Source organism: Pseudidiomarina sp. WS423 (assembly GCF_050750165.1).
In the GTDB taxonomy this organism is placed as follows: domain Bacteria; phylum Pseudomonadota; class Gammaproteobacteria; order Enterobacterales; family Alteromonadaceae; genus Pseudidiomarina; species Pseudidiomarina fusca.
The window spans coordinates 461,374-648,867 of record NZ_JBOJLN010000001.1; the positions used below are offsets into that span (position 1 = coordinate 461,374).

General features: G+C 46.9%; 164 protein-coding genes, 5 tRNA genes, 1 other RNA gene, 4 pseudogenes and 1 riboswitch (1 of these 175 only partly in view). Of the genes and pseudogenes, 47 read left to right on the forward strand and 127 right to left on the reverse strand.

Going from position 1 to position 187,494, the window contains the following annotated elements; genetic code table 11:
• Together fghA and ACQ661_RS02180 are read left to right on the forward strand one after the other, a co-directional pair.
• On the forward strand, positions 1-363 hold the 3' end of the coding sequence (fghA, locus tag ACQ661_RS02175) for an S-formylglutathione hydrolase (RefSeq protein WP_110075383.1). 483 nt of this gene lie to the left of the window's left edge; 363 of the gene's 846 nt are visible here — the last part of the coding sequence; its start codon lies beyond the left edge, outside the window; the stop codon is at positions 361-363.
• 112 nt (positions 364-475) lie between these two features.
• Complete coding sequence (locus ACQ661_RS02180; protein ID WP_110075384.1) at positions 476-1,996, forward strand: putative bifunctional diguanylate cyclase/phosphodiesterase; 1,521 nt, start codon at positions 476-478, stop codon at positions 1,994-1,996.
• On the opposite strand, the gene ACQ661_RS02185 is transcribed toward ACQ661_RS02180, so the two are convergent.
• Together ACQ661_RS02185 and ACQ661_RS02190 are read right to left on the reverse strand one after the other, a co-directional pair.
• Positions 1,956-2,903 carry a sensor domain-containing diguanylate cyclase gene (locus ACQ661_RS02185; protein WP_431667463.1) on the reverse strand — a complete coding sequence of 316 codons (948 nt, stop codon included), beginning with the start codon at positions 2,901-2,903 and terminating at the stop codon, positions 1,956-1,958. The genes ACQ661_RS02180 and ACQ661_RS02185 overlap by 41 nt on opposite strands.
• The gene (locus ACQ661_RS02190) at positions 2,900-4,210 is read right to left on the reverse strand and encodes a diguanylate cyclase domain-containing protein (protein ID WP_431667464.1); all 1,311 of its coding nucleotides are present in this window, start codon (positions 4,208-4,210) and stop codon (positions 2,900-2,902) included. The genes ACQ661_RS02185 and ACQ661_RS02190 overlap by 4 nt, the downstream gene beginning before the upstream one ends.
• Positions 4,211-4,415: 205 nt before the next feature.
• Between ACQ661_RS02190 and ACQ661_RS02195 the strand changes: the two genes are divergently transcribed.
• Positions 4,416-5,804: a patatin-like phospholipase family protein gene (locus ACQ661_RS02195; RefSeq protein WP_153826008.1), complete on the forward strand. Its 1,389-nt coding sequence runs from the start codon at positions 4,416-4,418 to the stop codon at positions 5,802-5,804.
• Positions 5,805-5,810: 6 nt separating this feature from the next.
• On the opposite strand, the gene ACQ661_RS02200 is transcribed toward ACQ661_RS02195, so the two are convergent.
• From ACQ661_RS02200 to ACQ661_RS02225, 6 genes are all read right to left on the reverse strand, one after another.
• A complete protein-coding gene (locus ACQ661_RS02200) occupies positions 5,811-6,836 on the reverse strand; it encodes a catalase family peroxidase (protein WP_181394894.1) in 1,026 nt (341 codons plus the stop codon).
• A gap of 69 nt (positions 6,837-6,905) precedes the next feature.
• Positions 6,906-7,175 carry a YebG family protein gene (locus ACQ661_RS02205; RefSeq protein ID WP_110075389.1) on the reverse strand — a complete coding sequence of 90 codons (270 nt, stop codon included), beginning with the start codon at positions 7,173-7,175 and terminating at the stop codon, positions 6,906-6,908.
• A 152-nt stretch (positions 7,176-7,327) separates the two neighbouring features.
• A complete protein-coding gene (locus tag ACQ661_RS02210) occupies positions 7,328-7,489 on the reverse strand; it encodes a DUF3149 domain-containing protein (protein WP_110075390.1) in 162 nt (53 codons plus the stop codon).
• Positions 7,490-7,576: 87 nt separating this feature from the next.
• Positions 7,577-8,752, reverse strand: coding sequence for a methyltransferase (locus tag ACQ661_RS02215; RefSeq protein ID WP_431667466.1), 1,176 nt, complete (start codon positions 8,750-8,752; stop codon positions 7,577-7,579).
• Positions 8,753-8,784: 32 nt separating this feature from the next.
• Positions 8,785-9,096, reverse strand: a complete 312-nt coding sequence (locus ACQ661_RS02220; RefSeq protein ID WP_431667467.1) for an EAL domain-containing protein — start codon at positions 9,094-9,096, stop codon at positions 8,785-8,787.
• Positions 9,093-11,312 carry a bifunctional diguanylate cyclase/phosphodiesterase gene (locus ACQ661_RS02225; protein ID WP_431667469.1) on the reverse strand — a complete coding sequence of 740 codons (2,220 nt, stop codon included), beginning with the start codon at positions 11,310-11,312 and terminating at the stop codon, positions 9,093-9,095. Before ACQ661_RS02225 ends, ACQ661_RS02220 begins: the two co-directional genes overlap by 4 nt.
• A 369-nt stretch (positions 11,313-11,681) precedes the next feature.
• Between ACQ661_RS02225 and ACQ661_RS02230 the strand changes: the two genes are divergently transcribed.
• Complete coding sequence (locus tag ACQ661_RS02230; protein ID WP_431667470.1) at positions 11,682-13,916, forward strand: putative bifunctional diguanylate cyclase/phosphodiesterase; 2,235 nt, start codon at positions 11,682-11,684, stop codon at positions 13,914-13,916.
• Here the strand turns inward: ACQ661_RS02230 and murI are convergent.
• Positions 13,913-14,659, reverse strand: a complete 747-nt coding sequence (gene murI, locus ACQ661_RS02235; protein WP_313932141.1) for a glutamate racemase — start codon at positions 14,657-14,659, stop codon at positions 13,913-13,915. The two genes, ACQ661_RS02230 and murI, sit on opposite strands and share 4 nt — an antisense overlap.
• Before the next feature lie 20 nt (positions 14,660-14,679).
• Positions 14,680-15,018 carry a zinc ribbon domain-containing protein YjdM gene (locus tag ACQ661_RS02240; protein WP_110075395.1) on the reverse strand — a complete coding sequence of 113 codons (339 nt, stop codon included), beginning with the start codon at positions 15,016-15,018 and terminating at the stop codon, positions 14,680-14,682.
• A gap of 162 nt (positions 15,019-15,180) precedes the next feature.
• Here ACQ661_RS02240 and ACQ661_RS02245 point away from each other — a divergent pair, with 162 nt between their 5' ends.
• The 9 genes from ACQ661_RS02245 (at position 15,181) to ACQ661_RS02285 (ending at position 25,728) form a co-directional block, all read left to right on the forward strand.
• On the forward strand, positions 15,181-15,657 hold the full coding sequence (locus ACQ661_RS02245; protein WP_431667471.1) for a nuclear transport factor 2 family protein: 477 nt from the start codon (positions 15,181-15,183) through the stop codon (positions 15,655-15,657).
• 180 nt (positions 15,658-15,837) lie between these two features.
• Positions 15,838-16,770: an ATP-grasp domain-containing protein gene (locus tag ACQ661_RS02250; RefSeq protein ID WP_153826990.1), complete on the forward strand. Its 933-nt coding sequence runs from the start codon at positions 15,838-15,840 to the stop codon at positions 16,768-16,770.
• Positions 16,763-16,912, forward strand: coding sequence for a DUF2256 domain-containing protein (locus tag ACQ661_RS02255; protein WP_431667472.1), 150 nt, complete (start codon positions 16,763-16,765; stop codon positions 16,910-16,912). The genes ACQ661_RS02250 and ACQ661_RS02255 overlap by 8 nt, the downstream gene beginning before the upstream one ends.
• Before the next feature lie 563 nt (positions 16,913-17,475).
• Positions 17,476-17,928: a GbsR/MarR family transcriptional regulator gene (locus ACQ661_RS02260; RefSeq protein ID WP_431667473.1), complete on the forward strand. Its 453-nt coding sequence runs from the start codon at positions 17,476-17,478 to the stop codon at positions 17,926-17,928.
• A 67-nt stretch (positions 17,929-17,995) separates the two neighbouring features.
• The gene (locus ACQ661_RS02265) at positions 17,996-19,114 is read left to right on the forward strand and encodes an efflux RND transporter periplasmic adaptor subunit (RefSeq protein ID WP_431667476.1); all 1,119 of its coding nucleotides are present in this window, start codon (positions 17,996-17,998) and stop codon (positions 19,112-19,114) included.
• Positions 19,114-22,194: an efflux RND transporter permease subunit gene (locus tag ACQ661_RS02270; protein ID WP_431667478.1), complete on the forward strand. Its 3,081-nt coding sequence runs from the start codon at positions 19,114-19,116 to the stop codon at positions 22,192-22,194. The genes ACQ661_RS02265 and ACQ661_RS02270 overlap by 1 nt, the downstream gene beginning before the upstream one ends.
• A 196-nt stretch (positions 22,195-22,390) precedes the next feature.
• A complete protein-coding gene (locus tag ACQ661_RS02275; protein WP_431667480.1) occupies positions 22,391-23,716 on the forward strand; it encodes a phospholipase D family protein in 1,326 nt (441 codons plus the stop codon).
• A 147-nt stretch (positions 23,717-23,863) separates the two neighbouring features.
• Complete coding sequence (locus ACQ661_RS02280) at positions 23,864-24,340, forward strand: potassium channel family protein (protein WP_235598939.1); 477 nt, start codon at positions 23,864-23,866, stop codon at positions 24,338-24,340.
• Positions 24,341-24,354: 14 nt separating this feature from the next.
• A complete protein-coding gene (locus ACQ661_RS02285) occupies positions 24,355-25,728 on the forward strand; it encodes a patatin-like phospholipase family protein (RefSeq protein WP_431667482.1) in 1,374 nt (457 codons plus the stop codon).
• Positions 25,729-25,944: 216 nt separating this feature from the next.
• Here ACQ661_RS02285 and ACQ661_RS02290 read toward each other — a convergent pair whose 3' ends face one another.
• Entirely contained in the window at positions 25,945-26,376 is a 432-nt protein-coding gene (locus tag ACQ661_RS02290) for an organic hydroperoxide resistance protein (RefSeq protein ID WP_431667483.1), read from the reverse strand.
• A gap of 110 nt (positions 26,377-26,486) precedes the next feature.
• Here ACQ661_RS02290 and ACQ661_RS02295 point away from each other — a divergent pair, with 110 nt between their 5' ends.
• Positions 26,487-26,933, forward strand: coding sequence for a MarR family winged helix-turn-helix transcriptional regulator (locus tag ACQ661_RS02295; RefSeq protein WP_431667484.1), 447 nt, complete (start codon positions 26,487-26,489; stop codon positions 26,931-26,933).
• Positions 26,934-27,193: 260 nt separating this feature from the next.
• On the opposite strand, the pseudogene ACQ661_RS02300 reads toward ACQ661_RS02295, so the two are convergent.
• A pseudogene (locus tag ACQ661_RS02300) lies at positions 27,194-28,422 on the reverse strand (phage integrase central domain-containing protein).
• 187 nt (positions 28,423-28,609) lie between these two features.
• Positions 28,610-28,969: a transfer-messenger RNA gene (gene ssrA / locus ACQ661_RS02305) on the reverse strand.
• A 157-nt stretch (positions 28,970-29,126) separates the two neighbouring features.
• Between ssrA and ACQ661_RS02310 the strand changes: the two genes are divergently transcribed.
• Positions 29,127-29,975 (forward strand): hypothetical protein, encoded by an 849-nt coding sequence (locus ACQ661_RS02310; protein ID WP_431667486.1) that lies wholly within the window; start codon positions 29,127-29,129, stop codon positions 29,973-29,975.
• 21 nt (positions 29,976-29,996) lie between these two features.
• On the opposite strand, the gene ACQ661_RS02315 is transcribed toward ACQ661_RS02310, so the two are convergent.
• A complete protein-coding gene (locus ACQ661_RS02315) occupies positions 29,997-31,136 on the reverse strand; it encodes a peptidase C39 family protein (protein ID WP_431667488.1) in 1,140 nt (379 codons plus the stop codon).
• 167 nt (positions 31,137-31,303) lie between these two features.
• Here ACQ661_RS02315 and ACQ661_RS02320 point away from each other — a divergent pair, with 167 nt between their 5' ends.
• From ACQ661_RS02320 to purN, 3 genes are all read left to right on the forward strand, one after another.
• Positions 31,304-31,798 (forward strand): hypothetical protein, encoded by a 495-nt coding sequence (locus tag ACQ661_RS02320; protein ID WP_153826985.1) that lies wholly within the window; start codon positions 31,304-31,306, stop codon positions 31,796-31,798.
• Positions 31,799-31,930: 132 nt separating this feature from the next.
• A complete protein-coding gene (purM, locus tag ACQ661_RS02325; protein WP_162014600.1) occupies positions 31,931-32,977 on the forward strand; it encodes a phosphoribosylformylglycinamidine cyclo-ligase in 1,047 nt (348 codons plus the stop codon).
• The gene (gene purN, locus ACQ661_RS02330; protein WP_110075403.1) at positions 32,974-33,612 is read left to right on the forward strand and encodes a phosphoribosylglycinamide formyltransferase; all 639 of its coding nucleotides are present in this window, start codon (positions 32,974-32,976) and stop codon (positions 33,610-33,612) included. Before purM ends, purN begins: the two co-directional genes overlap by 4 nt.
• A 65-nt stretch (positions 33,613-33,677) precedes the next feature.
• Here the strand turns inward: purN and ACQ661_RS02335 are convergent, their stop codons facing one another.
• Positions 33,678-34,451: a DUF3108 domain-containing protein gene (locus ACQ661_RS02335; protein ID WP_431667491.1), complete on the reverse strand. Its 774-nt coding sequence runs from the start codon at positions 34,449-34,451 to the stop codon at positions 33,678-33,680.
• A gap of 213 nt (positions 34,452-34,664) precedes the next feature.
• Here ACQ661_RS02335 and fadE point away from each other — a divergent pair, with 213 nt between their 5' ends.
• Positions 34,665-37,124 (forward strand): acyl-CoA dehydrogenase FadE, encoded by a 2,460-nt coding sequence (gene fadE / locus ACQ661_RS02340; protein WP_110075405.1) that lies wholly within the window; start codon positions 34,665-34,667, stop codon positions 37,122-37,124.
• 138 nt (positions 37,125-37,262) lie between these two features.
• Positions 37,263-38,825, forward strand: coding sequence for an AbgT family transporter (locus ACQ661_RS02345; RefSeq protein WP_431667492.1), 1,563 nt, complete (start codon positions 37,263-37,265; stop codon positions 38,823-38,825).
• 98 nt (positions 38,826-38,923) lie between these two features.
• Here the strand turns inward: ACQ661_RS02345 and ACQ661_RS02350 are convergent, their stop codons facing one another.
• The 3 genes from ACQ661_RS02350 to ACQ661_RS02360 form a co-directional block, all read right to left on the reverse strand.
• Positions 38,924-40,111 (reverse strand): multidrug effflux MFS transporter, encoded by a 1,188-nt coding sequence (locus ACQ661_RS02350; RefSeq protein ID WP_110075407.1) that lies wholly within the window; start codon positions 40,109-40,111, stop codon positions 38,924-38,926.
• 1 nt (position 40,112) lies between these two features.
• Positions 40,113-41,834, reverse strand: a complete 1,722-nt coding sequence (locus ACQ661_RS02355) for a 5'-nucleotidase C-terminal domain-containing protein (RefSeq protein WP_431667495.1) — start codon at positions 41,832-41,834, stop codon at positions 40,113-40,115.
• A 66-nt stretch (positions 41,835-41,900) separates the two neighbouring features.
• Positions 41,901-42,833, reverse strand: a complete 933-nt coding sequence (locus tag ACQ661_RS02360; protein WP_110075409.1) for an isopenicillin N synthase family dioxygenase — start codon at positions 42,831-42,833, stop codon at positions 41,901-41,903.
• Between the two features lie 172 nt (positions 42,834-43,005).
• Here ACQ661_RS02360 and ACQ661_RS02365 point away from each other — a divergent pair, with 172 nt between their 5' ends.
• The gene (locus ACQ661_RS02365) at positions 43,006-43,581 is read left to right on the forward strand and encodes a hypothetical protein (protein ID WP_153826980.1); all 576 of its coding nucleotides are present in this window, start codon (positions 43,006-43,008) and stop codon (positions 43,579-43,581) included.
• Positions 43,582-43,654: 73 nt separating this feature from the next.
• Positions 43,655-44,812, forward strand: coding sequence for an acetylornithine deacetylase (gene argE / locus ACQ661_RS02370; protein WP_110075411.1), 1,158 nt, complete (start codon positions 43,655-43,657; stop codon positions 44,810-44,812).
• A gap of 79 nt (positions 44,813-44,891) precedes the next feature.
• Here argE and ACQ661_RS02375 read toward each other — a convergent pair whose 3' ends face one another.
• Entirely contained in the window at positions 44,892-46,844 is a 1,953-nt protein-coding gene (locus ACQ661_RS02375) for a YfaP family protein (protein WP_431667498.1), read from the reverse strand.
• A gap of 74 nt (positions 46,845-46,918) precedes the next feature.
• Complete coding sequence (gene rnhB / locus ACQ661_RS02380; protein ID WP_257119957.1) at positions 46,919-47,494, reverse strand: ribonuclease HII; 576 nt, start codon at positions 47,492-47,494, stop codon at positions 46,919-46,921.
• A gap of 73 nt (positions 47,495-47,567) precedes the next feature.
• Between rnhB and ACQ661_RS02385 the strand changes: the two genes are divergently transcribed.
• The gene (locus ACQ661_RS02385; protein WP_431667500.1) at positions 47,568-49,115 is read left to right on the forward strand and encodes an AbgT family transporter; all 1,548 of its coding nucleotides are present in this window, start codon (positions 47,568-47,570) and stop codon (positions 49,113-49,115) included.
• A gap of 5 nt (positions 49,116-49,120) precedes the next feature.
• The gene (locus ACQ661_RS02390; protein WP_369742467.1) at positions 49,121-49,906 is read left to right on the forward strand and encodes an SDR family oxidoreductase; all 786 of its coding nucleotides are present in this window, start codon (positions 49,121-49,123) and stop codon (positions 49,904-49,906) included.
• A 23-nt stretch (positions 49,907-49,929) separates the two neighbouring features.
• Here the strand turns inward: ACQ661_RS02390 and ACQ661_RS02395 are convergent, their stop codons facing one another.
• The 23 genes from ACQ661_RS02395 to dnaQ form a co-directional block, all read right to left on the reverse strand.
• On the reverse strand, positions 49,930-52,458 hold the full coding sequence (locus tag ACQ661_RS02395; RefSeq protein WP_431667501.1) for a ligand-binding sensor domain-containing protein: 2,529 nt from the start codon (positions 52,456-52,458) through the stop codon (positions 49,930-49,932).
• An 18-nt stretch (positions 52,459-52,476) separates the two neighbouring features.
• A complete protein-coding gene (locus ACQ661_RS02400) occupies positions 52,477-53,241 on the reverse strand; it encodes an EAL domain-containing protein (protein ID WP_431667503.1) in 765 nt (254 codons plus the stop codon).
• Between the two features lie 210 nt (positions 53,242-53,451).
• The gene (locus tag ACQ661_RS02405; protein ID WP_110075418.1) at positions 53,452-55,041 is read right to left on the reverse strand and encodes a dihydrolipoyllysine-residue acetyltransferase; all 1,590 of its coding nucleotides are present in this window, start codon (positions 55,039-55,041) and stop codon (positions 53,452-53,454) included.
• A 12-nt stretch (positions 55,042-55,053) separates the two neighbouring features.
• Positions 55,054-56,031 (reverse strand): alpha-ketoacid dehydrogenase subunit beta, encoded by a 978-nt coding sequence (locus tag ACQ661_RS02410; protein ID WP_110075419.1) that lies wholly within the window; start codon positions 56,029-56,031, stop codon positions 55,054-55,056.
• A complete protein-coding gene (locus tag ACQ661_RS02415; protein ID WP_369742471.1) occupies positions 56,031-57,230 on the reverse strand; it encodes a thiamine pyrophosphate-dependent dehydrogenase E1 component subunit alpha in 1,200 nt (399 codons plus the stop codon). The genes ACQ661_RS02410 and ACQ661_RS02415 overlap by 1 nt, the downstream gene beginning before the upstream one ends.
• 85 nt (positions 57,231-57,315) lie before the next feature.
• Positions 57,316-58,374: a succinylglutamate desuccinylase gene (astE, locus tag ACQ661_RS02420; RefSeq protein WP_431667506.1), complete on the reverse strand. Its 1,059-nt coding sequence runs from the start codon at positions 58,372-58,374 to the stop codon at positions 57,316-57,318.
• A complete protein-coding gene (locus ACQ661_RS02425) occupies positions 58,371-59,102 on the reverse strand; it encodes a DUF599 domain-containing protein (protein ID WP_110075421.1) in 732 nt (243 codons plus the stop codon). The genes astE and ACQ661_RS02425 overlap by 4 nt, the downstream gene beginning before the upstream one ends.
• A 77-nt stretch (positions 59,103-59,179) precedes the next feature.
• Positions 59,180-62,359 (reverse strand): efflux RND transporter permease subunit, encoded by a 3,180-nt coding sequence (locus tag ACQ661_RS02430; RefSeq protein ID WP_110075422.1) that lies wholly within the window; start codon positions 62,357-62,359, stop codon positions 59,180-59,182.
• 4 nt (positions 62,360-62,363) lie between these two features.
• Positions 62,364-63,569, reverse strand: a complete 1,206-nt coding sequence (locus ACQ661_RS02435) for an efflux RND transporter periplasmic adaptor subunit (RefSeq protein WP_313932127.1) — start codon at positions 63,567-63,569, stop codon at positions 62,364-62,366.
• Positions 63,570-63,665: 96 nt separating this feature from the next.
• Positions 63,666-65,627: a monovalent cation:proton antiporter-2 (CPA2) family protein gene (locus ACQ661_RS02440; protein WP_313932126.1), complete on the reverse strand. Its 1,962-nt coding sequence runs from the start codon at positions 65,625-65,627 to the stop codon at positions 63,666-63,668.
• Positions 65,627-66,517, reverse strand: a complete 891-nt coding sequence (locus ACQ661_RS02445; protein ID WP_313932125.1) for a DMT family transporter — start codon at positions 66,515-66,517, stop codon at positions 65,627-65,629. The genes ACQ661_RS02440 and ACQ661_RS02445 overlap by 1 nt, the downstream gene beginning before the upstream one ends.
• Before the next feature lie 26 nt (positions 66,518-66,543).
• Entirely contained in the window at positions 66,544-67,572 is a 1,029-nt protein-coding gene (gene tilS / locus ACQ661_RS02450; RefSeq protein WP_313932124.1) for a tRNA lysidine(34) synthetase TilS, read from the reverse strand.
• The gene (gene accA / locus ACQ661_RS02455) at positions 67,559-68,515 is read right to left on the reverse strand and encodes an acetyl-CoA carboxylase carboxyl transferase subunit alpha (protein ID WP_110075427.1); all 957 of its coding nucleotides are present in this window, start codon (positions 68,513-68,515) and stop codon (positions 67,559-67,561) included. The genes tilS and accA overlap by 14 nt, the downstream gene beginning before the upstream one ends.
• A gap of 18 nt (positions 68,516-68,533) precedes the next feature.
• Positions 68,534-72,028, reverse strand: a complete 3,495-nt coding sequence (dnaE, locus tag ACQ661_RS02460) for a DNA polymerase III subunit alpha (RefSeq protein ID WP_431667509.1) — start codon at positions 72,026-72,028, stop codon at positions 68,534-68,536.
• Positions 72,029-72,135: 107 nt separating this feature from the next.
• Positions 72,136-72,375, reverse strand: a complete 240-nt coding sequence (locus ACQ661_RS02465) for a hypothetical protein (protein ID WP_153826968.1) — start codon at positions 72,373-72,375, stop codon at positions 72,136-72,138.
• 54 nt (positions 72,376-72,429) lie between these two features.
• Entirely contained in the window at positions 72,430-75,741 is a 3,312-nt protein-coding gene (locus ACQ661_RS02470) for an AAA family ATPase (RefSeq protein ID WP_110075429.1), read from the reverse strand.
• A gap of 153 nt (positions 75,742-75,894) precedes the next feature.
• Positions 75,895-78,120 carry an NADP-dependent isocitrate dehydrogenase gene (locus ACQ661_RS02475; protein WP_431667510.1) on the reverse strand — a complete coding sequence of 742 codons (2,226 nt, stop codon included), beginning with the start codon at positions 78,118-78,120 and terminating at the stop codon, positions 75,895-75,897.
• A 126-nt stretch (positions 78,121-78,246) separates the two neighbouring features.
• The gene (locus ACQ661_RS02480) at positions 78,247-79,455 is read right to left on the reverse strand and encodes an EAL and HDOD domain-containing protein (RefSeq protein ID WP_110075431.1); all 1,209 of its coding nucleotides are present in this window, start codon (positions 79,453-79,455) and stop codon (positions 78,247-78,249) included.
• A 96-nt stretch (positions 79,456-79,551) separates the two neighbouring features.
• Positions 79,552-81,729: a M3 family metallopeptidase gene (locus tag ACQ661_RS02485; protein ID WP_369742482.1), complete on the reverse strand. Its 2,178-nt coding sequence runs from the start codon at positions 81,727-81,729 to the stop codon at positions 79,552-79,554.
• Between the two features lie 104 nt (positions 81,730-81,833).
• Positions 81,834-82,181 (reverse strand): YkgJ family cysteine cluster protein, encoded by a 348-nt coding sequence (locus tag ACQ661_RS02490; RefSeq protein ID WP_431667513.1) that lies wholly within the window; start codon positions 82,179-82,181, stop codon positions 81,834-81,836.
• A 40-nt stretch (positions 82,182-82,221) separates the two neighbouring features.
• Positions 82,222-82,298, reverse strand: a tRNA-Asp gene (locus tag ACQ661_RS02495).
• Positions 82,299-82,327: 29 nt separating this feature from the next.
• Positions 82,328-82,404: transfer RNA gene (locus tag ACQ661_RS02500), tRNA-Asp, on the reverse strand.
• A gap of 172 nt (positions 82,405-82,576) precedes the next feature.
• Positions 82,577-83,260 carry a DNA polymerase III subunit epsilon gene (gene dnaQ, locus ACQ661_RS02505; protein WP_431667514.1) on the reverse strand — a complete coding sequence of 228 codons (684 nt, stop codon included), beginning with the start codon at positions 83,258-83,260 and terminating at the stop codon, positions 82,577-82,579.
• 207 nt (positions 83,261-83,467) lie between these two features.
• On the opposite strand from dnaQ, the gene rnhA reads away from it, so the two are divergent.
• On the forward strand, positions 83,468-83,938 hold the full coding sequence (rnhA, locus tag ACQ661_RS02510) for a ribonuclease HI (protein ID WP_110075435.1): 471 nt from the start codon (positions 83,468-83,470) through the stop codon (positions 83,936-83,938).
• A 215-nt stretch (positions 83,939-84,153) separates the two neighbouring features.
• On the opposite strand, the gene ACQ661_RS02515 is transcribed toward rnhA, so the two are convergent.
• The 11 genes from ACQ661_RS02515 to ACQ661_RS02565 all read right to left on the reverse strand — a co-directional run bounded on the left by ACQ661_RS02515 (position 84,154) and on the right by ACQ661_RS02565 (position 95,596).
• Entirely contained in the window at positions 84,154-84,552 is a 399-nt protein-coding gene (locus ACQ661_RS02515; protein WP_313932118.1) for a hypothetical protein, read from the reverse strand.
• A 285-nt stretch (positions 84,553-84,837) separates the two neighbouring features.
• Complete coding sequence (locus ACQ661_RS02520) at positions 84,838-86,130, reverse strand: DEAD/DEAH box helicase (protein WP_313932117.1); 1,293 nt, start codon at positions 86,128-86,130, stop codon at positions 84,838-84,840.
• A 41-nt stretch (positions 86,131-86,171) separates the two neighbouring features.
• Complete coding sequence (locus ACQ661_RS02525; protein WP_431667517.1) at positions 86,172-86,474, reverse strand: DUF6172 family protein; 303 nt, start codon at positions 86,472-86,474, stop codon at positions 86,172-86,174.
• 320 nt (positions 86,475-86,794) lie between these two features.
• Positions 86,795-89,914: an efflux RND transporter permease subunit gene (locus ACQ661_RS02530; protein WP_008607707.1), complete on the reverse strand. Its 3,120-nt coding sequence runs from the start codon at positions 89,912-89,914 to the stop codon at positions 86,795-86,797.
• Positions 89,915-90,054: 140 nt separating this feature from the next.
• Positions 90,055-91,035: an efflux RND transporter periplasmic adaptor subunit gene (locus tag ACQ661_RS02535; RefSeq protein WP_313932115.1), complete on the reverse strand. Its 981-nt coding sequence runs from the start codon at positions 91,033-91,035 to the stop codon at positions 90,055-90,057.
• Positions 91,032-92,366 (reverse strand): TolC family protein, encoded by a 1,335-nt coding sequence (locus tag ACQ661_RS02540; protein ID WP_008984037.1) that lies wholly within the window; start codon positions 92,364-92,366, stop codon positions 91,032-91,034. Before ACQ661_RS02540 ends, ACQ661_RS02535 begins: the two co-directional genes overlap by 4 nt.
• Positions 92,367-92,410: 44 nt before the next feature.
• Positions 92,411-92,725, reverse strand: a complete 315-nt coding sequence (locus ACQ661_RS02545; RefSeq protein WP_008984038.1) for a hypothetical protein — start codon at positions 92,723-92,725, stop codon at positions 92,411-92,413.
• A 78-nt stretch (positions 92,726-92,803) separates the two neighbouring features.
• Positions 92,804-93,082 (reverse strand): metal/formaldehyde-sensitive transcriptional repressor, encoded by a 279-nt coding sequence (locus tag ACQ661_RS02550; protein ID WP_008984039.1) that lies wholly within the window; start codon positions 93,080-93,082, stop codon positions 92,804-92,806.
• Positions 93,083-93,166: 84 nt separating this feature from the next.
• Positions 93,167-94,561 carry an ATP-binding protein gene (locus ACQ661_RS02555; protein ID WP_008984040.1) on the reverse strand — a complete coding sequence of 465 codons (1,395 nt, stop codon included), beginning with the start codon at positions 94,559-94,561 and terminating at the stop codon, positions 93,167-93,169.
• Positions 94,551-95,219, reverse strand: coding sequence for a response regulator (locus ACQ661_RS02560; RefSeq protein WP_431667519.1), 669 nt, complete (start codon positions 95,217-95,219; stop codon positions 94,551-94,553). The genes ACQ661_RS02555 and ACQ661_RS02560 overlap by 11 nt, the downstream gene beginning before the upstream one ends.
• A 20-nt stretch (positions 95,220-95,239) precedes the next feature.
• Positions 95,240-95,596: a diacylglycerol kinase gene (locus ACQ661_RS02565; protein ID WP_008223741.1), complete on the reverse strand. Its 357-nt coding sequence runs from the start codon at positions 95,594-95,596 to the stop codon at positions 95,240-95,242.
• A gap of 109 nt (positions 95,597-95,705) precedes the next feature.
• Between ACQ661_RS02565 and ACQ661_RS02570 the strand changes: the two genes are divergently transcribed.
• The 4 genes from ACQ661_RS02570 (at position 95,706) to ACQ661_RS02585 (ending at position 102,101) form a co-directional block, all read left to right on the forward strand.
• On the forward strand, positions 95,706-97,694 hold the full coding sequence (locus ACQ661_RS02570) for an LTA synthase family protein (protein ID WP_050979281.1): 1,989 nt from the start codon (positions 95,706-95,708) through the stop codon (positions 97,692-97,694).
• A 115-nt stretch (positions 97,695-97,809) separates the two neighbouring features.
• Positions 97,810-99,510 carry a phosphoethanolamine transferase gene (locus ACQ661_RS02575; RefSeq protein ID WP_008984043.1) on the forward strand — a complete coding sequence of 567 codons (1,701 nt, stop codon included), beginning with the start codon at positions 97,810-97,812 and terminating at the stop codon, positions 99,508-99,510.
• 82 nt (positions 99,511-99,592) lie between these two features.
• Positions 99,593-101,611: a heavy metal translocating P-type ATPase gene (locus tag ACQ661_RS02580; RefSeq protein ID WP_313932114.1), complete on the forward strand. Its 2,019-nt coding sequence runs from the start codon at positions 99,593-99,595 to the stop codon at positions 101,609-101,611.
• A 1-nt stretch (position 101,612) separates the two neighbouring features.
• Positions 101,613-102,101: a methyltransferase family protein gene (locus ACQ661_RS02585; protein WP_008984045.1), complete on the forward strand. Its 489-nt coding sequence runs from the start codon at positions 101,613-101,615 to the stop codon at positions 102,099-102,101.
• Positions 102,102-102,113: 12 nt separating this feature from the next.
• Here ACQ661_RS02585 and ACQ661_RS02590 read toward each other — a convergent pair whose 3' ends face one another.
• Positions 102,114-102,686, reverse strand: a complete 573-nt coding sequence (locus ACQ661_RS02590) for a manganese efflux pump MntP (protein ID WP_008984046.1) — start codon at positions 102,684-102,686, stop codon at positions 102,114-102,116.
• 7 nt (positions 102,687-102,693) lie between these two features.
• Positions 102,694-102,868: riboswitch (yybP-ykoY riboswitch) on the reverse strand.
• Between the two features lie 71 nt (positions 102,869-102,939).
• Entirely contained in the window at positions 102,940-103,149 is a 210-nt protein-coding gene (locus tag ACQ661_RS02595) for a LysR substrate-binding domain-containing protein (RefSeq protein ID WP_083847130.1), read from the reverse strand.
• On the opposite strand from ACQ661_RS02595, the pseudogene ACQ661_RS02600 reads away from it, so the two are divergent.
• Positions 103,116-104,036: pseudogene (locus ACQ661_RS02600) on the forward strand (FAD-dependent oxidoreductase); the annotation flags it as partial. The gene ACQ661_RS02595 and the pseudogene ACQ661_RS02600 sit on opposite strands and share 34 nt — an antisense overlap.
• A gap of 134 nt (positions 104,037-104,170) precedes the next feature.
• Here ACQ661_RS02600 and ACQ661_RS02605 read toward each other — a convergent pair.
• The 4 genes and pseudogenes from ACQ661_RS02605 to ACQ661_RS02620 all read right to left on the reverse strand — a co-directional run.
• Positions 104,171-104,362, reverse strand: a pseudogene (locus ACQ661_RS02605) (IS4 family transposase); the annotation flags it as partial.
• 457 nt (positions 104,363-104,819) lie between these two features.
• Positions 104,820-105,215, reverse strand: coding sequence for a rhodanese-like domain-containing protein (locus ACQ661_RS02610; protein WP_153826766.1), 396 nt, complete (start codon positions 105,213-105,215; stop codon positions 104,820-104,822).
• Between the two features lie 93 nt (positions 105,216-105,308).
• Entirely contained in the window at positions 105,309-106,052 is a 744-nt protein-coding gene (locus ACQ661_RS02615; protein ID WP_110076238.1) for a sulfite exporter TauE/SafE family protein, read from the reverse strand.
• Positions 106,053-106,054: 2 nt separating this feature from the next.
• Complete coding sequence (locus tag ACQ661_RS02620; RefSeq protein WP_313932113.1) at positions 106,055-106,780, reverse strand: methyltransferase domain-containing protein; 726 nt, start codon at positions 106,778-106,780, stop codon at positions 106,055-106,057.
• Positions 106,781-106,892: 112 nt separating this feature from the next.
• On the opposite strand from ACQ661_RS02620, the gene gloB reads away from it, so the two are divergent.
• Together gloB and ACQ661_RS02630 are read left to right on the forward strand one after the other, a co-directional pair.
• Positions 106,893-107,636 carry a hydroxyacylglutathione hydrolase gene (gene gloB, locus ACQ661_RS02625; RefSeq protein ID WP_313932112.1) on the forward strand — a complete coding sequence of 248 codons (744 nt, stop codon included), beginning with the start codon at positions 106,893-106,895 and terminating at the stop codon, positions 107,634-107,636.
• A 44-nt stretch (positions 107,637-107,680) separates the two neighbouring features.
• Positions 107,681-109,297 (forward strand): LysM peptidoglycan-binding domain-containing protein, encoded by a 1,617-nt coding sequence (locus ACQ661_RS02630; protein WP_313932111.1) that lies wholly within the window; start codon positions 107,681-107,683, stop codon positions 109,295-109,297.
• Here ACQ661_RS02630 and ligA read toward each other — a convergent pair.
• The 3 genes from ligA to smc form a co-directional block, all read right to left on the reverse strand.
• Positions 109,294-111,354: an NAD-dependent DNA ligase LigA gene (gene ligA / locus ACQ661_RS02635; protein WP_431667523.1), complete on the reverse strand. Its 2,061-nt coding sequence runs from the start codon at positions 111,352-111,354 to the stop codon at positions 109,294-109,296. The genes ACQ661_RS02630 and ligA overlap by 4 nt on opposite strands.
• Before the next feature lie 26 nt (positions 111,355-111,380).
• Positions 111,381-112,403: a cell division protein ZipA gene (zipA, locus tag ACQ661_RS02640; RefSeq protein WP_431667524.1), complete on the reverse strand. Its 1,023-nt coding sequence runs from the start codon at positions 112,401-112,403 to the stop codon at positions 111,381-111,383.
• A gap of 69 nt (positions 112,404-112,472) precedes the next feature.
• On the reverse strand, positions 112,473-115,943 hold the full coding sequence (smc, locus tag ACQ661_RS02645; RefSeq protein WP_431667526.1) for a chromosome segregation protein SMC: 3,471 nt from the start codon (positions 115,941-115,943) through the stop codon (positions 112,473-112,475).
• A 197-nt stretch (positions 115,944-116,140) separates the two neighbouring features.
• Between smc and cysZ the strand changes: the two genes are divergently transcribed.
• Entirely contained in the window at positions 116,141-116,878 is a 738-nt protein-coding gene (gene cysZ, locus ACQ661_RS02650; RefSeq protein ID WP_431667528.1) for a sulfate transporter CysZ, read from the forward strand.
• A 68-nt stretch (positions 116,879-116,946) separates the two neighbouring features.
• On the forward strand, positions 116,947-118,296 hold the full coding sequence (gene rimO / locus ACQ661_RS02655; protein ID WP_110076230.1) for a 30S ribosomal protein S12 methylthiotransferase RimO: 1,350 nt from the start codon (positions 116,947-116,949) through the stop codon (positions 118,294-118,296).
• Between the two features lie 70 nt (positions 118,297-118,366).
• Here the strand turns inward: rimO and rmuC are convergent, their stop codons facing one another.
• Positions 118,367-119,746 carry a DNA recombination protein RmuC gene (gene rmuC, locus ACQ661_RS02660; RefSeq protein WP_431667529.1) on the reverse strand — a complete coding sequence of 460 codons (1,380 nt, stop codon included), beginning with the start codon at positions 119,744-119,746 and terminating at the stop codon, positions 118,367-118,369.
• On the reverse strand, positions 119,739-121,250 hold the full coding sequence (locus ACQ661_RS02665; RefSeq protein WP_431667531.1) for a fumarate hydratase: 1,512 nt from the start codon (positions 121,248-121,250) through the stop codon (positions 119,739-119,741). Before ACQ661_RS02665 ends, rmuC begins: the two co-directional genes overlap by 8 nt.
• Before the next feature lie 221 nt (positions 121,251-121,471).
• On the opposite strand from ACQ661_RS02665, the gene pabB reads away from it, so the two are divergent.
• From pabB to ACQ661_RS02680, 3 genes are read left to right on the forward strand one after another with little or no spacing between them, the layout of a single operon-like run.
• On the forward strand, positions 121,472-122,836 hold the full coding sequence (pabB, locus tag ACQ661_RS02670) for an aminodeoxychorismate synthase component I (protein ID WP_431667575.1): 1,365 nt from the start codon (positions 121,472-121,474) through the stop codon (positions 122,834-122,836).
• Positions 122,833-123,429 (forward strand): CoA pyrophosphatase, encoded by a 597-nt coding sequence (locus ACQ661_RS02675; RefSeq protein ID WP_110076226.1) that lies wholly within the window; start codon positions 122,833-122,835, stop codon positions 123,427-123,429. The genes pabB and ACQ661_RS02675 overlap by 4 nt, the downstream gene beginning before the upstream one ends.
• 22 nt (positions 123,430-123,451) lie before the next feature.
• Positions 123,452-124,825 carry an L-serine ammonia-lyase gene (locus tag ACQ661_RS02680; protein ID WP_313932105.1) on the forward strand — a complete coding sequence of 458 codons (1,374 nt, stop codon included), beginning with the start codon at positions 123,452-123,454 and terminating at the stop codon, positions 124,823-124,825.
• A gap of 64 nt (positions 124,826-124,889) precedes the next feature.
• Here ACQ661_RS02680 and cysB read toward each other — a convergent pair whose 3' ends face one another.
• Complete coding sequence (cysB, locus tag ACQ661_RS02685) at positions 124,890-125,864, reverse strand: HTH-type transcriptional regulator CysB (protein WP_110076224.1); 975 nt, start codon at positions 125,862-125,864, stop codon at positions 124,890-124,892.
• A 98-nt stretch (positions 125,865-125,962) separates the two neighbouring features.
• Here cysB and ACQ661_RS02690 point away from each other — a divergent pair, with 98 nt between their 5' ends.
• Positions 125,963-126,304 (forward strand): translation initiation factor, encoded by a 342-nt coding sequence (locus ACQ661_RS02690; RefSeq protein WP_258306620.1) that lies wholly within the window; start codon positions 125,963-125,965, stop codon positions 126,302-126,304.
• 42 nt (positions 126,305-126,346) lie between these two features.
• Here the strand turns inward: ACQ661_RS02690 and ACQ661_RS02695 are convergent, their stop codons facing one another.
• From ACQ661_RS02695 to ACQ661_RS02710, 4 genes are all read right to left on the reverse strand, one after another.
• A complete protein-coding gene (locus ACQ661_RS02695) occupies positions 126,347-128,011 on the reverse strand; it encodes an ATP-binding SpoIIE family protein phosphatase (protein WP_313932104.1) in 1,665 nt (554 codons plus the stop codon).
• Between the two features lie 50 nt (positions 128,012-128,061).
• Complete coding sequence (locus ACQ661_RS02700; RefSeq protein WP_110076222.1) at positions 128,062-128,367, reverse strand: STAS domain-containing protein; 306 nt, start codon at positions 128,365-128,367, stop codon at positions 128,062-128,064.
• A gap of 151 nt (positions 128,368-128,518) precedes the next feature.
• Positions 128,519-129,805: an amidohydrolase family protein gene (locus ACQ661_RS02705; RefSeq protein WP_153826755.1), complete on the reverse strand. Its 1,287-nt coding sequence runs from the start codon at positions 129,803-129,805 to the stop codon at positions 128,519-128,521.
• A gap of 11 nt (positions 129,806-129,816) precedes the next feature.
• A complete protein-coding gene (locus tag ACQ661_RS02710) occupies positions 129,817-132,930 on the reverse strand; it encodes an amidohydrolase family protein (protein ID WP_431667534.1) in 3,114 nt (1,037 codons plus the stop codon).
• A 129-nt stretch (positions 132,931-133,059) separates the two neighbouring features.
• Between ACQ661_RS02710 and ACQ661_RS02715 the strand changes: the two genes are divergently transcribed.
• On the forward strand, positions 133,060-133,536 hold the full coding sequence (locus ACQ661_RS02715) for a c-type cytochrome (protein WP_313932102.1): 477 nt from the start codon (positions 133,060-133,062) through the stop codon (positions 133,534-133,536).
• Positions 133,537-133,544: 8 nt separating this feature from the next.
• On the opposite strand, the gene ACQ661_RS02720 is transcribed toward ACQ661_RS02715, so the two are convergent.
• Positions 133,545-134,177 carry a cytochrome b/b6 domain-containing protein gene (locus ACQ661_RS02720; protein WP_431667536.1) on the reverse strand — a complete coding sequence of 211 codons (633 nt, stop codon included), beginning with the start codon at positions 134,175-134,177 and terminating at the stop codon, positions 133,545-133,547.
• 57 nt (positions 134,178-134,234) lie between these two features.
• Between ACQ661_RS02720 and ACQ661_RS02725 the strand changes: the two genes are divergently transcribed.
• Positions 134,235-134,627, forward strand: coding sequence for a response regulator (locus ACQ661_RS02725; protein ID WP_313932101.1), 393 nt, complete (start codon positions 134,235-134,237; stop codon positions 134,625-134,627).
• Here ACQ661_RS02725 and tyrA read toward each other — a convergent pair.
• The 6 genes from tyrA to ffh form a co-directional block, all read right to left on the reverse strand.
• Positions 134,592-135,719, reverse strand: coding sequence for a bifunctional chorismate mutase/prephenate dehydrogenase (gene tyrA / locus ACQ661_RS02730; RefSeq protein ID WP_313932100.1), 1,128 nt, complete (start codon positions 135,717-135,719; stop codon positions 134,592-134,594). The genes ACQ661_RS02725 and tyrA overlap by 36 nt on opposite strands.
• Positions 135,720-135,821: 102 nt before the next feature.
• Positions 135,822-136,187, reverse strand: a complete 366-nt coding sequence (gene rplS, locus ACQ661_RS02735) for a 50S ribosomal protein L19 (RefSeq protein ID WP_110076215.1) — start codon at positions 136,185-136,187, stop codon at positions 135,822-135,824.
• Positions 136,188-136,207: 20 nt separating this feature from the next.
• Positions 136,208-136,984 carry a tRNA (guanosine(37)-N1)-methyltransferase TrmD gene (gene trmD, locus ACQ661_RS02740; protein ID WP_110076214.1) on the reverse strand — a complete coding sequence of 259 codons (777 nt, stop codon included), beginning with the start codon at positions 136,982-136,984 and terminating at the stop codon, positions 136,208-136,210.
• Positions 136,984-137,514 (reverse strand): ribosome maturation factor RimM, encoded by a 531-nt coding sequence (gene rimM, locus ACQ661_RS02745; RefSeq protein WP_110076213.1) that lies wholly within the window; start codon positions 137,512-137,514, stop codon positions 136,984-136,986. The genes trmD and rimM overlap by 1 nt, the downstream gene beginning before the upstream one ends.
• A 23-nt stretch (positions 137,515-137,537) precedes the next feature.
• Positions 137,538-137,786, reverse strand: coding sequence for a 30S ribosomal protein S16 (rpsP, locus tag ACQ661_RS02750; RefSeq protein ID WP_110076212.1), 249 nt, complete (start codon positions 137,784-137,786; stop codon positions 137,538-137,540).
• 105 nt (positions 137,787-137,891) lie between these two features.
• Positions 137,892-139,265, reverse strand: a complete 1,374-nt coding sequence (ffh, locus tag ACQ661_RS02755) for a signal recognition particle protein (protein WP_110076211.1) — start codon at positions 139,263-139,265, stop codon at positions 137,892-137,894.
• A gap of 127 nt (positions 139,266-139,392) precedes the next feature.
• On the opposite strand from ffh, the gene ACQ661_RS02760 reads away from it, so the two are divergent.
• Positions 139,393-140,196 carry a cytochrome C assembly family protein gene (locus ACQ661_RS02760; protein WP_431667538.1) on the forward strand — a complete coding sequence of 268 codons (804 nt, stop codon included), beginning with the start codon at positions 139,393-139,395 and terminating at the stop codon, positions 140,194-140,196.
• A gap of 119 nt (positions 140,197-140,315) precedes the next feature.
• Complete coding sequence (locus ACQ661_RS02765) at positions 140,316-141,593, forward strand: HlyC/CorC family transporter (RefSeq protein ID WP_110076210.1); 1,278 nt, start codon at positions 140,316-140,318, stop codon at positions 141,591-141,593.
• On the opposite strand, the gene ACQ661_RS02770 is transcribed toward ACQ661_RS02765, so the two are convergent.
• Both ACQ661_RS02770 and gshA read right to left on the reverse strand, forming a co-directional pair.
• Positions 141,570-142,193, reverse strand: coding sequence for a hypothetical protein (locus tag ACQ661_RS02770; RefSeq protein ID WP_313932098.1), 624 nt, complete (start codon positions 142,191-142,193; stop codon positions 141,570-141,572). The genes ACQ661_RS02765 and ACQ661_RS02770 overlap by 24 nt on opposite strands.
• Positions 142,190-143,806: a glutamate--cysteine ligase gene (gshA, locus tag ACQ661_RS02775; RefSeq protein ID WP_313932097.1), complete on the reverse strand. Its 1,617-nt coding sequence runs from the start codon at positions 143,804-143,806 to the stop codon at positions 142,190-142,192. The genes ACQ661_RS02770 and gshA overlap by 4 nt, the downstream gene beginning before the upstream one ends.
• Positions 143,807-144,046: 240 nt before the next feature.
• Between gshA and ACQ661_RS02780 the strand changes: the two genes are divergently transcribed.
• On the forward strand, positions 144,047-146,140 hold the full coding sequence (locus ACQ661_RS02780) for a response regulator (RefSeq protein ID WP_431667540.1): 2,094 nt from the start codon (positions 144,047-144,049) through the stop codon (positions 146,138-146,140).
• Positions 146,137-146,310: a hypothetical protein gene (locus tag ACQ661_RS02785; protein ID WP_181394933.1), complete on the forward strand. Its 174-nt coding sequence runs from the start codon at positions 146,137-146,139 to the stop codon at positions 146,308-146,310. Before ACQ661_RS02780 ends, ACQ661_RS02785 begins: the two co-directional genes overlap by 4 nt.
• Positions 146,311-146,403: 93 nt before the next feature.
• Here the strand turns inward: ACQ661_RS02785 and ACQ661_RS02790 are convergent, their stop codons facing one another.
• The 9 genes from ACQ661_RS02790 to ACQ661_RS02830 all read right to left on the reverse strand — a co-directional run bounded on the left by ACQ661_RS02790 (position 146,404) and on the right by ACQ661_RS02830 (position 153,950).
• Positions 146,404-147,534, reverse strand: a complete 1,131-nt coding sequence (locus tag ACQ661_RS02790; protein ID WP_110076206.1) for a sodium ion-translocating decarboxylase subunit beta — start codon at positions 147,532-147,534, stop codon at positions 146,404-146,406.
• Positions 147,535-147,538: 4 nt separating this feature from the next.
• The gene (oadA, locus tag ACQ661_RS02795) at positions 147,539-149,338 is read right to left on the reverse strand and encodes a sodium-extruding oxaloacetate decarboxylase subunit alpha (RefSeq protein WP_431667541.1); all 1,800 of its coding nucleotides are present in this window, start codon (positions 149,336-149,338) and stop codon (positions 147,539-147,541) included.
• Between the two features lie 24 nt (positions 149,339-149,362).
• A complete protein-coding gene (locus ACQ661_RS02800; RefSeq protein ID WP_110076204.1) occupies positions 149,363-149,584 on the reverse strand; it encodes an OadG family protein in 222 nt (73 codons plus the stop codon).
• 274 nt (positions 149,585-149,858) lie between these two features.
• Positions 149,859-149,935 (reverse strand) — tRNA-Arg (locus ACQ661_RS02805).
• A gap of 44 nt (positions 149,936-149,979) precedes the next feature.
• A tRNA-Arg gene (locus ACQ661_RS02810) sits at positions 149,980-150,056 on the reverse strand.
• Between the two features lie 19 nt (positions 150,057-150,075).
• Positions 150,076-150,168 (reverse strand) — tRNA-Ser (locus tag ACQ661_RS02815).
• A gap of 193 nt (positions 150,169-150,361) precedes the next feature.
• Entirely contained in the window at positions 150,362-150,556 is a 195-nt protein-coding gene (gene csrA / locus ACQ661_RS02820; protein WP_110076203.1) for a carbon storage regulator CsrA, read from the reverse strand.
• Between the two features lie 226 nt (positions 150,557-150,782).
• The gene (alaS, locus tag ACQ661_RS02825; protein ID WP_431667542.1) at positions 150,783-153,383 is read right to left on the reverse strand and encodes an alanine--tRNA ligase; all 2,601 of its coding nucleotides are present in this window, start codon (positions 153,381-153,383) and stop codon (positions 150,783-150,785) included.
• A gap of 78 nt (positions 153,384-153,461) precedes the next feature.
• Positions 153,462-153,950, reverse strand: coding sequence for a regulatory protein RecX (locus ACQ661_RS02830; protein WP_153826744.1), 489 nt, complete (start codon positions 153,948-153,950; stop codon positions 153,462-153,464).
• 84 nt (positions 153,951-154,034) lie between these two features.
• Here ACQ661_RS02830 and ACQ661_RS02835 point away from each other — a divergent pair, with 84 nt between their 5' ends.
• Positions 154,035-154,751 carry an SIMPL domain-containing protein gene (locus tag ACQ661_RS02835; protein ID WP_153826743.1) on the forward strand — a complete coding sequence of 239 codons (717 nt, stop codon included), beginning with the start codon at positions 154,035-154,037 and terminating at the stop codon, positions 154,749-154,751.
• Between the two features lie 40 nt (positions 154,752-154,791).
• Here ACQ661_RS02835 and ACQ661_RS02840 read toward each other — a convergent pair whose 3' ends face one another.
• The 24 genes and pseudogenes from ACQ661_RS02840 to ACQ661_RS02955 form a co-directional block, all read right to left on the reverse strand.
• A complete protein-coding gene (locus ACQ661_RS02840; protein WP_431667543.1) occupies positions 154,792-155,829 on the reverse strand; it encodes an agmatine deiminase family protein in 1,038 nt (345 codons plus the stop codon).
• A gap of 281 nt (positions 155,830-156,110) precedes the next feature.
• Positions 156,111-156,926 (reverse strand): annotated as a pseudogene (rluB, locus tag ACQ661_RS02845) (23S rRNA pseudouridine(2605) synthase RluB); the annotation flags it as partial.
• Positions 156,927-156,932: 6 nt separating this feature from the next.
• Positions 156,933-157,514 (reverse strand): SMC-Scp complex subunit ScpB, encoded by a 582-nt coding sequence (gene scpB / locus ACQ661_RS02850; RefSeq protein WP_110076197.1) that lies wholly within the window; start codon positions 157,512-157,514, stop codon positions 156,933-156,935.
• Positions 157,495-158,313, reverse strand: a complete 819-nt coding sequence (locus ACQ661_RS02855; RefSeq protein ID WP_375152911.1) for a segregation and condensation protein A — start codon at positions 158,311-158,313, stop codon at positions 157,495-157,497. The genes scpB and ACQ661_RS02855 overlap by 20 nt, the downstream gene beginning before the upstream one ends.
• 8 nt (positions 158,314-158,321) lie before the next feature.
• Entirely contained in the window at positions 158,322-158,945 is a 624-nt protein-coding gene (locus ACQ661_RS02860) for an L-threonylcarbamoyladenylate synthase (RefSeq protein ID WP_110076195.1), read from the reverse strand.
• Positions 158,946-158,979: 34 nt separating this feature from the next.
• Positions 158,980-159,807 carry a PHP domain-containing protein gene (locus ACQ661_RS02865; RefSeq protein WP_431667544.1) on the reverse strand — a complete coding sequence of 276 codons (828 nt, stop codon included), beginning with the start codon at positions 159,805-159,807 and terminating at the stop codon, positions 158,980-158,982.
• Positions 159,804-161,825 (reverse strand): FAD-dependent oxidoreductase, encoded by a 2,022-nt coding sequence (locus ACQ661_RS02870; RefSeq protein WP_431667546.1) that lies wholly within the window; start codon positions 161,823-161,825, stop codon positions 159,804-159,806. Before ACQ661_RS02870 ends, ACQ661_RS02865 begins: the two co-directional genes overlap by 4 nt.
• Before the next feature lie 53 nt (positions 161,826-161,878).
• A complete protein-coding gene (locus tag ACQ661_RS02875; protein WP_431667548.1) occupies positions 161,879-163,261 on the reverse strand; it encodes a carbohydrate porin in 1,383 nt (460 codons plus the stop codon).
• A gap of 12 nt (positions 163,262-163,273) precedes the next feature.
• Entirely contained in the window at positions 163,274-165,256 is a 1,983-nt protein-coding gene (locus ACQ661_RS02880; RefSeq protein ID WP_431667549.1) for a BCCT family transporter, read from the reverse strand.
• 154 nt (positions 165,257-165,410) lie between these two features.
• Entirely contained in the window at positions 165,411-165,674 is a 264-nt protein-coding gene (gene rpsQ / locus ACQ661_RS02885) for a 30S ribosomal protein S17 (protein WP_110076191.1), read from the reverse strand.
• Positions 165,674-165,865: a 50S ribosomal protein L29 gene (rpmC, locus tag ACQ661_RS02890; RefSeq protein WP_110076190.1), complete on the reverse strand. Its 192-nt coding sequence runs from the start codon at positions 165,863-165,865 to the stop codon at positions 165,674-165,676. Before rpmC ends, rpsQ begins: the two co-directional genes overlap by 1 nt.
• Entirely contained in the window at positions 165,865-166,278 is a 414-nt protein-coding gene (gene rplP, locus ACQ661_RS02895; RefSeq protein WP_110076189.1) for a 50S ribosomal protein L16, read from the reverse strand. Before rplP ends, rpmC begins: the two co-directional genes overlap by 1 nt.
• An 11-nt stretch (positions 166,279-166,289) precedes the next feature.
• A complete protein-coding gene (rpsC, locus tag ACQ661_RS02900) occupies positions 166,290-166,979 on the reverse strand; it encodes a 30S ribosomal protein S3 (RefSeq protein ID WP_110076188.1) in 690 nt (229 codons plus the stop codon).
• A gap of 10 nt (positions 166,980-166,989) precedes the next feature.
• A complete protein-coding gene (gene rplV, locus ACQ661_RS02905; RefSeq protein WP_110076187.1) occupies positions 166,990-167,322 on the reverse strand; it encodes a 50S ribosomal protein L22 in 333 nt (110 codons plus the stop codon).
• Positions 167,323-167,334: 12 nt separating this feature from the next.
• A complete protein-coding gene (gene rpsS / locus ACQ661_RS02910) occupies positions 167,335-167,613 on the reverse strand; it encodes a 30S ribosomal protein S19 (protein ID WP_026860408.1) in 279 nt (92 codons plus the stop codon).
• Positions 167,614-167,629: 16 nt separating this feature from the next.
• Positions 167,630-168,454, reverse strand: a complete 825-nt coding sequence (gene rplB, locus ACQ661_RS02915; RefSeq protein ID WP_110076186.1) for a 50S ribosomal protein L2 — start codon at positions 168,452-168,454, stop codon at positions 167,630-167,632.
• A 14-nt stretch (positions 168,455-168,468) separates the two neighbouring features.
• Positions 168,469-168,771 (reverse strand): 50S ribosomal protein L23, encoded by a 303-nt coding sequence (gene rplW, locus ACQ661_RS02920; RefSeq protein WP_110076185.1) that lies wholly within the window; start codon positions 168,769-168,771, stop codon positions 168,469-168,471.
• Positions 168,768-169,373, reverse strand: coding sequence for a 50S ribosomal protein L4 (gene rplD / locus ACQ661_RS02925; protein ID WP_110076184.1), 606 nt, complete (start codon positions 169,371-169,373; stop codon positions 168,768-168,770). The genes rplW and rplD overlap by 4 nt, the downstream gene beginning before the upstream one ends.
• An 18-nt stretch (positions 169,374-169,391) precedes the next feature.
• A complete protein-coding gene (gene rplC, locus ACQ661_RS02930) occupies positions 169,392-170,036 on the reverse strand; it encodes a 50S ribosomal protein L3 (protein ID WP_110076183.1) in 645 nt (214 codons plus the stop codon).
• Positions 170,037-170,074: 38 nt separating this feature from the next.
• Positions 170,075-170,386 carry a 30S ribosomal protein S10 gene (gene rpsJ / locus ACQ661_RS02935; RefSeq protein WP_008488677.1) on the reverse strand — a complete coding sequence of 104 codons (312 nt, stop codon included), beginning with the start codon at positions 170,384-170,386 and terminating at the stop codon, positions 170,075-170,077.
• Positions 170,387-170,742: 356 nt separating this feature from the next.
• On the reverse strand, positions 170,743-171,987 hold the full coding sequence (locus ACQ661_RS02940; protein ID WP_431667553.1) for a dipeptidase: 1,245 nt from the start codon (positions 171,985-171,987) through the stop codon (positions 170,743-170,745).
• A gap of 189 nt (positions 171,988-172,176) precedes the next feature.
• Positions 172,177-172,482, reverse strand: coding sequence for a hypothetical protein (locus ACQ661_RS02945; protein ID WP_110076182.1), 306 nt, complete (start codon positions 172,480-172,482; stop codon positions 172,177-172,179).
• 165 nt (positions 172,483-172,647) lie between these two features.
• Positions 172,648-173,712 (reverse strand): tRNA dihydrouridine(20/20a) synthase DusA, encoded by a 1,065-nt coding sequence (gene dusA, locus ACQ661_RS02950; protein WP_110076181.1) that lies wholly within the window; start codon positions 173,710-173,712, stop codon positions 172,648-172,650.
• 62 nt (positions 173,713-173,774) lie between these two features.
• On the reverse strand, positions 173,775-175,307 hold the full coding sequence (locus ACQ661_RS02955) for an amidase (RefSeq protein WP_431667554.1): 1,533 nt from the start codon (positions 175,305-175,307) through the stop codon (positions 173,775-173,777).
• 76 nt (positions 175,308-175,383) lie between these two features.
• Between ACQ661_RS02955 and zur the strand changes: the two genes are divergently transcribed.
• On the forward strand, positions 175,384-175,827 hold the full coding sequence (gene zur / locus ACQ661_RS02960) for a zinc uptake transcriptional repressor Zur (protein WP_110076179.1): 444 nt from the start codon (positions 175,384-175,386) through the stop codon (positions 175,825-175,827).
• Positions 175,828-175,853: 26 nt separating this feature from the next.
• Here the strand turns inward: zur and dnaB are convergent, their stop codons facing one another.
• The 14 genes from dnaB to ACQ661_RS03030 form a co-directional block, all read right to left on the reverse strand.
• A complete protein-coding gene (dnaB, locus tag ACQ661_RS02965) occupies positions 175,854-177,284 on the reverse strand; it encodes a replicative DNA helicase (RefSeq protein ID WP_153826735.1) in 1,431 nt (476 codons plus the stop codon).
• A 129-nt stretch (positions 177,285-177,413) separates the two neighbouring features.
• Positions 177,414-178,364 (reverse strand): DUF4097 family beta strand repeat-containing protein, encoded by a 951-nt coding sequence (locus ACQ661_RS02970; RefSeq protein ID WP_431667556.1) that lies wholly within the window; start codon positions 178,362-178,364, stop codon positions 177,414-177,416.
• Between the two features lie 26 nt (positions 178,365-178,390).
• Positions 178,391-178,936 (reverse strand): hypothetical protein, encoded by a 546-nt coding sequence (locus ACQ661_RS02975; protein WP_431667558.1) that lies wholly within the window; start codon positions 178,934-178,936, stop codon positions 178,391-178,393.
• The gene (locus ACQ661_RS02980) at positions 178,920-179,492 is read right to left on the reverse strand and encodes an RNA polymerase sigma factor (RefSeq protein ID WP_431667559.1); all 573 of its coding nucleotides are present in this window, start codon (positions 179,490-179,492) and stop codon (positions 178,920-178,922) included. The genes ACQ661_RS02975 and ACQ661_RS02980 overlap by 17 nt, the downstream gene beginning before the upstream one ends.
• A gap of 155 nt (positions 179,493-179,647) precedes the next feature.
• Entirely contained in the window at positions 179,648-180,100 is a 453-nt protein-coding gene (rplI, locus tag ACQ661_RS02985; RefSeq protein ID WP_110076175.1) for a 50S ribosomal protein L9, read from the reverse strand.
• A 43-nt stretch (positions 180,101-180,143) separates the two neighbouring features.
• Positions 180,144-180,371 carry a 30S ribosomal protein S18 gene (rpsR, locus tag ACQ661_RS02990; RefSeq protein ID WP_006956988.1) on the reverse strand — a complete coding sequence of 76 codons (228 nt, stop codon included), beginning with the start codon at positions 180,369-180,371 and terminating at the stop codon, positions 180,144-180,146.
• 10 nt (positions 180,372-180,381) lie between these two features.
• The gene (priB, locus tag ACQ661_RS02995; RefSeq protein ID WP_110076174.1) at positions 180,382-180,684 is read right to left on the reverse strand and encodes a primosomal replication protein N; all 303 of its coding nucleotides are present in this window, start codon (positions 180,682-180,684) and stop codon (positions 180,382-180,384) included.
• 34 nt (positions 180,685-180,718) lie between these two features.
• Positions 180,719-181,093, reverse strand: coding sequence for a 30S ribosomal protein S6 (gene rpsF / locus ACQ661_RS03000; RefSeq protein ID WP_110076173.1), 375 nt, complete (start codon positions 181,091-181,093; stop codon positions 180,719-180,721).
• 137 nt (positions 181,094-181,230) lie between these two features.
• The gene (locus ACQ661_RS03005; protein ID WP_153826731.1) at positions 181,231-181,659 is read right to left on the reverse strand and encodes a hypothetical protein; all 429 of its coding nucleotides are present in this window, start codon (positions 181,657-181,659) and stop codon (positions 181,231-181,233) included.
• The gene (gene rlmB / locus ACQ661_RS03010) at positions 181,652-182,395 is read right to left on the reverse strand and encodes a 23S rRNA (guanosine(2251)-2'-O)-methyltransferase RlmB (protein WP_431667561.1); all 744 of its coding nucleotides are present in this window, start codon (positions 182,393-182,395) and stop codon (positions 181,652-181,654) included. The genes ACQ661_RS03005 and rlmB overlap by 8 nt, the downstream gene beginning before the upstream one ends.
• Before the next feature lie 29 nt (positions 182,396-182,424).
• Complete coding sequence (gene rnr / locus ACQ661_RS03015) at positions 182,425-184,779, reverse strand: ribonuclease R (RefSeq protein ID WP_431667563.1); 2,355 nt, start codon at positions 184,777-184,779, stop codon at positions 182,425-182,427.
• 194 nt (positions 184,780-184,973) lie between these two features.
• Entirely contained in the window at positions 184,974-185,375 is a 402-nt protein-coding gene (locus ACQ661_RS03020; protein WP_153826729.1) for a hypothetical protein, read from the reverse strand.
• 496 nt (positions 185,376-185,871) lie between these two features.
• Complete coding sequence (locus ACQ661_RS03025; RefSeq protein ID WP_153826728.1) at positions 185,872-186,441, reverse strand: hypothetical protein; 570 nt, start codon at positions 186,439-186,441, stop codon at positions 185,872-185,874.
• Positions 186,442-186,484: 43 nt separating this feature from the next.
• Positions 186,485-186,784, reverse strand: a complete 300-nt coding sequence (locus ACQ661_RS03030) for a hypothetical protein (protein WP_153826727.1) — start codon at positions 186,782-186,784, stop codon at positions 186,485-186,487.
• Between ACQ661_RS03030 and ACQ661_RS03035 the strand changes: the two genes are divergently transcribed.
• On the forward strand, positions 186,783-187,283 hold the full coding sequence (locus tag ACQ661_RS03035) for a hypothetical protein (RefSeq protein ID WP_153826726.1): 501 nt from the start codon (positions 186,783-186,785) through the stop codon (positions 187,281-187,283). The two genes, ACQ661_RS03030 and ACQ661_RS03035, sit on opposite strands and share 2 nt — an antisense overlap.
• Here the strand turns inward: ACQ661_RS03035 and ACQ661_RS03040 are convergent.
• A partial coding sequence (locus ACQ661_RS03040; RefSeq protein WP_431667566.1) for an IS3 family transposase occupies positions 187,246-187,494 on the reverse strand: 249 nt, incomplete at its 5' end. The genes ACQ661_RS03035 and ACQ661_RS03040 overlap by 38 nt on opposite strands.

Below are 187,494 nucleotides of genomic sequence, written 5' to 3' on the forward strand. Positions count from 1 at the left end.
CCTGAACGTTATCAGAGTGTGTCGGCATTTGCTCCTATTAGTCATCCTAGCCAATGCCCATGGGGTAAAAAAGCCCTGCGCGGGTATTTAGGTGAGGATGCCCAAAGCTGGGCCGAATACGATGCTGTGCAGCTATTGCAACAATATAAACACTGCCCTCCGCTCTTGGTGGATCAAGGCAGCGCCGATAATTTTTTAGCCGAGCAATTGCTTCCAGAAACCTTAGCGCAAGCCTTACAGCACCTACCTAAGGATGCCGTGGCTAGTTTGCGTTATCAAGCAGGCTACGATCATAGCTATTATTTTATCGCCAGCTTTATTGCGGATCATCTTCGCTTTCATGGGCAGTACTTAAACCGATAGCCGCTTAAAAAACAAGCGATTGTTCGCTCATCTAACTGGCAAAATAACGTACTCCTTGCTATGTTGAAAGAACACACTATAGCTGTGTTCACGTCATCGCAAGGAGACGTCTATGTCACCACGCCAAACCGCTGGGGTTATTGCTGCCATCTACTTGGTGTTAGGTTTGGTATGGATTCGCTTTTCTGACCAATTCGTTTTTTCGCTAGCCGGTGCCAGCGATTACATTACCGAGTTACAAACCTTTAAAGGGTTTGGCTACGTTATCTTCACTGCGTTGCTACTCTATTTTCTTGCCTACAAAGCCTTACAACGCGAACGCAATATTAGCCAACGCGATGAACTCACCAAGTTACTGAATCGCCACATGTTTGGCCAAGAACTTAATACCGAATTAAGCTACGCTCGTGAGCATGAACTGGTATTAGCAGTGCTGTTGGTGAATATTGACGGTTTTAAACAAATTAATGTTCATGCCGGTTTGGCTGCGGGCGACAAGTACCTACAAGAAGTTGCTGCAATTCTGCGTGACAGTTGTCATCAACAGGCCTTTATTGCACGTTTTAATGGTGACGAATTTGCTATTGCCCTGCCTGAAGCCTTATGGCCCCATGCCGTTAAGCCGCTCATCCATAATTTGCAACAACGGATTGCCACCATTCAGTTGGCCGCACTGCCAGATTTGCGCCTTAGTTGCAGTGTCGGTGTAGCCTTGTTTCCGCGCGATGGCGAGCATAGCGATGCGTTAATCGACCATGCAGGAAAAGCTCTGGATGAAGCCAAGAGTCGTGGCCCCGGTCGATATAAGGTGTATGACCCAAGCTACGGTGAATTAGCTAATCAACGTAGTCTCCTGCTCTACGATCTACGCCATGCCATTAGCCAGCGGCAATTAAGTTTGGTTTATCAGCCACAATTTTGCACCGATGCCCAAGCTATCACCGGCGTTGAAGTGCTAGTTCGCTGGCATCATCCACAACGTGGCTTAGTTCCGCCGGATCAATTCATCCCGCTGGCCGAGCAGCATGGTTTAATTTGTCAGATCACCGATTTTGTCATGCAAACAGGCATCCGCGAGTTACTTGAGCATCAGCTCCTCTACAAACACATCCCAAGGGTTTCTTTTAACGTATCAGCCACTGATTTTAATGGCAGTGGTAGCTGTGACCGTTTTATCAAAAACCTCGCTGAATTACCCGGAGATTGGTCAGTGATTGAGTTAGAACTGACCGAAAGCGCAGCTCTGATAAATTTAGAAGGGGTTAAACGGGTGATTGAAGTGTTGCATGACAAAGGTGTACAAGTATCCCTAGATGACTTTGGTACCGGTTACTCATCACTGAATACGTTGCGTTTACTGCCGATTAAAGAAGTAAAAATTGATCAAAGCTTTGTGCAAGATATTACCAACAATAGCCAAGATGCCAAGCTGGTACGCACCATTCTAGCTATGGCCAAAGCGCTGCATCTGCGTGTTGTAGCAGAGGGGGTTGAAACTCATGCACAGGCTACTTACTTAAAACGTGAGGGCTGCGAAGAGTTTCAAGGCTATTTGTATGCGCGACCTATGCCAGTAAAAAACTTAGTCACTTTTATTGAGAATCTAAATCAGCGTCAACGCATGCAATCTTGATTTGATTCTTGCCTTGTTGTTTGGCTTCGTACATAGCTTGATCAGCCGCGCTAAGAATACCAGACACACTGTAATGGCGCTGTTGCTCATAGCAATGGCAAAGCCCCATAGACAAGGTTACAGGTATTTTATCGGCTGATAACTCCTGCACTATGCTACTGCGAACCCGCTCTAACACGTGCATAGCATCTTGCAAATTAGCACCGGCATGAATCGTGGCAAATTCATCACCGCCAATGCGTGCTACTAAATCGGAGCCACGACAATTGGCTTTCAGAATATGTGCAACTTTTTGCAAAACGTCATCGCCAATCTGATGGCCTAAGTTATCGTTCACCAACTTAAAGTCATCAAGGTCAATAAAACAGACTGCAAATTGCCAGCCATGCTCTGCTAAGCTTTGAATGTTGCCTTCGAGCTCTTCAACAAAAGCGCGCCGATTTTCCAACCCTGTGAGATGGTCAGTCATAGCCAGCTTTCGTTCGCGCTCAAGCTCTCGTCTAATTCTATCTTCAACGATTTTATTGCTGGTGGTATCGCGAATAAAAGCTATCGCAAAATCTTTACCATCAAACTCGACATGGCTGAGCATAATATCAACATAAATGGTGTCGCCATTTGCCTTGATGCCGGCAAATTTAAAGCCTTTCCCCATGGGTCTATTTTTTCCCTGTTCGAAAAAATAGCGCATGTGTTGATCATGATGTTGGCGCACTTGGTCAGGCAGCAGAATATTCATTGACTGCCCTACCATATCCTTACGACGCTGGTAACCAAACATGTTCACCAGCATTCTGTTAACCAGCACTATGTGCCCATTGGTATTGACTATCAATGCCGCATCAGGGATAACTTCAATAAGCTCGGCTAAGGTTTTATCGGTACGCAATGGGGTTCTTAAGGTCATTCTTTCCGCCTATTTTTATACATCTGAATATCAGCATGTTGCAGCAAGGCCTCTACTGTTTGTCCGTGCATAGGAAACAACGCACATCCCAAACTAGCAGAAACCGCAATCTGTTGTTCTTTAACCACCACGGGTTGATTCAATGCTGCACGTAATTTATCGACTTGCCGACTAACAACACGTTCGTTATCAATCCCCATCAACACCAGTACAAACTCATCACCACCTAATCGCGCTACCGTATCTGTGGCACGGGTATTGACTAACAAGCGTTGTGCGGTGTGCTGTAACACCAAATCACCAGCATGATGGCCGAAGCTATCGTTTACGTACTTAAAGCCATTAAGATCAACCACAATCACGGCAAACTTAATTTGGTGCCGCTCATACACTTGCATGAGTACCTGCATACGCTCATCTAAAGCGCGACGATTAGCCACCCCGGTGAGTGGTAACATAGCCTCTTGGTAGGTGCGCCGGTACCATCTAAATAATGCCATCAGCATTAAAAACAAAGCTGTTACATACGGATAGCCGATTAGGCGAACCCGCTGCTGTTGCCACACCGAACCCAATTGCTGCGAGTCAAGCTGGATAGCAATCGACCAAGAGCCATTTAAAAATTGCACCGCATCATAAAAGTCTGCCTGCGCATAGATGGCTTCACTACCCATAAAAATATCGCCACTAGCGCCTTTACCATCGGTACCCCGCATAGCTATTTTATACTGCGCGGTTAACTCCGTCAGCTGCTGCCGCTGCAACAACTGATCTAAATCAAGAACCACGGCTACACTACCCCAATATTGCTCGCCAGTACCATCCTCAGCGCGATAAAAAACAGGAATTCGAGCAATAACGCCACGTCCTCCTTGCACCAAGTCAACGGGACCCGCAATTAACATTTGCCGTTGTTGTCGAGCTGCGTCAATCATCGCCAATTGCTCAGGAATTTTACTGTAATCAACGCCAAGCACAGCTTCGTTGCCTGCTAGAGGATAGACAAAGTTGACCATATTATCTGGAGCGATGGCTAGGTTACGGATATTCTGATGGTTTTCTATTATACCTTGGGCTAACAGCTGCCATTGCTGCGGACTAGTGTGCGGATTTAAGGTAAGGTAATTAACTAAGCCCCAACTCGCATACAAGGCGGCATTAAGTTCAGCCTCTAAATTAGCTCGGAACTTCACTAATTGAGTTTGCGCCTGACTTAATTGCTGTTGGCGGAGTTGTTGATAATGCAAGCTATGAAAGTGCTCAATCGCAAAGAAAGCTAATAACAGTGAACAACTCACTGCTACCATAAAGGTTCCTCGCTGAAAACGGGTACTTAACACAGCTGCCTCTTTGTTCTTATTTATGCCGTTAGTTTGGCTTTGGGTGCTTTACCAGGCTTTGTCTTAGGTGGCATTATAACCAGTAGCTTCCAGATAGAACAGATATTGTTCACATTTAGCTATAACTTAAGTTTACAGTTGTTTATTATTGGATCTAGCCAAAGGACATCACGTGCACAGATTGAGGTTTGTTTCTCGCTTTAAAATCACCTTAGCTTTAGGGATAAGCTTGGTGACTTCCGGCTGTGCGACGTACGGCATCATCGACAATAGCTCACAAACCAGCAGTGATGGACAACAGAACTATTCGATGTTGGACTACAACAGTGGTCACAAAGGCCGTGATGATGTCACAGTCATTATGTCTTTCTCTGGCGGTGGTAGCCGTGCCGCGGCTTTGTCCTATGGGGTGTTACAAGCGCTCCGCGACACCCCATTAGAACTCGAAGGTCAACAGCATTCGTTGTTGAGTGAAGTCGACATGATCAGTTCCGTCTCCGGCGGCAGCTTTACCGCAGCCTATTATGGCTTGCATGGCGAACGAATCTTTAGCGATTTTGAAGACGATTTTCTGCGCCGCGATTATGTCACCGAGTGGGTGTATGGCGTGCTTAGCCCACTGTTATGGTTTTCCAATAGAGGACGCACTGATATTGCCACGGGCATCTATGAACAACGGTTGTTCCGCGGTGCCACCTTTGCTGATTTGCAACAGCGTCAAGATGCACCTTTTATCGTTATCAATGCGAGTGATTTAGGCGCTGGTATTCGCTTTTCTTTTATTCAAGAATATTTTGATCTGCTGTGCTCTAACATCGCTGACTATCCTATTGCTCGAGCAGTTACTGCTTCATCTGCAGTACCTGTGATGCTAAACCCTGTTGTTTTGAAAAATCACAAAGGTTGCCTCAACCCTATCCAGAACTACCTGCGCGAACTTAATGAAGAAGATATTGCAGAGGCCAAACTATCGCCCCACCTGCACGACACCATCACAGCTATGCGCAGTTATGCCGCCAAAGATGAACGTCAGTATATTCATCTTGTTGATGGTGGTATCACTGATAATTTAGGGCTCATGGCATTCTATGAAATGGTTGAAATTGGTGGTGGTATCGAGAAGTTCTTAACTCGCCTTGGTGCCCAGCCTTCCAAGCATCTGGTCGTGATCTCAGTGAATGCATCCACTAAGCCGCAATATGACATTGAACAATCCAACAAGATTCCCGATATTGAGCCTACCATAGGTGCTGTAACCGACACCCAATTGCACCGCTACAACGCTGCTACTATCAGTTTAATGCGCCGCACGATAGATCGCTGGGGTCATGAGTTATCCAGCTCTGGCCAACAGGTTAAACCTTACTTTATCGAAATTAGTTTTGATGGCGTGCAACAGGAGCAACGGCGGGGCTTTATTAATCAAATCCCAACCAGTTTATCACTCAACAAAGAACAAGCTGATACACTGATTCATGTCGGGAGTGAATTACTGCGCTATGATCCTGTATTTAAGCAGTTGCTTGAAGATTTGCAACAACCTTCAAGCAACCAAGACTAATCCAAGTTACTGATTATTTAAACGCATCCCTTGCGAGATAGCGTAAGCAACTGAACGGATCGGTAGCACAGGATCGTCGCTAGGACTGATGCCAAGAGCAACCCGCATAGGATCAAAATTAACCGGTTCACATTGATCAGAACCACTACTAGTTACAGTGATGGTACCTATCGTGACCTGCTCTCTATCGGCCGGCCAAAGCTGCGCTGGGTTATTGGTCGCATCACCCGGTTCGGCTAAGGTCCAAACCCAATTAAATACTACCTTGCCATCTTTTTTCAGCCGTTCGGTTAAGCGTTCATCAAGAAAGCTTGGTGGGAGCGATTCAACTTCTGCTGCCGTTAATTGCTGCTCACCCGCAACCGGCTCTAGTTGCCAGCGGAACGCTTGTGCAGCGGCATTGGGTTGATCGGCGAAAAAGGCATGAATGCCATAATAATTGGATGAGGTATACTCAGCAGAAGCCTGGCGACCTTGCGACCACTCGCGTTGTGCTTGCATTTCTGGATTGGCTGCAAAGTATTTTTGAAGATCAGCTGGGGTTGCTTCACCCGCTTGAATCTTGGCACTCCATTGCAATAGCCCTAAAAATTGCTGAGGGTTCTTACCCGCAAAGAGTGGCACCGTTAATCCCGCAATATGATGAAATTGATTATCATCTAATTGAAATTGAATACCTAATCCACGCGCACCACGACGCTCATCAGCATTGGGATTACCGCCGCCCATCGAAAAACGCATGATGAGTGGTGCTTTATCCACTGCAAATAGAGGGGTAGCAAAACGTTGGCGGGCCGCTGCACTTGGTACAAACTCACCAGCAGCACAGACTCCGCGCGCATGTCCTTTGCGATAGCCTGGTGTTTTGCCATTTAGTTTTGCGAAAACTTCAATAAAGTCTGTGGCAGAGGCGCTTTGCGGTGCTGCATAAGGATTAACTTGAGCTGGTTGATCGGCTGCTATGGCGCCCACTGATAGGGTAGCAAAAGCCGCAGCAACAGCTGCAGCAATGAAAGAAACTCGAGTTAACATAGAACGGCCTTTTAACATTGCATGATAAGAGCACTATAGACTTCACTACGTAACTTGACTAGCAGGAGATCACGCTGCTTCGGACTTTTTCACAGCTTTAGGCTTGGTCGGTTTCTTAGCACCTAAGGCCACCAGCATGTGTTCGCGCTGCTGCGCAATATAAAGTGCTAAATCTTCTTGTTGCTGTTCTTCGGTAACAACACCGCTTGCTGCCAATAACGGCATCAGGCGATCCACCATATCTAGCATTTTGTCATAAGCATCGGCTTCAGCTTTTGAAGTAAACGTCATTTTCTCAGCCCCATCGCGTACAACCACAAATTGAGTGACTACAGCCATTGAAGAAATTCCTCGTTATATAGAATACTGTTTATTTATACAGTACGAGTCGCTGCGATGCAAGTAACAACGTTATTTAGATAAAAAAAGCCAGCGGTATCCGTTAGCGCACGGCTACCACTGGCTCACCAAGCATGACAATCTTTGAGCCCTTAAACTTTTGGCTTAAGATTTTTGTTTTGCTCAGCCTCGGCTGCTGCAGCTTTGGTAATAAAGAAGATGGCATAAAATATACACATACCAATCACTATCGCTAAGCCAGTAAAGCTGAAAAAGATAACGGGATCAGTAAAAAATTCTTTTAGAAGGTTCATGACCATACTCCTTGTGGGGTTTTATTAAGGTCATGATAGAAGTAATTGGCAGAGTAAATATTGATCTACATCAAGTATTTTTCCGAGTTAACTCGCAGCTATTTTTTGCGCCGTGATTAAACCGTTACGCGGCGTTGTCTGATAGTCACAAAAGGCGCTTAATTCAGCCTGATAGCCATGCTCACGCAAGAATTCCAGTCTATCTAGCAACAGCCATAACTCTAACGGACGTCGAAATACGTGCCGCACTAAATCTAACCGGGCTACATGTAAAGCTAACTGTCGGCCACGATCTAAATAGAATGGCCAATCGACCTTAGCTGGTAGCTGCCACTGATGCTGAGCCGCCGCCCACTGCGCAAAATCAGCAAACTCGCCGCTAAACCAATGCTTACACACCGAGGCCAGCGGACGATAGTTAACTTGCTGCTGCAGATCCTGGTAGAGCGCATGGTAAGCCATCCGCCACTGCATTTCGCTATGCCGTAGCTGCGTAATACGTTGCCCAGCGGTAACCTGCCCTTGCACTGCGAGTTGCAGATCAAACTTAGCTAGGTGCAGGTTTTGCTGCTGGGCTTGCGTCGATAGCGGCTGATAGTGTGAATCATGAATAAGATGGTAACAACAAGGTGCTAGGCTAATGAACTCGGTCTCGCGAGCAACAGCCTGTTGCAATAGGCTGAGATGGAGTTGCCCGCATGCATGCAGTGCTACCGCATGTTGGTTCGGCTGCAAGAGTTGTGCCGCTGCTGCCGACAGCACATCAATTGGGACAAATTGCTGGGGTAACTGCCATTGCTGCGCTAACTTCTGCCCCTGCTCACACAGGTTCTGTTGCCACTCGGCACTGACAACTTGGCGTTGTTGTACAAAACTAGCCAGTCGTCCCAAATGGCCCTTGCCTGCACACCACTCTAGCAAAGGTAACTGAGATTGCGGCAAATGGCTGATAAAGGCTTCAATTTGCGCTAATTTGCGCCCACCAATGCCGTTGGTTAACCAAAATGGTAACGGTGGCGTTTCCACCGGAGCAGGTATTTGACTGAGCTCAGGTAAACTGAAGACTGCTGGAAAATAAGGACTGAAAAACTGCCGTTGCCGCTCTTTGTCACTGTCAATCAGCTCGATCTCTGGCAACTGCAGCTGGGCTAAACTAGCGGTCAAATCAGTGTGTTGCCAGGGCCATTGTTGATAGGCGAAAGGTTTAAATTGCCAAAATTCACGGTACTCTTGTAGCACCTGATAAAAGTCATTGAGCTGCACGTTAATCCCTAGCCATCACGACCAACTCAAGGCTACCAAGTTAACGGGGCCGGCCGCGCAAAATAAAACCCTTGTAAATAATCGGCGCCATGTTGGCGCATAAATTCATATTGTTCAAGCGTTTCAATGCCCTCTACCACCACGTTTAAGCTGAGTTGATGAGCCATCTGAATCATCCCTTGCACCAAAGCGCTATCGCGCTGATTAGCTGGAATATCACGAATAAAGCTGCGATCAATCTTCAACGTGTGCACCGGTAAATCACGTAAATAACTGAAACTTGAATAACCGGTACCAAAATCATCAATAGATACCTGTACTCCAAGCTCACAGATCTCATTCAAAATACCACGTGTTCGGTCAGCCCCATCATTAACACACTTTCTGTCACTTCTAATTCGAGCAACTCTGGAGCCAGCCCAGATACTCGAAGTACCCGTTTGAGTTCTTCATAAAAGCCCTGACGACGGAACTGCAACGGCGAAATATTCACCGCCACTGTTACCGCCTGCTGCCCTGCTGATTGTTGATTAAAAGCAGCAATATCTTTAGCTGCCTGCTCTAACACCCACTGTCCGATCGCAACAATTTGTCCGGTTTGTTCAGCGAGCGGAATAAAATCACCCGGATAAAGCAAACCACGGCGTGGATGCTGCCACCTGATTAAGGCTTCGTAAGAGCTTACAGTCTGACTTTGCGCGACCAAAATCGGTTGGTAATGCAGAACAAACTGGTGTTGAGTAATAGCTTCCATCAGATCATGGCGCAATTGTGCATAATCAGCACCATGTTGCGCATCGCTACCATCATACCAGTGCCAGGTGTTACGCCCTTGGCGCTTAGCCTCGTACATCGCCATATCAGCATGGTGCATCATTTCTATCGCTCTACCAGTTAGCCCTTGATTATCAGCGATACCAATACTGGCGCTCACGTGCACATTGTGAGGGCCTAACTCAAACGGCTGAGATAACAATTCAAGTAACTTTTCGGCCAGCTCAATACCACGTTCTAGCGCACCGTCATCGGTGAGTAAGATGGCAAACTCGTCACTGGCTAGGCGTGCCAACACGTCTTCCTTGGTTAATAACCCCCGTATTCTATCAGCCACGGCGCACAACAATTGATCCCCCACAACATGCCCTAACGCATCATTAATCGGCCTGAATCCATCGAGATCTACAGACATCACAACTAACGGTAACCGCCCGTTCTGACTAAGCTTACAGGCCTGAATTAAACGGCCCTCAAAGGTTTGTCGATTGGCGCTGCCGGTGAGGAAATCATGGGTGCGCTGACTGGCTATCAGGTCTTCTTGCTCGCGAATGAGGGTAATATCTTGCTGAATACCAATGTAATGAGTGCATTGATGATTTGCATCAAACACCGGACCAATCAAGAGTTGGTTCCAAAATGCAGTGCCGTCTTTACGATAATTACGCAACGTCACCTGAATCTCCCGATGCTGTTGGATCGCATCGCGAATAGCGCTAACGCTGTCTGGGTCGGTATCCTTACCTTGTAAAAAACGGCAATTACGCCCTAACACCTCAGCTTCGGTGTAACCCGTTAATTTACAAAACGCTGGATTAACATAAATCAGTGGCATACCAGGCGCTTGTGCGTCTGCTAACACCACTCCATTGGGGCTGCTTGCAATACCTCGTTGCAACACATTTAACTGCTGCTCTTGGTGTTTACGTTGGCTGATATCTTGCACAATCGAAAACACCCCAGTCACTGCACCCGCAATAGTGATGGGCAAATTGGTGATATCAAACCACTGCGGCTGACCTTCGCTTGGATTCATCAGCTCATAACTATTGGCTTTGCCTTGCAAGGTTTGCGCAAACGACTGCTTTGCGGCTTCATGCTGGCTCACATCAATTAAATCTAAAAAATTCTTACCAATAGCTTGTTGTGACGATTGCTGATTAATGCCCCCGACCGGATGATTTGCAGCCAGAATAAAACCGTCCGTATCTATTTCAAATACCGCTCCCGGATGCTGCGTGAATAACGACCGGAAACGTTTATCGGTTAACTCGTGTTGCAGTGTTTGATAATGGTGCTCAAAGGCCAAACTCACCAAGGCTGCGGCACGCTGCATCAGCTCGAGCTCTGCTTGCTGAGGTTCACACGGCTGTCGATAATAGGTTGCTAAAGTACCAAATAAAGTACCACTATTACTCAGCACTGGAATCGACCAGCAGGCCTGCAACCCTTCAGCAGCCGCATAACCAGCAAAAGCTATCCAACGCTTATCTTCGGCGATATTTGCAGTCACTATCGGCCTACGTAAGTATGCAGCACTACCACAGGTGCCAACTTCAGGCCCAATTTTCACATGCTGCAACGCCTGCCAATAATCTGTGGTGAGTTGCGCCCCTGCAATTAAACTTAAACTGTCGTCACTTTCATCATATTGCATGATCGACACAATCGCCTGATCTAAGCGCTGCTCTACATAGCCACTGATAGCCTCCAAAATATCTGGCAGGGCTGCTTTGGCAGCTATCAAATCATAGATATGGGCGGCTTTATCGTCATCAAGTGGCATGCATGGTCCCTAGCTAAACAGAGGAATAGCTTTACAACTTCGAATGCTATCGGCTTAACGTTTATACAGGATATTTTGTTGGGTGCCTATGTTGTTCATTGCACATACTCGGAAGTACACATACTCGGTATGTACACATATTAACAAAAGTACGTTTAATACATAAGATATAGATCATGTTTTAACCCTGTTAGACCTTTCTTTCAAGTACTAGCCAAGCACCTTGCGATTGTCATGACCAGCAAATTTAACTCTCATCGCATTCATTCCGCAATCATCCTGACAAGATATTGCAAAATATCAAAATTCTGCCATTCTAAATGAAACACTTACTTAACTTTCGGCCGCAGGCGGCCATGGGCTACAGCGATGCACAAAGGTTGCTTTTACTGCTTCTGCTTAAGCTTGCTGGGTATCCACGCAAGTTATGTCCAAGCAGCTGCTGAGCAGCCCTTACATACCATCCGCTTCGTAGGCTCAGAAAACTACCCACCGCTGCAATGGCAACACCCCGAACAAGGGGCGCAAGGCTTTATTGTTGATTTAGAGCAAGCCTTAGTAGCAAACACAGGAATCCTTGCCGAGCAACACTTAATGCAATGGGAAGATGCTCTAGCGGCAGTGCAACAAGGCGATGCCGACGTGGTTGCCCTCATTCCATCAGCAGCTCGTGCTAGTACCTTTGATTTTTCTGAGCCTTTTTATTACGTCGCTCACGCCATTTTTTCAGGCGCTAGTACCGGCGCTGAAATAGCCAGCTACGGTAGCTTTGCCCAACTTGAAGGAAAACGAGTCGCGGTTGCCGCAGGTGCCTATGCCGAACAACAATTGCGTGATACTAATTATTCATTCACCCTTGTGCGCGCTGAAGATGAGCTTCACTGCTTGCAATTAGTGGTTAAACAGCGCGCCGATGCCTGTGTTGAAGTCACTACTACCTCAAAACATCTGATTGCTAATCACCAGCTCCCCTTGCAGCAAACTAGCCCGCCCTTCTGGCCTCTCGCTTATAGTTTTGGGGTGAAAAAAGGCAACCAACAGATGCTGACTTTTATCAATCAGCAACTAGGGGTATTACAAATTGACGGGCGCTACCGCGAGATTTACCAGCGCTGGCAACCGCAACTAGAATGGCAACCCCGCACTTTTACAGATAATTTGAAAGCTGTCGCTTGGTTGCTCGGAGCATTACTGCTGCTGGCTGGGGCTGGTTGGGCATGGAGCTATTCACTGAAAAGCCAAGTTCGCTTTAAAACCTTACGCATCCAGAAAGAGCTTAACGCCAGGCGCAAACTCAATCTAAAATTACAATATCATGCAGAACACGATATCGTAACCGGCTTATATAACCGCCTAGCTTTTAGAAAAAAAGTGCAGCAGCGGTTGCACCAAGAATCACCGGCAGCCTTTGCTGTGGTAGTCATAAAAATTGCAAATCTAGAATCTATAACCACCGTGTTTAGTTACCCCGTAGCCAATGATCTCCTGATTGAGTTTTCTGAACGGTTACGTAAACAAGGATTTATTTTTGCGGCTCATTTTGGCGTTGGCTTATTTGCGGCTGTAGCAGAGGCTGAGCTGACCAACGAACGGCTCGTTGAATTAGCCATGCAACCGCTACAATTCAAATCATTAGATTTTGAGCCGGTTTTAGCATTTGGTATTACGCGCTATCCAAGCAACTTCACCCAAAGCCTCGCCGCACAAATGTTAGTCAAACCGCCAACTGCCGATGAACTGTTACGACAAGCGCTAACTGCGGTTTCGATCGCCCGAAAAGCCGGCCATACTTGGCTAGAATATCAGCCAGAGATTGAGCCCAATGCCGATGATTTGCGCCTACTCAAAGAATTTCATGAGCATGGCATGCGCGATTTTTATCTGGTTTATCAACCCAAACTTGATTTAAGTAGTGAGCAAATCACTGGGGTTGAAGTTTTACTACGTTGGAATCATCCAACCCTTGGCCTCATTGCGCCCACCAAGTTTATTCCGCTGTTTGAAGAATCTGGATTAATTAAACAAGTGACCCGCTGGGTGATTCGACAAACGGTGGCCAGTATGCAACGTCATCAACTTTGTCAGCGTGGCCTGCATGTGAGTGTCAATGTATCCACTCGCGATTTAACTGAAGCGGGCTTTGTTAGTTTTGTAAAACAGGCAGTGCAAGGTATTGATGCCCATTGCTTGCAATTTGAAATCACTGAAACCGGCTTGATTGACGACTCTGAACGGGCCCTAGAGGTACTCACACAACTAAGCGAGTTGGGAATCAAATGTGCGGTGGATGATTTTGGTACCGGCAACTCTTCCATTTCCTATTTAAGTAAATTTCCGGTGGCCGAACTCAAACTCGATCGTAGCTATGTGTTCGATATCAATAACAACGACCGCAACTTAAAAATTGTTAAATCTAGTATCGACTTAGCGCATGCGTTAGGGCTAAAGGTGACCGCAGAAGGAGTTGAGGATTTCGCTGCCATTACTTTGTTAAAACAGCTAGGCTGTGAAAAAGCCCAGGGCTACGTGATTGCTCGCCCCCTCGCCGAGCATGACTTTATCGCTTTGGTTAACAGCCCTTTTCAATGGTCAGCTTCCAGCTAGAGTATTAAGCCCCAATGTTTGGCCGTACGCTTCACTGCTTCAACGTTTTCTGACGCTAAAATGCGGATGGGTGTTTGTGCGTACTGTTTGGGCAATTCAAGGTGTTGTTGTAACCAAGCCACCATAGCTTCACCCGAGTGAATGGTGGTCACGCCACCAAAGTACTGAGCAATTTGCTCAGCAATTAACGGAAAATGCGTGCAACCCAATAACACCACATCAGGCTTCGTCAAAGAGCTGAAGTAATGACGCATGGTCTCCTGTAAAATTGGTCCATCAAATAAAGCTTCTTCTACCATCGGCACAAACAACGGGGTCGCAATAGCATCCATCTGCTCCACCCCAAGCGCCTGAATACGATGTTGATAGGCACCCGAGGCTATGGTTGAACGAGTCGCAATAATTAATACCCGGGTCTGCTTGGTCACCGTCGCTAATTGCTGCAATGCCATCACACCAGGTTCTAGCACCCCATACACAGGCTTATTAGAAAACTGCTGCATAGCTTCTAGCGCTGTTACACTGACAGTATTACAGGCCACCACCACGCAATCCACATCGGCCCCGTTAAAAAACTCAACAGCCTCAAGTGCGTAGCGCGTGACAGTCGCCTTATCTTTGTTGCCATAGGGAACACGAGCGGTATCACCAAAATAAGTGATTTCGCTAAACAAGCCACTTTGTTGCAACGACTTAGCCACGGTTAAACCGCCAACCCCACTGTCAAACACGCCTACTTTCATGGTTTTCTCTTCATTGATTACTAGCTGCTTTGGCGTTTTACAAACTGCGATTTCAACATCATGTCGCCGGCGCCATCTACCTTGCAATCGATGTCATGGTCGCCATCGGCAAAGCGCTTAATTGTTGCCTTGGTACCCACTTTCAACACCAACGACGAACCTTTAACTTTTAAGTCTTTAATTAATGTCACTTTGTCGCCTTCAGCCAACGGCGTGCCATTGGCGTCTTTCACTTGAACGGTAGTCTCTTCAGCCACTTCATTCGGGTTCCACTCATAGGCACACTCGGGGCAAATCAACAATGCTTGGTCTTCGTAAACATAACTTGAATTACATTTTGGGCAATTGGGTAGGCTCATAATTTTACTTCTTTTAATTAGGCAGATAAGAGTAGCCTGATCATAGCGCTTCTTGTGCATCAAAAGAAAGCGCAGAAAGGAAATCGAGAGCAAAAGATAGTGTTACTTCCGTAAAACTATTAGAGTAAAACCACCCTTATTCACTGTCATCGGACCAAGAACATGAAAAAACTGCTCATAATTAGCCTAGTATTTGGTTGTTTGTATAGTCAGCCCCTGTTTGCTCAAACAACAGCGCAAGCGAATGCAACTGAGCAAGTGCAACAGGAAGTGCAAGAAGCCATTGAAACCTTTTTGTATGGCGCCAGTGTGAATGATAGCGCTGCGCACCGTGCCTTTTGGTCAGAACAATTAACCTACACCAGCTCAAGCGGCACACGTTTTGGCTGGCCTGAACTCGCGCAAGGCTTCAGCGAAGCACCGCCGCTTGCAGAAAGCGAGGTCACCGCTTGGTACACCGGTGAAAACTTTGAATTTAAACGCTTTGGCGACGCCATCTTGGTGAATTTCACCTTGGTTCTTACTCCCGTAGATAGCACCGAACCCACCCAGCGATTCTACAATACCGGCGTCTTGCAAAAGCAACACGGCCAATGGCGCGCCGTGAATTGGAACGCTACGAAAGCTATGACCGAATAATGCTGCGACTTGTTGTGCCTAGAGGCTACTAACAGGTCAGTTGCTGCAGCTATATTGCGCAACTTGGCTTACCTAGAACTCTTTGGTCTGGCTTATAGCTTTTTCGAATTGATCGTTTTCCCGGGTATAAGCTGTAATAAGCACATCAAAATGTCACCAGATTGAGTAACCGGGAGCTACATGCGCAACATAGTTATACTGCACGAGAACGACGAGTGGTTAGTACCGCTGCGAGCTGAGTTTGCGAAGCGCGAAGTCACGGCCATGGAATGGTTTTTAGATACCGGCACGGTCGCTTTTGATGAAGCCCCTGCTGATGCGGTTTATTACAACCGCATGAGCGCATCCTCACACACCCGTGGCCACCGCTTTGCCCCTGAGTTAACGCGTGCGGTACTGACACGACTGGAAAGCTTTGGCCGCACTGTTGTAAACAATAGCCAAGTATTAGCGTTTGAAGTGTGCAAATTATCACAATATGCCGCCTTGCAACGCGCCGGTCTCAAGGTGCCACGCACACATGCTGTGGTTGGCAAACAGCACCTTGTTGCCGCAGCACAAGCATTCAACCAATGGCCGCTTATTTTAAAACCGAACCGCGGTGGTAAAGGCTTGGGCGTACAGCGCTTTGAGTCTGTCGAAACGCTGAAGAACTATTTGGCCCGTACCGATCTTGATGAACCCCTTGACGGTATTTGGCTGTTGCAAGCATACATTCAGCCCCAACAGCCCTTTATTACCCGCGCCGAATTTATTGGCCGCAAGTTTTTATACACAGTTCAAGTCAATACCGAAGATGGCTTTGAACTCTGCCCGGCGGATAACTGCTCTATTGAAGATCAGTTTTGCCCAACCGGCGAGCAAGCCCATAAGTTCTCGATTACCGAGCGCTTCAACAACCACGACATTATTGCCAAGCTTGAAGGCTTCTTAGATACGAATCAAATAGACGTGGCTGGTATTGAGTTCATAGAAAATGCGGCCGGTGAGTTGTTTGTCTACGACGTAAACACCAACACCAATTATAACCAAGCCGCTGAACAGCGCGCTGGTGTTACCGCTACAGGTATGGGCGCCCTCGCCGATTACCTGATAGAGCTGGCTCGTGACTAAGAAGCAACATTTACCCAGCAAAGTCTGCCCCGTTTGCCAACGCCCATTCAGTTGGCGCAAAAAATGGGAACGCTGCTGGGAGGAAGTTATCTATTGCTCAGAGCGCTGCCGCCGCTCGAAAATAAAAAAGCCGCTCGAATGAGCGGCTTTTTATTGGAATTGGTGGAGCTGGCGGGAGTCTTATTTTAGATTTAATTACTTGATAATATTAAATATTTTAATAAAGCTAAAGATTTTGGAATACAATCTGGAATACTAAAATCTATTCTAAGCCCTAGCCAGCAAATACTATTTTCATCAAACGTAAATCATCTTTCGCTTATCCACCGAAACTCATGATCTAAAACAGAGTCAGGTTCGACGTTTCCCGTTATTGTCAGGGCAACTGTTTCTCGGAATTTTTTGATTGATCTCATCCTTTCAATATCTTGGAACCTATTTGGTCGGCGACTTGGCGCATTACCTTTTAGCCCCTCTACATCAAGGTAGTGATTACTCGCTCTAGAATACAGAGTTCATATGCATTAAGTTGCTCACCATGACAAATAGGTATCACGAACAACGTTAGGTTAAGAATTGAAAATACTAAAAACCGGTTAATCATCACTCTCATATCTCTTGAAAAAGTTTGTTTAGCCTGTTCAGGCTTGACTGAACAGGCTAAACAGCTTAGGCTTAAATTATCCAAATTAACAAGTTTTTACTATGAATAAGCTTACCGAAGCAGAATTACAGTTTATTACCGATATGGGCATGCACACTCAGGGCTATGGTCTTTCTCGCATTGCCGGGCAAATAATTGCGGCTCTTATCATATCTGATGCCCCACTAAATACAGCCGATCTCATGAGCTTACTTGAAATAAGTAAAGGAAGTGTCAGCACCAATATTCGCTTTTTGGAAATGCTCCACCTGGTCGAACGCAGAGCGCTGCCTGGTAAGCGCCAAAACTATTTTGTAATGCGTACCAACCCTTATGATTCGCTGCTGGAATTAAAGATAAAACAGCATGAAGAAGCGAAAAAGATAATAACGGAAGCCAAAGCAAGTATTAAGAATTCTAAAGCTCAGGAGAAAATTACTGAGCTGGAAAGGTTTAATACACTCTACGATGAAAGCGTGAAAAAGTTGCTGTTGGAGTTGAAATCCGAACGCTAAGCCATGCTCAATAGTCAGAAAAATTGACGTTTGACGAAAACATTTAAATAATTTAGGTGCAACATCAATGACCTCATCATCATGTGGCTCACTGCACAAGCAGCAAGGCCGAATCAGTAGCTCTATAGCCGTATTTATTGCCATCGTAACCTTGGTTTTCTTGTGGATAGCCAGTGGTTTCATCTTCAGAGGCGATACCGAAAAGACAAACGCAACTAAGAGCAATTTACCGTCAGTTGCAGTAAGAAATAGTCAAGCCCAGCTTGTGGCTCGCGAGTTGACACTAAACGGCGAAATTAGACCAAATCAGCAACTTAATATTCGAGCACGTACTGACGGCATGCTCGAAATGATTGCCGACAGCGGTGCTGAGGTTAGCCAAGGTGATGTCATTGCAAAACTTTCTATTGATGATCGCGAAGTTCAACGCACTCAGGCAGAAGCTCAAGTAAAAAAAGCACAAAGCGACTTCAATGCGACGAAAAAGCTCATCGAACAAAATTTGTCGTCCCAGTCTCAACTCCAGGCGTTGGAAGCACAACTAGAAGCAGCACGAGCACAGCTTCGCCGTATTACCTTCGATATTGAAAATACTGAATTGACAGCACCGGTCAGCGGCGTTATCAATCAACGCTTTATTGAGCAAGGTGCTTATGTGTCAGCCGGCAACCAAGTACTAGAGCTTATCGATAACGATCCGTTAATCGCCATTATTAACGTACAACAAAGTCAAATTCACAGGCTCAAACTCAACATGCCCGCGACGGTCAAACTTATCGGTGGTACTGATCGTCAGGGACAGGTCAGCTTTATCGCTCCTATTGCCGATCCGCAGACCCGGACATTTCGCGTTGAAATAACCATCCCAAACCAGAACGACCCTATCCCTTCCGGTATGAGTGCCGAAGTCACTATTGAAACCAACAACGTTAAAGCACACAAAATTTCTGCGGCCCAAATCAAAATAGATGCGGCTGGCCGCATGGGTGTTTTAACCATTAATGACAATAACGAAACACGTTTTTCTCCAGTTACTGTGGAGCGGGCAGACGTTAATGCCTTATGGGTCAGCGGGCTGGATGACGAAACGCGTTTAGTCATCATTAGCCATAGTTCGTTGACCGCCGGTCAAAAAGTCACCCCCAAACCCGTACCTGCTGATTATGACAAAGGCGAGGAATTATAATGAAAGCCTTTATTGCCGCCGCTTTCTCACGCAATCGCGCAGCGATACTGTTACTCGCTGTGTTGCTTATAATGGGCAGCATCGCCTACGCCACAATTCCCAAAGAAGCAGCACCCGAAATCGACATTCCGGTATTCACCGTCACCGTAAGCTACCCCGGCATTTCAACCGAAGACAGCGCACGCTTATTGGTCGAGCCGCTTGAGCGAAAATTACAAAGCATCGACGGTTTAGATACTTTAACCGCTCAAGCCGGTGAAGGCTTTGCTATGTTGCAACTGGAGTTTGCCGCAGGCTTCGACAATGAAAAAGCATTGCGTGATGTCAAAGATGAAACTGAAAAAGCAGAGCAAGATTTACCATCCGATGCTGAACAGCCCACGGTGCAAGAAGTTGATCTGTCTTTATTCCCCATTTTAACGGTCGCGCTCTCAGGCAATATTCCCGAACGGGACTTAATCCAACTGGCACGTAACTTAGAGGATAAACTTGAAACGCTTAATGGCGTACTCGAAGTCGATATGTCCGGTGATCGTGAAGATCTGTTAGAGATCATCATTGAACCATTAGCTATGCAGTCTTACGACATTTCATTAGCGGAGGTGTCGCAGGCTATTAGTAATAACAACCTTCTGGTTACCGCGGGTGCAATGGATACCGGGGCAGGACGCATTAGCGTCGCCATCCCTGGCACCATTGAGAACATTGTCGATGTACTCGAGATGCCGATAAAAACTACGCCCAATAATGTCGTACGGGTAAGCGATGTCGCTGAAGTTCGACGCACCTTTAAAGATCCCGTCAGTTACGCCCGTATTGATGGTCAACCGTCGATAGCACTTGATATTAAAAAACTGAGCAGCGCTAATGTGATTGACGTCGTCGATCGTGTAACCCAAATGGTCGAACAGGAGCGCACCGACTGGCCTGCAACCGTTAATGTCGCTTATATGCAAAACCAGGCCGACGATGTTAAGCAATTTCTGGGCGACCTTGAAAACAATGTCATACTCGCCATTATTCTCGTCATACTAACTGTCGTGGTGGCTTTGGGCGTCAAAGCTTCCCTGCTCGTTGCTCTTGCGATTCCAGGCTCATTTCTTGGCGGCATTCTAACGCTGCAACTGCTGGGTATTACACTGAACATCGTGGTGCTGTTCGCACTCATTTTAGTCATTGGTATGTTAGTGGATGGTGCCATTGTCGTGGTCGACCTTGCGGAGCGCTATCGTCGACAAGGACAAGACCGATTACAAGCCTATCTGGCAGCTTCCCAACGCATGGCGTGGCCTATTATTGCGTCGACAATGACCACCCTCGCCGTATTTATACCACTGCTCTTTTGGCCTGGTATGGCCGGGCAATTTATGTTTTATCTGCCCGCCACTGTTATCATAACACTGCTCATGTCTTTGCTCATGGCACTGGTTTTCGTTCCGATAATTGGGTCCTCAGTAAAAAGCAAAGTATCAGTGACCTCACAATCAAAAAAAACAGCAGACAAAAGCTCAAAACTCCAGTCTTTGGTTAGCTATATGGTGGATAAGCCGTTACTTGCTTTGCTGGTCAGCCTGTTTGTCTTATTACTTTCATTTTTCCTCTACAGCAAGCTCGGGCAAGGCGTAAACTTTTTCCCTGACATCGAGGCCGATCGTATACAAATACAAGTTCAAGCCGATGGTAATTTATCAGTAAGTGAAGCTGATAATCTGGTTAAGCTCGTCGATAAGGCCGTTGAGCCGGTCGCGGGCATTGAACGCATTTATTCTCGTACCATCGGGTCAGTTGAGGAAAGGCTGAAAGCCAACCTGGACTCAGAAATTATTGGTACACTACAAATTGATTTGCTGGATTGGCAGGAGCGTGATTCTGCCGCAAAAATCATACAGCGTATTCGCGCTAAAACAGACAACTTACCCGGGATAGCACTAAAGATTGAAAAACAACAAAGCGGTCCGTCCTCTGCTCGTCCCGTCTCTATAGAAGTGTCAGCGAAAGATCGGAGCTTATTGCCTGAAGCCGTGGGTAAGTTACTCGAGATAATGAAAGAATCAGATGATTTTATTGATACCTCCAGTGACATGGCGACCCCTAAGCCACAGATAAAAATTGATGTGGACCGTGAAAAAGCTGCTGAGTATGGCGTCGATGTCGCGACCTTAGGTACCTTAGCGCGTCTATTGACCGATGGTGTCTTAGTTGGCACCTATTTGCCTGAGTCGGCACCAGAGCAAGTCGATATTCGTATACGCTATCCTTGGGAAGAGCGCTCAATGGCAGATCTCGCTAATTTGCGCATTCCAACAAGCAGAGGTCTCATGCCTATAGAGAATTTTGTCCAGTTATCGCCGAGTTTAAGTCCAACTATTATCACACGTGTGAATTCACGCAACGTACAAACAATTGAATCAGGTCTTGTTCCTGGAGTGACTGTTGGCGAAGCAACGGAAACGTTGCGACAGAAGATCAAGCAGAGTGATTTTGCCAAAGGTGTGGAGTTTGATTTTACCGGAGAGCTTGACGACCAAAATGAAGCCATGAGCTTTTTATTACTGGCATTTACCTTAGCCATTTTCTTAATGCTGTTCGTCCTACTATTACAGTTGAATAGCTTCTTCCAGAGTGCTTTAGTGCTATCCGCTATTGTATTCTCTTTAGCTGGCGTGCTGCTTGCATTACTCGTGCGGCAAGAGCCCTTTTCTGTAGTAATGAGCGGAATCGGCATTATGGCTCTGGCGGGTATTGTAGTAAATAATAATATCGTTCTAATTGACGCATATAACGAGTACCGCTCGGATGGGTTATCGCCGATGGAAGCTGCGGTAAAAGCAGCAATGCAACGTTTAAACCCGGTACTTCTCACCGCGACAACGACGATAGTCGGATTGTTACCTATGGTGTTGGGGTTAACCGTCGACTTTTTTGAGCGGGATATTTTTATTGGGGCGCCTTCAGGACAATACTGGATCCAGTTATCTACAGCACTGGTTGGCGGACTGTTAGTTGCGACCTTTATTACGCTTCTATTAACTCCGGCAATGCTTGCCTGGGACGGCCAAAGAAGGGAGAAAGCCAATTAAACTTGGCTTTATTATGCGCTTACACCATATCGTTTTAATGGTCATTATTTGTTCTAGCTGTATCGCCTGCAGCAGTCTGCCCGACTTAGAACAGCGAACGCCAAGCTACTCTGTGCCAGTTTCAAAAACTCAAAGCACTCGGCTTGGTCAGTTCTTATCTCCGATACTTCGAAACTCCCCCGAAAGTACCGGTATAATGCCTTTAGCCGAAGCAGAGCCGTCCTTAGATGCCAGGCTGATATTAATCAACAATGCACAAGTTGCACTGGACATTCAATATTATATCTGGCGTGACGATAAGTCTGGGCAACGTTTAACTAAAGCCATTTTCCAAGCTGCTAATCGTGGTGTAAAGGTTAGGTTGTTATTGGACGATCTTCACTCCCGGGATATTGACGAGTCCTTACAAAGGCTAAACGGTCATCCTAGTATAGAAGTGCGATTATTTAACCCATTTCTCCCCAGAAGCTCTCGAGTACTAGGGTTTATAACCGACTTCCCACGAGCAAACAGACGCATGCACAACAAGTCTCTTACTGTGGACAATCAAGCTACGATAGTCGGGGGAAGAAACATCGGTGATGACTATTTTTACCGCTCTGATGGTATTCTTTTTGCTGATCTGGATGTTCTTGCGATAGGAGATGTAGTTGCGAAAGTATCCAGCGATTTTGACGCTTTTTGGAACAGTAACTCAGCTTACCCCTATGAACTTATTTCTCAATCAACGGCGCCATCAGACTCCTCTTTATTTATTCATCAAACTAATATTGATCAACCATCCGATCTCAGTGAGTTATTGGATAACGATTCAATTATTTGGGCTGAAACTCAAATAGTGAGTGATAGCCCGCTTAAAGCCTTAGGTAAAGCTGAGCCGGATCAACTCATTGTTCACGCACTCCGAAAGATAATTGGTCAACCTAAAAAGCAATTATTACTGGTTTCTCCCTATTTCGTACCAACCCTGTCGGGAGTAAAAGCGCTAGAGAGCATTGCGGAAAACGGGGTGAGTATTAGTGTGTTAACAAATTCCTTTGCCGCTACCGATGTTGCCGTTGTGCACTCGGGATACGCAAAGTGGAGGAAACGTCTCTTAGAAGCTGATATACGCTTATTTGAGATGCGCCCAGGTACTGTTGGCACCGATACCACTATCTATGAATCTGTCGAAACAAGTTTCTCCAGTTCAGCAAGCAGCCTTCATGCAAAAACGTTTGCCGTTGACGGACAACGTGTTTTTGTTGGCTCATTTAACTTTGACCCTCGCTCAGCAAGGCTCAATACTGAGCTTGGCTTTGTTATTGAGAGCCCCGAAATAGCATCAACGATGGCAGATGTCTTTATCGAAGAAGTCCCTTACAGCGCCTATGAAGTGCGCTTAGCTCCATCCGGTTCGCTATACTGGCTTGAGCAAAACGGCAGCCATCATCGCCGATACGATACAGAGCCAGGAACAACCTGGTTTCAAAGGTTTTCGGCCGGATTTTTTTCATTGTTACCCATTGATTGGTTGCTTTGAAAAGTGAGTTGGCTTACTCGGTAAAGCGCCATTTTTTCTTAATCACTTTATGTACGAACCATGGTCATATTAGTCGGTTTTTTTGTTGGAATGCTATAGGTCATAAAAATGCTAAATAGAATACTAAAGTATCTAGGTATAGCGTGGATGGTTATTATTTTTGTTTTTGTTCCCATTGCTTATACCGCATTACTATTCGCCTCTGATGCAGAAATAAATATGTCGGTCACTATTTTTTTTATCTCTACAGTATTCATCACTTCACTTTGGAATATCTTCAAAAAGTATCGCGAGTACAAGGTTGGGCTCCAACTTAGCAAGATGTTTTTAGCCATCTATGTAACTATTTTTGCGTTTGCCACTCTTTATCAAAGAGCTGGGATTTTATACGGTCAGGAAATCTCTTTTAGTCCTGTTGACGCCCTGTACTTTTCAGTAGTGACATGGACCACTTTAGGTTATGGAGACTTTCAACCCACTGAAAGCTTGCGCTTATTGGCCGCTTTCCAGGCGTTATTAGGAACTTTCTTTATACCAATGCTTATAGCGGCAGTGCTATTCTCATTACAACTAAAGTCTCAAAAGCACAGTTTGCAAAAAAACACTAACGGTTCAAAACCATAGAGCGAATAGTTTAAATGAAGCTTCTTTTTTATAAAATTAGACTTCTCGTAATCCTATCAGCTTCTGTTACCAGCTTAGGCTGCAGCACAATAGGGCAAATTAAAAATGAGCCTATTTCTGGAAAAAATGATACTGAATTAACTTCTGGTACATTATTCTCAGCGGCTCGAGCTGGAAACCCCAAGGGAATAACTCTTATTTTGGCTTTTTCCGGAGGTGGAACACGGGCTTCTGCTCTGTCTTATGGCGTATTAGAAGAACTAAGAGATACTAATGTCACTATAGGTGGCAAATCGACAAGACTTTTAGATGAAGTTGATTTTATTTCATCTGTTTCGGGCGGCAGCATAACGGCGGCTTACTATGGTTTGTTTCGAGACAAAATTTTTTATGATTTCAAAGATAAGCTTCTAACACGGGATTTAAAGGAGCAAATAATCTCAACAGTTTTAAACCCTCTTCGTTGGTTTTCAAATTTAGGAATAACTGATCATACTGTCGGAATATATGCTGATGCAGGATTTGGAGAATATACATTTGGCGACATGCTCGAAAAAGGTCCGCCCTATATAGCCATCAATGCCACAGACTTATCTCAAGGTGCTAGATTTTCCTTTCTACAGGACTACTTCAATTTAATATGCTCAGATCTATCTACCTACCCCGTAGCCAGCGCAGTAGCAGCTTCAGCTGCTATGCCTTTACTATTCGACCCCATCGTACTGAAGAATTACGATACATGTGACATTACGGATTCCATCAACTTTTTATCCAGTAAAACTTCCATTGGGAAACACAGTATTCGGAATACTGCCTCTGCAGCACTTTCTTATTCCAATAAAAAAGAACGTCCTTTTGTTCACCTCGTAGACGGAGGTGTATCGGACAATTTGGGTCTCAGGATTATAACTGACCCTGTTGAGCTAACAGGAGGTATAGTAAATTACTTTAGCATGATCCATGGAGAGGATAGTTATTCAATCCCACGACATTTTGCCATCATAGCCGTAAACGCATCAGTAAAAGTCGACTCAAGCATGGATAAGAGTTCGCCCCCTCCATCAATGCGTCAAACGTTAAACGCGGTTACTGATGCGCAACTTCAATTGTACAATAATGAAACAACCGATTTAATAAAGCTTAAATTAGAGCAGTGGGTCGATGAAACAAAAACACAAGGAATACCTGTCGAAGCGCACCTAATATCTATCGAGTTGAAATCGGTATCATCAAACCGTCTAAGAAATCGCCTCAATTTAATCCCGACAACTCTCGGCTTACCAGAAGAGGAAGTTGAGTTGCTTATTGGTACAGGCCGAAAGCTACTAAGGGAAAACCCTCAATTTCAAAAATTACTAAAAAGTATCAGCTCTCATAAGACACAATAAAAACAACTAAATATCGAGACAAAAAATAAGCCCGGTGTTTTGCCCTGAGCCAGCTGTTACAAACCACTATCGAGCATTAGCTGGCGCTTATAATGACCACCCAACGGAAGCATAGCTTCGTCAGGTGGGTCATGAAATCTAGAATGAAGCTTGGGAAGAAGCGCTGGTGTATTTAGAGCCATTAGCACCAGCGATTAAATTCAATTTGTGAGGTTCCTAATTTGTGTGAACACGCAATTCCACGTCAATGTTACCACGAGTAGCATTAGAATAAGGACATACCTGATGTGCTTTATCGACTAACTCTTGCGCCTGCGTACGGTTCATATTTCCCATCTCTATTTCAAGCTCAACACCGATTGAAAACCCTTCTTTAATAGGGCCAATTGAAACTTTCCCGGTGATAGATAGCTCATTTGGCAATTTAATTTTCTGCTCTCCAGCAACCTTTTTTAATGCGCCAATAAAGCATGCTGAATAGCCCGCAGCAAATAACTCCTCAGGATTTGTACCCTTACCACCGTTCCCTCCAAGTTCTTTAGGCACTGAAAGGGGAATATTTAAGTTCCCATCATATGACTTGACAGAACCGTCTCGCCCTCCTTGAGCTGTTGCTACTGCTGTATAAAGTACTTTATCTAAAACCATGTGTATCTCCTGTTTTCTTACTATTACTTTGTATGCAAAATAATAGTAAGAAAACTAAACTTGAAAGTCAAGTTGTTTGCATACAAAATAAAGCAGGAGGATAAAATAAAATGACAAACTCAAATTTAGAATTAAACAAGCAAATTTGCCACCGCTTTTATGCGGTGACTAACGCTTTTACTCGCGCATACCGCCCACTGCTTAAAGCTCTCGATCTAACTTATCCTCAGTACATCGCGATGATGGCATTATGGGAGAAGGATGACGTAACTATTCAAAACCTTTTGAATAAAACCAAAATTGATGGAGGCACGATGAGCTTGATTCTCAAAAAGTTAGCCTCAAAATCTTTACTTTCGATCAAAAAAGACGAAGCTGACGGCAGGGTAAAGCGCGTAAAACTAACTAAAAAGGGACAAACGGCACAACAAAAGGCCGAGAAGATTCCGGAAAAAATTCGGTGTAGCTTAAACAATATTAACGAACTAGAGGCTAAGGAGTTAATACGGTTGATAGACAAAATCAGTGAAGAATTGGAGAGGGCTTCTTTTCTGTGACGCTCTAGAACTCTTTTATTCTAAAACCCAAGTTTTATCGTTATAAGCTAGCCCTTTTCAATTTGTTCAAACCAAAGCAAACTCAGTTTCGGCGCAGTCAAGTAGTTGGGCATTTGAGTCTAAATCGTTAATTGGCTCTTTAGTAACACAGAAAGTAACAAGACAACTTTTATAGCAATAAAAATATATAATAATCAAGACTATATAAAACCATTTCGATTCCGCCTCCGGCAGCTAAAAAACAGCAGACACCTTCTAAGTTAAAAGCTGCCGGCATCTTTTCTAAAAGCCTCATCCAAATACCCCCCCCACCACTGCATCAATTCACGGCGACGCTCAAGGTAATCCGCACGGTTATAAGCACTTCGCACTTGGTTAGGATCACCATGCGCCAGCGCTGATTCGATCAGGTCAGGATCTTTGCCCTCCTCGTTCATAATGGTGCTGGCTAAAGCCCTCAAACCATGGCTAACGAGTTTATCCTGGTAACCCATACGTCTAACGCCATATTGGCTGTTTGGCTGTTAATGGACGTTTGTGGCTTTCGCAGTGAGATAAATATATGTTCGTATTGATCGCTTACGCTCTTCATGTCCTCCAGCACCCTCAATGCCTGTTCACACAGTGGAACTGTGTGCTGGCGACGCTTTTTCATCCGTTCAGCCGGAATCAACCAATTAGCTTGGCCGTCATCAAGCCATTGGATCTCACTCCATTTAGCGCCAGCAGCCTCAGATGGCCTGGTCATTGTTAGTAACTGCCATTTAATAACCTGCCGAGTAATATACGTAACGTTGGTTTCATGGAGCTTTCTTAGGAAGTCAGGGAGCTCTTTTGCGGTAATTGTCGGTAAATGCTGCTTCTTGGGCTTCTTGAAAGCAGATTTGATGGCAGCGATTGGATTTCCAGTAATTAATTTTTTAATGACAGCGTAATTCATTATCTCGTTTAACCGCTGAATTACACGTTTAACGGTTTCCAACCGCCCTGTTTTCTCAACCGGTCGTAATACATCAATGACCGTTTGAGCACTTATCTGGCTAACCGGCGTTTCACCTAAACGGTTAAATACATGTAGCTCTAACGATCGCCAAATATCATCAGCGTAGTCAGCAGTCACCTCACTTTTTTTGACCTCGAACCATTCTTCAGCAACTTTTCTCAAAGTCGCGTTCTCTGAGTAGCGTTGTGCCGCTCTTTCTTCCTCTCTGGCAAGCTTAGGGTCTACCCCTTCAGCTACTTGGCTTCTAGCAGCTTCTGTGAGCTCACGGGCTTTTTTAAGGCTCATATCGGGGTAGCTACCCAGCCCCATATTCACGCGCTTCTTTGTCGTCGGGTGAATGTAATTGAAGTTCCAAAGCTTAGAACCATTCACTCTCACTCGCAGCTGTAAGCCTTTCCCATCGGACTTAACGTAGTCCTTGTCTTTAGGTTTGAGTTGTCTGACGGCTGTATCCGTGAGCCCAATAGTAGAGCGCGCCATAAGCATATCTCCCTTCGATGTATTCCAAAGAGTTTACCCAAAATCGCTTGGAATACAAATTGGAATACTAAAAACTCAGGCTGGGGCTGGTTTTTTGGGGATGAATTGGGAAAGTGAACGCCTGTGAAAGCCTTATTTTACGTGCCTTAGAAAGAAAAAAGGGGATGTCGTGAGACATCCCCTTTTATAGAATTGGTGGAGCTGGCGGGAGTTGAACCCGCGTCCGCAATACCTACATCCTCGGTCCTACATGCTTAGTTTGTCATTTAGTTAATCACCAAGTCGCCGACAAACAGGCTACTTAAGGTGACGATCCCGATTGGTTTTAACGCTTTGGCTACGGGCGAAGCCTCCACGCGAGTCTGCTTTGGGGTGAACCGACTGATCCTAGTCTCACAGACAAAGCGCTAGGGGTCGGACTCAGCGGGTTATTAAGCCGCTAAAGCGTAGTTGTCGTCGTTTGCAACTATTATGTTGAGGCTTTTTACGAGGCCAGCCTCACCTCGGCATGCACCTTGGGTTTCGTGTATCCCGTCGAATCCAGATCAGCCCCTAAGGTTAACTTGTCAAAGTCTATCACTGATATGGTGCTGCTGTCAGCAATTTCAAGTGCTAGCAACGTAAATAAAAATCTGCGCCATATTGCGTTAGATATTTGTTTTCTCGTATTCTAGCCGCCGTCGATAATAACAACAATAAAGGATAACTTTGTGCGTCACTTTTTTTTGCTTAGCAGCCTATTATTTTTAGCTGGCTGTACTGCAGCTCCCTACTTTCAAGCACCGGCACCTGCTCTCAATGCAAATCAAGAAATCAGTTATCAGCTGTTTACCAATGAAAGCGTAAAAACTGCAAGCCATATGCAGGTTCATCTCGACGAAGCTAAAGACATTGCCTACGTGCAGAGCTTTGGCGGTGGCGGCGTGGCGGTTGGCGTCGCCTTCGGGCCACTGGGTGTGCTAGCTAACATTGGCATGATTCAAGCTGAAACCGATGCTGACCTTGAGCAGCTCTATGGCAAATTGCCCTTGCCAGTGGCGGATATGTTTAGTCAAGCCGCGACCAAGCAAGCCATGCAACACAACGCAAATTCAGAGGTTCGCTTTCATCCCTTTGTTCTGGTTGTTCGCGATGAGGATGAAATGCTTCGTATGGGTACGGCGTTAATTGTTGAGGTTGCGCAAGCTGATGGCAGCGTTTGGGGCGGTCGTTATACTCATCAAACCTCGTTACACCTGCCTCTTGCCGACATCGCCGATGGTATGAACGACACCGAACATACCACCGTTCATGGCGCGCTAGAACAGAGCTTTGAAGAGATCCTAGCACTCTACCTTAACGATCGCATGGGTAACTATATCGAGTCTGACCATGTGGTGATTTCGTCAACGTTTTTATCACCTCGGTTTAAGCTTGAAGTTAACGGTAAGGTACTTGAGCGCCATAGCGACCGTGTCACCTTGCGCTCTGGCGCTGGCTTAATATCGCTGCCACTTGATGACAGTTTAACCATGAAAAACGCGACGGTTAAAAAGCCCAAAGCTAGCAGCAAATCTTAAGCTTTATCACTACTCTCCCAATTAACCCGGCGCGCGGCTCAGCACCACGGCTGCGCGCTGCTTCCGCTTACCAAAACCAAAGGCTCGTTTAAAGGTAGCGATAGGAATGGGAATGTATTGCCGTTCTGCGGGCGATTGCCAGGCAAAGGTATCTTGGTCTGGGTCATTAATGTAAACATAATGCTCGTCGGCGGCACATATAAGCACCCAGTGTGGGGCCTTGCTTTCATCGAACACATAAGTACTTATCAGAGCAATGACTAACTTACCCTGCTGTAAATCTGCCATGAGTTGTGCGACTGGGTATTCACCAATAACAATAGGTACTTGCTCTCGTTCTAAAGCAGCGATATCGGCTTCTTGAATACGTGCCATGATTTGCTTTTTATCGCTACTACGCACCGAATCTAACAGCAAAGGGCCAGCTTCGCTAACATGCAGTTCTACTTGTAAACCGCGCTTTAACGCTGCCCGCGCCAGCCCATGTGGACCGCAACCGCCATGCCCAGATGTCATAAAAATGGTCGTTGCTTCGCGCCAGATTTCTAACTCTTCATGATGAGCATCTGCACACGCGATATCAAAGTAAGCCATAGCCATCAAAAGACTAGCAGGGCCACAGGTAAAATCGGTGGTTTGGGTGCGATAAGGGACTAAGCGGGCCTGATCTTGATCTAAATCACTACGCTCAAATTGCGGTAACAATTTTTGTAGCACCACCGCATCGCTATCGTCTTCGTAATATTCAGCACGGATTTCCATATCGTAGTAGCCGGCTGCGTGATACATCTGCAAAGCCGCCATGTTGTCTACTTTTACTTCCAGACGCATAAACAAGCAGAAGCGCTCATCGGCAGCATCTTCTGCTGCCTGCAACAGCTGCCGACCGTAGCCACGACGACGGAATTCTGGATGCACCGCTAAGGAATACAAGCGAGCTAACTCGGTAGCTTGGCGATACAACACAATGAAATAACCCACCACTTGGTCATCGACACAAAGCACCTGAAAATCGCCCACACCTTGGTCGATAAAACGCTTAAAACTGCGCGCACTGATTCGGTCGGTAGTATAACTCAACGTTTCTATCTGACTCAGTTGTGCGACATCGGTGCGTGTCGCTTGGCGTAAAACGACACTATAATTCTGTATATTTTTCATCAATTTAGCTCATATAGCTTATTGTACTAAACACACCGACCTGATAAATTTTCGGCGCTATTAATGAAGCACAACTAAGTGTCTGGTTAACGCTATTATCCGCTTTAAGTTAGCGCTAATACAATCACTCAATAAACAAAAAAATAAGTAAAATAAGGATATTTGCAATGAATCAAAGTAAGTGGATGGTGGCAATGTTGGCGGCTGTAATGGCTTCCGGTTGTTCAAGTATTGTAAGTAAATCAGATTACCCCGTTAATTTCGACTCAACTCCAAGCGGCGCTGCCTATGTGTTAACTAACAGCAAGGGTGTCCGCGTCGATTCAGGTGTTACGCCAGCAACTGTAACTCTGCCTTCATCAGCCGGCTATTTTCAAGGCGAAAAATACACCTTAAGTGTAAGTATGCAAGGCTATAGCAGTCGCGATTATACGTTCACTGCAAGTTTAGATGGTTGGTATTTTGGTAATTTATTGTTTGGCGGTTTACCAGGCATGTTGATTGTTGATCCACTTACTGGGGCTATGTTCAATCTGCCTGAACATGTTCATGTGCCTCTTGATGCCAGCAATAACAACAAGGGGCAGGTAGTTAAAATTGGTTTTATGGAAGACCTAACCCCAGCCGAAAAACAGCGTTTGGTGCCCATCACCGCGCAATAATCCTGTCGCACCCTCCGGGCGAAAGTGATAAACTAACGCGCAAATTTTTAGCAACGCTTGTTGCTGCTCGAGAGCGCTATGCTCAGGGCTAGTAACAAGCCGTTGCTCATTCTGCTACGCTGAGGACCGCCCGTGAGTACTACAAAACCTTCTTTAAGTTACAAAGATGCTGGTGTTGATATTGATGCAGGTAATGCTTTAGTTGAGCGCATTAAAGGCGTCACCAAACGTACCAAGCGCCCAGAAGTGATGGGTAACATTGGTGGTTTTGGGGCTTTGTGTGAATTACCCACCAAATACAAACAGCCGGTTTTAGTTTCTGGTACCGATGGCGTAGGCACTAAATTACGGTTAGCTATCGACCTTAAAAAGCATGACACCGTAGGTATCGATTTGGTCGCTATGTGTGTAAACGATTTAATTGTGCAAGGTGCTGAGCCTCTCTTCTTCCTCGACTATTATGCCACCGGTAAACTCGATGTAGACGTAGCAGCCGATGTGGTGACTGGTATTGGTGAAGGCTGTGTGCAAGCTGGTTGTGCCTTGATTGGCGGTGAAACCGCGGAAATGCCTGGCATGTACGAGCATGGGGATTATGACATTGCAGGCTTTTGTGTAGGTGTTGTCGAAAAAGACCGTATTATTGACGGCACTAAAGTCGCACCAGGTGATGCGTTAATTGCCTTGGCTTCTTCTGGCGCCCACTCGAATGGCTACTCGTTAGTACGTAAAATTCTAGCAGTAAGCGAGACCGACCCAAGCACCACCATGCTTGATGGCAAGCCATTAGCAGAGCACTTATTAGCCCCTACCAAAATCTACGTCAAATCTGTACTAGCCATGTTGGAGCAGGTTGACGCTCACGCTATTTCGCATATTACTGGCGGTGGTTTCTGGGAGAATATCCCACGCGTCTTACCAGATGCTGCGAAGGCGGTCATCGATGGTAGCAGCTGGCAGTGGCCGTTGGTATTTAACTGGTTACAAGAGCAAGGTAACGTGACCACCAAAGAAATGTATCGTACCTTTAACTGCGGCGTGGGATTAATCATTGCTGTGGCGGCTGATAAAGCAGAGTTAGCGATTCAACTCTTACGTGAGCATGGCGAAGATGCCTGGCAGATTGGTGAAGTTGCAGCTCGCGTTGGCAACGAAGCGCAAGTAGAAATTAATTCATGAAGCGCATTGTTGTTTTAATCAGTGGTTCTGGCACCAACATGCAGGCCTTGGTTGAGGCCTGTCAGGCCGGCAAAGTGGCTGGCCAAGTGGTCGCTGTGATCAGCAACAAAGCAGAAGTGGCAGGCTTAGAAAAAGCCGCTGCTGCTGGCATTGCAACGGCGGTGCTATCTCATCGAGAGTTTGCGACGCGCGAACTCTACGATGCCCAGTTACAGCAGTTGGTAGATAGCTATCAGCCTGATTTAGTGGTTTTAGCTGGCTTTATGCGAATTCTTACCGCTGACTTTACCCGTCATTACCATGGTCGTATGCTTAATATTCACCCCTCTTTGTTGCCTAAATACAAGGGCGTAAACACTCATCAACGGGCGCTCGATGCTGGTGATGAAGAACACGGTGTGAGTGTGCACTTTGTTACTGAAGAGTTAGATGGCGGCCCCGTGATCTTGCAGGCAAAAGTGCCTATTTTTGCTGATGATACCGCCGCTGATTTGCAAGCTCGTGTGCATACGCAAGAGCATGCGATTTATCCGTTAGTGGTGCATTGGTTTTGTAGCGGCAGGTTGCATCTGAGCGCTGCGGGTGCGGTGCTGGATGGGCAGTTATTAGGCCCGGCTGGTTACGCCGAAGACTAATCTGCCCTGTTGCTTATGGCTTACTGCGCTGATTGGCTCTCTTACTGTCTTTCTTACTGTCTCTCTTAATGCCTCAGTAGTTGCCTCAGTAATAGCGAGGCAACTTCGTCACCATCTTTGCGCTGTGTCATCTTCACTAGCATATAATCCAACTCAGGCGCTAACCAATAGTCAGTTTCGCGCCGCGAGTTCTCGCGCACTCGCACCACTTTTATGGCCTCGATATCACCGTAGGGTAAACGCAAGGTTTCACGCGCCTGCACTGCATAGATAAGCTCATCCGCTTGGCCTTTTTCATCCAATACTTGGTAAGTTAATTCAGCCCCATTATCAGCCTCGGCCACATCTAACCGTAATTGCTCAATATGTGAGGCTTCGTCAATCCGTTGCGCCAACCAAGGCAGACTTAGAGGCTGCTGTGTAGCCTGATCGATAATCTGTTGTTGCGACCAATCAAAGGTTCCAGCAAAGCCTTTATCGCGCCCGGTACCTGAGCGTTTGTATTCCATAGATTGCGATTGCACTTTGCCTTCGTGCAGCACAAATTCGCTCCAAAACCGGCGCCGATCAGATAAAAACAATAAACTGATTTCAGTTTCCGTGTAGAGACTGTAGGTGTTGTTAGTAGCATCGTAACTGAGTTCGCGCACTGCTTCACCATATTGACTACCGCCACGATGTACCTCGTACCTAGCCTCGTAAGGCTGCAACAGGTCTGGCTCTGCCGCCACTGCCTCGCTCATGCAAAACGACAACAACAGAGCCATGCCAGTAACTGCAGAGAGGTAGCACAAAGTGTTGCTGTAAATCGGTAAGCCCAACTTGCGCAAAATCGCCATCGTTGTGTTCCTCATCGTTGCTTGCGAGTAGTTTAATCCACTGTAGCTTAATCAGTGGCTGCTGTTAACACTCAATCAGACTCATACTTGACTCAATAGTTTAACTGCTTGTTCGCTGCCAAGCATTAATTTCACTTGAAAATAGTGATCAAATTGACTAACCTCATCGTATCATTACTGGTCAGACCTCTAACATTATAACGGAGTCAAAACATGAGTGTCGCCTTATGGGTTATAGCCACCCTAGTGGTACTAGGTGGTTTTTTATATTTTCGTAGTTCATTGCTAGCCACCAGCTTAGGCTTGGTGGGTATGTTTGCCCTTGGTAGTTGGTTCGACATTGTCGGCCCAGTACTATGGACCCTACTAGCTATTATCTTAATTCCGCTTAACTTTACGGCGTTTCGTCGTGGCGTCTTGTCAAAAGCCTTACTAGGTGCTTACCGTAAAGTCATGCCGGAAATCTCTGAAACCGAGAAAGACGCTATCGATGCCGGTACTACTTGGTGGGAAGGTGAATTATTCCGTGGTGCTCCAAAGTGGAAGAACCTGCACAGCATTCAAAAAGCCGAACTGTCAGCAGAAGAACAAGCTTTTCTTGACGGTCCTTGTGAAGAAGTTTGCAAAATGCTGAATGACTGGGAAGCCACTCATGAGCTAGCCGACATGCCTGAAGATGTATGGCAATATCTGAAAGATCACAAATTCTTCGCGATGATCATCAAGAAAGAATACGGTGGTTTAGAGTTTTCAGCTTATGCGCAATCTCGAGTGTTACAAAAACTGGCTGGGGTAAGTACTATCTTGGCTTCAACCGTAGGTGTCCCTAACTCGTTAGGCCCAGGTGAGTTGTTGCAACATTACGGCACCAAGGAGCAGAAAGACCATTACTTGCCGCGCTTAGCGAATGGCCAAGAAATCCCATGTTTTGCGCTAACAAGCCCAGAGGCTGGTTCAGATGCTGGATCTATTCCAGACACTGGAGTTATCTGCAAAGGCCAGTGGAACGGTGAAGAAATCGTTGGTATTAAGCTTAACTTTAATAAACGTTACATTACGTTAGCTCCAGTAGCTACTGTGTTAGGATTAGCGTTCAAACTGTATGACCCTGAGCATTTATTGGGTGATAAAGAAGAGCTAGGTATCACTGCCGCTCTGATTCCGCGTGATACCGCTGGAGTTGATATCGGTCGCCGTCACTTCCCACTCAACGTACCATTCATGAATGGTCCGATTCGTGGTGAAGACGTGTTCGTACCCTTAGATTACATTATCGGTGGTCCAAAAATGGCCGGTAAAGGCTGGCGCATGTTAGTTGAGTGTCTGTCGGTAGGCCGTGCTATTACTTTACCTTCTAATAGTGCTGGTGGGGTTAAATCTATCGCGTTAGCAACCGGTGCTTATTCTTACATTCGCCGCCAATTCCGCTTACCTGTTGGTAAAATGGAAGGTGTACAAGAAGCACTAGCTCGTTTAGCTGGTAACGCCTACTTGATGGATGCAGTCACCAGTTTCTCTACCAAGGGTATTGATTTAGGCGAGAAGCCGTCGGTGATCTCAGCCATCGCTAAATATCACATGACAGAAAAACTGCGTGCCTGTATGGACGACGCCATGGATGTCCATGGTGGTAAAGCCATCTGTTTAGGTCCGAATAACTACTTAGGCCGCGGTTACCAAGGCGTACCGGTAGCTATTACGGTAGAAGGTGCAAACATCCTTACCCGTAACCTGATGATTTATGGTCAAGGTGCAATTCGCTGCCATCCTTATGTACTAGAAGAAATGCTAGCCTCAGCTGAGACCGGCAAAGCTGGCCTAGAACGCTTTGATAAAGCTATCTGGGGTCACATTGGCTTTGGCATGAGTAACTTTGTTCGTTCTTTGGTACTTGGTTTAGGTTTCTGGCGCTTCAGTAACGCACCATACGGTGACAGTACTGCTCAATACTACAAGCAAATGAACCGTTTCAGTGCCAACTTAGCGCTGCTTTCTGACGTAGCTATGGGTGTGTTAGGTGGTTCATTGAAGCGTAAGCAACGCATTTCTGCACGTTTAGGCGATATGTTGAGCTACTTGTTTATTGCGTCTGCCACACTGAAGCGTTTTGAAGACGAAGGCCGTCAGCAAGCTGATTTACCTTTGTTACATTGGGCACTGCAAGATACCTTGTACAAGCTTCAAGAAAGCCAATTAGCGCTATTAGATAATTTTGGTGGTGTTGGTGCGGTCATGAAAGCTGTCATGTATCCATTTGGTCGCATGGTGAAACGTCCATCGGATAAGCTGGATAGCAAAGTCGCGAAAATCTTGCTGAAGCCAAACGAAAGCCGTGAACGTCTTGGCGCAGGTCAATTCTTGTCACCAGAAGGTCAATTTGGCTATTTAGAGCAAACCTTGCGTGACATCATTGCTGCTGAAGAGTTGTTTGATCGAGTACGCAAAGCTGCGGATAACCGCCGCCTGCCATTTATGTTCTTGGATAAAGTGGCTGAACAAGGTAAACAGCTTGGCGTATTAAACGACGATGAAGTAGCCTTGCTACAACGTGCTGAAGCAGGTCGCTTACGAGTGATCAACGTGGACGATTTTGCTCACGAAGACCTATTAGCCGGCAAAGCAGCACGTGACTATGCCCTAGCTCAAGCGAATAAAGCCGCTGACGCTGCCTAATCTTGATTAGGGTCAGAGTGCTTTAAATAGCACCAATCAAAGGCCAATCCTCGCGATTGGCCTTTTTTATGTGTACAATTCAGCGCTTGAAACGATTCGAAACCTACTATAAGTACAAACAACAGGAGCTTTTATTGCATGCCGCAAGCATCCTCGACAACAACTAAAAGAGGCGCCTTTACGCGTTTTCTCGATACAGTAGAATATTTGGGCAACCTACTGCCCCACCCCATTACCCTTTTTGCATTATTTGCCATTGGTATTGTGCTGTTGAGCGGCATTGCCAGTTATTTTGGCTTAAGTGCTCTTGATCCCCGTCCAGGTGGTGCCGAGATTGAGGTGGTGAGCTTACTCAATGCCGAAGGTATTCAACGCATTGTTACTGGTTTGGTGACCAACTTTACCGGTTTTACCCCATTAGGTACGGTATTAGTGGCATTACTAGGGGTCGGTATTGCTGAACGTTCAGGCTTGTTATCAGCAGCAATGCGAGGGCTCGTCATGAACGCTCATCCGCGCGTCGTTACCGTCGCTGTGGTCTTTTCTGGGGTTATTTCTAATACCGCAGCCGAGCTAGGTTACGTGGTCTTGGTACCGCTTGCCGCGATGATTTTCCATTCCCTCGGGCGCCATCCATTAGCTGGTATGGCTGCAGCTTTCTCTGGCGTATCTGCCGGTTATAGCGCTAACTTGCTGATTGGTACCGTCGACCCGCTCTTAGCTGGTATCACCACCAAAGCTGCCAACCTGATTGATCCTGACTATTATGTAGGCCCAGAAGCTAACTGGATGTTTATGTTCGCTTCTACCTTCTTGATTGCCATTATGGGTACGCTGGTTACTGAGAAAATCGTCGAACCTAAACTAGGCAAATACGATCCAGAAGAAGCTACTATCAACTTAAAAGAACAAACGATTGAGCCACTCTCTAAGCTAGAAAAACGTGGTTTGATAGGCGCCGGCTTAAGCTTTTTAGCACTGGGTGGCTTGTTGGCCTTAACCATAGTGCCTGAGTGGGGCATTTTACGTCACCCTGAAACGGGCGAAGTAGCTGGCTCACCTTTCTTAAAAGGCATAGTGACCTTTATTTTTATTACTTTTGCTATTCCAGGCTTTGTTTACGGCCGTATCACCAACGTCATGCGCACAGACCGCGATGTGATTGATGCGATGTCTGATAGCATGAGTACCATGGGCATGTACATTGTGCTGGTATTTTTTGCGGCGCAGTTTGTAGCCTTCTTCGGGTGGACTAACTTTGGTAGCATTCTTGCCATTAAAGGCGCCACCTTCTTACAGGATGTGGGATTAACCGGCCCAGCGGTGTTTATTCTGTTTATTCTGATGTGTGCGTTCGTCAACCTGATGCTAGGCTCGGCATCGGCGCAATGGGCCATTACAGCACCGATTTTTGTCCCCATGCTGATGTTGATTGGCTACGCTCCAGAGGTCATTCAAGCAGCTTATCGAATTGGTGACTCGGTCACCAACATCATCACCCCTATGATGAGCTATTTCGGGCTTATTTTAGCGGTCGCGGTACGCTACAAAAAGGATACCGGGATTGGGACCATGATTGCGATGATGCTGCCTTACACGATTGTCTTCTTATTAGGTTGGGCAAGTTTCTTCTTTATTTGGGTGTTTGGCCTAGAACTACCGGTGGGCTGGTGGGGAACACCTACGTATTACACACCTTAAGTTGTCGGGAAAATACCAACCCAACCATAAAAAAGCCGCGCGAACTTTCGAGCGGCTTTTTCGTTGGATAACTATAGCTTCAATCCCTACCTAGAGCCTTAGGCTGGACGGCGTAAGACTCGATACATGACCACCGCAGTAAGACCGCAGGCTCCCATCATATAAAGCATAGCTAACGGGTCGTAGTGTCCCAGCACATTCACCAACGCAGAAATAATGCCAGCAATCAAGAATTGCAGACTTCCGGTTACTGCAGAAGCCGAACCGGCTCGCTCTTGCTGCTCTGCTAACGCTCCTGCCATGGCATTTGGAAACACCATGCCGAGCGTGCTGATATACATGAAGAGTGGAATAATAACGCCCCAAAAGCCCCAGTTATAATGCCCGGCGATAAACAGTACCAAGGCAATCAAACCTAATACTGGCAGTGATTTATTCAGAATTTTGCGAGAATCATGACGTCGTAATAACCACGCATTCAATTGCGATAGCCCAATAATGCCTACAGCATTTAAGCCAAAGAGCCAACTGTAATGGGTGGGCGACAAACCAAAGTGTTCAATAAACACCAAGGGGGATGCGGTGATGTAGGCAAACATGCCTGATTGGGCTATGCCACCACTTAACGAATAACGCAAAAAGCTGCGGTCGCGCAGAACGCCCCAATAAATGGGCAAACTTGATCTGATTCGTACGGCTTGGTTGGGTAAACGTGTTTCTGGTAAGCGAATATGAACTATCGCCAAACACGCCACCGCTAGCGCGGCCACAATAATAAAAATAGCTTGCCAACCAAACGCAGCAGTAACATAAGCTCCCATCAAGGGCGCTAAGATCGGTGCTATCCCCATCACCAAAATCAAAAATGAAAACACCTGGGCTGAAGCTTGTGGCGTATACAAATCTCGCACCATAGCTCGCGCAATAACCATGCCTGCACAAGAGCCTATCGCCTGTAAAAATCGCAACACGATGAGGCTTTCAAGATTGGGCGCATAAGCACAAGCAAGGGAGGTAACAATATACAACGCCAAGCCAAAATAAAGAGGTGGCTTTCGACCAAACCGATCCGATGCTGTTCCGTACAGTAACTGGCCAATAAAGAGGCCGAGAAAAAATGATGTTAGCGATAACTCAACACGATTCGTCGGTGTATTGTAGCTTTCGGCGATAGCACCGAAAGCTGGTAAATACATATCAATAGAGAGCGGACCAAAAGCTGTAAGTAGCGCCAGCACCACCACCACAATATCAAAGCGTGCTGTATTAGATACGGTTACCGGCATGTTACTGCACCGGCTGGTAGCTAAGAGTACTGTGCTCGCTAGGTCGTTTAATGGTTTGTTGTACTCGCGCCCAGTCTACAAACGACTGCGCATAATTTACGTAAGTATCGTTAACGCGGCCTTGTGCTTGCAAATCAGCCAGCAATTTCCAACCATCATTACCACCGGCTAAAAAGCTGTTGGTGATCATGATATAAGTTTGCTCTGGCTGTACTGGCTGCCAAGCCTTGCTGCGGCGATTTTGCACAGCGAGCTGACTAACACGCTGCCCTTCGGGTTGCTTCATATCAACCGCAAATCTTACCCCCGCACCATGCGGATAAGCACCATCAGAGCCGCCAGCGGAGATGGCATAAGCTAATGCTTGCTCGAGTACCTGATGCAGTTCTGCCCCGCTAATCTGCACTTCTACCAAGGTGTTGGAGAAGGGTAAAAGACCATAGGCATCGGCGACAGTAAAACGGCCTGATTTAATTTCGTTACGCACGCCACCACCATTTTGCAGAGCGAAATCAGCTTGCGGCGCACTTGCTAAAAAAGCTTCAGCGACAACGCGGTGAGCATCTGAATAAGTACCTGGCCCGCATTGCGCTGGTACTGGTCCCATCCGCTTAAGACACAAACGTTCAGGTACGTCAGCGATAACCTGCATGGTTAATTCTTCTAACTGAACCTGATAGCCGCTTAGCAGCTCAGTTACGTCGCTATCTCCCGCTTTTGCCCAAAATTGCGGTAATTGGGCTAATGCATGGGGCGCCTCTGGGCTCAATAAAAGGTGTGATTGACCGCCACAGCTCGCTACTTGATCACCGTTAAAGTCTATCACTAACTCACCCACCACTTGGCTATATTCCCACGCATGAACGACACACACAGGATCACCATCAAGATTCACTGTTTGCATCGGGTAGGGGCCAACACTAGGTAAACCAAACCGTGCGTAATCGCCAAGCAAGGTGTGTGAATCACCACCGACAATAAAATCAATAGCAGGTAACTTCTCAGCTAAAGTCAAATCGTTGCGATATTGAATGTGAGTTAGCAAGCCAATCTTTTCAACCCCCAGCCGCTGCAATTCAGCAACATAGTAAGCGGCTGTAGTGTATTCATCAGCAAACGTAGTGGTTGCATCGGGTTGCGATGAGTTTTTCGTTTTAACAGCAATATCGAGCCCGATCAGGCCTACTTTCTCGCCGCCAACATTGAAAATCGTATAGGGCTGAAAGCTGTCCCAGCGCGTTTTTGGCGTAAGCGGTGAGACTCCTACTTCTGGCTCAACATTAGCACCTAGCACCACCGTGCTACAGTCGCTCATCGCTAAAAAATCCAAGAAGGTTTTCAAGCCTTTGTCACCACTATCAAACTCGTGGTTACCCAAGGCAAAAGCATCAAAGCACACATGGTTCATGAGTGCCGCATCTGCTTCACCATTAAACAGGGTATAAAACAAAGTGCCGGTAATAGCATCTCCCGCATGCAGGGTTAACACATGCTGATGTTTATTCCGAATGTCTTCAATAGCAGCTGCCACAGCGGCAAAACCACCACTTTGCAAGCGGTGATCTTCGCCTTTGTAACTGATAGCCGTTCGCTGTCTTGGCACCAGGTGCGAGTGGTGGTCGTTAATATGGGCTACGGCCAACTGAAACGGCTGCGGTTGTTGTACCTGCGCACAACTTGCTAAGAGCAACCCAACTAAGCCTATTCCAATACGTTTCAACATCAACTTACCACTCCCATTTAAGATTAAACTCACACCACAACTCATGCCCAAGCGTTAAGATTTAGCTTACTTAATTAAACCAATTTCACGCAGCCGCTCAAGCAAATAATCATCGGCGCTGATAGGTTCAAATCGCTGTGGGTTTTCATCGCTAATACAACTTGCTAACGGAGTGATCATCACATCCGGATTAAAGTGCAAGAAGAATGGAATGGAGTAACGCGATTTTGCACTGAATGGTGCCGGTGGATTCACCACGCGATGGGTAGTTGATGGCAACACCCCGTTGGTTAAACGCTGTAACATATCACCCACGTTACAGATAATAGCGCCTTCGATGATGGTCACCGGAATCCAACTACCGTCTTTGGCTAAGACTTCTAACCCAGGTTCACGTGAGCCAACCAGTAGCGTTAACACGTTAATGTCTTCATGAGCACCTGCACGCACTGACGGTGTGCCCTCATCGATGATGGGTGGGTAGTGCAACGGACGTAAAATGGAGTTACCGAAATTTACTTTATCGTGAAAGAAATCTCGAGGCTGTTTTAGATACACGGCTAAAGCTTCAAGTACCTGTAAACCCAACGCATCGAGTGCTTCATAAAGCTTTAAAATCTTGGTTTTAAAAGCAGGAAGCTCTTGTGGCCATACGTTCGGCGTTAATTGCTTGTACGGTGCAACCCCTTCGATTTCCCGGCCAACATGCCAGAACTCTTTTAAATCTACATGTTTAGCATCTTTTGCAATCTCAGTTCCAAATGGCGTGTAACCACGTGCGCCGCCACCGCCAGGAATATGGTACTGTTTTTTCACCGCTTCAGGTAACGCGAATAAATCACGGCAAATATCGAGTGCATCATCAATCAACTGTTGCTCGATACCATGTTTAGTTAAAGCCACAAAACCATGTTGCTCGTAGCCAGCGCCAACATGCTGTGCAAATGCATCAAAATCTTGCCCATACAGGCTCATATCAATGTGCGGTATTGAATTCATCGGTTGTTTATCCAAAGCGGTGTGTCATCAAGATTTAAACGAATAAAGTACTTAAAACCAAGGGGCTGGCTGGGTAAAGGTTCAGTAAACCCACTAGGTAAGTTGCCTTACGCTTGCTAATGTTAGGCTCGTAGTGTAGCAAAAATGCAGTAAAAAAGTGAGGAGAATCACGATGAAATTGCTAAATAAAATCATGCTTTCTGTGGTCGCAACGGGGGCTGTTATGGCCAGCTCAGCTAGCTTTGCTCAGAGCAGTAATGATGCCCAAACGAGTCCTCGTTATTCGGCATACAACTATGGCAGCATTGGTATCACCAATCATGATGGTGGTGATAGCATCATTGCCCAAGGTAGTTATGAATTTAGCAGTCCTTATTACGTGAGTGGTTACTACCGTAATTTTGATAGCGATACTGCCGGAAGCAACGATGCCTTCGGCATCAAATTAGCCCGTTATTTTTGGTTAAGCCAAGGCTTAACAGCTGATCTTGGAGTACGTGCTGGTAACGTAGACTGGGGCCCTGTTGATAGCAGTTTTTGGGGCGTTGAAGGCATTCTGCGTCAACGTATTGACCAATTTGAAGTGTATGCTGGCGCGGGTTGGGTAGATTACAGCGATGCTGGTACCGACAATCAGTATCAAGTTGGGGTGAACTATTATCTCCAAAATAATCTGTCGGTTGGTGTCGGCTATCAGGATGATGAATTTGGTGATGGCTTACGCTTGCGAGCAAGCTACCACTTCTAAGCCTAGCCCCTACCCTTTTTAAGAATATGAGGTATGCTGTGTGCATGAATGATGCTGACGTACGGAGCAATTTATGGCACAGCTTCCTAGTTTTTTAGAAATGTATCGCGATCTTATTGCGATCCCTTCTGTTTCCTGTCTTGATACCAGCTGGGACACCAGCAATAAGCCCGTTATCGAAAAATTAGCCCGTTGGTTTGAAGCTCTTGGTTTTCAAATCGATGTGCATGAACTCGACCATCAGGCCGGTAAATTTAACTTGTTGGCTCATTACGTACCCGACGGCTGCGACAGCGGCGGCTTACTGCTCGCTGGTCATACTGATACAGTGCCCTGGGACGAAGGTCGGTGGACTCAAGATCCTTTTAAACTTCGTGAAGCCGACGGCCGTTTATATGGGCTTGGTAGTGCTGATATGAAAGGTTTTTTCGCTTTTGTATTAGAAGCACTACGAGGTATCGATTTAACCAAGCTACGTCAGCCCCTCTATATTATCGCCACGGCAGATGAAGAGACCACCATGGCCGGGGCTCGTGAGCTCGATGCATTTGGCCACTTAAAACCCGCTTATGCGGTGATTGGTGAGCCGACCAATATGGTGCCGGTCACCGCCCACAAAGGCCATCTAACCGAGGCCATCAGGGTTACCGGTAAATCCGGACATAGTTCCAATCCTGCCGCGGGCATCAATGCCATTGAAGTGATGCACGATGTGATCACGGAATTACGTGTCGTACAGCATGAATTTCGCGAACGCTATCATGATAGTACTTTTGTGGTGCCCTATCCGACCCTAAATTTTGGCGCTATTCATGGCGGTGATGCGGCTAACCGTATTTGTGCTTGTTGCGAATTACACCTCGACATGCGCCCGCTACCAGGCATGAATATCAGCGATTTATACGGCATCATCGATCAACGTTTAGCCGAAGTAAAAGCTAAGTATCCTGGCGCTATTTGTTTAGAACACATGCATGAGCCGATTCCTGGCTATCGCTGTGAGCCTGATTCAACGATTGTGCAACTCGCACAACAACTTACTGGCAACCAAGCGGAGCCAGCTAATTACTGCACTGAGGCACCATTTGTGCAAGAGTTAGGCTGTCAGACCATTATTATGGGCCCCGGCAGCATTGCCCAAGCCCATCAGCCTGATGAATACATTCGCATTGATGAAATTGCTCCGGCACAAAATCAATTGCGCGAGTTAATTCAACGCATCTGTTTATAGAGCCGTTCTCACAATTAACAAAGCCCGCATACACCACTATGGCTGCATGCGGGCTTTTCTGTGTGCTAAAGAATAGCGCTTAGTCTACTGACTTTTCAGGAAACAACATCATGCTATTAGCACCATCATTGCCAATATCTGAGTTAGCACGAGGTACATACTGATCCACTCGAATCACGCTAACGCTGCCATCCTCAGCAACCTCTATATCAAACGCGATCCAGGTATCATTAGTACCATCGGTATCTTCATCTTGGCTGGGTGCGAAAGCGTAGTTCTCACCGTTCACCTGTAGTTCTACCCGCGTAGGCGATTGGAACACACTGCCACTGCCGCTGTAATGATGCACGGCATAGCGATAAATACCAGGATACGGGAAAGCTGGTACCGTAGTAACTTCAGGCCCGTAACTTGAAGTATCATCAACATCTAAATCTATGGTGACACCATTGACGGTTTGATTGCTATTGCTGTAGTAGATTCGGAAACGTTCAGTGCTGGCCTCGCCATTCGGCACGGTAGGTCCCATAAAATGGGTGTCTAAATCGCGTGGATTTTCGCCCCAAGTTAAAGTAACACGCATGGCTCCTGGCACTGCGACCACGCACTCTGGCAAGGTCATATCTTCACTACCAGTAACTAACGGAAAGGTGGTACTGATGCCACTGGCGTCATCCACTGAGATAAGGATCTGACTATTGGGCCGTACCCGAATCGAATAATCTCCTTCGCCATTGGTATAAGCCGAAGAGCGACCGATATAATTCACCCCTTCCGCACGGATCCGAACGTTGCGACGCGGTGTCACACCATCTTCTTCAAAAACACAACCATTCACTCGAATCGAATCAAACAACACATCTGCATTCCAGGTGGAGAAATGTCCAACCACACCTTCATAATACTGAGCGCCGCTGCTGCTATCGGTTTGCAAGGTTGCTTCGCCTTCAACTTCCCAGATACCAGTCACTTCATTGAAATGAATAAGCGGAATCGTTGCCGGCGGTGATGTCGCCCGTTGCGCTAGTGGGATGCGGATAGTTGCTTGGGTACCTTCAGCAAGGTTAATGGCCCCGCCACTGCTATCAGAAAAACTAGCGTCAATAGCACCAAACGACTCAATCAGTTGCACCACATCTTGCTCTGGATCATAGGCTTCATACTCGCCGGGCATGATGTCTGGATCCGATGAAGCATCGATATTAGTCAACTTCGCCGTCACCTCGCCGGTCACCACTTCACCGGCAGCATTAACAAACGCATTAGCTGGCAAATCAACCGCCATCGGTGAATCAGTAACCGTTACCATGGTAGCTGCGGCGGCGTCAAAATTAACTTGAGCATCCACAGCTATCATCGCTACCGAGGTACTGGTAATAGGGTTTTCCGTACTGGTGCGCGCTACATCTGAACGGCTAGCAAAACCATCAGCAACAGCGCGTAACACGAGGCGCTCTTGGTAGCCGACACCACTTATAGTAACTCGTCCTTCGCTGTTCGTTTGCACATTGTCGAGTAACAAATAGGCGCTATCGTCTTCAATTACAGCACCAGCCTCGCCGCTGAATACATAAGCTTCTACCGAAGCATCAGCAATTGGCATCGCTGTTTGATAGTCGGTGACCAACACGGAGACAGAGCCAAAGGTTGAACAAGTTACCTCTATGGAAGGCGCTGTTTCACCTACAGTAAATTCCGCTGGCGTAACACTACAGGTATGGCCAACTAATTCATCCACACTTAATTGCACCTGATCACCTGGGCTGACCGGCTGCTCTAACTGCACATCTCCGGTAGTAAGCGCTTGACTGTAGGCTTCTCCATTAATGCTGTAGTTGAGCGTTAGTTCACGACTATTACCAGCAACTGTACATTGCATGGCAAAGGTTGGAGCTACCACCTCGTCTTCACAGGTTAAGGCTAAATCGGTGATGTCCTCCCCGGCAAAGGTCACTTGTTCAGGATCAATCGTACAAACTTGCCCGTCTGGGGCTGCTACTACCGCTAGGTCTACTAAAGCTAAATTAAACATAGTCAAGTGTTAGTATTGTGTAAATAAAAGCCGATAGATTTTTTATAAGCATTTCTTTTAATGTAAGATTTTGTCTAACTAACACTACCCAAAACGCGCTTTACTGGCGCAAAGCTGCGACGGTGGATGACGCAGGCCCCCTGTTCACGCAAGATTGCCAGATGTGCAGGGGTTGGGTAGCCCTTATGTTTGGCAAAATCATAGTGAGGAAACTGCTGGTGCCACTCCAACATTTGTCGGTCGCGCTCTACTTTGGCCAAAATCGAAGCAGCGCCAATACATTCATGTAAGCCATCCCCACCAATCACTGCCTGGGCTGGCACCTGTAGCTGCGGTACATGGTTGCCATCCACTAACACCATACTTGGCGCAACTGGCAGCCCTGCCACGGCTCGTTGCATCGCCAACAGCGAAGCCTGCAAAATGTTAAGGTCATCAATTTCACTAGCACTACATTGCGCTATCGCCCAATACAAAGCTTTTTCTTTGATCTCGAGACTCAAAGCTGCACGTTTTTTTTCCGAGAGCTTTTTCGAATCATTAATGCCCACAATCGGCTTGGCAGGGTCTAAAATAACCGCTGCTGCCACCACAGGCCCGGCAATAGGGCCGCGCCCTGCCTCATCAGTACCACAAATCATAACTTTCATCTTGTTGTTGAAGGAACATGGGGTATGATACTTTCGTCTTAATCATAATAACAATACAACAAGGGGTTTTCTCATGTCTGGTTCGCAAGAATCGTCTACCTTGCTTAATCGCATTCTCGACAAAGTTGAACGGGTAGGTAATAAACTACCTGATCCTGCCGTCATGTTTTTTGGCTTATTGGTGATTGTGTGGGTACTCAGTTACCTGCTCGCTGGCATTAACTTTAATGCTATCCACCCGCTTACGGGCAATAATGTGGAAATCACAAACTTGCTGGCGGGCGACAAAATGGCTGACTTCCTCGCCAACATGGTCAATACCTTTATGGGTTTTGCGCCCTTAGGCGTCGTTTTGGTTGCGATGCTTGGGGTGGGTGTAGCTGAGCGCAGTGGTTTTATTAACGTAGCCATTAAACTGATGCTTAATGTCACGCCAAAAATGCTGCTCACGCCGGTCCTCATTCTTATTGCAATTGTCAGCCATACCGCCGTAGATGCCGGTTATGTGTTGGTTATTCCGTTAGGCGGGGTGATTTTCTACGCTGCAGGACGCCATCCTCTTGCTGGTATTGCAGCAGCTTTTGCCGGGGTATCCGGTGGCTTTAGCGCAAACTTTGTACCTTCCGCTATCGATCCGCTCTTGCAGGGATATACCTTAGCGGCTGCGCAAATTTACGACCCTTCTATTCAGTTAAATCCGCTCAATAACTACTTCTTTACCGCTGCATCATCGCTGGTGGTGGTTGCTGTGGGTTGGTTTTTAACCGATAAAGTGATTGAACCACGGTTAAAGAAGACCGCCACAATTGATGGTGATCAAGAAGATATGCCAGTGCTAGACGATGTTACGCCTCGTGACCGTAAAGCTTTTTATGCTGCTACCTTGACCATGGTTTTGGGCTTAGTTGCCCTATTCTTTGCCGCCACGGCAGAAAATACTCCATTAGCAGATCCAACTGGCGAGTTAGCATCTTTTGCGGCACCGCTGATGCAAATGATAGTCCCGTTGATTTTCTTGCTCTTTATCGTACCAGGCATAGTACACGGCTATATCTCAGGTAACTTTAAAAACTCACAAGATGTCATTAAAGCCATGAGTAAATCGATGGAAGACATGGCCTACTACATGGTCATGGCATTCTTCTGTGCGTTATTCATTAAAGCCTTTGGCGATTCTAACCTAGGAACTCTGCTCTCTATCAAAGGTGCCCAGTTCTTAAGTTCACTGCAGTTATCTGGTGGAGTCACCATGGTTGGCTTGATCATGCTGGTAGCATTTATCAATCTATTCTTGGGCTCATCGTCTGCGAAGTGGGCGCTGTTATCACCGATTTTTGTACCTATGCTGATGCAATTAGGTTACTCACCTGATTTAACTCAGGCTGCCTATCGTGTAGGTGACTCGGTTAGTAATATTATTACCCCGTTATTGCCTTACTTCCCGTTAGTGGTGTTGTATTGTCAGCGCTATGTGAAGGGTACTGGTATCGGTTCATTAGTAGCTATGATGCTACCCTTTACCTTTACTTTGTTGATCCTGTGGTCCGCCTTCTTAATCATTTACTGGATGATTGGTTTCCCACTAGGTATTCAAGCTAACTACATTTACCCTGCAGGCTAACAGGTATGAGTTACTTTCAAGGTAAAACCGTGTGGCTAACCGGTGCCTCCTCAGGCATCGGCTTAGCCATGGCTGAACAGCTAGCCGACGCTGGGGCTCATTTAATCCTAACCTCGCGTCGCGCTGAGGTATTAGAGCAAGTACGGCAACAACTTGCTCATCCAGAGCGCCACCAAATCTTAGCTCTTGATTTGAATCAGCCGGAGCATGCGGCGGCACAAGCACAGGCGGCCTTGGGTGATCAAGTTATCGATATCCTCATCAATAATGCCGGTGTTTCGCAACGTTCGTTGATTCTAGACACCGACTTAAAAGTCTATCGGCAATTAATGGAAATTGACTATTTTGCCGTGATTGCGCTAACCAAATTGGTGTTACCGCGGATGGTGGAACGGCGCGCTGGACACATAGTTACGGTATCTAGCGTTGCCGGCAAAGTCGGAACCAAACTCCGCAGTGGTTATAATGGTGCTAAGTTTGGGGTGATTGGCTTTATGGACTCGTTAAGGGCTGAAATGACCAGCCATGGTTTGGTGGTCACTTCTATTTTACCTGGTTTTATCAACACCCAAGTGGCGCACAATTCCCTTACTGGTGACGGCTCAGCGTTGGGTCATGCTGACCCTGATAATGCTGGGGGCATTTCAGCAGCAGAATGTGCCAAACGCTCGTTAGCGGCCATCGCTAAGCAACAAGCTGAGGTGGTGGTGGGCTCAGGCGTATCCAAACTGGCGCCATGGTTACAACGCTTTGCTCCCGGGCTAGTGCGTCGTATGGTTGCCAATCGATAAGTAGCTTGATGAACCAGCAAGCTTCAGCGCTTGCTGGTCAAGCGCCAGCCTAATAACCCACCAAGTAGTAATGCCAGTACCACCAATGCGTACCACACATTACGTTGATCAAAGAATCGCCCTTGTTGGCTAAACTTGATACCCGTGGGTTCATTCCATTGCCCACCTAGATAGCGTGCACGAACCTCAAAGCGATAATTACCCGGAGGTAACGAGGTGTATTCCACTGCGGTAGCGCTGCCACGATTTATCCAGTCATCATCAAAACCAACCAAGCGCGTTTGATATTCTAACTGCTCCGGCATAGCATAGGTCATGCTGACGTAAGAAAAGGTAATACGCTTCGTGGTTGGGGTTAATTGTAGGTCGTCCACAGACTGCGCTGCATCGTATTGCGGCGCTAGCAGCAGTTGCTTATCTGCGTTAATAGCTTCTAGCAATACAGGCTCAGGCTTATTATCCTCAGCATCATTCGCTTGCGCCTGGGCTGGATTTACAGCAATCACACCAAGTGCAGAGGCAAACCACAACTGATTGGTGTCACTCACTAAAGAGGCAGGCCCACCGGTAGTCAGTTGCCGCGTAACCATGCCATCAGCTTCTGAAAAGCGCTGGTAACTTATGTTGGTGATACGTCTATTCAACCAACCATCAAGGGTCTGGCGGCTTAAGCGTGCGATCCCCTGAGAACTCCCTAACCAAAGATGATGGTTACTATCAAAGTTAATCGAAAAAGCCTTATCAAAAGGCAGCCCATCACGACGCGACAACCAGCGCCAGTCGTCACTCGCTAAAGGGCGCGTGATTAAACCATGATCTGTCGCGAACCATAAACGTTGTTGGTGGACCACGCCAGCAAAGACGTTACGCGCACCAGTAAAAGCTGGTAGATCTACTGCCTCGGGCTGCCACAAATTAAACGATGGCGTAGTCGCTAGCTGGGCCAGTGGATCGGCCACCTGTGGGCGTAAATACATGAGTGTGAGCGTTGAACCCAGCCAAATTCCACCGTTAGGGTCGATGGTAATAGATGAGATAAAATCACCTGGCAAACCGTTCGCCGAATTTAAACTATCCAAGACAGTTAACTTGCCGAACTCTGCGGCAACTAACTTGAGTCCTTCTGGGGTGCCCAACAACAGATGTCCACTAGGTAACACCTTAACGATTCTAACTTCGTTGCTATCAAGCCCATTTGCTGCCGTTAAGCTGGCACTCAATCCTTGCTGGCTTAATTGCAACAAACCGCTGGTATAAGAACCAACATACATCAACTGTTCCGAACCACGCGCCAGGCTTAACACTGAAACTTTGTTGGTATCTGATTGCCCCGCAACAGCGACAAAGCGGTCGCCCTGCTGCCGACTGATACCGTCATTGGTACCAATCCAAATCGCCCCCTGCGCATCTTCGGCAATAGCGCGAACATTATTACCCTTGATACCATCAGTTTGGGTATAGCTGCTGAACAAAGTATTGCGCAACTGCACCAAGCCACCATGGCTAGCAATCCATAGATTATTATCTCGATCTTTAAAAAGATCGTTGATGTGTGAGTTCGGTAAGCCATCTTCTACCGATAACCACTGCTCAGAATTAAGACAAAACCTGCCTAAACCCTGCGTAAAGGTACCTACCCAAAGGCAACCATTGGGTCCTTCAACTAAACTGGTGACGCGATCTTTAATCGGCACGGGCCAAGGTTGAAACGACTCACCTAAGGCACGTTGAAAAAAGACGCCCTCATCGGTTGCCACCACTAACGTCCCATTGGCCAAAGTTAGCATGGCTCGCACCTGAGTAGCCGGTACACTTGGCTCTTGGACAAAGCTGTCAGTAGCAGCATGATAATAGGCGAGGCCTAAGCGCGTTCCGGCCCATACGCCGGCGTTTTCGCGATAACTACGAGAGGCTTGGTGAATACGAAAGGTAAAGTCAGCTGGTAGCCCTTCGGTTTGGGTATACAATTTATGTTGCCCTTGGCCACTACTATCTACCTGATAAACACCTGCGGTCGAGGCTGCCCAAAAGTGTTGTTGCTGGTCGATCAAGGTTTCAAAAATATAGCCATCACCAACTTTGACGTAATCCCAACGTTGCCCATCAAATCGCACGACCGCACCGCGAGTTCCCGCTACTTGAATCAACTGCTGATTAGGTGACATAGATACATCAAGAGCGCCTGCTTCGGGCATCTTAGTTTCTGCGGTGTCAGCATAGATTTGAAAAGTCTGGCCGTTATAGCGTACCGGGCCTTCCCACGTGGCAAGCCAGATACTGCCATCTTTAGCTTGGGCTATTTTATTGACTGAGTTATGGGGGAGCCCATTACGGGTGTTCCACGTACGCACCGCATACTGCCCCAGTGCCTTTTCGGCAATAGCGCTAGCAGTTAGGGGCTGCTCTAATAACACTGCTGATGGTGTCGATGGTGAGGTTGATGTCGAACTGAGTGAAGCGCCATGCGCGCCGGCCATAGCAACTAAGCCAAGTACGCCAAAGCTAAGTAGCTTTAAACCTAGGCGCCAACCAGAAAACTGAACTGGATTCATGAAGAATAACTCGACAAGTTAAAGACTAGAAAAAGGCACGCTAGCTAAATGTTCCAGCTCTGGTTTCGCAAAATAATACCCCTGCACCAAATGAATCCCTAAAGCTAAAATACAATCGAGTTCCCCTCGTGTTTCAATACCTTCCGCCAACACTTGTGTCCCTTGTAGCAGGCATTGTTGCACCACTTGTTTGACCATTTTTTGTTGGTCCGGATGCTGCTCAATATCGCGTATAAGCTGCATATCCAGTTTTAGAATATCAGGCCGCAAATCCACTAGCCAGTCCATCCGTGCATAGCCTGAACCGTAATCATCTATGGCCGTTTTAAAGCCTCGTTTAGAATAGCTACTAAAAATTCGCTGCAAATGATTTTTATCGATGATCTGTTCGCTTTCGGTGACTTCAAACACCAGCTTAGTTAAATCAAAACCATACAAGTCGGCGGCTTCTATCGTCGCTTTAATACAGGTCTCGGGACTATAAACGGCATTAGGTAAGAAATTAATATTAAGATAGGCTTGGCACCCTAAGCGTGTAGCTGTTTCAATAGCTTTAACCCGACAGGCTTGGTCAAAGTAATAGCGGTTATCATCGTTGATGCGTTCAAACACCCAGCCAGCACCTTGCCCTTCAGGACCTCGCACTAAAGCTTCATAAGCTACAATAGCCTGCTTGTGCCAGTCTACAATCGGCTGAAATGCCATTTTGATGTCAAAACCAAGCGTTTTACCGCTTAAACAATCCCGGCAGGTTTGTTGCTTTATCGACTCAGGAAATTCCATAGTCCGCCTTTTTTGAATTCCGTTACAAGGTTAATTATCTAATAACGAGTTATCGGCAACGATGACAAAATCTTTAATTGCTGACAACCAATATAAGTTATCACAAGCTTTCCTGGCTAACACTAGTTTAATTTTTATCCAAAAAAAGCCGGCTTTTAGGCCGGCTCTTATCCTTTAGGAAGGGTCTTTAGAGTAAGCTGGCGCTACCAGCTAGATCATATGCACTAACATGCTGGTTGGATCTTCCAAAAACTCCTGCCAACGCTTATTAAAGCGTGCAATAGTTCCACCATCGATAATACGATGATCGCCTGACCAACTTGCCGTCATGATTTTACGTGCAACCACTTGCCCTTGCGCATCAAAGCGTGGCAATTCTTGCACCTTACCTAAGGCCACAATTGCTGCTTCTGGCTTGTTGATAATAGGCGTTGCAACTGTGCCCCCAATCACCCCGATATTTGAGATAGAAATAGTTCCACCTTTCATATCTTCTTGGGCGACGCGGCCCTCACGAGCGGCTTGGGTTAACCGAGTTACTTCGTTAGCAATATCAATGATGCTCTTATTCTGCACTTGTTTAATATTAGGCACTAGCAAACCGATTTTAGTATCTACTGCCATGCCAATATTATGGTCGTCAAAATAAGTGATTTCGGTACAGTCATCGTTGACCTGGGCATTCATCACCGGAAACTCTTTTAACGCCAGCGATAAAGCTTTAATGAAGAACGGCATCATGGTGATGCGAACACCCTGATCAGCGTAGCGCTCTTTTAACTGTTTTTGCAGCGCCATGACAGCAGTTAGGTCAAACTCATCCGCATAAGTAAAGTGCGGAATAGTACTCACTGAACGCATCATTTGTTTAGCCATTGCGGCTTTAACGCCTCGAATAGCTTCTACTCGCTTACCACCTACAGCCTGACTCGACGTTGCTGTTGGCTGTGCGGTTGCATTTACTGTTGCACTGGCAGCAGCATTTTCAGTACCTTGGGCAAAGGCCTCTACATCTTGCTTAAGCACTCGGCCTTTAGCGCCAGAGCCCTTCACTTGGCTAATATCAATATCTAACTCACGGGCCCGACGTCGCACAGCAGGGCTGGCGATAGCCTTGCCTGGACGTTGTGCCGCCACGTTATTGTCAGTCGTGCTGCGCTCTGAAGTGCTTTGCTCTGAAGTACCAAGCTCAGCTGTCGCTGCAGTTACTGCCTTTGCGCTTACTGGTGCAGCTGCGCCGCCCGCTACTCGAATAGCAAACAAGGGCTGATGTACCTTAGCAATATCACCTTGTTGATAATAAAGCTTCTCAACCACTCCTGATTCTTTCGCTGGAATTTGTACCAAAGCTTTATCTGTCATCACATCAACCACAGGTTGATCTTCTTCAATGACATCGCCCTCTTGCACTTGCCATTCAACGATTTCGCACTCAACAATACCTTCACCAATATCCGGTAAAATAAAGTCCGTTACGCTGCTGCTATCAGTCGCAGATGCTGCTGCTTCTGGTGCTTCTGTTGCTGCCGCTGGTTCAGCGGCACTAGCTGACTCGCTATCAGCATGGCCTGCAATGGCAAACAATGGTTCATGAACCTTAGCAATATCACCTTTGGCGTAATACAACTTAGCCACCACGCCATCTTCTTTGGCAGGAATTTGTACCAAGGCTTTATCGGTCATCACATCAACCACCGGCTGATCTTCTTTGATGCTATCGCCTTCTTGTACCAACCATTCAACGATTTCGCACTCGACAATCCCTTCGCCGATGTCTGGTAAGATAAAATCTTTACTCATAGCATGGGCCTCTTAATAGGTCATCGAAGCTTTGATCGCTTCGTAAACTTTTAGGTGATCGACAAAGTATTCTTTTTCATGGCTTAGTGGATAAGGAGTATCCAATCCACATACACGCGCAATAGGTGATTCCAAATACAAGAAGCACTGATCTTGAATCGTGGCCGCTACCTCACTCGCAAAGCCACCCGTCAAAGGCGCCTCTTGGGTGATCACTAACCGGCCGGTTTTGCGCACTGATGCTGCCACTGTGTCAACATCCCATGGTAATAAGCTGACCAAATCGATAACTTCGCAATCAATACCGTCTTGAGCTGCCATTTCCGCAGCTTTCTCGGCCATTTCAACTTGCGCACCCCAAGCTAACAGGGTGATGTCCTTACCTTCTTTGACAACGTCCGCTTTACCTAATTCTAGCCGGTAATCTTCTTCTGGCACCTCGCCAACAGAGGCACGATAAACCCGTTTGGGTTCCATGAACAAGACGGGGTTTGGATCAAAAATAGCGCTCAGTAATAAGCCTTTGGCCATGTATGGATTACGCGGCATGACAATTTTCAGGCCCGGCGTATGCGCAAAGTAAGCTTCTGGAGACTGTGAATGGTAATGACCACCGGCAATACCGCCGCCGTATGGCGTACGAATGGTTAAACCGCCCACGTTAAACTCGTTACCTGAACGATAGCGGAACTTAGCCGCTTCGTTCACGATTTGGTCAAAGGCTGGGAAAATATAATCACCAAACTGAATTTCAGCAACGGCATAGCTGCCTTGCGAGGCAAGACCGTTGGCAAAACCAATAATCCCTTGCTCCACCAGCGGCGTATTAAAGTTGCGATGACGGCCATACTTCTCGGTCAAGCCAGAAGTAGCTCGGAATACCCCACCAAAGGCCCCGGTATCTTCACCAAAACTGTAAACCTTATCGCTGCTAGCCATCGCAATATCAAGCGCATTATTAATGGCCTGTAATAAGTTCATTTTTGCCATTACTTATCTCCTCCATCCATACGCGATGCGGTTTTTGGGTAGGCCTCTGGGTATTTGCGAATGTGCGCTTTTAACGCTTTTAGCTGCTCTTGCAAATGTTTCGGAGGAGTGTCGTAGACATCTTCGATAATTTCATCGATATGCGGCACTGGCACAGTTTCAGCAGCCTTCAATGCAGCCAACACCGCGGCTTTTTTCTCATCGTAGTTCGACTGCGCCTGCTCGGTAGTGATCCAACCCTGCTGCTCTAACCATTTTTGGAAACGCACTACCGGGTCTTTCGCTCGCCAAGCGTTCTCTTCTTCGCGAGTACGATAGCCGGTTGGGTCATCTGACGTTGAGTGGCCGGCCATACGATAGCTCATCCCCTCAATTAACACAGGTTCGTTGTGTTCAACTGCTAGTTCACGCGCTAACTTAGTCGCTTGGTAGACCGCAAACAAATCGTTGCCATCCACACGGATGGTCTTCATGCCATAGGCCACACCACGCGGTGCAATACCATCGCCAGCATATTGTTCGCCCTGTGACGGAGTAGAAATCGCATAACCATTGTTACGACAGAAGAAGATAACCGGTACTTTATACACGGCAGCCATGTTTAAAGCAGCGTGAAAATCACCTTCTGAGGCAGCACCTTCACCAAAGTAACAAATGGTGCAGTTACCGCTCTTATCCATTTTTTGGCCATAGGCATAACCCGTTGCCTGTGGAATTTGAGTGGCTAATGGGGACGCAATGGTCATAAAGTTTAATGCGGCGGTACCATAATGCACTGGCATCTGACGCCCTTTGCCTAGGTCTCGCTCGTTCGAGAACAGCTGATTCATAAACTGCTCTACAGTAAAGCCTCGAAACGCTAGCGCGCCCTGCTCACGGTATTGCCCCATGATCATATCGCTATCGCTCAGCGCCGCAGCCGAGCCAATGCTGGCAGCTTCTTCGCCTAGCGACGACAAATAGAAGCTGATACGTCCTTGGCGTTGCGCTGCAATCATGCGCTCATCCAGAATGCGGATAAACTGCATGGTGTCAAAAATCTTCAGTGCTAGTTCCTGGCTCATGTCTGGCACGTCGGCCCCAGCTTGCACGCTACCATCTTCTTTCAAGATCTGTAGCATTGGAATTGTTAACGCCGAACCGTCAATAAATTTCGGTTGGGTGACAATATCTAACTGATGTTGATTATCTTTAGCCATAACTTTCTCGTTGTAAGAAAAATTGCGCTCACTTTACCTTTACGTTAACTGACATGCAAACAAGAGACGTCAGAAAACTGCAAAATCAGACCAGTTTCAATTGCTCTAAAGCGATAGGAACGACGGTAAGTAAGGCCCGTTGCCCAATCGCCACGTTCGCATTTGGAAAAATAATCCGTTCGCCAGGCTGCTCCACTCGGTATTCTATCTCGCCATCGGTAGCCAACAGGTGACCCTGCGCAAACTCAGTAAAGTTAGCTACGTTATCTGGAAAATTTAAAGCAAACTGTTCTGCTTGCCGATTAATGGTTCTACATACGTCATAAACATGATGTCGGCTCGGGCTAAATTCAGGGAGTTCTAACGCCTCTGTACTTATTAGTTTACGCAAACCGCTATCAGCTTGTGCAAATCTACTCATATCGTTCTGCCCAAACGGACGCACCTTACCTAACTCCACGGTAAACGCATGGGCCTTGTGGGCCTGCACACTGTAGTAACTAAAAGTAGTGGTTGGCGCCCGATTAAGCAAAATGGTATCCACGCCACACTCTGCCAAGAAGGTCAGTTGCTGTTTGTTATAGGGCTCACCATGGGTAAAGGGATATACCGCAAATTGTTCATGTTTTGAATCACGGATAGCCGTATGCAAATCGTAGTGATAACGTTGCTTTAGTTTAAAAAACTGACTCACGTAACGCTCAATATCGCTGGCACGTTGATGCTCGGCTGTATCACCTTGGTTATGAGCACCGCTGAATAAGCGGTTCATATTAACGTCCACAAAGCGTGAATCATTCAAAATAGCCGCTGGGTTGGCGATTAAAAAAAGGACACGTTGGCTAGGCACTAAACGCTCAGACAAGATATCCTGCAGCATATCCCGCACCATTTCTATGGGTGCGGTTTCATCACCATGTACCGCACAAGAAATCACCACATCTTTAGTTGCTGCTACCGATGCTGGAGGGGTCACGGCAATCACGCCATAATCCCAAAAGGCTACGTCAGTGCCATTGCTTAGGGTTTGAGTGGTCTGAATAGGATCCGCCTGCGCAGGCCCCTGAAACAGTGCTGCTAACGGGGCATCTGGGCGCTCCGCTAAGGCGGCGCTCACACTCCAACGTAATACGTCAAAACTCACGATGATTCTCCATCTGTCGTAATGGGGCCTGGCTCTAAACCTTTGGTTGCTAATAACGCCCGCAATACGCGTGAACGATATTCGCGACGGTACAAGACAAAAATCACCACGGTGGTGGCCCCAATGAATAAGTAGGGATGCAAAAACCAACACAGAAAGGCTAACGAAAAATAATAAGCACGCAGCCCATTATTGTATTCATGTCCGGCTTGATCTAAAACCTTAGCGGCCTGGCGGGCAAAGGTTTCACGTTGCTCGTCAGTAAACTCAGTGCTGCGATATTGTGGCGCGGCACCAAGCAGTACTGAGACAAAGCCAAATTGCCTAATCGACCAAGTGAACTTAAAAAATGCCCAGACAAAAATTAACGACAGCGTTGCCAGCTTAAACTGAACTTTGTCAGGCGCAGTTGGCGCCGTAAAGGGAATGGATTGCATCACCTCAACCACCTTGTCCGCGGATGCTAATAAAGTCAGCACACCGGCCAACACCAGTACGGTCGAGGACGCAAAGAAAGTCACCGTACGCTCCACATTACCTAACAGCGCCGCATCAGCGATTTGGTGTTCTTTACGGGTTAAGGTGCGCATCCAGTCAACTCGGAGTTGACGCAGAATATGCGAAAGACTATAGGTACTGCGTGCGCGAATACGGGCAAACTGGGTGTAGCCTACCCATACCGACACAAAAAACAACAATGCGACGAGATCAATAATCGCTAGGTTCATGACCGGCTTTCCTGTGCTGAAGTGCTGGCAACAACGGTTGCCAGCACAAGAATCAGTTTACGGCCAATAGTTTAACATTATGTGACACTATTGTGTTGTGCTGATTTTGGGGCCGGTGGTTTGGCCAAGCCATACCAGCTCAACATAGTCCTCATGTTACGCTTGGTATCATCAAGAATCAGGTACAAGCATGGAATTAACAAAAGCGTGATCACGGTAGCGAACAAAATACCGAACGCCAATGAAATCGCCATTGGAATTACCAGCTTAGCTTGCATACTGGTTTCTAACACAATAGGTAACAGACCAAAGAAGGTGGTTAACGAGGTTAGGATAATCGCTCTGAAGCGCGCTGCGCCAGCTTCCGCAACAGCCTTACGCAACGCCACGCCATCCGCACGCGCGCGGTTCACATAATCAACCATAACCAAGGAGTCATTCACCACAACCCCAGCCAAGGCAATGATACCGAATAGGCTCAAAATCGAAATAGGCATGCCAATAACCCAGTGGCCCACCACCGCACCGACCATACCAAACGGAATCACCGACATGATGATCATCGGCTGACTGTATGAGCGCAACGGAATTGCCATCAAGGCATAAATAGCAAATAGAGCTAGAGCAAAGCCAATTGCTAATGAATTAGTTGCTTCGGCTTCATCTTGCGATGCCCCCTCTAGCTTATACCCCACACTTGGGTATTGATCTAAAATCGGAGGCAGTTTTTCGGCCATCACTTGGCGTACAATCTGAAACGGCTCTACACGGTCTTTATCGACACGAGCTCGAACGTTTACAGACCGCTCACGGTTGATACGTGTAATAGTGTTGTAGCCTTTAGCAAAACGTACGTTGGCTAATTCAGTGAACGGAATTAACGACCCATCAGCGGTGCGCAGTTTCATGTCCTCTAAATTACCCACCGACTGACGTTCATCTAACGGATAACGAACCATGACTCGAACTTCCTCATCGCCCCGCTGAATCCGTTGCGCTTCAGCACCATAGAAAGCATAGCGCACCTGTCCTGCTAGTTCTTGCAGACTGATACCCATAGCTGTCGCAAGTGGCTTTAACTCGAGAATGATTTCGTCGTTGCCCTCACCAAAGGTGTCTTCAATGTCGAACACCCCATCAAACTGCCCCAACTCTTGCTTAAGTAGGGTTGCAGCCGCCGATAAGTCTTGTAGATTTTCGCCTGTTAGCTGAAATTCCACATCAAAACCACCGCCACCGCCAACACTACCTTGAAAGTTGAGTGATTTAACTCCAGCAATTTCTGGTACCTGTTGGCGCCAATCATTAATGAACTTAAAGCCATCAATGTTAATGTCATCGCCCTTCACCAACTCGGTCATGACGGTACCACCAGTGGTTCCCGACATCCAAGTATTGACGTGTTTAACAAGAGCCATGCCACCTTCATCCTCGGCACGAGCATCAACTGCGCGCAGCGCCTGCTCAACTTGTTGTAAAGCGCTGATGGTAGCTTCTTCAGACGAGCCAGGTTGCATCTGCACTTGTGCTTGAATGAAATCGCCCGGAATATTCGGGAAGAATACCCAGCGCACCACGCCACCTGAGATCAGGCCAATCGCCAAAATAAACATAGCAATAAAACTAGCTAAGGTGGTGTAGCGATAATGAAGGCACTTGGCTAAAAACGGGCGATAGTATTTATCCACAAACACTTTTAAGCCGTTTGAGATCTTATTTCGTACCCGCTGAAAACCATTTTGCTTGTCTGTCGCCGTTTTAGAAAACTTCATATGGGCAATGTGAGCTGGCAAAATGAGCTTAGATTCGACTAACGAAAACGCTAGACACAGAATAACGACCCAAGCGATGGATTCCCAAATAGCCCCCATCCCGCCTTCTACCATCAACATCGGAATAAAAGCGACCATAGTGGTGAGCACCCCGAAGGTTGCAGGCATAGCTACTTTCTTGGCTCCTACCACCACGTTATCAATCGATTTCCCATTGGCTTCTATTTCCGAATAGGCACTTTCGCCTATGACAATGGCGTCATCCACCACTATCCCCAGCACTAAGATAAAACCGAACAACGAAATCATGTTGATAGAAATATCGAACATGGGTAACGGCATTAGTGCGATGGTACCTAAAAAACACAAAGGAATGCCAATCATCACCCAAAAAGCGAGACGCAGTTGCAAAAACAGTGACAGCATAATGAACACCAAAAAGCCGCCAGAAATCATATTACCAATCATCAGATCTAAACGATCCTGTAGGTAATAAGAGGCATCTCCCCAGTGTGTAATATTGACATCGGGTGGTAACTCTTTCTGTTTACGTTCGGCGTAGTTGCGCACCACCTCAGCTATTTTTAAATCGTTTTGATTACCTACTGAATCGACCCGGATAAAGGTTGCGGGGCCACCATCGAATTGAGTAAAACGTCTGCTTTCAATAAAAGCATCGTTTACGGTAGCTATGTCGCCAAGCGTTAAGCGAGTTCCATCGGGGCGATTAATTAGGGTGATTCGCTCAAACTCATCTCCCACGTAGGCTTGGTTATTAGCACGTAATAGAATATCGCCATTGGGAGTACGAATTGAGCCCCCAGCCACATCAATCGAGGTGCCTCTAACCGCCTGTACAACATCTTGGAAGGTTAAGTTATAACGTTGTAAATCAGCCTCAGAAATTTCAATCGATATTTCATAATCCCGTGCACCCACTACCTCAACCTTGGTGATACCACCAATATCTTTGAGCTCGTCACGAATCGATTTGGCTAACTCTTTCTGAGAATATTCATCCATCGCACCATAGATACTCATCCAGATCACTTGGCGTTGCGGACGAATACGATAAATATTTGGTTTTTCAATCTGTTGAGGAAAGCTTGGAATGGCATCGATGAGCATTTTCACCTCATCCATCACCACCTGCACATCGTAGCCACTTTCAACTTCAATCGACACCGAGCCACTACCTTCACGGGCCGTAGAGGTGACACGCTCAATGCCGTTAACATCTTCGATGGCATCTTCAATACGCACCAATACGCCTTGCTCTACTTCTTGCGGAGCCGCACCAGGAAAGGGTACTTGTACACTAATTATATTGAGTTCAATTTCGGGGAACATTTGCTTGCGCACTTGCCCCACCATAAATAAGCCGGTGATGATAATCAGCGCCATCAATAAGTTGGCGGCGACACTATTATTCGCCCACCAAGCAATAAAGCCCTTCTTGGGGTCTACATCATAATGACTACTCATGGTGTTACTCCTTTACCTGAGCAGTTTCAGCCACCGGGGCTTCTTGCTGTGCCGGTAACGGGTCACCCGCTAAGCGTACTTTCATACTTGGCAAAGCATTAGGTACCTGCGTGAGCATGACTCGGTCGCCGGTTTCTAAACCTTCGTTAATAATCAGCGAGTTTTCTTCACTACGTAGCACATTAACGGTTCGCGACTGTAACCGTCGCTCGTCATCAACCACCCAAATCTTGCCATTCACAGTCATGGCATGGCGCGGTATCACAAATACCTGTTCAGCCGACAAACCTTGAATTTTCAACTGTACGAAACGGCCAAAACGTAAAGGCGTTGCATGACTATTGCCACTTTGATTGTATGGATCTGGCACTTCTACCACACCATAAATCACTCGGCTGTTGCTATCTAAGATACCTTCGCTTCGCACCAAGGAACCGCGCCAATTGAATTCTTCACCAGCTACATTACTAGTAAGTAAAACTTCGGGATAAGCGCCACTATGGTTAGCTTCAGGTAAATCTAAGTAAGCAAGATCGCGATCGCTCAGAGGAACACGTATTTCAGCAACTTCAGAACCATAAAGCGTAGCTACTTGACTGTTCATGCTAACGAACTGCCCCATATCCACCCCTTTATTTTGCATAATACCTGCAAAAGGCGCTTTAATCTGGGTCCGCTCTAAATCGCGTTTGGCTTTTGCCACCGCAGCTTCAGCTGATTGCACGGCAGCTACTGCACTGGCTACTTGCGGCTCACGAATACCTAGTGCCGGAATTTCACCCATTTGCAGCGATTCCCATTCTTCTTTAGCCACTTTTGCACGTGCACTTTCTTCTGCCAAAGCTGCTTTTGCTTGAGCTAAATTAGCTTGGGCTGTTTGTAAGGCTACTTGGTAATCGGCAGGGTCTATCTTGATCAACACTTCGCCAGCGGTAAAAAAGCCGCCATTGACAAACTTAGGTGAAACCTCAACCACTTGGCCACTTACTTGGCTGACAATATTAGTCATATGCTTGGGCATCACATTGCCCTGCCCAGCCACTTGAAAGTTAATGGTTTCAGGTTTTGCTTCAAGTACCTCCACCAATATCGCAGGACGCTCCATAGAGCGTTGCGGCGGCTGCGGGCGCAGCATACTTAAAGCCACTAACAACAAAATAGCGATGATGATAATCAGCGGGGGTAACAGCGCTCGTTTTTTAAATGCCATGGAATGTTGCTTCCGTATTAAAAAATTATCGACCTATATAGTATGAAGCATCATTTATTAAGCTGTTAGTAACAATGTGTTAGCAGTTGTTAACACTTACCCATTTAATAAATAACTTTCTCCTGCTTCAATCGCTCTTGGGCTACCAGCCAGCAGTACCACATCATCCTGCTGCAAGGTGAAGTCGCCATGTACCTCGGTAAACTCTTGTTCAGCCCGGCGTACGGATTTTACTTTGATGTTTAAATCATCTAGCTGCAATTGTGCTAATTGCTGGCCACATGCATACGAATGTTCGGGTAAAGCCACTGCATGAAGAAACTGTAAACGATCTAGTTTTTCCGGATCCATATCCGTAGTTTCGCCAGGATAAAAGCCATGCATATCGCCGTAATGGCTGCGTCGAGCATGATCTAACCTGGTTAAAATTCTACGGATAGGAACGCCGGAGCGGCTCAATATTTGTGATACCAACATCAAGCTTGCTTCCAACGTATCCGGCACTACTTGAGTTGCACCAGCTTCCATCATGGCTTGTAGACGAACGTCGTCTCTACTTCTTACAATAATTTCTGCGTGCTCATTCATGCCACGAAGAGCCTTTAATACTTCCAAGGCACGCTCATCTTCAGCAAAAGTGATAATAATTAATTCTGCTTCATCGGCATGAACTGCTTTTAGGATATCGCGGCGGCTAGCACTGCCAAAAAAGACTTTAGCCCCGCCAGCAATAGCTTCTTGAACTCGCTTAGCGTCGTGATCAATAGCTAAGTAATCAATACCTTCAGTAGCTAGAAACCGAGCGACTGTTTGTCCTACCCGTCCAAATCCAAGCACCAACACCCGGCTACTATCGCCGTTAGGTTGTAGCGGTAACGTCTCATTAGCTGCTGAAGCCTTAGGTAGCAATGGCGCAATAATCGAGTTGCAACGTTGAATCGCCAGTGGTGTTAGTGCCATACCAAACACCCCGACCCCGACAATCATCGAAGCTAATTCAGCAGGCAGAAGTTGGTACGTCAGCGCCAACGATACCAGCACAAAGCCAAACTCACCCATCTGAAACAGCATTAATCCAGAGCCCCAAGCATCTTCTGCTCGTTCCCCCATTACTCCAGCTATACCACGCACAATCAGTAGTTTAACTAAACCAATGGCAACAACCCCTAGGGCAATCCAATGGAGGTTATTCACAAATACTTGGAGATCGAGTTGCATCCCTACCGTAGTAAAAAACAACCCCATTAAAATATCGCGAAACGGTCGAATATCGGCCTCTAACTGGTGTTTGTACTTACTCTCACCCAGCATCATACCTGCTAAGAAGGCACCCAGTGCCATCGACAGCCCAAACAATTGAGTCATTCCACCAGCAACTAGCGCCACCAATAGCGTAGCCAAAACAAATAATTCATCTGTTCTTAACTTAGCAATTTCACGAAATACATGCGGCAGTAACCATTTACCGATTGCCATCAGCACTGCCACAACCAGGGCTCCTTTGAGCAGCGCAATCGCCAGACTTTGCCAAATAGCCACATCAGAATTTGCTGCCAGCAATGGAATAATAATAAGCATTGGTACCACAGCAATATCTTGAAACAATAATACTGCGACGGTCATTTGGCCTTTGCGGCTGGTTAACTGGGCTGATTCACCTAATTGTTTAATAACCACTGCCGTACTAGACAAAGCTAAGGTTCCCCCAATCACGAAACCTGCAGCCCAATCCCCTAACCATAAATAAGCAGCGATGGCAAACAAGGCCGTACACAGAACTACTTGCCCTGCGCCCAAGCCAAACACTAACTTGCGCATAGCAATCATTTTGGGAAGCGAGAATTCAAGCCCTAACGAGAACAGTAATAACACCACTCCAAGCTCTGCAATAAAATGGTATTCATCAGGATCATGGATCCAGCCTGTGATGTCTGGTCCCGCTATAATCCCTGCCACTAAGTAAGCTAAGATAGCCGGCAATTTTATCCGCCGAAATGCCCACACTAGTACAACCGCAATGGCGAGTAACAAGAGTACATCAGTGAACGCGCTATTCATTAGCTCTCCCGTAAGCGATAAAGTCCCACACAAATTAACGACAAGCCGATAAGCGTGGTCAATTGAATGGTCTCGTGTAACACAAAGTAAATTAATATTAACGAAACAAATGGGCTGAGAAAAATTAAAGTTGAGATTTGTGCGGTTTTTGTAGCTAACCGCATGGCCGTTAACCACAAGAAGAAGGTTATTCCCATTTCAAATAAGCCGACATATATTCCGGCCCAAAAGCCCGTGCTAAACCAAGGCCAAACAACACTATTGGTAGCCGGTTGCCACCACCATTGGCCCACATGTAATAAGGCTAACCATAGACTACCGAACACAAAACACCAAAATAAAGCTGGTACTGGTTTATCGGTATTTTTGGTATTAATTAACCAGTAACTAGCCCACAACAAGGTGCTGGCTAACGCTAAACCGATGCCAAGCCAGTTGGTTTGACGCAAATCCCAATGGCCACCCGTGGCAATTAGAAAGACTCCAGCGTAAGCCAATAGCATGGCAATCAGTTCTTTGCGAGTGAGACGTTGTTGCAAGAAAGGCACCGCAAGCAGGCTCATGGTAATAGCCCAAGTATAATTAATTGCTTGTGCTTGTTGTGCAGGAAGTTGGTCGTAGGCAGCAAATAACACCCAGTAATAGGCTGTTGGGTTTATCAGCCCTAGGCCCAAATAGAATAACCAACGTTGTCGGCCTAAACGCAAGGTTTCTCGCCAACGCCCTTGCATGCTTAAAATAGCCGCAAAGGTAACCACACTAGTGATACTGGCTATGGTCAGTAGCTGCAACGGCGACAAGTCCCGTAGTGCTAATTTAAACGCAGTCGCCACAGTTGACCATAACAGTACGGCCATCAAAGCAAGATAAATAGCCTTGCGCTGGTTCATCTCTATCCTTGTGCTGCGGGGATTGCTTAGCGTTTTTTGCTAACCCGCGTAAGAGTTAATAAACGATCTTTGGTATCGGCAGTGTGACGACTCACCAAACAATCGGCCCAACCCACCTTAGGGCGTGCATTATTATCTGTGTTAAGCATCTGTTCACGCAACTGTTCTAGCTGTGCAAAAGAAGGTAGTGGTGCTTGTTGTTGTTGCAACCAAAAGCGCAGAATACCACGTTGTAACTCAGCGCTCTGCCCTACCATCCAACGACTAGCTAAACGTCCTTGAGCATCTATATGAGGTGCCACCCGATCTGCTAGTAATAGTTCTAACAGTTGCTGGTTTTCTGCACAAAGTAGAGTGCTGCGGAGCACAGCATCGCCAAAATGGGGCCAACGCTGTTCTAATAATGGCACTACTTGATGACGTAAAAAATTGCGCTCAATACTCACATCGTAGTTGGTATCATCTTCAATCCAGAACAATTGCCGAGCGTGCGCATACTGGTAGATTTCGGCTTTACTGATGTCCAACAGTGGCCGCCACCAATAGCGTTGATGCCGTTGCATGAATTTAGCCATGGCCGCTAGCCCTTTCGGTCCGGCACCTCGCTTTAGCTGCAAGAACAAGGTTTCAATTTGGTCGTTGCGATGCTGTCCCAACAACAGCACTGCGTCAGGTTGAGTTAATTCAACCAGACGTTGATAACGTGCATTGCGGCCGGCTGCCTCTTTGCTAATACGCGCCCCCAGATCAACCTGAAGCGGTTCGCAAATAAACGGAAATTGCCGCTGTTGGCAGTCTGCCACCAAACCAGCGGCCCAAGCGGCTGATTTTTCATGAAAACTATGATCTAAATGAATAGCTAGGTAGGTGTATTCCGGATGCGTTTGCCGAAAACGATCGGTGAGGTCTAATAAGGTTTGCGAATCAGCTCCGCCACCAAGGCAAACCACCAGCTGTTGTCCTGGCTCTAAAGCCAATTCAACTAACTGGTGGCTAAACTGCTGGAAGAGTTGCTCTGCCCAGCTATCCGATAGGTTATGCTTAACAGTATCCAAATGACATTAACTTCTGATAACGCTGTTCTAACCGCTCGGCACTATCAAGATTTAGCAATGCTTGCAGATCGTCTGCTAAGCGTTGCTTTAAACGCTCTGCCATTTGCACATGGTCACGATGAGCGCCACCGATAGGTTCTTCAATAATAGTGTCGATTAAGCCTAACTCTTTTGACCGTTGGGCTGTGACACCCATAGCTTCAGCGGCTAGTGGAGCTTTCTCTGCACTCTTCCACAAAATAGAAGCACACCCCTCTGGCGAAATCACTGAATAAGTAGAGTATTGCAGCATATTTACTTTATCACCCACACCAATGGCTAACGCGCCACCAGAACCACCTTCACCAATAACGGTACAAATGATTGGAGTATTTAATCTGGCCATGACTTTTAGATTACGAGCGATCGCTTCAGACTGCCCACGCTCTTCAGCACCGATGCCAGGATAAGCACCTGGGGTATCAATGAAGGTAATGATGGGCATCTTAAAGCGTTCAGCCATCTCCATTAAGCGCAATGCTTTACGATAACCTTCAGGCTTAGGCATACCAAAATTGCGGCGGATTTTTTCTTTGGTTTCACGACCTTTTTGATGACCAATAACCATCACTGGTTGACCATTAAGACGCGCTGTACCACCAACAATGGCCTCATCGTTAGCAAAAGTACGATCGCCAGCAAGCTCATCAAAGTCTTCAAAAATATGCTGAATATAATCCAACGTGTAGGGCCGCAACGGATGCCGAGCTAATTGAGCTACTTGCCAAGCGCCTAAATCGCCAAAGATTTTAGCTACCAGCTGTTCACGCTTTTCTTGTAATTTAGCAATTTCTTCTTCAATAGAAATATCAAAATCGCCCTTGGCGCCAACCGCCTTCAGCTCTTCAATTTGTGCTTGTAGCTCAGCGATAGGCTGTTCAAAATCTAAAAATTTAAGACTCATTATGGCTCCTATTTGCCATTAAAACTCGAGTTCAACATGATCCTTACCAAGCTGCTGCTGCAACTCGTATAATAATTCGTCCGTGGGCGTTACATACCACTCAGTGGCAGCATGAAACTGCGCCTGCACTTGAGGCTGCTGATATTGCAACAATAGCGGGCAACTACCTTGTTTATAAGGCTCAATCAATTCCACTAGACGTTGCAAACCAGCGCCAGCTAACTGTTCTTGCCGAACCGTTAGCTTCAAAGCCTTAGCATACTGCTCGCGCATGCCTACCAAGGTCATAATTTCACGTGCTGTCATTGTATTGGCAGACGAGTAATCATCAAAGCTGACCTCTCCTTTTACCACCAATATTTGATCTTTTTCGAGCAAGTGTTGATAAATTTCGTAATCTTTCGCATACACCCGAAAATCAAAGCGTGCGGTTTTATCATGTAAGGTAACAATAGCCCAACGCTGTTGCTGACGATTTAACATGGTACGCACATCTACCACTAACCCGGCTACTGTGGTGGTTTGATCTCGCCCAGTTGGCTTCACATCAGCCAATGCGCAGGGCACGTAATGACGCAACTCACGCCGATAACGATTAATCGGGTGGCCAGTTAAGTATAGTCCAAGAGTCTCACGTTCGCCCTCCAACCAAATCACTTCACGCCATGGCGGTACTTGCACGAACTCGTGCTCAATGGTCACATCATCAACAGCTGAGGTTAGCACCCCAAATAAATCGGCCTGCCCCTGGGCTTCGGCACGCGCATGTTGTTCAGCCTGACGCATCGCTTTTTCTAAGGTTGCCATCAGCGCTGCACGATGAGGCCCAAGCGAATCCATTGCACCAGCTTTAATAAGTTTTTCGAGCACTCGGCGATTCAGCTTTTTTAAATCAACCCGGCAGCAAAAATCAAACAGATCTGTAAAGGCGCCCCCTTCATTGCGCGCCTGCAAAATGGCTTCAATAGGAGCCTCACCCACCCCTTTTATGGCACCAATGCCGTACACAATACGCTGCTCGTGATCGACCGTAAACTTGTACTGACCAGCATTAACATCGGGCGGTAAAATAGTGAGCCCCATATTTTCACATTCATCTACTAGCGTTACTATTTTGTCGGTATTATCCATATCGGCCGACATCACTGCGGCCATAAATTCTGCTGGATAATGGGTTTTCATCCATAGCGTTTGGTAAGAAACCAAGGCGTAAGCGGCCGAGTGCGATTTGTTAAAACCGTAACCGGCAAATTTTTCTACCAAGTCAAAGATCTTAATCGCTAGCTCACCATCAATACCATTTTTACGTGCGCCTTCTTCAAACACCGCACGTTGTTTGGCCATTTCTTCTGGTTTTTTCTTACCCATAGCACGGCGTAGTAAATCCGCACCACCTAGTGAATAACCGGCTAACACCTGCGCTATCTGCATCACTTGCTCTTGATAAAGGATAACCCCGTACGTAGGTTCCAAGATCGGAATCAGAGATTCGTGCTGATAGTCTTTGTCAGGATAAGACAGTTCTTCTCGGCCATGCTTACGGTCAATAAAGTTGTCCACCATGCCTGACTGTAACGGGCCTGGCCGAAATAGCGCAACCAAAGCAATAATGTCTTCAAAGCTATCGGGCAACAACTTCTTGATCAGTTGCTTCATGCCAGCTGATTCTAATTGAAACACCGCTGTGGTTTGGGCTTTCTTGAGCAAGGCGAAGCAAGCAGGATCTTCCAACGGAATTTTAGCAATATCAATAGGTTCAAGATCAGCTTTAGCACGATTGGCATTCACCATATCCAATGCCCATTGAATAATGGTTAGCGTGCGCAAGCCCAAAAAGTCGAACTTAACCAGACCTGCTGCTTCTACGTCATTCTTATCAAACTGAGTAACCGGCTGTTTACCCTCTTCATCGCAATATAATGGTGCAAAATCGGTGATTTTATTGGGCGCTATCACTACCCCACCAGCATGCTTACCGGCATTACGGGTGACCCCTTCTAAAATCCTAGCCATATCAATGATGTCGCGAACATCATTATCTTGCTGATACATTTCAGCTAAACGCGGCTCAATTTCAAATGCTTTAGCTAGGGTCATCCCTGGGTCGCCAGGTACTAACTTGGTAATTTTATCAACAAAACCATAGGGATGACCTAACACCCGACCGACGTCTCGAATCGATGCCTTAGCGGCCATAGTGCCAAAAGTAATGATCTGAGAAACGGCTTCACGTCCGTAAAGATCAGCAACATGATCAATAACTTCATCACGCCGATCCATACAGAAGTCAATATCAAAATCAGGCATGGATACCCGTTCTGGATTCAAAAATCGTTCGAACAGCAAATCTAATTCAAGTGGGTCTAAATCAGTGATTTTTAAGGCATAGGCAACTAACGAGCCTGCGCCTGAACCTCGGCCGGGGCCAACCGGAATATTGTTGTCTTTAGACCACTGGATAAACTCCATCACGATCAAGAAGTAACCAGGAAAGCCCATATCATTGATAACTTTAAGTTCAATATCTAAACGCTGGTCATATTCCACGCGTTTAACTGCACGTTCTTGCTCATCTGGAAACAGATCGCTAAGACGTTGTTCTAAACCTTCTTGCGATTTTTTTACTAAAAAGTCTTCTGGGGTCATACCCCCCGTTGGAAACTCAGGCAATACATATTCATCAAGCTTTACCGTCACATTACAGCGTTTTGCAATTTCCACCGTATTAGCTAACGCTTCCGGTATGTCGGCAAATAGTTCGGCCATTTCTGCTGGGCTCTTGAGATATTGCTCAGCACTGTAATTGCGTGGTCGGCGCTTGTCATTCAGTACATAGCCGTCAGATACGGCAACTCTGATTTCATGTGCGTTAAAATCTTCTGCACGCAAAAACACGACTTCGTTGGTGGCTACCACTGGCACCTGCTGCTGCGCTGCGAGATTAACCGCGGCATGAATGTAGTCATTCTCGCCAGCACGCCCAGTACGTACCAGTTCTAGATAAAAACGATCGGCAAAATGCTGCGAATAAAACTCCAGCAGCTGGGCAGCCTCTGCCGGCTTGTTGGCCAGCAAGGCACGGCCAATATCGCCATCTCGGCCGCCCGAGAGTAACAAAATTCCCTGCTGATGATCGGCCAACCATTCTTTATTAATACAAGGCTTGCCGCAGCGATGCCCAGCCAAATAGCCACGACTAATTAAGACAGTCAGTTGCTGATACCCTTCATTCGTCATTGCTAAAGCGGTTAATCTGAACGGCTGTTCTTTGCTGTCTGGAGTCCAACCGGCTGGCAATACCCACAAATCGCAACCAACGATAGGTTTTAATCCCTTATCGTGGGCTGCACGATAAAAGCGAACTAGCCCACACATATTCATTTGATCGGTTAATGCCAAAGCTGGCATTCCTTTAGCCACGGTAGCTTCACAGATAGGTTTGACCTTAGCCAACCCATCAATCATTGAAAAATCACTGTGAACTCGTAAATGAATAAAGCTAGGTGCTGTCATATCTGGTGGTATATTCCGCTGCGAAACAAAAACAAGGGGGGTATTGTGCCGTATGCGCAAGCTAATGTCATGTCAACATCCTCTTGCGCTACTGCACTTAAGCCTGCTTACGCTGGGCCAATAAAACAGTCGATTCCTTCTTCAGACAAAGCGGCTAAGGCTTCATCAAGGGCCTCTTGATCTGTTGCAAATTCATCTTCCCACAAGGTTGAATTATTGCCGGCATCAACAATTTCAAGAATCCAACCACTCTCACCTTTATAAATATCAATAGTAACTGTCTGCTCATTAGCTGAGTAAGTTTGCGTTAACGGACTTTGCTCAATGTTATCTTCAGTTGTGCTCATGCTGTTCTCTCTATGCTGGGCTGAAATACCATGAAGGGTAGTTGGTTATTATACCTAGGCATCAGCAAATAGCTCATCTATTTCATCGCCATAAAGTGACTCATTGCGATATAACGCAGCGGCAATTTTATGTAACAACTCTTGCTGTTGTGCTAATAGGGCAGCCGCTTGCTGTTGCCCTTCGGTCACCCAAAACTTAATCCGTTCGGCTACCAAGTCAGCCTGTGCTCCGGTTAATTTCACTTGTTGCAAAGCCGCAGGTGTCACCGGTCCGAATACCTCATCTAAACCGTATTGACATACTGCCGCTTCGGCTAATTGGGTGGCATAACTGATATCACTCGCCGCTCCAGTGTTGGCTTCACCACCTAAATCAGCGTAAGCTTCCGCTTCTCTTCCAGCCATACTCATGGCTATTTTCGCTTTGATCTCTGCCATGGTAGTTGCCGCTAAAGTTGCATCTTTATGGGTAACAACAAAACCAAGCGCATTGTTGCGCGGTTCAATGGTGGCAAAAGGCACGTCATAATGCGGCATCAATAGACGGGATACGAGTAAATGACCAGCCTCATGATAGGCGACTAATTTTTTCTCTTGCGGTGATTGACCTAGACTTGTAAGCGGCGCCCCATAATGTGCAGCAGTTACAGCCTTACGCAGTTGAGCAATAGTAAGACCAGCAGCGCCATGTTGTTCTACCTGTTCGGTGAGCATACATAAGCGCATTGCTTTTTCTAACTGCGCTCCACTCATACCTTGTGTCATTTCAGCAAAATCAGCCAGTTGCTCGGTGCTCAATTGCACTCCATAACGATGAGCAAACATTTCAAAGAAAGCCTGCCGAGCAGCTCTATCTGGCAAATCACAGTGCACAGGTTCATCTAATCTGCCAGCTCGCAGGAGTGCTGGATCTAGACGCTCGGGATAATTAGTGGCAGCAATCACAAAGACCGGCTCGGCTGCAGCTTGTAGGCCATCTAAATTAGTCAGTAACGTATTCACCGCCGAGGTGTCTGCGCCAGCACGATCACGACGGCCAGCAATCATATCTATCTCATCGATAAAGATAATGCAGGGCGCAATATCACGCGCAGCAGCAAAAATCTGCTGAATTTTAGTGGCGGTACCATGTTGTACTGAACTCACTAAATCGTGGGTATTAATATTCAAAAATGGTAATTCCGTTTCGCCAGCTACCGCCTTGGCTAACATGGTTTTTCCGGTACCTGGAGGGCCGGTTAACACAATGCCTGCTGGCATAGCTAACTGGCGTCGTTGTAACAACTCGGGTTGTTTTAGCCAACCTAAAACCCGTTGTAACTCGGCTTTAGCACGTTGCAATCCCACCACATCAGCTAAACGCACGCTCGGCCGCTCGCGCAGCAAGCCTGGCACCCCAGCGATAACTCGTGAAGAACTAACATTGGTAGTGAACTTGGGATTTACTAAACTTATCTTTAGTTGGCTACTATCGAGTTGCAGGTGGTAGTCATAATCAAATCGCTGTTCTTGCCGCCGGCCAATCTGCAACCTTGCATTAACTTCAATCAGGCGTTGCAATCGGGTCGGGGTTGCCAATAGGCTTGCAGCAGAAATCACCTCATCGAGCAAGTCAAATTCATCATCATCAATCGTGTGTTCCGCCACCATCAATAAGGGTACGCCAGCAGCAAATCTGTGTAATTGACGAATAGCAGCAGCCAACTCGGCCAGCTCGGGTGTAGCACTAGAACTATCAGCACTCACACCGGCGGCAATTAATACCGCAGCGTACTGACTCACTTGATGTTTTAATTCTAACGCAGCCACCAGTGATATAGCTTGCCATTCATAACGCGGCAGCTGCTGTTGAAGGTGTGCAACCAGTGCCGCTGGACAATTGATTAATAATACTTTGTGGCTGCCGCGCACACGTTCGTAACAGCTCTCATCTAAATGCAATTGCAATTGAGTAATCTGTTGTAACTGTGCGCTCGTTAACTGCCTAAACATGTCACGCTTAGCACCCGCCAAAAGATTATTGGCAACACCCTGAATACCTCGAGCAGAGGGTTTAGGTAGTTGCGCAAACAGTAAAGCCGCATAAAAATCCACAGTAAAATCTAAATCAACCACTGAGAAGCCTGCTTGCAAATATTCCCGCACACGCAGTTCGGCAATGGCTAAGAGCGTACTGGCACTGAGCGGCTTAAATCGTATTGCTGCCCCACTTTTTAATCGGTCAACTAATTCTGGTGTTAAGGCCGGCTGACTATCGCCCGGACGTTTGGCTTGACGCAGAACATCAAAGACATCTAACTCTCCCATTCCAGTGGCTTTATTAAATTCTGCTTGGCCTAGGTTGGAAGTAAAAATAACAATCGTCTGCGAAAAGTCAGCCACTTCATTCGAGGTGATATCCGTCATGCGACCACTATCTAACATGCTAAGCATGGATTGAATCACACTAGGATGAGCTTTCTCGATTTCATCAAATAAAATCACGGAACGCGGATAACACTGTACGTGGCGAGTTAAGTCACCTAACGCTGAGTCAGTATAATACGAGCCAGACCCTGTCAATTTCATGTATGCTTTGTCGTCAGCGTAGGCTTCCATACTAAACTCACGAAAGCGATACCCCGAGCCGGTAGCATCACTCAATGCATGGGCGTAGCTGCGTGCTAACTCTGTTTTTCCTACCCCACTGGGCCCCACAAACGTGAAAATAGCTCGTTGTCGGCCATTATCGATACAACCGCTTGCTAACTCATGTCTCACTACGGTTCGTACAGCATGGGATTGCCCCAATACACGCCCTTGGAGGTAGTGCTCCAGTTGTTCAATGTGAGCTTTTATATCAGCTAAGCTACGAGGCGGATTAAGCGCTATAAACTCTGCGAATAATTTACTGTCGCCCGAGCTTGCATACTGGATAAGTAGATCAATAAAGTGCTCTGGGCTGCTCACTGCGTTAAATTTACAGCCTAACTTAAACTCCACAAAGGGCTCAAATACTCTTTTAAAACGCTCGGCCACCTCAAACGCACAACGAAACCAATCCTTGGTGGTATCGGTTTTGTCCTGAAAGCTGCGCTGCGGAATGATAGTATCCATGGTTTCACGAAAGCGATACACGACAGCAGGGTAAACTAAGGTAGCGGGCGTTCGGCGTAACCGCTTTGCCCAGAGTTCAGCTAATACAGGAGTGCTTAACAACGCACTTAACACCTGCACATCTTCGATGCCTATGACATCCCAGGTAGAGGGATCACGATGCCCTCCTGGCTGCTTGGTGTATTGCATCACTGCTTCAGCGTCAACTAAGTTCGCAATGTATAACTGGCGTAGAAAGGCCTCAAGTACAGGGTGTTGATACAGGCTCATGAATCAATATCTCTTATCATTGTTAGTCATTGATTTGCACCAAGATTAACACCTTGCCTCGCAATAATCACAAATTAATCTATGTTTAGCCATAAAAAAAGCCCCGCACTAAACACTAGTGCGGGGCTCTTCATGACTCTTATTTGCTATGACTTACAAGCGCTCAAGTGCTTCATTTAACGTTGCAGACGGGCGCATCGCCTTCGCAACTAAATCAGCATTTGGTTCATAGTAGCCACCGATTTCTACCGGTGTACCTTGCACTTGATTTAATTCAGCCACGATAGTTGCTTCGTTTTCAGTTAAAAACGCGGCCAACTTACCAAATCGCTCAGCTAACGCTGCATCCTTGGTTTGTGCAGCTAATGCCTCAGCCCAATACATGCCAAGATAGAAGTGACTACCACGATTATCAATCTGCCCTAACTTACGCGCTGGTGATTTATCGTTCTCTAAGAACTTAGCAGTTGCTGCATCCAACGCATCAGCCAGCACTTGTGCGCGATCATTGTTAGTACGCTGTGCTAAATGCTCTAACGATGCTGCTAATGCCAAGAACTCGCCTAGCGAATCCCAACGTAAGTAGTTTTCTTCTACAAACTGCTGCACATGTTTAGGTGCTGATCCGCCTGCACCAGTTTCGAATAAACCACCGCCGTTCATCAAGGGTACAATCGACAACATTTTAGCTGAGGTTCCCAACTCAAGAATCGGGAATAAGTCAGTCAAATAATCGCGCAATACGTTCCCAGTAACAGAAATCGTGTCCTTGCCTTCTTTCATACGCGCCAGCGTGTGCAAGGTCGCTTCTGTAGGTGCCATAATGCGTAAATCGAGGCCATCTGTATCATGCTCTTGCAGGTACTGATTTACCTTTTTAATTAATTCAGCATCGTGAGCTCGTGCAGCATCCAACCAGAATACCGCAGGCACACCACTTAAGCGTGAACGATTGACTGCCAACTTAACCCAGTCACGAATGGGCGCGTCTTTTACTTGGCACATCCGCCAAATATCGCCTTTCTGCACGTCATGAGAAAACACTTGCTCACCGGCTTGGTTCACTACGACAACGGTACCGTCGGCAGGAATTTCAAAAGTTTTGTCATGTGAACCGTACTCTTCCGCTTTTTGAGCCATCAGGCCTACGTTCGGAACGGTACCCATAGTGGCTGGATCAAATGCGCCATGTTGCTGACAGAATTCAATCGTTGCTTGATACACACCCGCATAACAGCGATCAGGAATCATCGCTTTTGTATCTTGGGTTTTACCATCCGCATCCCACACCTTGCCGCCATCACGAATCATCGCTGGCATCGATGCATCAATAATCACATCACTAGGCACATGAAGGTTAGTAATACCCTTATCTGAGTTCACCATAGCTAGCTTAGGTTGCTCGCTGTACACTGCCGCGATATCCGCTTCTATAGCGCTGCGTTGGTCGACTGGTAAATCTGCGATCTTGGCTAACACATCACCAAAGCCGTTCGTTGCATCTACGCCTAGCTGCTTGAAGGTATCCGCATGCTTAGCAAACACATCTTGGAAGAATACAGTTACGGCATGGCCAAACATGATGGGATCTGACACCTTCATCATGGTCGCTTTCAAATGCAAAGATAACAGCACACCTTGTTCTTTTGCTGCTGCTGTTTCAGTGGCAAAAAACTCGCGTAATGCCTGCACGTTCATACTTGCCGCATCGACAACTTCGCCTGCCATCACTTTAACGGATTCTTTCAGTACTGTTGGGCCAGCTGGAGTATTTAGAATAATTTTCAGATCATCTGCGGCAGCAAAGGTGGTTGATTGCTCACTACTGTAAAAATCACCATCATGCATATGCGCCACGTGAGTTTTGGAGTCTTTACTCCAACTTCCCATGCGGTGCGGATGTTTTTTAGCATAGTTTTTTACCGATGCTGGAGCACGACGATCTGAATTACCTTCACGCAAGACAGGATTTACTGCCGAGCCTTTAATTTTGTCATAACGCGCTTTAATATCGCGTTCTTCATCCGTTTGTGGCTCAAATGGGTAATTCGGCAACGCATAACCTTGGCTTTGTAATTCTTTAATAGCTGCAGTTAACTGTGGAATAGAAGCACTGATATTAGGCAATTTAATAATATTGGCTTCAGGAGTTTTGGCTAACTCGCCTAATTCTGCCAAAGCATCATTGATGCGCTGCTCTGGCTTTAAGTATTCTGAAAAATTAGCAATGATTCGACCCGCTAAAGAAATATCACGAGTTTCCACCACGACTCCTGCAGCATCAGTAAACGCACGAATAATCGGCAGTAACGAATACGTTGCTAAACGAGGAGCTTCATCTGTTTCTGTGTAGATAATCTTTGAACTATCAATCGACATAGTGATTCCTATTCATCAGTTCAGGCCTAAAAAGTGATGCGGATTATAGCAGGATCAGGCGCCGTGCACTAGCGCCTGCATCTTATACAAGGGTCGTAACTGGTAGGGAATATTGCCAGTATAGAGTTATTGACTAGCTCCAACGTGGCTTAGCAGCTGTTCTACTAAGAAATGACATTGTTGATAAATTTCAAACAGTTGTTCTTGCCTTTGCAAAGGTCGTTTCATCGCTAGGTCGTACTCGAAGCGCTCTACTGCCGCCAGCACCACGCCTAACTCACCTTTGCCTTTTAGGACAGCATCGCGGACATTATCAGCAATATTAAGACCTTCAATAAACTGAGTTTTATCTAACCCTAATAGAATATCAGAACCAGACAGTAAACCAGCTAAAAAAGCAGGCCCAGAAAGTCGATTAAAAGGGTCTTTAGCACGAACTAACTCGCTACACATATAGGCCCGAGTCAATACTAATTTCGCTTGTTCAGGCGTATGTCCTTGCACGGATAAAATCAACAACACCCACTTTCGCAACGGCTCTAGACCCAAGAGCATGACGACTTCTTTAAGTGATTCAATTTTGCGAGTCAAACCATAATAAGGACTATTGGCGATTCGGAGCAAGTTAACGACCAACACCGGATCGGTTTGTAAGGCAGCCACGATCTCATAAAGCTCGGGTTCATCGACAAACAGCTGATTAATCAACAAGGTTAATTGCTGTGCTGCAGGCGAAGGCACTTTTGTGCCCTCAATCAGTTTGGGTCTAGCTAAGAAGTACCCCTGAAACAAATCAAAGCCAAGCTCACGATACTGATTAAGCGTAAGCTCATCTTCAATCCGCTCGGCTAGCCACAATACATCAAGATGCTGCAACTGCTGCAACCGTTGCTGCGCCAGCTCTAATCCTGTTCGCTCGATATCAACCTTGATGATTGCAGCAAATTCAAGCAGTGGATCCCAGCTTTGTTGAAATTCAAAATCATCCAAAGCAAACCGAAACCCTTTAGCGACCCAATTTTTTATTGCCTCAATAATTTCTGCTGTTGGCTCTAACCGTTCTACGAGTTCAATAATGACATGTTCTGGTGCAATCGGCAGAAATTGCCCAGAGAGCAGAAAATCCGTGGATACATTGATACAAACTGGTTGCTTGTGATGTTCTACATAGTCTAAGACGCCAGTACAAAGGTTAAATAACACCTCGCTGGTAGCCACACTGTCGCCAACTTCAAAAGCAGTAATGCCATGTTCGTGACGGTAAAGTAACTCATGCGCATAAACCTTGCCTTGGCGATCGTAGATAGGCTGAGAGGCGAACAAAACATCAGGCATTCAAAAACTCACTGTTACAAAATATTTACCTGCTTATATACCAAAAAAAAGAGGACAGAGCTAGCTCTGTCCTCTTTTATTGTACGAAATCAGCTATTAATCAATTTTCGGAGCAGTTAAGCCACGGCGTTGTAATAAGGCTTCAACGGTAGGCTCTTGACCACGGAAATCGATGTATTGCTGCATCGGCTCTTTGCTATTCCCTTTAGAAAGGATAGTGTCACGGAATGCTTGACCGTTTTCTAGGGTCAAACCACCGTTTTGCTGCATAAAGGCAAAGGCATCAGCGGCTAACACTTCAGACCACATATAAGCGTAGTAACCAGCTGAATAGCCACCGGCAAAAACGTGCGCAAAGAAAGTCGACTTATAACGCGGTGGTACTGCAGCTACTGCTACACCATTGCGTTCAAGCGCGGCTGCTTCAAACGCCGCCACATCGTCAATGCTGCTAGCAGCATCAGCTGATAGCGTGTGGTATTCCAAATCCAACAAGGCTGACGCAATATATTCTAAGGTGTCATAACCCATGTTGAAGTTTTTCGCAGCCAACACTTTATCAAGTAATTCAGCAGGAATCGGTTCACCGGTTTCGTAATGTTTAGCAAAGTTATTTAATACTTGCTCGTTCAACATCCAATCTTCTTGGAAAGTTGAAGGAAATTCAACGTAGTCACGTGATACTGACGTACCTGCCAACGATGGATACATGACATCAGAGAACATTCCGTGCAAAGCGTGTCCCATTTCGTGGAACATGGTGCTTACTTCGTCAAAACTCAACAGCGTTGGGCCTTCGGCTGCTTTTTTGATGTTCTGGTTATTTAAAATAACCGGCTTGCTATCTAATAGGTGTGACTGAGACACGAATGAGCTCATCCAAGCTCCGCCGCGCTTGCCATCACGAGTAAACCAGTCGCCATAGAACAGGCCTAACGTTTCACCATTAACGTCTTTAACCTCGTAAACCATGATGTCATCACCATAAGTTGGGATGTTATCTAGTTTTTCGAAAGTAATACCAAATAATTGATTCATAGCATAGAACACGCCATCTTCAACCACTCGATTAAACTCAAAGTATTGCTTCACTTCGTTAGCATCTAAAGCATATTTTTCTGCCCGAACTTTTTCGGCATAATATGCCCAATCCCATGGCTGCACTTCGAAATCGCCACCTTCTGCCTCAATCATCTCTTGAATTGCAGCTTGTTCAGCGGCCACGTTACTCACTACTGCTGGTACCAAATCACGTAACATAGCTTGTGCTGCTGCTGGCTTAGCGGCCATGCTAGTTTCTAATACGTAATCACCCCAAGTGTCGTAACCTAGTAGCTCAGCTTTTTGAGCACGTAGTTCAGCCAAGCGTTTTACTAAAGGACGGTTATCTGTCGCTGTGTTACCAGTACCACGATAAGCGGAAGCTTCCCAAATACGCTGACGTAGTTCACGATTCTCTAATGATGCCAACACTGGTTGACGGGTCGTGTTGGTAATCCGAATGGCATATTTACCTTCATGACCAGCAGCCGCAGCAGCGTCGGCCAGACTTTGAATCTCACTCTCGCTAAGTCCAGCTAATTCGTCAGCACTATCAACAACGATCAAGTTTTCGTTAGCTAGCGTCATCAGGTTACGCTGAAACTCTGTGGTTAATGAAGACATTTCAGAGTTAATTGCACGGATCTTGGTTTGCGCCTCAGCGTCTAGTTCAGCACCAGCACGAACGAAACCTTTGTACGTATCTTCAACCAAGCGCAACGCTTCGCCTTCTAGTTCAGCTCGGTTGTCGTACACTGCTTTAACCCGAGCAAACAAGGCTGGATTAAGCATAATATTGTCGCGATGCTGTGCCATTTTTGGTGCGAGCTCGCCTTGCAAAGCCCGAGTGTCATCGTTCCCATTCGATCCAGCAACGTTATAAAAAACTGAAGAAACTCGGCTTAATAAAGCACCTGCTTTTTCCATAGCTACGATGGTGTTTTCAAAAGTTGGTGCTGCGCTGTTGTTAGCAATAGCCTCAATTTCCTTACTATGCTCTGCCATACCAGCTTCAAATGCTGGTTGATAATGCTCAAAACGGATTTTGGTAAAATCTGGAGCCTGATATGGAAGTGTACTTGCAGCGTAGAATGGATTGCTTTGGCTTAGTGAACTAGCCGCAACCTGCTCAGTTTTAGCTGACTCAACGGTGGTTTGGCTAGCGTCTTTATCAGAACAAGCGGCAACTGAAATGGCCGCACCGATAGCAACAGCAATAAGGCTCTTGCGCATAATCTTATCTCCCTTGTGGTTAAATGCTTTAACCGTACTAATGTACCTGCCTAAGGAGTAAGGCTCAAGAGCTATTCGTGGCACAATCTTTGCGTTTTAACCTGTTAGGCTACTTCATGCACCGAAATGAGTGGTAACAGGCCATACTTCGCGCGGGCTTTATCACAGTGGGGATTACTACCGTCTATCGACATAGCAAATTCTCGACATGGACTGGGTCGATCAGGGTAAATGCTGCAGCTAACCTGCTCCCCGATAGCGCCAACTAAGGCAATACAACGAGGTTCACGTTGATTCGTGCCTTGCATGCAAAGAAGATGAGGATGAAAAGATTCGGTTAGTTCGCTTGGAACATGACCTTGGGGTGCGCCTGTTGCTTCGCCCCAATAAAAAGACACACGATAAGACGCGCAGCAAGCCCCACACGTCAAGCAGGCATCAGCCAAACTCATCGCACGACACTCCAAAAGAAAATAAGAAATTTGTCTGAAATGGCGGAGCGGACGGGACTCGAACCCGCGACCCCCGGCGTGACAGGCCGGTATTCTAACCAACTGAACTACCGCTCCGCAGCGGTATAAAACCAATTTCAGGAAAGTGGCGGAGCGGACGGGACTCGAACCCGCGACCCCCGGCGTGACAGGCCGGTATTCTAACCAACTGAACTACCGCTCCGCTTTCCTAACTCTGGGCAACCCGACTGGGTCCCCCTGAATGCGGAGCGAATATTACGAGTGCTGGAATGTTCCGTCAACCCTTTTTTTGTGTTTTTGAATCGTTTGCTTAAAAAAAATGCAAAAGCCGCAAAATTTGTTCAATTTACCCTACCACTTACTTCTGCTATGGCCTATTCTTGCCACAATGCGTCATTGATTAACACTAACCTTTGTTGATGAGCCCGTTGCTCTGCTGCTGATGCTTGCACTACCTTAAGTGCGGGTTTATTTAGCACTGGTGTCCAACCACTACTGAGTTCTCCGTTCGCTCGGTTACCGGGCAACTCTAATGCGGTTTGCCCACCCGTCATAAGCAAATACACATCCGCTAATAATTCAGCATCTAATAATGCGCCGTGAAAAGTCCGGTTTGAGTTATCTACCCCGTAGGCACGACATAAAGCATCTAGAGTGTGGCGTTGGCCAGGACGCATCTGTTGCGATAACTTGAGGGTATCGAGCACACTACAATAGTCGATAGTCTTCCCCGTGCCGTTGCGCAATAAAGCAAACTCATGATCCATAAAGCCCACATCGAAGGGGGCATTATGGATAACCAATTCTGCACCTTGGATGAAATCAATGAACTCTTCCGCAATTTGTGCAAAAACCGGTTTATCTTGTAAAAAATCATTGGTGATACCGTGTACATCAATCGCTTCTTGCTCAACTACCCGCTGCGGATTGATATAGACATGAAAGGTACGCCCCGTTAGCTTGCGCTTGATGACTTCAACGGCGCCAATTTCTATAATTCGGTGGCCTTCTTCTGGGCGTAACCCAGTAGTTTCTGTATCTAAAACGATTTGCCGCATAAGAGTTTGTGCTTCTTTCCAAATTAAATTGATATCACTTGCCCAGTGATAAACCTGACGTTTACCTGTGGAAGACTGCTAGCAATCCTGCACACCAACAATAATCGTTAGAGTTTAACAACTGTATACTGACTTTGCTATGACGCATTTATTTGTCAGGTCTGCTAAACTGCGCCTTAAATCATTACTTAGAGATAACGTTTTAGCATGCAAACAGTGCATATATATACGGATGGCTCCTGCTTAGGTAACCCTGGCCCTGGCGGTTATGGCGTGGTTATTGAATACGGTAAACATCGCAAAGAGTTTGCTGCTGGATTTCGGTTAACCACGAACAATAGAATGGAAATGTTAGCCGCGATTATCGGCTTAGACGCGTTAAAGCGACCGTGCGATGTGGTACTAACCACGGATAGCCAATACCTTAAACAAGGCATTGAAGAGTGGATTCACAAGTGGAAAAACAATGGGTGGCGAACCGCCAATCGCAAACCCGTCAAAAACGCTGATTTATGGCGTTTAATAGATGCTGCGGCAGCTCGCCATAACGTGCGCTGGGACTGGGTTAAGGGCCACGCTGGTCATCCACAAAATGAACGCTGTGATGAATTAGCGCGCACTGCCGCAAGTGGTAGCGATTTAGCTGTTGATGAGGGTTTCGAAACAATTCAAATTTGAGTCAACTGACCTGTATTTAGGTTTACTGACTTTCTGCGCTTTGAGTTCAAAAACGTTTAGCTGCGAAAAAAACCACGGTCGACAGCGCTATTAATACAAATAGTGCCAGTGTGGATGTCAGAGTCAGTACCATTGCCAAAGCTCTCCGCTAGATATTGCACGGTTTAAATTAAAAGTGAGTGAACCTTGCCGTTAACTGAACTGTGTTTTGTCTTTTAGCCTGAGTGACCATAAGCGCCCTGCATCCCTGTGGCAGCACAGGCTTGCTTGCTCAGGGCGACAGATAACAGCGACAAAACAGCGGTAGTAAACGAAAAGCGGTTGGCAGGGAGGCAGGAATACGTTGGGCCGACCCTGGCGTGCCGGCTGTTATCAGGGCGTCCGGCATAGTGGTAATACACCCTAAGATGGCGGACGCGGGAGATAAAACAGCGCAGCAAATAAAGAGGTTGAGACTGAGGCAAGAGCTTGGCAGATAACATAAGGACGGGCGTTTTACAGACACGGCGTTGCGAAACCAGACAGAGGATTCCGGCCAGCATAATACCGACGAAAATGATGACGTTACCGGTGAAACGGGCAGCGCGGACCGCGATGTTTAACATCGGATGCATTGCAATTACCTTATATAACCAGAGCGGTGTAGTCTTTGCTCAGAACAGCGCGCGTATTCTAACCCTTAGCGGTAGGAAGTAAAGCGCTAAGCGTTATTCATCGTGATTTTTATGCCATTCCCCGCACACTGACCAGGCCGCACTATTGAGTGTAACTGCTTGTAATAACGGCATTCTGGCGTAAGTGCTGCAGATTTAAGCTATCGACTAAAGTCGCACGGTGCGCCAGCGCAGAACCGCCATTCACGATAACGGTTTGCGCTGCGTGCTGTGAATGTATTGAGCTTAGCTGCGGCGGGCTTTACCAGGTTTTACCGCTGCGCTGCCGGCTGGCTTTTTTGCTTTTGCTTTCGGGGTGGCAACATCAATCTGGGTCGCGCTGGCTTTATTGGCGCGGGTGCCAAGCACTTTACGCGAAATGCTTTTTAACAAGCTGCCGCGGTTGCTGACTTCAAAGCCGGGTTTCACCACCCGCGCAATAGTACTGCCAATCAGCTTTTGAATGCGCTCCAGGCTCTGCTCTTCTTCACGGCTGACAAAGGAGATCGCCTGCCCCTTGGCGCCAGCGCGCCCGGTGCGACCTATGCGGTGGACATAGTCTTCCGGTAAATACGGCAAGTTAAAGTTCACCACATAATCCAGCCCCTGGATATCCAGACCCCGGGCGGCAACTTCAGTAGCAATCAGTACCTGCAGTTTGGCTGATTTAAAATCGGCCAGTGCGCGGCGACGACTGCCCTGGCTTTTATCGGCATGACAAACCGCAGCATTGACTTTAGCTTTTTGCAGATCGGCGAGTAACCGATCGGCCTGCTCTTTGGTACTGGTAAAAACCAGCACCTGAAACCAGTTGTGCTCAGCTAACAGTTGCTCAAATAACTCGATTTTGCGACTTTCCTCTACCGGATACACCACATGCTCCACCGTGTCGGCAGTGCTGTTGGTTTTCGCTACCCGGATTTGCTGATGATTTTTCAAAATCTTGTGAGACAGTTCATTCACTGCCGGCGACGTGGTCGCAGAAAACAGCAGTGTTTGCCGGCTGGCTGCGGTCATCTCCACTAACTTCAGCACATCAGTACTAAAGCCCATATCAAGCATACGATCAGCCTCATCCAGCACCACAAAAGCAACGTCACTTAAGATCACGTTACCCAGCGCCATATGCTCAATTAAGCGGCCCGGCGTACTGACCACGATATCAACGCCGGCCTGTAATTTACTGGCCTGCCCGCCCATTTTAACGCCGCCATAAATCGCAGTGACGCTAAGGGGCAAAAATTGGGCATAGGCACTAATCGCATTGGCAATCTGCTCGGCAAGCTCCCGGGTTGGCGTTAAAATTAACGCCCGGGGCCGCCGCTCAACCACGGCTTGCGGCGTATCTACCAAGCGTTGTAATAATGGAATAGCAAAGGCCGCGGTTTTACCGGTTCCGGTTTGCGCAGTAACCTGTAAATCTTTGCCGCGCCGCGCCGGCACTATCGCCTGCGCCTGCACTGGCGTAAGCTCACTAAAACCACATGCTGTTAAGCCACGCAGTAAGTCTGGTGCCAAATTTAAAGCTGAAAATTGCATAAGAATTCCTCTGCAGCCTGGCTGCAGTTTAAAAGTGAAGCTTACTCAAGATCGCTATCCGGGCGCGGCTTGTGATTACAGGCACGGGCCAGAATTTCGATATAAAACTGTGGCCACTGCTGCGCAGCCGCTGCATCGATATGTTGGTTGATTTCTGAGGTGAACATTGGCTTTGCTTCCGCCTCTGAGGCGCCAAAGCGGCAATCAAAGGTCCAATAGTCTTTACCGGCCTGCACCGCTTTGCGCCGTTCACGGGCCAGATATTTGCGAATTTCGTGTTTAATAGCGTCAACTAAACGCGCCGGTTGCAGCTTGGGGTGAGTTAAGGCAAAGGTTTTTTTCATCACAGATCCTACAGGTGGGCGCTGAACAAAGACGGCAGACGCGCAAATAAAGGCGTATTCTACCTGTAAGTGTAGAAGATAGCCGCCAAAACCTGAGATAAATAACTTATCTCAGGTTTTGCTGTGCAAAATCAGCACTGTTTTAACCCGATTTTATTGCGGTAGCGCCGCCAACACGCCCTAGACAAACGCGATAAAACTCTCCCGCTCTGGCAGAGGCAGAACACTTTACCTTTTACGGTTGTAGCATGCGCGGGATAACCGATAGGGTCATCCCGCGGTAACGCTTGCCACATTATTGAATTGAGGATGACAACGATCTAATCAGCTAACCTTTGGTCATTCTGATGCAGCCAGTGGTATAACGCCGGCAGTACTACTAATGTCAGCAAAGTAGCCGAGATAATACCGCCAATCACTACTGTTGCCAGCGGGCGCTGTACTTCTGCCCCGGTGCCGGTATTCAACGCCATTGGCACAAACCCCAGGCTGGCCACCAGCGCTGTCATCAATACCGGACGTAACCGGATCAACGCGCCTTCAACCACGGCATACAGTAAATCGCCTTTTTCCTGCCATAGCTGGCGCATAAACGATACCATTACCAGACCGTTCAGCACCGCGACACCAGACAAGGCAATAAAGCCGACACCGGCTGAAATAGACAGCGGCATATCGCGCAGCCACAGTGCCAGTACGCCCCCCGTCAGTGCCAGTGGCACACCGGTAAAGATAATCAGTGCATCTTTGAGCGAATTAAACGCCATCACCAACAAGGCGATAATCAGCAATAAGGTCACCGGCACTACGATTGCCAGCCGTTTACTGGCCGACTCCAATTGCTCAAAAGTACCGCCATAATCCAGCCAGTAACCGGCTGGCAGAGTGACGTCGGCACTAATCCGCTGTTTCAGTTCGGCAACAAAGCTACCCAGATCGCGCTCGCGCACATTAGCCGATACCACAATACGGCGCTTACCATTTTCGCGGCTGATTTGTGCCGGTGCCGGTTGAATATCCAGCGTAGCAATTTCATTTAGCGGTACATAGCCTCCATCCGGCGTTGGAATAGGCAGCCATGACAGGCTATCAATATCACTGCGGATTTGCTCCGGTAAACGAACTATTAGCTGAAACCGGCGATCACCTTCATAGATTAGCCCCGCCTCTTCGCCACCAATCGACATGGCGATGATATCCTGAAACTGGCTGACTGTTAGTCCGTAACGGGATAAAGCCGTTAGCTTTGGCATTACCGACAGTACCGGTAAACCGGATACCTGTTCTGTTTTCACATCTGCCGCGCCGCTAATACTGTTGGCAACCTGCTCAATGCTGTTTGCTACGCTTAACAGCACATCCAGGTCATCACCAAACACTTTAATGCCCACATCCGAACGCACACCAGAAATCAGCTCGTTAAAACGCATCTGAATCGGCTGGGTAAACTCGTAGTTATTACCAGGCAGTTGTTCCAGTGCCTGTTCCATTTCAGCTACCAGCGCCGCTTTGGTTTTACGCGGATCCGGCCATTCGCTGCGCGGTTTTAAAATAACAAAGTTGTCTGCAACGTTCGGCGGCATCGGATCAGTTGCTACTTCCGGCGTACCAATTTTGGCAAAAACCTTATCAACTTCAGGAAATTGCTTAATCCGCTGCTCCAGTACTTCCTGCATTGCAACTGACTGCTCCAGCCCGGTACCGGTTACCCGCATCGCATGCAAGGCAATATCGCCTTCATCCAATTGTGGGATAAATTCCGATCCCAGCGTGGTGGCAAGCCATAAACAAACCGCGACCAGCAGCGTTGCCAAACCAGCAACCAGCAAACGCAGCTTGATTACGGCATGCAACACCGGACGATACAGTGATTTTGCAGCCACAATAACCCGGCTTTCCTGTTCGTTGATTTTACCGCTCATAAACACGGCAACGGCGGCAGGAACCACAGTCAGTGACAGCACCATAGCGGCCAGTAATGCCATTACTACTGTAGCGGCCATTGGGTGAAACATTTTGCCTTCAACGCCGGTCAGGGCAAAAATCGGGATATACACTACCGTGATAATCGCTACCCCAAACAAACTGGGTTTAATCACTTCGGTCGTTGCAGCAAACACCACGTTTAAGCGTTCGCGCAGTGCCAGCAAGCCACCATTTTGGTGTTGTGCCATTCCTAAGCGCCGGATACAGTTTTCGACAATAATCACCGCACCATCGACAATCAGGCCAAAATCCAGCGCTCCCAGGCTCATCAAGTTAGCTGATACGCCTTGCTGTACCATACCGGTAATGGTGGCCAACATTGCCAGCGGGATTACGGCGGCGGTAATCAGTGCCGCGCGGATATTCCCCAGCAGCACAAACAGCACCACAATGACCAGTAATGCCCCTTCCAGCAGATTTTTTTGCACAGTCGCAATGGTTTTATCTACCAGCGTGGTACGGTCATATACCGCTTCAACAATCACATTTTCTGGCAGGGAAGCTTTTATCTCTTCCAGCTTTTGAGCAGCATCGCGGGCAACGGTCCGCGAGTTTTCACCCAGCAGCATCATCACCGTACCCATTACGGTTTCGTGGCCGTCACGGGTGGCGGCACCGGTACGTAACTCTTTACCAAGCCCTACTTCTGCCACATCTTTTATCCGGATAGGTACTGAGCCATTTAGCGCTACCACCACATTTTCAATACTGCTGATAGTACTGAGCTGGCTGGGCGAACGCACCAGTAATTGCTGGCCATTACGCTCAATATAACCTGCCCCACGGTTAGCATTATTGCTAAGCAGCGCCTCTGACAGTTGCGGCAATGTCACACCCATGGCCAGCATTTTTGCCGGATCAGGCATCACGTGGTACTGTTTGTCATAACCACCGATGGTATTAACCTCAACCACACCGGGCACTTGCGCCAGTTGCGGTTTGATAATCCAGTCCTGTACTTCACGCAAATACATGGCATCAAGCGGTTTGCCATTTGCATCAGTAGCGCCGGGTTTAACATCGACGGTATAAACAAATATTTCACCCAGGCCAGTAGCAATGGGTCCCATTTGTGGTTCCAGTCCGGCAGGCAGTGCATTCTTGATACTGCCAAGCCGCTCATTAAGCAGGTTACGGGCAAAATAAATGTCGGTGCCTTCTTCAAACACCACCGTAACCTGTGACAGCCCGTAACGTGACAACGAACGGGTATATTTTAGTTTTGGCAAGCCATAAAGCGCCGTTTCCACCACAAAGGTAATCCGTTGCTCGGCTTCCAAAGGTGAATAGCCAGGCGCTTCAGTGTTAATTTGTACCTGTACGTTGGTAATATCAGGTACTGCATCGATAGGTAATCGCTGGTAACTCCACAGCCCGGCGCCAATCAGTAACAAGATCAGGCCCAGCATCAGATACCGTCGCTCAATTGAGAAACGAACGATAGCTTCAATCATGTTTATCTCCTTTTCATCTGCCTGAGCGAGCAAAGGTTACGCAAGGCAAGAACGGGCGAAGCAGCGCAGTTTACATGCGGTAAATGAGCATGCTGAGCCGGTTTTTAACGCCGCAGAACCAAAGCGCAGCCAGGCAAATTTTAGTGTTCGTGAGCTGCGCCGGCTTTTTCGATCTCAGCCTTAATCAGATAACTATTTACCACCACATACTCTTCAGCAGCATGTAGACCAGACAGCACTTCAGTAAAGCGCCCATCGGTGCGGCCTAGCTGCAGTGGCCGCGGTTCATAGCGGTTGCCTTCGCGCACAAACACCACCGGCTTACCTCCCAGATCCTGTAAGGCCGTGTTATCTATCACCAGAGAAACAGCTATGATTTCAGCATCCACCAGCGCACTGACCCGCTCTCCGGCAGAAAAACGGCCGTTGCTGTTATCTAGTTCAACCCGCGCCAATACATAAGGCTGGCCGGAGGCCGGCAAAATATGGGTGATCTGACTATCAACCCTGCCACCGCGAGCTTCGATATGCACCGGCAAACCCGTTTTTATCTCATCCATTGCGGCCGGGAATACTTTCAGCTCAGCCCACAGTATGCTGCTGTCTGCCAGTGAAAATAACGTTTCACCGGCTGTGTATTCGCCCTGACTGGCATATTGCTGTAATAACACCCCCGCTATCGGCGCGGTAACCGGATAAGTGCGCAGGCTGTCATTGGATTCCACCAGCGCCAGCACCTCACCTTTTTTCACTGTGTCGCCAACTGCAGGCTTTATCTGGGTAATCATGCCAGGAAAACGGGCTCGCACCTGTGCCTGACGGTTAGGTGGGATGACAAGCTCACCGTATAACGGAATATGGCGTTCAATGGTGCCAGCACCTGCCGTCGCCACTTCAATCCCTACCCTTTTTGCCATGTCGGCATCAATCGTTGCGGCTTCATCGTGATCATCATCATGGTCGCTGCCATGATCGTGCCCGCTATCATCATGGGCATGAGCGCTGTTTGTTTGTGCCGTTTTCGGTTTTTCATCATGGCTATGGCCCGGCCCGGCCTGAGCAGGTGCAACAGCCATACCCTGAGCGATCAGTAATGCAAGGAATAACGCGGAATATTTCATTTGGAAGATCCTGATTCAGTAGTGATAAGCTGAGTGGGTGTCTTTATCGCCAGAGGTGATGCCGCAAGCGCAACACCGGCAAGCTGTTCAATCAGTACCTGATTGCTCAGTGCGGTACTGGCAGCATTAACCAACTCAAGCTGAGCGTCCTGTAGTGCCTGACGAGCAGAAATCCACTCTGCATAGCCATAACGGCCACGGCGGTATGCGTCTTCAGTTTGTTGTAGTGCCTGCTCCAACACCGGCAGAATATCGCGCTGCATATCTTTCACAGCCATACTGCTGTAACGGTGAGTTTGCCAGGCCTGATACAAGCGGGCGCGTAAATCCAGCAAGGCAGTTTCTTTTTCAAACTGTTCCGCTTGAGACTCTGCCTGCGCCGCAGTTATCGCACCCTGATTACGCTGTTTACTAAACAAAGGCACTGACACGCCGGCAACCAAACCAAAATCCCGGCTTTCTTGTGAACGCATGGCTCCAATCTGCCAGCGTACATCACCCGCCGACTGACTTTGCGCCAGTGTCAGCTCAGCATCACGCAAGCGTTGCCGGGCTGCAAAAACCTCCACAGTGGGGGTTGCCAGCACTTGTTGATAAAGTGTTTGAAAGGAGGGGCTTTGCGCCAGCTGAAATAAATCACCACTAACCTGATTAAAATCGGCTTGTTCCGCCCCCCATAAACTGACCAGCGCCAACTTGCTGCTATCCAGCTCGGTTTGCAGTAAGCCATGCTGCAACTGTGCTTGCTTAAAAGCCACTTTCGCCCTTAGTTGCTCGGCCTCCGGTGCTGCACCACGCTGCACCCGCTGCGTCACCAGCGTTAAAGCCTGCTCAGTCATACTGACGGTTTGTGCCGCCAGCGCCGTTTTTTGCTGCAATGTCAGCACAGTTACAAAACGCTGGGTCAGCTCGCCCAGTAAATCCAGGCTCGCGGCCTGGCGCTGCGCCAGCAATAATCCCTGACTTGCACTGGACACCGCCATCCGGGCCTGGCGCTTATCGCCAAGCTCAATAACGGAAGACAACGACACCGTAACTTCGAGGCTTTTAACACCCGACATATCACCAGTGCCAAAGGCATTATCGGCCTGCACGCCGAGTTCATAGCCTGGCGTTAGCTCTGCCAATTGCTGCTGACCCGCCGCTGCTTTTAAGCGCCAATCAAATACGTGTAGCTGTGGATGTTGTTGTAACACCCGCTTTGCTGCCTGTTGCAGCGTTAACTCTGCTGTTGCAGGTTCAGCGGCATTTACTGTCAGGCTCAGCAGCACACTGCCAGCAGCCAATAAACCTAACGCTGCAAAGCGTTTGCAATTCATTTTTAAGAACATAGCAAAATCCTGTTATAGGTAATGTAAAAACCAAAAAAACAGAATCAGCTGATGGGTGGGCGGTAAATGCTTCGTTTAGGGGAAGAGGGTAGATAATTTAAGTAAGACACCAGCAATTCATTACCAATTACCGGCAAAGCCGGAGCTGGTTTAAACAAGCCAATATGTGCGGCATGGCAATGACTACAATGGTCGCAACCTGCATGAAGTGAGGCATCAGTTAATGATGATTGTTCTGCGGCTACAACCGTACTGGTGTCAGACCATGATATTTGATGATGAATATCATCAGCAGAATGTTCAACAGCGAAAGCGCTGGAAACTACGCATAACAATTGCACCACCAGCAGTAATGCCATCAACATTCTGCTTAGTGGTGTTTTAGTCAGTGCGTAGTTGCTTATCAAAATAATGACCGCCTTACTAATTTAACGAAGTTAGCTTTTAAGGTACGAGCGCAATACGCTAATAACCTGTTCTACATCCGCGTCGCGCTGTAAAGGCTCCAGGTTATCGCCTGCCAGATGATCACGAATATGGTGTTCCAGTATCTCAGTCATCAGGCCATTTATAGCACCTCGCACCGCAGCAATTTGCTGTAGTACTTTACTACAATCACCTTCGGCCAGCAGCTGTTTTTCCAGCCCTTCAACCTGACCTTTAATCCGCCGTACCCGCGTCAGTAACTTGGGTTTATTGGTAATTGAATGAGTCATACCGTACTCCGTAACTATACTCCCCTATAGTATAGTCAGTTTTAATCTTTCTCAAGTCTGTAGCTATAAAAGCTGTCTCTTATTTTATGTTGTTTGTGGCAAAAAGAGCTCTGTTACAAAACGCCCGGTTATGTCTTGTGAAAAAACTAACTTTCCGCCGTGTAAGTTAACAATTTTGCGGGTAATCGATAATCCAAGGCCAGCTCCTGCAACATCCTGATGACCATAACTCCGGAAAAAGCGCTCTCCCAATCGGGCTAGCTCAAGCGTAATATCACCATTAATTGCATTACTCACACTTATCACTACAGCGTGCTGTTCTATACGCGCCTTGATACTGACCTCACTTTGAGCAGGTGCATACTTAGCCGCATTGTCCAGTAAATTACGCAATGCAGCATGAAATAATGCAGGATCGACACGAACCTGTAGCTGCTTTGGTATATCGACCACCCAAATTACGCGATCAATTAGCGGCAAATCAACCGACGCCAAAGCATCTTCTGTTAGCCTAAGAAGCTGAATTTCCTGATATTGCAGTACAATATTATGCTCCAGTTTTTCTGTTTCCATTAACTGCTTAACCAGGTGTGCCAGACGGCGTGTACTTTTTCCAATGGCTTGTATCGCTGTACGTTGCTCTTGGCTATCGGTCGCTTTTTCCAGATTATCGGTATGCACTTGTAAAACACTAAGCGGGGTTCTTAATTCATGAGATACATCCGCAATAAACATTTTTTCTTTTTTAAGATAAGCTTTTAACTCAGCCATTAGTTTATTCACAGCGTCCTTGAATGGCTTTAACTCTCGCGGCAACGGCATCTCAATAGGTTGTAATTCAGTAGGGTTGGTTTCTGCCAGCTTTTTCGATAATTCCCGCACCGGCTTCGTGCCCCATTCCACAGCAAGCCAAACCAGTAATATTATTGGCAATATCGCTATCCCCAGCGGTAACAACTGATTCAGTGTTAAATGCCAGCTTAACTCGTCCCGAACATCTTCCCGTTGCGCAGTAAAGATCCAGGCTTTTTCATCAGGCACATATAAGCTAAAGCCAATCCACAGGTATTGATTATGCCGGATCTCGTGAAAACCTGACTGTTTGGGCAACAATGGCGTTTTGCCGACATTACCGGAACGGATTAACAGTTGACCATTTTCATGCCAGACCTGAACTGCAATTTTGCTTTCGTACTTATGCCCCTCGGAATACCGTTCTTCTGCAGAAGTACGCTCTATGCCATCGTCCAGCAAAAATGGCATTTCAATGGCGTGATCACTATCTGCAGTCAGGGGAGTATTGGGCTCTACCAGTAAATGACGAACTAACCGTGCATATTGTGCCAACTGAGCATCAAATAACTCGTCAATTTCATGATGAACATTAAACCATGTGTTCAGGCTGGTAATCAGTAACATTAACAGGATAACCGCATTAACACTGAGCAACAGCATCCGGCGAATACTGTTAATTTTCACGATGACTCACCAGCATATAACCGACTCCTCTGACCGTTTTTATCAGCGATGCTGTAGTTTTTTTACGGATATTATGAATATGCACCTCTATGGAGTTACTTTCTGTTTCGCCTGTCCAGCCCGAACTGAGTTCATCCAGATACTGTCTACTCAGAATTTTATCCGGATTTAACATAAACTCTTTCAGGATCAAAAACTCACGTGAAGTCAGTACTATATCCCGCCCCTGATAGCGGCAAAGATGCTGCTGCATATTCATTTCTACTTCCTGACAAGTCAGGATGTCCTGCTGTCGTTGCTGATAACGCCGCAGTAATACTCTTAAACGGGCTTCAATTTCTCTGCTATCGCAGGGTTTCAGCACATAATCATCAGCGCCGGCATTTAATGCCTCAACCTTGGTTTCAAGATGATCCCATGCCGTCAGCACCAGAATAGGTGTTGTAACCTTTTTAGCCCGTAAGGTTTTAATTACATGTAATGCCAACCCGTCTGGCAACCCCAGATCCAGAATAATCACATCAAACCCGCTACTGGTTGCTGCCACTATGGCTTGCGAACCGGTAATACAGTGTTCTGTCCGGTAATGCATACGTGATAATGCAGTAATTAACCCCTGCGCAAGCAGGCTATCATCTTCAACCAGTAACAATCTCATAAAGGCTTTTTCCAGCTAGCTTAGAGTAAAATACATAACCAGACGGCGGCACTGGCAACGAGCGTTATTAATACAGCTGCCGACCCAATATCTTTCGCTTTACCGCTTAGCTCGTGATATTCACTGCCAATGCGATCCACCACCACTTCAATGCCGGTATTTAATAGCTCCACGATCAGAATCAGTAATGCACTCAATAACAATAGCGCACGCTCGGCCGCAGATACATCAACCCACAAGGCTACAGGTAGCAATACCAGTAATAAGATAATTTCCTGCCGTATTGCCGCTTCTGATCTCCAGCTACTGGCCAGCCCTTGCCACGAATTGACTCCGGCCAGCATGATCCGTTTAACCCCTTTAGCCTCTGATTTCATATACCCCCCTATGATTGGAGATAACAGTATAAAAGCACAGTCTTAAGAAAGTCTTAAGCATTGTTCGTTAGCCTTGCAGCCACTCTATCTGGCAGTACGGCGAGCCTCTATGACTAAAGTTTCTGCAGTAAAATTCCCGGTATTACGACAAATAACATGCGGTCCCTACACCTACTTACTACGTATGATTCTTATCGGGTTGGTACTATTAAGTGCGGCCCGGCTTGGTCTGGTGCTATGGCTATATGACAGGGTAGCACCTACAGACCAATTGGGCATGATATTCCTGCAGGGGATTCGGGCCGACCTGATTCTACTTTGTATCTGGTCTGCAATACCCGTTCTGTTATCGCTGTGCTGGGCGCGTCCCGGATTACAGCACAGCTGGTTTCGTTTTAGCTATTGGTGGTGCCTGACGGGTTTAATCCTTATTGCATTTATCGAACTATCCACCCCTGCCTTTATTCAGCAATACGATATACGGCCAAACCGCTTGTACATTGAGTATCTGAAATACCCGAAAGAAGTTTTCTCTACCTTATGGCATGGCTTCCGATTGCCACTGGTGGCAGGAACCGTGTTAACTGTCGCAGCCGCTCTACTGCTGCACCGGGCGCTAAGGCTACCGAAGCACACATTGCAAGTATGGCCACTGCGCCAGCATTTACTACTGTGGCCCCTGGTGGTTTTTATGGTATTTGCCGGCATCCGTTCCACTACAGCACACCGCCCTGCTAACCCGGCGCTGTTTGCAATTACCTCTGATGCTATGGTGAATTCTCTCGTCATCAACTCGGGCTATTCGGTTTTATTTGCCTTGTATAACCTCAAACATGAAGCCCGTTCCAGCGAAATATACGGTAAACTGCCAGAGACACAAATGCTGAATTTAAGCCTTAACTGGCCCTGGCTGCAGCAATATGATTTTAATAATGCAGAATACCCAACCTTACACTGGCAACAAGCCGTAAAACAGCGTAATAAACCGCTGAACATAGTAATAGTGTTGATGGAAAGCCAGGGCGCCACCTTTGTTGAATCACTTGGCGGCGCACCGGTCACTCCAGAGCTGGAACAGCTGAAACAGCAAGGCATCTGGTTTGACAATCTGTATGCTACCGGTACTCGCTCAGTACGCGGTATTGAAGCGGTTGTTGCCGGCTTTATGCCGACACCGGCCCAAAGCACGGTAAAGCTGTCAAACAGTCAGCAAGGTTTTACCACTCTGGCATCCATCTTAAAAAAACAGGGCTACCACACTCAGTTTATTTATGGTGGCGAAGCACACTTTGATAATATGCGTAGCTTTTTTACCGGCAATGGTTTTCAGGAGATTGTGGATTTACCTAAAATCAGTAATCCGGTGCTGGTAGGTAGTTGGGGAGCCAGCGATGAAGACTTGTTCAGAACTGCACATCAGCAGTTATTGGCCCTGCATCAACAGCAGCAACCGTTTTTCAGCCTGATATTTTCCTCTAGCAATCATGAACCTTTCGAATTCCCGGACGGCCGGATTTCACTATACCAAGAGCCTAAAAATACGGCTTACAATGCAGTGAAATATGCAGACTGGTCAATGGGCCGCTTTTTTGAGCAAGCAATGAAAAGCCCTTATTGGCAGGATACGCTGTTTCTGGTAGTAGCAGATCATGATAACAGGGTATATGGCAGTAACCTGATCCCGGTGGAAAAGTTTCGCATTCCAGGACTAATTCTGGGCGCAGACACTCAGCCTGAAATACTCACAACCTTAAGTAGTCAGATTGATCTGGCTCCCACTCTGCTTAGCATGGCTGGGATATCGTCCTGTCACCCGATGACGGGACGTGATCTGTTGCTGGACAGTACCAGTTCTGGGCGGGCTCTGATACAGTTTGACAATCTGTTTGCCCTGATGACAGAGGATAAACTTACTATTCTGAAACCCGATGGTAAGGCGGTTAGTGCCAACTATAATCGTGAACACCAGCAATTAACGCTCTCTGAAGAAGCGGTAAGCCCCTTGCAACAACAGCAGGCTTTAGCACAGGTACAACTTCCTTCTTACCTGTATCGTGAACGTAAATACAACGATGATATCCCTTGTGAAAGCCCTTAAAGGGCTTTCTGCTATAGGTAGCAGCAATAGTTTGTTAAGGATCCACAGGAATTTAAGCATTTCTTAAGCACCGCCCCATAAGCTGCGTTGCATATCAGTAGATTATGGAAAGCTTATGTCAGACCTAACGCCCACCGCACATTTGCAAACAGTACCCCTGCCCCGGCAAACCATAGCATTTAACCATAGCTCGCCACTATGGCATCCGCTCTGGTTTGCTTTTGTCGGCGCTTTGGCAATGACCCTACTACTGAACACGCCCTTTTTCGATGCCATACAAGCCAGGGCAGCAGGCCAGTATTCATTACAACTCAGCCTTGTATCATTATTATTTTTACTGAATTTTCTGTTACTCACCTTGTTCAGCTTCCGGCCTGTACAAAAGCCGGTATTTTTATTGCTCTTTCTGCTGGGCTCAACCGCACTGTATTTTAATACCAGTTACGGTGTCGTCATTGATAAAAGTATGCTGCAAAATGCACTGGAAACCGATCCGGCTGAAGCACAAGGGTTGTTGTCTGGCGGGATGTTGTGGCAATTGACCAAGCTGATGCTGTTTCCATTGCTGGCGGTTACCGTTATCCGAACCAAAATGGTGCGCAGCAAACGCTTTTTACTGCACTGGCTGGCGGCAATACTGCTGATTATACTAACGCTGCTCAGTATTGTTACAATCAATTACTCACAGTTAGCGCCTTTTTTTCGCAACTTCCGCGAAGTACGTTATCTGGCACTGCCCGTCAGCACCCTGTCAGCCACAGTATCGTTGGCCAATAACATCCGTAAAACGGCATTTCCGGTCAGTTTTAATCAGCTTGGTCTCGATGCCAAACAGCTACCTGCGGCAACGTCCTCGACAAAACCCAAGCTGATTGTTTTGGTGGTCGGAGAAACAGCCAGGGCCGATCACTTTGGGCTAAATGGTTATGTCAGAAATACCACCCCGCTGCTCAGTGCACTGCCTGTATATAGCTTTAAACAAGCGTCATCATGCGGTACGGCTACGGCTCACTCTTTACCTTGTATGTTTTCGGCTCTGTCGCGTACCGACTATATAGAAAGCACTGCCAAAAACAGCAGTAATGTTCTGGATATACTGCAACACGCCGGTGTTGAAGTGTCTTGGCTTGATAATAACTCAGGCTGCAAAGGCGTGTGCAACCGTGTACCGTCAGAGTTTTTATTTGAGCAACAAAATCACTCCAGCTGTGACAAAGGCCAGTGTCTGGACAGTGTACTCACCGAGCGGCTACCGGTTTACCTTAGCAAGGCTAATACCGCCACAAAAGACCGCCTGATCGTGCTTCATCAACTGGGCAGTCATGGCCCGGAGTATTACCGGCGCAGTGCAATAACCGACAAAGCTTTTGTGCCGGAATGTCAAAACAAGCAACTACCGTTGTGTTCACAGCAAGATGTGATCAATGCGTATGATAACAGCATTATTGCAACCGACCAGTTGCTGGCTACCGTTATCAAGCAGTTGTCAGCGGCCAAGGACTATCAAACCGCCATGCTATATGTTTCAGATCATGGGGAATCTCTGGGCGAAAATGGCATTTACCTGCATGGGCTACCGTACTGGATGGCTCCCACAGCTCAGACACATATACCACTGCTATGGTGGATGTCCGAAAACTACATCACAGGTCAAAAGGTAAACACCTCATGTATACAGCAGCAGACAGAACAGAAAGCCAGCCACGACAACCTTTTTCATACCCTGCTGGCAATATTTAACGTACAAACCACGATGCGAGAAACACAACTTGAATTGTTTAGCCAGTGCCAGAATGATCTATCAGCGTATAAATAAAATCTGCTCAGCAATTGATCCTGCTCAAAACAGCAACTACTATACTGGGGTATAGTATAAAGGTGAGATATAAGGAGCCGATATGAGCGATAAACATAAAGATCACTCTCATTCTGAGACAGAACCCCATTCACATGCCGGTTTTTTAGGCGCCAATACAGAGCTTTTGTTCGCACTTGCCAGTGGTTTTATGCTGGCGGCTGGTTTTATTATCGGTAAAGTGTCAGCAAGTACGCCTGCCTGGCTACCTTTTATCTGTTACCTTAGCGCCTATTTTTTCGGTGGCTTTTTTACCCTGCGTGAAGCCATTGAAAACCTTCGCCATAAACGTTTTGAAATTGACACCTTGATGCTGGTTGCGGCGGCTGGTGCGGCTGCTTTGGGTGCCTGGGCTGAAGGTGCCTTGTTATTGTTCTTGTTTAGTCTGGGACATGCGCTGGAACACTACGCCATGGGCAGAGCTAAACGGGCTATCGAAGCACTGGCGGAGCTGGCCCCTAAAACAGCGATGGTTCGCCGTAATGAGCAACTGCTGGTAATTCCGGTAGAAACATTGGAAGTGGGCGATATTGTGGTCGTTCGCCCCAACGAACGCCTGCCTGCAGACGGTTTTCTGATTAAAGGCACCAGCAGCATTAACCAGGCGCCGGTTACCGGGGAAAGTATTCCGGTTGATAAACACCCGGTTGATGATCCGGAGTTTGCCCGCAAGCGCCCGGATTCTATAGAAGCTGCCAGCAAAGTGTTCGCCGGAACCATAAATGGTGGCGGAGCCATTGAGATAGAAGTGACCAGCCGCTCCAGCGATTCCGCTCTGGCCCGTGCGGTCAAGATGGTGAGCGAAGCAGAGATACGCAAGTCCCCTACTCAACGCTTTACCGATAAATTCGAGCGTATTTTTGTGCCCGCCGTACTGGGACTGGTCGTGATATTGCTGTTTGCCTGGGTCGTTATTGACGAGCCTTTCCGCGATAGTTTTTACCGTGCCATGGCGGTACTGGTTGCCGCCAGCCCCTGTGCACTGGCCATTGCCACCCCCAGTGCCGTATTATCCGGTATTGCCAGAGCTGCCCGTGGCGGCGTATTAATTAAAGGCGGCGCACCATTGGAAGAGCTGGGCGCACTAACCGCCATGGCGTTTGATAAAACCGGCACGCTGACTGAAGGCCGCCCGCATATTACCGATATTGTTGTGGCACAAGGTGTATCAGAAGAAGAACTGCTGCGTGTAGCCGTTGCAGTAGAAGCACTGAGTGACCACCCGCTGGCCGCAGCAATCACCCGTGATGGCCGCAAACGGCTGGCCGGTAAAGAACCAGCCCAGGCAGAAAACCTGCAAAGCTATGCCGGTTTGGGAGTAAGTGCACAACTGGATGGAAAAACGGTCTGGATTGGCAAAGCCAAGATGTTTGGTAATGAAGAAACCGGTCAAGCTATCGCGCCACTAAACCCGCAGACAACAGAAGCCATCAATGATTTGCGCAACAGTGGCCGTACTGTTATGGCAATACGCCACGGAGAGCGCGATTTAGGCGCTATTGGCCTGATGGATACCCCCCGCCCTGCCGCTAAAGCTGCGTTAGCGACCTTACGGCAGCTGGGTATCTCAAGAATGATTATGATCTCCGGTGATAACCAGCAGGTTGCAGAAGCTGTGGCAAAAGAAGTTGGCCTGGATGAAGCCTGGGGCGATTTAATGCCACAGGATAAAGTCACTGCTATCCGTAAATTACGCGAAACAACCCAGGTTGCGATGGTGGGTGATGGTGTTAATGATGCACCGGCTATGGCGAATGCCAGTGTCGGCATTGCCATGGGCGCAGCCGGCTCTGATGTTGCACTGGAAACCGCAGATGTTGCCCTGATGGCAGACGACCTGCGCCATCTGCCTTTTGCGGTAGATTTAAGCCGTCGTACCCGCCGCATTATTCTGCAGAATGTATTTGTCAGCCTTGGTATCGTAGCATTACTGGTGCCAGCAACCATAATGGGGCTGGGCATCGGTGCTGCGGTGGCTGTACATGAAGGTTCAACACTGATTGTGGTATTTAACGCCCTGCGTCTGCTGGCTTATACTCCAGCCAAAAACATAGCGGAATAACATGACTCAATATAAAAAACGATGGCATTCCTGCTCTCAGCAACTGGCTCTGAAAGTGCCGCCAGTTGCCCTAACCTTGCTGATTGCCGGTATGATGTGGGCCGTTCCTGCCGGAATGTATCTTCCTGGCATAGCGCTATCTTTTTTGCTCACAACCATACTGGCACTGCTTGGTATCATAATCTGCTTGGCAGGTGTTCTGGCTTTCCGGCTGGCCAGAACTACTGTCGATCCGACAGATCCGGCAAAAGCCAGTTCATTGGTTGTCACAGGGATTTATCACTATACCCGTAACCCTATGTACTTAGGTTTTCTGTTACTGTTGCTGGCCTGGGCATTTTTCCTGGGTAAGTTATCTGCCTTTGCCTGTATTCCGGTATTCATCTGGTATCTGACAATGTTTCAGATTAAACCTGAAGAAGAAATATTAACAACTCAGTTTGGTAGTGAATACACCCGCTATACAGCCAGTGTGCGCCGCTGGCTGTAACAGCATGACTGGCTACGATACTGCGTTCAAATGTTCATAAAGGATAGTCGTGCCGACTAAGACAAGAATGATGCCTCCGGCAATTTCGGCACGCTTTCCTATTAACGATCCAAGAACTCTTCCGGCCATAATGCCTATCGTAACCATCACAAAGGTACAAAATCCGATTACCCCTGCAATGATGAAAATGTTTACCTCGATAAAAGCAAGGCCGACACCTACCGCCATAGCATCAATACTGGTTGCAAGTCCTGTCAGCAGAATAGGTAGTAATCCCTTTTTCTCCATGCTTTCTGCTTCAGCGGTGTCATCAGCCTTAAGGGCCTTATAAATCATATGAACACCAAGAGCAGACAACAATCCAAAGGCAATCCAGTGGTCGATATTTTCAATAATGCTGGAAGCTGCAGAGCCGAGCAGCCATCCGATAACAGGAGTTATGGCTTCAACTACACCAAAGATCAAACCGATACGCAGAGCTTCTGAAAGTCGTGGTTTAAGCATTCCCGCACCTTTACCCAAAGCAGCGGCAAAAGCATCGGTAGACATGGCAAGGCCAAGTAAAAGAATTGAAACAGGATTCATGGAAGTTACTCCGGCCGATAAGACATACAACGAACAGCCCATGCGTCCGGCCTTGACGGCGCGGGTTGCCCGTTGGTCTCGCCTACCAATTCGGTTGCCTGCACCACGGTAATACCGAGTATGTTGATACAGGCGCTTTCAACACAACGTTCGAAAGCCGGCTACTCCCCAAAGATAAGCTGCAGATTCTACCCAAGAATATAGCATGTGTAAATATCAGGTATTACCGCATACCAGCACTTCTGTGCCAGACTCACCAACCATAGGCTTCATTTCTGATGATCTCTGTACACCAGTCAATAAAAGCACGAATAGCCGGAGAAAGATGGCGGCTTTGCGGATACAGGATTGAAATAGGTTCAGGGAGCGCAGTGACATCAGCTAACAGTCTGATCAACTGACCATTAGCAAGCTGCTCACAAAACCGGCAGCGCACATAGCGGCGTGGACATTCATGCACCACACGGTGTGCATTTGGCTCACATCCCTACACCTCCGATTGGCGGAGATGAATTACCGGGCTCAGGCGCTATTATGCGACCGGCTTTGGCGAAAATTCTTGCAGAGAAGACCCGGCAGGCTGGTACTAATGTTAAACTCGGTATCACATTCTCTAAACTTGAAAACTCAGAGAATGGCGTTGTTGTCACCTTTTCTGATGGTACCAGCGCAAACTATGATCTAGTTGTCGGTTCAGACGGCCTACTATCGCAGGTGCGCAAAGCTGTATTTCCGAACGCTCAGCCGCCCGAGTACATTGGACAAGGTGTGTGGCGGGCAGTTTTGCCTCGGCTGCCAGAAGTAAACAACACCATGATGTGGGTAAGTCAGCATCTAAAGGTTGGCGTTAATCCAATGTCAGCTGATTCTATGTATCTTTTCCTGACAGAAAATCGCGTAAATAACGATTTTATCGAACCGTCGACTTTTTTGTCTGGGCTAAAAGAACTCTTAAAAGCATTCCCTGCCCCGCTGGTGCAACAAATGGCTTCGATGTTAAATGAAACTTCGTTAATCCAGTATAGACCACTGGAACGTGTGCTAATGCCGGCGCCTTGGTACAAAAATCGGATCGTGCTAATCGGCGATGCAGTTCATGCAACAACACCTCATTTAGCTTCAGGTGCCTGTATTGGCATCGAGGATGCATTGGTGCTTGCTGAAGAGTTAGCTACAAAGCACACCGCAGAACTCGCCTTAGCCAGCTTTCAGAAAAGACGCTATGAGCGCTGTAAAATGGTGGTCGAAAACTCTGGTCGCTTAGCACAAATTGAAATTGAGGGTGGCAACAAAGAGGAGCACACACAAATTATGCGCAGCTCTCTTCAAGCTCTCGCCCAACCGATTTAGTGGTCCTTTCCCCCTGGGAGGAAGCGCATGGCCTGGTTGTGCGCTTTTGTTGAGATGGTGGTCTACCTGTTTCAGTTTTGAAGCAAACCCGCATAGCCTGCATCAGACCATCAAATTGCAACGAAGCGCTACTCTAATAAGTTCAAACGTGACTTGGATTTGGTGCCGTGCAAGTCACTCCCTAAGCCATAGCGCGGGCTTTTTTGGTCTCGGAAGCTTTCTTCAATTTGCATCCGGCTGCTGTAGCATTTGGCGATTTTATCCGCATAGTCAAGACACTCAGGTAACGATGACACCAATAACCAGGGTTCTTTGTAAGATTTATTTTAACTTAATGCTGCGCTCTACTACTTAAAACACACCTATCCAGAGCGTGACGACAAACAAACGGCCGCCTTGCGCTTACAACGGAGCGGATACTGTTAGATGAGGTATACCTACAACCACCGCGTTAAGGTCTACCGCTCCTGCGCTGTTGGTTCGTGCTACCGGGCTGCCCAACCTATCTGTATGGATAAAGGTGGTTGTTGCCTGGCGGTCCTCAGCGATAAGCCTATTGCCAAGGTAAATGTAGTTCGTTTGAACGCCGTTGTCTTCGCTCAATAACAGCTGCCCCGACCGGCTGTAGAGATAGTAGCGGGTATCACCGTTGCCCGCCACCTTAACGCGGCGGTTGTGGCCCTCGTAGGCGTAGTTCTGCCCACTGCTGGCAACCTATATTGCTAAATTGAGATAGAGCCAGTTCCTCAAACTGACTTTGTCACAACTAAGCCTTCACGTTGATTACTCTCCAGCAACTTGCGGATATTTAGCTTCCTCCCATGCATTCATGCCACCTGCTACTGAAATCACCTTATCGGCATCAAATCCCATCCGTAACAAAGATTCTGCTGCCAGCGCCGAACGTCCACCACTACGACAAATTAAATACAAGGGTTCAGCTGCAATACGTTGTAAGGCATCATCGTAGCCAGCTACAGCCGGATGCTGGTTAATTTGCATTTCTAACACGCCTCGTGGCATGTTTACCGCTTGCCGAATATGGCCAACGGCATACTCAGCAGGTTCCCGCACATCAATCACTCGGGCACCTTCGGCAATTTTTTGTTGCAAGGTATGGACATCGATTTCTTTAACATTAGCACGAGCTCGTGCACACAAATCTTGGGAATTAATCATGATCATTTCTCCATAATGTACATTGTTTAACCAGCTATTTTGGAGTTCTTTTGAACCCTGTTATCTTTGCTAAACAGCAGTTGCTTCAGTCACCTACAAACTTTGCCAGAGCACAAAAGCCGCCATGATCACTAGAAACACAGCAAACCCCTTTTGCAATGGTGCAGTGGCAATCCGTTTTCCTAACCAACCACCAGCATAACTACCAACAATACCGCCAATAATCACCACAGTAATAGCTGGCCAATCGAACTCAAAACCCTTAGCTATTAGGATTTCGTAATATTTGAAAAAGCCTACAAAAGATTTTAGCGCAATAATCACCAAGCTTGTTGCCACTGCAGCAACTAAATTAAGTCCGCCAAGTAAGACCAAGGCTGGCACAATTAAGAAACCACCACCTACTCCGACGAAGCCAGTAATAATACCAACCACGGTGCCTTCAATGATGATCTTTACAGGATTGATTGCTACTGGCGCAGGATTTACGGCAGCTCGTTTACGCCACATCATGACCGCTGCTAGCAGCATTAGTATCGCAAAAGTAACCAACTGAATGGTTGGGTTTAACAAACCGCCCAGCCAAGCACCGGCATAGGTTCCTACCATTCCTGGGATACCAAAAAAGGCCACATGCCGCCAGCTAATAATGCGTTTGGTTAAGTTCGGTATCGATGCTCCCAAACTGATCGCTCCAACGATTAATAAAGATGCGGCAATCGCCATATCTGGAGCAAAACCAAGTAAATACAACAACACAGGGACGGTAAGGATAGAGCCGCCTGAACCAAACAATCCCAAACTCAAACCGATAATTAGTGCCGCTAAAATTGCCATTACTACTCCACTCTATTTGCCACTGGCATCTGCTTCAGTTTCGCTTTTAAGGGTGCCCGTTGGCGGGTTAGCGTCAACGGCATTTCACGCTTACGCGCCACCACCAGATACATGCTACCCAGTTGCGGAAACCACTGATAAAGACGCTGCAAGACACTATTAGCTGGGTTTAAACGCTCAATAAATAAACTTGGAACAAAATACTCGCTGGTGATTATTTCAAAGTTTAACAGCGCAAGCCAGTCATTAATTCGCGCTTTGCTAAAATAACGTCCACACCACGGAAAACGATCACCTCGCCCAGGCCAAAGACCTGGCAATAATGCGGGACTAAAAGGATTGAACCCTACCAATATCAGATACCCATCTGCAATTAAACTACGACTCATCTCTCGCAGTACTTGATGCGGATCACGCTCAAATTCAAGCTCTGCAACCATGAGAATGGCATCCAGACTATGTTCGGCAAAAGGCCAATGATTGGTGTCAGCCAGCACTTCTGCTGGCAACTGTTTAGCGACTTGGAGTTCGTGTCCGATGCGTATTTGGGTCAGTTGTAATTGCTGCGCTAACTGGCCGACACGAACAAAATGGTAACCAAACATTTTGGTCAAATGAGGATCTAGTTGCTGTTCGATTTGTTCGCGCAGCCAAATGCCATGAACAAGCTGCTGCCAATCAGTCGGGCCTGCTGCGATATCAGGTCGCAACGCCGGTTCAAACCACATATTGATACTCCTAAGTTAGGCTCCATTCAGAGTAGACTTTAATCAAACAGTTATTCAAGCGATAATCTGGTGAAAGCGTAATCTAATGCGACTTACCTGATGGAGATTCTTTATGTTAGTTTCAGCTATCCCAGCCTTTAATGATAACTATATTTGGGCTATTCAAGCACGGGTGGGGTCGGCTGCGGTTATTGTTGACCCTGGTGACGCTGAGCCTGTCCTTGCGTGGCTTGCAGAACAACAAGTGGCATTGGCAGCCATATTAATCACCCATCATCATTGGGATCATACCGATGGCATCGCAGCTTTGCTGGAGGCTTATCCGCGACAGCCCATCCCAGTCTTCGGCCCAGATCCAGCCTTGGCAGCACCTTTAACCACACCAATTGCCTGCATTACCGATCCTTTGCATGATGGTCAGCTCTTCCGTCTCCCTGAGCTTGATAACCAATGGCAAGTCTTTGCCACACCAGGGCATACGTTAGATCACCTATGCTTTTATACTCCCGGTTACTTATTCTGCGGTGATACCCTTTTTTCAGCTGGTTGCGGACGCATGTTCGAAGGTACCGCTGAGCAATTTCAGCAATCTTTACAGTCTTTAGCTGAACTACCAGCTAGTACCAACGTCTATTGTGCACATGAATACACCGAGGCAAATTTGCGCTTCGCGCGAGCAGCTGAACCAGAGAATCAAGCATTGCTCATGCATCAACGATGGGTTAAACAGCAACGCCAGCAAGGATTAAGCAGCTTACCAAGCCAACTAGGGAAAGAATTGGAAATAAATCCATTTCTGCGAGCTCAGTCGGTCGCAGAATTTGCTCGATTAAGGCGCTGGAAAGACAACTTTTAATACCGTAAACTGCAATTTGCATTAATAATGGAAATAACTACAAGATGAATAAATGGCTGGCCTTAACACTCTGCGCATTAACCTCAGTAAGTACTGTAGGTTGTAACCTTACCGCTGATAACAAAACAGCTAGCTCTGCTGTGAATGTAAACACAGACCTAGCCAATGAGGTAGCAGAACCTGCAGAGCCTGTCACCACCACAAGTTCCCTGATGGTATTTACCGATCAGCCAACGTTTGAGTTAGAGCAACTAAGCCCACAACAAGAGGCCGATTTGTGGCAGCGTATTCGCCGCCAGCTAACCATGCAAGCTCCAGAAAATCAGCGACTCATTAGCCAACGCAACTGGTACATGAATAATCCACAGTATATGGAGCGAGTGGCTAAGCGCGCTGAACCTTTTATGTACATGATTGTGGAAGAAATTGAAAAGCGTGACATGCCATTAGAATTGGCTTTACTCCCTATTGTGGAAAGCGCCTTTGATCCCTTTGCATACTCCCATGGTCGAGCTGCTGGAATTTGGCAATTTATTCCAGGAACTGCACGCCACTATGGCTTGGAGATCAATTGGTGGTACGACGGTCGACGTGATGTTTATGCTGCAACTCACGCTGCTTTAGATTATTTAGATGCACTACAAAAACGTTTTGATGGCGACTGGTTGCATGCTTTAGCCGCCTACAATTCTGGTGAAGGGCGTGTCGCGGGCGCTATTCGTCGCAATAAACAGCAAAGCTTACCAACTGACTTTTGGGCCCTTGACTTACCTCGTGAAACTCGTGCTTACGTACCCAAATTGTTAGCCTTAGCTGATATTTTACGCAATCACGATGAGTATGCACAGCACTGGTTACCGATTGCCAATATGCCATTTTTGGCGGTGGTTGAAGCAAACGCTCAAATCGATTTAGCCAAAGCAGCTGAGCAAGCCGGCATAGATTTAGACACCCTCCATCACTATAACTCAGCCTATAATCGTTGGGCCACGGATCCTAACGGCCCGCATCGCTTATTATTACCGCTACCACAAGCAGAAACGTTACAACAATGGCTAAACAGCGCAGATGCTAGTGAGCTAGTGCAGTGGACACGCCACAAGGTAAAGCAGGGTGAGAGCTTATTGGTGATTGCAAAACGTTATCACACCACTGCCCAAGCCATTCAACAAGCCAATAATATTAATGGTCATATTATTCGCGCTGGTGATCATTTATTAGTGCCGGTGGCCACTCGCGATTTAGACGATTACAGCTTGTCCGCAGATCAGCGTTTAGCAAGTACCCAAGCACAAACACGCGGAGCTTATAAAATAGAGCATACTGTGGTCAGCGGAGATACTTTGTGGGATATCAGCCGTGAATACGAAGTGAATTTACGCTCGTTGGCGAGCTGGAATGGTATGGCGCCAACCGACCCTTTGCGCCCAGGTAAAACGTTGGTGGTATGGTTACCGCAACAACAAAAAGCTAGCGGTGTAGTCCGCAGTGTACAATATAAAGTTCGGGCCGGTGATTCCCTTGCTCGCATTGCCTCGCGCTTTAATGTCAGTATTCAGGATATTGAAAAATGGAACCAAATTAGTCGCAGTAAATACCTTCAGCCGGGACAACAACTTAAACTGCTTGTTGATGTCACCCGGCTAAGCTCACAAAGTTAATCTGGCTGTATTAACTGAATTAAATCATCTTCGCTGAGTACACTCACACCGAGTTGCTCAGCTTTGGCTAATTTTGAACCCGCATTATCGCCTGCAATCACTGCCGTCGTTTTTGCTGATACACTTCCCGCAACTTTAGCTCCTCGCGCCTGCAAAGCTTGCTTAGCTTGGTCACGCGTTAATTGGGTCAAAGTGCCAGTTAACACGTAAGTATGACCTACCAATGTAGCCTCGCTGCTACTCAGTTTAGTCACCGCCGGCCAATGAATGCCAAGTTCAAGCAATTCGTCAATCACCTTTTGATTATGCGGCTCTCGAAAGAACTGAAAAATATGGTTTGCTACCACGTGGCCAACATCACTAACCTGCTCTAACTCTTCTAAACTAGCCTGTTGCAAGGCCTCGAGTGACGCAAAGTGAGCCACTAAATTAGCCGCAGTAGCCTCGCCTACCTCTCGAATACCAAGGGCATAAATAAATCGAGCTAAGGTCGTAAGTTTACTTGCGGCAATAGCGGCTACTATTTTATCAGCCGATTTTTCTCCCATACGAGGTAAGAAAGCTAATTCACGAGTATTTAAACGGTACAAATCAGCGGGCGATTTCACCCACTCTTTGTCGACCAGTTGCTCAATTAGCTTATCACCAAGTCCATCGATATCCATTGCTTTTCGGGAGGCAAAATGTTTCAAGGCTTCACGCCTCTGTGCTGCACAAATAAGTCCACCTGTACAACGGGCAACTGCTTCGCCTTCTGCACGTTCAATATGCGATCCGCACACCGGGCAGTGCTGTGGAAATTGAATTGACTGGGCAGAGGCTGGACGCCTATCTAACACCACCTGTACCACTTGCGGGATGACATCACCAGCTCGGCGAATAATCACTGTGTCGCCAATATGGATATCAAGCCGAGCTATTTCATCGGCGTTATGCAGGGTGGCATTGGCGACCACTACGCCGGCCACGGTAACTGGCTCAAGCCTTGCTACCGGCGTTATTGCACCAGTACGCCCGACTTGAAAATCCACCCCTAACAGTTGCGTCAGCTCTTCTTGAGCCGGAAATTTCCATGCAATTGCCCAACGAGGTGCGCGCGATACAAAGCCTAAATTTTGTTGTTGACCAATATCATCAACCTTGATCACAACCCCATCAATTTCGTATCTCAATTCAGCTCGACGTTGCAAAATATCTTGATAGTAAGCATTAACACCATGGGCATCAGCAACCACTCTAATCTCATCACTGATGGGTAAACCCCATTGCTGTAGTTGCTGCAATCGCCCAAAGTGAGTGCCTGCGAGTTGTGTCTCATCACTGACCACACCCATACTATAGGCATAAAAATGGAGTGGCCGCTTTGCCGTAATAGTGGAATCTAATTGCCGCAAACTACCAGCAGCCGCATTACGCGGATTCGCAAACACTTTCTCACTGGCAGCTGCCGCTTGCTGGTTATATGAATTAAAGCCTTTTAGCGGCATAAAGACTTCACCACGTACCTCTAAGCGCTGCGGAAAATCTCCTTGCAGTTGCAGCGGTACATTACGTATGGTTTTAACGTTTTCAGTAATGTCTTCACCCGTTTGACCATCGCCACGAGTTGCGGCCCTAACTAATTGGCCCTGCTCGTATAGAATACTTACTGCAGCGCCATCAAGTTTAGGTTCGCAGCAAAAGCTGATTGCCTCTGCACTATCTAATCGTTCAGCCACACGTTCAGCGAAAGCGATAAATTCGGTGCTATCAAATGCATTATCCAAACTTAACATGGGTACTTCGTGAGTCACTTGGGTGAAAGCCGTTAAGGCCTTTCCACCTACTTTTTGCGTGGGTGAACTGGGGCTAGCTAGCTCTGGATGGAGCTCCTCTAATTGCTGTAACTCACGAAATAGACGATCGTACTCAGCATCAGGAACACTCGGCTGATCCAACTCATAGTATTCTTGATTGTAACGCATGATAAGTTGCACCAGCTGCTGATAGCGCAGTTGTGTATGGGTTGCGCTAGTCTGGTTGCTAGCATCTTGGTCAGCAAATAAATCGTTGGTCATAACTCACTGTCTTGGTCTGATTTGGCTTAAGCTTTACCACTTATCAGGCGCTTGCGTTCAAACTCTCGAATGCGCTGATGAATGTGCTGTGTCGCTTGACGAGTGAGCGGATTACGGTGCTCGTCTAACACTTGGCCTTGATCGATAGCAGCTGCCAATTTGACTGCGGCGTTATGCATCATGGTAAAGGCCGTCATCGAATTACTCTTTATCGGCAACGCTAAGAACAGGGCAACCCCGCCTGTGGTAAAAGTTTCTATGGTGTCTATGTTAAACGTGCCGGGATTATACATATTAGCCAAACTAAACAGCACAGGGCCAGTACCAGCAGTATCTACGTGCCGATGGAAAATATCAAAATCTCCATATTTAAATCCAAGCTCGGTCATTTGTTGCAACAACACGCTGCCTTCAATATGACCGACCACATGCAGCACAATAACTTCTTCTGGTTCTTCAGTTAGGACCGGCTCCTGCTCACTATGTTGTAACGGTAGTTCCATACTTTGCGGTGTTTCGGCCGGCGCTGAATCTCGGGGTTTTTTAACCGCGGCTGTTGCTTTGTCCGCAACCGAGCTCGCTGGCTGTTGACCTCGCGCAAACAAATCATCATGTTCAGCCCGAATCGGCGCCAAAGGCAGCTCGTCAGGTAATCCATCATCCGTAGCACGAATTGCCGAGGTATCGGACGCCACCGCAGGGATAGCCGCATCCTCGGCAGCCGTCGCTACCACGGCTGCTGACTGAGTTACAGAGGGCGTGGTTTCATTGGTTTGAGCTGGTTTATTAGCTTCGCTGGGGCGCGCTTTGGCGCCGCTTGTTGGCGCAGTAGTCTTGCTCTTGTTAGCACTAGCACTAGCACTAGCAATAACCCGAACCGCTCCTACGCCATCATCATCAAAGCCCCCTGAATCCACCTGTCGCCGTTTGTTGGCAATAGCATCTACTTGCTCACGCTGGCGTTTTTCATTCTTACGAATGGTCCACATACCATGAGCAATAATGGCAATAATTAATAACGAACCACCAATAATCAGCACTGTATTCATAACATGTGACTCATTTATGTCGATATTCCTGTTGTATGTTGCTCGCACTCAGGTGCATTGGATCGTACTCTAAGCCTCTGTTAATGCTACAGCTTGTTCAATATCTACAGCAACTAAGCGCGATACGCCGGGTTCTTGCATGGTAACACCGGCTAGATGCGAGGCCATTTCCATCGCGACTTTATTATGACTGATATAAATAAACTGCACACTTTGCGACATTTCTTCTACCAACCGACAAAAGCGTCCCACGTTGGCGTCATCCAAAGGTGCATCAACTTCATCCAACAAGCAGAATGGCGCTGGATTTAGTCTAAAAATGGCAAACACTAATGATAAAGCTGTTAACGCCTTTTCACCACCAGAAAGCAGGTGAATTGTACTATTTTTCTTACCGGGGGGACGCGCCATAATAGTCACTCCGGTTTCAAGTAAATCATCATCAGTAAGTTCAAGATACGCATTCCCGCCGCCAAACACTTTTGGGAACAGCTCTTGTAAGCCCTGATTCACGGCATCATAGGTTGCCTTAAATCGTTGTCGGGTTTCTTTATCTATGGTACGAATAGCTCCCTCGAGCGTTGCTAATGATGCCGCTAAGTCATCATTCTGCTGATCCAAATACTGCTTACGCTCAGCTAGTGTCTCAGCTTCTTCGATAGCTGCCAAGTTAATTGCACCTAAGCGACTGATAGCCTGCTGGATGCGTTCCAACTTACTTTGCCACTCGGTTTCGTTAGCATCCTCAGCTAACCCCTCAAGAATAGGTTTAAGTGACTGTTGCAAGTCAGCTAATACAGCTAAAATACTGCGGCTACGCTCTTGCACTGCAGCTAGCTCCATTTGCGTGCTTTGTACTCGCATCCTTGCTTGCTCAATCTTTGCCTGCACTCCTTGAGCACCGCTGGTCAACTGGCGTAACTGCTCTTCGTATTCATGCACTTTATTAGCTAAGTCGCGTCGTTGCTCGTCAATCAACTCGCGTTGCGCTAAGGTTTCTTCTAACGTTAGCGCTAACACTTCTACGTCAGTATCGTCATCCTGTTCTGGGTGCTTCAATTGCTGTAACTGCGCTTGGAGATGTTGCTGTTGCTGTCGTGCTCGTTGAGCTAACTGCTGATAATGCGTTAATTGTTGGCGCAGTTGTTGTACCTCACTTGCTTGCGTCATTTGCCTTTGTTGTAGGGCTGTTAATGCCTCACGTAAATGCTGACGTTGTTGTTGCAAGTGATTGCGTTGCGTTAACCAATGCTGCTCATCAAGTGGCTGCAACTGCTCCGTTGCTTGCTCACACTGCTCAGCTAATTGCTGCTGTTGCTGCTGGCCGGTAACGAGCTGTTGTAGCAACTGTTGGTGCTGCTGTTTGGCTTGCTGTAGACGTTGCTCCAATTGCTGCTGCTGATGTTGTTGCCATTGAAAACGCTCGTCTATCGAACGTAAATCCGCTTGATAAAGGTGCAAATTCTGTTTGGCCTGATCCAATTCCTGATGCCGGAGCTTTAACTCCTCCTGAAGTTGCTGTTTACGAAGGCTGGAATCTTGTAACTGCTGTTGTAATCGAGTTAGATCTGCTTCTACCTGCAATAACTGTTGCTGCTGCAAGAGCTTACTAGCAGCAGCATCCATTGTGCTGGCTTGATACCCTCCAGCTAACCATAGTTGCCCAGCTTGATTGATAGCACCTAGCCACTGGTTTTGCTGTAGCAACTGTTGCGCCTGTGCCGCATCATCAACGGCAGCAATGCAATGCAACCAGCTCCATTGTTGCAAAGGTCCGCTTACTAGCGCTGCCACACTCCCCTTTTGGGGCTGCTTTACTTGTAACTGTACCACTTGAGCACCAGCGAAGAGAGGCCACTCTGGCAACGGCTGCGTGATGACCCATGCCCCCAGCCAGGGCTGTACCAGTTGTTCTAGCGCTAACTGCCAGCTCTGTTCAACCTTCAGTAACTGTTGCACTTGCCCCAACGCTGGGCATTGGTGCTGCTGCAACCAATGTTGCACGTCCATGGTGGTCGCTTCATGCGTGCCTTGTTTGAGGGCTTGTTGCAAGGCACTTTGCAGGCCTAAGTTTTGTTGCTGCTGAGTTTGCTGCTGCTGGCGTTGCTGTTCAACTTGCTCAAACTGTTGTTGGTGCACATTCAGTTGTTCGGATAATGCTGCAACCTGTTGTTGTGCTGCATTAATCTGCTGCTGTAACTGCTGTCGCTGTTGATCCGTAGCGGCTAGGTTATAGTGCTCAAGTTCAGCTAGCAGTTGCTGTTGTTGCTGCTGATTCGCATCAATCGCTTCTGCACACTTAGCTACTTGGTCTCGTTGGCGTTCGTGTTGCAAATGTAATTGCTGTTGTTGCTGCAGCTGGTGCTGCGCCTGATTCAATGCTGCTTGATAATCATCTTGCCAAGCTAACCAAGCTTCTTCATGTTGTTCAAATCGGAGCTGAGCTTCAACCACTTGTTCATCAGTTAGCGCTTGCTCAGGTTCAAGTTCAAGTAATTGCGCGGCCAATACCTGCTGTTGAGCGTTATCCTGCGCCAGCGTTTCTGACAGTTGCGTTAATTCTTGTTGTAACTGTTGTTGTTGACGTTGTCGTTGCTGTCGTTGTAACTGGTGATGCTGCAACTGCTGCTCGAGCCGAGTTACCTCATTACCTAGTTGATAAAGCTGATGTTGTACCTGTTCTAACTGCTGTTTACTCTGTGCCGTTTGCTCGCGTAACTCAGTACTGCCTCGCTCACTACCTCGTTGCTCAGTTAGCCAGCGCTCTAATTCTGTGGTTTGTTCAGCTTGTTGTAGACGCAACTGTTCGGCTTGACGCTCCGTTGCTAACCAACGTAATGCTTGTAGCTCACTTTTATAACGTCGCTCTTGCTGTTTAAGTTCTTTATAACGGCGGGCTGCTGCGGCTTGTCGTTGCAGCTTGTCTAATTGACTGCCCAGTTCTTCACGGACATCGTTTAAGCGATCTAAATTGTCGCGAGTATGCTGCATGCGCGTTTCAGTCTCTCGACGCCGTTCTTTGTACTTAGAGATACCGGCGGCTTCTTCAAGAAAAACACGTAATTCTTGCGGCTTAGATTCAATCAGGCGCGAAATCATGCCCTGTTCAATAATCGCGTAACTACGCGGACCTAAACCGGTACCAAGAAATAAATCAGTGATATCACGACGGCGACATTTGCTCCCATTTAAAAAATAATCAGAGCGGCCATCGCGAGTTACTAGACGTTTAACAGAAATCTCGGCGTAATTTGCATACTCTCCTTGCATCCGTCCGGCGCTGTTATCAAACACCAACTCAACGCTAGCCTGTGATACCGGTTTACGTGCCGTTGAGCCATTAAAAATGACATCCGTCATGGCATCGCCACGCAAATTTTTGGCCGAACTCTCGCCCAGCACCCAACGCACCGCATCGATGACATTTGATTTGCCACAACCATTAGGGCCAACCACACAAGTCATCTGGTGTGGGAAAGGAACTTTAGTGGCATCAACAAAAGATTTAAAACCAACGAGTTTTATGTATTTTAAGCGCATTTATTGTCGTTATATTGTGAGCTCATACAAGTGCACATGGCCCCGTTAAAGATACAAGCAAAACCTTAGCAAATATTCCTGTTATTTGTAATCTATTTACTTATTTTCAAGCTTGTAACTTACCCTTACAATTTGACCTATAGAACGGCCATTGGGCAAGATATACTGCAATGGATAATTCAACTCAAGGATCAAGAATGACTGCCTACAGCGATTTTGGTGCCAGCTACGTGGCGCGCGGATTTGAATTAGCTTTTCAGCCGGGAGTAAGACGTTATGTGCTTATTCCTCTAATCATTAACATTCTCTTATTTTCTGTGGCCATTTACGCTACCTTTCACTACACCAGTATCGGTGTTACGCAATTGGTGGCTTGGCTACCCGAATGGTTACGTTGGTTAGAAATTTTACTATGGCCACTCATCGTGATTGGCGTGGTCTTGATTTTTGCTCTCACCTTTACCAGTGTCGCTAATATTATCGCCTCTCCTTTTAACAGCCTGTTGGCTGAAAAAGTAGAATATAAACTTACCGGGATTGTCCCTGTCGATGGCGGGGTTAGCGGTATGGTTAAAGATATCCCGCGCATTATTGGTCGCGAGTTTCAGAAAATCATTTATTTTATACCTCGAGCATTAGCCTTTGGCTTACTGCTTCTATTTGTGCCTATTATTGGTCAGGTTCTTTGGTTTTTGTTTAGTGGTTGGATGATGACCATTCAATACGCTGATTACCCGTTCGATAATCATAAGATAAGCTTCAAAGCAATGCGCCAAGAACTGGGTGCGCGCCAAGGTAAAAGCCTGTCTTTTGGCTGTTTAGTTGCTTTTTTAGCGACCATTCCGCTAGTTAACTTAATCATGATTCCAGTCGCAGTCTGTGGTGCCACTGCATTGTGGGTAGATCATATTAAGTTTAATCGGATCAGCTCGTAGCCATAGGCAACAAATAGCCGTGGGTGCTATAATCTGCGGCTATTTTATGAAACTTGCAGAGTGTTGGCATGAGTGTTGAAACCTTTACCCCTGAAACAGCCAATGATATTGGCGCAAAAATTGGCTTTGTTAGCCTCGGCTGTCCAAAAAACTTAGTCGATTCAGAGCGCATTCTTACGCAGCTGCGTACCGAAGGCTACGATATCGTTAACAGCTATAATAATGCCAACCTTGTTATCGTTAATACCTGTGGCTTTATCGATTCAGCCGTACAGGAATCGTTAGATGCTATCGGTGAAGCCTTGGCTGAAAATGGCAAAGTAATTGTCACCGGATGCCTCGGTGCCAAAGATGACGAGATTCGTGAAGTTCATCCTAACGTGCTAGCTATTACCGGCCCGCATGCTTATGAAGAAGTGATGGGGCATGTGCATAAATACGTGCCAACACCTGAGCGAGTTCCGTTTGAGAACTTAGTTCCAGATACTGGAGTTAAGCTGACTCCTCGTCATTACGCCTATTTAAAAATTTCAGAAGGCTGTAATCATCGCTGCACTTTCTGCATCATCCCATCCATGCGTGGCGATTTAGTCAGCCGTCCTATCGGTGATGTACTAAGCGAAGCCCAACGACTGGCAAATGCTGGTGTAAAAGAATTACTGGTGATCTCTCAAGATACCAGTGCTTACGGCGTGGATGTAAAACATAAGACCGGTTTTTGGGATGGCCAACCGGTTAAAACCAGCATGCTTGCTCTGTGCGAAGCCCTAGGTAAACTCGGCATCTGGGTACGGTTGCACTACGTCTACCCCTACCCTTCTGTAGACGATGTGATTCCACTGATGGCGGCGGGCAAAATTTTGCCTTACTTGGATATTCCGTTACAACATGCCAATAAGCGTATTTTACGCTTAATGAAGCGCCCAGGTTCAGCAGAACGCACGCTTGAACGTATTCAAAACTGGCGAAAAATCTGTCCAGACTTAACCATTCGTAGCACTTTTATCGTTGGCTTTCCGGGTGAAACTGACGAAGAATTTGAAGAGCTACTCCAATTTTTGCGCGATGCACAGTTAGATCGGGTGGGCTGTTTCACCTACTCTGATGTCGAAGGCGCCAAAGCTAATGATCTACCTGACCCAGTGCCAGAACATATTAAGCAAGAGCGTTATGAACGTTTTATGCAAGTGCAGCAAGAAATCAGTGCAGCTAGGTTACAGGCTAAAATTGGTCGTACTTTAACCGTTTTGATTGATGAGGTTGATAACGAAGGTGCTATTGGCCGTAGTTATGCAGACGCCCCTGAAATTGATGGTTTGGTCTACCTCAATGGCGAACACAACGTACAACCTGGTGACCGTGTTGAGGTGCTCATTGAGCATGCAGACGAGTACGATTTGTGGGGTTCTCTGGTTTAACCGTTAATACGGTCACAAATAAAAAGCCCGCTACTTATAGCGGGCTTTTTTGTACATCCAAATAGAACCATCACTCATTATCGTCGGTAGTTTCGTTTTGTAGTAATTTAGGATCAAGTTGCTTACTGGTTTGCACTCCCATCTTACGGAATTGTTCAACCCTACCCACTAAGTTGCCACGCCCCGTAGAAAGTTTGTTCATAGCTCCATCGTAATGCTTACGAAGAGCATCTAAACTACCTTCAATTCGCTGCATATCATCAATAAAACCGACAAACTTGTCGTATAATTTTGCTGCATCTGTAGCTATCTTCTGAGCATTTTGATTCTGATACTCGTATTGCCAAATATTGTTAACCGTTCTTAATGCCACCAACAGATTGGTTGGACTTACCAACATAATATTGTTGTCTAGCGCCAGTCGAATCAGCTCAGGATCTCTATCAACAGCCAATAGAAAAGCAGGTTCAATAGGTATAAACATCAACACGTAATCAAGAGTTCGAACCCCGTCTAACTGTTGATAATTCTTCTTACCCAAGCCTTTAATGTGATTTCGTAGCGACGTGACATGCTCGTTCAGCGCCTGTTCACGGGCTAACTCGTCATCACTGTTAAAATAACGCTCGTAGGCAACCAGTGAGACCTTTGAATCGATCACTACGTCTTTGGCATGAGGTAAGTGCACAATCACATCAGGTTTAAAACTTTTACCATCGTCATCACGATAATGACTTTGGGTTTCATACTCATGGCCTTCGCGTAAACCTGATTGGGTAAGAATACGTTCAAGCACGACCTCGCCCCAGTTACCCTGAGTTTTTACATCACCTTTTAATGCTTTAGTTAAGGCCTCAGCTTCGGCCGCCATCTGCTGATTGAGTTCACGCAACGAGTTCACCTGCTCTGATAACGCAGAACGTTGCTTTATTTCATCAGCGTATTGCTGGCTCACCTGAGTTTTAAAAGCCTCAAGTTGCTGCTTAAAAGGTGCCAGAGTCGTTTCTAGCGTTTGCTTACTCGTGTGCTGTAAACGCTCAGATTTTTGCTCAAAAATCTGTTGTGCCAAACGCTCAAATTGCTGTTTTAAGCGCTCTTCACTGTCTTCTAGCAGCTGTTGCTTTTCTTTTGCACTAGCAAGTTTTGCTTGCAACTCAGCAGTTAAGGCGGCCAGCTTAGCTTGCGCAGTATGAGCCTGTTGCTGAGCTAACTCACGCTGTTGCTCAGCCTTGGCTAACCGCTGCTCCGCATCACTTTGTTGCTGTTGTAACTGCTGTTGCAGTTGAGCCAACTGTTGCTGAGCAAAGTCCAGTTGCTGCTGCGCGTGCTGTTGTTGATGCCGCAGCTGGGTGCGCAAACGCGGCACCCAGACGAACCAAGCTAACAACATGCCAATCGCCGCAATACCAGCAACACTCGCTAGTATCTGCCATAACGGCAAGTTAAGCATCGGCAGCTTCCAATTTTACCCGCCAAATGGCTGGCCCAGTCTCGTGGGCATTTTCACCGGTACTATCCACTGCCACCGTCACTGGCATATCTTCTACGTCAAACTCATAAATGGCTTCCATTCCTAAATCTTCAAAGCCTACTACCCGTGCTTTTTTAATCGCCTTAGCAACAAGGTAAGCTGCACCACCAACGGCCATCAAATACACTGCCTTGTGTTGTTTAATACTTGCAACCGTTGCTGGCCCACGCTCAGCCTTACCAATCATGCCTAGAATACCGATCTGCTCTAGCATCATGTCGGTAAATTTATCCATGCGAGTTGCAGTAGTCGGGCCAGCCGGCCCCACTACTTCATCACCTACCGGATCAACAGGGCCCACGTAATAGATAAACTTATTACGGAAATCCACGGGTAGCTGCTCACCGCGATCCAGCATATCTTTGATTCGCTTATGTGCTGCGTCGCGGCCAGTTAACATTTTACCCGACAACAGCACAGTCTCACCGGTCTTCCATGTTTCGATATCCGCTTGGGTTACGGTATCTAAGTTAACGCGACGTACGTTATCACCTAGCTCAAAGGTAATATCTGGCCAGTCTTCTAATTTAGGTGGTTGTAAGTCCGCCGGACCAGAACCGTCTAAAACAAAGTGTGCGTGCCGTGTAGCTGCACAGTTCGGAATCAAGGTCACCGGTTTTGATGCGGCATGAGTTGGTGCAGATTTAATCTTCACATCCATCACTGTGGTGACACCGCCTAAACCTTGGGCACCAATCCCTAACTTGTTCACGCGATGATAAATTTCTAAGCGCAGTTCTTCTTCGGCAGTTTGCGCACCGCGATCTAATAGCTCTTGAATATCAACAGGGTCCATCAGAGCTTCTTTAGCTAGCACCGCAGATTTCTCTGCCGTACCACCGATTCCTAGCCCAATCATACCCGGTGGACACCAACCTGCGCCTAATTTAGGCATGGTCTCCACTACCCAGTCAGCGATGTTATCGCTAGGATTGAGCATGACCATTTTGGATTTGTTTTCCGAACCGCCCCCTTTGGCGGCAATCATCACTTCGATGTGATCGCCAGCAACCATATCAATATGCACTACGGCCGGGGTGTTATCGCCAGTATTTTTTCGCTTGCCTGCTGGGTCCGCCACAATCGATGCACGTAATGGGTTATCTGGATTAGTATAAGCGCGGCGTGTGCCTTCATCCACCATCTGCTGTACTGTCATATCAGTCTTGTCCCATTGCACTCCCATGCCAACTTTCACAAAACAAGTGACAATACCAGTATCTTGGCAAATTGGACGGTGCCCTTGGGCTGACATTCTGGAGTTCGTTAACACCTGTGCGATGGCATTTTTGGCAGCTTCGCTTTGTTCGCGGTGATAGGCTTTTTCTAATGCCTGAACAAAATCAAGTGGATGGTAATAAGAAATGTATTGTAACGCATCTTCAATGCTTTCAATAAAATCAGACTGACGAATAATAGCCATGGATACCTCAGGTTGTCACTTAGATGGGATACCTAATAGCCACCTCTCTGATCCTTGCTCGAGCTAGCTTAATAGAACGCGGGCAAGGAACTCTTAGGAGTTGCGGCAGGTAACGTAAAGTTGACGGTATGATAGCCTTTTGTCACGGCTCTGACCAGTTTTGCTAATGCTTGCAGACTACGACTTTATGCTATGCTAGCGGCGAATAAGTTACAGGAGTTATCAGTTTGAAGTTAGTTGCCGTAAAAATTCCAATTAAACTAACCTTAGCGCAGCTTTTTAGCTACTGCGCCAGCGAGCCTTGGGCACTCTTGCTAGATAGTTGTAATAATGCTCAAGCGCAATGGGATATGATCTTTCGTCAACCGGTGACCACTGTAACCAATAGCCAGGCTTGGCCGCAGCAATTGGCGCAAGCGTTAGCCCAAGTACCAGCCTATACTGGTCCTGATTTTTTACCCTTTCAAGGGGGCCTTGCTGGGGCTTGGAGTTATGACTGTGGTCGCGCTTTAGAACAGTTGCCCAGCTTAGCAACGGCAGACATTGAACTACCAGATCTGAGTGTTGGCGTTTATCACCAAGCCCTGATGCAACAGCGCAGTAGTGGTGATACTTTCTTGCTAGCGCCAGCCGCCCAAGTACAGCAATTAACCGACTTCTGGCTAACGGCACAGCAACATTGCCAACAGCAAACTCCGGCATCATTCTGGTTGGCGGGTGACTGGCAAGCCAATATGGACGCCACTAGCTATGCGACAAAATTTGCTCAAGTACAAGCTTATCTACGTGCTGGCGACTGCTATCAAGTGAATTTAGCTCAGCGTTTTAGCGCTTCTTTTCAAGGCTCGACTTGGGCTGCGTACCAAGCCTTAAGAAGCCACAATAATGCTCCCTATTCTGCCTATATGCAGTTGCCTGAGGGAGCTCTACTCTCACTATCGCCTGAGCGCTTTTTAGCTATTTCACCTGCGGGTGACGTAGAGACTAAACCGATCAAAGGCACTCGGCCACGTCATCCAGACCCTGCTCAAGATCAGCTCTTAGCTGACCAGCTACAGCAAGCCAGTAAAGATCGAGCAGAAAACGTCATGATTGTCGATTTATTGCGTAACGATTTAAGTCGCTGTTGTTTGCCGGACTCGGTCAAAGTGCCTCGCTTATTCGCCATTGAGTCTTACCCTGCTGTGCATCACTTGGTCAGCACCGTGGTTGGTAAGTTAGCGCAGGCAAATCAAGGCCTGCAACTACTGGGACAATGCTTTCCTGGTGGTTCTATTACTGGCGCGCCCAAAATCCGCGCCATGGAAGTTATTGAAGAGTTAGAGCCTCATCGGCGCAGTTACTATTGCGGTAGTTTTGGTTATTTTTCACAACATGGCCAAGCTGACACCAGTATTGCTATACGCACCTTAGTAGCAACTCATACACAGCCCGGTAATAGTCATAGCGGTACCATCCATTGCTGGGCCGGCGGCGGCTTAGTTGCCGACTCTGAATGCGCCAGCGAATATCAAGAAACCTTTGATAAGGTTGCGCGAATTTTGCCAGTCTTAAGCGCTCTCCCAAAACCAGAGGCACAGGCATGAATCGCCAACAGTTTTTGCAGCGTTTCCAACTCCATCACCGACAGCCACTGCAGCGGCCTGTGCTCAAACGACTACGCCCGGCAGCGGTGCTGATTCCCTTGTTAGAACAGCATGGCCAATTGCATGTGGTTTTAACTCAGCGCAGTGCGCAATTGCGTAATCATGCGGGACAAATTAGCTTTCCTGGCGGCCGCCAAGACCCTCATGACCAAGATTTATTGGCCACCGCCTTACGCGAAAGTCACGAAGAAATAGGCTTACACCCAGACGATGTAACGATTGTGGGGCAACTACAAGATTATCCAGTCATTAGTAATTTTCTGATCCGCCCTTATGTAGGCTTGATCACGCCCCAACGACCCTTTGTCCCCGAGCAACGCGAAGTTGCGGAAATTTTTACCGTGCCGCTACAAGATGTGCTGCATCAACATCAACATTATGTGTATCGGCTACAGCGTTTTATTTACGATCAGGTATACTTTATCCCCTATCAACAAAGAAATATTTGGGGCGCCACGGCAGGTATGTTACGTGAGTTAGCAGACCACATTTACCCTGAACGTAAGTTATTCTATCGCCCTTTAAATGATTGAATTTTAAAAATGGAACTTATTTATGATTAGCGTGTTTGATATCTACAAAGTTGGCATCGGCCCGTCAAGTTCTCATACTGTGGGCCCCATGCGGGCTGCTTACGAGTTTTTATTAGCTGCAGAACAAGCCGTAGGCCTCGAACAAGCGGATGGCATTGTGGTGGAACTATTTGGCTCACTCGGGCAAACCGGAAAAGGCCATGGTACAGGTAAAGCAGTGATCCTTGGCTTAGCCGGAGAGCAACCTGAAACCGTAGATACCACCAAAGTTGATGAGTTTTTACAACAAACTGAAACCACTCAAGAATTGGCTTTACTAGGCAAATATCCGGTGAAGTTCCCTGCTACCGGGGCGATTGTTTTCCATCGTCGCAAAACCATGCCACGTCATGCTAACGCAATGGAACTACGGCTGTATCGCGCAGACGAGGTGATCTACAAAGATCTCTACTACTCTATTGGTGGTGGTTTTATTGTCCGAGATGCTGACTTTGACGACAGCTTAGAAGAAGCTATTGAGCAATCAAGCAAACCTATTCCGTATCCATTTGATAGTTGCGATGAATTACTCAAGCTATGTCATGAACACGGGCTACGGATTAGTTCGCTGATGTTGGCAAACGAAAAAGTATTTCGCAGTGAGGCCGATATTCGTAGTGGCTTGATGCACATTTGGCATACCATGGATGCCTGTATCGACCGCGGCATCCGCACCGAAGGCATTTTGCCCGGAGGCTTGAAAGTACGCCGTCGTGCGCCGGGCCTCTACCAACGTCTGAAGAATGAAAAATCAACAGACCCCATGCAAGCGATGGACTGGGTGGACTTATTTGCGTTAGCGGTGAATGAAGAAAACGCAGCAGGCGGACGAGTCGTGACTGCGCCCACCAATGGCGCAGCTGGAATTATTCCGGCGGTGATGAAGTATGCCGACAAGTTCATTGCCCCTTTGGATGAAGAAACCGTGGTGCGCTTTTTACTCACTTCTGCGGCAATTGGCATTCTATACAAGAAGAACGCTTCTATTTCTGGCGCCGAGGTGGGCTGCCAAGGCGAGGTTGGTGTTGCATGTTCCATGGCAGCCGGAGCTTTGGCCGAGCTCATGGGTGGCGGCGTAAGTGCCGTAGAAAATGCTGCAGAAATAGGCATGGAACATAACCTCGGGCTTACCTGTGACCCGGTCGGCGGTTTAGTGCAGGTTCCTTGTATTGAACGTAATGCAATGGGATCGATAAAAGCGATAAATGCGGCGCGGTTGGCATTGCGTGGTAGCGGCGATCATAAAGTGTCCTTGGATAAAGTCATCAAAACCATGTGGGATACAGGGAATGATATGAAAACCAAATACAAAGAGACGGCTCGCGGCGGTTTGGCGGTAAATATCATCGAGTGCTAATGACCAAACCTAACTAGCTCAATAGTGCGCAGCATGAATTCACTTAATGCTGCGCACAGACGCTTTACCAAGTAGGTAACTGGGTATGCAAAAACATTCTATCTATTTCTTCTTGTGAACGTTTTTGCATGGCCTCATCCACTTTACTGCGACTCAAATGGGGCGCAAAACCTTCCAAAAAATCGTACATGTAGCTACGTAAAAAAGTCCCTTTACGAAAGCCTATTTTAGTGGTGCTAGGCGCAAATAAATGCTGTGCTGGTAAACATATCAGATCACTATCTTGCTCTTTAGTTACCGCCATACTTGCTACCACGCCTACTCCTAAGCCCATTCGTACGTAGGTTTTAATCACATCGGCATCGGTTGCTGTAAATACCACGTTGGGTCTGATACCCGCTTGATTAAATGCTTTATCCAACTCGGAGCGCCCAGTAAAACCATGCACATAGGTAATGATGGGATAGTTGCCTAAATCGGTAAGGGTCACTTCTGCTAGTTGCCCTAAAGGATGATCTGGTGGGGCAATAATCGAGCGATTCCAGTGATAACACGGCAACATGATCAGGTCTTGATAGAGGTGTAACGCCTCAGTCGCAATAGCAAAATCCGCTTTACCCTTGGCTGCCGCCTCACTAATTTGTTCTGGCGACCCTTGGTGCATGTGCAAAGTTACCTGCGGATAGCGTTTGGTAAAAGCTTTGATCATGGTTGGCAGAGCATATCGAGCTTGGGTATGGGTTGTAGCAATATGGAGCTTACCTTGATTAGGTAAGGTGTATTCTGCCGCAATTGCCTTGATGGCATCCGTATGAGCTAACATTTGCTGTGCAATTTTGATAATTTCTTGGCCCGCTGGGGTGACGGCATCTAGCAGCTTGCCATTGCGGGCAAATATTTGAATTCCTAATTCGTCTTCTAGCATTCTTACCTGTTTACTAATACCCGGCTGAGAGGTATACAAACTTTCTGCGGTCGCTGAAACATTTAAGTTGTGGTTTAATATCTCCACAATATAGCGGAGCTGTTGTAACTTCATAGACACCTCATAGCATTTAAGGTTTTATAACCGCATTCGTTATAACTAAAATATATATCAACTTGGCAGTTTTCACTAGTAACAAGTTCGAGGTGAAGGTGAGTAGTTTACAAGATCAGTTACAGGGGCTGGGGTTTAAACTCACGGACACAGCCGCTGAAAGTAATCCAGAAGCCGATGAAACTAGCGTACAACCGAGCGATTATCCGTTACGTTTGCAACGTCAAACAAAAGGACGTAAAGGTAAAGGGGTAACCGTTATTCTAGATCTTCCCAAGCAGCCAGAATTGTTGGCCAATATGGCTTCTGCCTTACGGAAGCATTGCGGCGTTGGCGGTGCTGTAAAGCAGGACACGATCGAACTGCAAGGCGATCAGCGTGAGCGCGCCAAACAGTGGTTAGAACAACAGGGCTACAAGGTTAAATTCGCTGGTGGTTAAGTTTGGATAAGATGTAATGGCAAAGCCATGCAAACTTGTCGACTACATGCTGTAGGTAAAAGATACTTCGCGCTGCGCCTGGTTCCATTGTAAATCAGTTGTCATCTGTCGTAATAGCTCTAATCCTCGCCCGTAACTCTGTTCCGTTGCCACCCTAACGCAGGGCTCACTTGGGGGTGCGATAAAGCCATCACCACTGTCAGCCACGGTGATTTTGAGCTGCTTAGTACTCGCTTGAAGCTCTATGGTGACCAAGATACAGCCATGCTGAAGTGCATTGAGCCTATCGGCACGTTGTTGATAGTACTCAGCAAACCCTTCTGGCTGGCTCTTCAGTGCCGAGTCTAACCCCAATAAGCCATGCTCTAATGCGTTATTAAAGGCTTCCGCTAACAACAGATAGATAGTGGTACGATGCCGTCGTAATAGGGGTAATTGGCTTAGCGCCGCCATTAAATTACTGACCGGATCAATGCTTCGTAACTGCTCAGGGTGGAGCTCACTAGTTAATTTGAAAGGTAAACTTTGCATATCCGGCTCTGGCTTAACTTCACCTAAACCGGTGGGACGGCAATAAAGAATAGCTAACGATAGGTCATCGCGTAATGGCGTTTCGCCACGAAAATGTTCAAGTTCGTTGACCAGCTCATTAAAGCGCTCTGTGTTAGGATACTGGCTTAGCATTTTTTCAAGCGCATCAGCCCCAAGAAACTCTTGCTGATGGCCAAGTAACTCTATCACACCGTCAGTGAACATGGCGATGGAACTATGTGGTGCCGCTCTAAATGTGGTGACACGGCTATCAAAATCATCATCATCTAACACCCCTAGCGCCATATGCTGCGGATCTAGGCGCCGTAACACGGTTCCTGCTTGATCACAGACCAAGGCTGCTGGCATGCCACCATTCCAATATGTGACGCGTTCACCATTGGCTGATAATTCTAGTAAAATTGCGGCACAAAACATGTCATTAGGGAGTAACCGGTTTAACCGAAAGTTAAATTCAGTCACCATCTCTGCGACCGAAACACCGCGATCTGACATCGCAAAAAACGCCTGCGACAACGGTAAGGCTCCTGTTGCTGGTGCTAAACCATGACCGGTAAAATCCGCCATTAACATGTACAAATTCCCCAACGGCCCCGGAGCTATTAAGCAAAGATCGCCATTGAATTTGGACACCGGCGTTAAATAAGTATTTACGTGAGGATAATCCAGGTAGTTACGACTAAGAGCATTCTGAAAGATATGCTCAACCAGTTGATGTTCTCGGTCTACCCGCGCCTTATGCCAAGACAGTGCCTGTTTGAGCTCCACTATTTGCTGGCGGTAACAACTCTGGTTAGTTAATAACTGAATTTTCAACCGCAACACGTCATCAACATCGTGATAAGAGGCTACATACGCAAATTTGTGTGCATGATTCTGTACCAAGGCCTGGCTATCCGACACTAATAAAGCCGAGTTACGCAGGTAACTGGATACCTGTTGCCACCACTCAGATAGCAATGCTTCGCGCGTTTCATTAACGATAACAACCAAAGGAACCACAGTAACCTCTGTTGTTAACAACTGCGCTGGCTGAATCACCTCCACGTGGTAACCCAACTGCTGTAAACGCTGCAATAAGGCCTGAGCATTAGCCGACCCATCCTGCAGTACCCACAAAGGAGCTGCTGCAGCTGAGTTTGTGCGGCTATTCATTTCACTCGTTGCTGACAAGGACGGTGCCATAACCTTGGTATACAAGGAACTTACTCAATTACAAAAAGCTTATCAAAACGCGAAATATCAAGAATATTACGCACTTCTGGTCGACAGTTAATCACATGGATAGATTTCACTGACTTACCAAGGGATTTGCGCATATTCAGTAGCATTCCTAACGCTGAGCTATCTAAATATTCAGTTTCACGCAGGTCTATAAATACGGTGGGCTGTTGGTCACCTATATCGCTATAGGATTGGCGAAATTCTTGCACTAAACTGAAGTCAAATTTACCTTTGATGGCAATAATGAGTTCTTTGCCGTCATTGGCAAATTGGCGATGTAAAGGCATCTGCACGTCCTCTTCAACTGTTATGAATAGCAAGATACTGCCAACTTGCGCAGCACATTACAATACTTTATCGCACCCATAACAGCTATTTAAATAAAAAGAGCTCCAGCTTTACAGATGGAGCTCTTTTTTATGCGTCAGCCCTTTAAAATCAAGGCTTTTGCTGATATTTCTGATACAACTGTCTATGTCGATTGTTTAGGTCTACTTCAGCACCATCAATAAACATATGCTGAATTTTTTGCCCCAAATGATCCATGACATCGCCCTGCGAAATAATCAATGACGCTTGTTTTCCAACTTCCAACGAGCCGATTTTATCCGCAACGCCCATGACTTCTGCTGGTTTTATCGTAATAGCTGCTAACGCCTGTTCTTTATCAAGGCCGTAAGCTACCGCATTACCTGCGGCAAATGCTAAATTACGCACATCCCAGAAGCCCGTAGAATAAGCCAAGGCAAAATCAACGCCAGCTGCTGCTAATAATGCTGGAGTACTATAGGCCTGGTCATAAGCTTCGTCATGACGGCTTGGTAAACCATAGGGTTCGCCGTAAACAACAGTCACGTCAGCTGCCGCTAGTTGGTCAGCGATACGCCACGCATCACGGGCGCCCACCAATACCAAGTCAAAGCCTTGCTCTTTAGCAAATTCAAGTGCTTGTTCCATTTGGCGCTTGTCATGGGCATGCACAAACAGTTTGCTGCTACCAGCAAACAATCCAAGCATAGCCTCCCAACGTACATCTGTGCCATTCAGCTGACCGGCCTTTTTCGCTTCAAAATAAGCCCGCGCGTCGGTAAAGGCACGCTTTAATTTTTTTAGTGCCTCGGCATTGGCTTTACGCTGCTCATCAGCTGAACGGCGCTCCCACCAAGCATTATTAAGCCCTGCTCGTGGCCAATTGACATGCACGCCCACATCGAGTGCTTCAGCAGCATCTTCATAAGTCCAGCCATCGGTTTGCAAAAGGCTTGAGCGACCTGCAATCAAATTACCTTGTGGTACGATTTGGGCATGAGTGATGCCGTTAAAACGCACCGTTGGAGTAATTTCCGAATCAGGATTGTAAGCCACATGACCACTTACTTCAGGAGTGATTTGGCCAACTTCACGCATATCGTTCGTAGCACGCACTGCCTCTAATTCAATCAAACCTAGCGTGGTATCTAGGGCAACTAAACCCGGATAAACATGACGTCCGCTCACATCAATCACACGAGCATTCGCTGGTACTGTTAAATCGTTGCCAATGGCTGTGATCTTGCCATCTTCAAACAGCAAATCAGTATTTTGCTGTACCCCATTGGTCACTGTATGCAAGGTGCCACCTTGCAGTAAAATGGGCTGCTGCTGTGCTTTGCCGGGCACCATGTCGTGTGCTGATGCAGCAACGCTTAAACTGGCGGCAACTACCGCTGTTACTAATTTTTTCATCGTTGCTCTCCTTATTCAGCCTGAGTGTGCGAATGGTTGATGTGGATGTGCTCACCATGAGCGGTATAAGCATCGCTCCAGACATCATGATTGTCATCACAGTGCCAGGTTGGCTGCTGTGGTTTGTAACCATTAGCACTCCCCTGACGCTCTTCATCAGTGGCACCTAATACCTTCTGAATCAGGCCTTGCTTTTCTTGCTGCAACTGCGCCCGCAACTGCTGGTCGTACTCACGATCAAAGTATTTACGAGCATTGATCCAAGTTTGTTCTGGGTGCGAGTAAGCGCTTAGTGGATGACCACTCCAAATCACAAAGTCAGCATGTTTGCCGGTTTTGATACTACCTACGTATTGGTCAATTTTAAGTTGTTTCGCAGGATTCAAAGTGACCATTTGTAGAGCTTCATGCTCTGACATACCACAGTAGGTTACAGACTTCGCTGCTTCAGTATTTAAGCGACGCTGCAAATCGTTACTATCCGAGTTAATGCTGGTTAACACGCCTTTGTCAGCCATCAGACAGGCGTTGTAAGGAATGGCATCATAAACTTCAAACTTAAATGCCCACCAATCAGCAAAGGTCGATGCACCAGCGCCATGTTTGGCCATTTCTGAAGCAACTTTGTAGCCTTCCAAAATGTGGGTAAAGGTGGTTAGCGTAAAGTTAAACTCCTCAGCTAAGCGCAATAACATCAAGATTTCTGATTGCACATACGAGTGCGCATGAACAAATCGTTCCTTATTGAGGATTTCAAGTAAGGTCTCCAAGCGATAATCTGGACGTGGTGGTGCAGTACGCGCCTTCTCCTTACGGCTTAGCTTGTTGTAGGCATCGCGACGTTGTTGATATTCACGTGCAGCAATAAAGCCATCACGCATAACTGCCTCAACGCCCATACGCGTTTGTGGATAACGTACGGTGTAAGCCGAGCCCCAGTTGCTTTGCTTCACGTTTTCACCCAACGCAAATTTAATGCTTGGTGGCGCTGCATCAAATTTAATGTCGTTGGCCGTTGCTCCCCAACGCAGTTTAATAACTTGCGCCTGTCCACCCATAGGGTTCGCTGAGCCATGAAGTAGTTGCGCCATGGTGGTACCGCCTGCCAACGAGCGATAAATGTGGATGTCATCTGGATTAACCACGTCACCAATTCGCACTTCAGCAGTGATCGCTTCTGATCCCTCATTCACGCCGCCTTCAATAGCAATGTGTGAATGTTCATCAATAATGCCTGGCGTCACATGTTTGCCAGTGCCGTCAATCAGGGTATACCCGGATGGCGTCGCAAGATCTTTACCAATTTTGTAAAACTCACCATTACGAATTAACACATCAGTATTTTCGAGGACGCCCGCTTCATCGGCGGTCCACACGGTCGCATTTTTAATATGTACATTCTGACGCTCAGGCAAAGCATCTAAACCGTACGCCACATTCGGGAAGGTTAACCGGCTCACATAATTCGCTTGAGTTGTGGTTGCTTTTTCTGCAGCGGGCTCTGCTGCAGCGGCACGATTAGCACTGATTGGTAGGCTAGAGCCATTTGGAGCTATAGCCACACCGGTAAAGCTATCAGCAGAGGTTTGATCGAGACGAATGCGCCAAGCACCTGTCTGATCCAACAGTGCAGTGTTGACTACGAATTCTAAGGTCGACTCCGTGCGACGAAGATCTTTCAAGGCAACGGATTCGTCCCCTACTTTGAGCTTGCCAGATGGCCGCTTACCATCTTTGAGTTCAAGACTTACCTCACTATCCGCAAGGTTAAGAGTGAGGTTGCCGGCAAAATCAGCTTGTTGCAGTGGCTCCAACTCAACTTCTTGTCCTTGTAGCCAAACTGATTTAATGGTTCCATCAACGAACAAATCGCCTTCGACAACCACAAAGTCGGCCATATAACCTGCAGCCAATTTTCCTGCTTTATCGCTAACCCCAGCAATTTGTGCTGGTACGGTTGTTAGCGCGGCCAAGGCTTTGTCGCTAGATAACCCGTGGGCTACGGCTTTACGTAAATTAGGCCAGAAGTCACTAGCCTTCTTTAATTGGTGTAACGTAAAAGAGAAGTCAATATCAGCTTGCGCTAATGCAGCAGCATTACCCGGCGCACGCTCCCAGTGACGTAAGTCAGCAAGACTCACATCAAGATCATCATCCACTCCTTTTACCTCCGGTGCTGCCGGAAAGTTAAGAGGAAGAATGACTGGTGCTTTAGTTGCTTTAATCGCATCTAAACGAGCGTATTCAAAACCAGAGCCAACAAAAGTTACAGGAACTTTAAATCCACTAAAGACATCATAGGCACGCAGCAAGTCTTTATCGTCAGACACTTTAAAAACTATGCCTTCTTGCTCTATGGGAGCTAATTCTGCCAGTGCGGCATTATATTCTACCGGGCCGTTGTAAGCTTGTTTGCCAGCTGCGTCTTCATACCAGGCAGCATCAGACAAAGTTTGTCGAATCAACGCAATAGAGCCCATTAAAGAAGATGGATATTGTTGCTTTGATGAGCCTTTATCGAACGAACCAAAATGTCGTGCTTTGGCATTGTACACGGCATTATTAGCAATCGTATCGGCTAGTGACACAGTGGTCGCTTGCCCTTGGAAAATACCGTCTAAGCGAGCTGATTGAACCGCCGTAAAGCCCTGTTCGATGTAGCTTTTAGCATCTTTACTTGAGGTTGCGAAAGAATCCACCCAATCTACTTGAGCATGAATTGCATCGTTCGCTGCGTTACCACCTTCACGCTTGTTGTTGTATTGCGGTGGTTGACTGCGATAAGGCGCACGTTCACCACCATTCGCTTTAGGCAAACCGTAGTCGCTGTATGCGTCAATGAATCCAGGATAAATCGTGTGACCACTCGCATCTACAACCCGAGCGCCAGCAGGAGCTTGATTATTAGTTAAGATAGATTCAATTTTACCATTGCGGATAACTAATGTGGCATTCTTAAGTTGTTTTCCTGGCTCTGTAACAACTGTAGCATTTTGTAGTGCCACAAAACTTGAACTGTGGTCGTGTAACCCTTGTACTGGCGTTGTTTGTGATGCCATGACAGTAGCCGGTAAGGCTGCGCATAGTGCCAACGCCAGTTTACTTAGGTGATTATTCCCTTTCATCTGGTTCCCCTTAATAAGGTTTTGTGATTATTATCATGCTACAGTAAATTGAGTCTTATCAGTGTGCAATCCATTTAGGGATGAAAAGCGTACTGCAAACGTTAAATAGCTAAAATCAAGGAGATTATTATGCGTTTAAAATCAGCTCTGTGGTCATGTCTAAGCGGCATTGTAGTGTTTGGTGCGGTAGCTTTCAGCCCGGTGCAAGCACAACATGCCTTTAATGATGCCGATAAAGCCGTAGAATATCGTCAAAAAGCACTCTCGCTCATGCAAAATAACTTTGCTTACCTTGGCGATATGGTGAAAGGTGATATGGAATTTGATGGTGAAATTTTTAAAGCTCGAGCGGCAGATTTTTCAGCCTTAAGCGCTATGCCTTGGATTGGCTTTAGCCAAACTGGTGCAATGCCAGGTAATAACAGCGATGCTTTACCTGCCATTTGGGATAATTGGGACGACTTTATGCAGCGCGCCGAGTCATTTCAACAAGACGCTGCAGCCTTAGCTGCGGCAGCGGAGTCTGGTGACCAAGGTGATATTCGCAAAGCCTTTATGGCCGCGGCGAAAAACTGCAAAGCCTGCCACGACCAATACAAAGACTAAACCAATACTTAGTTAATGAAGAAATAGAATGCGGTAGCCAGTGCGGCTACCGCTATTATTGCCCACCAAGCATTGACCAAACGCGGCGCTGCTACCCCTTCTCGTTTGCCGTGAATCATGGCCGCAACTAAGTTAATGCCGCGTAAGCGATAGAGAATAATTGCGACAACATGCAACACCACAACAGCAATCAACACATTAAAGTTATCTTTGTGAATACCCGTTAAAAAATCTGACAAGTCACCGCTTACAGCACTAGCCAGCGGGCCACTAAAGAAAATCTCATCATCGGCAAATAACCCTGTGGTAAATTGCACCAACAATACTAGCAGTAGAGCAACGACCGCCCAGCCACCAGCTGCATTATGAGTATTGCCTGGTTGATACTGTCCTTGCCCTAATTCTTTGAAGTGCTCAACGACTGCAGCAGGGCCTTTTACAAAGCGACTAAAGCGTGCTGATTCACTACCGAAAAGGCCCCACAGTATGCGTGCAACGATTAAACCGCCCAATATGCCAGCCAACTGTAAGTGACGTTCCATTTCACCCTGCTCGGCGGTCCACCAAAGCGCTACCACTAAAGCGACCATCAGCCAGTGATTAAGCCTCACGAATGCGTCCCAAATTTTTACCCGTTGCATTTTCTTCTTTCCTTCTGTTCAATAGCTAGTAACAACAATCAATCATAGGAGTACCCAATGACCGCAGCAAACGCTCACTCAGCACCCGCCAAAGTCTTGGTAGTTGATGATGACTTTATTTCGCTTGAAGTGCTCAAAGCTATGTTAAGTCATTATTCTGTCGAAATTATTACCGCTCAATCTGGTTCCGAGGCTGTTGCTAAAACACTAGCTGAACGGCCTGCTTTGCTTCTCCTAGACCAAGAGTTACCGGATTTCACTGGCCTTGAAGCCTATTGCAAAATCGTTGCGGAGTTAGGTGATGACGCCCCTCTAGCAGCCATGATCAGCGGCCATAGCACAGCCGAAATAAGCGCAGAATGCCAAACGATTGGAATCAAACATCAGCTGACTAAACCGGTATCTCCCACCCAATTAGCTGATTTGATGGCTATCGCCAGCGGTATCTAACAGCCGCTGGCTATCGCTTAAAAAGCGCTCGGCAAATTCGCCAAAATACTCGCGCACACGAGTAAACTCTTGTAAAAATTCATCTTTACGACCTTGTTCGAGCCGCTTTAGTTCCATTTCAAAACGCTGAACATAACGCCTTAACATAGCAATATTATTCGGCTCAGCCAGCAATATATCGGCGTACAGCTCGGCATCTTGGGCAAACAGACGCCCTACCATCATCAGCTCGAGGCGATAGATTGGTGAACTTAAATCTAATAACTGCTGCAGATCAGCTTGTTCTGCGGCTAAATGCGAACCATAGACAAAACTAGATAGGTGTCGCAGTACCTGCACAAACGCCATCGCTTGGTCATGTGCTGCTGCTGTGAGCGCCTTAATATGGGCACCCCAGCGTTCAATGCTTGCTAATAGCCATTGGTATTGGTCTTCATCACGACCATGGCAGGCCACCACTAACTGCTTAGCTAGGGTGACTTGTTTGGGGCCAAACATTGGGTGAAGGCCCACAACAGGGCCACTATGTTTGGCCAACATGGCATTCAAGGGTTGCCGCTTTACACTGGTTAAATCTGCCAAAATACAACCTGGAGGCAAGCTGGGTAATGCTTCAATAACAGTCAAGGTATGAGCTATAGGCACGGATATCAGCACTAAATCTGCTTGCTCGCAAAAATGCTCGGCGTGCTGCCAATCGTCTTTATCTAGTATGAGTACCTTAGCGCCAGCAGAGCTAAATAAACGTACGAAAAGTTGCCCCAGCGCCCCGTTACCACCAACTATCACTACTGTCTTGTCATTTAAATGCACATCTGCCGCTTGCTGCTGTTGATAAGACTCGCGAATAATGCGGCGCAGCACATCTTCAATAAGATCGGGAGAAAGTCCAGCTTGCTCCGCTTGTTTGCGCTTCGCTACCAGCATGCTTGCTTCTCGTTCGGGAACATACAATGGCTGCCCTAATTGGCGTTTCACCACCCCCACTTCTGCTGCAAGTTGTCTGCGTTTAAGAAGGATCTGAACCAATTCACTATCGGTGTTATCAATGGCCTCGCGCAGTTGCTGCAAGTGCTGCTGTGGATCTAACATGGAAGGCTACCTCATGCATTATTGGGGGAGTGAATCATGTGCTTATTTGTACCATAAAAAAACCCGCCAGCGGCGGGTTTTTCGATATAAGCTTGAGCTAGCTTATTTAGCTGACAACTTCTCACGGATACGTGCAGATTTACCTGAACGCTCACGTAGGTAGTAAAGCTTAGCGCGACGAACCGCACCTTTACGCTTAACTACGATGCTATCAATGATTGGGCTGTGTACTTGGAAAGTACGCTCAACGCCTTCACCGTTAGAGATTTTACGAACGGTTACTGCGCTGTGTAAGCCACGATTACGTTTTGCGATAACCACACCTTCAAATGCCTGAACGCGCTCACGGTTACCTTCAGTTACTTTAACATTAACGACCACTGTATCGCCTGGCGCGTACGCCGGCAGGTCGGTTTTTAATTGCTCGTCTTCGATCGCTTTGATCAAATTCTGACTAACTTTTGCCATAATAGCCTCACTTGCCTAGATTAACTGCCCGATTCGTTATCAGTTGCAACTTGTTGTTGATCAATAAAATCATCTAAAAGTCGCCGCTGCTCGTCAGTCAGAGCTAGGTGATTAATTAATTCAGGACGTCTTAACCAGGTACGACCTAGTGATTGTTGTAGACGCCACTTGCGTATATTTTCGTGGTTACCGCTGAGCAATACAGCAGGAACCGCCTCACCATCTAAAACTTCTGGTCGTGTGTAGTGTGGGCAATCTAACAACCCGGTGGCAAAAGAATCTTCGCTAGCTGAATCTTGATGTCCTAAAACTCCAGGAATCATTCTAGCAACAGCATCAATTAACACCATGGCCGGTAATTCACCACCACTTAACACGTAATCTCCAATCGACCATTCTTCATCAACATGACGAGTAATCACTCGTTCATCAATGCCTTCGTAGCGACCGGCGATTAGGATAAGTTGGCTATACTGAGCTAATTGCTTAACTCCAGCATGATCCAACTTGCGACCTTGAGGTGATAAATAAATCACCTTAGCATCGGCCCCAAGCTGCTGTTTGGCTGCTGCAATCGCATCAGTGAGCGGCTGCACCATCATTAACATGCCTGGCCCGCCTCCATAGGGACGGTCATCAACGGTACGATGCCGATCGTGGGTAAAATCACGCGGATTAATCAGATGAATATCCAATAACCCGTCACGAACCGCCCTGCCGGTCACACCGTTGTCGGTAATGGCTTGAAACATTTCAGGAAAAAGGCTAATCACCCCTACCTGTAATTGTTTAGTCATTAAAAATCCGACGGCCAATCAACAATAATGCGCTGAGCTGTTTTATCTACTGACTGCACATATTGACTCTGAATAAACGGAATCAAACGTTCAGTGCGACCAAACGCATCATTATTGTTCGCTTTCACCACCATCACATCATTCGATGCTGTGGCCATAATCTGGTCAACTACCCCCATGTTATAACCGTCAGTGTTCACTACAGTCATACCAATCAGGTCGCGCCAGTAAAATTCATCCGCTGGCAATTCTGGCAATTGTTCTGCTGGGATAATGATGTCAGCACCAGTCATTAAATGAGCTTGGTCCCGATCTTCAATGCCAGCCAACTTCGCAATCAGTCCTTTATTATGTCGACGCCATTCTTCGACCGTGACTGTTTGCTGCTTGCCTTGGATTACAATTTGCCAAGGGCTGTATGTAAAAATGGCTTCCGCATCGTCGGTATAGCTTTGCACCTTAAGCCAACCTTTAACACCGTATACGGCACCAAGTTGACCAAGTACTACTGTTTCAGATGTTGTGCTCATAGCTACCTAATGCGCAATAAAAATTAAGCCGCTTTGCGAGCGTCTTTAACTAACTTAGCTACACGCTCAGATAAAGTCGCGCCAGTACCAACCCAGTGGTCAACACGATCTAAATCTACGCGTAAGGTTTCTTCTTGACCACGAGCTAGTGGGTTGAAGAAGCCTACATTTTCAATAAAACGACCGTCGCGGGCATTGCGACTGTCAGTAACTACCATTTGGTAGAATGGGCGTTTTTTAGCGCCACCACGTTGTAAACGAATGGTTACCATTACGTTCCTCGATACAGTTTTAATGTTAAGTAAATAGTAAAAGCTCCGACCTAGGTCGAAGAGCCGCGCAATTTTACCGAAATTTGTGCGAAATGCAAGTTTTGTCTAGCGTTTGGGGAACATGCCTGGCGGTAATTTACCACCCATGCCACCTAGGCCGCGCATCATTTTTGCCATTCCGCCACCTTTCATTTTCTTCATCATCTTTTGCATCTGCATAAATTGCTTCAGCAATTTGTTCACGTCTTGCACTTGAGTACCAGACCCAGTCGCGATTCGACGCTTGCGAGAGCCCTTGATTAAATCTGGATGCTCTCGCTCTTTCGGAGTCATGGAGTTGATGATAGCCTCCATCCGAACCGTTACTTTATCGTCAAGTTGGCCTTTCATTTGTGCTGACATATTGCCCATCCCCGGCAATTTATCCATCAGCCCCATCATGCCGCCCATATCACGCATCTGCGCCAACTGGTCACGGAAGTCTTCTAACGAAAACTTACCTTCTTTCATGACCTTTTTGGCTACTTTCTCAGCTTTTGCTTTATCAACTTTTTGTTCTAGCTCGTCAATCAAGGAGAGCACGTCGCCCATCCCTAAAATTCGCGAAGCTACCCGCTCAGGATGGAACGGTTCTAACGCAGTATTCTTTTCGCCAACCCCCAAGAACTTAATGGGCTGGCCAGTAATATGACGAATCGATAAAGCAGCACCGCCGCGAGCATCACCATCTGTTTTAGTCAGCACCACCCCGGTTAATGGCAGCGCTTCGCTAAACGCCTTAGCGGTATTTGCCGCATCTTGACCAGTCATGGCATCTACCACAAACAGCGTCTCAATTGGCTTGATGGCCGCATGCAACTGTTTGATTTCCGCCATCATCTGTTCATCAATTGCGGTTCGTCCGGCAGTATCCACCAACACCACATCCATAAACTTTTTGCGGGCATGCGCGATGGCAGCCTCGGCAATGGCAACAGGCTGCTGACTTATGTCTGATGGAAAAAACTCAACTTCAACTTCCGCTGCTAGGGTTTCTAACTGCTTAATCGCTGCAGGACGGTAGACGTCCGCACTCACCACTAACACTTTTTTCTTTTGCTTTTCGCGTAAATAGCGCGCTAGCTTACCCACACTGGTGGTTTTACCCGCACCTTGTAAGCCAGCCATCAACACCACGGCCGGCGGCTGCGTAGCTAGGTTAAGTGGGACATTGCCATCCCCCATCGCATGCTCAAGCTCTTTTTGAACAATCTTTAAGAACACTTGCCCTGGCGTCAGGCTTTTATTCACCTCAGCACCCACAGCTTGTTCTTTTACCCGTGCGACAAATTCACGCACCACCGGTAACGCCACGTCGGCCTCGAGCAGTGCCATTCGCACTTCACGCAAGGTTTCTTTAATGTTTTCTTCCGTTAATCGACCACGCCCGCTGATGTTGCGTAACGACTGGGATAAACGTTCACTTAAATTTTCAAACATGCCAATGCATCCACTTTCTATCTGGGTTGTTGACCATATTGCGCCGAGTATATCTTAATTCAAGCAAAGTTTCCTGATCCTATTGGGTTTAGCAACAACAATGCATATACTAGGTTTACTTGTTTCAATGCTGATGATACCTATGATTATCTTGCTTTTAATTACGTTAGCTCTCTATGTGGTTAGCGCCATTGTGGTTTGGCGAGGTCTCACCCGTGCTCAAGCGGTACGCTGGCAGTGGTTATTGCCGTTTGCGGCACTGCTTTGTCATGCTGGCTTATTATGGAGCTACCTGAAAAGTGACGACTTTGAGCATTTGAATATAACCAGCAGTTTAAGCACCGTAGCGTTTTTATTGAGCGCGCTCACTTTAGTTAAGAATAAGCGTGCCAACAGCCTGCTATTGCGTCCTATCATTTACATTTTTGCCGCAGTCAGTCTGGTGCTGATGGTAGCTAGCCCGGTTAATTGGGGTGCTAGCGTTGATATTGCGAATGGTCTAGCCATTCACATCGTCTTGTCACTACTGGCCTACGCAGTGCTAGTACTCGCGAGTTTATATGCGGTACAAATTCTTTATCTTACCTATTTACTCAAACATCATCGCAGTAACTTACTAACAGGTTACTTTCCGCCGCTCATGACCGTAGAGCGTTACTTTTTTCGGTTGGTTGCGACCGGTACCTTGATGTTGTTGTTGGCTATTAGCAGTGGCTTTATCTTTCTCGACAACATGTTTGAACAAGGTCAAGCTCACAAAACCATCCTTACCTTCATCGCGTTAATCATCTACGCCATGGTGCTATTTTTCCATCGTGTTAGAAAGGTACGCGGACGCAGCTTAGTTATCGCTAGTGTGGTTGGTAGCGGTATTCTGACACTCGCTTATTTTGGTAGCCGCGTGGTGAGAGATATTCTGCTTTCGATGTAATCATTAACGCAAATTTACTACCCATACGCATTATTCACCGCATTTCAACGCTATCTGCTTGACTTGATTAGTGGGGTGATTAAATTAGACCTAATTATTTTAAAAACAGGTAAGTTTTTTTGGACGCAATATCAACCTCAACCCTAGTCATCATGCTGGCGGTTTTACTTATTTGCTCAGCATATTTTTCGGGTTCAGAGACTGGCATGATGTCGGTCAACCGTTATCGACTAAAACATTTAGCACAACAAGGACACCCCGGCGCAAATCGCGTTCAGTTTCTGCTTGACCGTCCTGATCGTCTGATTGGCCTGATTCTGATTGGCAACAACTTAGTCAATATAGCAGCGTCTTCTATTGCCACGATTCTTTGTATTCGACTCTTTGGTGATGCCGGTATTGTTGTTGCAACTTTTGGCCTGACCTTACTGGTATTAATTTTTTCTGAAGTTACCCCCAAAACTATTGCTGCGCTCCATCCAGAGCGCGTTGCCTTTCCTAGCTCGTTGCTACTCAAGCCTATGCTTACGCTTCTTTATCCGGTAGTGGCGTCAGTAAACTTTATTACCAATGGTTTTATGCGCATGCTTGGAGTTAATCCAGCGGCCGCTGGTAGCCAAGACGCTCTCAGTTCAGACGAGTTGCGTTCCGTAGTGAACGAAGCTAGCTCGATGATTCCTAGTAGTCACCAAGAGATGCTATTAAGCATTCTTGATTTAGAGAAAGTGACCGTGGAAGATGTGATGGTACCACGTGCAGAAATCGCCGGTATCGATGTGCAAGATGATGTGAAATCGATGATCAAACAGTTGAGTCAAAGCCAACATACTCGACTGTTACTGTATCGCGGTGAAATTGATGATGCGATTGGTTTTTTGCATGCTCGCGATATCATGCAACTGCTCACCAAGAACAACCAAGAAACCGATAAAGCTGAAATTATTCGTTCGGCACGGGATATCTATTACATCCCTGAGGGGACCCCACTCAACGTGCAATTGCTGAAGTTTCAGCGCGCCAAAGAGCGCATTGGTCTGGTCGTTGACGAATACGGCGATATTCAGGGTTTAGTGACCTTAGAAGATATTCTCGAAGAAATCGTTGGTGACTTTACTACTAGCATCGCACCGGCACCGAGTGAAACGGCGCAACTGCAAGCTGACGGCTCAGTATTGGTAGAAGGTGTGGCCAATATTCGTGATTTAAATAAAGAAATGAATTGGCAGCTGCCTACCGATGGACCAAAAACTGTCAGTGGCCTGATCATTGAGCAGCTGGGCGATATCCCACAATATCCGTTGTGCTTACGCATCAATGGCCACGCCATTGAGATTGTCGAGAGTACTGACAGCTTAGTTAAACGGGTGCGTTTTTTAGCCGAAGAACAGACGCCATAACCAACCACGTTGTAAGTCTTCTTCACAGCCTCGTAGTTGCTCCCCGTAACGCGAGGCCCGCTCAGCGACACGTTTTGAGGTGTTAACTAACCACTGTTTGTTGCGGTAGGTACCGCGTTTATAGCCGCCCCACCCTTCGTGATAATTTAAATACTGAGCGTAGGCATCCCATTTAGATACGCCATTAACTTGGTGGCTTTTATGAATAAACCATCCCATGAAATCAATCGCATCATCAAAATTATCGCGCGAGGACCAGCTGTTTCCCGTTTCGCGTACGTAATCTTCCCAGGTCATTGTTTTTGCTTGTGAATAACCGTAGGCACTACTGACCCGTCCCCAAGGAATCACCCATAACAGATAATCTCGAGGCGGCAAAGCATCGGCTTTGAACGAGCTCTCTTGGTACATGATGGCCATCGGCACTTGGATCGGAACGCCCCACTTGTCGCGCATGTTAGCGGCTGCATCGTACCAATCTCGATTCTCATAAAAGATCTTACATAAATTTTCAGGTTCTTTCGGTGGCGGTGTAGCACACCCACTTAACAGAGTTGCTACTAAAGCCGCCACTACCCCTGCTGCTACCCGTACCTTCATGCCATCTCGTCCGTTTGTGCTTGGGGTGCAGCACTTTGTGCCGCCGACGCAAAGTATTCCGTTAGAAAATCGCTGAAGCTAGTGAGTTCATCTTGCTGTTCAAGTTGCAATTGTGCATCTAGCGAAGCTTCACGCAAGCGCTCAAATTCCGCTTCAGTAAAATATTGTAACGGCCGTTCTAGCAACTGCGCTTTGTAGGCGTGCGCCAAGCGCATCCCAACTTCAATGTTATCTAAACCTTGTTCTAACAACTGCGCCATAAATTGGCCAGACAAGGTGAGTTCAGGGTTCAGTACGGCTCGATATTGATCAGCTACCGTCTTCGTGTAGTCATCCGTTGCATGAGCTTGATCAAATAACTTAGCTAGGCTCTGTAAGTCGGCAAAAATATCTTCTAACCAGTCAGCAATCGGGCGTTCATAATCACCATCAAGCAAAGTTAGGCGCGGGTTACGACCATCCATAACCACCCGATTAAAATTCTTATCCGCCACTACCTGTGCATCCCAATCCATAGTCGGGCTTGGCTTTAACACGCAATACATGAGTAGCATATCTAAAAAACGCATTTGCGCTGCGGTTATACCCACATTACTAAAGGGGTTCACATCCAATGCACGAACTTCAATATATTCAACCCCAGCTCGAGCTAATGCTTGCGTTGGCGTCTCACCAGCACGAGTAACTCGTTTGGGTCGAATCGGTGAATAAAACTCATTTTCGATCTGTAGAATATTGGCATTGAGCTGGCGATAAGTATCTCCATCTTTTACGCCAATTTTGGCAAATGCCGTCGAGGGTGTGGAAATCGCCCGACGCAAACCAGCCACATACTCGTTCAGCGAGTTGTAGGTGATTTTTAAATCCGCTTGTTCTTTATTGGTGTAGCCTAAGTCACTCATTCGTAATGAGGTGCCATAAGGCCGATACACAGTACCTTTGCCAGTTTCACTAAAGTCCATGTTGCCTTCGGTATGGCGCAAAAAAGACTTACAAATGGCAGGTGAGGCACCAAATAGATAAGGGATAACCCAACAGATCCGCTTGTAGTTACGAATCAAACCAAAATATTTCGCAGACACAAAATCACTGGTTAAGGCCACCTGCTCTTGCTCAGCAAGGATCTCCCAGACACTATCGGGTACCGAAAAATTATAATGCACTCCAGCAATAATCTGCATCGCACCGCCGTAACGATGAGTCAAACCTTGTCGATACAAGGTCTTCATTTTGCCGCTATGACTTTGCCCATACTGAGCAATCACAATGTCGCTTTCTTCACCCACAAAACATGGCATACTCAATGGCCAAAGCAGCTCGTCAGCTAAGTGCTGATAGGTAACCGTATGAATATCTTCAAGTTGCTGCAAGGTAATAGCAATATCAGTGCTAACTGGAGTAATAAACTCCATTAAAGTTTCAGCGTAGTCGGTAGTAATGAGTGGATGCGTTAACGCTGCTCCCAAAGCTAATGGATGAGGGCTTGGCGCCAATTTCGCTTGGGTGGTTATGCGCAATGCTTCGCGTTCAACACCACGCTGAATATCGCGTAAGGTTCCGATGTTCTCGGCGGTCGCTAACAGTGCGACGCTAGTGGCAAATTGTGACTGCAAAATAATTCCCTGCCTTGCTTAAACGAGCAAAGTTAAAGCCAACGATGTGTGCGCACGAAACCTGCAGAAAAGCATGCAACGGCAGTTGGGTTTAATTTTGCTCATAAGGTTGAACGACATCCCGAAATACTAAAGCTTTATCGCTCGTTAGTCTATGAAAGTATAGCAACTACCACCATTGGCACAGTGCCTAACTCGTGGCATCATACCAAGACTAGTAGCGCATACGGTGAACCTACCATGACAACTTTGAATTGGCTAAAGCGGCTGGGGCGCAAAGTAACTGCGGCATCTCATACGCAGCAAGACGCCGAACGGATTGCTATTAAAGAGCAAGAACTTGAAGCAGCGGCAGCAGCCAACCAAGCCAAGAGTGAATTCCTAGCTAATGTCAGCCATGAAATACGCACGCCTATCAATGCCATCTTGGGGATGACCCAGCTCTGCTTAAAAACTGACTTACACGACCAACAACGCGGCTATTTGCGCTCTATTGAAAACTCGTCAAAGACCTTGCTGGGCATTGTTAATGACATGCTCGACTTTGCTAAAATAGAGGCCGGCAAACTCAGTATTGAACATATCCCCTTCGATTTAGAAGAAGTACTCAGTAACTTAGCGGATATGTTTGCCTATCGCGCTTACGATAAAAATCTAGAGTTTATTATTAACCTCCCCACCAACATTCCTAAGCGTTTGATTGGTGACCCACTGCGGCTTAATCAGGTGCTAGTTAACTTGGTGAGTAACGCCATCAAATTCACCGAGCACGGTGAAATTGTCGTAGCTGTAACCCTGCTTGACCGCAGCGATCAGGATGTCTACCTACGTATTTCAGTCACTGATACTGGGATTGGGATGAACGAAGCGCAACGCGCTCAGTTATTTAATGCTTTTACCCAAGCTGACACTTCGACGACTCGCCAATATGGTGGTACTGGTTTGGGCTTGGCAATCAGCCAGCGCATTGTAAAACTGATGAATAACCACGGCTTAGGGGTATTGAGTAGTGTCGGTCAGGGCTCAACTTTCTTTTTGGAATTGAGTCTGCCCACGCAAACTGAGTTTAATCAAAACGGTCATGAATCTTTGCAAGCTCGATTACAGGGCAAACGGGTTCTGGCCATTGAGGATAATTTAACCACCCGCGAAATGCTCACGGAGCTATTACGCAGTTATGCGGTGGCAGTAACCACCTGTAGAAGTGCGGAAGAAGCCTTGCAGTGGCTCGAACAAGAAGACTTTGATGCCGTTATTGTCGATTGGCAGTTGCCAGGTATGGACGGTTTAAGCTTCTGTCAGAACGTGTTGCGCCAACCAGAACAAGCACCTCGCTTAATTCTTGCTACCAGCTATCATGCTCAAGACATGATAGCTCAAGCGAAACAGCTTGGCGTGGCTGAGTACATTGTTAAACCTTACACCAGTTCAGCACTGCTGCGAGTGTTATGTTCGGCATTAGCACTTACAACGGAAACCACCATGCAGCCTCACCAAGGGGTACCATGTGATCTCTGCAATGCACCTGTGTTACTGGTAGAAGATAACGATATTAATCAGATTATTGCCAAAGAAATGCTGACTCATGCCGGCTTAGTCGTAGACTTAGCAAGAAATGGCCAAGAGGCTGTTGCTAAGGTAGCCGAAAAGCAATATGCCTTGGTATTTATGGACATACAAATGCCGATTATGGATGGCTTAACCGCCGCCGAAAAAATTCGCGCACTGTATTCCTACCAGCAGCTGCCTATTATAGCCATGACTGCCAATACCAGTAGCGAGGACATTGAACGCTCATTAGCCGCTGGTATGCAGGACCACATTAGCAAACCTATCGATGAGCAACGATTATTACAAGCCATTAATAAGTGGTGTGTACGCGGTGATTATGCAGCTCAATCAGCTCAGCCCACAACAACGCCTACTACGGTAAGCAACAACAGCCGTCAACGTTATCCCAATCACCGAGATATCGACTTTGCTAGCGCGCTAGACCGCCTCGGACATAATATTCCGCTTTATCAAAGTTTAGTGGAGCGGTTAACTGAGGAATACCAACAAGCACCGCAAAAAATTGTCGAGTTTTTAAGTAAAGGGCAACATGATCAAGCTCGACGCTTTTTTCACTCACTTAAAGGTGCTGCAGCGAACTTAGGTTTAACCAGAATTCATTTGGTGGCAAAACAACTAGAAGAAAGTATGGCGCAAGGTGCTATTGACCAAGTTGCTGACCAAATCGTGAAACTTGATCCCCTGCTTGAACAAGCACAACAGGCTGCTAGCGACTTAGCTTTGTGGCATCAACACCAGCAACAAAATGGAGACACGCCATGATCCGCCTCTTATTTTTAATTCCGTTGGTGCTGAGCATCGCTTGGTTTATCTACTTACGGGTTAATGGCTGGACCTTCAAGCAAGGTCTGCGAGGCTTTATTTATATTGCGATAGTTAGCGGTTTTATTGCGCTTTTCTATAGCTTAATGCTGTGGCTAACCGGTCGATAAAAATGAATCCAGCTCACAGAGTTCCGTGAAACGTGACTCTTATGAGCTGGAAACTATCAGTTAACTTTAATTACCCATTATCCAACCGGCTCATTAACCGACTAATGCTAGCAAAATACCAGCTGCTACTGCTGAGCCTAAGACCCCTGCGACGTTTGGACCCATCGCATGCATTAACAAAAAGTTCTGAGGATTAGCCTCTAGCCCTACTTTGTTAACCACTCGAGCGGCCATTGGCACCGCAGATACACCGGCTGCACCAATGAGTGGATTAATCGGAGTTTTACTAAACTTCGCCAGCACTTTGGCCATCAATACTCCTGACGCCGTACCTACGGCAAAGGCGACTGCACCTAGCACCAAAATACCTAGGGTTTGCACTGACAAGAATTCTTCGGCTGATAACTTGGAACCGACCGCCAAACCTAAGAAAATAGTGACAATATTGATCAGTTCATTCTGCGCCGTTTTACTTAAGCGTTCGACCACTCCGGCCTCTCGCATTAAGTTACCCAAGCAAAACATTCCTACCAGTGGCGTGGCCGTTGGCAAAAATAGCAAGGTTAAAAGTAACACTGCAAGAGGGAATAAAATCTTCTCGCGGCGGGCAATCGGCCGTAATTGCTCCATTTGAATCTTACGTTCAGCTTCCGTCGTAAACAACTTCATAATTGGCGGCTGAATGATGGGTACTAACGCCATGTAGGAATAGGCAGCCACGGCAATAGCCCCCAGTAAGTCTGGGCTCAACCGTGAAGCAAGGAAAATAGCGGTAGGTCCATCAGCACCACCAATGATGGCGATAGCTGAGGCATCCGCTAAACTAAAGTTGAAGCCAGGAATGAAGTTTAAGGCAATCGCACCCAGTAAGGTTGCAAAAATACCAAACTGAGCCGCAGCACCAAGCAATAACGTCCGTGGATTAGCAAGTAAGGGCCCAAAATCCGTCATCGCCCCCACGCCCATAAAAATCAACAGCGGGAACACGCCCGTTTCTATACCAACGTAATAGACGTAGTAAAGTAAGCCACCAGGCTCATTAAAGCCGGCCTGTGGGATGTTGGCTAGAATAGCTCCAAAACCAATAGGGAGCAGCAACAAGGGCTCAAACTTTTTACTAATGGCAAGATAAAGCAACAAGGCACCAACCGCCATCATCGCCGCTTGTCCCCAAGTAAAAGCTGAGATTGCCGTGCTATCCCAGAGAACTAATAAGCGCTCCATGCTGTTACCTCAAGGTTACCAGAATATCACCAACACTCACGCTATCACCTTCTTTTACCAGAATATCGGCGACGGTTCCGGCTTGGTGGGCTTTAATGTCCGTTTCCATTTTCATCGCTTCAAGAATGATAACAACATCACCTTCAGCTACCTGTTGACCTGGCTTGACCAGCAGCTTAAACAGGTTACCAGCTAAGGGCGCCTTGATTTCTGCCGTAGCGCTATCTGCTGCGGCAGCAGGTGCCGTTGTTGCGGTTGATTCAGCAGCGGTAGCTGAGGTAATAGTGCCGGAAGGCGCCACCTCTACTTTGAAGCGCTTGCCATCGACTGTGACATCGTAACTAGCTGCCTCGCCAGTACTACTTACACTTGGCTTATTATTCGCAACCGCCGGCGCTGACGGCTCCTGTGCTTGCAATTGCGGAGCCGGCTCGAACGCATCTGGATTGCCGCGATTTTGCAAAAACTTAAGACCAATTTGTGGGAACAACGCATAAGTAAGCACATCGTCGATCACCGCATCAGCAAGCTTAATGTCCTTTTCTTGTGCAAGCTGGTTAAGCTCATCAGCTAAGCTATCCAACTCGTTATCAAGCAAATCAGCTGGGCGGCAGGTAATAGGCTCTTTACCTTGCAGCACTTGCGCTTGCAGCTCTTTGTTTACCGGGGCTGCAGTGGCGCCATATTCACCCGTCAAAACACCCTTCGTTTCTTTGGATATCGACTTATAACGCTCACCACTAAGCACGTTAAGCACAGCTTGGGTGCCGACAATCTGCGACGTTGGTGTCACTAATGGGATAAACCCAAGATCTTCACGTACTTTCGGGATCTCCGCCAATACCTGATCAAATTTATCTAAGGCGCCCTGCTCTTTTAGTTGGCTCTCCATGTTTGTTAACATGCCACCTGGTACCTGAGCTAACAAAATACGCGCATCAACGCCCTTTAATGAGCCTTCAAACTGGGCATACTTTTTACGCACATCACGAAAATAACTGGCGATTTCTTCAAGCTTATCCAAAGCTAAACCGGTATCACGGTCGGTCCCTTCAGTCATAGCAACAATGGTTTCAGTGGCTGAGTGGCCATAAGTCATGCTCATTGACGAAATGGCGGTATCTAACATATCAATGCCCGCATCAATGGCTTTCTGATAGGTGGCTGTGCTTAAACCGGTCGTGGCGTGGCACTGCATGGCGATAGGGATATCTACGGCTTGTTTTAACGCACTAATGAGCTCAAATGCTGGCTCCGGACGCAATAACCCTGCCATATCCTTAATACAAATAGAATCACAGCCTAAATCAGCCATTTGTTGCGCCATCGTCACCCAAGTATCTAAGGTATGCACCGGGCTCACGGTATAAGAAAGCGTACCTTGGGCATGTCCTTCAACAGCTTTAGTAGCTTTAATGGCTGCCTCTAGATTACGCACGTCATTCATAGCATCAAAAATACGAAACACATCAACGCCATTCTCTTTGGCTCGCTCGACAAAGCGCTTTACCACATCATCGGCATAATGACGGTAACCTAATAAGTTCTGGCCACGCAAAAGCATCTGCTGTGGCGTTTTCGGCATGGCTTTTTTCAATTCGCGAATCCGCTCCCACGGGTCTTCGCCCAGGTAACGAATGCAGGCGTCAAAGGTTGCACCGCCCCAAGATTCCATTGACCAATAGCCCATATTATCAAGCTTCTCTGCTATCGGTAGCATGTCATCTAATCGCATTCTAGTTGCTAACAGCGATTGATGAGCATCACGTAAAACTAGCTCGGTTAACTGCAACGGTTTTTTCATCCGAGGGGTCCTCTTATTCTTTTATTAGTGATTGCGACGGTACTGATGCACTGCTGCTGCAATCGCAGCATATTCAGCAGCGTTCGGCGCAGAGGTGGCGGGGGTATTGCTGGTGGTCGTTACTTCCGGCGCATCGGCCAGTTTACGTAACACCGCCATAGCACCTATTAATAGGCTCAGAAACGCAAATACTGTGACCATACCGGTCACCATGATCATTAAAGCGTCAGTAAAGAGCTCTCCCATGACTTACCTCTTTTGTTAAAAAGATATCAACATCCTAGCTGAAAAGCAGAATAACACAAAGTAGTTCATTACGAGACTTATCACGGGCTATACGAGTCATAAGCGGGAGTTATAGGTTTTTAAGCAACAGATTCGAAGGGTTAGGTTTGAATTTATGGATAGATGAGTGCGATGTTTGCGTACTGGAGATTTATTTGGATAACTTTGGAATAATTTTGGGATAATTTTGGGATAATTTTGGGATGATTCTGGAATAACTAAGGAGGAGATGAAGTGGCGCACTCGGGAGGACTTGAACCTCCAACCGCTCGGTTCGTAGCCGAGTACTCTATCCAATTGAGCTACGAGTGCACATTCATATTGATAAGACGATTTGCATTTTGCTGTTGAAACAATGGCGCACTCGGGAGGACTTGAACCTCCAACCGCTCGGTTCGTAGCCGAGTACTCTATCCAATTGAGCTACGAGTGCGTTGGTTTGTTTCACAAAATGGCGGTGAGGGAGGGATTCGAACCCTCGATAGAGCTACAAACCCTATACTCCCTTAGCAGGGGAGCGCCTTCAGCCTCTCGGCCACCTCACCGCTTGTCTTGTGGCGATGAATGATAGCGACCTTGAAAAATATGTCAAACAGTTTTTTCTATTTCAGCGTTCGTTTGTGGGATTTTTAGGCATCTCGACTAAATTTTCCACACAACCGCTAATTTAGAGTGTTTTGCTAGCAATCGCACAATCAAAAAAGCTGACCCGTGGGCCAGCTTTCAGACATTACTCTATTAAGGCTCTTCAGACTTGTCGCCGTCTTGATGTTCTGCCTGAATTCGATTGTATATTTCTTCGCGATGTACTGAGACATCTTTAGGTGCATTGACGCCAATACGAACTTGGTTACCTTTCACACCAAGTACCGTAACAGTGACATCGTCACCTATCATTAACGTCTCACCCACTCTGCGGGTTAAGATTAACATGTGCCCACTCCTTCCCTACATCCAATTTCCAGACGGTTTGGCATCACACCTCACCGCAGTTTCAGCCTTTCTTAAAGTCGTATCAAATATATCACAAACGTTATAATAGTCACGCACCCTGTGCGTTTTTGTGCAGTTGGATATAAACCGATGTTCTTTATTCTAACAGGCTTTATCTATTTGCACACCCGCACAGGGATGTTTCCGAACATTTTCAGGCGACCATCTATCGCAATAATTCAGTAATCTTCTCTTTAGCCGCGGCTAACGCAGCTGGGATCTGTTCTGGATGTTGTCCACCGGCTTGCGCCATATCTGGACGACCACCGCCTTTGCCACCAACCGCTTGTGCTGCGGTGTTAACCACATCGCCAGCTTTCACTCGTTGGGTCAAATCTGACGTGACACCTACGATTAAACTTACTTTATCGTCGGTGGCGAGGGCTAGTACCACCACACCACTTTGCAGCTGATTTTTCAAATCATCAACCATACTGCGTAATGCCTTAGATTCTACGTTATGTACTTGCGCCACGATCACTTTAACATCGTTTATTTTTTCGGCACCAGCCACTAAATCAGAACCAGCATGAGCTGCTAGCTGTTGCTGCAGTTCAGTTATGGTCTTCTCCAAGCCTTTGCTGCGCTCTTGCTGTTGGGTGATACGTTCAACCAAGTGCGTCCAATCCGTTTTGAACAGTCCAGCAGCCGCTCGTAGCTGCTGTTGTTGTTGCAAGGTGTATTGGCTTGCAGCCATACCAGTAACGGCTTCTATCCGGCGAACACCCGAAGCTATACCTGCTTCACTAACAATACGCAATGAACCAATATCACCGGTTCTTTCCACGTGGGTACCGCCGCACAATTCCATCGAAAAATCGCCCATACGAACTACGCGCACTTGATCATCGTATTTTTCGCCAAACAAAGCCATGGCGCCAGCAGCTTTAGCAGCATCAATTGACATCAACTCAGCTTGCAGTGCGTGATTACTAACTATCTCTTCGTTAACTTGGCGCTCAATAGCATCTAATTGAGCTGCGGTTACTGGTTCGAAGTGAGAAAAGTCAAAACGCAAACGCTCAGCAGTAACCAAAGAACCTTTTTGCGTCACATGCTCACCAAGTAGATTACGTAGCGCTGCATGCAATAAGTGGGTTGCTGAGTGGTTTCGTTTTATCGCAGCACGGCGCTCAGCATCAATATGGGCTTGTACCGAGTCACCAAGGTTGATGGCAGCTGTGGTGTGACCATGATGAGCAATTGCTTTGCCGATATATTGCGTATCGGTAACAATAAATTCGCCACCATTAACGATGAGCTTACCAGTATCGCCAATCTGGCCACCGCTTTCGGCGTAAAATGGTGTTGCCGAAAGTACCACAATACCCCGTTGCTCGGCGGCTAAATGTTCTACTTGCTCACCATCAGCGAACAACTCAACCACCTGTGCGCTACCAGCAACCTGATCGTATCCTGTAAATTCGCTGCGCTGCGCGGATTTTAAACGCTCGTTATAATCCATACCAAAATTAGACGCTTGCTGAGCGCGCTGACGTTGTTCGTCCATCGCTTTGGCAAAACCTGCCTCGTCTACCGTCAGCCCTTTTTCGCGCGCCATATCAGCGGTCAAATCCATCGGGAAGCCATAGGTGTCATACAGTTTAAACACCAAATCTCCTGGCAACACCGAGCCTTCTAACTCGGCTAAGGCATCGTTTAAAATGGTTAAACCACGCTCAAGTGTTTTACCGAACTGTTCTTCTTCGCGCTTCAGTGCCTGTTCAATCACACTTTGCTTATCAACCAACTCGGGATAAGCCTGGCCCATTTGCGTCACCAACTCGGTGACCAAACGGTAGAAAAATGGCCCTTTGGCACCTAGCATATTGCCATGACGAACTGCTCGCCGAATGATCCGGCGCAATACATAGCCACGACCTTCGTTAGACGGCTGCACCCCATCGGCAATCAAGAAGCTACATGACCGAATATGATCCGCAATAACGCGCAGCGACTTGCTGGTTAGATCTTCCGTACCGATAACTTTTGCCGCTGCTGCAATTAACGCCTGAAATAGATCAATGTCGTAGTTACTGTGAACATGCTGCAATACGGCGGCAATACGCTCTAATCCCATCCCCGTATCCACCGACGGCTTCGGCAATGGCAGCAAGGTGCCATCCGCTTGACGGTTATATTGCATGAATACTAGGTTCCAGATTTCGATATAACGATCACCGTCTTCTTCTGGTGTGCCTGGTGGGCCACCCCACACCTCAGCACCATGGTCGTAGAAAATTTCAGAGCAAGGACCACAGGGTCCCGTATCACCCATGGCCCAGAAGTTATCTTTGGCACCAATGCGCGAAATACGATCTGTAGGCACGCCAATTTCTTTGGCCCAGATGTCGTAAGCCTCATCATCTTCAGTAAAGACGGTCACCCATAATTTCTCTTTTGGCAGTTGCAATACACCGGTCAAAAATTCCCATGCGTATTGAATAGCTTCGCGTTTGAAGTAATCACCAAAGCTGAAATTACCTAACATTTCAAAAAAAGTATGGTGGCGTGCAGTATAGCCAACATTTTCTAGGTCGTTATGCTTTCCACCGGCGCGCAGACAACGTTGCGATGAGGTCGCTCTAACGTAATCTCGTTGCTCATCACCTAAAAACACATCTTTGAATGGCACCATTCCAGCATTGGTAAATAGCAACGTGGGATCGTTGCCAGGAATCAATGACGCCGAGGCGACTCGCTGATGACCTTTACTGGCAAAATAAGCAAGGAACGCTTCACGGATATCGGCACTGGTCATACTCATTGACTACTTCCTACGAGAAATTGGGTGTAAATGAATTAAAAGTTAGCGCAAAATCCTATCACGATTCATAGGGTACGCCTAGTCTGCCGCAGCGTCTGATTGACGTTGCAGAGCAATTTTTATGCTATCAAAAGAAAAACCCCGTTGTAACAAATGGCGAATCATTTTATCGCGTTGTTTTTGGTCCACCGGAGGCTGCTCACCAAATTTCTTGATGAGCCGCTGATAGCATTGCTGATGCCAGTCTGGCTGGTGCGCCAGCAATACTTGTTGTAACAGCGCTTCACTAATCCCTTTTTGTTGGGCTTGCGCCTGTATTTTTCGCACCCCATCGCCTTTTTCTAAGCATTGCTTAACCCAGCTTTCGGTAAACCTTTGATCACTTTGCCAGCCCAATTGCTGGGCTTTAGCAAGCGCTGCTTCTAATGGTTGCTGGGTAAAGCCTCGCTGCCGTAGTTTTTGCTTCAGCTCTAAGGCACTGTGTTCGCGACGGGCTAACAGTCGCAGCAGTACCTCTTCGGCCTGCTGTTGGTTAAGTTCTTGAGCGGTCTTTTTAGTATCAGTCATAAAAATTCAACTTTTAGCCTTAGTTGCGGTCCAACCATTTAATCAACCACACAATGGTAGCAAATAACTATCAAGGAATAAGCTATGTCACGGATTTCTAACTTAACTAAAGTTTCTCTCTTGCTGCTCGGCAGTACTTTTCTGTTGGGCTGCCAGCCCGCTTCTAACGCACCTTCAGCGCCGGCACGTACGATCCAAGTAAGCGGTGATGCTAGCTTAGTTGAAGTGCCTGACCGCATGCAATTTACGCTTTCTATTGGTCAAGAGGGACAACAACTGGTTCAGCTGAAGCAAACCGTAGACACTATCACCGCTGCGCTTTTACAACAATTAGAGCAACTCAATATTGCGAAGCAAGACATCAGTTCTTACCGACTCTTTACCCAACCTATGTATCACTATGACAACAACAAACGCGAGCTTAGCGGTTATCTTGTGTCACGTGAAATGAACATAGTGCTCCGTAATCCAGATCACTACGATAGTATTGTTGAATTTGCCCTCGCCCAAGGCGTGACCGATGTTGGCATGCCTAGGTATGATTTTAGCGATGCGCGGGCGCGGTATGATGAGGCCTTAGCAGCTGCCATTTCAGTGGCGAAACAAAAAGCAGAACTGATGGCGTCAGCGGCTGGCGCAGAGCTGGGCGAAGTGGTGCAAATTAGCGAGCATAGTCAAGCACCGAGAGCGGTCAAAACGCAAGCGGTTGAGGCCTTTAGAAGTAGAGCCATGGCCGATGTCAGCCTACCAGGCACCACTCAAATTGAAGCTCGAGTAAGCGTGAGTTTTGCATTACGCTAACGGGCGCCGCTATCTATTTCAGCCAACCTATAGCGGTCACTTAAGTTGGAATGGTGGCCGTCATGCAATGTAAACCACCTCCTGCTTTGATAAATTCGTCGGCAGCGGCTGCCAGTACCGATCGTTTACCAGCCCACTGCTGCATGATCTGTAGCGCCTCAGCATCGCTGGGTAAGCCAAACTGTGGCACTAACATACACTGCGTCAGATTAACTAAATTAACATAGCTGGCTAATAACGGAGTTGTGCCCCGAACTTTGACACCAGGTTGGCGCCTGATACTGGCAAATTCATCTGGCTCTGGGACAATCGCAGCAGGTTGCGGTAACACCAGAATATGATATGGCTCGCCGCAGACATTGGTTAATTGTCTTAATTGCTCTAACTGTGCAGCGTAATGCTGATACCACGGGCTTGAAGGCTGCGGTAAGCTGGTGACAAGGGTGTCAGGAGCGATAAATTGCGCATGATTATCGACATGGCCGCCAGTCTCATCCAGCGGATTAGCCCAGCGCAGCCATACAATTTGCTGAAGCTGTAACTGCTGCTTTAAATAGGCTTCTATTGCAACGAGTGGCCATTGCGGATTGTTACGCTGCACGCTGGCTTGATGTACGATTGCGGTGCCGGCACCATCCGTTGTGATCGCGCCACCTTCTAGTACCAGATCATGAGCGATAAAACGTTGGCACAAGCGCCGTGCCAGTTGTTTAGCGAAAGCTTGGTCTTGCTGAAAATCAGGGTACAGCCCATGCCAAGCGGTAAACTGAAAACCGTGGGCAAACAATTGCTCGGAACCGCCCCACTGCGGTGCGGTATAAAGCGGTGTGATATCTCGTGCCCAAGCATCGTCATAATTCAGCGCTAGCAACTCGACCGTTGCCGGCAGTTGGGTGCGAGCATACTCCAATTGGGTAGGATGGCAACCCACGAAAATATTGCAATAGGGAGCTGCTAATTGCACTAATTGCCGCAATTGTTGCTGGGCAGGTCGCCCTTGTAAACGCCATACATCATCACGATAAGGCCACAGCAACAACAGCGTCTGTTGTTGCTGCCAATCAGCTAATAACCCCATCCTTATTGGTTACGAGCTTTGCCGGATTGCTTAGTTTGTTGATGCTGAGTACCTTGCCGTGAACTAGGTTTGCCGGTAGCTTTACCAGTGCCTTTGCCCCGTACTTTACTAGGCCGATTGCTAGAGCGGCCACCAGCTCGCTCTTGCTGCTGCTCATTGAAAGCATCTTTTCTGCTTTCTTGACGGCGTGGCTTACCTTTTGGCTTAGCGGCAGCAGCCGGCTGTTTCGGCTCAGCTGTTTTCGAGCCAGAGCTACCTTTACGGTTCTGCTCCAGCTTTTGTGCCTGCATTCGACGAGCGCGTGAATAGCGCTTCTGCCGTGTTTCTTGCTGACGCGGATCAACAAAGCTACGCGTTTCTGCAGGTAATCCTACCAGTTCACGTAAGTAATTAATTTGCGTTAAGGATAACTCGCCCCAGCCGCTTTGTGGCAAGCCTTGTTCGAGTTTGATATTACCGTAGCGCACACGCATGAGGCGGCTTACTTGCACCCCTTGTGATTCCCATAAACGCCGTACCTCACGGTTGCGGCCTTCAGTTAACATCACGCGGAACCACTGGTTCATGCCTTCACCACCGCCACGTTTAATCTCTTTAAAAGCTGCCGGCCCGTCTTCTAGTTGTACGCCTTTTTTGAGTTTGCGCAACATTGCATCATCAACGTCACCAAACACTCGCACGGCGTATTCACGCTCAATTTCATGGCCTGGATGCATCAACCGGTTGGCCAGCTCACCATCGGTAGTAAAGAGTAATAGCCCCGAAGTATTAACATCCAAACGACCAACCGCAACCCAGCGTGCGCCCTGCATTCTTGGAAGTTTATCGTAAACGGTAGGACGCCCTTCAGGATCTCGTCGGGTACAAAGCTCGCCTTCGGGTTTGTGATACATCAACACGCGGCAAATGACATCTTCTGGCGGCTTAATTGTCACTTCATGGCCGTCAATACGAACTTTAGCGTCCGCATCAACACGTTCGCCAAGCGTGGCAACTTCACCATTAATACTGACTCGGCCTGCTGCAATTTTCGCTTCTAATTCGCGACGCGAACCATGGCCTGATCGGGCGAGAACTTTTTGTAACTTTTCACTCATTAGCATTTACTCTATATCTGTCGCTGTCTCAGCGGGTATCTGAGCTGCTTGCGCGCTATTCCTGAGCGGCGCCGGAGCGTCGGGAATAGCCGGTAATTCGGATAAATCCTGTAAACTAAAATAGTCCAGAAATTCGCTTGTAGTGGCATAAAGCTGGGGGCGCCCGGGTACTTCTCGATGCCCGACTACCTTAACCCAACCGCGTTCTTGCAAGGTTTTCATGATTTGCGAACTCACACTAACCCCGCGGATTTCTTCAATATCGCCGCGTGTAATGGGTTGTCGGTAGGCAATCAGTGCTAAGGTTTCTAGTAAAGCTTGCGAGTACCGCGGCGGCTTTTCTTGCCACAAACGGCTTATTATACCACCCAATTCGGTGCGCGTCTGAAATCTATAACCAGATGCAACTTGTTGCAGTTGCACACCTCGCTCCGCATAGTCTTGTCGTAATTCGTCCAATACCGCAAGCAACTGTTTTTTAGACACTTGTTCAGGAGCAAAGTAAGCTAACAACTGCTGTTCAGACAGCGGTTGCTCGGTAACAAACAAGAGTGCTTCCAAAGCTTGCTTAAGCTGTCTCAATTGCATCGGCAGTTACTCGTTGCGATAGATAGATGTCGCTGAAGGGTTCCACTTGGACCACCTCAATCAAGGCTTCTTTAACTAATTCTAAGGTAGCTAAGAAACTAACCACTACCCCCTGTCGGCCCTCGGCAGCAGTAAAAATCTCTTGCAGTCGAATGCGAGGCTTAGTCTGTAAGAGATCAAGAATTCGGCTCATACGTTCGCGCGTTGATAACTTTTCTCGTTCTACTTGATGGTGATGCTGTAATTGCGCCGTTGCCAATGCTTGACTAAAAGCCAGTGCCAATTCAGCCAAGCTGACGTTAGGTTCTGGTAATTCAAGCTGGTCTCGTACGTCCGTAGCTAATTGTATCGGTGAAAAATCGCGCCCTGCCTGTGGTAATTGCTCAAGCTGCGCAGCTCCCTGTCTAATGGCTTCGTATTCTTGGAGGCGCCGCACCAATTCCGCTCGTGGGTCGATCTCGTCATCGTCATCAGCAACCGGCTTAGGTAGCAACATCCGGCTTTTAATCTCGGCCAAGATTGCTGCCATCACGAGATAATCTGCTGCTAACTCTAACTTCAGCTCTTTCATCATGGCCACATATTCCATGTATTGCTGAGTTATGGGGAGGATAGGCAGTTCGACAATATCTAATTGCTGCCGCCGAATTAAATACAAAAGCAGGTCCATCGGCCCAGAAAAACTCTCGAGGATAAGCTCTAGTGCCTCTGGCGGAATATAAAGATCTTCCGGTTTTTCAATAACGGGTTCACCACGAACAAAACCCAACGGGAGTGATTGCTGCTCAGCCGGCATCATGACACCTACTAATCTGCAAAGGGCGTGATATCACCTGCACCAACCCGGCTTACCTTAACTTCATCGTCGGCCATATCAATCACGGTTGTTGGCTCTTCACCACGATGTCCACCATCTATGATCACATCCACCTGACGCTCAAGTCGTTCACGAATTTCGTAGGGATCCGACTCGGCAAATTCATTCTGCCCCAAGACTAAACTCGTCGACATGATTGGTTCGCCCATGGCTTCCAATAAAGCCATCGTGATAGGGTCATCGGACACTCGAATACCAATCGTTTTACGCTTAGGATTAAGTAAGCGCCTTGGCACTTCTTTGGTGCCCTTAAGAATAAAGGTGTAGCGCCCTGGAGTATTATTCTTGAGTAACCTAAAGGCGGTATTATCAACTCTTGCGTAAGTTGATAACTCCGATAAATCACGGCACATGAGGGTGAAATTATGCTCTTTATCGATATCACGAATTTGACAGATACGTTCCATCGCATTTTTATCACCGATACGGCAGCCAATCGCATAACCCGAGTCGGTAGGATAAACGGCTACCCCACCGCGCATAATAATCTGTACAGCCTGCTGTATCAGCCGCGCTTGCGGATTTTCTGAATGAATACTGAAATACTGGCTCATATCACTTCAACTTATTACGAGGGTTTAAATTAACTTACTGCCATGTATTCCATATTGGCACACAGTGTGCTGGTAGACAAAGATTTTTGCCTAACTCACGCCACCTACCTGGATTATGGAAATCTGAACCAGCCGACGCCAGCAAGCCGATTTCACTAGCAAAGGTTGCCAACGCTTCTCGGTGTCCAGGGCTTTGTGCGCCTATGGCTACTTCTAAGGCATCGAGATTATCGGCCTTGGCGTCTTGCAATAACCGCCGCAACCACTTGTTACTTAACTGATAAGCGTGAGGATGCGCCAATACAGTGGTCCCCCCTGCTGCTTTGATCGTCGCAATCGCAGTTGCTAAATCAACCCACTCAGCTGCAACATAGGCTTGTTGTCCTTTGCCTAAATAACGCCGAAATGCGGCTTCAAAGCTACTAACCCAGCCACCTTCGAGCAAAGCCTCAGCCAAATGCTTGCGCGTTGGCATGGTCAGTTGTTCTGCTAGGGGCGGCTCAATTGCAATACCTGCTTTGGCAAGCTTAGCCACCATACCGGCGTAACGGTCGCGCCTGACCTGCTGCTGCTGCGCTAGCAATTGACGTAACTTATCGTCTTCGGCATCAAAATTCACCCCGACCAAATGAATTTCATGTTGCTGCCAACGGCAGGTTAATTCAACGCCGTTCACCAACGTCAGTGGCAACTGCTGTTGCGTTATTGCCACACGCGCCACGGGCAGAGCATCAATGGTATCGTGATCAGTAATCGCCAAATGGGTCACACCATAGTGATGAGCCCGCGCCACGAGATCCGCAGGAGTTAAGCCGCCATCAGAATAATTACTATGACAATGCAGATCGTAACAAAGGGTCATATCTTAGCAGCCAATTCAGCCCCTTGACGAATGGCTCGTTTGGCATCCAGTTCAGCTGCAACATCGGCCCCACCAATTAAATGTACTTGCATCCCCGCTTGCTCTAATTGCTGCTGCAGTTCTCGCTGAGGTACTTGCCCGGCACAAATAACAATGTGGTCAACCTCAAGTAGTTGGCTTTGCCCATCTTGCTCGATCCATAAACCTTCGTCCGTGACTTTTTGATAGGTCACTCCAGCTAGCATTTTAACGCCTTTTTTATTGAGCGTAGCACGATGCACCCAGCCAGAGGTTTTACCTAAGCCAGCGCCAACTTTACTGGTTTTACGTTGCAGTAAATACACCTCACGTTCACTTGTCTCGGCTTTGGGTGCGGCTAGAGCACCCCGCTGTTGATAGCTATCATCAACGCCCCAAATCGCAGACCATTCTTTAATATCAAGCGATGGCGATGTTGCCGTCGTTAAATACTCGGCCACATCAAAGCCAATCCCTCCAGCACCGATCAGGGCCACACGTTTGCCCACTGGTTTATGATCACGCAACACATCCAAGTAACCCAAGACCTTAGGCGAATCACTACCGCTTATTGCTACTTCACGAGGTACTACCCCCGTTGCCAGTACCACTTCGGTGAACCCTTGTTGCTGTAAACTGTCGGCAGTTTGTCGCTGGCCCAAGTGCACGTTTACTCCAGCTGTTTGCAGGCGCTGCTTATAATACCGCAAGGTTTCATAAAACTCTTCTTTACCAGGAATTTGTTTAGCGTAGTTAAACTGCCCACCAATGTCGTCACTACCATCAAATAGGTGCACCTCATGACCTCGTTCCGCAGCGCGACAGGCGAACTCTAATCCGGCTGGGCCTGCACCTACCACCGCAAGTTTCTTCGGCTGTAGCACTGGCTTAAAGACCAACTCGGTTTCATAACATGCTTGTGGGTTAACTAAACAACTGGCTCGTTTATTCTCAAACACATGATCTAAACAGGCTTGGTTACAGGCAATACAAGTATTGATGTGTTGAGCTTGGTTCGCTGCTGCCTTGTTCACAAAATGGGGGTCAGCCAGCAGTGGCCGAGCCATAGACACCATATCCGCTTCATCATTAGCCAAGATTTGTTCGGCTATTTCGGGCGTATTAATTCGGTTCACAGCAACCACTGGAACCGATAGGTGTTTGCGTACCCGCGCGGTTATCCAACTAAAAGCAGCGCGTGGTACCGACGTCACAATGGTAGGAACCCGTGCCTCATGCCAACCAATACCGCTATTAATAATATTCACGCCGGCTTGTTCTACCCGTTTACCTAACTCAACCACTTCATCGAACTGATTACCATCTGGCACTAGGTCTAACATGGACAATCGATAAATAATGATAAATTCAGGACCTACCGCAGCACGAATAGCCTTAATAATTTCTACCGGAAAACGCGCTCTGTTATCAAATTCGCCACCCCACTTATCGTTACGCTGATTAGTGCGCGGACAAATAAACTGATTGATTAAATAGCCTTCAGAGCCCATTACCTCAACCCCATCATAACCAGCTTTCTGTGCCAGTTTAGCGGCCCGTGCAAAATGCTTGATGGTGGTTTGGATTTGCCGCTCTGTCATCGCTTTCGGAGTAAACGGCGTGATCGGTGCTTTGAGTTTACTCGGAGCCACTGAAAAAGGATGATAGGCATAGCGACCTGTATGCAAAATTTGCATACAGATCTTGCCATCATGTTGATGCACAGCCGTCGTGATTTTTCGATGCTTGGCCACTTGCCAAGGCCGACTCAGCTCGCTCCCAAAAGGGCTGATACGACCACGGAAATTCGGACTAATACCGCCAGTAACTATTAACCCAACGCCACCCTTAGCTCGTTCAGCATAAAACGCCGCTAGTTTTTCAAATCCATTTTTTTCTTCTTCAAGGCCTGTGTGCATAGACCCCATTAAAATGCGATTTTTAATCTGAGTAAAACCTAAGTCTAACGGCTGAAATAAATGCGTGTATGGCGACGTCACGTTAACCCCTAATTAAACAAGTGTTTGAATAAAGCCACTGTACTCATTTTTGACTAAAAATAATAGCCTATATTGACGTTGAAACGGGTGTTGGTCTGTTTGCTATCGCCACTCATAGAGCCACCTACAAACGGTTGGTTACGCGCAGTAACTAAATCAAAATAAGTATACAAACCACCGGCGCTAACAGCCACGCCCAACACATTCATCACCGTATCTTCCGTATAAAAGCGCTTATTCGTCATTAAACTAAAATCGTTGTAAAAGGTAAGATTTGTGACAGGTCCCCATTGCACCGGAAGGCTATAGGCCAGGTTAGCGCTATATAAAGTCGCTTTGCTAGGAATCGTATCGTAATAAGCATAAGCACCAACAACGATACCTTGTTCAGCTAGTTCCATATCGTAATCATACTGAGTCACCTGCCCCATCAGGGTCCAGCGATTGATATTGTAGACACCGTGCACCGCCCATGCCTGCCGCTCACCTATATTATCAGTTCCGTTATTCATATCACCGAACTGCCAGCTGGCACCAATTTCAACCGACTTATCAGCGGCTAAGTCGTATTTACGCGCCGCCCGCAAGGCCACACTATTCGATTCAGCCACTAGTGCAGTAGGGTCATCGTAGAGTCCTTCACCAGCCAGACGAACGCCCAAGGCATCGTAGGCATAACGATCGGCTTTGCTTGGCGATAGGCCATTGACGCCACCCATTTCGTCACCTTTAAAAAAGGCAACGTCAAAGTCCCAATCACTACTGCGGTAAAGTAGCTTGGCACCTAAGTCGTGATCATCTTCAAGGCCTACATAAAAGTTCGAGCTAAAAAAGTAGCTGTTGGAATTATAGGGCGTGATCCCAAACGGCACTTTAGTGACGCCCAATTGTCCCTGCCACTGTTCAGAAAAGTTGTAACCTACCCATGCATGTTGCACCGTATCCATGTACTGGAACCAACGATACTGTGCTGACAGCACGACATCTCCTATTTCACCGCTGTAGTCGATGCGGACCAAATCAAATTCAAAATCACCACCGCGGTCTTTAAGAGGATCGTTATAATCTTCCCATTTGTATTGCATGCGCACAGCACCACCGATTCTGATAGGATCATTCTGTGCTGCTTGTACATCCTCATCTAAACGTTCAACACGTGCTGCCAAGGCCGAGCTTTTAGCTTGTCGACGCGCCGCCACTTGCTCTACTTGTTGGTTCGCTGTGGCATTTGTCGTTGCTGTTGTTGTAGTCGTTGCTGCTGAGTCTGATTGCTCAGCAAGTTTCTGCTCTAATTCAATAACCCGTTGTTGCAGTTGTTGTAACTGTTGCATTACGGCTTTTAATTCAGCCGCTGTTTCTGCATCTTGTGCAACAGCTTCACTCGTATTCAAACTAACAAGGGTTGCTAGCGCTAGTGCTACCGAGGTAGGTTTCATAGGGACTTCTCCTTAGCGTAGAATATGTAAAAAATGCATATGCTTGTGATAGTGATCTATTAGGTCACCAATAACCGCTTCGCGCGACCAACCCAGCACATCATAATCTTGCCCGCCCTCACGCAAATGCACCTCTGCTCGGTAGTATTTTTGCTCCTCGGCAACCTCGACAGCTGCCGCGGTGGCACTCACCTCATCCATATGCAAAAAGGCTGGCTGTATGTGAGCAGCCAATTTCACTTGGTAAATAAAGTCTATCTCGTCGCCATGCTGAACTCGAAAGGTCTTTTGCCCTTGCTCATTTGTGTCCAACACGACCGTTAAGCCACTGGCACGCATCTCCTCAGCAACCTCTTTAAAGGCTGGCGTAATCACTTGAACTAAAAAGCGTTCACCCACGGCTTTACTAGGGAAATCGATGATATTGTGCAATCGTTCACGCCAGTTCTTATTGCTCATTGCCGACGCTGTGAGGTAGTTATTCTGCAAGGTGTCTTTTTTGTGCACATCAACACGCAACGCCCTAATTAGACCGTAGGTGGCTATCATCAGGACAATGGTAAAAGGTAAGGCACTAGCAATGGTCATTGTCTGTAGCGCCCCTAAACCACCTGCTAGCAGCAGAATAATCGCCACAATACCCTCGCCACTGGCCCAGAAGATCCGTTGCCATACCGGCGTGTCATCACGCCCGTTAGAACAAAGCATATCTACCACCATTGAGCCTGAGTCTGAAGAGGTGACAAAGAAAACCACCACCATCAAAGTCGCAATGAAGGATAATGCGGTACTAAATGGAAACTGCTCTAAGAAGACAAACAGGGCTACCGATACATCTTCTTGCACTGCCTTACCTAAGCTTTCCGCGCCTTGGTTAAGCACCATATCAATAGCCGAATTACCGAAAAAGGTCATCCACATTAAGGTGAAACCGGCCGGTACCAATAACACCCCGAGTACAAACTCGCGAATGGTTCGACCGCGCGATACCCGCGCGATGAACAAGCCCACAAATGGTGCCCAACTTAACCACCATCCCCAGTAGAAAACGGTCCAACCGCCAATCCAATCAGTTTTTTGGTAAGCGAATAAATTGAAGGTGTTACTGACAATTTCAGAAACATAGGCACCCGTGTTTTGTACAAAGGCTTGTAATAGAAAAACCGTGGGGCCCAAAACCAAAACAAAGACTAACAGCAACACTGCCAGCCCCATATTTAACTCAGATAAGCGGCGGATGCCCTTGTCTAAGCCGGTTGTTACAGAAATCACGGCTAACAAGGTAACGCCAATAATCAGCAACACTTGCACTAAGTTTGACACCGGAATATCAAACAAATAATTAATTCCGGCATTAATTTGTGTTACGCCATAGCCAAGCGAGGTGGCGACCCCAAATACGGTTCCGATAACTGCGAACACATCCACCGCGTGGCCGATAGGCCCATAAATCCGATCTCCAATTAACGGATACAAGGCAGATCTTAAGGTCAGCGGCAGGCCATGACGGTATGCAAAAAAGGCTAGGATCAGTGCCACGATGGCGTAGATTGCCCATGCATGTAAGCCCCAATGGAAAAAGGTAATCTTCATGGCTTCGCGAGCAGCTTCTACCGAACCAGCTTCAGCTACGGGAGGCGCCAGAAAATGCATGATAGGTTCGGCTACTCCAAAAAACATGAGGCCAATACCCATTCCCGCAGAAAATAGCATCGAAAACCAAGTTATTTTTGAGTAATCAGGTTCGGAATGGTCAGGCCCCAATTTTATCAAACCAAAACGGGAAAACCCCAAGTACACCACACTCAATAGAATCACTGCTACCGCAAGCACATAAAACCAACTGGCGTTATCAATAATTGCTGCTTGTACCGTTTGAAAGAGCTGATTTGCGATATCTGGCCAAATAGCCGAGAAAAGTAAGATAAGGGTGATAAGCCCAGCGGCCGAATAGAAGACCGGCGGATTGAGTCTTGCAGGCGTCGTACTATGCATACACAATTCCTTGCGTGATGGTTCGTAAGTGCCTTAATTATAGATGATTTTAATATTTTTTTCTCACGCCAAAAAAAACGGCCCCAGATGGAGCCGTTTTCGCTTTCGTTTATTACGTCTTAAGTATCAATTTATCACTCAAACGAGCAATCCATTAGATAACTTCAGCGCGCTCTACAATTTCAACTAATGCCCAAGACTTAGTCTTAGATACTGGACGAGTTTCGCGAATAATCACGGTATCGCCAGCTTTACACTCGTTGTTTTCGTCGTGTGCGTGTAACTTAGTGGTACGGGTAATGTACTTACCATATACCGGGTGTTTAACACGGCGAGTTACTGCAACAGTGATAGACTTGTCCATCTTGTCGCTAGTTACACGACCTTGCAGAGTACGAATACGTTTTTCTTCAGCCATTACGCACCTGCCTTCTCAGTCAGAATAGTTTTAACACGTGCGATATCACGACGCACTTGCTTCAACATGTGAGTTTGATTCAGCTGGCCAGTTGCAGCTTGCATGCGCAGGTTAAACTGCTCACGACGCAAACCTAGCAATTCTTCTTGCAGCTGCTCAACGGTTTTTTCTTTCAGTTCGTTCGCTTTCATTACATCACCGTCCGAGTCACAAAGGTGGTTTTGAATGGCAGCTTACGTGCCGCAAGAGTAAATGCTTCACGAGCAATCTCTTCCGAAACACCGTCCATTTCATACAGGACACGACCTGGCTGAATTTGAGCTACCCAATATTCCACGCTACCTTTACCTTTACCCATACGCACTTCAAGTGGCTTCTGAGTAATTGGCTTGTCTGGGAATACGCGGATCCAAATCTTACCTTGACGTTTCACGTGACGCGTCATGGCACGACGAGCTGCTTCGATTTGACGCGCAGTCATACGACCGCGTTCAACCGATTTTAAACCGAAAGTACCGAAGCTAACTTTGTTACCTGCTTGCGCCAGACCACGGTTGCGGCCTTTGTGTACCTTACGGAATTTTGTACGCTTTGGTTGTAACATATCGTATCTCCTTACTTACGGCCTTTAGGGCGTTTTGCTGGAGCTGCTGGTTTTTCTTCAGCAACTGGCATGCCGCCTAGAACTTCGCCTTTGAAGATCCAAACTTTAATGCCGATAATACCGTAAGTGGTGCTTGCTTCGGCAGTAGCGTAATCGATGTCCGCACGCAATGTGTGCAATGGAACACGACCTTCACGATACCACTCGCTACGAGCGATTTCAGCGCCGCCTAAACGACCGCTTACTTCCACTTTGATACCCTTAGCGCCAAGACGCATTGCGTTCTGTACCGCGCGCTTCATAGCACGACGGAACATCACACGACGCTCTAATTGGCCTGCGATGTTTTCACCAACCAGTTGTGCGTCAAGCTCAGGCTTGCGTACTTCTGAGATGTTGATTTGCGCAGGAACGCCAGTCAATTTAGAAACTGCTTGACGCAATTTCTCTACATCTTCGCCTTTCTTACCAATCACAACACCTGGACGGGCTGTGTGGATAGTTACACGGATGCTCTTAGCTGGACGCTCGATAACGATGCGAGAAACTGACGCTGCCGCCAGCTCTTTTTGCAACATTTTACGAACCAAGTGGTCGCTGTGCAGGTTATCAGCAAAATCTTTTGTATTCGCGAACCAGGTTGCATTCCATGGTTTGGTGATACCTAGGCGAATACCATTAGGATGTACTTTCTGACCCATAACTTATCTCCTAGCTATCCGATACAACCACAGTAATGTGGCTGGTACGCTTAAAGATACGATCAGCACGACCTTTCGCACGAGGCATGATGCGTTTCATAGTAGGACCTTCGTCTACCATTACTTTTGCAACTTTTAACTCGTCGATGTCGGCACCTTCGTTGTGTTCAGCATTCGCAATGGCTGATTCCAACACCTTTTTCAGCAGGCCAGCTGCATCTTTAGGGCTGTAAGCCAAAATTTCCAGAGCTTTCGCTACTGGTAAACCGCGAATCTGGTCAGCAACCAACCGGCCTTTCTGCGCTGATAGGCGAGCAAATTTGTGAATAGCAATAGCTTCCATTTCAACTCTCCCTTAGCGTTTCTTGGCTTTCTTATCAGCGGCGTGGCCACGATAAGTGCGGGTTGGTGCAAATTCACCAAGCTTGTGACCAATCATTTCGTCAGAAACGAATACTGGCACGTGCTGGCGACCGTTATGAACAGCGATAGTTAAGCCGATCATATCAGGGATAATCATTGAACGACGGGACCAAGTTTTAATTGGCTTTTTGTCCCCGGCTTCCAACGCTTTCTCCACCTTATTCAATAGGTGAAGGTCGATAAATGGACCTTTTTTAAGAGAACGTGGCATGTCTAATCCTCAACTCTTATTTGTTGCGACGACGTACGATGAACTTATCAGTACGCTTGTTCTTACGGGTCTTATAACCCTTAGTCGGAGTACCCCATGGGGTAACCGGGTGACGACCACCAGAAGTACGACCTTCACCACCACCGTGCGGGTGATCAACCGGGTTCATCGCCACACCACGTACGGTAGGACGAACACCACGCCAGCGCTTCGCACCAGCTTTACCCAATTGACGCAGCATGTGTTCTGCGTTGCCTACTTCACCGATGGTTGCACGGCAATCCGCCTGAATTCGGCGCATTTCGCCAGAACGCAGACGTACTGTTACGTACGCGCCATCGCGAGCCAATACCTGTACTGACGCACCAGCTGAACGAGCTAGCTGAGCACCTTTACCAGGCTTCATTTCAATTGCGTGTACAACTGCACCCACTGGGATATTGCGCAGTGGCAAAGCGTTACCCGCTTTGATTGGTGCATCTGAACCAGACTGTACTTTATCGCCAGCTTTCATGCCCTTAGGAGCAAGAATGTAACGACGCTCACCGTCTGCATACAGAATCAATGCAATGTTAGCTGAACGGTTTGGATCATATTCCAAACGCTCTACTTTTGCAGGGATGCCGTCTTTGTCGCGTTTAAAGTCAACCATACGGTAGTGATGCTTGTGACCACCGCCGATATGACGAACAGTAATACGACCATTGTTGTTACGACCACCATTTTTGCTGTTTTTATCCAACAATGGGGCGTAAGGCTTACCTTTGTACAGGTCTTCGTTAACCACTTTAACAACGTGGCGACGACCTGGAGACGTAGGCTTACACTTAACTAATGCCATGTGAATTCCTCCTGTTACTCAGCGCCGCCGACGAAGTCGATGTCCGCACCTTCTTTCAGGGTGACATACGCTTTTTTCCAGTCGCTACGCTTACCGAAGCGCATACCGGTACGTTTGGTTTTGCCTTTTACGTTCACAGTACGAACGCTATCAACCTCAACTTCAAACAGCTTTTCTACTGCTGCTTTGATTTGTGCTTTGGTTGCAGTCGTTGCTACTTTGAACACGACAGTGTTAGCAGTTTCTGCAGTCATAGTAGACTTCTCAGAAACATGAGGAGCTAGGATTACAGTCAGCAAACGTTCTTCGCGCATCATGATAACACCTCCTCAATTTGCTTCACTGCGTCAGCAGTCATCAATACTTTTTCAAAAGCAATCAGGCTTACTGGGTCGATACCTTGTACGTCACGCACGTCTACTTTGTGTAGGTTACGTGATGCTAAGAACAAGTTCTCGTCTACTTCTTTAGTCACGATTAATACATCGTGTAAATCCATAGCTTTCAGTTTAGCTGCTAATTCTTTTGTTTTTGGAGCTTCTACTGCAAAGCTCTCAACCACGATTAGACGATCTTGACGAACTAATTCAGACAAGATGCTCTTCATTGCACCGCGGTACATTTTCTTGTTTACTTTTTGGTCGTGGCTGCGTGGTTTCGCTGCGAAAGTAGTACCACCTGAGCGCCAAATAGGGCTACGGATAGTACCAGCACGAGCACGGCCAGTTCCTTTTTGACGCCATGGCTTTTTGCCACCGCCAGATACTTCAGAACGCGTTTTTTGCGCTTTGGTACCCTGACGAGCGCCAGCTGCATAGGCAACTACTACCTGATGAATCAAAGCTTCGTTGAACTCACGTCCAAAGGTAGCTTCGGAAACTTCAAGAGCGCCTTTTGCGTCTTTTAATGTTAATTCCATCACCATTCTCCTCAGACGTTACGCCTTAGCCTTGACTGCTGGCTTGATGATTACATCGCCGCCAGTAGCACCAGGGACAGCGCCACGAATCAGCAACAAACCACGCTCTGCGTCAACACGTACTACATCAAGAGTTTGTACGGTTACTTGTTTGTTACCCATCTGACCTGCCATCTTCTTGCCTTTGAAAACCCGACCAGGAGACTGGTTTTGACCGATAGAACCCGGCGCGCGATGCGACAACGAGTTACCATGGGTAGCGTCCTGAGTACGGAAATTCCAGCGCTTAATAGCACCTTGGAAACCTTTACCTTTTGAGGTACCGGTAACGTCTACTTTTTTGGTGTCTGCGAAAATTTCTACAGTAATTTCAGAACCTACTGCGTATTCTTCACCTTCACCGTCCTCTAGGCGGAATTCCCAGAGACCGCGACCTGCTTCAACACCCGCTTTTGCGAAGTGACCAGCAAGTGGTTTAGTAACACGGTTTGCTTTTTTAGTACCTGCAGTCACTTGAAGCGCGCGGTAACCGTCAGTTTCCTCAGTTTTCACCTGAGTCACACGGTTTGCTGTCACTTCGATCACAGTAACAGGTACAGAAGCGCCGTCTTCTTGGAAGACGCGAGTCATTCCTACTTTACGACCGACTAGACCAATAGCCATTGTTAAAACCTCTCGTGTGTAATCCTATTACTGCCCGCTTAGCCCAAGCTGATCTGTACATCTACACCCGCAGCAAGATCTAAACGCATTAAAGCGTCAACAGTCTTGTCAGTTGGGTCCATGATGTCGATCAGACGCTTATGGGTACGGATCTCGTACTGGTCACGCGCATCTTTGTTTACGTGCGGAGAAATAAGCACAGTAAAACGTTCTTTGCGCGTTGGCAGTGGAATTGGACCACGTACCTGAGCACCAGTGCGTTTTGCAGTTTCTACGATTTCTGCAGTCGACTGGTCAATCAGACGATGATCGAACGCTTTCAAGCGAATCCGAATTCTTTGATTAGCCATAATAAAATCAAAGCCTCAATAAAAGAGCATTTAAAAAAGAGCACAGAAAAAAACCTACACCCTGGCACATACCGGGCGAGGTATTTTCAACGAAAATCCATTCAATCCCCTATCGGGACTGCTGTGGCAACCAATTACAGTCGCGAGAGCTCCAAGGAGTTCATCAACTGTGGCCGCGAATTATACACTTTCGTAGTTAAAAAGCAACGTCGTTATTCTTTATTCGTTATTCGTTATTCGTTATTCGTTATTCGTTATTCGTGCGCTTCGCTGGTCGTCCGCGTTTCACGCTGTTCGAAAAAAAAACTAGACCCGAACAGTGAGCAACGCAAACGGACGAGCAACGAGCATCGCTGTTAGTTTGCAGCAGCGTAGGCTTCTACCTCACGCCATACTCGAACAAAATTCTTGTAGAGAATCTTTTCGATGTCTGCTTCGCTGTAACCACGGTCTAAAAGACCTTGCACCAAATTAGGATAGCTCGACACATCCTTTAGGCCTTCAGGTAGAGAATCACCCACCCCATCATAGTCCGAACCTATGCCGATATAGTCGATACCCACAAGGTTTTTCACATGGTCAATATGATCAAGTACCTGTTCTAAGGTAGCAAACGGATAAGGGTTTTTGCCTCGTAGCTCAGCTATACGTTGCTTGGCTTCGTCAGAGTCCGCGCCATATTGCTCTTGGACTTTTTCGATTTGACCACGAATCATGGCACCATAGCGGTTGGCTTGTTGGGTTACAAAAGATGAGCCGAAGTTAATCATAATCACTCCACCGTTTTCGGCGAGCGCTTTGATCATATCGTCGCTCATGTTTCGCTCAAAACCGGGAGTGTATTTACGTAAGGAGGAATGCGAGGCAATGACCGGCACTTTGGATAACTCGATGGTCTGCCAAAACGCATCATCGGACACATGAGATATGTCTATCATCACTCCAATCTCATTCATGGCTGTTACTAATTCTTTACCGAACGGGCTAAGACCATTCCACTGCTTGCGAATGTCGTAAGATGAATCAGCAATATGATTAGATTCACTGTGAGCTAAGGTGATATAACGAATGCCACGGTTGTAGAATTTCACCAAATTGTTAAGGTCACCCTCTATCGGAGAGCCGTTCTCCATCCCCATTGCGATAGAAATAACGCCACGCTCTTGCTGCTGCATCACTTGGTCAACACTTGCCGCTAGGGCAAATTTACCTGGAGCTCGATAGGCAAGGGCTTCCATGCTATCAATTAACTCATGCGCGAGCTGATAACTAGCACCGGGAGTGCGCTCTAAATTCGCGGGAATGTAAATTGACATAAAAGGTACATTCAAACCGCCTGCTTTGGCGCGCGGGTAATCAAAATCACCGCGAGCCGTGGCCTTGGTGACATCTTCCCAATCCTTTTTTAAGCGATAAGGCACATCAATATGGGTATCAATAATTAAATTCTGTTGCGCAATCTGATGCGCTTTTGCGCTGGCGGTATAATGTTTGTGGCCTTCTTTACCATCATGTGCAAGTGCGCTGCTAGCACTTAGACCAAGAAAACTGGCTACGCCAAGTGCTGCCAAGCTATAAGTGAAAGTAACGGATTTATTCACGCGGCAGTATCCTCTGTTGTTATGATTATGAGCGGTGGAACATCAGCCTACCACAGCTCTAATCTCCAATCACTCAGATTTACCGGCGCTCACCGCAGCTGAAACTGTAACGACCGCACCGGCAACAACGGTACCAACTACCGGCGCAATCATTAACATAACTAAGATACTCTGCTGCATGCCACCACCTTATTCTGGCTGCTGACCAGTTAAGCTAGGCAACATCTCACTGGCATAATCAGCGGCACTACGAACCATTGCAGGCAATGACAAGGATACCTTAATATCATTAACCCAATCTAAGAGTTCGTTGTCAGCTGCTTGCTTTACTGAGCTACTAACAGCTTGTGCATCGGCATGAACTAAGTCAGTTAGTAACGGTTCGACCGCTACATTATCGGTGGTTTGATCCGCTGTTTGTGCAGATGCTGCACCTACATAGAACTGGCTTACTAAGACACCTAATGCTACCAACATAGTTACTGAAGTTTTCATTGCTTATCTCCTTTTGTACCATTGTGAAACCGACGATTCGGTACTAAGACTTAAGCAAAGAGCATGCCAACTATCATAAACCAATGATTAATAGGTATTTTATAAAGATAAATAAAAAAGGCACCCTGATGATGGAGTGCCTTTGCTGAGAATTAATGTCAACTTTTAACTACCGTTGGCGTAATCCGCCATTTTTTGAGCAATTCTTTCACGAGCTATTTCAACCTCATGCAGAGCCATTTGCAACAGCTCATGCGCATCACTGGCTGTAGGCCCGTATTGGCTTAAGACCTGACGCCAACGTTTAGCACCGGGGCCACCTTGAAACAGTCCTAACATATGCCTTACAACATGCCAGACCCGTCCGCCTTCAGCCACATGGGCTTGAGTATAGTCAGCCATTTGCGCTATCACTTGTTGTAAGTCAGGGCGATGGCTGTCACCACACAGAGCATCAAACTCAGTAAGTAGCGTGGGATTTTGATAAGCTTCGCGGCCAATCATCACACCATCAACAAACTCTAAATGATGTTGAATCTCAGCAACAGTCTTTACCCCGCCGTTCAACGTTATATGTAACTGGGGATAGCGCTCTTTCATGCGATAAACACGATCGTAGCGCAACGGTGGTACTTCTCGATTTTGTTTTGGGCTTAAGCCCTTTAACCACGCATTGCGGGCGTGTAGAGTGAAAAATTGACACCCAGCAGCCATCACCGGCTCTAAGAAACGCTGTAAATAGTCGTCACTATCATGCTCATCTATACCTAACCGCGTTTTAACCGAAATCACCGTCTCTGGTGCCGCTGCTTGCATGGCTGCAACACATGCGGCAACGGTTTCTGGCTCAGCCATGAGGCAGGCGCCAAAACTACCATTTTGAACTCTATCTGATGGGCAACCAACATTAATATTCACTTCTTGATAACCACGTTCTGCAGCGACAGCTGTGCAGTGCGCCATCGCGGCCGGATCACTACCTCCCAATTGCAGCACTAGCGGTTGTTCAGCAGCAGCGTATCGTAAGAAATCGCCCTTGCCATGAATGATTGCACCTGTGGTCACCATCTCGGTATAGAGCACCACCTGCTGACTTAGCAGTCGATGAAAGTAACGGCAGTGGCGATCCGTCCAATCCAGCATCGGGGCTACGGAAACGAGACGGTTCCACGCATAGGCGTTGGTAACTTCAGGGGATGGACCAGCAGGCGAGTGATACAGCTCAGACATGGGGCTAACTCTTGTTAATACATTAGCCCCATAGTATACCTTGAAGCACCCTTTGCCTGCTACTACCGCAAGACAGGTGCGCGACGAGCTTGGCTTATCTGCTCAAAAGCATAGGCGGCTTCAATCAGAATGGGTTCAGATTTTGCGGTGCCAAAAAAACTCATTCCGACCGGCAAATGTTCGACAAATCCCATGGGTACCGTGATATGTGGATAACCAGCGACAGCTGCAGCACCACTGGCTGACCCGCTAAAGTTATCGCCATTGATCAAGTCAATTTTCCAAGCTGGCGACACTGATGGGGCAATTAGTAGATCAAGATCATAGTCAGCCATAGCGGCATCTATGGCTAATTTACCAGCTTTTTCTCGTGCACTTTTCTTCGCCGTTAGGTAAGTCTCTTTATCCGTAGCTGCTAGCGCCATAGTAAAGAGTTCTTGCCCAAACCAAGGCATGGTCGTTTCAGCATGGGCTATGTTTGCATCATGCAGGTCTTGCAGCGAGCTATACTGCGTATGGGGGCTAGCGGCAAAGTACTCTGTCATGCCTTGATTAAACTCATATAAGAGAACGGCGAACTCGTCGTTACCCCAGTTACGTCCCTGTGGGAATTTTACCTCGTCCACTATAATTGCGCCGGCTTCTTTTAGTTGTTCTAAACGCTCAGCAAAAATAGCATCCATCGCCTGGTTGTAGCCCATCAACTCTCGCACCACACCAATACGTTTCCCAGCCAAGCCATCGACACGCAAATGACGACTGTAATTTGCGGTCGGAGCAAAACTGGCGCTATCAGCCGAATCTTTTCCTACCATCGCATCAAGCATGTACACCGCATCTGTGACACTGCGAGCCATAGGCCCGGCTGTATCCTGGCTCGCAGAGATAGGAATAATACCATCGCGACTTAGCAACCCGACCGTAGGTTTGATGGTGACAATTCCATTGATAGCTGCTGGACAAATAAGGCTACCATCGGTTTCAGTTCCTACGGCCAGCACTGTGAAATTAGCGCTAACTGCAACCGCCGAACCTGAGCTCGAGCCACAAGCTGTGCGGCTAGTATCGTAAGGGTTTTTGACCAAGCCGCCCAAACTACTCCACCCCGATGCCGAGTTGGTGGAGCGGAAGTTGGCCCACTCGCTTAAATTGGCTTTGCCCATAATAATCGCCCCTGCTGCTCTAAGCCGTTGCACAATAAAGGCATCATCAGGGGGCATATGATCACGTAATAAATACGAACCGGCAGTATTGGCGAGACCGTCTGCGGTATCAATATTATCTTTCAACAATACCGGAATACCGTGCAATTCACCGCGACTATGACCAGCAGCTAGCTCGTTATCCAACTGCCGCGCCTGCTCTCGTAAGGTATCTAAATCGATTAAACTAATCACAGCACGTAGATCAGCACCGTCGGAGTTGTGCTTTTTAATGGTAGCGTAATATTCTTCAACCAGTGCTACGCTTGTGAGCTTACCCGATTGAAATTCTGCCTGAATATCAGAAATAGTGCGCTCATGCGCCAAAACTTGGACTGTCGTTAACAAAGCAACAAAAGCCAAGGCAGTGCTTAATGTTCTTATTATTTTCATTGATTTTCCCTAGCACGCAACGTTTGATGAAAGGTTATACTTTGCCGTATCCATAAGCGATGATAAACTTCGTTGCATGAACACACAAGAAACCCAACGCCTGATAAACAAGGCCGAAAAATTATGCGAACAACGTGGGGCTAGACTAACGCCCGCACGGCGCGAAGTTTTTGAAATCTTAGCAGGTCAAGAAGGCGCTATCGGAGCTTACGATTTATTGGACAAGCTTAAAGCGGCTGTACCTAATGCTAAACCACCGACCATTTACCGTGCTCTTGATTTTCTTCAAGAACAAGGTTTTGTGCACAAAATCACGTCCTCAAACAGCTACGTTTTGTGCTCTCATTTTGATCATCAGCATCCAGTACAGATGTTGATTTGCGAGCAATGTGGTGCGGTACAAGAAATTCAATCAGATGGGGTTTACGAGGCTTTGCGTAAACAAGCAGAAGACCAAGGGTTTGTGGTCGTTTCACAAACCATCGAAGCTCATGGTCTCTGTCGAGATTGCGTGAGCTAGCAGTTGCCAACTGCTAGCTCAATCAATTAATAGTCTGGCCCGTCTGGTATATCCATCTTGGCCAAATTATCAAATCTTGAAAACTGCCCTTTAAACTTCAATTTAACCCGTCCTATCGGACCATTCCGCTGCTTACCTATGATGATTTCGGCAATCCCCTTCTCTTCTGATTCTGGGTGATAAACCTCGTCTCGATAAATAAACATGATAACGTCAGCATCTTGCTCAATCGAGCCAGACTCGCGCAAATCCGAGTTCACCGGACGTTTATCAGAACGCTGTTCGAGTGAACGGTTAAGCTGAGATAAGGCAATGACAGGTACTTTCAATTCTTTCGCTAACGATTTCAAGGAGCGCGAAATCTCTGCTATTTCTAGCGTCCGATTTTCAGACATTCCAGGTACCGTCATCAACTGCAAGTAATCCACCATAATCAAGCCTAAACCATCATGATCGCGGTGAATACGTCGTGCTCTAGCGCGCACTTCAGTCGGAGTCAGGCCAGACGCATCATCGATATAAATGTTATTCTTTTCTTTTAAAATATTGACTGTTGATGCAATTCTCAACCATTCCTGTTCATCCAACCGGCCGGTCCGAACCTTAGTTTGATCGACAGAACTTAAGGACGCCATCATCCGCATCATGATTTGTTCTGCAGGCATCTCTAGGCTAAAAACCACTACCGGTTTATCGTTTCTCATGGCAACGTTTTCGACTAAATTCATGGCGAAGGTTGTTTTACCCATCGATGGCCGTGCTGCCACGATAATTAAGTCGGATGGTTGCAAACCTGCTGTCATCTGATCCAAATCTAAGAAGCCAGTAGCAACACCAGTTACGCCATTATGATTCTTAATAGCACCAAGCTCTTCAATTTTACTAATAGTTCTGGCCAAAATCGGAGAGATAGCTTGGGGCCCATCATTTTCGCTAGTACGCTTCTCAGCAATAGCTAAAACCTTTGTTTCAGCCATATCAAGTAACTCAGCGCTGGTACGATTCTGAGTATCAAATCCAGCTTCAGCAATCTCATTTGCAACGGCGATCATCTCGCGCAAAATCGCTCGCTCACGCACAATTTGTGCATAGGCCCTAATATTAGCTGCGCTCGGGGTGTTTTTTGCAATTTCACCTAGATAGGCAAAACCACCCACATCTTGCAATTCATTATTTGCCTCGAGTACTTCTGATACCGTAATTAAGTCAATCGGTTGGCTTCGCTCGGCTAAATGATGCATAGCACGATAGATCAAGCGGTGACCGCGATGATAGAAGTCATCGGCAATTAACTCCCCAGCAATAGTATCCCACGCTTGGTTATCCAGCATCAGTCCACCCAATACGGATTGTTCTGCTTCAATGGAATGTGGAGGGGTTTTTATTGCATCAAGCTTGGCGTCTTTGAGCTTTTGCTGTCCCTGCCAGGCTTGCTTGGTAGTGCGCTTTTCTGCCATGTATCTCTCAGTGAGTGAAGATGAATAATTCACCTGAGACTATACAAAATCAGCGAGCGCGAAGAAAGCAAATCAGCATAAATTTACTGATTTGCTTAGCTTGGCTATGAGACATTGGTGTTAATTCATTTACTTATGTAAAACAATATTGCCACTTACACTGTGCAGACTCACTGTGCTGTTGCGTTCGCCAAGCTCGAGTTTCAGGCTTTGTCCTAATCCGAACTTACTTTCTGCCGCTTTCACGCCATTCAAGCGGTTAATGATGTTACCACCGGCGCTTGTGCGCACTTCAATATCGGCATGAATAACCTTGCCTAATTGTATCGTCGTATCGCCGCTCACGGTTTCTACATTCACTCGTGCGCTTTCATTTAGAGCTGTATTTACATTAACGTCTCCACTAACATTATTAATGTCTAGTGAATCGACATGAGCCAGGGTTAGTTGCACATCACCTGATACCCCTTCAGCACGCACTACACGAGCATTAGTCTTAGCTTTTACGTTACCGCTAACAGTGGCGTATGTTGCACGCGAACTATCACTCCCCTGATCTTCTATGTCACCACTAACACTGTTTAAGGTGATTTCACCGGCTAATTCTCGTCCCTTAATGTCACCACTTACCGATTCTAAATTCACCCCACCGGTTAAATAAGAAGTTGTAATATCACCACTAACGCTGTTAATTATCACCTTGCCCGTAAAACGATTAAAAACAAAGTCAGCCGAAACGCTTTGCGCTTCAACTCTCACGGTCTTCGGTAAGGTTATTCTCAAATCATTACCGTCGCTGTTTGAGAAGTTGCCATCGTTTGGCATTTTCACGCGAATAGTTAAGGTGTTGCCATTCAGTTCGAAAATAAATTCTTCCGCGCTTTCATCGAGGTTACCTACCACCTCGGCGATATTTGAATCAGTGCCACGTACGTCAACCTCGCCGCGCATCGTATCAATCACGACCCGCGTATTGGCAGGTATTTCAAGTTTCTGGTTTATCGGTTCACCTTTGGCTAAAGCTAAATTTGGTAATAGTAATAACGTGCCGGCCATGGCTAATTGAATTAATTTGTTCATTGATACATTCCTCTATTGTGCTTTGTTTAAACCTGCCGATAAGTGCGCGGCTGCATATACATAGTTTTCAATAGCTCAAGCTCCTGCTGGTGCAACCACTGTAAAAACTTCCATAGCTCCAGATTATTGGGCTCTTGCTGCAGTTGCTGAGTCACTTTAATTGCTGCTTCACGTAGTTGTTGTAACTCTACTTCTAATTCACTAAATGAGGGCGTAAAACCGGCATCTTGGTAATTGCTTAATAGCAACTCACGCTGTTGCTGGTGCTGTTGGGTTACCATCGTCAGCAATTTCATCTGCGCCTCGGTTTGCAACCTGTTACCTGGACTCAACATTTGCACATGGTGAGTACCCATAAGCACTCCGATGGCAACGAATAATGACGCAGCAATACCTATCACCCAACGTCTGTTATTATTTACTTGCAACTGCGAACCGAGCTGTTGTCGGCTAATACTCGCCTCAATGCCACGCCACAATTCTTTGGGTGGCGTTATCTCACCACCATTTCGCATCGTTTCGTCTATCAACGAATCTAATGCGTTGCTTGAACTATTATTCGGCGTTGTCATCGCTTAACCACTCCTCTAATAACGCTCTGGCACGGTGCACCTGAACTTTACTGGTGCCTATCGCTATTCCTAACTCTTCGGCTACATCTTCATGACGCATTCCCTCTAAGCAATGCAGAACAAACACCCAGCGCATTTGCAAGGGTAGTCGCCGAATCAAACCATCAAGGCGCCCCAAATCTGGCCCATCACTATGTACCAAGTTCTGTTCGAATTCAGTTTGTCCGTCTCCGACCAGCTGCAACTGCTGTACACGACGGTTTTGTTTACGCAACTCAGTTATGACGACGCGCGTAGCGACGGTATGCAGCCAAGTACTAAATTTACTTTCGCCGCGAAAACTCGCTAAGTGCTTCCATAGCTGAATAAACACTTCTTGGGTCACATCATTCGCCGTATCCAAATCACCTGCAAGACGCATCACCAAGCCATAAACACGCCGATGATGCCGTTCATATATTTCACGAAACGCCTTCAAATCGCCTTGTCCGGCCTGCTGCGCAAGCTTTACATCCGGGTCATCAAAATATGATGCTGTTAAAGTTTGAGCTGTCACGGGAAATCCTATCTTGGTATTTTGTACAGCGATTCTTATTAAGTTAATCAGTATGTCGCACGTTGCTGATGTAAGGTTTACAATGCGTCATAAAAAATCCAAAAAAAAAAGCTGCCCAAATGGACAGCTTTTCTAGTTTGCTTGCAGCAGCTGAATTAATCTTCAGCAACAACCTGCAATTTAACGGTTGCAAATACGTCCGAGTGCAAGTGCAACTCGATGTCATATTCGCCAACGTCACGTAACGTGCCGTTCGGTAACAATACTTCTGATTTTACTACCGCAACACCTGCAGCAGTTACCGCATCAGCGATATCACGAGTACCGATTGAACCAAACAGTTTACCTTCGTCACCAGCTTTTGAGCTAATAACTACTGGCTCTAATGCATTTACTTTCTCTGCACGTTCTTGAGCGGCAGCTAAGTCAGCAGCTAATTTAGCTTCTAATTCAGCCCGACGCTCTTCGAAAACTTGAATGTTCGCAGCGGTTGCAGGAACTGCTTTACCTTGCGGGAACAAAAAGTTACGTGCGTAGCCAGACTTAACAGAAACCTGGTCACCCAGGCCACCTAAGTTGGCAATTTTGTCTAACAGAATAATTTCCATTGTTCGCTACCTCTGAGTTCTTGAGATCGTTCGCAATGCCGGCTTACTGATGTGAATCAGTGTAAGGCAGCAAAGACAAATAACGTGCACGTTTAATTGCACGCGCCAACTGACGCTGATACTTCGCAGAAGTGCCAGTGATACGGCTAGGAACGATTTTGCCACTCTCAGTGATGTAGTTTTTCAGAGTAGCGATATCTTTGTAATCAATTTCTTTAACGCCTTCAGCCTTGAAACGGCAGAATTTACGGCGACGGAAAAAACGAGCCATGATGGTCTCCTCAAATCTTCACAAGTTGCTGGGCATGCAATACCAGTTTACCAATACCGTTTTTATCTTCTATTCGATTCAAAAAACCTGAAACTTGTATGTCACTTCCAACGTTTAATTCATTTGCCCATTGTGTTGCTAATGCCCCACTCACTACGGTAACCATGCGTACATAGGCACGTCGTGGTAATCCAGCCTCTATTTGTTCTGAGCGATGCTCTAAAACAAATTTCAAGTGGCTAATGCCAGCCGGACTGTGGGTTAATTGCGGTGGTTTAACAACTGCACCACTGACAACAAAGTGATTTTGCACAGACTACACAATAGTAGACACAACGATTATCAGCTTACGCTGCGTCGTTGTCGTCTTGCTCTTCGTTGCGGCTATCAGCTTTACGCGGCTCATCTTTCTTGCTCAAAACAGATGCTTCAGATTCAGCTTCTTTCTTGCGCATGATCATGTTGCGTAAAACCGCATCGTTGTAACGGAAAGCTGTTTCTAGCTCGTCTACAACTTCAGCAGTCGCTTCGATGTTCATCAACACGTAGTGTGCTTTGTGCAACTTGTTGATTGGGTAAGCCAATTGACGACGGCCCCAGTCTTCCAAACGATGAATGGTACCGTTACCTGCTTTGATGGTCTCGCTGTAACGCTCGATCATGCCAGGTACTTGCTCGCTCTGGTCTGGATGGACCATGAATACGATTTCATAATGACGCATTTCTGCTCCTTATGGTTCATAGCTACTAACGGGCTCAGTCACACCCTCAGCAGCAAGGAACGCTTTTTAGATGAATGAATACTTCAGACTGATTTAAGCGGCGGGATCTTAGCCGAAAAAGCACACAATCACAAGCATCATTGTGCGTTATCTCCGGCTTCTACTAGATCTATCAATACTTTTACATACTGCTCCGGTAATGCTCCCATAGCTTCTGGGCGCCCTTGAATCTTAAAGCGTTGAAGATCCGCATTGGGACCGGTGAGTTCTCCTAATAATTCAAGATTATCGGGTTGGCTAACGGATACCGTTAATTGCCATGCATAATCTGCCGGCTCATCGATAAGCTTCCATTCATGGCGTTGTTCAAGACGCTGCTGCACATCAAACAACACGTCTTGTAGCGCATTATTATTCGGCACTGGTGTGCTATAACTGATAAATAAAAATGGTTTATTACTGCGCTGTTCAGGGAGCAAGTCACCGGTAGGTAACCAAGCCAACGCCAGCAACACCATAATGATTAGCGAAATAATAATGGGACGAATACGGCGACGATTAAACATGACGCTGTCTCACTACTTCATACAAACAAACTCCAGTAGCAACGGAGACATTCAAACTACTTACGCTACCTAGCAATGGAATTTTTATCAGTTGATCACAGGTTTCACGAGTTAAACGACGCATACCGTCGCCCTCGGCTCCCATCACTATCGCCACAGGCCCCGTGTAATCAACTTGGTAGACACTATCATTCGCTTCACCGGCGGTGCCAATAACCCACACTTGGTTTTCTTGTAACTGACGTAAAGTACGCGCAAGATTAGTAACCTGGACAAAAGGAACTGTCTCTGCTGCACCACTAGCAACCTTGCGCACCGTAGGGTTGAGTGAGGCTGATTTATCTTTTGGAGCTATCACCGCGGTTACTCCCGCGGCATCAGCAGTACGCAAACACGCACCTAAATTGTGCGGATCGGTTACTCCATCTAAAACTAAAAACAAAGCAGCTTTGCCAGCTTTTGCACAAAGCGCATCAAGATCATTCTCAGTCAACTGTGGAGCTTCTAAAGCGGTAATAGCAATACCTTGATGATTGCCATTGTCGGCCTTTTTATCGAGGGTTGCTTTGGGCACAAACTGTACCCGTAATCCCAATCGCTGCGCTTGACTTACCAAGTCTTGTAAAGGCTTATCCTGGCGCTCACGAGTAGCGAAAACCTCAACCAGTCGTTCAGGATGTTGTTCAAGAATAGCACGCACAGAGTGCATTCCAAAAATCGTTACTTTTTTACTCATAACTCACTCATCGATATAAAACAGGACCATCAGCGTTGAGGTTTGCGCGCCTTACGTGCTGATTCTTTTTGTTTGCGCTTGGATTTAATGCGCGCTTTTGTTTTCTCTTTTTTTGCTTTTTTGACTTTTTTGTTACGGGCTAAGGTGCCATCTCGTGACGCTCGGGGAGACGATTCATTCATGCGAGTTACCCCTGTTGGGCTCTCCGCCGAGAGTAATTCTAAATCAATTTTACGTTCATCAAGGTTAACTGATTTTACCCGGATGCGAGCTTTATCACCTAACCGAAATACCCGCCGACTGTTTTCCCCTATCAATAAATGTTTCGCGCTATCATAGTGATAATAATCATTATCCAAGTTACTAATATGCACTAGTCCGTCAATTTGTAAGTCATCAATCCGAACAAATAAGCCAAAATTAGTTACCGCTGCAATGACGCCAGTAAATTCAGTCCCCACGTGGTCGCGCATAAATTCGCATTTAAGCCACTCATCCACTTGACGAGTAGCATCATCAGCACGTCTCTCCGTCATTGAACAGTGCTCACCCAAATGATCCAATTGCTCGTCTGGATACATCCAAGCACCGCTCAAGGCGGGCGAAGGTCCTTGCTGTTTTTTTAATATGGCTTTAATTGCCCGATGTAAAATCAAATCTGGGTAACGTCTAATCGGTGAGGTAAAATGAGCGTATTCAGTTAACGCTAAGCCAAAATGACCAACGTTATCAGGACTATAGACTGCTTGCTGCATCGATCTGAGCAACATGGTTTGGATCAATTCTGCATCAGGACGTTCAGCAACTTGTTTAAGCACCTCCGCATAATCTCGTGGACTAGGCTCATCACCACCTTTCATGCGCAGCCCCAGTTCCGCTAGAAAGCCACGAAATGCCGTTAACTTTTCACTGCTTGGAGTTTCATGGATGCGAAATAGTGCACCCGCCTCATCATCGCCCTCAATCAGGCGTGCCGTCGCTACATTCGCCATAATCATGCATTCTTCGATGATGGTGTGAGCTACATTCCTGCGAACAGGTTCTATCGATTCAATTTTACGCTGAGCATTAAAAATAAATCGCGTTTCAAGAGTTTCAAACTCAATTGCTGAACGCTGCTGTCGTGCTTGCTTAAGTATCTTATATAAGTCATGCAAATGCTCGATGTTGCTTAAAACTGAAGCATAATCAGAGCGTAATGTCGGATCCCCAGCCAATATTGCGGCTACTTTGTTATAAGTTAACCGGGCGTGGGATTTCATCACGGCAGGATAGAACTCTGAGTGCGTTAATTTGCCTCGTTTGTTGATTGTCATTTCCGCCACCATGCATAGGCGGTCTACGTCAGGATTCAACGAACATAACCCGTTAGACAGCTTCTCCGGTAACATAGGTACGACAAAGTTCGGAAAATAAACAGAATTTCCCCGCTCTAAGGCATCTTTGTCTAACGCACTATTAGGTCTTACATAGTAGCTCACATCCGCGATGGCAACCCACAGCTTCCAACCGTCACCATGCGGTTCTGCGCAAACCGCATCATCAAAGTCACGCGAATCATCACCATCGATTGTGATCAGCGGTAAGCTACGCAGGTCCTTCCTGTCTTGATAAGCTTCAGCTGGCACGTCCTCTCCAACGCTTTCTAACTCTTGGGAAACTGCCGATGACCATTGCGTTGGGATATTATGTTCACGAATGGCTATTTCAATTTCCATTCCAGGCGCCATATGCTCGCCCAAGACTTTAGTTATGGTGCCAATTGGACTACTCCGTCGAGTTGGTCGTTGCGTCACCTCAGCTACGACAATTTGCCCATGTCGAGCGCCATTTGCTTGGCCTTCGGGGATGATAAGATCCTGACTTATACGACTATCATCTGGTACCACCACACCAATATTGTGTTCAACAAAATAACGCCCAACGATATCTCCTGAACGCGGTTCAATCACGCGGACAATGCGTCCTTCGGCTCGACCTTTGCTATCTGTTCCTTGCTGCTGCACTAACACAATATCGCCATGCAAAACGTTATACATTTGGTGGTGAGGAATGAATAAGTCTGCACCACCTTCGTCTGGGCGACAAAAACCAAAACCTTCACGATGACCAATAATACGTCCTTTAATTAGGCTCATTCGCTCTGGTAAACCATAAGCATTGGCTTTGGTATAAATTAATTGGCCATCTCGTTCCATCGCGCGCAAGCGACGTTTCATCCCAACGAGTTGCCGTTCATCAGCCAAGTTAAAATGTTTGACAAGTTCATCAAAGCTTATCGGCTTTAATCTAGCTGTGACAGCATGTAAAAGCTCTTCACGAGAAGGGATTTCAACTTCGTATTGAATGGTATCTGCATTAGATGATTGGTCGTTAGTGCTCATAATTCCTCGATATCCCATGTTAGCCTTGTTGCAACAGGGTAATTGCGGGCATTATAACAGATTTCCATAGTAGCCGCGCTAATCAAGACTGTCACGCTAGTTACTTAAGCAATATGCCACGATTTGAATTGAAAAGAGAAGATTATTGGCCTTCATTGTGACTGCGAGGGCGAGGCTTTAGATTCAAGTCAGTATTACTGGCTACAGGTTAAATTGTCTGCTTCTGTAATAAACATTTGCAGGTTTTCTTCATTAAGCTGAAACGGGTAGACAACTGCTTTTGCAAAGTCTTTCTTTTTTTGGTTATCCCAATCAGACCATAAACGTTCGCGTTTTACTGTATTAAGTGCAACACTCCATTCACGTTTGGCTTTGTCCATTTGAAACCATGAAATCCATCTATTTTTTCCAGCTTCCCCATTTTTTTCTAATTCTGCTTGCAGAAGAGTTTCGAGAACCTCAGCATATAATTTATTCACAATAGGACTCTTAGAAACATCAAAATCATTTGGAGCATTATTGAATTTAGACTCCAATAAAGCTTTATGTAGAGCTAATAACTCGTAATAATTGTCAGTTGATAACTTAAAAGTCATTTTCTTTTACCTCAATGGTTCCTTGACGCCCATCTCTAATAGAGCCTTGGTGTATCAATTCGTTTGGCTGCGTACCACCCTGCAATGGTAAATTATCGTCAGGAGTGATTTCAACTCTATGGGTTCCCTTTGTTCCACCTTGCCCCATAAACAATGCATTGTTAGCATCAGCCGCAGAAATCTGGTCTGTGGTGACATATACCCGTCCTTGAGCATCACCTGAGGGAGAGGCTTGGATTCAAACTTTTTTTACTTCAGAAGTAATTATCAGTTTCTTGGTTTATCTGCCTCAGGATTTAAGTAAAGATAGATAACAAAAACAATGTACATTGCTCCTACCACACTTAGGCATGTAACAATAAACCTTATAATTATCTCTGTTGGAGTTCCAACAACGTCTGAAGTAAGCATCCTGTAGATAACCAGTAATATGATAATTACCGATGATATAAGGCTAAACTTAATTGCTCTTATAAAGATGCTTTTTTTAGTCGAATCATTCATCTTTTTTAATTGCCTCATCAACTGATTTGCCAGCCAATTCTGAAGTTGCTTGAGTCGCAAGATCAGTAGCTTGATTGTCTAGGGAGCGGAATGTGTCTTTCGTAAAATCGGCAACCTTTCCAATAGCATTGCCTACTTGCTTACCGGGGCCAGTCGCTGACAATAATCCATTTACAGCAGTATTCCCAGCAGTAGGGGTATTTCCGTTCAGCGACTCATTGACTGCATAGCCGCCTGTACCAGCAACGGCGCTACCTGAAGTAACTAATGCTCCAGCAGCTGCTTTTTCAAATTGAGTTGCGACAACTTTCCCTCCCACAGTTAATCCTGACTTTGCTAAAGAAGTTAGTCCTCCCGTTACGGCTCCAACAGCACCACTTATTAACGACTGTTTTAAGTCAACTGAGCCTGAAGTTGCGTATTGCACTGCTGCATCTGCCAGATTACCCAAATCACCTTGTTCGAACCACACCCGATGGCAAAAAGTCTCTCGGCCAGTGGAAAGATGGCGAATTTGCTGAAGAGTGTTGTCTGCTTTGGTAACAAAAAGCCCCGCCGACACCGAGTTACTGGTGAGGGTGGGGCTTTGGATTTAGAATGAATTATTACCCTTTTATTTTGTATTTATATACTCTTCCGCTCACATGTTCATAGCTAGGATCATTACCATTTGATGTATCAACCTGTACCTCAGGCCTAGGTACATAGATACCGCTTTCTGTAGCTAGCGAAGAATTCAAAACAATATAAATTCCCTTATCAGAAACATAAACTTTTTCAGGATTCAAATCACTGATCACAACGCTACCCGTAATGTCTACGCCAAAATTTTCGGATGGGTATAATCCTAGTAATTCAATAGAATCCTTCTCGATTCCTGATGCCATCTCACTGTCAATTTGCATGTTCTCTGAGCACGACATCATCATTAACGCGAATAAAAAGTACAGAGTAATCTTCATAGCATTTCCTTATGAACAGTTAGAAGCTGTAGCTGGGCAATTATTGCTGTTACTTATGTTGGATGAGCCTCTAGCTGCCCCACCGTTAACAGCAGGATCTGTAGCCGGTAAGCTTGATAGTCCCGCAGCAGGATCTGAAGGGTTTCTCGCTCCCGCATCACCTTCAGTTGCAACCTTTGAAGCACCGCTTCCCATTGCCGAAGCTGGTTTTGTTAATGCACCGATAGCTTTACTCGCTAACTTACCTGCCGCACCGCCTGTTCCTCCTGAGATAGCGCCAATACCAGTTTGCATGGCTACCTCTCCCCAATCACTTACACTTCCACCTGAAGCTATTTGGGGTATTACCTCACTTGCAAATCCAACAGCAGCACTGATCCGTACCACTAAAAGTGGACACTTTGCTAAGCACTATTTGTTAATTCAAAGTTCTCTGGGCTGAGATAGCCAATAGCACTATGCCTTCTTGTCTTGTTGTAATCAACTTCGATGTACTCAAAGACTGCTCGGCGCATATTTTCTCGATCCATGATGGGCTCGTCCTGCAAGGCTTCGACCTTTAATGAGTGAAAGAAGCTTTCGGCACAGGCATTATCCCAACAATTTCCTTTTCGGCTCATACTCTGAGTAAGTCTATGTTTTTTAATTAAATC

What these genes read in the sequence shown, in the direction of transcription:
- ACQ661_RS02180 (WP_110075384.1), top strand. Translation starts at nt 476, where the DNA reads ATGTCACCACGCCAAACCGCTGGGGTTATTGCTGCCATCTACTTGGTG.
- ACQ661_RS02185 (WP_431667463.1), bottom strand. Translation starts at nt 2,903, where the DNA reads ATGACCTTAAGAACCCCATTGCGTACCGATAAAACCTTAGCCGAGCTT.
- ACQ661_RS02190 (WP_431667464.1), bottom strand. Translation starts at nt 4,210, where the DNA reads ATGGTAGCAGTGAGTTGTTCACTGTTATTAGCTTTCTTTGCGATTGAG.
- ACQ661_RS02200 (WP_181394894.1), bottom strand. Translation starts at nt 6,836, where the DNA reads ATGTTAACTCGAGTTTCTTTCATTGCTGCAGCTGTTGCTGCGGCTTTT.
- ACQ661_RS02205 (WP_110075389.1), bottom strand. Translation starts at nt 7,175, where the DNA reads ATGGCTGTAGTCACTCAATTTGTGGTTGTACGCGATGGGGCTGAGAAA.
- ACQ661_RS02210 (WP_110075390.1), bottom strand. Translation starts at nt 7,489, where the DNA reads ATGAACCTTCTAAAAGAATTTTTTACTGATCCCGTTATCTTTTTCAGC.
- ACQ661_RS02225 (WP_431667469.1), bottom strand. Translation starts at nt 11,312, where the DNA reads ATGCCACTTGATGACGATAAAGCCGCCCATATCTATGATTTGATAGCT.
- ACQ661_RS02230 (WP_431667470.1), top strand. Translation starts at nt 11,682, where the DNA reads ATGCACAAAGGTTGCTTTTACTGCTTCTGCTTAAGCTTGCTGGGTATC.
- murI (WP_313932141.1), bottom strand. Translation starts at nt 14,659, where the DNA reads ATGAAAGTAGGCGTGTTTGACAGTGGGGTTGGCGGTTTAACCGTGGCT.
- ACQ661_RS02240 (WP_110075395.1), bottom strand. Translation starts at nt 15,018, where the DNA reads ATGAGCCTACCCAATTGCCCAAAATGTAATTCAAGTTATGTTTACGAA.
- ACQ661_RS02245 (WP_431667471.1), top strand. Translation starts at nt 15,181, where the DNA reads ATGAAAAAACTGCTCATAATTAGCCTAGTATTTGGTTGTTTGTATAGT.
- ACQ661_RS02250 (WP_153826990.1), top strand. Translation starts at nt 15,838, where the DNA reads ATGCGCAACATAGTTATACTGCACGAGAACGACGAGTGGTTAGTACCG.
- ACQ661_RS02260 (WP_431667473.1), top strand. Translation starts at nt 17,476, where the DNA reads ATGAATAAGCTTACCGAAGCAGAATTACAGTTTATTACCGATATGGGC.
- ACQ661_RS02265 (WP_431667476.1), top strand. Translation starts at nt 17,996, where the DNA reads ATGACCTCATCATCATGTGGCTCACTGCACAAGCAGCAAGGCCGAATC.
- ACQ661_RS02270 (WP_431667478.1), top strand. Translation starts at nt 19,114, where the DNA reads ATGAAAGCCTTTATTGCCGCCGCTTTCTCACGCAATCGCGCAGCGATA.
- ACQ661_RS02275 (WP_431667480.1), top strand. Translation starts at nt 22,391, where the DNA reads ATGCCTTTAGCCGAAGCAGAGCCGTCCTTAGATGCCAGGCTGATATTA.
- ACQ661_RS02280 (WP_235598939.1), top strand. Translation starts at nt 23,864, where the DNA reads ATGGTTATTATTTTTGTTTTTGTTCCCATTGCTTATACCGCATTACTA.
- ACQ661_RS02285 (WP_431667482.1), top strand. Translation starts at nt 24,355, where the DNA reads ATGAAGCTTCTTTTTTATAAAATTAGACTTCTCGTAATCCTATCAGCT.
- ACQ661_RS02290 (WP_431667483.1), bottom strand. Translation starts at nt 26,376, where the DNA reads ATGGTTTTAGATAAAGTACTTTATACAGCAGTAGCAACAGCTCAAGGA.
- ACQ661_RS02295 (WP_431667484.1), top strand. Translation starts at nt 26,487, where the DNA reads ATGACAAACTCAAATTTAGAATTAAACAAGCAAATTTGCCACCGCTTT.
- ACQ661_RS02315 (WP_431667488.1), bottom strand. Translation starts at nt 31,136, where the DNA reads ATGAAAAATATACAGAATTATAGTGTCGTTTTACGCCAAGCGACACGC.
- ACQ661_RS02320 (WP_153826985.1), top strand. Translation starts at nt 31,304, where the DNA reads ATGAATCAAAGTAAGTGGATGGTGGCAATGTTGGCGGCTGTAATGGCT.
- purN (WP_110075403.1), top strand. Translation starts at nt 32,974, where the DNA reads ATGAAGCGCATTGTTGTTTTAATCAGTGGTTCTGGCACCAACATGCAG.
- ACQ661_RS02335 (WP_431667491.1), bottom strand. Translation starts at nt 34,451, where the DNA reads ATGGCGATTTTGCGCAAGTTGGGCTTACCGATTTACAGCAACACTTTG.
- fadE (WP_110075405.1), top strand. Translation starts at nt 34,665, where the DNA reads ATGAGTGTCGCCTTATGGGTTATAGCCACCCTAGTGGTACTAGGTGGT.
- ACQ661_RS02345 (WP_431667492.1), top strand. Translation starts at nt 37,263, where the DNA reads ATGCCGCAAGCATCCTCGACAACAACTAAAAGAGGCGCCTTTACGCGT.
- ACQ661_RS02350 (WP_110075407.1), bottom strand. Translation starts at nt 40,111, where the DNA reads ATGCCGGTAACCGTATCTAATACAGCACGCTTTGATATTGTGGTGGTG.
- ACQ661_RS02355 (WP_431667495.1), bottom strand. Translation starts at nt 41,834, where the DNA reads ATGTTGAAACGTATTGGAATAGGCTTAGTTGGGTTGCTCTTAGCAAGT.
- ACQ661_RS02360 (WP_110075409.1), bottom strand. Translation starts at nt 42,833, where the DNA reads ATGAATTCAATACCGCACATTGATATGAGCCTGTATGGGCAAGATTTT.
- ACQ661_RS02365 (WP_153826980.1), top strand. Translation starts at nt 43,006, where the DNA reads ATGAAATTGCTAAATAAAATCATGCTTTCTGTGGTCGCAACGGGGGCT.
- argE (WP_110075411.1), top strand. Translation starts at nt 43,655, where the DNA reads ATGGCACAGCTTCCTAGTTTTTTAGAAATGTATCGCGATCTTATTGCG.
- ACQ661_RS02375 (WP_431667498.1), bottom strand. Translation starts at nt 46,844, where the DNA reads ATGTTTAATTTAGCTTTAGTAGACCTAGCGGTAGTAGCAGCCCCAGAC.
- rnhB (WP_257119957.1), bottom strand. Translation starts at nt 47,494, where the DNA reads ATGAAAGTTATGATTTGTGGTACTGATGAGGCAGGGCGCGGCCCTATT.
- ACQ661_RS02385 (WP_431667500.1), top strand. Translation starts at nt 47,568, where the DNA reads ATGTCTGGTTCGCAAGAATCGTCTACCTTGCTTAATCGCATTCTCGAC.
- ACQ661_RS02390 (WP_369742467.1), top strand. Translation starts at nt 49,121, where the DNA reads ATGAGTTACTTTCAAGGTAAAACCGTGTGGCTAACCGGTGCCTCCTCA.
- ACQ661_RS02395 (WP_431667501.1), bottom strand. Translation starts at nt 52,458, where the DNA reads ATGAATCCAGTTCAGTTTTCTGGTTGGCGCCTAGGTTTAAAGCTACTT.
- ACQ661_RS02400 (WP_431667503.1), bottom strand. Translation starts at nt 53,241, where the DNA reads ATGGAATTTCCTGAGTCGATAAAGCAACAAACCTGCCGGGATTGTTTA.
- ACQ661_RS02405 (WP_110075418.1), bottom strand. Translation starts at nt 55,041, where the DNA reads ATGAGTAAAGATTTTATCTTACCAGACATCGGCGAAGGGATTGTCGAG.
- ACQ661_RS02410 (WP_110075419.1), bottom strand. Translation starts at nt 56,031, where the DNA reads ATGGCAAAAATGAACTTATTACAGGCCATTAATAATGCGCTTGATATT.
- ACQ661_RS02415 (WP_369742471.1), bottom strand. Translation starts at nt 57,230, where the DNA reads ATGGCTAAAGATAATCAACATCAGTTAGATATTGTCACCCAACCGAAA.
- ACQ661_RS02425 (WP_110075421.1), bottom strand. Translation starts at nt 59,102, where the DNA reads ATGAACCTAGCGATTATTGATCTCGTCGCATTGTTGTTTTTTGTGTCG.
- ACQ661_RS02430 (WP_110075422.1), bottom strand. Translation starts at nt 62,359, where the DNA reads ATGAGTAGTCATTATGATGTAGACCCCAAGAAGGGCTTTATTGCTTGG.
- ACQ661_RS02435 (WP_313932127.1), bottom strand. Translation starts at nt 63,569, where the DNA reads ATGGCATTTAAAAAACGAGCGCTGTTACCCCCGCTGATTATCATCATC.
- ACQ661_RS02440 (WP_313932126.1), bottom strand. Translation starts at nt 65,627, where the DNA reads ATGAATAGCGCGTTCACTGATGTACTCTTGTTACTCGCCATTGCGGTT.
- ACQ661_RS02445 (WP_313932125.1), bottom strand. Translation starts at nt 66,517, where the DNA reads ATGAACCAGCGCAAGGCTATTTATCTTGCTTTGATGGCCGTACTGTTA.
- accA (WP_110075427.1), bottom strand. Translation starts at nt 68,515, where the DNA reads ATGAGTCTTAAATTTTTAGATTTTGAACAGCCTATCGCTGAGCTACAA.
- dnaE (WP_431667509.1), bottom strand. Translation starts at nt 72,028, where the DNA reads ATGACAGCACCTAGCTTTATTCATTTACGAGTTCACAGTGATTTTTCA.
- ACQ661_RS02465 (WP_153826968.1), bottom strand. Translation starts at nt 72,375, where the DNA reads ATGAGCACAACTGAAGATAACATTGAGCAAAGTCCGTTAACGCAAACT.
- ACQ661_RS02470 (WP_110075429.1), bottom strand. Translation starts at nt 75,741, where the DNA reads ATGAGCCTGTATCAACACCCTGTACTTGAGGCCTTTCTACGCCAGTTA.
- ACQ661_RS02475 (WP_431667510.1), bottom strand. Translation starts at nt 78,120, where the DNA reads ATGTCGATTGATAGTTCAAAGATTATCTACACAGAAACAGATGAAGCT.
- ACQ661_RS02480 (WP_110075431.1), bottom strand. Translation starts at nt 79,455, where the DNA reads ATGCCTGATGTTTTGTTCGCCTCTCAGCCTATCTACGATCGCCAAGGC.
- ACQ661_RS02485 (WP_369742482.1), bottom strand. Translation starts at nt 81,729, where the DNA reads ATGCGCAAGAGCCTTATTGCTGTTGCTATCGGTGCGGCCATTTCAGTT.
- ACQ661_RS02490 (WP_431667513.1), bottom strand. Translation starts at nt 82,181, where the DNA reads ATGAGTTTGGCTGATGCCTGCTTGACGTGTGGGGCTTGCTGCGCGTCT.
- dnaQ (WP_431667514.1), bottom strand. Translation starts at nt 83,260, where the DNA reads ATGCGGCAAATCGTTTTAGATACAGAAACTACTGGGTTACGCCCAGAA.
- rnhA (WP_110075435.1), top strand. Translation starts at nt 83,468, where the DNA reads ATGCAAACAGTGCATATATATACGGATGGCTCCTGCTTAGGTAACCCT.
- ACQ661_RS02515 (WP_313932118.1), bottom strand. Translation starts at nt 84,552, where the DNA reads ATGCATCCGATGTTAAACATCGCGGTCCGCGCTGCCCGTTTCACCGGT.
- ACQ661_RS02520 (WP_313932117.1), bottom strand. Translation starts at nt 86,130, where the DNA reads ATGCAATTTTCAGCTTTAAATTTGGCACCAGACTTACTGCGTGGCTTA.
- ACQ661_RS02525 (WP_431667517.1), bottom strand. Translation starts at nt 86,474, where the DNA reads ATGAAAAAAACCTTTGCCTTAACTCACCCCAAGCTGCAACCGGCGCGT.
- ACQ661_RS02530 (WP_008607707.1), bottom strand. Translation starts at nt 89,914, where the DNA reads ATGATTGAAGCTATCGTTCGTTTCTCAATTGAGCGACGGTATCTGATG.
- ACQ661_RS02535 (WP_313932115.1), bottom strand. Translation starts at nt 91,035, where the DNA reads ATGAAATATTCCGCGTTATTCCTTGCATTACTGATCGCTCAGGGTATG.
- ACQ661_RS02540 (WP_008984037.1), bottom strand. Translation starts at nt 92,366, where the DNA reads ATGTTCTTAAAAATGAATTGCAAACGCTTTGCAGCGTTAGGTTTATTG.
- ACQ661_RS02545 (WP_008984038.1), bottom strand. Translation starts at nt 92,725, where the DNA reads ATGGCATTACTGCTGGTGGTGCAATTGTTATGCGTAGTTTCCAGCGCT.
- ACQ661_RS02550 (WP_008984039.1), bottom strand. Translation starts at nt 93,082, where the DNA reads ATGACTCATTCAATTACCAATAAACCCAAGTTACTGACGCGGGTACGG.
- ACQ661_RS02560 (WP_431667519.1), bottom strand. Translation starts at nt 95,219, where the DNA reads ATGAGATTGTTACTGGTTGAAGATGATAGCCTGCTTGCGCAGGGGTTA.
- ACQ661_RS02565 (WP_008223741.1), bottom strand. Translation starts at nt 95,596, where the DNA reads ATGAAATCAGAGGCTAAAGGGGTTAAACGGATCATGCTGGCCGGAGTC.
- ACQ661_RS02570 (WP_050979281.1), top strand. Translation starts at nt 95,706, where the DNA reads ATGACTAAAGTTTCTGCAGTAAAATTCCCGGTATTACGACAAATAACA.
- ACQ661_RS02575 (WP_008984043.1), top strand. Translation starts at nt 97,810, where the DNA reads ATGTCAGACCTAACGCCCACCGCACATTTGCAAACAGTACCCCTGCCC.
- ACQ661_RS02580 (WP_313932114.1), top strand. Translation starts at nt 99,593, where the DNA reads ATGAGCGATAAACATAAAGATCACTCTCATTCTGAGACAGAACCCCAT.
- ACQ661_RS02585 (WP_008984045.1), top strand. Translation starts at nt 101,613, where the DNA reads ATGACTCAATATAAAAAACGATGGCATTCCTGCTCTCAGCAACTGGCT.
- ACQ661_RS02590 (WP_008984046.1), bottom strand. Translation starts at nt 102,686, where the DNA reads ATGAATCCTGTTTCAATTCTTTTACTTGGCCTTGCCATGTCTACCGAT.
- ACQ661_RS02610 (WP_153826766.1), bottom strand. Translation starts at nt 105,215, where the DNA reads ATGATTAATTCCCAAGATTTGTGTGCACGAGCTCGTGCTAATGTTAAA.
- ACQ661_RS02615 (WP_110076238.1), bottom strand. Translation starts at nt 106,052, where the DNA reads ATGGCAATTTTAGCGGCACTAATTATCGGTTTGAGTTTGGGATTGTTT.
- ACQ661_RS02620 (WP_313932113.1), bottom strand. Translation starts at nt 106,780, where the DNA reads ATGTGGTTTGAACCGGCGTTGCGACCTGATATCGCAGCAGGCCCGACT.
- gloB (WP_313932112.1), top strand. Translation starts at nt 106,893, where the DNA reads ATGTTAGTTTCAGCTATCCCAGCCTTTAATGATAACTATATTTGGGCT.
- ACQ661_RS02630 (WP_313932111.1), top strand. Translation starts at nt 107,681, where the DNA reads ATGAATAAATGGCTGGCCTTAACACTCTGCGCATTAACCTCAGTAAGT.
- ligA (WP_431667523.1), bottom strand. Translation starts at nt 111,354, where the DNA reads ATGACCAACGATTTATTTGCTGACCAAGATGCTAGCAACCAGACTAGC.
- zipA (WP_431667524.1), bottom strand. Translation starts at nt 112,403, where the DNA reads ATGAATACAGTGCTGATTATTGGTGGTTCGTTATTAATTATTGCCATT.
- smc (WP_431667526.1), bottom strand. Translation starts at nt 115,943, where the DNA reads ATGCGCTTAAAATACATAAAACTCGTTGGTTTTAAATCTTTTGTTGAT.
- cysZ (WP_431667528.1), top strand. Translation starts at nt 116,141, where the DNA reads ATGACTGCCTACAGCGATTTTGGTGCCAGCTACGTGGCGCGCGGATTT.
- rimO (WP_110076230.1), top strand. Translation starts at nt 116,947, where the DNA reads ATGAGTGTTGAAACCTTTACCCCTGAAACAGCCAATGATATTGGCGCA.
- rmuC (WP_431667529.1), bottom strand. Translation starts at nt 119,746, where the DNA reads ATGCTTAACTTGCCGTTATGGCAGATACTAGCGAGTGTTGCTGGTATT.
- ACQ661_RS02665 (WP_431667531.1), bottom strand. Translation starts at nt 121,250, where the DNA reads ATGGCTATTATTCGTCAGTCTGATTTTATTGAAAGCATTGAAGATGCG.
- ACQ661_RS02675 (WP_110076226.1), top strand. Translation starts at nt 122,833, where the DNA reads ATGAATCGCCAACAGTTTTTGCAGCGTTTCCAACTCCATCACCGACAG.
- ACQ661_RS02680 (WP_313932105.1), top strand. Translation starts at nt 123,452, where the DNA reads ATGATTAGCGTGTTTGATATCTACAAAGTTGGCATCGGCCCGTCAAGT.
- cysB (WP_110076224.1), bottom strand. Translation starts at nt 125,864, where the DNA reads ATGAAGTTACAACAGCTCCGCTATATTGTGGAGATATTAAACCACAAC.
- ACQ661_RS02695 (WP_313932104.1), bottom strand. Translation starts at nt 128,011, where the DNA reads ATGAATAGCCGCACAAACTCAGCTGCAGCAGCTCCTTTGTGGGTACTG.
- ACQ661_RS02700 (WP_110076222.1), bottom strand. Translation starts at nt 128,367, where the DNA reads ATGCCTTTACATCGCCAATTTGCCAATGACGGCAAAGAACTCATTATT.
- ACQ661_RS02705 (WP_153826755.1), bottom strand. Translation starts at nt 129,805, where the DNA reads ATGAAAAAATTAGTAACAGCGGTAGTTGCCGCCAGTTTAAGCGTTGCT.
- ACQ661_RS02710 (WP_431667534.1), bottom strand. Translation starts at nt 132,930, where the DNA reads ATGAAAGGGAATAATCACCTAAGTAAACTGGCGTTGGCACTATGCGCA.
- ACQ661_RS02715 (WP_313932102.1), top strand. Translation starts at nt 133,060, where the DNA reads ATGCGTTTAAAATCAGCTCTGTGGTCATGTCTAAGCGGCATTGTAGTG.
- ACQ661_RS02720 (WP_431667536.1), bottom strand. Translation starts at nt 134,177, where the DNA reads ATGCAACGGGTAAAAATTTGGGACGCATTCGTGAGGCTTAATCACTGG.
- ACQ661_RS02725 (WP_313932101.1), top strand. Translation starts at nt 134,235, where the DNA reads ATGACCGCAGCAAACGCTCACTCAGCACCCGCCAAAGTCTTGGTAGTT.
- tyrA (WP_313932100.1), bottom strand. Translation starts at nt 135,719, where the DNA reads ATGTTAGATCCACAGCAGCACTTGCAGCAACTGCGCGAGGCCATTGAT.
- rplS (WP_110076215.1), bottom strand. Translation starts at nt 136,187, where the DNA reads ATGGCAAAAGTTAGTCAGAATTTGATCAAAGCGATCGAAGACGAGCAA.
- trmD (WP_110076214.1), bottom strand. Translation starts at nt 136,984, where the DNA reads ATGACTAAACAATTACAGGTAGGGGTGATTAGCCTTTTTCCTGAAATG.
- rimM (WP_110076213.1), bottom strand. Translation starts at nt 137,514, where the DNA reads ATGAGCACAACATCTGAAACAGTAGTACTTGGTCAACTTGGTGCCGTA.
- rpsP (WP_110076212.1), bottom strand. Translation starts at nt 137,786, where the DNA reads ATGGTAACCATTCGTTTACAACGTGGTGGCGCTAAAAAACGCCCATTC.
- ffh (WP_110076211.1), bottom strand. Translation starts at nt 139,265, where the DNA reads ATGTTTGAAAATTTAAGTGAACGTTTATCCCAGTCGTTACGCAACATC.
- ACQ661_RS02760 (WP_431667538.1), top strand. Translation starts at nt 139,393, where the DNA reads ATGCTGATGATACCTATGATTATCTTGCTTTTAATTACGTTAGCTCTC.
- ACQ661_RS02770 (WP_313932098.1), bottom strand. Translation starts at nt 142,193, where the DNA reads ATGAAGGTACGGGTAGCAGCAGGGGTAGTGGCGGCTTTAGTAGCAACT.
- ACQ661_RS02780 (WP_431667540.1), top strand. Translation starts at nt 144,047, where the DNA reads ATGACAACTTTGAATTGGCTAAAGCGGCTGGGGCGCAAAGTAACTGCG.
- ACQ661_RS02785 (WP_181394933.1), top strand. Translation starts at nt 146,137, where the DNA reads ATGATCCGCCTCTTATTTTTAATTCCGTTGGTGCTGAGCATCGCTTGG.
- ACQ661_RS02790 (WP_110076206.1), bottom strand. Translation starts at nt 147,534, where the DNA reads ATGGAGCGCTTATTAGTTCTCTGGGATAGCACGGCAATCTCAGCTTTT.
- oadA (WP_431667541.1), bottom strand. Translation starts at nt 149,338, where the DNA reads ATGAAAAAACCGTTGCAGTTAACCGAGCTAGTTTTACGTGATGCTCAT.
- ACQ661_RS02800 (WP_110076204.1), bottom strand. Translation starts at nt 149,584, where the DNA reads ATGGGAGAGCTCTTTACTGACGCTTTAATGATCATGGTGACCGGTATG.
- csrA (WP_110076203.1), bottom strand. Translation starts at nt 150,556, where the DNA reads ATGTTAATCTTAACCCGCAGAGTGGGTGAGACGTTAATGATAGGTGAC.
- alaS (WP_431667542.1), bottom strand. Translation starts at nt 153,383, where the DNA reads ATGAGTATGACCAGTGCCGATATCCGTGAAGCGTTCCTTGCTTATTTT.
- ACQ661_RS02830 (WP_153826744.1), bottom strand. Translation starts at nt 153,950, where the DNA reads ATGACTGATACTAAAAAGACCGCTCAAGAACTTAACCAACAGCAGGCC.
- ACQ661_RS02835 (WP_153826743.1), top strand. Translation starts at nt 154,035, where the DNA reads ATGTCACGGATTTCTAACTTAACTAAAGTTTCTCTCTTGCTGCTCGGC.
- ACQ661_RS02840 (WP_431667543.1), bottom strand. Translation starts at nt 155,829, where the DNA reads ATGGGGTTATTAGCTGATTGGCAGCAACAACAGACGCTGTTGTTGCTG.
- scpB (WP_110076197.1), bottom strand. Translation starts at nt 157,514, where the DNA reads ATGCAATTGAGACAGCTTAAGCAAGCTTTGGAAGCACTCTTGTTTGTT.
- ACQ661_RS02855 (WP_375152911.1), bottom strand. Translation starts at nt 158,313, where the DNA reads ATGATGCCGGCTGAGCAGCAATCACTCCCGTTGGGTTTTGTTCGTGGT.
- ACQ661_RS02860 (WP_110076195.1), bottom strand. Translation starts at nt 158,945, where the DNA reads ATGAGCCAGTATTTCAGTATTCATTCAGAAAATCCGCAAGCGCGGCTG.
- ACQ661_RS02865 (WP_431667544.1), bottom strand. Translation starts at nt 159,807, where the DNA reads ATGACCCTTTGTTACGATCTGCATTGTCATAGTAATTATTCTGATGGC.
- ACQ661_RS02875 (WP_431667548.1), bottom strand. Translation starts at nt 163,261, where the DNA reads ATGAAACCTACCTCGGTAGCACTAGCGCTAGCAACCCTTGTTAGTTTG.
- ACQ661_RS02880 (WP_431667549.1), bottom strand. Translation starts at nt 165,256, where the DNA reads ATGCATAGTACGACGCCTGCAAGACTCAATCCGCCGGTCTTCTATTCG.
- rpsQ (WP_110076191.1), bottom strand. Translation starts at nt 165,674, where the DNA reads ATGGCTGAAGAAAAACGTATTCGTACTCTGCAAGGTCGTGTAACTAGC.
- rpmC (WP_110076190.1), bottom strand. Translation starts at nt 165,865, where the DNA reads ATGAAAGCGAACGAACTGAAAGAAAAAACCGTTGAGCAGCTGCAAGAA.
- rplP (WP_110076189.1), bottom strand. Translation starts at nt 166,278, where the DNA reads ATGTTACAACCAAAGCGTACAAAATTCCGTAAGGTACACAAAGGCCGC.
- rpsC (WP_110076188.1), bottom strand. Translation starts at nt 166,979, where the DNA reads ATGGGTCAGAAAGTACATCCTAATGGTATTCGCCTAGGTATCACCAAA.
- rplV (WP_110076187.1), bottom strand. Translation starts at nt 167,322, where the DNA reads ATGGAAGCTATTGCTATTCACAAATTTGCTCGCCTATCAGCGCAGAAA.
- rpsS (WP_026860408.1), bottom strand. Translation starts at nt 167,613, where the DNA reads ATGCCACGTTCTCTTAAAAAAGGTCCATTTATCGACCTTCACCTATTG.
- rplB (WP_110076186.1), bottom strand. Translation starts at nt 168,454, where the DNA reads ATGGCATTAGTTAAGTGTAAGCCTACGTCTCCAGGTCGTCGCCACGTT.
- rplW (WP_110076185.1), bottom strand. Translation starts at nt 168,771, where the DNA reads ATGATGCGCGAAGAACGTTTGCTGACTGTAATCCTAGCTCCTCATGTT.
- rplD (WP_110076184.1), bottom strand. Translation starts at nt 169,373, where the DNA reads ATGGAATTAACATTAAAAGACGCAAAAGGCGCTCTTGAAGTTTCCGAA.
- rplC (WP_110076183.1), bottom strand. Translation starts at nt 170,036, where the DNA reads ATGGCTATTGGTCTAGTCGGTCGTAAAGTAGGAATGACTCGCGTCTTC.
- rpsJ (WP_008488677.1), bottom strand. Translation starts at nt 170,386, where the DNA reads ATGGCTAATCAAAGAATTCGGATTCGCTTGAAAGCGTTCGATCATCGT.
- ACQ661_RS02945 (WP_110076182.1), bottom strand. Translation starts at nt 172,482, where the DNA reads ATGAAAACTTCAGTAACTATGTTGGTAGCATTAGGTGTCTTAGTAAGC.
- dusA (WP_110076181.1), bottom strand. Translation starts at nt 173,712, where the DNA reads ATGTCTGAGCTGTATCACTCGCCTGCTGGTCCATCCCCTGAAGTTACC.
- ACQ661_RS02955 (WP_431667554.1), bottom strand. Translation starts at nt 175,307, where the DNA reads ATGAAAATAATAAGAACATTAAGCACTGCCTTGGCTTTTGTTGCTTTG.
- zur (WP_110076179.1), top strand. Translation starts at nt 175,384, where the DNA reads ATGAACACACAAGAAACCCAACGCCTGATAAACAAGGCCGAAAAATTA.
- dnaB (WP_153826735.1), bottom strand. Translation starts at nt 177,284, where the DNA reads ATGGCAGAAAAGCGCACTACCAAGCAAGCCTGGCAGGGACAGCAAAAG.
- ACQ661_RS02970 (WP_431667556.1), bottom strand. Translation starts at nt 178,364, where the DNA reads ATGAACAAATTAATTCAATTAGCCATGGCCGGCACGTTATTACTATTA.
- ACQ661_RS02975 (WP_431667558.1), bottom strand. Translation starts at nt 178,936, where the DNA reads ATGACAACGCCGAATAATAGTTCAAGCAACGCATTAGATTCGTTGATA.
- rplI (WP_110076175.1), bottom strand. Translation starts at nt 180,100, where the DNA reads ATGGAAATTATTCTGTTAGACAAAATTGCCAACTTAGGTGGCCTGGGT.
- rpsR (WP_006956988.1), bottom strand. Translation starts at nt 180,371, where the DNA reads ATGGCTCGTTTTTTCCGTCGCCGTAAATTCTGCCGTTTCAAGGCTGAA.
- rpsF (WP_110076173.1), bottom strand. Translation starts at nt 181,093, where the DNA reads ATGCGTCATTATGAAATCGTATTCATGGTCCATCCAGACCAGAGCGAG.
- ACQ661_RS03005 (WP_153826731.1), bottom strand. Translation starts at nt 181,659, where the DNA reads ATGTTTAATCGTCGCCGTATTCGTCCCATTATTATTTCGCTAATCATT.
- rlmB (WP_431667561.1), bottom strand. Translation starts at nt 182,395, where the DNA reads ATGAGTAAAAAAGTAACGATTTTTGGAATGCACTCTGTGCGTGCTATT.
- rnr (WP_431667563.1), bottom strand. Translation starts at nt 184,779, where the DNA reads ATGAGCACTAACGACCAATCATCTAATGCAGATACCATTCAATACGAA.
- ACQ661_RS03020 (WP_153826729.1), bottom strand. Translation starts at nt 185,375, where the DNA reads ATGACTTTTAAGTTATCAACTGACAATTATTACGAGTTATTAGCTCTA.
- ACQ661_RS03035 (WP_153826726.1), top strand. Translation starts at nt 186,783, where the DNA reads ATGTTCTCTGAGCACGACATCATCATTAACGCGAATAAAAAGTACAGA.
- ACQ661_RS03030 (WP_153826727.1), bottom strand. Translation starts at nt 186,784, where the DNA reads ATGCAAATTGACAGTGAGATGGCATCAGGAATCGAGAAGGATTCTATT.